The sequence below is a fragment of the Hansschlegelia beijingensis genome, from assembly GCF_014196425.1.
Taxonomy (GTDB): Bacteria; Pseudomonadota; Alphaproteobacteria; order Rhizobiales; family Methylopilaceae; genus Methylopila; species Methylopila beijingensis.
Window position 1 is genome coordinate 1 of sequence record NZ_JACIDR010000006.1, and the last position, 194,300, is coordinate 194,300.

A 194,300-nucleotide genomic window follows, 5' to 3' on the forward strand; every position below is an offset into this window, starting at 1 on the left:
ATCGAATACAGCATCACAGGATTGCGAAACTCAGCCGCAACCTCACGGATGACGTGAATCGACTCCGACTCCAGCGCCCGCAAATGAGACGATAACGATGAAGACCGGATCCGCTCCGCCATGCTCTCCCGCCACAGACGCCTCGTCGGCGCGCCCGCCTGCGCCGCCGTGACCTAGAGGGTTAGCATGACCTCTTCCGCCCCGCAAAAAAAGATCAGGGACCGCGCGCGCCTATATTATGATCATCTGACAACTCAATCATGGGAGCCGCTGTTACGCAGCTTTCCGGCGACCTTTTCTTCTTGGGCTCGGAGCGCGAGGCCAAGGGCTTCCGCAAGGCGAGACCCGGTTACGGAAGGCGGCGCTGGAGCGGCCTCAACCCAGATCTCACCCATCAATTAAGAAGCATCGTCTAATAAGAGGGTCGGGGAGGCTGTGTCTCGCCCGCGTCCCTCCCTGATATCGAGGCGAGGCCCCGATGTGTCCCTCTCCGGCGCGCTGGACGAATTCCAGAACGGCGAGGCCACACACTCGCATCACCCAAAACCCTGCTCCGCTTTGAACAATTTTTACCAGTTTTATCAGGCGCCCGGTCGACCGCGAATTTACCAGATCGACGATGTGCTCATTTGAAAAGAAGCGCCCGCGCCTAGTTCCCCTGTCGGCGCAGGGACGTGGTCCCGCGCCGATGTGCAACGACAGTGGAGATAGGCATGAGTTTGACAGGGCAATTGGGCGATCTCCTGAGCACGGCGCTCGAGGACATCAGCGGGCCCGGAGGCGTCCTGGACGATCTGCTTCACAGCCCCGATCCGCTCGGCCTCGCCGGCGCGGCGGGCGACGGTAAAACCGTTCTCGGAGACATTCTCGGCCCCAGCGGCGTCCTCGACGACCTGACGTCGGGGGACGGCGGCACAGTCGGCGAGGTCCTCAAGGACATCGCCGGACCAGGCGGCATTCTCTCCGACCTGACCAATAATGACGGCCTCGGCGCCGGCCATCTGCTCGGCGAGGGCACGGTCCTCGAGAACCTCGTCGGCGAAGGCGGCACGGTCGACCATGCGCTGAGCCTGCTGTTCTGACTGCCCGGGGGAGAGCGGGTCCGGGGCGGCCCCTCTCCCCACCCGGACCGCCAGAGCGCCTGCAGCGCGGCCCGCGTTTCTGCTCGTGGGCCCCGCGGACGTCGCCGCGCCGCCGGCGGTCACGTCTCCGGGGCCACGGCTCGCAGCGCGGCGCGGCCGCCCTATCTCGCACGCATCACTGCGAGAAGGAGCATCCCATGCACGTCACGATCGAGAACGCCGAGCGCGCTATCGCGAGGGCCGTCGAGAAGGCCCGCGAGATCGACACCTTCATGTGCATCGCGGTGGTGGATTCAGGCGCCGACCTCAAGGCCTTCCGCCGGATGGACGACGCTTGGGTCGGCAGCATCGACATCGCGATCAAGAAGGCGAAGACCGCCGTGTTCTTCGGGATGCCGACGGGCGAGATCGGCAAGCTCTCCCAGCCCGGCGGCTCGCTCTACGGCATCGAGCATTCGAATGGCGGGCTGATCACCTTCCCGGGCGGCCTGCCGATCGTGGACGAGAACGGCGTGATGGTCGGCGCGATCGGCGTCAGCGGTAGTTCGGTCGAGAACGACCACGCCGTCGCCCTGGCGGGCGCGCAGGCGCTCGGCTCGGCGGAACTGCCCTCGCATCCCTGGCGAACCTGACGCCGCATCCGGCGCCCGCGGCGCCGGGCGCCGTTAAAGCAGCCGCACCTCATTGCGGCTTCGCGCCGCTTGGGTGGACGCTCTATGGTCAGCGTCCATCGCTGGCGACGCAAAAGCTCACTCCACCGCCGCCCGGTCGTTCGCCGGCGGCGGCAGGGACGGACCCGCTAGACGGCCTCGGCAGGAAGAAACGGCTTCAGCTCGTGAAGTTTGTCCTTCCGACCGGCGGCCTCCAGAACGGACACCATCCGCTTGGTGACCCAGCGCTTCTTGGCGGCCGTAGCCTGGTCGCTCAGGATGGCGTCAGCGGCCGAGAGGGCCCCCGCGAGTTCGACCTGAGCGTCCCCCATGTCACGGCCGACCAGCATCTCCCAGCCGCTCGCGTGGATCGCGGTGCGGGGGTTCTCCCGCGCTCTCCGGATGAACGACAGCGCTGACGGATAATCGCCGCCGAGCGCCAGGGCTCGGCCGCGGAGTATGTCCGCCCAGGCGCCGGGGTTCTTCTCCATCAGAATGAGCGATATGCGATCCGCGTCTTCGGCTTTCTTGGCTTCAACCGCCGACAGGCAGTAGGAGAGCCAGAAGGATCGGTCCTCCGCGAAATTCGATTCCAGGCTCTTGAAGGCGCTGAAGGCCGCCTCGGCGCGACCGGCATCAAGATCCGTCTTCGCCTTCAGATAGGCCGCGGTCACGTCCTCCGCCTCCGTCGCGTCCTCGCCGACGAAGTAACTTGCGAAGAACTTCTTCATCACGTCTCCGACCATGGTGTCCCGGACATGTCGGAGGTCCTGCTCCCAGGCCATCTCGGGAGGAGACATGGTCACGATCTCGTAGCTCGGGAAATAATCGACGAAGGAGCGCTTCTTCGCCATTTCCTGCGCGATGACGCGAAGGACGGCTTTGGAGTAGGCGTTGGCGACGATCACGTCGTCATCGGTGAACGTGCGGCCGAGCGGGACCGGCGACGTCGTAAGGATGACGTGGGCCGACGGGTTCACCTCGTGGATGATGTCGAGAGACGCCTCGACGAGGGCGCGGTTTTCCTCGAGGTCGAGCTGCCTGAACGCGAACCTGCCTGGATACTGCTTCTCCACCCGCGGCCCTGGACGGGAATTGATGTAGATGCCGAGTTCGTTGTCGTACCAGTGCTCAATCAAACCGAGCGTGATCACGACCACGGAGACATCGGCGATGCCGGCGAACAGAGCCCTGATCTGCCGTCTCCGCTCGACGCCGCGCTCCAGCGTCACGGCGGGGTAGTCAAACGGCAGCATGACGTCGTGGTAGCCGCCGTTCTTGTCCGTCGCGACAAGATATCTTTCGTCCGGAAGAGGCTCCACCCGCCCGAACGCGACGCGATCTCCAGATGGATCGATCCGGGAGTGTATTTTACGAGGAGATCGTTCCGCCTCGAGTTGGCCTTAAGCTCGCTGTTCGGAAAATCGAGGTCGTATGTCGCGACCCGGACGCCGGCCCGGCCCAGATACTCTTCGATGTTCCGGGCGAAGCAGGAGCCTATCGTGAAGAAACTGCTCTCTTTGGAAAACTTGAACCGCGGCGCGTGGTAGGGATCGCACCCCCCGACCAGTCGCGAGCCCGGCTCACGTTTCGGCCACTGGGAATGGAACAACTTCTTCCCGCCCTTCGAAGGTGAGCATTCGCTCATCTTGCCTCGCATCCTCCGATAGCAGACTGACGATGTGCCTGTGCTGGGCTGATATTGACTCTGCGCCTTGAGAAGCACAAGGCGCAGACATGGCGCGGGGAGCATGGGTGCGATTGAGCCCGCGTGCGGTCCGGCCGATTGCCTTCGCTGAACCTACTTCCGCTCCGCCTCTGCTTCGTCGAGGAGCGTCCCGCCGCGTCGTCGGCCGCGATCGGTAAGGAACCGTAAACCATCCGGGGGTTCCATCGGCTCTCGATCAGGCGACGATGGAGGTGACTCCCATGAGCACGATCAGCGTGGGCGAGATCATGGAGCTCGCGGCCGAGCAGGCCGCGCGCTACGCCGGTTCGGGAACGCCGGATCTCGATGAGCGGGTGGAGGCGTTCGTCGACGGGGTCGCCGAGGCGGTCGAGCATCCGACCGTCAATGTCGAGCGCTTCGCGGACTCCCTGTTCGAGCGGCTCGATTCGGCGATCATTCGGCTTGAAGCCTGCGCCGAGCCCCGCCGGGGACATCCGGAAGGCGACGAGCTGCAGCGCCAGAAGGTGTTCTTCGCCGCGGTCGCAGACCGCCTGAGCGCAAGGATGCAGCAGCGGCTGGACGCCGGGGGCGCCCCTCAGTGACCGGCCGCCTCCAGCGCGGCGCGCCGCGCGGCGGCGACCAGAAAACGCCCCTGCCGCGCCCGCGTGACCGGGGCGCCGTCAGCCGCTACCGGCCTGACCCGGTTTGCACGTTCCGGTAGCCCGAGCCACGCGCCTACGCCTTATTGATAGCGTCATCTCGGCGCCGATCGTGTGGCGGAATCGTGCCGTCAAATCGATACTTGTCGGATGGCAACAGCAGACATCGCCGGGCTGACCGCCTCCGCATACTCGCGCGCTCTCAGGTTCGCGGTCATCGGCGGAGGCGTTATAGAGGCCGACATAGCCTCGTTCCTTGCCGAGACCGTCGCGGTCGATCGACTGTCCGAGGAGGCGCGGGCGGAGTTCGCGTCCGGGCTCCGGCAGCGGGCCAGATTCCTCGCGGAACCTGATCCACGCGCGCCGCACAAAGGCGCCAACCCCGTCGGCCACGTGACCCACGACTATCTGATGCGGCTGGCGGAAGCCGTCGCGCGCAGTCCGGCGGCGAGCTAGCTTCCCGCTCCGACCGCCTATCCCCGAAGACGGCGCGCGCTTCCTGCGAACTAGGCCGAAGCCGCGGCGGCTCCTTCCTCCCGAAGCGCCCACCGGACGATCGCGGCCGTGCCCAGGGCCCCTGCCCTGATCGCTCTCTTCCGTCGCGCCGGAACACGGAACCCGTGCATCTCGGACGCCCAGCCGGGGAGCAGATCGACGCCCGCGCCCAGCATGAGGGAGCTGAACGGCGCCAGAGCCGGGTTCTCCGAGGGCTGGGAGAGCAGCGCGCGGGCCACCTGCCGCGTTCGCCGATCCCATCTGAGATCGGGCCGGATTGCTTTGAGATAACCCTCGATCTCGAGCCGCGTGGTCGGGACGGAGGTCGCGCCGAGATGCCGGGCGATGATCGCCGTCTCGGCGAAGTAGCGATCCTGCTCCGCCGCCGAAAGAGCGGGGTTCCGGTATCTGAGATATGAGCTCAGGAAGGAACGGACCTCCGCGACATGGACCCATGTCAGAAGCGCCGGGTCGCTTGCGCGATAGGGCGTGCCGTCCGGAAGCTCGCCATGAACACGCTCATGAACGTGGCGCACCCGCTCGATCAGCCGCAGCGCCTGATCGGTCGAACCATAGGTCGTGCCGGAGATGAACTGGGCCGTCCGGCGGAGGCGGCCGGACATGTCCCGCCGGAAATTCGAATGATCCCAGACCCCTCCCAGCGCCCCCGGGTGGAGCATCTGAAGCAGCAGCGAACTGACGCCGCCGATCATCATCGACGTGAAGTCGCGATGCACCCGCCAGGTCACTGAATCCGGCCCGAACAGACCCTGACCGGTTCGCGGCCCAGGCGCGGGAGCTTCGCCGGAGCCATGCCCGACGAGCCAGTGCACCTGGTGTCTGATAGCGCTGCGGATGGTTTGCATGTCGGGGATTTAGGTCGCTGCGTCGACTTCACCAAGCGGCCCGGGAAAGACCGGCTCCCGCGCCAGGCGACCGGCGCCGGAGGCGCCGAGGCCGCCGAGACGGCGCGGCGCGTCACTGCGCGCCTTTTCGGATCGATCCACTGCGCCGCCTCTTTCCGGCAGGGGTGTATTCGGGTACCCTTGGGCGAATTTCGTTCTTCACATCAGAATGGTCTCAGCGGTCCGTTACCCGCCGGGAGCTCAAGCTCCGGCTGGCGGGCGCCGAGACGCCGCAAAGGGCCATCGGCCTCTGCATGGCGGGAGCCGAATGGTCGCCCGGCGTCCGGGGGCGTGGCGGCGAACCCATGGTTCGGCTAGAACCGGCGATCAGGCCCGTCAGGCGGCCGGAAGGTGAAGGATCTCCCCCGTGAAGGAATACGAAGCGCTTCTTCAGCGCATGGAAGAGGAACAGGTGAAGATCCTGCAGTCGGCCGCCAAGGCCGGCGTCCTTCCGACCGACAACATGCTCGCGAAGATCGCAGACCTCGAGCTCGCGATCGGCGCGGTGGAAGCGCTTCTGGACAGCGACGCCGCCCGCTCCTGAGGAGCCGCCCTGCGCGCCCCCGGAGGCCGGCGGCGCGCACGCCCGGCCTTGCGCGCCGGGAAACCGCGACAGCCACATCGAGACGAGATCTCAGCGCTGGCCGGACGCCGGCGAAGACGTCATGCTCCAGGTCGAGCTTTGCGGCGCCGCCCCGGCAGGCGTCTGTCGCCGCTCGCCGACGCGGCTTAGCCGAACGCCCGGCGCGCCATCCTCTCACCGCCAGGCGCTGCGATCCTCACGGCGGGCCGCTCTTCTTTCATCAATGAGCGTGACGGCGCCGGCGCCGGCGAAGAGGATTCCTACGTAGTTTCCCTAAGTACTGTTCACGAGTGTGCGTCTTCCACGTCGGGCGCGTAGCGTTTCGCCTGAAGGCGCGGATCTGCACGTGCCGCGGAACTTTGGAGGGACCTGCGCGACGGTCGTCAGCGCCTTGTCCGGCAGTGGCCACTGCAGCGCCTTCGCCGCATCGCAAGCGCGCACGCCAGTGCGCGAGGGTCTCTGCCAGCGCTTTGTCGAGGAACGCGTTGAGCCTGATCGAACTCCTCCCGACGGACCCGACCCAGTTGCTCCTGGAGATGGACCAGGACTCGACAGGGATCTGCATCATGGGCGCCTGCCGCCCCGCCGCCTTCGATCGGCTCGCCGGCATCATCGCCACCGGACAGTGCATAAACCAGCACCTGTTCCTCCAGCCCGAGGAGCGGAACGACGAACTGGTTCATTACCGCGCCTGCCTCCCCGACGCCTGCCTCGACAGGCCGCTGCGGTTCGAGGCGGTGGAGAAATCCGGCTCCCGATCGCCTTGCTTCATGCCTGCGAGCGTCGGCGTGAGCTTGTTGCCCAACTGGGCGATCAGGCCCTTCACGCTGTCACTTGAGTATCGAGGCCCCCGCCCTGTCGCGGAGAACGAGGACAGCTGCCGCTGCTTCGTCCGCTCCATCGAACTTGGGGAGGAGCTCGATCTTCAGCTCGACTTCTCTCTCATCTCGCACGCGGCGCCCGCCGAAGACAGCGAACTGCACATAAGCGCACGTGACGGCGAAGAGCCGCCATCGACGTTCAAGGCGACCTCCGAGTCCGCAAAGCGCGTATTCCGCATCTCGACCAGGTTGCACCGGCATTATACCGGCCGCGACGCATGGCACATACGCGCCGCGATCCCGCTTTCGCCGACGTTTGGCGCGCTCGGATCGTACGACATGCATGTCAGCAGCCCGCCGCTCAGCGATCAGCACATATATCCCTACAACAGATACTACAGACGGAAATCATCTTCCTTCGCGGCCCTCGTCGGGTCCGAGCGAGTCTTGCGACATTTCGTGGATCCCCGCAGCGGCGCAGTGCAGCTCCACCTGTCCTGCGCCTGAGGACGCGCATGTCCTCGGCGGCGCCCAAGCTGAGATTTCGGACGATGGCCAAGTGACATGCTGAACCGTTCGGGGGCCGACGCTGCGATGGACGAGGATCACACGATCTGCGTGGTTGGCCTGGGGTATGTGGGCCTTCCGACGGCGGCGCTGTTCGCGCGGTCCGGCCTCCAGGTCGAAGGCGTGGACATCGATCCGGAGATCGTGTCGCGCCTGAGCCGAGGCGAAAGCTCCATCCAGGAGCCGGGCGTCGAGGAAATCGTGGTGGCGAGCCTGGCGAGCGGCCGCCTTCATGCGAGGATGTCCCCGCCGGACGAGGCGGATGTCTTTGTCATCTGCGTCCCGACCCCCGTCGACGCAAGCCACAGGGCCGACATGGCGTTCGTCCTGTCGGCGGCGCATTCGATCGTGCCCCGGCTGCGGCGCGGCAATCTCATCATCCTGCAGTCCACGAGCCCGATCGGATCCACGCGGATGATCGCGGAGCTCGTAAGGACGGCCGGGTTCGATCCCTACGATGATCTCGATATCTGCTACTGTCCCGAGCGGGTGTTTCCCGGGCACACGCTCGACGAGATGATCAATAACAGCAGGGTGATCGGCGGCTGCACGGAGCGCGCCGGCCAGAGAGCGCTCGAGCTCTACAAGCGTTTTTCGCTCGGCGCCCTGGTGGTGACTTCGTCTGAGGCGGCCGAATTCGCCAAGCTCATGGAGAACACCTATCGGGACGTCAACATCGCGCTGGCGAATGTCTTCGCCCGCATCGCCGAAGAAGACGGCATCGACGGGATGGAGGCGATCCGGGTCGCGAACATGCACCCCCGGGTCAACATCCATGCCCCGGGGGCGGGCGTCGGAGGGCACTGCATCCCCGTGGATCCCTGGTTTCTCATCGAGAAGTACCGCGAGTTCACTCCGCTCCTGCTCGCCGCCCGGACCGTGAACGACACCCAGCCGGTGCGCCTGCTCGACCGGGCCGAGCGGGCGGGGCTTCGACCGGAGAACGGACGCGTCGCGATCCTCGGCGTCGCCTATCGCGGGGACATCGACGACGCGCGGGAGGCGCCTTCGGAGCAGCTCGCCAAGGAGCTGTCCTTGCGAGGCTATCACTGGGAAGCCCACGACCCTCACGTCGGCATCTGGAAGACGCACGAAGGGAACCACCGCGTGAACCCCGATCTCGGCGAAGTCCTCGCGGGCGCCGGATCGATCTTCCTGATGACCGATCACACCGCCTACAGGAGCCTGACCACGGACGCTCTGGACGGCTTTCGCGGCCGCCTGATCGTCGACGGCAGGAACATGCTCGACCCGAGGCCGTTCGAGGCGCAGGGCTTCGTGGTCATACAGGTCGGGCGCCCGACGCCGCAGGCCGCGATCGCTGCCCCAGAGGCGGCCGAGCCGTCGGCGGAGTTGCTCGCCGGCGGAGCGCCGACGTGAGGATCCTGACCGTGATCGGCACCCGTCCCGAGGCCATCAAGATGGCCCCGGTGATCCGCGCCCTCAGCGAAGAGCCCTCGGTCACGCTCGGAGTGTGCGCCACAGGGCAGCACCGGGAGATGCTCGCCCAGGTCACGGACCTGTTCGAGATCCGCCCCGACTTCGAGCTGAACGTCATGCGCGACAAGCAGACCCTGACGCACATCACGGCGCGGGTTCTCGAAGGCGCGGAGGGGGTGATCAAGCAGTTCGAGCCGGACTGGGTCCTCGTGCAGGGCGACACCAGCACGGTTCTGGCCGCGGCGCTCGCGGCCTTCTACCAGAAGGTCAGGCTGGGCCACGTCGAAGCGGGCCTGAGAACCGGCAACGTGCTCTCGCCATGGCCTGAAGAGATCAACCGGAAGCTCGCCAGCCAGATCGCGTCGCTTCATTTCGCCCCCACGGGCACGTCCCGGGCGAATTTGCTCCGCGAGGGGATCGCGGACCGACAGATCGTGGTGACGGGCAACACGGTGATCGATGCGCTTCTCTGGGTCCGTGACAGGCTCGCTTCACGTCCCGAGATGAGCGCCCGCATCGAGGCGCAGTTCACCTTTCTGAGCAGCGACAAGCGGCTCATTCTGGTCACCGGGCATCGGCGGGAGAATTTCGACGGAGGACTGGATCGCGTCTGCATGGCCTTGCGGAAGCTCGCTTCGCGCGGCGACGTCGAGGTCATCTACGCCGTGCACCTGAACCCTGTGGTTCAGGAAGCCGCGAACAGGCATCTCAAGGGCATCGACAACGTCTTCCTGATCCCCCCGCAGGACTATCTGCCGTTCGTCTGGCTGATGAACCGGTCCTATCTGATCATCACGGACTCGGGCGGCGTGCAGGAAGAGGCGCCATCGCTCGGGAAGCCGGTGCTGGTGACGCGGGACACCACTGAACGCCCGGAGGCGGTCGACGCCGGAACGGTTCTGCTGGTCGGCACCAGCACGTCCGCCATCGTGGACAGCGCCACGCGGCTTCTCGAGGACCGCGAAGCGCGTGAAAGAATGTCTCTGGCTCACAATCCCTACGGGGATGGCCTGGCCGCCGGGCGGATCGTGCGGTCGCTGCTGACCGAGCAACCGGCCGCCGCAGCCTGAGCCGGAGCGGATCGGCCGATGCAGTCCCAGGCGCCGAACGCGGAACCCGAAACAGCGCCCCTGGACCGCGCCGAGACGACGACCTTCGATCTCGCAGATCCCGCTGATCCAGCCACGGGCGCGGACGCCCACATCAAGGGCGCGACGACCCGGGCCCGGATAGAAGCCGCTCTCCAGATCCTGGGTCTGGACGGTTACGCCTTCGCCTGCAGAACAGTTCTCTCCTGGGATGTCAGCCGCCGAAAGAAGGCGGCCGTGCTCGACGCGCTGTCGCAACGGCTGATCGATCAGGACGCCGACGGGCTTCTGGTGTCAGGCTGGCTCGCCGCCGCGTGCCGGCCCGACGTCGATCAGCTTCAGGCGGTGGCTCAGCGATTTCTGTATGGCGGGCACGTCGAGTCCGCCTCCGCGATGTTCGGAGCGATCTCGCTTCTGGCTCGCGAGCTTTCCGGCTCGGAAGCCGCGGAAGAGACGCTCGGCCCCACGGACATCGGCCCGGAACTCCAGCCCCCGGAGCGCGCCTTCGCGCAGATCATCCTCTCCAAAGCCCCAAGGCTGCAGCGGGCCAGGGAGATCGAGGACGTCGTCAAGAACGCTTCTTCGCCGCTGCGGCAGGCGCGCCTGATCGCCGGCTGGCTTGCCTTCGAGGCGCGGCCGACGGCGGCTCGCGCGTCTCGTGTCGCAAAGGCGCTGTTCAGGGCGGGCGAAGTCAGCAGCGCCGACGCGATCCTGCCGCGCGAGGACGGCGCCGTGGAGGAGATCGTCGTCTCGATACGCTCCTCGGCTCACCTGATGCGAACCGGCTTCGCGCTCCCGCCCCCCGGCTACCTTCCGATCCCCGGCCGCGGCGTGGCCTATGTGGTGGGCAGCGCGCCTCCCTATCACCTGTCGGGCTACACGGTCCGGACGCACGAGCTTCTCAAGGCCGCGATCGCGGCCGGCCACCATGTCACCTGTTTCGTCCGCCCCGGCTTCCCTTGGGATCGTCCGAGGCTGACCAGGCTTCACGGCTTCGTCCCGGAAGAGATCCCGACCCGCGACCACGAGGTCGTCATCGACGACGTGCGGTACGTGTTCACCTATCTGGCGTGGTCGAACGAAAATGCGGCGGAGTTCCACCGGGAGGTCGAACAGCGCCTGGTCGAGCGCTTTTGCGACGAGCGCCCGGCCATCGTGCAGGCGACCTCCGACTACAACAACGCGCTTCCCGCTTTCAGGGCGGCGCGGCGGGTCGGAGCGCCCTTCATCTACGAGATGAGGGGGCTCTGGGAACTCACCATGGCGGCGCGGCAGGGCGACGAGGACAGCGAACGCTTCCGTCTGTCGAGGGCGTTCGAGGTCGCGGTCGCGCAGGACGCCGATCAACTCCTCTGCATCACCAGGGGCGTCGCCGACGAGATGGCGGCCGGCGGGGTCGATCGCCGCAAGATCAAGCTGCTGCCGAACGCGGTCAATCCCGAGGCGTTCGCCGGCGTCAACGCAGCGGAGGCTCGGACGCTGCTCGGCACTCCCGCAGAGACTTTCCTGATCGTCTACGCGGGCTCCCTCACCTTCTATGAAGGTCTCGACGACGTCATCACCGCCACGGCGCTGTTGCGGGATCGGGGTCTCGACGCGCGGCTGCTCATCGTCGGCGACGGAACATACCGGCGCACGCTCGAGGCGCACGCCGCCAGCCTGAACGCCGAGCAGTTCGTGACCTTCCTCGGGCGCGTCGAGCCATCAAGAGTCTCGCAATATCTCGCGTCCGCCGACGCCGTGCCGATCGTCAGGAAGGCCTTTTCGGTCTGCAAGATCGTGTCTCCGCTCAAGCCGTTCGAGGCCATGGCTCTCGGCAGACCCGTCGTCGTGAGCGAGTTGGCCGCGCTCACCGAGATCGTTCAGGACTCGGTGACTGGCTTCGTGTGCCCCCCGTCCGATCCGCCGGCGCTCGCGAGACTGCTGGAGCGTCTGGCGCGCGCCGCCGGGCTTGGCGAGGCCGCAGGACGCCGGGCGCGCCGCTGGGTGGCCGCCGAGAGGACGTGGGAGGAGAACATAAAGGTCCTCCACACGATCTGGCGCGAGCTCGACGCAGCCTTCGCGAAGGACGATCGACCTTCACCGTTTCCGGGGTCCGGGGCGGTCGATGCTGCCTCCGGGATCGAGCTCGGGCCGGGTCGGCGGGAACTCGCGCGGACGCTCGCGGACGTCGCAAGAGAGATCCGGAAGAAGGACCCGATCAGGGCGATCGAACTCGGGGAGCGCGCCTTGCGCCTCGATCCCCGCCTCACGCGCCTGAAATGGCTGGTTGCGGTGATGTGCGCCGCCGGCATGCTGCGCCGCCCCGCGCAGCTCATCTCGCTTGCGGAACACGCCTGGGGGCGCGAGAGCCTGGCCGGCTGGCCTCTGGCGGCCGCCATCCGAAGCGCGTTGAAGGTCGCGGAGGATCGCGAGCTTGTCCCGCCGCGGCTTCCACGCCGGCCCGCGCGATCGGACAAGGTGGCGCTCTACCTGTCGGCGAGTTCGCTGCCTCATCACGTCAACGGCTACACCACCCGCACCCACAACGTCGTTCGCGCGGTTTCGGACGCCGGCTGGCAGGTCGTCGCGGCCACAAGGCCGGGCTATCCCCGGGGTCGAAGCGACGCGCCCGCCGTGACGGACGGCGCGATGACCTGTCCAGTGGATGATGTGGTTTACCACCGTCTCGCCGGGCTCCCCGCCGACGCCGCCCCCCTGGGCGACTACCTCCAGGACGCGAGCGAGAAGATTCTTGCGTTCGCCCGCAGCCGGGGCGTGTCCGTCATCCACGCGGCCTCGAACTATTTGAACGCATTGCCGGCGCTGATGGCGGCGCGAAAGCTCGGCGTTCCCTTCGTCTATGAAGTTCGCGGGCTATTGGAGCCTGGCGAAGTCCCGAAGAGCCCTACCCCCGCGTCTGATCGCCTCAACCTCATTCGGGACCTGGAGACGAGAGTGGCGCGGGAGGCCGACGTCGTCCTCACCCTGACCGAGGGGCTTCGTTCGGAGCTGGCCAAACGCGGCGTAGCCCCTGAAGCCATGTGGCTCGTTCCGGACTGCGTGGACGCACAGAAATTCTCCGGGCTCGAGCGCGACCGGAAGCTCGAGGAAGCGCTGGGCCTGCGGGGATGCTGCGTCATCGGCTTCATCGACTCGGTGGTCGACTATGAAGGGCTCGATGATCTGGTCGGGGCCGTCGCGGCGCTCGCAGCCGAAGGCCGGCCGCTCGCGCTGCTGGTGGTCGGGGACGGCGACGGCATGGCGCAGGTGCGGGAGGCGGCTTCGCGCTTCCCCGATCTGCGGTTCGTGGCGCCGGGGCGGATGCCGCCCGATCAAGTCCCCTCGTACTATTCCCTGGTCGATATCGCCGCGTTCCCGCAGCGACCCGCGCCGGCCACAGAGATCGTCGCGCCGCTGAAGCCGCTGGAAGCCATGGCCATGTCGAAGGCCGTCGTGGCGTCCAACGTGGCTGCGATCGCCGAGATGGTGCGGCACGAAGAGACCGGCCTGCTCTTCCAGAAGGGCGACGCGAGCGCGCTGCGCAGCGCCCTCGCGCGCGCGGTCGACGACCCCGAGTTGCGCCAGAGGCTGGGCCGCGCGGGCCGGGCGTTCGTGGAGCGGGAGAGGAGCTGGACCGTCGCGGGCGGCCTGATTGGCAGCCTCTATGATCGTCTGACGTCCTCGCAGCCGCCCGCTCACGCGCCTGCGCCCGGCGCGCCTCTGGAAGCGAGGCTGTAGAATGTCAGAAGCCGCCTTTCTCGCCGCCTTCGCGAAGGCGCAGGGCCTCGGAAGCGTGGAGGAGCTCACCGGGCAGCACGCGAAGCGCTACTCGTTCCAGATCAACAGTCGCGAACGCGCGCGCAAGGCGGCGACGCTGCTGCATGACAAGCTCGGCATCGAACTCGAGGGCCGGCGGGTCCTGGACGTCGGCTGCGCCTATGGAAGCTTCGCGATCGAGTTCGCGAAGCTCGGCGCTCAGGTGGTCGGGATCGACGTCAACGAGAAGTGGCTGAAGCTCGCCGACGAGAACGCCAGAGACGAGGTCGCCATCCCGTTCCTGCGCTGCGACGCATCCACCATCGTCGCCCGGGACATGCTTCGGGAGCATGGTCCGTTCGATCTTGTCATCGTGAACGACGTGTTCGAGCACATCTATGACACGGCCGGCGTGCTGGCCAATCTCACCGCCCTTATGCGCCCTCGCGCATGTCTGTACTACAAGATCCCGAATGGACTGGCGACCCGGAGCGTTCTGTCCGAAGGGCACAAGAAGGTCTTCGGAATATCGCTCCTTGCTCCGGACTACTGGCCGATGTTCGTGAGCGCGCCCTTCCAGATCTATTACAGGAGGTGGGAGTATTTCGAGGCGCTTTACGAGCGTTACGGTTTCGACATCAATGACTTCGTCCCCATCCATGACGACAGCGAGGCAACCACCAAACGCCACATAACCAATGATGTCGCGAGGATCCGACGGCGCCTCAAGCTGAAGAACTTCGAATCGCGGAAGCAGCTGAGCGTCGCCCGGGACGCATGCAGCTACTACTTCTCGGAGATCGCGAGCGATCTGGCCGACGAGCGCATGGAGTGGCGGCCCCTCTTCAAGAAGTACCGCCAAACCTTCTGGGAGGGAGCGCTGACCTACCGCGGGCCCTAAAGCGACAGGCCGTCAGCTCGCCGGCACCGGCTCCAGGCCGTCCTGGCTCAAGCCCAGCATGCGATAGAGGTCGACCGTCTGGGGCTTCGCCCCGGCGCCGCCACGGTCAGGGTCCGAGGGGACGGACGGGCTCGCCAGATGAGACGCCGCCACCTCCTCGCCGTCACAGGACACCGAAACATAGTTCGCGACGTCGAAGGTGTTCCGGCGGCCGGCTTCGCCGAGAGCATCCTCGGCGTTGGTCGCTCTGAGGAACAGGGAGCCGAGCCTGATCTCCTCCATGCCGGCCAGCAACCAGTAGGTCGCGGAGTACACGCCCGACATGCTCTCGCACATGGATGAATCTCAAAATCTTGAGGCGTCGGTCAATCCGCCAAGAAAACCCGGCGAAGGCTCAAACTGAGACAGTACCAGTTTTCATTGAGCGTCACGCCCGAAGATGCGCAACCAATAAACATTTGATCGCCACCCGTACTAAAATGCTGAAAGCGTCCGACCCTGGATCGCCCATGCGCCTCAGCCAGGTCTCGCTCCCGCGGCGTCCGTGTCTGCGCTCTGGCGTGAGAAAGCCGGCGCGTGGATCGGCAGGTGGTTCGGCTCGCACCCGCCATCCGCTAAGTTGGCGCCGAGGATTCATGCGGCGGCGCGGGTGCGTGGGCGAGGCGGTCGGAGGAGCGATGATGGTGAAGATCGTAGCCGTGTTCATCCTCGGCCTGATCCTAACCCTGGGCGCGCTCCACTGGGTCTCGCTGACCTATGGGGTCGACGACGAGATCACCATCCTCCTGGTCGTGAGCTTCGTCTACCTGACCGTCGGCACGGTGGTGATATGCTCGATGGCGTCCGATGACTGAGCGCCGGGCCTGACTGACCGAGGGCGCCCGCGCTTCCTGAACAGAGCGTCCGCCAGATCGCGCAGGCCTCCACAGGATCAGTGTCCTTGCACGGATGGACGTCCAGGCGCGGGCCATCGTCGCAGCGGTCGGCGTAGCGCGTGTTCGCGCCCTGCCCTTGTGACGTATTCCCACTGGAGCCCGCCGCGCGGCCGCGTTCCTGGGATCGAGATGACGATGTTCCTAGCCGCTTGTGCCATCCTGAGACACTGATGGATACTGCCGCAAACGGGTCGGCGCCCATGAGGAACGGTCGTGACATCCCTGACGGACGATGAGCGGGCGCGGCTGCGGGCGGAGATCGACAGGGAGAGGGGCGCGGCGCGGCGGCACAGGGCGGTCGCCGCGGCGATGCGCGCCGACGCTGACATCATCGAGCGGATGGCCGCGCAAGCCGACGAACATGCCGACCGGATGGAAGTCCGGCTGCAGGGTGAGACGGACGGCGCGTGACGCGGGCCCGGAGGGCCGCTGAGGCTGTCTTCGTCAGCGACGCAGTAGATCCCCGGACCGTGGTCTTCCCGTGCCTCAGCGGAGGCGTAAGCGCCCAGGTCGGCGCGTCTGGGAGGGCCGCACAGAGTGAATGGCGATTCGGATCAGAGGCGATTTCCGGACTTGCGCATTCGCCGGCTGGCGGAGGCGATCGCCGGTTCTCGCGGGGCGAACCCGAATCGCGCGACCGGGTCGCCCTCGCCTCGTCCCGCTGGAGACGCAACCGGCGATCGAGTTCCGCAAGGGCGGCGGAACGTCGGGGCGCAAACATGTGAGCGAGGAAGTCTGGGACACGCCGGTCCCCAAAGCCGGGACAGCGCTCTAGAGGTTCTGCCCAACCTCCAGAGAAGAATGGCGGGAGGTGGCGCGGTCCCCACGCGGCCAATCGGCGCCGCCATCGCCCTCAAAATCTCGCTCGCACGAAAGCCCGCACGTTCGCGCCCGGCAGAAGGATCTCGTCCTTCTTGAAGGACGCGGAGTTGCGCATGCGCTCGTCGAGAAGGTTGTCGCCAAGAACGCCGACTGTGACCGAGCTGATCTTTGTCCGGCGGTCGAATTCACGAGTATAGCTGAACTCCGCCTTCAGGTTGTCGTAACCCGACGTGCGCGTTTCCCGATCACCGGTCCTGTTCTGTGCGAAGGCGTGAAGCAGTGCGACGCGGGCGAAGAAACCATCCTGGCTACGCCAGAACAGGCCGCCGCCAAGCCGATGCGGGGGAATGCGCGGAACGTTCGTCCCGTCGGTGAACTTTGCGCGCGTGAAGTCGTATTGTCCCTCGACTCCGAAGACGTTTCGCCCGAGCGTCACGGCATCGAACTGGACGGCGAGCTCCACGCCATAGAACCTCGCGTTCTTCTGCGAGTAGACGCTTTGGTCGAACTCGTCCTCCTCGCCGCATTCATCGAACTCGTGGCCGCACTTCACGCCGGTCAGGCGACGGTAGATGAACCCGTCGAACCAGGTGTGGTAGGCGCTGGCGTCGAGCCGCAGCGGCCCCTCGGCACGTTTCAGGCCGAGCTCAAGTGACTTCGCCTTCTCGAGTTTGAGGTTCGGGTCGCCGATCTCGAACAGGCCGGCGGCGTGATGGGAGCCCCGCGAGAAAAGCTCGAGGCCGCTCGGGGCGCGCTCAACATACTGGCCGGTGAAGCTCGCCACGAAGCCGAGCGGCAGATCCTGGAGCAGGCCGAGGCTGCCGCTCGTCGGCGTGAAACTCCGCTGCGCGTTCCGATTAACTGGATCGGTCCCGTCCGGAACGAGCCCCGGATAGATAGTTGCGGCGCCGTCGACGCCGACATGCTCGATGCGGCCGGCGGCCTGGAACTTCAGGCCGTTGCCGAAGTCGATCTGCTCGAACACATAGGCGGCGATCGTCTTCGTGTCCGTCGGCGCGATCAGCCCTGCGCCTTCGCCCGATGTCTTCAGTTTGCCGCGTCCAGCCTGAACGCCGAAGGCGCCCGTCAGACTGCCGAAGGACAGGGCGGCCGGCGCATGCTGAAGCTCAATGCGGGTTTCGGCCGCGCGCTTCTTGAAGACGCCATGGACCACGTCCTCGCGAGCCTCGTGGCCGTGGTCATGGTCATGATCATGATCGTCTTCGTGCGCGTGCTCCTCCTCGAAACCGAGCTCGCGGTGCTTGTAGCGCGAGGCGTTGACCCAGAAGCGCACAGCCGAGAAGGGGCCGTCAGTGAAACGGTATTCGCCCTGCGCTTGTATCTTGTCCTGCTCCGGATCGAGCCGCGAGTTGAGCTCGGCCTGCTCGCCGCCGGGGATGTGGTAGAAACTGTCGAAGCGGCTGTAGGACAGCCCGACATAGCCCTGCTCGAAGACCTTCGAGAAGCCGACGGACCCGCCAGTCGAGCGCGCCGAGGAGTTGGCTTGCCGCCCGTCCGGCGTGTCGTAGTTTCCAGCCCTCGTGGCGAAGCCGTCGGCGTGAAACAGGAAGCCGTTCTGGCCCGCGTCGATCCGCGCAGCGGCTGTGCGCCCCCTGTCGACCGACGACAGGCCGGCGATCGCCTCCGCCGAGAAGCCGCCCGGCGGCTCAAATTGCGGAATCCGGTCGTTTTCGACGCTCACCACGCCGCCGATCGCCGAAGACCCGTAGCGCAGCGTCGCGGGGCCGCGGATCACCTCGATCTGGTCGGCGGAGAGCGGGCTCACCGGAACCGCGTGGTCCTCGCCCAGCGCCGACACATCGTGCACGCCAAGCCCGTTCTCGATGATCTGGACGCGCTGTCCCTCAAGCCCGCGGATGATCGGCCTGTCGGCCCCGGGCGCGAAGGTCGTGCCGGAAAGGCCCGGCCTGTCTCGCAGGGCGCCGCCGAGCGTCGAGGGCTGATTGCGCGTGATCTCGTCACGCGGCGCCACGGTCACGGGCGCGAAGACGTCGGCGGCGACCGGCAGGACGCCATTTAGATCCGGCGGCGGCCCGGCCGGTCTGTCCACGGAGATAATCGGACTTGGTCCCGTGACGGTGATCTCCTCAAGTTCCATGGCCTGCTGAGCGGACGCCCCTCCGCCTGTCGTCAGGACGAGCGCTCCCGCTGCGAGAAGGCACGCCTTCACGCCCGTTCCTTGCCTCGACTGCATGATGATCTAACCCCCGTTGACGCACCGGCTGACGGGCGATCGCGCCGATCGCCCGTCAGCCGAATTCAACGCGGCTCCTAACATGATGTAATGTTATAACGTAACATCTCCCGAGCCGGCTCTCGCAGACTGTCTCCTTCCTGCAACAGCAGCCTAGGCCGCCGCGCCGCGGTCGCGCGCCTTGGACGGCAGCGCGTTGAAGTCCGCGGTCGTTCGCGGGTCGAGGCTCGAGGCCGGCTTGTCGAGCAGGAGGACCGGAGCCCCGCAGAAGCGCCGCCGCGACTGCAACCTTCTGCCGCATGCCCTTGGAGAACCCGCGGAGGCGGCGGTCCCGCGTCGCCCCGCATCGGACGGCCGCAACACCGAGTCGCCGTTCGGGGGCGCGCCCGCCAGCGCGAGCAGATAGTCCGCGTCCGCGCGGGCGCTCAGATGCTCGCAGAACCCGACGTTCTCGGCGAGATAGGCGATCTTGCGCCTAGCGACCCCGGGTTCGGCGCCGAGATTGATCCCACAGACCGGGACCTTCCCGGCCTGCGCGCGCCCGAAGCGAGCAGGCCCGGCGAGGTGGTCGACTTCCCGCCGCCGCTTCCGCGGAGCCGTGACGCCGCCCGCCGCCGACAGGGTCCGGCCTCGCAAGACCGGCTGCGCCTCGGAGGACGGCATTCACGTCTTGCAGAGGGATCTATGGCATTTCGGACGATCTGGACGCCCGATGGTGCTCTTTGGCCAATAGCACAGCGGTTCGGGATTTCCTTGGCGTGGCCGGCCCTCCCGCAACCGCGTCAGCCCGGATTGGACATGAACCGGACATCGGTGACCGGAAGCCGCCAAGCTTCCCCGCTTGGCGCAGCCGTGACGTTCTCTGCGGAACAATGAGCGCCACGATTCATTGAGCCCTCGTTCAGTCTCAGACGAGGTCCGACATGACAAACACTCCTCCCGGTCACGGCGGTCAGGAGCCCGGGCTCACCCGCAGTGAACAGAAGACAAATCGAGGCGTGCTAAAGATCCTGATCGCGCTGCTCGTCATCGGCGTCGTCGCGGCGATCATCTATTACGGCTATGTCCAGCCTCAGGCGATCGAGGGCAAGCTTCTCTGACCCTGGCCGACAAGACAGGGAGCGGCGGTTGGAGCCCGCCGCACTTCCCCGCCAGTCTCCTCGCGATGCCGCTCCAACAACTGCCGGAGTTCGTCGGCCCCCTCGGACGTGCTCATCTGCCGAGGGCGCGACGGGATTTGCTTCTCGCCGTGAGCGATGTCCTTCAGCGTGTCGAGGAAGAGGCGCCTCTTCGCGACGATGGATTCTGCGAGAACAAAACGGGAGCAATGGCCGATGAAGAAGGACGGCCGCGGCCCGCCGTGGTCATGACGAGACTCGGCCCGCGGCGCCCGCGACCGTGTTAGCGATCGTCGCGCCGCCCGCGCTCGCGGCGCTCATCTGGTGGCGCTTGGGGTGGAGCTGCCCGCCGTTTGAGGCGGCACGGGTTTGTGACTACCTTCGCCGGACTTCTGCCGGGGCGCCATGATGAACGTTGAAGACCTCTATCGCATTCTCCGGACCAGCCACGTTCAGGCCCAGGGCATCGTCGACACGATCCCTGATCCGCTCCTGGTGCTCGACGAGAGCCTCCGGGTGCAGAACGCCAGCCGTTCGTTCTTCGAGACGTTCCGCGTCGACCGGTATGAGACCATCGGCCAGCAGCTCTTCACGCTGGGGAACGGCCAGTGGGACATCCCTGAGCTGCGTTCGCTCCTTCAAGACGTGATCCCGAGGAGCGTTGCGGTGGTGAACTTCCGGGTTGAGCACGACTTTCCGAGTCTCGGCCCCAGAACCATGCTCCTGACGGCGCGGACGCTGTTCCATCCGGACAACGCCGGTCACTTGCTGCTGCTCTCGATCGTGGACGTGACGGATCAGGCTCGGCGTGACGTAGCCAAGGACATGCTGTTCGGCGAGCTCCGCCACCGCATGAAGAACCTGTTGAGCGTCGCGCACTCGATGGCGCGGCTCACGCCGGTGGAGGACCGATCAGCGGAGGAATACCGCGAGGCTTTCCTGGGCCGCTTCGCCGCTCTCATCGCGGCGCAGGATATTGCGTTTGCCGAAGACAGCGCGGGTGACCTGAAGACCTTGACGGAGCGCGTCCTCGCCCCTTTCTCGGGTGAAGGCCACGGGCTTGTTATTGAGCCGGGCGAGCCGGTCGAACTGACCCCCAAGAGCCTCACGTCGTTGTCCCTCGTTTTCAACGAGCTGGCGACCAACGCCGCAAAATACGGCGCGCTATCGGCGGCCGGCGGTCGCGTGTCGGTCAGCTGGCGCATCGAGGATGGCGAGCGCCTGCGGATCACCTGGGCGGAGAGCGGGGGACCGGCTGTGGTCTCCCCCGATAGAAAAGGCTATGGGTCCGAGCTCATCCGAACGGCGATCTCCTACACGCTGCATGGGCAGCTGGGACAGGAGTACGCCAGCGACGGTTATCGAGCCGAGATCGCCGTCCCACTGGTGGAGTGAACTCCCTCCAAGATGAAGGGACGCCGTGCAGAGAACCGTGCTGATCGTGGAGGACGAGTTCCTCATCGCCATGCACCTGCAGCGGCTGCTCGAGGAGCACGGCTGGCGCGTAATCGGTCCGGTGGCGACGGTCCGGGCGGCGCTTCGGCTCCTGGAGGAGAAACTCCCGGACGTTGCGCTCCTTGACGTGAACCTCGGCCGTGAGATGGTCACTCCCGTTGCTGAAGCGCTCAGAGCGCGATCCGTGCCTTTCGCCATTGCGAGCGCGTATGAGCGGCCGGAGCGGTTCGCCGGCGAAGTGCTGGCGGGGGCGGTAAATGTCGGAAAGCCGGCGGTTGAGCGCCGTTTATTGGCTGCTTTGCGGCAGTTGATCGACCGGGAGCCGGTAGGCTGAAACGACGAAACGACCCGTCAGGCCGAATCTCCCAGTTGGTGTTTTTGCGAGCCAGGAGCGGCCGTACGCTCAGTCGGCCCTAATACATCAACCGTCGCAGCGCCTCAGCTTCGTCGCGAGGCGCGTTGATGACCGCCCGCAGGACAAGGGCGCGGCGAAGATGGACCGCCCCATTGGAGGCCGCCCGTTGAGCGGCGGCAGCGTCAACCTCCTGATTCAACAGGCTGACGCGTTCGTCGATATGGCTCTCGATCTCAGCGAGCTTGGCTTTGACGGTCGCAGGCATGCCGTTTGAAGGAACGGAGCTGTCCTTCGGTTCCTGCGCTGGCGTGGCATGAGGCTCCAGGCTGTGGCGCCGGCCGCACAGGCAGGGCCATTCCTCGGTTCGAACCGAGCGCCGCCGGCCTGGCGCTCGACGGGGTGGTCCGCGCGGAGGCGAGCTGGAGCGGCGACCTTGCAGCGCTGTCGGTTCTCGACCCACTCGCAGCGCCAGCCGGCGCGGCGCTTCCGAACCCGGACGTAAACGAGAAAGCCCGCCGTCTTCTCGAGACGGCGGGCCCTGGCTCAGGATGTGAAAGAGGTGGGGACGCTTTCCCTGAGCGCCGGTCTGATACCTCAACGAGCGGGCATGTGGCGTTGCGTTATCAAAGTGAGCAAGTGCGGCAGGGCACTGCGACGTGGCCAGCAGGTGCGGCGCCGGAATGGCTCGAACACGATCATGCCGAAGTCGGCGATCTCGAGCTGCGCGCAGATTTCAGCGGCGGTGGACGGTCCGGCTTGCCGAACGTGCCATGACGCGCTGCGCTGGCACTTCGCGAGCGCCCCCCGCTCAGGCCGCGACCAGCGCCGCGCGCGTGCCGCCAAATTCCGCTTTGATCCCTCGACCGCCATGCCCGCGACCCGCCTCATGAACCGCTCCGGATTCTCCGGAGGCCGATTCGTTTGAGTCACGCCGCGATAGCCGGCTCGCTCCGCATTGCGTAGTAGCGCTCTTCTGCTTCGGCTGGCGGGATTTTGCCGATGGGTTCGAGCAGCCGCCGACTGTTGAACCAGTCCACCCATTCCGCGTCGCGAACTCGACGGACCGCCAGGGTCCACGCCGGTGGACCACCTCGGCTTTGTGGAGGCCGTTGATCGTCTCTGCTGTCGCCGGCCGCATGAAGCGCCGGGATCGGAACGAATGATGTGCAAGTCGGAGTTACGCGGCTCCAAAAGTTGGAACCGGCTCTCGGAGTTCTGTCCAACTCCGAGAAATAATGGCGGGAGTGACGGGACTCGAACCCGCGGCCTCCGGCGTGACAGGCCGGCGCTCTAACCGACTGAGCTACACCCCCGAAACGGGCGAGCCCGTTGCGTGCGGCGGTTGGTAAGGGACCAGGCTGGGCGTGTCAAGCGGTCATCGCCGCTTGCCGCCTCCTTGTCCCCAGGGCGGCCGCCGCCGCCCTAAGATATTGAAAGACCGGATCTTCCGGTCTTATCGCGCATGGGGCGCACGGGCCCCATGGTGGGCGGTGACGGGCTCGAACCGCCGACCCTCTCGGTGTAAACGAGATGCTCTACCAGCTGAGCTAACCGCCCGATGGGCGCATGCTGCGCACCCGCCGCGAGGGCGGGTCGCGTCGGGCCGGGACGCTCTGATGAACGCCCCGCCCGAGCGGGGATCAGCCGTTGACGGCGTCCTTGAGAGCCTGGCCGGCCTTGAACTTCGGCGTGTTCGACTCAGGGATCTTGATGGTTTCGCCGGTGCGCAGGTTGCGGCCGACGCCGGCGGCGCGCTTCACCACCGCGAAGGTCCCAAAGCCCACGAGGCGGACTTCCTCGCCCTTCTTGAGAGCCGCGATGACGGCGTCGAAGGTCGCGTCGACGGCTTTCGCCGCATCCAGCTTCGAGAGGCCGGACGTCTCGGCGACTTCGGCGATCAGATCGGACTTGTTCATCGTTCTCTCCATTGAGCGACGACGGGACTCGGCGGGTGGCGCCGGCCCCGGAAAGAGGCGCGCACCCTTGATCGAAAAAGCAGCGGTGGCAAGGGATGGAACCCGAAAAAACGGTGAGATTCGAGCCTTTCGGGCGCGTCGAAACGACCAAAAAGGCCCGGGACGGGGTCCCGGGCCTTTCTTGTGTCACGCAGCGTGAAAGACGTGCCAGATTGGCACGCCCCTTTGATCAGTGGGCGCGGATCGCCGAGCCGTCCTCTTCGACCGCGGCGGGCCTCGGCGGCGCGGCGCGCTCCTCCTCCCACTCGATCGGCTCCGGCCGCTTCAGCAGCGCCCGACTCAGCACCTCGTCGATCACGCGGACAGGCACGATCTCCAGACGGCTCTTCACGCTGTCCGGCAGGTCCGCCAGATCCTTGGCGTTCTCCTCCGGAATCAGCACCGTCTTGATGCCGCCCCGCAGCGCCGCCAGGAGCTTCTCCTTGAGGCCGCCGATCGGCAGCACGCGGCCGCGCAGCGTGATCTCGCCCGTCATCGCGATGTCCTTGCGGACCGGGATGCCGGTCATCACCGACACGATCGCGGTCGCCATCGCGACGCCGGCCGAGGGGCCGTCCTTCGGGGTCGCGCCCTCCGGGACGTGGACGTGGATGTCCCGCCGGTCGAACAGCGGCGGCTCGATGCCGAAGTCGATCGCGCGGCTGCGGACATAGGACGCGGCGGCGGAGATCGACTCCTTCATCACGTCCTTCAGGTTGCCCGTGACCGTCATCTTGCCCTTGCCGGGCATCATGACGCCTTCGATCGTCAGCAGTTCGCCGCCGACCTCCGTCCAGGCGAGACCCGTGACCACGCCGACCTGGTCCTCGCTCTCCGCCTCGCCGTAGCGATAGCGGGGCACGCCGAGGTAGTCGGCGACCTTGGCCTCGGTGACCTTGATCGTCTTCTTCTTGCTCTTGGCGAAGACGAGCTCCTTCACCGCCTTGCGGGCGAGGTTGGCGAGTTCGCGCTCGAGATTGCGCACCCCCGCCTCCCGCGTGTAGCGGCGAATGACGGTGAGCACCGAGGCGTCGTCGATCGAGAACTCCTTCGGGCCAAGGCCGTGCTTCTTCATCACCTCCGGCAGGAGGTGACGCTTGGCGATCTCGAGCTTCTCCTCCTCCGTGTAGCCGGCGATGCGGATGATCTCCATCCGGTCCATCAGCGGGCCGGGGATGTTCAGCGTGTTCGCCGTGGTGACGAACATCACGTTCGAGAGGTCATAGTCGACCTCGAGGTAGTGATCGTTGAACGAGGAGTTCTGCTCCGGGTCGAGCACCTCCAGCAGCGCGGAAGCCGGATCGCCGCGGAAGTCCATGCCCATCTTGTCGATCTCGTCGAGCAGGAAGAGCGGGTTGGCCTTCTTCGCCTTCTTCATCGACTGGATGACCTTGCCGGGCATCGAGCCGATATAGGTGCGCCGGTGACCACGGATCTCGGCCTCGTCGCGCACGCCGCCGAGCGACATGCGGACATATTCGCGGCCGGTCGCCTTGGCGATCGACTTGGCGAGCGAGGTCTTGCCCACGCCGGGAGGGCCGACGAGGCACAGGATCGGGCCGGTCAGCTTGTTCGCCCGGCTCTGCACCGCCAGGTACTCGATGATCCGCTCCTTGACCTTCTCGAGGCCGAAGTGATCCGCCTCGAGGATCTTCTCGGCCGCCGGCAGGTCCTTCTTGACCTTCGACTTGACGCCCCACGGGATCGACAGCAGCCAGTCCAGATAGTTCCGGACGACCGTCGCCTCGGCGGACATCGGGCTCATCTGCCGGAGCTTCTTGAACTCGGCGTCGGCCTTCTCGCGGGCTTCCTTGGAGAGCTTGGTCTTGGCGATCCGCTCCTCGAGCTCGGCGAGGTCGTCACGACCCTCGTCGTCGCCGAGCTCCTTCTGGATCGCCTTCATCTGCTCGTTCAGGTAGTACTCGCGCTGCGTCTTCTCCATCTGGCGCTTGACGCGCGTGCGGATGCGCTTCTCGACCTGCAGGACCGAGACCTCGCTCTCCATGAGCGACAGCACCCGCTCGAGCCGCTCCAGGACGTCGAGCAGTTCCAGCACCGACTGCTTCTCGGGGATCTTGACCGCGAGGTGCGAGGCGATGGTGTCGGCGAGCTTGGAGGCGTCCTCGATCTGCGTGACGGCGCTGACGACCTCGGGCGAGACCTTCTTGTTCAGCTTCACGTAGTTCTCGAAGTCGGACACGACCGAGCGCGCCAGCGCCTCGACCTCGACCGGCTTCTCGATCACGTCCTCGACGGCCTCGACGCGCGCCTCGAAGAACTCCTTGCGGTCGGTGTATTCGACCACCCGGCCGCGCGACTGCCCCTCGACCAGCACCTTGACGGTGCCGTCCGGGAGCTTGAGCAGCTGCAGCACGGAAGCGAGCGTTCCGATCTCGTAGATCGCGTCAGGCGCCGGATCGTCGTCCGTCGCGTTCTTCTGGGTCGCGAGCAGGATCGGCTTGTCCGCCTTCATCACCTCTTCGAGAGCGCGGATGGATTTCTCGCGTCCCACGAAGAGCGGCACGATCATGTGCGGGAAGACCACGATGTCGCGCAGCGGCAGCACTGGATGGACGTCGGCTTCGCCCGGCTTGACGGGCGCGCGCGATTTGGCGGCGGTCATACTCTGATCCTTTCAACGACGCGCGCCGGGGAGGACGGCGGCGCCTTGCGCGGCGCGGACTTGTCGCGGCCCATCTGGCCCCGCGACGTCCGCCCTTGGGGGGTGCGCCGAACACCAAGCGGACTCGGAGGTCGCGGCGCGTTGTCGATTAGGTGGCCCCCACCCCGGGGGGTGTCAAGAAGACCTTCCGCACGCTTCGCCGCGGCGCGGCGCCGCCTCGCGGATACGGCGCGACCCGGAGGCTCCAGCGGGCCGCACGGGCGCCCTCCCCCTTCGCGGAGCGGCTCCAGCCCCGCGCCCGGACGGGGGCGCAGCACAGGGGGGCTCTCCCCCGGCGGAAGCCGCCCGGAGCCGCCTGCGACAAACAAAAGCGCCCGCGGGAGGACCCGCGGGCGCTTTGCGAACCGTTCCGGCCTGGCCGAGGTCAGGCGCTGGCGCCCGCCTCGCTGGCGCGATCGGCGTAGATGTACAGCGGCCGGCCCTTGCCGTCCGCGACGTCGCCCGAGATCACCACCTGCTCCACGCCTTCGAGGCCCGGCAGGTCGAACATCGTGTCGAGCAGAATCTGCTCCATGATCGACCGCAGGCCGCGGGCGCCGGTCTTGCGCTCGATGGCCTTCTTGGAGATCGCCGACAGCGCCTCGTCGTTGAACGAGAGCTCGACGTTCTCCATCTCGAACAGCCGCTGGTACTGCTTCACCAGCGCGTTCTTGGGCTCCGTCAGGATCGTCTTGAGCGCGGCCTCGTCGAGATCCTCGAGCGTGGCCAGCACCGGAAGACGGCCGACGAACTCCGGGATCAGGCCGAAGCGCAGCAGATCCTCGGGCTCGACATGGCGGAAGATCTCGCCCGTCTTGCGGTCGTCGGGCGCGGCCACCTTGGCCCCGAAGCCGATCGAGGTCGACTTGCCGCGGCCGGAGATGATCTTGTCGAGCCCGGCGAACGCGCCGCCGCAGATGAACAGGATGTTGGTCGTGTCGACCTGCAGGAACTCCTGCTGCGGGTGCTTCCTGCCGCCCTGCGGCGGCACGGAGGCGACGGTGCCTTCCATGATCTTGAGCAGCGCCTGCTGGACGCCCTCGCCCGACACGTCGCGCGTGATGGACGGGTTGTCCGACTTGCGGCTGATCTTGTCGATCTCGTCGATGTAGACGATGCCGCGCTGCGCCCGCTCGACATTGTAGTCGGCGGCCTGCAGCAGCTTCAGGATGATGTTCTCGACGTCCTCGCCGACATAGCCGGCCTCTGTCAGCGTCGTGGCGTCCGCCATCGTGAACGGCACGTCCAGGATGCGTGCGAGCGTCTGCGCGAGTAGCGTCTTGCCGCAACCGGTCGGACCGATCAGCAGGATGTTGGACTTCGCGAGCTCGACGTCGTTGTGCTTCGTCGCGTGGTTGAGCCGCTTGTAGTGGTTGTGGACCGCGACCGAGAGCACTTTCTTGGCGTGGTCCTGCCCGATGACATAGTCATCGAGCACCTTGCGGATCTCCTTGGGCGTGGGGATGCCGTCACGGGACTTGACCAGCGAGGACTTGTTCTCCTCGCGGATGATGTCCATGCACAGCTCGACGCACTCGTCACAGATGAAGACGGTGGGTCCGGCGATGAGCTTGCGCACCTCGTGCTGGCTTTTGCCGCAGAAGGAGCAGTAGAGGGTGTTCTTGGCGTCGCCGCCGCCGACCTTGCTCATCTCAATAGTCCCTTTCGGGTCGATGTCGCCGCACTGAGTCGCGTCGCTCCATCAATGACGTGATATGCCGACCGATCTTAACCAATCGGCGCCGTCACGTAGGAACGCCGCCAGCGCGACGCAACGCCGTGGTGCGATGATAGGCTATTGTGCGTGCGCAGCAACAGCCCGCCGCCGCGACCGAATGCCGAAGATGGCTGACGATGTGTTTTCGTCACGCGGCCTTCTGGTCGCCCTCGCCTTCGCTCGGGCGCTTCTCGAACACCTGGTCGATCAGCCCGAACTCGCGCGCCATGTCCGCGGTCATGAAGGTGTCGCGGTCGAGCGTGCGGTCGATCTCCTCATAGGAGCGGCCGCAGTGCTTCACATAGATCTCGTTCAGCCGGCGCTTGATTTTGACGATGTCCTCGGCGTGGCGCTCGATGTCCGAGGCCTGCCCCTGGAAGCCGCCCGACGGCTGATGGACCATGATCCGGGCGTTCGGCAGCGCGCCGCGCATGCCCTTCTCGCCGGCCGTCAGCAGCAGCGAACCCATCGACGCCGCCTGGCCCATGCAGAGGGTCGCGACCGGCGGGCGGATGTACTGCATCGTGTCGTAGATCGCGAGGCCCGACGTCACCACGCCGCCCGGCGAGTTGATGTAGAGCGAGATCTCCTTCTTCGGATTCTCGGCCTCGAGGAACAGCAGCTGGGCGCAGATCACCGACGCCATGTCGTCCTGCACCGGGCCCGACAGGAAGATGATGCGCTCCTTGAGCAGGCGGGAATAGATGTCGAACGAGCGCTCGCCCCGGTTGGTCTGCTCGATGACCATCGGGATGAGGAAGTTCGTCGCCTGATCGTACATGTCGCGCATCGTCGTCACCCTTGCATGTAGGCGGGTTTGAGCGGCCCGGAGGCCGCTCCGCCGGAGGTCACTCCGACGCCGCGGCCTTGTCGCCGTCCTCGTCGGCCGCGAGGAGCTCCTCCTTGCTGACGGAGCGCTCCTCGATGGTGGCGCCCGCAAGAATCGCGTCGACGACCTTCTCCTCGAAGATCGGCGCGCGGAGCTCCGCGATCGCCTCCTGATTCTGGCGATAGTAGTCCCAAACCCGCTGCTCTTGGCCAGGGAATTGGCGCGCCCGCGCGATCAACGCATCGCGAACCTCGTCCTCGGTGACCTTCACATCGTGCTTGTCGCCGAGCTCCGCAAGGACGAGACCGAGCCGCACCCGGCGCTCGGCGATCTTGCGGTAGTCGGCCTCAGCCTCAGCCTCGGTCGTGCCCTCGTCCTCGAAGGTGCGCTTGGAGGAGACGAGGTCGGCGGAAACCTGCCGCCACACGTTCTCGAACTCCTGCTCGACCAGGGTCGGGGGCAGGTCGAAATCATACTGCGCGTCGAGCGCGTCGAGCACCTGGCGCTTGACCTTCTGGCGCGACACGCGGGCGTATTCGGCCTCGATCTGCTGGCGCGCCGCGGCCTTGAGGGCCTCGAGACTCTCGAGCCCGAGCGACTTGGCGAACTCGTCGTCGATCTTGAGCTCGGCCGGCGCCTCGATGCCCTTCACGGTGACGTCGAAGGTCGCTTCCTTGCCGGCGAGGTGGGCCGCCCCGTACTCGTCGGGGAACTTCACCGTCACGACCTTCTCGTCGCCCACCTTGGCGCCGACCAACTGGCTCTCGAAGCCGGGGATGAAGGTGTTGGAGCCGAGCTCGAGCGGCTGATCCTCGGCCGCGCCGCCCTCGAAGGGCTCGCCGTCGATCTTGCCGACGAAGTCGATCGTCACGCGGTCGCCCTCGGCGGCCGCCGCGCCATCTTCCTTGGCCGAGAAACCGCGGTTCTGCTTGGCGATCCGCTCGACCGCCTCGTCGACCTCGGCGTCGGTGACCTCGGCGGTCAGCTTCTCGACCTTGAGCTCGGAAAGCTCCTTGAGCTCGACTTTGGGCAGCACCTCGAGCTTCACGGTGAGCGCGAGGTCGTGCTTGCCGGCCATGACGCCTTCGACGGCGGCCTGCTCGTCGTCCTCGCCCTCGGCGGTGACGCGCACCTGCGGCTGCATCGCGAGCCGGAAGCCGTTCTCGTCCACGATCTGGCGGTTGGCGTCGGCCACGACCTGCTCGAGAACCTCGGCCATCGCGGCCTTGCCGTAGAGCTTCTTGAGGTGCGGCAGCGGCACCTTGCCCTTGCGGAAGCCGTTGATGTTGACGCGGTCCTTCATCGTCGACAGGCGCTCGTTGACGCGGCTGTCGAGATCGGCGGCGGGAACCACGACCTTGAACTCGCGCTTCAGGCCTTCGTCGAGGGTTTGCGTCACCTGCATGGCGTCGGTCTCTTGTAAGAGTCTGTGCGGGGCGCCGCGCCTGAGAAGCGCGCGCCCGCGCAAAACGTGTCACGGGAAGCGGCGGGCTTGAGGTCCGGCTTGGTGCGGGCGGAGGGGCTCGAACCCCCACGGCTTGCGCCACGGGAACCTAAATCCCGCGTGTCTACCAGTTCCACCACGCCCGCGCCGGGCGCAACGCCCTCGCCGGAAACAACGGCGCGAAGCGCGCGCGGTCTATAGCATGACGTTCACGGCGCGCACCAGAAAAGTGACGTCCTTCTTTGGACCCGGACCGGCGCTAGAGACGCTGGAGCACCGCCGGCAGCGCCGCCGGCAGATCGTCGGCGATCAGCCCGCGGCCCACGACCTTCGCCGCCTCCCCGTGCAGCCAGACCGCGGCCGCCGCCGCCTCGAAGGCCGGCGCCCGCTGCGCCATCAGCCCGGCGCAGATCCCGGCCAGCACGTCGCCCGCCCCGGCGGTCGCAAGATCCGGCGGCGCGTTGTCGGCGATCGCGGCGCGCCCGTCCGGCGCGGCCACCACGGTGTCCGGCCCCTTGAGCACGATCACCGCACCCAGCCTCGCGGCGGCGGCCGTCGCCCGCTCGAGCCTTGAGCCCGCCGGAGCCGCGCTGCCGAACAACCGCGCGAACTCTCCGTCGTGGGGCGTGAGCGCCGCCCCGCCCTGCCCGGTCGCGATCAGCTTCGCGAGGCCCTCCGGATCGCCCGGGAACATGCTGAAGACGTCGGCGTCGATCACGGTGGCGCAGCCGGCGGCGCGCGCCTGGGCGAGCGCCAGCCGCGCGCCGTCGCCGACGCCCGCCCCCGGGCCGATCGCCACGGCGGCGACGCGGCGCTCCTTCAGGATGTCGGCCCAGCCCCCATCCTCGCCCGGCTCCCGGAGCATGATGGCGGTGACATGCGCCGCGTGGACCTGCAGCGCGTCGCGCTCGCCCACGATCGTGACCGCGCCCGCGCCCGCCCGGAAGGCCGCGACGGCCGCGAGCCGGGCCGCGCCCGTCCGCAGCGCCGGACCGCTCCACACCGCCACATGCCCGCGGGTGTATTTGTGCGCGTCGATCGCGGGCGTCGGCACCGCGTCCGCCCAGAGTTCGGGGCGGTTGAGCCACGCGGCCGGCTTCGCGGCGGCGAGGGCGGCGGCGGGCGTCCCGATGTCGGCGAGATCGACCGGGCCGCAGATCGAGCGGCCGGGCAGCAGGACGTGCCCCGGCTTCAGGCGCACGAAGGTGGCGGTGGCCGCCGCCTGGACGGCGAGGCCGCCGAGCGCCTCCCCGGTCGCCCCGTCGAGCCCGCTCGGCACATCGACCGCCAGCACGGGCCTGCCCGAGGCGTTCACGCGGCCGACCGCCTCGGCGGCTGCGCCGTCGAGCGGCCGCGACAGGCCGGCGCCGAACAGCGCGTCGACGATCAAATCCGGCCAGGCGTAATCGGCCTGCGCGAGATCGCGCGTCTCGCCCGTCCACGCGCTCGCGGCCGCGGCCGCGTCGCCGCGCAGGGCGCTGCGGTCGCCGAGGGCCGCGACCACGATCTCGATCCCGCGCTCGGCCAGAATGCGGGCCGCCACGAAGCCGTCGCCGCCATTGTTGCCGGGGCCCGCGAGCACCAGCACGCGGCGCGCGTCGGGCCAGCGGCGCTGCGCCGAGGCGGCGACCGCGCGGCCGGCATTGTCCATGAGCGTCGCGCCGCTCACGCCGGCTGCGGCCGAGGCGCGGTCGACCTCGCCCATGCCTTGCGGCGACAGAAGCTCAATCATGGCGGCGCCGCCCGCGCAGCGATCCGCGCTGCCCAATAAGCACGCGGCCACGACCGGCCAGCGGGCAACTCTCGGCATATTTTTTCATCAACGTGCCCAATTTCCGATCATGACGAAGGGGGCCGGCTTCTGTTTCACTCCGTGACGTCGTAGGACACCTTGACGCCTTCGGCAGGGAGAGTGGCTCTGCAAATTGGCACGCTTGCTGCTATCAGACGGCGTCCCGCCCGCGCGGCTGCCCGGCGGCGCGGCCGGACGGGACGAGGAGGCTCAGCTACGTGAAGAAAATCGAAGCGATCATCAAACCGTTCAAGCTCGACGAGGTGAAGGAGGCGCTGCAGGAGGTCGGGGTGCAAGGCATCACGGTGACCGAGGCCAAGGGCTTCGGACGCCAGAAGGGCCACACCGAACTCTACCGCGGCGCGGAGTACGTGGTCGACTTTCTCCCGAAGGTGAAGATCGAGGTCGTGCTCGCCGACGAAATGGTCGAGCGCGCCGTGGAGGCGATCCGCAAGGCCGCGGCGACCGGCCGGATCGGCGACGGCAAGATCTTCGTCTCCCCGGTCGAGGAAGCGATCCGCATCCGCACCGGCGAAGTCGGCGTCGAGGCGATCTGACCCCAGGACGTCCGCCGACCGGCCGACGCCCCAGCCCAAGAACCAGCTCAAGGAAAAGACAAGAATGGCGATGAAATCCGCCGCCGACGTCATGAAGTTCATCAAGGACAACGACGTCAGATATGTGGACCTGCGCTTCACCGACCCGAAGGGCAAGTGGCAGCACGTCACCTTCGACGTCTCGATGGTGGACGAGGATTTCTTCGCCGAAGGGCAGATGTTCGACGGCTCGTCGATCGCCGGCTGGAAGGCGATCAACGAGTCCGACATGCTGCTGATGCCGGACGTGAAGACCGCCTGCATCGACCCGTTCTTCGCCGCCTCGACGCTGTCCGTCGTCTGCGACGTGCTCGAGCCCACCACCAATGAGCCCTATGAGCGCGACCCGCGCGGCACGCTGGTCAAGGCCGAGGCCTATCTGAAGTCGCTCGGCATCGGCGACACCATCTATTTCGGCCCCGAGGCCGAGTTCTTCGTGTTCGACGACGTCCGCTTCGCCGCGACGCCGTACAACACCGGCTTCAAGCTCGACTCCGACGAGCTGCCGACTAACTCCGACGCCGAGTACGACACCGGCAACATGGGCCATCGCGTCCGCACCAAGGGCGGCTACTTCCCGGTGCCGCCGATGGACAGCGCGCAGGACATGCGCGGCGAGATGCTCGCCGCCATGGCGGCGATGGGCGCGAAGGTCGAGAAGCACCACCACGAGGTGGCCTCCGCCCAGCACGAGCTCGGCCTCAAGTTCGAGGAAGCCGTGCTGATGGCCGACCACACGCAGGTCTACAAGTACTGCATCCACCAGGTGGCGCAGAGCTACGGCAAGACCGCGACCTTCATGCCGAAGCCGGTCTACGGCGACAACGGCTCGGGCATGCACTGCCACATGTCGATCTGGAAGGACGGCAAGCCGCTGTTCGCCGGCGACAAGTACGCCGGTCTGAGCCAGGAGTGCCTCTGGTACATCGGCGGCATCATCAAGCACGCCAAGGCGGTCAACGCCTTCACCAACCCGACGACGAACAGCTACAAGCGCCTCGTCCCGGGCTTCGAGGCGCCGGTGCTGCTCGCCTACTCGGCGCGCAACCGCTCCGCGTCCTGCCGCATCCCGTTCACGACCTCGCCCAAGGCGAAGCGCGTCGAGGTGCGTTTCCCGGACCCGTCGGCGAACCCCTATCTGTGCTTCGCGGCGCTGATGATGGCCGGCCTCGACGGCATCGTGAACAAGATCGATCCCGGCCAGGCGATGGACAAGGACCTCTACGACCTGCCGCCGAAGGAGCTGCGCAAGATCCCGACCGTCTGCGGGTCGCTGCGCGAGGCGCTCCAGTCGCTCGACAAGGACCGCGAGTTCCTGAAGAAGGGCGGCGTGTTCACCGACGACCAGATCGACAGCTTCATCGAGCTCAAGATGCAGGACGTGATCCGCTTCGAGCACACGCCGCATCCGGTCGAGTTCGACATGTACTACTCGGTCTGAGCCGCCGGCTCGGCTGACGCGGAAGGGGCGCCCCAGGGCGCCCCTTTTTCGTTCGTTGGGCGGCGGCGCCCGCCCGATCCTGTCCCGCCATCCGCCGCCGTCGTCCTCCGGCCTGGACCGGAGGACCCGCTTTCGAGCGTCGAGCGCGAACGACGGCGGCTGGCCGGTCGAGCCGGACCATGACGGGAGCGGGCGACGGGCGTCAGGCGCTCAGCGCGCGGCCCGCGCAGAGCGCGGCCTCGGTCTCCGACAGCACCCAGCCGTCCACCACCACGGTGCGCTCTTCCGCGAAGTCGGCGGCGCAGGCGTCCTGCACCAGCCCCTTGCGCGTCGTCGGGCAGTCGGTCGCGAGCGCTTCGCGGATCAGCGGGCGCTCGGCGAGCGCAGCGGCGAGGGCGTCGAGCCCCCCTGCCCCGCCCGCGCGGTCGAGCGCGAGCGCGCCGATCCGGCGCACCACCGGCGCATCGGGCACGTCGATCAGCGAGAAGAAGTCCGGATGGTTGCGCGGCACGTAGCGGCAGGCGACGCGGCTGCCGCCATAGGCGAGCGCCCCGATGGCCACGACGCCGACGGAGCCCAGCAGCGCGCGACGGGTGAACTTGCCCATGCGAGCCTCCCTTACGCCGCGACGGCGAGATGCTCGGCGAGCCGGATCGCGAGCGTGACGACCGTGAGGGTCGGATTGGCGCAGCCGCCGGTGGTGAAGGTCGAGCTTCCGGCCATGTACAGATTGGCCACCGAGTGCACCCGGCAGTCGCGGTCGACCACGCCCTGCTTCGGGTCATCGTGCATGCGGGTGGTGCCCATGTGGTGGTAGGCCGAGTAGGCGAGCTCGAGGTCCGGCTTCTCGCCGATGCCGAGCCGCATCCGGCCGAGGCCCGCCGCGCCAATCGCCGCCCCGATCACCTGATGGGTGCGGCGGAGCTTCAGGAGATCGTCGGACGTCACCCGCCAGTCGAGCGCGATGCGGTTCAGGCCGAGCGGGTCCTTGTCGGTGATCAGCGTCACTCGGCTGTCGGGGTTCGGCGACTGCTCGGCGTCCTGCCTCAGCTTGTAGACGCGGGCGGGCTGAACGGGCGGCATGAAGCTGCGCACGGCGTGGCGGTACACGCCCGTGGCGACCTGGCCGAGATCGTCCGTCATGTCGCAATAGCGCTCCGCGAAGCGGTCCGGCACGTGCCCGCGGCTGAACGTCTTCAGCATCGTGGAGAACGCGATCCAGCCGTAGTCGCGGAAGTCGTCATTGTAGACCTCCTTGTCGTACTGCGGCACGAGGAACGCGGAATTGTTGTTGAGCCCCATGGACTTGATCAGGTCCGGATTGAGCTTCAGGCCGATCAGCAGCTTGGTCCCGGCGGCCTCCATGTCGGTCGCGTAGAGCGAGGTGTCGACGCCCTCGTTGAACATGACCGTCGTGGTCTCGATCGTCATGTGATCGGTGTAGTAGCGGCCGACGAGATCGCGCTCGTTGCCCAGCCCCGCCGGCCGCTGCTTGCGGCAGTTCAGCAGGATGCGGGCGTTCTCCAGCCCCCCGCAGGCGATCACATAGGTTTTGGCCTTCACGGTCGTCTGGCGGCCGTCGAGCGTGCGGGCGGTGATCGACCGGACGACGTCCGAGCCGTCCTGCAGCGTCACGTCGGTCAGGCTGGCGTGCATCCAGCACTGGATGCGGGGCTCGTTCGCGATCCTGTCGTAGAACTTCTCGGCGAACCGGGTCGGCGGGCTTTCCTGGTAGACGTCGGTGAACACCTTGGCCGGATCGAGCGGCAGCGCCTTGTGCGGCAGCACGGCGCTCCAGTCGGCGAGCTCATATTTGAACGGCCCGAGGTCAAGGTAGTCCTGGGCGCGGGCGTAGAACGGGTTCAGCTCCTCGCGCGTCACCGGCCAGCCATGGGTCGGCATGTCGGCGCGCTTCTCGAAGTCCAGCGGGTCGAGCGGGGCGCAGAGGCCGGTCCAGTGGCCGGACGTCCCGCCGAACTGCCGAAGCCGGGAGTTCGCGACGTCGATATGGTCGTGGCCGGTGACCGCGCCGCGGTAGAGGTCCTGCGACTCTTCCTCGTAGATCGGTCCGCCGCCTTCCAGCAGCACGACCGTCTTGCCCTTCCGGGCGAGCTCGAGGGCGAGCGTGATGCCGGCGGGGCCGGTTCCCACCACGCAGACGTCGCCCGAGATCTCGGCCGGCGCGGCTCCCGATCTGAGGTCTGCGATCATCTTCCGGCACCGGTGCGATCGGCCGCCGCCGCGAACGCGCGGGCGGGCCGAGGTTGCGAAAGCAGGCGCGCCATCAGGCTCCGCCCGGGCTTCTCTACAAGAGTGTAAGCCGCCTGCGCCACCACCGCCGTGGCGATCAGCGCGGCGAATCCGAGCGCCGCCCGCTGCGGGAACGTGTGGCCGATCCCCAGGAGTTTTGCGCTCGTGAACGTGACCTGCAGCACGATCGCGTGCGTCATGTAGATCGCATAGGAGAGCTCGCCGAGCCAGGCGAGCGCCCGCCCCCGCAACAGGCCGGGCTTGGGCTGCGCGGCCCTCGAGGCAAGCGCCGCCGTCAGCACGACCATCAGCGGCCACAGCGCGTCATAGGTGGCGTTCATGGCGATCAGCGCCGCGCAGGCCGCCAGCACGCCGCCGACGGTCGCCGCGTAGCCGCGCGGGCTCATCGCGACCAGCGCGGGCTCGTCGTCGAACATCCGCCTGAGCAGCATGCCGGCGAAGAAGGACGGGATGATGCGGAACGCGCCGCCGTCATAGGTGAGCGTGACGATGTCCGCCCCCAGCACCAGCTCCGAGAAGGCCGCGCAGGCCACGAACAGGCCGAGCCCGACCGCGATCCGCGCCGCCGACCCGCGCACGCGATCGGCCGCCAGAAAGAACAGCGGGATGGCCAGATAGGCGCACCATTCGGCGCTCACCGACCAGGACGGCCAGTTCCAGGCGAGGTCGCTCGTCGCCCATGTGGAGTGCAGCATCAGGAAGGTGACGGCGAAGCTCCACAGCGTGTGCGGGTTCTCGGTCTCGAGCCCGGCCGCGCGCCCCGCGAGCACGAGCGCCGCCACCACGAGCAGCGTCACGACATGCAGCGGCCAGAGCCGCGCCAGCCGCTTGCCCAGGAAGGTGAGGTAGTGGAACCGCCCTTCCCGCCACGTCCTGTCATAGACATGAGCGAGCACGAAGCCGCTCTGGATGAAGAAGAAGTCGACGATGAGCCGGGCGTACTCGACCGAGGGCGGCACGCCGCCATGGCCGCGCGTCGCCATCGACAGCGCATGGGCGCACACGATCGCCACGGCGGCGATCCCGCGCACGGCGATCAGTTCTGGAAGCAACGCGCCGGCGTGGAGAGTTCGTCCCGCAGCAGTCGTCATGGCGCAGCCTCGGCGCGTCTCCGACCGCGCCGGCCGAAAGCCGCGCGTCGGGTTTCGGACGTCACCCTACGCGGCGAAGGTTTAGAGGATGTTGGCGCCGCCGCGGACTCGCAGCCGTAAAGCGAAAACCGATTCGATGACGGGTTGACGACAGGATCGGACGGGCGCATCCTGATCTCGTCAACACAGACACCGGAGGTCTAGAAAAATGACTCCGCCGAAGCGTGTAGACTGACCGCTACGCTGCGTATCCGGAACGCGGGACTGAGCGGAACAACCACAATTTAGCTGCCTTGCCGAAGCATGCGCGCTGGCTGATCTTGCAAGCGACTGCTGATGGATCGGAACGGCGGACGACGAATGGGTCGCTGAACGCGAATACTTCGGAATTGATCGACGACGCACAGGTTCATGAACAGCCGAGACACCTCCGAGAGGCCCGGCCCACACCCGTGAGAACCTGGATCATCGACGTCCATGAAACGCCCCGTTGGCCCCCCGCCGGCGGGGCGTTTCTCGTTGGATCGGAGCGCGGCGCTTGCCTCAGGCCGAGCGCGCGCACTACCGTCGCGGGCCCGCCAGAACGGCGGGTTTCGGGGGAAACACAATCATGCGCAGTTTGGTGGCGGCGAGCGTTCTCGCCTGCCTTATGGCGAGCTCGGCCTTCGCGGCGGAGTTCGCCGCCCGGTACGACGTCAAGGGCGAGAGCCCGGGGGGCGAGGGCTCGTACGAGGGCGTGGTCACGGTGAAGCAGACCGGCGAGGCGACCTACCAGGTGGTCTGGACGATCGGCCCGGACAAGTTCGTCGGAACCGGCATCGGGGGCCCGGAAGGCCTCGCGGTCGGCTACAAGTCCGGCTCGAACACCGGCATCGCGATCTACAGCGTCGAGAAGGGCGGCGTGGTCGAAGGCTACTGGACCTACGCCGGCGGCAAGCAGGTCGGCACGGAGACCTGGACGCCGCGCTGATCGTCCGCGCGACCTGGATCGGAGGCGGCGCCGCCCGGGGCCGCCTCCGGCTTGAACGGTCCTAGACCGCGCTGACGGAGTCGAAGCGGCGGCGCACGCCGTCCACCCGCCCCGCCTCGATGCGCACCGTCACCTGCACCGCGCCGTCCTCGGCGATCTTGCGGTCCATCACGTCGCCGTGCCGGTGCAGCCAGTTCTCGCCCGCGCCGTCGTCGGCCGGGATCGTCACCACCACCGTCTCGCGCCGCGCCGACAGCCGCTCCTCGATCGCGGCGAGCAGGGCGTCCTCGCCCTCCCCGGTCAGCGCCGAGACCAGAACCGGCCGGCGCTCGGCGTCCCGGCGCGCCGCGGTGGCGGCCATGCTCGCCCGGGCGCCTTCGTCGAGCCGGTCGACCTTGTTCCAGACCTCGACCACGCGCTCGTCGGCCTGCGGATCGATCCCGAGGTCGCGCAGCACGGTCTCCACGTCGGAGGCCTGGGCGTCCGCGTCCTCATGGCTGACGTCGCGGACATGCAGGATGACGTCGGCCTCGATGACCTCCTCGAGCGTCGCCCGGAAGGCGGCGATCAGCTGCGTCGGCAGCTCGGAGATGAAGCCGACCGTGTCGGACAGGATCGCGTGCGCGCCATGCGGCAGGCGAATCTGGCGCAGCGTCGGGTCGAGCGTCGCGAACAGCATGTCGGCGGCCGTCACCTCGGCGCGCGTCAGCCGGTTGAACAGCGTCGACTTGCCGGCGTTGGTGTAGCCGACCAGCGCCACCACCGGATAAGGCACGCGCTTGCGCCCCGCCCGGTGCAGCCCGCGGGTGCGCCGCACCTGCTCGAGCTCGCGCTCGATCTTGAGGATGCGCTCGCCGATCACGCGGCGGTCGGCCTCGATCTGCGTCTCGCCGGGACCGCCCAGGAAGCCGAAGCCGCCGCGCTGCCGCTCCAGATGGGTCCAGGAGCGGACCAGCCGGCTCTTCTGCCAGGTGAGATGCGCGTGCTCGACCTGCAGCACGCCCTCCTTGGTGCGCGCCCGGCGGCCGAAGATCTCCAGGATCAGCCCGGTCCGGTCGATGACCTTGGAGCCGAACTCCTTTTCGAGGTTGCGCTGCTGCACCGGGCTCAGCGCCGCGTCGATCACGACGAGCTCGACCTCTTCGGCCTTCGCGAGGTCGGCCAGCTCCGCGACCTTGCCCTTGCCGAGATAGGTCGCCGGCCGGATCTCGCTCAGCGTCACCAGCCGGCTTTCCGCCACGTCGAGGTCGATGGCCTCGGCGAGGCCGACGGCCTCCTCCAGCCGGGCGGCCGGCCCGCGCAGCGGCTCATCCGCCCGCCGCCCGGAAAGGATCGGCGTCACGACAAGAGCGCGCGTGCGCGCGTTCCGGCTGCTGTAGCCCTGCCCGTTGTGGCCCGTAGTTTCGTTCAACCGCTCACCCGCTCGCCGAAAGGGCCAACGGAAAGCGCCTTCAGCGTCCGCGGCCCGATCCTGCCGTCTCGGCCTCTTCCTCCGGCTCGAACAGCTGGATGGGATGGCCCGGCATCACGGTGGATATGGCGTGCTTGTAGACAAGTTGCGAGTGGCCGTCGCGGCGCAGCAGCACGCAGAAATTGTCGAACCAGGTGACGACGCCCTGCAGCTTCACCCCGTTCACGAGAAAGATAGTGAGGGGCACCTTGTTCTTGCGGACATTGTTCAGAAAGGTGTCCTGAAGATTCTGAACGCGCTCGGCGGCCATGTTCTTGTTCTTTCGTTTGAGCTCAAGCGATTGCGCGAACGTATCCGGCGGCGCGAGCGGGAGCGCTGCAGTTTCTGCGCCGCGGTCTGCCCCCGGTTCTCGCGCGTCGGCGGAGGAGCACCGCGCGCGGCCTTATTAACGCCGCTGCGGGGGATTTTCGCAAGGGCGACAGGGCGACGCCGGGCTACCCCGTCACCTCCCGGCGCGCTCGGCGAAATCGTGGAATCGGCGCCGAAGCTCGCGGGCGACCGGGCCCGGAGCCCCGTCACCGACGGGCGCGCCGTCGATCGCGATCACCGACGTGACGATCGTCGTGGCGGCGGTGATGAAGGCCTCCCGGGCGGCCTTGGCTTCATCCACAGAAAACGCGCGCTCCTCGATCGTGAGCCCGAGCTCGCGCGCCATGTCGAACACCGTGGCGCGGGTGACGCCGCGCAGGATGCCGGCGTCCGCGGGCCGGGTGACGATCGCTCCGGCGGCGGTGACGATCCAGGCGTTGGTCGAGCCGCCCTCGGTGACGAAGCCGTCCGCGTCCACGAACCAGGCCTCGCGGGCGCCCGCGTCCCGCGCCTGCTGCTTGGCCAGCACGTTGGGCAGCAGCCCGATCGACTTGATGTCCACCCGCGGCCAGCGATTCTCCGGCAGGGTGATGACGGAAGCTCCCGCCGCCGCGGTCGCCTCGACCTTCGCCCTGTCCGAGGACCGGGCGGTCACGACCAGCGCCGGCGCCACGCTCTCGGGCGGGAAGTAGTGGTCGCGCCGGGCCACGCCGCGCGTGACCTGCAGATAGACGATCCCGTCCCTCACACGGTTGCGCCTGATCGTCTCGCGCAGCACCACCTTGAGGGCGGCGTCCGACATCGGCCGTCTGATCCTCAGCTCGCGCAGCGAGCGGGCGAGCCTGGCGAGATGCCGCGTCTCGTCGATCAGCGCGCCGTCGCGCACCTCGCAGACCTCATAGACGCCGTCGCCGAACTGGTAGCCGCGATCCTCGATATGCACCGCGGCTTCCGCGTGAGGGACATAGCGGCCGTTGACGTATGCTATGCGGGACATGTGCTCGATCCGCAGATAGAGAAAGGCGTGATCCCCGCCGAAGCGCAGCTGAGAGCCGGGACCGCGCTCTGGAGGAGGCGCTCTGATCGGAAGACGACCCCGGTTCTGCGCCGCTCTGCGGCCTGGCCGGGATGACGACCGCCGTCAGCCGATGCCGAGCGCCTTGAGCTTGCGGTGAAGCGCCGAGCGCTCCATCCCGATGAACTCGGCGGTGCGGGAGATGTTGCCGCCGAACCGGCTGATCTGGGCCAGCAGATACTGCCGCTCGAAGATCTCCCGCGCCTCGCGGAGCGCAAGGCCCATCAGCTGCTCGCCGCCCGCGCCCGCAGGCGTCGGCGGCACCATGGTCCCGATCTCCGACGGCAGCATGTCGGCTGTCACCACGGCGTCGGCGTCGCCGCCGGCGAGGATCATCAGCCGCTCGACATTGTTGCGAAGCTGCCGGACGTTGCCGGGCCAGTCGTGCGACTGCAGCACCGCCATGGCGTCCTCGCCGATCTTGCGCTTGGCGAGCCCCGTCGCGGCCGAGATCTGGTCGAGGAAGAAGTCGATCAGTTCGGGAATGTCCTCGCGCCGCTCGGCGAGCGCCGGCACCCGCACGGGCACCACCGCGAGGCGATGGAACAGATCCTCGCGGAACCGGCCCTCGGCGATCTCCTCCTCGAGGTTGCGCGACGAGGACGAGATGATCCGCACGTCGACATGCACCCGCGTCGCGCCGCCGACGCGCGCGAAGGTCTGCTCGACCAGCACGCGCAGGATGCGGTTCTGGGTCTCGCGCGGCATGTCCGCGATCTCGTCGATGAACAGCGTGCCGCCATGCGCCTCTTCCAGGGCGCCGATCTTGCGCTGGCCGTCCGCGCCCTCGACGCCGAACAGCTCCTCCTCCATCCGCTCAGGCGTGATCGCCGCGGCGTTGATCAGCACGAAGGGCCCGCTCGCCCGCGCCGAGCGGGCATGGATCACGCGCGCCGCGAGCTCCTTGCCGGAGCCCGAGGGGCCGGCGATCAGAATGCGGCTGTTGGTCGGCGCCACGCGCTCGAGCGCGCTGCGGAGCTGGTTCATCACCGTCGAGTGGCCGATGAACCTGGTCGCCTGGCCGGAGCCGCGGCGCAGATCCTTGAGCTCGCGCTTCAGCGCGAACGACTCCAGCGCGCGCTGGGCGATCAGGACGAGGCGGTCGGCCTTGAACGGCTTCTCGATGAAGTCGTAGGCGCCGCTCTTGATGGCCGAGACCGCGGTCTCGATGTTGCCGTGGCCCGAGATCATGACGATCGGAATCTCGGGGTGATCGCGATGGATCAGATCCAGGATCTCGAGCCCGTCCAGCTTCGATCCCTGCAGCCAGATGTCCAGGAACACCAGCTGGGGCCGCCGCTTGGCGATCTCGGCCAGCGCCTCGTCGGAGTTCCGCGCGGTCCGCGTGCCGTGGCCTTCGTCCTGCAGGATGCCGGCCACGAGTTCGCGGATGTCGGCTTCGTCGTCGACGATGAGGATGTCGGTCGCCATGAGGAGAAAGGGAGCTCCGGGTAGATTGGGCCAGAAGGATCAGGCGGCCGGGGCCGCGGCGGTGGGGACGGAGGTGGACGGCCCCGAAGCCCGGGCCTGGAACCAGAGACGGACCATGGCGCCGCGGCCGCCGGAGGCCACGGCCGGCGCGTCGAGCAGCTCAACGCCGCCGCCATGCTCCTCCATGATCTTGCCGACGATCGCGAGACCGAGGCCGGTCCCCTTCTCGCGGGTCGTCATATAGGGCTCGAGCAGCCTTTGCCGATTCTCGGTCGGCAGCCCGGCGCCGTTGTCCACCACCTCGATGATCGCGAGATCGCCCTCGCGGCGGACCGAGACGTCGATCCTGCCCGGACCGCGGACCTCCTCCGGCACCGAATGGACGGATTCGGTCGCGTTCTTGACGATGTTGGTCACCGCCTGCGCGATCAGCCGGCGGTCGAACCGCGCGATCACCGGCGCGTCGGCGCCGTGCGCCTCGATCCGGATGTCCGGATAGCCGACGCGCATCATGAAGACGCCCTGCTTCACGACGTTGGCGAGGTCCTCCTCCTCGATCGTCGGCTTCGGCATGCGCGCGAAGGAGGAGAACTCGTCGACCATGCGCTTGATGTCGTCGACCTGGCGGATGATCGTGTCGGTGCACTGGTCGAAGATGTCCCGCTCCTCGACGATCACCTTGCCGTATTTGCGCCGGATGCGCTCCGCCGAGAGCTGGATCGGGGTGAGCGGGTTCTTGATCTCGTGCGCGATGCGCCGCGCGACGTCCGCCCAGGCGGAGGTGCGCTGGGCGGCGACCAGCTCGGTGATGTCGTCGAGCGTCACCACATAGCCGTGCTCGTCGGCGGTCGAGGTCTCGGTGGTGAAGCGCACGTTGAGGTTCCGCTCGCGGCCCGCCCTGAGGATCGTCACCTGGCCCTGCACCAGGCGCTGCGACCGGCCGAGCGCGGCGTCGATCAGCGGCCCGAACTCGGGCGCCGCCTCGCGCAGCGGCCGCCCCAGCAGCGTCTCCTCCGGGGCGCCGATCAGCTTCTCCGCGCTGCGGTTCATCAGCGTCACCGCGCCGGCGGGGTCGATGCCGATGACGCCCGCGCTGACGCCGGCTAGCATCGCCTCGGTGAAGCGGCGGCGGCTGTCCATCTGCTCGGCGGCCTCGACCAGCCGGTTGCGCTGGCTTCTGAGCTCCGAGGTCATCTTGTTGAACGTCTCGGCGAGCGCCCCGAGATCGCCCTCCTGCTTCCGCGTGATCGGCACCTGGACGTTGAGATCGCCGAAGGAGACGCGGTCGGCCGCGGTGATCAGCCGGCGGATCGGAGACACCAGCCGGTTCGCGAAGGCGAGGCCGAGCCAGATCGCGGCCAGCAGCAGGGACAGCGACACCAGCACGTAGAGCAGCGCGACCGTCGTCTGGATGTCGCGGCGCCTCAGCGTCAGCGAGCTGTATTCGGCCGAGCCCTGCTCGACGAGCTGCATGTAGCTGTTGGCGCGCGGGTCGACCGGCCGGGCCACGAACAGCACCAGGTCGTCATAGCCGGCGAGCTTCAGCACCGCCCCTATGGCGTTCTGCTTGCCGGGCGCGAGCAGAATCGGCTCGTCGGCCGGCGCGCTCTGGACGTCGAGCTGCGGCGGCTTCGGGAAGTCGCGGCCGATCTGGATCTTGGCGCGCTCGACCACCGTCATGTCCGGCTTCAGGAGCTGCGCCTCGGGAAGGCCGCGGATCGTCGCCTGAGCGGTGAAGAACTCGGAGAAGCGCTCGCGGTCGTTGTCGAACAGCGGACGGGCGCGATTGACGTCGCTCGCCATCGCGAGGATCTCGCCGCGGATCGAGCGGGCGTGCTCGTTGAGATAGGCGCGCGCCACGACCAGCGAGTTGTCGACGATCTCGCGCACCCGCGTCGAGAACCAGCTGTCGAAGCCCTTGTCGATGGTGATCAGCGCGAACACGGCGAGCAGCGCCGCCGGCGTCACCGCCACGATCGAGAACAGCGCCACCAGCCGGCCGTGAATCTGCGAGCCGGCCTGCCCACGCCAGCGCGCCAGCACGAAAGCGCGGATCTCCCAGAGGATGATGACCACCAGAAGCGCCGCGAATCCGCCATTGACGTAGATCGCGATCTCGCTCGCGTGCTCGGTCGGCTCGATGTCGGCGCGCCCGGTCAGCACCATGAATGTTACGAGCGCGGAGATCAGCGCCGCGATGACGCAGAGCGGCCCGAACACGCCCGGCCCGCGCCGCTCGCGCGGCCCGTTCTGCTCTGGCTGAAGGTTGGCGTCGGCGGCCAAACAAGGCTCCCGGGGCGAATGCGGTCATGGCCGAGGAGCCGGCGCGACGGTGAATCGCCGCTCCCCCGATGATGCAGCCGTACCACACTGTTGTCGCAATGCGACAACTTCTGGGCAGCCCGACGATGTTTTGACCTCGTTCCCGATCCCTGCCCTGCGCGCCGGCGCCGCGATCGGGCGCTGCGCCTCGCCAGGCGACGCGGGGAGCGCGGGCCGGAGCCTGCGCTCCCCCGTCAGGCGTGAACGTCGCCGCGCGGGGACGCGATGACGCGACGTCGGCGCCTGATCTCAGTAGCGGTAGGAGACGCCGAGCCCCAGCGCGCCCGCGGTCGCCGATCCCTTCTTCACGATCGAGCTGTCCGCCGCCTCGCCGACGTAGCGGGTGACCGAGGCGCGGCCGATCACGCCCCACCGGTCGTCGAACTGGTATGCGAGGGTGAGCCCGGCGCCGACATCCGTCAGCCCGGCGTCAGGCCGGTAGCGCCGCAGGCCCGACCGGGCGGCGCCGGCGGCCGTGACGCCGAAATAGGTCCGGTTGAACGACGCGCTTCCGTAGGAGAGATCAGCGTCCACGTCGGCGCGGAACGGCCCCCAGCGCAGCGCCGCGTAGGAGACGCCGGCCTTGGCCGAGAAGCCGTCATTCTCGCCGGCCACGCCGTGCAGCGCCGTGAGACGCAGGCCGATCTCGCCCTGCCCGCGCGCGTCTCCGCCGAACCGGTAGCCGATGAAGCCGCCGGCATCGAGCGCGGAATCGAGCTTCTCCAGCCGCCGCACCGGGCCTTTGACGTCGTGGTCCCGGTCCCCGCGATACTTCAGGACGGGACCGGCGTCCCAGGGGCTGTCGCCAAGAACGTCGAGGCGCGCCTCGGGCCCCCGGACCTGAAGCTCGAAGCTGCGCCATGTGACGTTGGCGACGCCGAGCGGCGCCGCCTTGTAGCGGCTCGATCCGGCGTATTCGGGGACGATGGCGCCGCCGAGCGCGATGAAGGCCGAGAACACGCGGTCATTCGCGGCGCCGCCGACGGCGGGCCCGGCTCCCGCCAGATCCGCCGCGGCGGCCGGGGCGGCGGACGCCAGGCCCGCGGCCATCACCGACCGCGCCGTCAGCCGCCGAAGCTGCAATGATCCTACGCCCATGCGCGCTCCCCTGAAGCCTCCGGTGGGAGGGACGCAGAGAGGAGTGCGGGCCGACGCCCCGCGGCGCGAGCGCCGCTTCGTAATTGCGCCAAAGTCTTCGCGAAGCTGACCGTTCTTGATCTCGGGGGATCATTCGCGATGCGCGAAACCGCTGCACCCTGGAACGCGTGGCTGCGGGAGCGCGCCTCCGAGGGGGCGCTGGCGCTCGGCCTCGGGCTCGGCTTCGCCTATATGGGCCCCTATCGCACCTCCGATCAGGCGTTTCTGGCGCGGCTCGGCTTCTGGGCCGGGTTGCTCGCCTGCTGGTATGTGGTCGCCTCCCTGGTCGAGCGCGCGCTGCTACGTTCGGCCGCCTATCGCGGAGCGGGCCCGTGGACCCGCGGCGTCGTCCTCGTGGCCTGCACGTCCCTGCCGATGATCCTGGCGGTGGGTCCCGCGGCGCACGCGCTGAAGGGCTGGGAGCCGAGCGTCACGGAAGTGATGGAGCTCTACCTGCAGACGGCGGTCATCGGCGCCCTGCTGGTCCTGCTCTCGAGCGCCTTCACGGCGTCGGCGGCGGCCGAGCAGGCGCCGCGCCCGGAGGTCCCGGCGCCAACGCTCGCTCCGGCGCGCGTCGCGCCCCCCGCTCAGCAGTTCGAGGGCCGGCTCATGGCGCGGCTCGCGCCGCCGCTTCGCGGGCGCCTGCTCTGCCTCGAAATGGAGGATCACTACGTGCGGGTCCACACCGACCGCGGCTCCGCGCTGGTCCTGATGCGGCTCGGAGACGCGGTGGCGGAGACCGCGCCCGTGCGCGGCGCCCAGGTGCATCGCTCGTGGTGGGTGGCGAACGACGCCGTCGAGGGCTTCCAGCGCACCGGCAGGACGGCGCGACTGCTGCTCAGCAACGGCGTCGCCGTCCCGGTGTCGCAGCGTCACCTCAGGACGGCGTCCGAGATGGCGGCGCGGCTCGCCGCCGACTGAGCCCGGCGCGGGCGCTCAGCGCGTCAGCCGCACCACCTGGACGTCGAGATCGCGGATCTTCTTGCGCAGCGTGTTGCGGTTCACGCCGAGCAGCTCCGCGGCCTTGATCTGGTTGCCGCGCGTCGCGGCGAGCGCCGCCGAGATCAGCGGATACTCCACCTCGCGCAGGACGCGATGATAGAGGCCGGGCGGCGGCAGATTCTCGCCGAAGTCGGAGAAATAGCTCGTCAGGTGCCGCTCGACCGACCCGCCGAGCGTCTCGGCCGCCGCGCCGTCCTCGCCAAGACTGTTGGTGGCGGGCTGCGAGAGTTCGGCGTCGATGATCGAGGCGCCGATCATCTCCTGCGGATAGAGCGCGGCGAGCCGCCGGATCAGGTTCTCGAGCTCGCGGATGTTGCCGGGCCAGCGATAGCGCTTCAGCCGGTCGAGCGCCGCGGCGTCGATCTGCTTGGCCGGCAGGCCCTCGCGCAGCGCGAGCGCGAAGAAGTGGCGCACGAGGTCCGGCACGTCCTCGGCGCGCTCGCGCAGCGGCGGCAGCCGGATCGGCACCACGTTGAGGCGGAAGAACAGGTCCTCGCGGAACAGGCCCTGCTGGATCAGCAGACGCAGATCCTTGTTGGTGGCGGCCACGATGCGCACGTCGGTCTTGATCGCGGTGCGGCCGCCGACGGTGGTGTACTCGCCCTGCTGGAGCACGCGCAGCAGCCGGGTCTGGGCCTCCATCGGCATGTCGCCGATCTCGTCCAGGAACAGCGTGCCGCCCTCGGCCTGCTCGAAGCGCCCGGAGGAGCGCGCCTGCGCGCCCGTGAAGGCGCCCTTCTCGTGGCCGAACAGCTCGGCCTCTATCAGGTCGCGCGGGATCGCGGCCATGTTGATCGCCACGAAGGGGCCCGAGCGCCGCTTGCCGTAGTCGTGCAGGGCGCGGGCGACCAGCTCCTTGCCGGTGCCGCTCTCGCCCGAGATCATCACGGTGAGGTCGGTCTGCATCAGCCGCGCCAGCACGCGGTAGATGTCCTGCATGGCGGGCGAGCGGCCGACCAGCGGGATCTCGTCGGTCTCGATGTCGTCGGCGCGCTTTGCGCGGCTGCGCGGCTCGGTCAGCGCGCGGCCGACGATCGCGATCAGCTCCTTCAGGTCGAACGGCTTCGGCAGGTATTCGTAGGCCCCCTTCTCGGAGGCGCGGATCGCCGTCATGAAGGTGTTCTGGGCGCTCATCACCACGACCGGCAGCTCCGGCCGCGCCTTCTTGATGCGCGGGAGCATGTCGAAGGCGTTCTCGTCCGGCATCACCACGTCGGTGATGACGAGGTCGCCGTCGCCCTGGCTGACCCAGCGCCACAGGGTGGCGGCGTTCCCGGTGGAGCGAACCTCGTAGCCGGCCCGGCTGAGGGCCTGGTTCAGCACCGTGCGGATCGCGGCGTCGTCGTCTGCGACGAGGATGCTGCCCTGCGGCATGACCGGCTTAACTCCTTGGATGCTGGACGTCGCCGCCGACGAACATCGGCATCAGCACGCGGAACAGGGTGCGCCGCGGCTGGGATTCGCATTCGATGATGCCGCCGTGATTGCCGACGATCTTGGCGACCAGCGCGAGGCCGAGGCCCGAGCCGGTCGGCTTCGTCGTCACGAACGGGTCGAACAGATGCGGCATCAGGTCTTCCGGCACGCCGGGGCCGTTGTCGCGCACGGTGAACTGCAGCGGCAGGCTCACCTTGGTCGAGGAGCCGGGCACGCTGAGCCGCACGCCGGGGCGGAACGAGGTCGACAGATGGATCTCGCCATCCGCTGCGTCCCCAATGGCTTCGGCGGCGTTCTTCACCAGGTTCAGGAACACCTGGACGAGCTGGTCGCGGTTGGCCAGCACGGGCGGCAGCGAGGGGTCGTACTCCTCGACGATCCGCACGTTGCGCCCGAATCCCGACAGCGCGAGCCGCTTCACGTGCTCGAGCACGGCGTGGATGTTGACCGCCTCGCGCTCGATCGGCCGCTCGTCGGAGAACACCTCCATGCGGTCGACCAGCTTCACGATGCGGTCGGCCTCGTCGCAGATCAGGCGGGTGAGAGCCCGGTCCTCGTCGCTCGCCGACTGCTCCAGAAGCTGCGCCGCGCCGCGGATGCCGGACAGCGGGTTCTTGATCTCGTGCGCCAGCATGGCGGCGAGCGCGGTGACGGAGCGCGCCGCGCCGCGATGGGTGAGCTGGCGGTCCATCTTGTCCGCGATGGTGCGCTCCTGCAGCACCACCACAAGCATGCCGGGGCGTTCGGCGAGCGGCGCGACATGCAGGTCGACGATGCGCTCGCCGCCGGTGCGCGGCATGCCCAGGTCGACGCGATATTCGTTGACCGGAGCGTTGCGCTCGAGCGCCTGCTCGAGCAGCGCGATCAGTGGGGAGCCGAAGGGCACCAGCTCCTTGAGGTCATGCCGGCGCAGCACGATTGCGCTGAGTTCGAAGAACGCCTCCGCGGAGACGTTCACGTCCATGATGCGGCCGTCCTCGCGGACGCACAGCACCGGATGCGGCAGCGTGTTGAGCACGGCCTCGGGCGAGCCGGCGCCGCTGCGCGGCCGATCGGTGGGCGGGGCCGCGTTCACGCCGCAAGCTCCCATTCGAGATCCTCGAAGGCGCGCTCGAACGCCGCGATCGCGGTCTCGGGCGCGCCGGCGGTCAGCGCCGCCGCTTTGGCGTCCGGCGGCGTCGCGCGCCCCACGCTCGCGGCGGCGGCGTCGAGATACCAGCCGAGATGCTTCCGGGCGTGCCGCACGCCGGTGTCGCGGCCATAAAGGCCGAGCAGGCCTTCATAATGCTCCAGCGCGAGCTCCCTCTGGGTCGCGAGCGACGGCGGCGCGGGCCTGCGGCCGGTCGCCAGATAGGCCGCGACCTGGCCTGGGAACCACGCCCGCCCCTGCGCGCCGCGCCCGATCATCACCCCGTCCGCGCCCGCCCCCGCCAGCATCGCCGGCGCATGCTCGACCGCAGTCAGGTCGCCATTGGCGATCACGGGAATCGACACCCGCTCCTTCACGGCGCGGATCGCGGACCAGTCCGCCCTGCCCTCGTAGAACTGCGACCGCGTGCGGCCGTGCACCGTGACGAGCGCCGCGCCTTCCGCCTCGGCGCGCGCCGCGAGCTCCGGAGCCACGATCGAATCGGCGTCCCAGCCGAGCCGCATCTTCACCGTCACGGGCGCGCCGGCGGCCGCCACCGCGGCCGCGATCAGCCGGGTCGCGAGGTCGAGGTCCTTGAGCAGCGCCGAGCCGCCATGGCCGCCCACGACCTTCTTGGCCGGGCAGCCCATGTTGAGATCGACCACGTCGGCCCCGGCCGCGACCGCGAGCCGGGCCGCTTCCGCGATCCAGGCCGGGTCGCGCCCGGCGAGCTGAACGACGTGAAGATCAAGCCCCGAGCCCTCCGCCCGCAGCCGCGATTCCTCGTCGGCGCGCACGAACTCGGCGCAGGCCACCATCTCGGACACCACCATGCCGGCGCCGAGACGCGCCGCGATCCGGCGGAACACGATGTCGGTCACGCCCGACATCGGGGCGAGCACGACGCTGTTGGCTGGGCGCGCCGGACCGATGGTCAGGTCCGCAACCGCTGGTTCAGGAAAGCCGGTGATGCTCATAAATTAGTCGCGAACCCCTCTGCACACATATTAGCCAACTCGCTCTTTGGCACAATGACCAATCTCGCGCGGGACAGAACATCGCGGTTTGGCTAGAAGCGGCCCCATGGCGAACGATGAGCCCAGCGTCGGAAGCTCCGGCGGCAATCCCACGGTCGCGGCGCTGATCTGCGCCGCCGGCGCCGGCGCGCGGACCGGCTTCGCGGAGCCGAAGCAGTATCGCGATCTCGGCGGCGGACAGCCGATGCTGACCGAGACGGCGCGCGTTTTCCTCGCGCATCCGCGCATCGCGCATCTGCGAATCGTCATAGGCGAAGGTCAGCTCGGCCGCTACGAGGAAGCGATCGCGCCGCTGCGCGGCTCCCGCAAGCTCGGGCCGCCCGCGACCGGCGGCGCGACCCGGCAGGCCTCGGTGCGCGCCGGGCTCGCGGCCCTCGCCGGGACGCCGCCGGACATCGTCCTGATCCATGACGCGGCGCGGCCATTCGCCAGCGCCGCGCTGATCGAGCGCGCGATCGAGGCCGCCGCGGCGACCGGCGGCGCGACGCCGGGCGCGCCGGTCACGGACACGATCTGCTTCGTCACAGACACGGGCGCCCGCGGCGAAACCCTCGACCGCGCAAGGGCCCGGCTGCTGCAGACCCCGCAGGCCTTCCGCTACGCGGAGCTCGTCGCGGCGCATGAGCGCGCGGCCGCGGAAGGCCGCGACGATTTCACGGATGACGGCGCGCTGTTCGCGTGGGCCGGGCACGAGGTGGCGATGTTCGACGGCGAGGCCCGCAACGTGAAGCTGACGACGCCGGACCAGTTCGACGACGCGCTGCTGCGGCGCGCGGGCGCGGCCTTCCTGGCCCAGGGCGACCTGCGGACCGGCTCGGGCTTCGACGTGCACGCCTTCGGCCCGGGCGACCACGTCATGCTGGGCGGCGTGCGGGTGCCGCATGAATTCGGCCTCGTCGGCCATTCGGACGCGGACGTCGCGCTCCATGCGCTGACGGACGCGATCCTCGGCGCGCTCGCCGACGGCGACATCGGCGCGCATTTCCCGCCTTCCGATCCGGCCTGGAAGGGCGCGGCCTCCGACCAGTTCATGGCCGACGCCGTGCGCCGCGTGCGGGCGGCCGGCGGCGCGGTGGCGCATCTCGATCTCACCATCATCGGGGAATCGCCCAAGATCGGCCCGCACCGCGAGGCGATCCGGACCAGGATCGCGGAGATCGCCGGGATGCCGCTCGGGCGCGTCGCCGTGAAGGCGACCACCACCGAGCGGCTGGGATTCGCAGGCCGGCGCGAGGGCCTGGCGGCGCTCGCCTCCGCCACCATCCGCCTGCCGTTCCGCGAGGGCTTCGAGCCGTGACCCGGACCGTCTACGAACTGGCCGAGGAGGCGCTCAGGCTCGCGCGCGGCGCGGGGCTGACGATCACGACCGCCGAATCCTGCACGGGCGGGCTGGTCGCGGGCGCGCTGACCGAGGTGCCGGGCTCGTCGGACGCCTTCGACCGCGGCTTCGTGACCTATTCGAACGCCGCCAAGACCGCGCTGCTCGGCGTGCCCGAGGCGCTGCTGGCGGAGCACGGCGCGGTCAGCGAGGCGGTCGCGCGGGCGATGGCCGAGGGCGCGCTCGAAGCCGCCGGGGCCGGCGTCTCGGTCGCCGTCACGGGCGTCGCGGGGCCCGGCGGCGGCTCGGAGGCGAAGCCCGTCGGGCTGGTGCATTTCGCGGCCGCCGGACGCGGGCGGCCGACGCTGCGCCGCGAGCGCCGTTTCGGCGATCTCGGCCGTTCGGAGGTCAGGCGCCGCTCGGTGATCGAAGCGCTGACGCTGCTCTGCGAGGCGCTCGGCGCCGAAGCCGCGGCGTAAGACGCCGTCCCTGCAACAAGCCGTCACTGCAACAAGAAGCCGTCATCCTCCGGCTTGACCGGAGGATCCATCCCGGGCGTCGGGCGCGGGAGCGGCGTGGATGGTCCGGTCAAGCCGGACCATGACGGGCCGTCAGGGACACGAAACACACTCGGCATCCTCCGGCCTGACCGGACGATCCAGTTCGGGCGTCGGGCGCTGGAGCGACATGGATGGTCCGGTCAAGCCGGACCATGACGAGCCCTCCGGGACACGAGCCACTCTCGTCATCCTCCGGCCTGACCGGAGGATCCACCTCGGGCGTCGGGCGCTGGAGCGACATGGATGGTCCGGTCAAGCCGGACCATGACGAGCCCTCCGGGACACGAGCCACCCTCGTCATCCTCCGGCTTGACCGGAGGATCCATCCCGGGCGTCGGGCGCGGGAGCGACATGGATGGTCCGGTCGAGCCGGACCATGACGAGCCCTCCGGGACACGAGCCACCCTCGTCATCCTCCGGCTTGACCGGAGGATCCATCCCGGGCGTCGGGCGCGCGATCGGCGTGGATGGTCCGGTCGAGCCGGACCATGACGGGCCCTCCGGGACACGAGCCACCCTCGTCATCCTCCGGCTTGACCGGAGGATCCATCCCGGGCGTCGGGCGGGCCATCGGCGTGGATGGTCCGGTCGAGCCGGACCATGACGAGCCCTGCGAGACACGAACCACCCTCGTCATCCTCCGGCCTGACCGGAGGATCCACCTCGGGCGTCGGGCGCGGGAGCGGCGTGGATGGTCCGGTCGAGCCGGACCATGACGAGCCCTCCGGGGCACGAACCACCCTCGTCATCCTCCGGCTTGACCGGAGTATCCAGTTCGGGCGTCGGGCGCGGGAGCGGCGTGGATGGTCCGGTCGAGCCGGACCATGACGAGCCCTGCGAGACACGAACCACCCTCGTCATCCTCCGGCTTGACCGGAGGATCCATCCCGGGCGTCGGGCGCTGGAGCGGCGTGGATGGTCCGGTCGAGCCGGACCATGACGAGCCCTCCGGGGCACGAACCACACGCGTCATCCTCCGGCCTGACCGGAGGATCCACCTCGGGCCTCGGGCGCGGGAGCGGCGTGGATGGTCCGGTCGAGCCGGACCATGACGAGCCCTCCGGGGCACGAAGCACCCTCGTCATCCTCCGGCTTGACCGGAGGATCCATCCCGGGCGTCGGGCGCGCGATCGGCGTGGATGGTCCGGTCCAGCCGGACCATGACGGGCGTTCCGGAGCGGCAGGCTTCGGGCCAGCCGAGGACCGGCGGCTCAGCCCTGCTTCTCGAAGTCCCCGGCGCGCACCGTGCGGGCGATCGCGTCCAGCACGGCGTTGATCATGCCGGCCTCGTCGCGATCGAGGAAGGCGTGGGCGATGTCCACATACTCGGTGATCACCACCTTCACGGGGACGTCCTTGCGCTTGCCGAGCTCGAACGCGCCGGAGCGCAGGATGGCGCGCATGATCGCCTCGACGCGCTTCAGCGGCCAGCCGGCCTGCAGCGTCTTGTCGATCAGCGGGTCGAGCGCGCGCTGCTCCTTGAGCACGCCCGTCACCAGGTCGCGGAAGAAGGCGGCCTCGGCCGGCTTGTACTCCTCGCCGTCGACCTCCTGGCCGAGCCAGTGCGACTCGAACTGCGCCAGCGTGTCCGGCAGCGGCGTGCCGGCGAGATCCATCTGATAAAGCGCCTGCACGGCTGCGAGCCGAGCGGCCGAGCGCTTTTCGCCCTTGGCCAATTCTCAGTCCTCCGCGCGGCGTTTGAGCCGCAGCATGGTGAGCGCGGCCTCCGCGGCGCCGCCGCCCTTGTCCATCTCGCTGACGCGGGCGCGCACCCGCGCCTGGACCTCGTTCTCGACCGTCAGCACGCCGTTTCCGAGCGGAAGGCGGCGCGCCACGGACAGGTCCAACAAACCCCGCGCGCTTTCGTTCGCGACCGTGTCGTAATGCGAGGTCTCGCCGCGGATCACGCAGCCGAGCGCGACGGCGGCGTCATAGGGGTCGCCCTTGGCCTCGGCCGCGTCGAGCAAAATCGCGATGGTCGCGGGCAGCTCCAGCGCGCCCGGCACCGTCGCCACGTCATAGCGCGTCCCGGCGGCCTCCAGACGGGCGGTCGCGCCCCGGAGGAGCTCGTCTGCGATCGCCTCGTAGAAACGGGCCTCGACCACGAGGACGCGCCCGGGCGTGGGCTCGACCGCGATGGCGCGGCGCTGCGGCTCGACCATGAGAAATGCCTTCGATCGTCGGGGAGGCGTCAGTATCCGAGCGCGCTGGCCTCGGCAAGGCGCGCTGCGTAGCGGGCCATCATGTCGACTTCGAGGTTGACCCGGTCGCCGGCCTGTTTGTCGCCCCAGTTGGTCTCGGAGAGCGTGTGCGGGATGAGGTGAACGGAGAACCGCGTCCCCTCCGCCTCGTTGACGGTCAGCGACGTGCCGTCGAGGCAGATCGAGCCCTTCACGGCGATGAACCGCGCGGCGGCGGCCGGCGCGGCGAAGCCGAAGCGCACCGTCTCGCCCAGATCCTCGCGGGAGACGATCTCCGCCACGCCGTCCACATGGCCGAGCACCAGATGGCCGCCGAGCTCGTCGCCCATCCGGAGCGCGCGCTCGAGATTGACGCGCCCGCCGACGCGCCAGCCCCCCACCGTGGTGAGCGAAAGCGTCTCGGGCCCGGCCTCGACCGCGAACACCGCGCCGCGCGGGCCCGGCTCGATCGCGACGACCGTCAGGCACACCCCGTCGCAGGCGATCGAGGCGCCGAGCGCGACGCCCGCGGGATCATAGGCGCAGGAGATGGCGAAGCGCGTGACCGCCTCCGCCTCGCGCCGCTCGACGATCTCTCCGACGTCGCTGACGATTCCGGTGAACATGCGTCTGGTCTCATCCTTGCCGGGCCGGCGCGGGCCGGTCACGCCCGGTCATATCTGACCCACAGGTCGTCGCCCACGGCGGCGCGGCAGGCGGGCGCGAAGCGCCGGGAGGCCGTGAGCTCGGCGAGCTCCCTGCCCTCGAGCGCGTCGACCGCGTCTGGCCCGAGCGCGCCCGGACCGGTGACGATCGTCGCCTCGTCGATCAGGTCGGCGTCGAGCAACGCCGCGGCGACCCCGGGTCCGCCCTCGACCATCAGCCGGGTGACGCCGCGCAGCGCGAGCAGCCGAAGCGCCTCGGGCAGCGCGCATCGGCCGCCGACGGAGGCGACCCGCATGACCTCCACGCCCGCCTCGCGCAGCGCAAGCTCGCGATCGACGGGCGCGTCCTCGGTTCCGAGGATCCAGGTCGCGGTCTCGCGGGCGGTGGCGACCAGACGCGCGGCGAGCGGCGTCCGCAGCCGCGAATCGAGCACGACCCTAACCGGCGAGCGGGCCGCCATGCCGGGCAGCCGGCAGGTCAGCGCCGGATCGTCGGCCAGCACGGTCCCGACGCCGACCAGAATGGCGTCCGCCTCGGCGCGCATCAGGTGGACGCGCGCCCGCGAGGCCTCGCCGCTGATCGCCGCCGGCCTGCGGCCCGCCGCGGCGACCTTGCCGTCCTGCGAGACCGCGAGCTTCAGCGCGACATGCGGGCGGCCGAGCGTCACGCGCGCGACATGGCCGGCGTTCAGCCGCGCGGCCTCGGCCCGGCCGACGCCGAGCGTCACCGCAAGCCCCGCCTCGCGCAGCCGCGCGACGCCGCGGCCGCTGACGCGGGGGTCGGGGTCCATGGCCGCCGCCACCACGCGCGCGACGCCTGATTCGATCAGCGCGTCCGCGCAGGGCGGCGTTACGCCCTGGTGGCTGCACGGCTCAAGAGTGACGTAGAGGGTGGCGCCACGGGCGGCTGCGCCGGCGCGCGCGAGCGCGATCCGCTCGGCGTGGGGACGGCCGCCCCGGCCGGTCCAGCCTCGCCCGACCACGCGGCCGCCATCCGGGCCGGGGGCGACCAGCACCGCGCCGACCGGCGGGTTCGGGGCGGTCGCGCCGAGGCCGCGGCGCGCGAGGCCCGCCGCCACCGCCATCCAGCGGCGGTCGATCGCCGCCTGGTCCGGCCGGGTCGCCGGCGGACCGTCCGCCACCGCGTCCAGTCTCACGACGACGCCGCGGGCTTCGGCTCGTCGCCCGCAAGCTCGCCGAGCAGCGTCTCGAAGTCCTTGGCTTCCCGGAAATTCTTGTAGACGGAGGCGAAGCGCACATAGGCGACGTCGTCGAGCGCCTTGAGGCCCTCCATCACCAGCCGCCCGATGGTCTCGGCCTGGACCTCGGTCTCGCCGCTGCTCTCCAGCTGGCGGACGATGCCCGACACCATGGTCTCGATGCGCTCCGGATCGACCGGCCGCTTGCGCAGCGCGATGGTGACGGAACGGTGCAGCTTGTCGCGATCGAACGGCACGCGCCGGCCGGAACGCTTCACCACCACGAGCTCGCGCAACTGCACGCGCTCGAAGGTCGTGAAGCGCTGGCCGCAGGCGCCGCACACCCGCCTTCGGCGGATCGCGGCGCCGTCTTCGGTCGGACGGGAGTCCTTGACCTGGCTGTCAGGCGCGCCGCAGTGCGGACAACGCATTCAAGGAACTCCCGCCGGCGTAAATCACGCCGAGTAGATGGGGAACCGCTCGACCAGGTTCGAGACCTGCTTGCGGACCTTGGCCTCGACCTCGGCGTCCTCTTCGACGCCCTTGGCCGCCAGCGCGTCGAGCACCTCGGAGATCAGGTCGCCGATCTCCTGGAACTCCTTCACGCCGAAGCCGCGGGTGGTGCCGGCCGGCGTCCCGAGGCGGATGCCCGAGGTCACCATCGGCTTCTCCGGGTCGTACGGGATGCCGTTCTTGTTGCAGGTGATGTGGGCGCGGCCGAGCGCGATCTCGGAGACCTTGCCGGTGAGCTTCTTCGGCCGGAGGTCGACGAGCATCAGATGCGTGTCGGTGCCGCCGGAGACGATGTCGAAGCCGTGGCCCTTGAGGTTCTCGGCGAGCGCCTTGGCGTTGGCGATGACGTTCTGGGCGTAGATCTTGAAGTCCGGCTTCAGGGCTTCGCCGAACGCGACCGCCTTCGCCGCGATGACGTGCATCAGCGGGCCGCCCTGCAGGCCGGGGAACACGGCCGAGTTGAACTTCTTGGCCAGCGCCTCGTCATTGGTCAGGATCATGCCGCCGCGCGGGCCGCGCAGCGTCTTGTGGGTCGTGGTGGTCGCGACGTGGCAGTGGTCGAGCGGGTTCGGGTGCTGGCCGCCCGCCACCAGGCCGGCGAAGTGAGCCATGTCGACCATGAAGTACGCGCCGACCTCGTCAGCGATCCGGCGGAACGCCGCGAAATCGATCTGGCGCGGATAGGCCGAGCCGCCGGCGATGATCACCTTCGGCTTGGACTCGCGCGCGATCTTCGCGACCTCGTCCATGTCGATCCGATGATCGTCCTTGCGGACGTTGTAGTTCACGGCGTTGAACCACTTGCCCGACATCGCCGCCTTGGCGCCATGGGTCAGGTGGCCGCCGGCCGCGAGGTCGAGGCCGAGGAACGTGTCGCCGGGCTGCATCAGCGCGAAGAACACCGCGGTGTTGGCCTGCGCGCCCGAATGGGGCTGCACGTTCGCGAACTGGCAGTTGAAGAGCTTCTTGGCGCGGTCGATCGCGAGCTGCTCGGCGACGTCGACGAACTGGCAACCGCCGTAATAGCGGCGGCCCGGATAGCCCTCGGCGTACTTGTTGGTCAGAACCGAGCCCTGCGCCTCGAGCACAGCCTTCGAGACGATGTTCTCGGAGGCGATCAGCTCGATCTCGTCGCGCTGACGGCCGAGCTCCGACTTCACGGCGTCGGCGAGCTCAGGGTCGATCTCGGCGAGGCTGGCCTGGAAGAAGCGGGTCTCCGCCGCGTGCGCCTGGCCTTCGGTGATGGACATGTCGTTTCCTCCTGAAGGTCGCACGACGCCTGCGCGGGTCACGCCGACCTGAAATCCCCATCGCGACGCGCTTTCCCGCAGGGGCGCGTCGCACGGCTCTCGACGCCTCGCCTACCATATGTTGCGAAGCCGAGGAAAGCGCGGCGCCCTGTCTCGCGTCGCGCGCGCGTCGCGACCTTGGGAGAAGTCGCTACTCCCTGGCGAGACGCAGCCTGAGCTTTCGCAGAGCGACGGCCTTCAGATGCGCCTCGCTCGCGGCGGCCGGGCCGACCACCACGACCTCGACGCCGGTGGCGGCGTCGATCGCGGCGCAGCGGGCGGCGCCGCCGCGCACGACGAACTCGAACAGCACCTCGCCCGGCGTCGCGACGTCCCTGCGCGCCGGGCTGTCGCCCGGCAGGCGCCTCACTGCTCGGTGGCAGCCGAGACGCCGCCGCCCGCCATGGCGAGCTCGCCGGTGCCGTCCATGCCGTAGATGTCCTCGCGGAACTGCACCGACCCGTCAGGCGAACCCCAGCCCGAGATGTAGCGCCAGTAGACCGGGATGGCCGGCGTGACCTGCGCGTCGATCCGCTGGCCGGACTTGATCGCGGCGTCGATCGCGCGGCGGTCCCAGTTGGGCTGGTTCTTCAGCAGCCAGGCGACCAGTTCCTTGACGTTCTGGATCCGCACGCAGCCCGACGAATGGAAGCGCTGGTTCTCGCCGAACAGCCCCTTCGTCGGCGTGTCGTGCATGTAGACGCCGTGCTTGTTGGCCATGTTGATGCGGATCGAGCCCATCGAGTTGTCCTCGCCGGGGTCCTGCTTGAACATGTAGTTGGTGGCCTCGTTGGACATCCAGTTGACCTGCTCGGGCGTCAGCTGATTGCCCTGCTGATCGAAGATCCGGATGTTCTTCTTGGTCAGATACTGCGGATCCTTCTGCATCTGAGGGATCAGGTCTTTCTTCACGATCGAGGCCGGCACGGTCCAGAACGGGTTGAAGTTGACCTGGAGGATCTTGGCGTCGAGCACCGGAGAGGCGCGGTCCACCTTGCCGACCACGGCGGTGTAGCGGGCGGCGACCGAGTCGCCCTCCACCGCCTCGATCTCGGCGCCCGGGATGTTGCAGAGCACGTAGCGCTCGCCGAGATTGCCGTTCGCCATGGTGCGGATGCGCACCAGATTGGTCTGCAGCTGCCGCAGCCGGGTATCGGCCGGAATGTTGAGCGAGGTCAGCGTGTCGTCGCCGACTACGCCGACCGGGATCAGGCCGTGACGGGCCTGGAAGCGGCGCACCGCGCCCTCGACATAGCTGTCGAAGGCCGGCGACATCGACAGGTTCGGGTCGAGGTCGCCGCTCGCCATCAGCCGCTGGCGGAGCGCGACCACGCGCTCGCCCTTCGAGCCGAGCTTGAGGCGCGGCCCGGTCGGCACGCGGGTCCAGCCGCCGCGGCTGACGATGGCGTTGTATTCCTCGATGGCGCGCTCGGTCGCCTGCGCCGTCTGCGGGCTCAGGGTCGGATTGCGCGAGGCCGAGGTGCGGGTCACCGCGGAGCCGGCGGACGCGTCGTAGCGGTCGTTCCACTCCGCCTGCCCGAACAGCTGCTGGGCCGCGGCCGGCCCGGCGATGGCGCCCGCCGCAGCCGCCCCAAGTCCGAACCGAAGCGCCTCGCGGCGCGTCGCCACGATCATCGAAGGCCGTTCCGTCACGATGCCAAGCTCCCGCACTCTCGCCGCCAGCCCTAACCCGGCAAAACCTCCGGCGAAGCTGCCAGATCGTGGTTAATGAACCCCGACATGGCCTTGTCCGTCACGATCCTCGCCCTGATGGCTCCGAAGACCGCAGGTCCCGCAAGACGACAGGCCGGCGCTTGCGCCGAACATTGCATCGAAAGGCCACCGGTTTGAGGCGGAACGATGTCGACGCCGGGCGTCTGCGCGTCGCGTGACCAAACGTGTCCTCCTTGAAGCGCGCAAACAAAAAGCGCCGCGACAGGATCGCGGCGCTTCGAGCGAGGGGCGCGGCCTTCGGCCGCCGAAGATCAGAGGCGGAAGCGGATCTGGTCGGTCCAGAACCGCTCGAGCCGGACCAGCGCGACGTTCAGCGTCTTGAAGTCGTCGGCGCTGACGCCGCCCACCTGCTCGATGGTGCGGACATGCTTGGCGTAGAGCTGGTCGACGATGTCGTGGATCTCGCGGCCGCGCTCGGTCAGGCTGATCCGCACCGAACGGCGGTCCATCCGCGAGCGCTGGTGATGCAGGAAGCCCATCTCCACCAGCTTCTTCAGATTGTAGGAGACGTTGGAGCCGAGATAGTAGCCGCGGGTGCGGAGCTCGCCCGCGGTCAGCTCGGCGTCGCCGATGTTGTAAAGCAGCAGCGCCTGGACGCTGTTGATGTCGGACCGGCCGCGACGGTCGAACTCGTCCTTGATGACGTCCAGCAGGCGGCGGTGAAGCCGCTCCACCAGGGTCAGCGCCTCGAGGTAGAGCGGGCGAACTTCCGACTGGCGAGGATCGGCGACTTCGGGCTCAACGCGGCGGGCGACGTTCTTCATGGCTGACGCCTTCCTGTATTCTTGATCATCTTGAGGCAGCGCCACAGTCACGCGCCTCGTTGATCAGGAAGATAGGATTGAGCCTGTGAAAATGCGCTTAAATGGCGTGATGAAAATTGTCTTTATTTCTTAGACTGAACAAAGGGTTGTCGCGCTAAGTCAACAGGACCTTACCCGTCGAAACGTGAATCGATCTTCATTTTTGCCTCAAATGCCTCAAGGGTTCGAATGGTTACTGGAAAGTAGACTCCGTCCTGGACAGGCGACTGGTCAGGAGACCTCGCGGCGCGCGCGCATCGAGAGGTAGACATAGGCGGCCACCGCGGCGACCGAGATCAGCGCCGCGAGCCACCGGCCGAGCGACGCCGGCGACGACGAGGCGGCCCAGAGGAGCTGGCCCAGCGTCGCGAGCAGCCAGATCACCACGCCCCAGCCGGTGGCGAGCCACAGTCCGACGGCGGCCACCGGATCGGCGACCGCGAAGAACGTGCAGGCGACGAACCAGGACGCGTGCGTGCCGTCGACCGCGAGCGGAGCGCCGCCGGAGCCGATCAGCAGCCCCCAGAACACGAGCCCCCTCACGAGCTCGAACACCGCGACCGCGCGCAGGAACATCACGAGCCGCCAGCTCCAGGGCCGCGCCACCCTGTCGGCCTGCAGGTGGGACTCCCTGAGCGAAATGCCGGGAAGCCCGGCCTCGTCGTTTGCGTCGGCCGCCATGCCGTCTCCCGAAGCTTCGGCCGCCTGGGCGCGGCCGCGCGCAATCTCCGCGACTCCCCCGCCCGGCGCAACGCGCCCGCCCTGCGCCAGGCGGGCGCCGCGTCTGCGCCCCTCCCCTGTCTGACCGCCGTTCCCGGTGCTATGTCCCCGGCATCGGACGAGGCCGGCCGGCGGATGACGGGCGGCGATGCGCCCCGAGCAGGAGGCCGCGACTATGCATGAGACGATCGGCAAGCGCCGCGCGATCGGAGAGGCGCCGCGCCCTGCGGACGGCGCGCTCGACCTGCCGACCCGGCTGCGCCGGAACCGCCGCGCCGACTGGTCGCGCCGGCTGACCCGCGAGAACACGCTGACGGTCGACGACCTGATCTGGCCGATCTTCCTGATCGAGGGCGAGAAATGCCGCGAGCCGGTGGCGGCGATGCCGGGCGTCGACCGCCTCACCGTCGACGAGGCGGTCCGCAGCGTCGAGCAGGCCGCGCGGCTCGGCATCCCGGCCGTCGCGCTGTTTCCCTATACGGACCCGGCGCGGCGCGACCCGGAAGGCTCGGAGGCGGAAAACCCGGACAATCTGGTGTGCCGGGCGCTGCGCGCCCTGAAGGCGGCCGTGCCGAACATCGGGCTCATCACGGACGTCGCGCTCGACCCTTACACGAGCCACGGCCATGACGGGCTGATGGAGGGCGAACGCATCCTCAACGACGCCACCGTCGCGGCGCTCGCGCGCCAGTCGCTGGCCCAGGCCGAGGCCGGCGCCGACATGATCGCGCCCTCGGACATGATGGACGGCCGGGTGGGCGCGATCCGCGGGGCGCTGGACGAATCCGGCTTCACGGACGTGCAGATCATGTCCTACGCGGCCAAATACGCCTCGGCCTTCTACGGCCCGTTCCGCGACGCGATCGGAACCCGGAAGGCGCTCGTCGGCGACAAGAAGACCTACCAGATGGATCCGGCGAACGGCGACGAGGCGCTGCGCGAGGCGGAGCTCGACCTGCTCGAGGGCGCCGACATGCTGATGGTGAAGCCCGGCCTGCCCTATCTGGACATCGTCTGGCGCCTCAAGGACCGCTTCAGGATGCCGACCTACGCCTATCAGGTGTCAGGCGAATACGCGATGATCCGCGGCGCGGCCGAGCGCGGCTGGATAGACGGCGAGCTCGCGATGCTGGAGAGCCTGATGGCGTTCAAGCGCGCCGGGGCGGACGGCGTCCTGACCTATTTCGCCCCGGAAGTCGCGCGCCGGCTGAAGGCCGGCTGAGGCCCCCCGCCTCAGACGGCCTGCTTGAGGTTCACCCGCGCCTCGAGCGCGGCGGCGCTCTCCTTGCGCTCGCTGTAGCGGTCGGTGAGGCGGTCCGTGAGGTCGCGGGTGAGCAGCGTGAACTTCACCAGCTCCTCCATCACGTCGACCACCCGGTCGTAATAGGCGGACGGCCTCATCCGGCCGTCCTCGCCGAACTCCTGGAAGGCCTTCGCGACCGACGACTGGTTGGGGATCGTCAGCATCCGCATCCAGCGCCCGAGCACGCGCATCTGGTTGACGGCGTTGAACGACTGCGAGCCGCCCGAGACCTGCATGAGCGCGAGCGTGCGGCCCTGGGTCGGCCGGACCGAGCCGAGCGCGAGCGGGATCCAGTCGATCTGGGACTTCATCACCCCCGTCATGGCGCCGTGGCGCTCCGGGCTGGTCCAGACCTGCGCCTCCGACCAGAGCGACAGCTCGCGCAGCTCGGCGACCTTGGGGTGGTCGGCCGGCGCGCCGTCCGGCAGCGGCAGGCCGGCGGGGTCGAACACCCGCGTCTCGCAGCCGAAGCGCTTCAGAAGGCGCTCCGCCTCGAGCGTCAGCAGCCGGCTGTAGGAGACCGGCCGCAGCGAGCCATAGAGCAGAAGCACCCGCGGCGGATGCGTCGAGCGCGGCGCAGTCAGCGCCGCCGGATCGATCGGCCGGAAGCAATCCTCGTCGAGGTTCGGCAGGTCGCTCACGCGGATTTCCCCTTCACCACCTCGCCGTCCTCCTTGGTGAAGTCTTCCGGAAGCGGCGTCGGAAGGATGTCGAGCACCAGCTCCGAAGGCCGGCAGAGCCGCACGCCGCGCGAGGTGAACACGAAGGGCCGGTTGATCAGGGCGGGATGCTTGAGCATCGCGTCCAGGATCTGATCCTCGCCCACATAGGGATCAGCGAGGCCGAGCTCGACGAAGGGCGTCCCCTTCTCGCGCGCCGCCTGGCGGGGCGTGAGGCCGGCGTCCGCGACCGCCTTGGCGAGCTCCTCCCGTGAGGGCGGCGTCTTGAGATACTCGACCACCGTGGGCTCGAGGCCGGCGGCGCGGATCATCGCCAGCGTGTTGCGCGAGGTCCCGCAGGCGGGATTGTGCCAGATGGTGACGGCTTCGCTCATGGCGGCCTCCTCAGTTTCGGGTCGCCGGCGCAGGCGCGCGGACGCCTCGGGCCTCGTACCAGCCTTTCGAGCGGTTCACGATCGCGACGACCGACAACATGACCGGGACCTCGATCAGCACGCCGACCACGGTGGCGAGCGCGGCGCCCGACGTGAAGCCGAACAGGCTGATGGCGGCCGCGACCGCGAGCTCGAAGAAGTTCGAGGCGCCGATCAGCGCGGAGGGACCCGCGACGCAGTGCGCCTCGCCGCTCGCCCGGTTCAGCAGATAGGCCAGTCCGGCGTTGAAATAGACCTGGATCAGGATCGGGACCGCAAGCAGCGCAATCACCAGCGGCTGGGCGACGATCTGCTCGCCCTGGAAGGCGAACAGCAGGACGAGGGTCGTGAGCAGCGCGACGAGCGAGAGGGGCTGCAGACGGGCGAGCAGCCGATCGAGCGCCGGCCGGCCGCCGGAGGCCAGCATCCGCCGCCGCAGCAGTTGCGCCGCCACGACCGGAACCAGGATGTAGAGGCCGACCGACAGGGCCAGCGTGTCCCACGGCACCGCGATCGCCGACAGGCCGAGCAGCAGGCCGACGACCGGCGCGAAGGCGACGATCATGATCGCGTCGTTGACCGCGACCTGTGAGAGCGTGAACAGCGGATCGCCGCGCGTCAGGTTCGACCACACGAACACCATCGCGGTGCAGGGCGCGGCGGCGAGCAGGATCAGGCCGGCGACATAGCTGTCGATCTGGTCGGCCGGCAGCCACGGCCGGAACAGCCAGCCGATGAACAGCCAGCCGAGCAGAGCCATCGAGAACGGCTTTATGGCCCAGTTGACGAACAGCGTGACCGACACGCCGCGCCAGTGCGCCGCGACTCCCCGCAGCGCCGCGAAGTCCACCTTCGCCAGCATGGGCACGATCATCAGCCAGATCAGCAGGGCGACCGGAAGGTTGACGCGCGCGACCTCGGCCGCGCCGATCGCCTGGAACAGGCCGGGCGCGACGTAGCCAAGCGCGACGCCGGCCGCGATGCACAGCGCCACCCACAGGCTCAGCCAGCGTTCGAACAGCGACATCGTCAAATCCTCGCCGCCGGCGCCGCCGGCGCGCAGCCGCAGCCTTTCTCGAGCTGCTGAAACACGGGCGCGCAGACCTCCGGCCGACCGGCGCAGCAGTCTTCGAGCAGGTAGTTCACGAGGCTCCGCATACCGTCGAAGTTGGCGGCGTACAGGATCGAGCGCCCATCGCGGGCGCCGGTGATCAGCCCAGCCCGTGCGAGGATCGCGAGATGCGTCGAGAGCGTGTTCTGCAGGCAGCCGAGCGCGTCGGCGATCCCGCCCGCGGGCTGGGGCTCAGGCGCCATGGTGACGAGGTGCCGGAAGATGCGGAGCCTGGTCGACTGCCCGAGCGCAGACAGGGCCTCGAGCGCGACGGCCTCGCGCTGCTGGTCACCGGCTTCAGGATCGGGCGACGTCATGGGGGCTCTCCGACGTCATGGGGGCTCTCCCATGACGCGCCTCAACATATCGATGGTTCGGCGTTTGTCGATATGGATTCCGGGTCAACGGCCTCATCATGCCCGGCCGCGGCCGGGTATCGACGACTTGGACGTCGGGCGGCGCGGCTGGAGGGTAAGTCGTGGATGCCCGCGAAGGCGGGCATGACGGATGGGGGAAGATCTAGGCTTTTATTCCTTGACATCTCGCATCCCTCATGCTCTCCTCCAAAAGTCCTTCCCTGACAGGGAGGCGTGTCCGGACCGGCCGGCCATGCGGGGGAGGAGCGGCGCCTGCGCCTGCGAGCACCGGAGCTCGCGGTCCCGGGACGTCGGCTGCGGGCCTCGCGAGGCGCTTGCGTCTCGCCGGGATTACAGGCCGCCCGCCCCGCACTAGGACGGGGCCGCGCCGTCGAGCGCCTTAAGGCGCGGGATGGGTTTTGGGCGAAGGCGCCTCTTCGGAGGCGGCGAACTCCAAAATCCGCAATGGGACCGACCCCGCAAGGGAGAACGGGCCGCCCGCGGCCGGAGCGCGGCTTCCGCGAGCCGATGAACAAGCCGCCGCGCGTGGAGCGCCGGGCGACCGGCCAAAATACGCGTAAAACCAACGGTGGCCCGGCGCTCCGCGCCTTCCGCTGTCGCTGTTTGAACCGGATGAGGATTTTGCGCCGTGCGACCCGGCGGATGACGCGCGCCTGCGGCGCTGCGCTCTACGGCCAAGGGCCCCACCCGGCCGCGCTATCGCGCGTCCACCCTCCCCACGGCTCACGCCGCGAGGAGGGAGAAGAGACGGCGGCGCGGCTCGGGCGAAGAGCGCTCTTTCCCTCCCTCGCAGAGGGGAGGGTGGACGCGCGATAGCGCGGCCGGTGGGGTGTTCTGAGGACAGCGCGCGACGCCCGAAGACCCCACCCGACCTCGGCCTGACGGCCGAGGCCACCCTCCCCGCGGCTTTGCCGCGAGGAGGGAGAAGGATGGCTTATGCCCGCAGGAGCGGCCATCCCGGACGCGCGGGCGCGAAAGTCCCCTCGCCTTTCCCACAGACCGGCTCCGCGCCTGCGCCTCTTGCGGCGCAGCAAGGCACGCGGCACAAGGAGGCCGTCATGCTCCACGTCAACGACCTCACCTGCCGCGTCGCGGGACGCGTGCTGCTCGATCATGCGACCGCCGCGCTGCCGGACGGCGCGCGCGTCGGCGTGGTCGGCCGCAACGGCACCGGCAAGACCACGCTGTTCAAGCTGATCGCCGGCGACCTGCATCCGGACGACGGCTCGGTCTCGATCCCGAAGGGGACGCGCATCGGCCGCGTCGCGCAGGAGGCCCCCTCGGGGCCCGAGGCGCTGATCGACGTGGTGCTGGCGGCCGACCTCGAGCGCGCCGCCCTGCTCAAGGAGCAGGAGACCGCGACCGATCCGGACCGGATCTCCGACATCATCACCCGGCTGATCGACATCGACGCCTACGAGGCGCCCTCGCGGGCCGCCAAGATCCTGTCGGGCCTCGGCTTCGACGAGGCGGCGCAGCAGCGGCCCTGCTCCGACTTCTCCGGCGGGTGGCGGATGCGCGTCGCGCTCGCGGCCGTGCTGTTCTCCGAGCCCGACCTGCTGCTGCTCGACGAGCCGACGAACCATCTCGACCTCGAAGGCACGCTCTGGCTGCAGGACTACCTGGCCAAGTATCCGCGCACCGTGCTGGTCATCAGCCATGACCGCGACCTGCTGAACGCCTCCGTCGACCACATCCTGCACTTCGACAACGGCAAGCTGACCGTGTGGAAGGGCAATTACGACGCGTTCGACCGCATGCGGCGCGAGAAGCTCGCGCTCGACCAGAAGGCCGCCAAGGCGCAGGCCGAGGAGCGCGCCCGGCTCGAGGCGTTCATCGCGCGCTTCAAGGCGAAGGCCTCCAAGGCCACCCAGGCGCAGTCGCGCGTTAAGCGCCTGGCGAAGATGCAGCCGATCGCGGCGGTCATCGAGCGCAGCGTCGTGCCGTTCCGGATCCCCGAGCCCGACAAGGAGCTCGCCCCGCCGCTGATCGCGCTCGACGGCGTGTCCGTCGGCTATGGCGACCGCACCATCCTGCACAAGCTGTCGCTGCGCATCGACCCCGACGACCGCATCGCCCTGCTGGGGTCGAACGGCAACGGCAAGTCGACCTTCGCCAAGCTGCTCGCCGGCCGGCTGCAGCCGAGCTCCGGCCGGGTCAACAAGTCGGAGAAGATCCTCGTCGGCTTCTTCGCCCAGCACCAGGTCGAGGACCTCAACATCGAGGGCACGCCCTACGACCACATCCGCGCCCGGATGCCGACCGCGAACGAGGCGCAGGTGCGGGCCAAGGTCGCGCAGATCGGTTTTACGGGCGACCGCGCCAACACGGTGGTGGGCAAGATGTCGGGCGGCGAGAAGGCCCGCCTCGCCTTCGGCCTGGCGGTGTTCGAGGGCCCGCATCTGCTGATCCTCGACGAGCCGACCAACCATCTCGACATCGACAGCCGCGAGAGCCTCGCGCAGGCGCTCAACGAGTTCCCGGGCGCGGTCATCCTCGTCAGCCATGACCGCCATCTGCTCGACGCGACCGCGGACCGGCTGTGGCTGGTCGCCGACGGCGACGTCCGTGCCTTCGAGGGCGACCTCGACGACTACCGCCGCTTCATCCTCTCGGCCGAAGGCTCCGGCCGCGCCTCGAAGAAGCCCGGCGGCGGCACCGGCAAGTCCGCCGAGGCCGCCGCGAAACGCCCCGACGCCGGCACGCTGAAGAAGAAGATCGCCGCGCTCGAGGAGTTGATGGGCCAGTGCGCCCAGGAGCTCGCGCGCATCGACGGCGAGCTCGCGGCCGGCGGGGGCTTCCCGTCGAAGCCGCAGAAGGCGGCCGAGCTCGGCCGCAGGCGCGACGAGGTCGCCCGCGCTCTCTCCGAGGCCGAAGAGACATGGCTCGCGGCGAGCGCGGACTATGAGGAGGCGGCCGCCGCGTGACGCGGCCGCTTTTTCCGAAGCACCTTTCGGTCCCGCGGCCGCGCGCCGCCGGGCTCGTGATCGCCGCCGCCTCGATCGCGACCGCCGCCCTCGCCTTCCACGACGGCGGCCTGCTGCCCCGCGCCTGGGCGCTCGCCGCCGGAATCGTGTTCGGCGTCGCCCTGCAGCGCGGAGAGCTGTCGCTGGTGCGCGCTTGGCGCGACCTGCTGATCCTGGGCGACGCCGGCCAGCTGTTCGGCTTTCTGAGCGCGCTCGCGGTCGCGGCGGCGCTGACGCTTGGCGGCCTCGCGCTGATGGGCCACGCGGCGCCGCCGGAGGCCGCGCGGATCGGGCCAGTGAGCTGGCTGCTGCCGGTCGCGGGCCTCGTGTTCGGGGTCGGCGCGGTGATCGCCCGCGGCGGCGTGATGGTCCACATGCGGCGGCTGAGCGAAGGCTCGCTGGTCGCGGCGCCGGCGCTGCTCGCGATCTTCGTCGGCTTCCTGGCCGGGCTGGCGACCTGGCCGTGGTCGTACCGCACCGCGATCGCCGACGCCCCTGCGCCCTGGCTCCCCGAGTTCTTCGGGCTCTGGCCGACGCTGCTCCTTCAGCTCGCCGCGCTCGGCCTCTGCGCCGCCGCGCTGTGGCGCTGGCGTCCGCGGAAGGCGCCCGACCGCCGGACGCTCGCGGTCCGCCTGCTCGTCGAGCCCTGGCCGGCCGCAGCGGCAGGCGCCGTGCTGGGCGGTCTCGTGGCGCTCAGCTACGCGGCCGGCGAGCCGCTCGGCCTGATCGGCGAATGCGCGGCGGTCGCGCGCCGGCTGGGCGCGGCTCTCGGCCTGCTGCCCGACGCGCTGCCGGGGCTGGACGACGGCGTCGCCGGCTTCGAGCTGTCAGCGGCGGGTTTCGATCTCACGGGCGACGTGCTGGTGCTGTTCGGCTTCTTCGCCGGAGCCTTCGCGGCGGCGCTCTCCTCGGGCCGGTTCGCGCCGGCGACCGCGAGCTTCCGCGACGTCGTCGAGATGGTGGTGGGCGGGTTCCTGGTCGGCTGGGGCGCCATGACGGCCCTCGGGGGCCTCACGGGCGAGGCGGTCGCGGGCGTCGCGGTCGGCGCCGGGTCCGGCTGGTGCTTTTTCGTGTTCGCGTCGCTCGGGGTCGCGCTGGCCCTGCGGTTCGACCGGCGCGCGCCGGTGACGCACCCGGGCCCGGAGCCGACGGACGCGCCCGAAGACGCGCCCGACCCGTTCGCTCCCTAGCGGCCCGTCGCCTGATAGAGCGCCCGCGCGTCCTTCTCGAACGCCGCCCGCGAGCCGTCCCGGGTGTAGAACATGTGTCCGCCCGGATAGACCTTCAGCGCCACCCTGCCCGGATCGCCGAAGGCCGGAAGCTGGTCCAGAACCATCTTGGATTCCATGTAGGGCGTGACGAGGTCCGTCGCGCCGTGCGCGACCAGCATCCTTATCTTCGGATCGAGCGCCAGCGCCTCGCGCAGGGCGTCGACGGCCTCGGGGGGACTCTGCCGGTCGCCCCAGCGCCACTTGCGGCTGACCTCCGGGTTCAGCAGCTCGTAGCGCCGGTCGACCCGGTAGCCCATGTCACGGGCGTAGAAGTCGACGGCCGCGCTGGTGAGCGGCGCGCGCGAGCCGTCCAGGATCGGGTCGTCGAAGGTCATCCGCGCCGCGTGCGGGCGCGGATCGAAGTCGGTGACGTTGGCGTCGTAGAGCGAGCCCACAAGGCCCTTCGGGCGGTCCAGCTCCCGCACGAAGGAGTGGATGTCGATGCGCCCGCCGAGCTGCCTGACGAAGGCGGGATCGAGCCCGGTGAGCTCCGAGACGCGCGCCACGATCCGGTCGACCGCCTCCGGATCGCGGGGGCCGCGCAGAAGATCCGCGAGATACTGCCCGGTCGCGTAGCTCTCGACGTCGGCGAGGTCCGCGCGCGTCACCGGCCCCTTCCGCTCGCGCGCCGTGGCGGCCATCGAGGGCAGCAGGTTCACCCACGGGATCGGCGACGTCTGCTCCGCCTGCCTGAGGCCGAAATCGAGCACGGGCGAGATCGCGATCAGGCCCCGGACTCCGACGCCCTCCTTCGTCTGCAGCGCCCGGGCGACCCGCGGCACGCGGAAGCCGCCATAGCTCTCGCCCGCCAGATAGACCGGCGAGATCAGCCGGTTCTTCGCCGCGAGGTGCTTCGCCACGACTCGCGCCAGCGCGTCGATGTCGCCGTCCACCGACCAGAAGTTTCTCTGCGTCTCGTCCGAGCCAAGCGAGCGGCTGTAGCCCGTCCCCACCGGATCGACGAAGACGAGGTCGGTGAAGGCGAGCCAGCTCTCCGTGTTGTCGCGGAGGATTGGCGGCGGGTCGGAGGGCGTGTTCCCCTGATTGCCGAACTGCACGCGCCTCGGGCCGAGCGCGCCGAAGTTGAGATAGGCGGAAGCCGCGCCCGGCCCGCCGTTGAAGGCGTAGGTGATCGGACGGGTCGCGGGGTCTTCGCGGTTGAGCGTGTAGCTCGTGACCACCACCTCGGCGATTCGCTCGCCCTTCGGGTCGCTGAGCGGCACCGCCTCGACGCTCGCCGTGTAGGACAGCGTGTCGCCGCCTATGACGGCGTTCTGCTTGGAGGTGACGTCGGCCGGCAGGCCTCCGGGCTTCGGCTCCGGAATCGGCCAGGGCGTGTCGTCCGCCCGGAGCGGAGCGCCGACTGAGAGGACGACGAGAAAGGCGGCCGCCGCGGCCCGGACGATTGCTGGGGTCATCCGCGGAAGGTGGAGCGCCCGCGCCACAAGACGAGGGGCCTCACGAGCTTGTCGGCGCCGAGCGGCCGGCCGCACCGCCGTCAGGCCTCCCGCTTCCATCGTCCATCCTCGGCCTGCCGCCAGTAGGTGACCTCGTGGCCCGCCGACTTGAGCGTGCGCCATTGCGCCCGGGTGGCGTCGAGCGCCTCGGGATCATGGCCGTCGAACAGGATGAGGGCGCGGGCGTAAGACGCGAGATCCGGCGGCTGCGCGCCGTCCACCAGAACCCGCACATGGGCGCCGTTCGGGTTGAGCTCGGTGGTGGTGAGCCAGATCGTCTCCTCCGCGCCGTCGCCGTCGGCGGCGTGCGGGAGAAAGCTGTCGTCCGAATAGGTCCAGAGCGCGTCGTCGAGCGCGGCGATCCGCTCCGGCGCGGCCGCCTGCACGACGACCTTCCACTTCCGCTCCAGGCATTTCTCCAGCAGCGCCGGAAGGGCCTTCTCGAGCGGCTGGCTGGTCATCTGGTAGAACAGGACTTCGGTCATGCCCTGCCCCTTCGCCTCACGCGATGACCTTCTGGAGTCAGGCTGCTTCGACGGCCGGCGGCGACCCGCCGCGCCGCCGCCGCGGGTTCACCTCAACCCTCGTAGTAGTCGCTCACCAGCCGGTCGAGCAGGCGCACGCCCCAGCCCGAACCCCAGCTCTTGTTGATGTCCGTCGCGGGCGAGCTCATGCCGGTGCCGGCGATGTCGAGATGCGCCCAAGGCGTGCCATTGACGTGGCGCTTGAGGAACTGCGCCGCGGTGATCGAGCCGCCATGCCGGCCGCCGGTGTTCTTCATGTCCGCGAAGCGCGAGTCGATGAGCTTGTCGTATTCCGGGCCCATCGGCATGCGCCACACGGTCTCTCCCGTGGCCTTGCCGGCCTTGAAGATGTGATCCGAGAGCGCGTCGTCGTTCGAGAACAGGCCGGCGTGGTCGATCCCCAGCGCGATCAGGATGGCGCCCGTCAGCGTGGCGAGGTCGATCATGAACTTCGGCTTGAAGCGATCCTGGACGTACCAGAGCACGTCCCCGAGCACGAGGCGGCCCTCGGCGTCGGTGTTGATCACCTCGATCGTCTGGCCCGACAGCGAGGTCAGGATGTCGCCCGGACGGTAGGCGGCGCCGTCCGGCATGTTCTCCACCACGCCGATCGCGCCGACCACGTTGGCCTTGGCCTTGCGGGACGCGAGCGCGTGCATCAGGCCGACCACGCAGGCCGCGCCGGCCATGTCGCCCTTCATGTCCTCCATGTTCGCGCCCGGCTTGATCGAGATGCCGCCGGTGTCGAAGATCACGCCCTTGCCGACGAAGGCGACGGGCTGCTCGCTGCTGTCCTTGGCGCCGTTCCAGCGCATGATGACGACGCGGCTTTCCTGCTCGGAGCCCTGGCCGACCGCCAGCAGCGCGCCGAAGCCCGCCTTCCTGAGCGCCTTCTCGTCCAGCACCTCGACCTCGACGCCGAGAGCCTCGAGCTCCTGGGCGCGCCTGGCGAACTCCTTCGGCGTCAGCACGTTCGGCGGCTCGTTCACCAGCGTGCGGGCGATCTCGACGCCTTCCGCGAGGCCTTCCTTGGCCTTCCAGGCCTTCTTGGCCGCGCCGTCGTCGGCGACCGCGAGCGTGACCTTCGCGATCGGCTGCGGCTCGTCGTCCTTCTTCTTGGTCTTGTAGGTCTCGAACACATAGCTGCGCAGCCGCAGGCCGACCGCGAGGTCGGCGGTGGCGGCGAGATCCGGAGCGACGGCGCCGGCCCCTTCGACCATGACCACGACGCCGTCCGCCGTGGCGGGCAGCTTGCCGCGGATCTGGCCGCCGAGCTTGACCCAGTCGGTCGGCTCCTTGCCGTCGCCAAGTCCGACGACGATCAGACGGTCGACGTCGGCGAGCGCCGGCGCCAGCATCTCGAAGCTCTGCCCGGCCTTGCCCTTGAACCGCTCGGCCGCAGCCGCCCGCGCCACCGCCGCCTCGACCGGCGCCAGAAAGGCTGCGGTCGAAGCCCCTAAAACGAGGTCCGGCGCGGCGAAGACGACCACCACGCCCGAGGCTTTCGCATCGAGCTTCTGGAACCCGATCTTGAGCGGGTGAGCGTTCTGCGTCGTCGGCTCGGAGTGCTTGGACATCAGGACTCGCTCCTGCGGAAAGGGATCAGCGTCGCCGTGGATGGCTGAGGTAACGCGAACTTCAGGGTGTTTCCTCTATACGACACGTTCGTCACGTTCCAGCGTCGCCCGGCGCCGGAGGCTGGAACGGCCTTGCATTGGCGGCGCCGCAGCCTCCAAGCTCTCGGCGGGGAAGCGTCCGCACGTCGTATCGGGTCAGCATGAGAACGGTGGGTCCGTATGGAACGAAGCTCGAGACGGGCTGCGGGACACGGCTGTCCGGCGTCGAATCGAGCCTGATCCGCCGGACGCCGGCGCGGGCCGGACCCCTGCGGCGATCTGCGTCCCTCTCGGATTTGAGCGGGTCGGCCGCGGCGGGCGAATTCAAGTGGCGCCCTGACGGCCTTCGTGCTTTATCTCGCCACCGAGTTCGCCGGCGTATCGGGGGCGGCCGGACTCGTTTGTTCGGCGTCCGCCGTCATTCTGTTGTCCGCCCTCTTCCTGCGCCGAAACAAGCGGCGCCCCAGCCGACGAGGGAGGACGGATGACGCTCGCGCCGCGCGCCGCCTCACGCCGGTCAGGCGCCGTTCTCGCCGCCTTCTTGCTAGCAAGCACCGCCGTCGCGCTCGCGACAGGCGGAGCGTTCGCGCAAGGCGCACAATCGAGAAACGAGCTCATCCCGCCGCAGCCCCACAATGCGGGCAAGAAGCACGAGCCCGGCCTGCTCTCGTCGAAGTCGAAGCCCGTGGTCGCGGGCTCAGAGAAGAAGAACGGCCTCGGCCAGCGCGATCCGAACGCGCGCATGGTCATGGAGGCAAAGGAGCTCGTCTACGATTACGACAAGGAGGTCGTGACCGCGGTCGGCGGTGTCGACATCTATTACGACGGCCGCGCGCTGCAGGCGGATCGGGTCGCCTACGACCAGAAGCAGAACCGCGTCCGCGCCTACGGCAACGTGAAGTTCACCGAGCGCAACGGCGACGTCGCCTATGGCGACACGATGGACGTCACCGACGACTTCAGGGACGGCTTCGTGACGCCGCTGAGGGTCGAGACCACCGACCGCACGCATTTCGCCGCCGTCAACGGCCGGCGCGAGAACGGCAACCTCATGGTGTTCGACCGCGGCGTCTACACCGCCTGCGAGCCCTGCCGGAACAATCCGGAGAAGCCGCCGCTGTGGCAGATTCGCGCGAAGCGGATCATCTGGCGGCAGGACGAACAGACGATCTACTACGACAACGCGACCTTCGAGCTGTTCGGCAAGCCGATCGCCTGGCTGCCCTACTTCTCGAGTCCGGACCCGACGGTGAAGCGCAAGTCCGGCGTGCTCGCGCCGAGCCTGACCCGGTCGGGCCGCGTCGGCTACGGAATCGAGATTCCGTACTACTGGGTCCTGTCGCCCGAATCCGACCTGACGCTGAGCGCGATGGCGACGTCCAAGCAGGGCGTCATGCTGAAGGGCCACTATCGCCAGCAGCTGATGGACGGGGCCTATTCGATCCGCGCGGCGGGGATCCACCAGCTCGACTCGAAAGAGTTCAACGGCAAGGTGCCCCCCGGCTACACGGACGCCGGCCTGAGCGTGGGATCCGGCGACAAGGACAACCGTTGGGCCTTCCAGACCAAGGGCCAGTTCGACATCAACGAAAAGTGGTCCTGGGGCTGGGACATCAACGCGCTGTCCGACAAGTGGGTGCGCGGCGACTATGACCTCTGGGGCTCGCGCACCGACGCCACGTCCACGCTGTTCCTGACCGGCCAGGGCGACCGCAGCTGGTTCGAGCTCCGCGGCTACAGGTTCTACGGGCTCACGCGCTACGACCGGCAGGACCGCCTGCCCTGGGTCGCGCCGGTGCTCGACTACAACTACACCTTCGAGAATCCGGTCGCCGGCGGCGAGCTGTCGTTCGACATCAACGCCACCAACCTGTACCGCGAGGAAAGCGACTACGCCCGCTACCTCAAGCGGAGCAGGCCGCGCACGGACAATGCGCTGGTCGGCGCTGCGGGAACCTACAGCCGGCTCTCGGGCGACATGGAGTGGCGGCGCCGCTTCATCGATCCGATCGGCCAGGTCTGGACGCCGTTCGCCTTCGTGCGCGGCGACCTGATCTACACGAAGCCCGATTACGATCCGGCCATGCCGGCCTTCCTCGACCACGAGCAGGACGTGCTGCTGCGCGGCATGGCGGGCGTCGGTCTGGAGTATCGCTATCCGTTCATCGCGGTGAGCTCGTTCGGCACGCATCAGATCGAGCCGATCGCGCAGGTGATCTTCCGCCCGAACGAGGGCCAGGTCGGCAAGCTTCCCAACGAGGACGCCCAGAGCCTGCTGTTCGACGACACGACCCTGTTCGCGTGGAACAAGTTCTCCGGCTACGACCGCATCGAGGGCGGCAGCCGGGCGAATGTCGGCGCCCAGTACACGCTGACGGCGGACTCAGGCGCCAGCGTCAGCATGCTGGTCGGCCAGTCCTTCGCGCTGTTCGGCAAGAACTCGTTCGACCGGCTGGACCCGACCCGGATCGGTCCGGACTCCGGCCTCAGCAGCAAGCGCTCGGATTATGTCGGCGGCCTGACCATCGTGCCGAACGAGCATTTCGGGCTGGCGAGCCACATCCGGCTCGACGAGGACAGCTTCGCCCTCCGCAGCGCCGAGGTCGAAGCCCGAGCGACCTTTGAGCGGGTGCAGGCCAATCTGATCTACGGCCGCTACGAGAAGGCGCCCCTGCAAGGCTATGACGATATCCGCGAGGGCATTCTTGGCGGCGCCCGCGTGTTCCTCACGCAGGACTTCTATGTCGAGGGCGGGGCCCGCTACAATTTCGAGCGGGACGCCTTCGATCGCACTCAGGTCGGCTTCGGCCTGAACGACATCGCCCAGTGCCTGTCGTTCGGCTTCAGCTACATCCGCCAGGTCGACAACTCGGCGGATTCGGTGAGGCTCTCGCAGGTCGACAACAAGTTCCTGGTGAAGCTCGACTTCCGCACGCTCGGCTCGGTGGGGGTCTCCACCAGCAGCAAGTCGAACCTCGACCCCGACATGTTCGGCTCGCACGCCTCCTCCTTCGCCCCCTGACGCCGTCGGCGCGGACGCGCCACAAAAATCCGCGAGCCGGGCGTCATCAAGGGCGTCCGGAGGCCTTCGCAATGTTGACGGCGGCGGGCGGAACACTGAAAACGGCCCGGGCCCGGACTGGCGGGCATCGAAACAACGGGAACCGCATGTCCAGCTTTACGCGTCTTCGGCTCCTTCAGGTGACAGTCGCGGCGGCCTTCGCGGCGGCCCTGTCCTGCGTCGCTCCGGCCAGCGCCCAATCGATCGCGGTTGTGGTCAACGGCCAGCCGATCCTGACCAGCGAAGTGCAGGCGCGCCTTGCGCTTATGAAGCTGTCCGGCGGCAAGGCGAGCGTCGAGGCGGCGCGTGACGAACTGATCGAGGACAAGCTCAAGGTCACCGAGGCGAAGCGCTACGGCATGGCCGCCGATCCGGCCCAGGTCGAAGCCGCCTACGCCTCTATCGCCGGGCGCATGAAGCTCACGCCGCAGCAGTTCACGCAGGCGATCCAGCAGCGCGGCGTCAGCGCCCAGACCCTGAAGGACCGGATCACCGCCGAGCTCACCTGGGCGCAGCTCGTCCGGCGCAAGTTCGCCGCGCAGATCGCCGCGCGCGAGCAGGACTACATCGGCCAGGCGGCTGGCAAGGCCGACAACAAGGCCATCCAGTACACGCTCAGGCAGGTGGTGTTCGTCCTGCCGAAGGGCGCGAGCGACGCGCAGGTCGCGCAGCGCCGCGCCGAGGCCATCGCCGCCAAGAGCCGCTTCCCCGGCTGCGACCAGGCGGTCGCGTTCGCGTCCAAGCTTCGCGACGTCGCGGTGCGCGACCCGGTCGTCCGCTCCAGCGGCGCGATGGGCAAGGAGCTCAACGACATCCTGGCGAAGGTCAGCATCGGCGGCCTCACCGAGCCGCAGCGCAGCGACGACGGCATCGAGATGATCGCGGTCTGCGCCCGCAAGGACATCGCGGACGACAGCGTGTTCAAGCAGCAGGCGATGGATCAGGCGAGCGGCAAGCAGGTCGAGGAGCAGGCCAAGAAGTATCTCGAGCAGATCAAGTCGCGGGCGATCATCCAGGTTCGCCGCTGAGCATGGCGGGCGAACGCCGCCCGGAAGCGCCGCTCGCCCTCTCGATGGGCGAGCCGGCGGGCGTCGGGCCGGAGCTCGCCCTCGCCCTCTGGTCCGCCAGAGGCGCGCGCCGGACACCGCCATTCGTGGCTGTCGGAGACCCCGGGGTGTTCGCGTCGCGGGCGGCGCTCCTCGGGATCGATCTGCCGCTTGCCGAGACGGAGCCGGAGGCGGCGCCTGCGCTGTTCCCCGACCGTTTTCCGATCTACCCCGTGGGCGCGCCATGTCGGGCCGAGCCGGGCCGGGCCTCCGTCGAGGACGCCGCTTCCGTCATCGCCGCGATCCGTGAAAGCGTCGAGCTGGTCCATGGCGGCCGCTGCTCCGCCCTGGTCACCCTGCCGATCGCAAAGGCCCCGCTGGTCGAATCCGGCTTTCCGCATCCGGGCCACACGGAATATCTGGGCGCGCTCGCGGAATCGCTGTGGGGAGCGCCGTCGCGCGCCGTCATGCTGCTCTGGTCCGAGGCGCTTGCGGTGGTTCCCGTGACGGTCCACATCCCGCTCGCCGAGGTTCCCGTCCGGCTGACGGAGGACGCCATCGTGGAGACCGCCCGGATCGTTGCGGCCGACCTGCGCGACCGCTTCGGCGTCCAGGCGCCGCGATTGGCTGTCGCCGGACTCAACCCGCATGCCGGAGAGAACGGCGTGCTTGGTCACGAGGACGAGGCGATCGTCGCGCCCGCCGTGCGCCGCCTGCAGGCGGAAGGCATAGACGCCCACGGTCCCCTGCCGGCGGACACGATGTTCCACGCCGCCGCCCGCGCGCGCTACGATGTGGCGCTCGCCATGTATCATGACCAGGCGCTCATCCCGGTGAAGACGCTCGCCTTCGACACCGCGGTCAACGCGACGCTCGGCCTGCCCTTCGTGCGGACGTCGCCCGACCACGGCACGGCCTTCGACATCGCCGGCTCCGGGACCGGCGATCCCGGGAGCCTGCTCGCGGCGCTGCGGCTGGCCCAGCGGCTGACCGGCGGGCCGGCGTCGGCGTGAGCCCGATCGACGATCTGCCGCCGCTGCGCGAGGTCATCCGCCGCCACGAACTGGCGGCGAAGAAATCGCTCGGCCAGAATTTCCTGCTCGACCTCAACCTCACGGCCCGCATCGCGCGCGCCGGCGGACGGCTCGAAGGCGTGACGGTCGTCGAGGTGGGCCCGGGCCCCGGCGGACTGACGCGGGCGCTGCTGGCCGAGGGCGCGAAGCGCGTCGTGGCCATCGAGAAGGATTCGCGCGCGCTCGGCGCCCTCGCCGAGATCGCTGCCCGCTATCCGGGGCGGCTCGACGTCATCGAGGGCGACGCGCTCGAAGTCGACATGGCGGCCCTCGCCGGCGAAGGTCCGGCGCGGGTCATCGCGAACCTGCCCTACAACATCGCGACGCCGCTGCTGACCGGCTGGGTCGCCGCCGACCGCTGGCCCCCCTGGTGGGACGGGCTGACCCTGATGTTCCAGCGGGAGGTCGCCGAACGCATCGCCGCCAAGCCTGGAGACGAGGCCTACGGCCGGCTCGCCGTGCTCTGCGGGTGGCGCTGCGAGACCAGCATCGCGTTCGACGTGAATCCGCAGGCGTTCACGCCGCCGCCCAAGGTGACCTCCTCGGTGGTCCGGCTGACGCCGCGCGAGGCCCCCCTGCCCTGCGCGGTCCGCGATCTCGAGGCCGTCACGCAGGCGGCGTTCGGTCAGCGCCGCAAGATGCTGCGCCAGAGCCTGAAGAGCCTTGGCGACGCCGCAGCCTTGCTCGCGGAGGCCGGCATCGAGCCGACCCGGCGGGCGGAGGAGATCCCGGTCGACGGCTTCGTGGCGCTCGCCAACGCGCTGGGCGCCCGGCGCTAGCCGGTCGCCTCAGGACGGCTGCAGGTCCGCGAGATCCTTGACGAGACCCGCCGCGAAATCGGTGATCGCCGGCTGGCGGGCCCGGCGAACCCGCTCGGCGTGGAGCACGGCGCGCAGTTCGTTCAGGCAGCGCTCGAAATCGTCGTTGATGACCGCATAGTCGTATTCGTCGACATGGCCGATCTCCACCGCGGCGTTGCGCAGGCGGCTTGCGATCACCTCCGGCGAGTCCTCCGCCCGCCGTTCCAGCCGCGAGCGAAGCTCCGCGGCGGAGGGCGGCAGCACGAAGACGGTGGCGACGTCCGCGCGCATCTTCTCGCAGACCTGCTTGGTGCCCTGCCAGTCGATGTCGAACAGCACGTCGCGGCCTTCCGCCAGCGCCTTCTCCACGGGCTCGCGGGGGGTGCCGTAGCAATTGCCGTGGACCTCGGCCCACTCAAGCAATTCGCCGGCGTCCTTCATGGCGTCGAACTCGCGCTGCTTGAGGAACCGGTAATGGACGCCGTCTGCCTCGCTCGGGCGCCGCGCGCGCGTGGTCGCGGAGATCGAGAGCGTGATCTCGGAATCGGTGTCGAGGAGCGCGCGCGTAAGGGTCGATTTTCCCGCGCCGGACGGCGAGGACAGGATCAGCAGCACGCCACGACGCGGAAGCGCCGCAAGCTGCTCGGACGGCGGCGTCATCTCGGTCACTCCACGTTCTGGACCTGCTCGCGGAACTGCTCGACCACGGCCTTGAGCTCAAGGCCGATCGCGGTCAGCGAGCGATCGTTCGACTTCGCGCAGAGAGTATTGGCCTCGCGGCTGAACTCCTGCGCCAGAAAATCCAGCCGGCGGCCGACGGCTCCGCCTTCAGCAATCAAGGCGCGCGCCGCCTCCACGTGCGCGGCCAGCCTGTCGAGCTCCTCGCGCACATCCGCCTTGGTGGCGAGCAGCACCGCCTCCTGGTGCAGACGGTCAGGGTCGAGCGCCGCCCCGCTCCCGACCAGCGCCGCCACCTGCTCCGCGAGCTTGCGTCGCACCGCCTGAGGCGCGCGGGCCGGACAGGCGTCCGCGCGCATCGTCAGTTCGGCGATCGTCGTGAGCCGCTGGTCGAGCGTGGCGGCGAGCGCCGCCCCTTCGCCCGCCCGGGCCTGCGCGAGAGCCTCCAGGGCGGCCCGGAAATCCGCGATCAGCGCCGCTTCGAGGCGCGCGCGGTGCTCAGGGTCGTCGCCGGCTTCGACGAACTCCACGACTCCGCGCTGCGCCAGCAGGCCGTCGACCGTCGGGGGCGCCGCGCCCGGCACGCGGGCGGCCACGGCGGCGGCTGCAGCCAGAACCGCCTGGAGCGCATCCTCGTTGATCCTGACCTCGGCCCGCGTCATCGCCCGGTCGAGCGTGAGCGACGCCTGCACCGCGCCCCGCTTCAGCAGCGCCGCGGCTTCTCCTCGAGCCGCCTGCTCGACGCCCTCATAGCCCTGGGGGAGACGAAACCGCAGATCCAGGCCTTTGGCGTTGACGCTGCGCAGCTCCCAGGTCCAGCGCGCGCCGTCCAGGCCGCCCGCTGCGCGCGCAAAACCGGTCATGCTGGCGAGGACCATTGGCGACCTTTCCATCAGAGGAGGACGACGAGAGGCGTTCTTTGAGCACAGAGCCGCCGCGACCGCGAGCGCGGACGACGAGAATCCCCAGCGCGCGCGGATTAATCGGCTAGGGCCGACGCGGCTTGCGGGGCTCGTTCTTGGACGGGGGCGTGGACGAAGAGGCGGCCGCGCCGGTCTCGTCGGGGTCGACCGCGCCGCCGGCTTCCGGCGCTTCGGCGGCGGCGTCGTCAGGCGTCAACCGATCGGCCGGCGCGCCGCTGGCGCGCTCCAGCTTCCGCCACTTCGCCACGTTGCGGTTGTGCTCGACGAGCGTCGGAGCGAAGGCGTGCCCACCGGTGCCATCGGCCACAAAGTAAAGGTCGCGGGTTTCGGGCGGCTGGGCCGCCGCCTTCAGCGCGTCCCGTCCGGGGTTGGCGATGGGCCCCGCCGGCAGTCCCGAAACCACATAGGTGTTGTAGGGCGTCTTCGAGCGGATATCGGTGCGATTGAGGCTGCGGCCCAGCGTGCCCCGGCCGCCCACGAGGCCGTAGACGATCGTCGGATCGGACTGCAGGCGCATGCCCTTCCTGAGCCGGTTCGCGAAAACCGCCGCCACCCGCGGCCGCTCCTCCGGGATGCCTGTCTCCTTCTCCACCAGCGAAGCCAGGATGATCAGGTCCTGGGGCGTCTTCACGCCGGGGATGGGCTTCCGATCCTTCCAGATCTGCGCCACCGCCTCCTTCTGATGCTGCTGCATGCGGGCGATGACCTGCTCGCGCGAGGTGCCGCGCACGAAGTTGTAGGTCTCGGGCAGCAGGGTGCCCTCCTCGGGGATCTCCTTGATCTCCCCGGTCAGCAGCGGATGGTCGCGCAAGCGCTCGACGATCTGAAGACTGGTGAGGCCTTCAGGGATCGTGATCGGGTGCTCGATCGACTTTCCGGAGGCGAGGATGTCCATCGCCTCATGCATGCTGACGCGAGCCGGGAAGGCGTATTCGCCGAATCTCAGCCGATCATGCACGCCATAGGCCCGGACGCCGATCTCGAACACCCGGGGGTGCTCGATCACGCCGGCGCGCTGGAGCGAGTCGGCGATGTCCGCCACGCCCTGGTTGCGCGCGATCATGACCGTGGTCTCGGCCGCGAGCGGGCCCGGGCGCTCGAAGAGCGACTTGCCGTAGTAGAGCGCGCCGCCGGCGCACAGCGCCAGCAGGCTGAGGAAGGTGAACAGACCGCTCAGATAGCCGACAAGCGCGCTGTCGCGCCGCCGACGCCGACGCTTGCCTGCGGCCGGGGAGACGGCGGGGCGCTCGACGCCGTCGGAAGCGGGAGCCGCAGCGTCGCCGCCGGCGGGCTGAGGCGACGGGTTCGAGGAGACGAGCCGCGGCCGAGGCGGAGGCGCGCCGGCGCCGCCGCTGGCGCCCCCAATGCTTCCCTTGGGATCCGGTGGGGCGCCCTCGCTCGACACAGTCGGTCCTCCTCTCGCCAGGTCAGACGTCCGCCCTGGCGGTTCTCGCGCGAAGCTCGGCCGGGATTATGGCGAAAGCCGCCACGGCCGCCCGGAACGTGTCAGGCGGCGTAGCGCCGGAACACGAGCGACGCGTTGGTGCCGCCGAAACCGAAGGAGTTCGACAGGGCGACGTCGATGGACAGCGGCTTCGCCTTGTGCGGAACCAGGTCCAGCGCGGTCTCGACGGACGGGTCATCGAGATTGAGGGTCGGAGGCGCCACCTGGTCGCGGATCGCGAGCACGGAGAAGATCGCCTCGACCGCACCGGCGGCGCCGAGCAGATGGCCGATCGCCGACTTGGTCGACGACATGGTGATCTTGCCTGCGGCGTTGCCGACCAGCCGCGTCACGGCGCCGAGCTCGATTTCGTCGCCGAGCGGCGTGGAGGTGCCGTGGGCGTTGATGTAGTCGATCTCGCTCGGCTCCACGCCGGCGCGCTTCAGAGCCGCTTTCATGCAGCGGAAGGCGCCGTCGCCGTCCATCGCCGGCGCGGTGATGTGATAGGCGTCGCCCGACATCCCGTAGCCGACCACTTCGCCGTAGATCTTCGCGCCGCGGGCCCGCGCATGCTCGAGTTCCTCGAGCACCACGATGCCCGCGCCCTCGCCCATGACGAAGCCGTCGCGCAGCTTGTCGTAGGGACGCGAGGCGCGCTCCGGCTCGTCGTTGAACGCGGTGGAGAGCGCGCGGCAGGCGGAGAAACCCGCCACCGCGATCCGGCAGATCGGAGATTCCGCCCCGCCCGCGACCATCACGTCGGCGTCGCCGAGCGCGATGAGGCGCGAAGCGTCGCCGATCGCGTGAGCGCCGGTCGAGCACGCCGTCACCACGGCGTGGTTCGGCCCCTTCAGGCCATGACGGATCGAAACCTGGCCGGACGCGAGGTTGATCAGCCGCCCAGGGATGAAGAAGGGCGAAATCCGCCGCGGCCCCTTGTCCCGAAGGATGTGGGCCGCCTCCTCGATGCCCTGGAGACCGCCGATCCCGGAGCCGATCAGCACGCCTGTGGCGCAGCGATCGTCCTCGGTCTGCGGCGCCCAGCCGGCGTCGGCCAACGCCTCTTCGGCCGCCGCCATCGCGAAGGTGATGAAATCATCGACCTTGCGCTGCTCCTTCGGCTCCAGAACCGCGTCCGCGTTGAAGGTGCCTTCGGAACCGTCGCCACGCGGAATCACGCCGGCGACCTTGGCGGGAAGATCGTCGACCTGGAACTGGTCGATCTTGCGGAGACCGCTCTCTCCCGCGATCAGCCGGCGCCAGACTGTCTCGACCCCGGCGCCCAGCGGGCAGACGATGCCGAGACCCGTGACGACGACCCGCCTCACGTCGTCGCCCCGAACGACAGAACCTCGTACAGCGTCATTCGCTTAGCCCTCGCTCAGGCTCAGGCCTGAGCGGCGTTCTTCTCGAGAAAGCGCGTCGCGTCGCCGACCGTCAGGATCGTCTCCGCCGCGTCGTCCGGAATCTCGCAGCCGAACTCTTCTTCGAACGCCATGACGAGTTCGACGGTGTCGAGGCTGTCCGCGCCAAGGTCGTCAATGAAGCTGGCGTTCTCGGTCACCTTCTCGGCGTCAACGCCGAGATGCTCGATCACGATCTTCTTCACGCGTTCGGCAATGTCGCTCATCGTTCTCAATCCCTGGCTAGTTCCGTTCGGAAGATCGTCCCGCCGGACAGACGATCCGGACAGTTTCGTCCGGTCGCGATTCCCCCGGGCGGGCTTTTTGAAGGCGCAGCGCAGTCCGGGCAACGTTTTTTGTCGAAACCGTCGCCGGATGCGGAAAATAAAGCACGCCGAGCGGGGCGCTATCCCCTCAAGACGGCCGGGTTCGTAGCATGATCCCAACACCCGCGCCAGACGCCCGGCGCGGCTCGGAATCCGTCAGATCATCGCCATTCCGCCGTTGACATGCAGGGTCTGGCCCGTCACGTAGGCCGCTTCGCCGCTTGCGAGATAAACGGCGGCCGCAGCCACGTCCGGGCCGACCCCGAAGCGGCCCGCGGGGATGCGCTCCAGCGCTCCGGAGCGCTGCTTTTCATTGAGCGCGTCCGTCATCGGGCTCTCGATGAAGCCCGGCGCGATGCAGTTCACGGTGACGTTACGGCTCGCCACCTCGGCGGCGAGCGACTTCGACATGCCGATCAGCCCGGCCTTCGAGGCCGCGTAGTTGCCCTGCCCCGGGTTGCCGGTCACGCCAACCACGGAGGTGATTCCGATCAGCCGGCCATAACGGCGCTTCATCATGCCCTTCAGGGCCGCGCGATAAAGCCTGAACCCGGCGGCGAGATTGACCGCGATGACCTCCGCCCACTCTTCGTCCTTCATGCGAAGGAAGAGGTTGTCCCGCGTCACCCCGGCGTTGTGGACGAGGATGTCGAGCCCGCCCAGCGCGGCTTCGGCCTCGCCCGGAAGGGCGTCTACGGCTGCTTCATCCTTGAGGTTCGCGGGCAGCACATGGGCGCGCTCCCCGAGTTCGGCGGCGAGCGCCTCCAGCGCTTCGCGCCGGGTGCCCGAGAGCGCTACCGTCGCCCCCTGGGCGTGCAGCGCGCGGGCGATCGCCCCTCCGATGCCGCCGGTCGCGCCGGTGACGAGGGCGTAGCGGCCCGTGAGATCGAACATGGCGGTCCTCCGGATCAGACGACGGTCGCGAACAGGCCTTCGGCGCGGATGCGCTGGACGTCTTCGGGCGAGCCGACCGACTCGCCCGACGCTTCCGCGGCCACCCGCTTGACGAGGCCCGACAGGACCTTGCCCGCGCCGACCTCGATGAAGCGCGTGACGCCCGCGCCGGCCATGAACGCCATCGACTCGCGCCAGCGTACGGCGCCCGTGACCTGCTCGACGAGCCGGGCGCGGATCGCTTCCGGATCGGTCAGCGGGCTGGCGGTGACGTTGGCCACGACGGGCGCGCGCGGGGCGCTGATCTTCACGCCGGCGAGCGCCTCGCGCATCGCCTCGGCGGCAGGCTGCATCAGCGCGCTGTGGAACGGCGCGGACACGGGCAGCAGCACGGCGCGCTTGGCGCCCCTCGCCTTCGCGATCGGCAGAGCGCGTTCGATCGCCGCCCTCGTTCCCGAGATCACCACCTGGCCCGGCGCGTTGTCGTTCGCCGCCTGACAGACCTCGCCTTCCGCCGCTTCCTCTGCGACGGCGCGAGCGGCGTCGAGGTCCAGCCCCAGCAGCGCCGCCATGGCGCCCTCGCCGACCGGCGCCGCCTTCTGCATGGAGTCGCCGCGAATCCTGAGGAGCCGCGCCGCGTCCGGCACCGCAAGGCTGCCGGCGGCCGCAAGCGCCGAATACTCGCCGAGCGAATGACCGGCGACGAACGCGGCGTGCCGCGCGACGTCCAGCCCGGCTTCCGCCTCCAGCACCCTCAGGGTCGCGAGGCTGACCGCCATCAGCGCCGGCTGGGCGTTGGCGGTGAGGGTGAGCTTGTCCTCCGGCCCTTCGAAGATCGTCGTGGAAAGCGACTCGCCGAGCGCGGCGTCGACCTCTTCGAACACCGCGCGGGCCGAGGCGAATGTGTCCGCGAGCGCCCGGCCCATGCCGACCTGCTGGCTTCCCTGGCCCGGAAAGATCAGAGCGATGCTCAAAGCGCGTGTCCCGTGTAATGGAGGCGGCTGCAAAGCAGGCGCGCGCCCGGGCTGTCAAGCCACGGCCCGCCGAGCGGGCGCGAGCCGCCTTGTCTTGCCGGCCCTGATCCTCTATACGCGCCGCTTCACGTCGTTCGGCTGGGGGCTGAACGGAGGGGCTTGGGCTTTGGCCCAGCCAGGATCGCAGGATCCGGCCTCCCGTGTCTCCGCCTTCGAGAAATCGTTCGGGCCTTTACGGGCTCGGAGGGCTTCGCGCCGAACGGCTGACGTCAACTGAACCCGAAGGTCCCGACCACATGCCGCTCTACGAACACGTCTTCCTGGCGCGCCAGGACGTGACGTCGCAGCAGGTCGAGGAGATGACGGCCCAGTACACGCAGGTCCTGACCAGTCAGGGCGGCGAGGTCAAGAAGACCGAGTACTGGGGCGTGAAGCCCCTCGCCTACCGCATCAACAAGAACCGCAAGGCTCATTACACGCTGCTCAACATCGACGCTCCGGCCTCGGCCGTGGCCGAGATGGAGCGCCAGATGGGCATCTCCGAAGACGTCCTGCGCTTCATGACCATCAAGGTCGAGGAGCTCGAGGAAGCCCCGTCGGCCATGCTGCAGCGTCGCGACCGCGACGATCGCGATGACCGTCCGGGCGGCGGCCGTGGCGGCCGCGAGGGCGGCGGCTTCCGTCGTGATCGCGAGGACCGCCCGCGTCGCAGCGAATCCGGACAGGAGGCGAACTGATGGCCACCGCGACTTCCGGCGGCCAGCGCCGCCCGTTCTTCCGCCGCCGCAAGACCTGCCCGTTCTCGGGCGCCAACGCGCCGAAGATCGACTACAAGGACGTGCGGCTGCTGCAGCGCTACATCTCCGAGCGCGGCAAGATCGTGCCGTCGCGCATCACGGCGGTCTCGGCCAAGAAGCAGCGTGAACTCGCGCGCGCCATCAAGCGCGCCCGCTTCCTCGGCCTGCTGCCCTACGTCATCAAGTGATCTTTCGCGGGCGCTGAGCCCGCGATCCTGTCCCGGTTTTCGCGAGGCCCCGGCTTCGCTCTCCGCCGGGATCCCGCTCTCGCTTCCGCGCGGTCCGCGCGGAAGCCCTCTCCAAGGCGTCGGTTCCGGCCGGCGCCGTTGAGCCCGAAAGGCTCTAACCGCGCCACGCGCGGGACAGCAGGACGAAGCGCATGCGCGGCTCTCCCCTCTTGATCGGCCTCGGCGCAGGAGCGACCTCCGCGCTGCTCTACGCCGCAGCCGCGTCGGGATCGCCGCTCGCCCTGCTTCTGCTCTACGCGGCTCCGCTTCCGATCCTGATCGCGGCCGCCGGCTGGCGCCATCTCGCGGGGCTCGTCGCCACCGTGTTCGGCGCCGCCTGCTTGGCCGTCGTGGTGGGCCCCAAGACCGCCCTCTATTTCACGATCGCCGTGGGACTGCCCTCCTGGTGGCTCGCCTATCTGGCTCTGCTCGCGCGCACGGGCGAAGGCGGCGTCGTCGAGTGGTATCCCCCTGGCCGTCTCGTCATCTGGTGCGCCGCGATCGGCGCCCTGCTGGTGGCCGCCTCGATCCCCCTCGTCGCGACTTCGCTCGAGGAATATCGAGCGGCGTTGCGGGAGCTGTTCACCAAGGCGTTCGAGGCACGCGGCGGGACGCCCGGCCTGGTTCCGGACGCCGACGCCAAGCCGCTCATCGAGCTGATGACGGCGCTCGCGCCCAGCATGGCCGCAGGCTTCTGGACGGCGTCGTCGCTGTTCAACCTGTGGCTCGCGGCCCGCATCGTGCGCGCCTCGGGCCGCCTTGTCCGCCCCTGGCCGGATCTGCGCCGCATCGCCTTCCCGAACAAGGCTTTCATCGGCCTCTTCGGCGGGTTCGCGGGCTCCCTGCTGCCCGATCTCGCCGGCCTCGTGGCGGAGCTGTTCGCCGGCACCTTCCTGATGGCCTTCGCGCTGCTTGGCCTCGCGGTGGTCCACGTCGTCACCCAGGCGACGCCGGCGCGCGGCCTCATCCTCGTCGCGGTCTACGGGATGCTCGTGCTGCAGCCCTGGATTCTGCTGTTCCTCGCGGGGCTCGGCGTCGCGGAGCAGATCTTCGGCGTGAGACGGCGCTTCGGCGGCCCTCCCGGAGGCCCGCCCGCCACCGCCACCGCAAATCTTCCCTGATCGCAAACTGAACGACCGAACGGAGACCGACCAATGCAAGTCATTCTGCTGGAACGCATCGCCAAGCTCGGACAGATGGGCGACGAGGTGCGCGTCAAGGACGGCTACGCCCGCAACTTCCTTCTGCCGAACAAGAAGGCCCTGCGCGCCAACGCCGCCAACCGCAAGCTCTTCGAGAGCCAGCGCGCGCAGCTCGAGGCCCGCAATCTCGAGCTCAAGACCGAGGCCGAGAAGGTCGGCGAGAAGATCGACGGCACGGTGCTGGTGCTGGTGCGCCAGGCCGGCGAGACCGGCCAGCTCTACGGCTCGGTGTCGACCCGCGACATCGCCGAGTCGCTGACGAAGGAAGGCATGTCGGTCTCGCGCAACCAGATCGTGCTCAACGCGCCGATCAAGACCATCGGCATGCACCCGCTGCCGGTGCGCCTGCACCCCGAGGTCGAGGTGACGATCACCGTCAACGTCGCGCGCTCCGAGGCCGAGGCCGAGCGCCAGGCCGCCGGCGAGGACCTGAGCCGCCGCGAGGAAGGCCCGGCCTTCGAGACCTACGATCCGGACGCCGACGAGAACCGCGGCGGTCGCGACCGCGACGACAGCGAAGAGATGGCTGGCGACGAAGCCGAAGCCTGATCGCTTCACGATCGTCCCTATTGAAGCGCCCGGCTCCCGGCCGGGCGCTTTTCGTTCGCGCGGAGCGGCGCGACGATGGGCCGCCACGGTCAAGCGATTCGCGCGTCGATCACCGCCGCCGTTTCGGGACCTGTGGGAATCGGGGGCCGCGCGGGCTTCGGCCGCATCGAGGCGCGCCAACTCCGCGGGGCCTGTTAAGAGTTCGTCAACTCCGCCGCACCCAAGCCGGACGCCATGGCCCTCGCTGATTCCCTCGCCCGCCGACTGCTCGAGCCCGAGCCCGCCTATCGGCAGGCGCCGAACAACATCGAGGCCGAGCAAGCGCTGCTCGGCGCGGTTCTGGTCAACAACGACGCCTTCTGGCGGGTGTCGGACTTCCTGCAGCCCGACCACTTCTACGAGGGTCTTCACCAGCGCATCTATGAGATCGTCGCCACCCTGGTGCGCGCCGGCAAGGCCGCGACCCCGGTCACGATCAAGACCTTCCTGCCGTCCGACCTCGACCTCGGCGGGCTGAGCGTCGCGCAGTACCTCGCGCGTCTGGCGGCGGAGGCGACCACCGTCATCAACGCGGAGGATTACGGGCGGACGATCTACGATCTCGCGCTGCGCCGTTCGCTGATCGGCATCGGCGAGGACGTCGTGAACGTGGCCTACGACGCGCCCGTCGACATGCCGCCCCGACAGCAGATCGAGGACGCCGAGCGCAAGCTGTTCGAGCTCGCCGAGAACGGCCGCTACGACGGCGGCTTCCAGACCTTCTCCAACGCGCTGAAGACCGCGGTCGACATGGCCGCGAGCGCCTACAAGCGCGACGGCGGCCTCTCGGGCATCGCGACCGGGCTCGACGACCTCGACCGGCTGATGGGCGGGCTGCAGGCCTCCGACCTCATCGTCCTCGCCGGCCGTCCCGGCATGGGCAAGACGTCGCTCGCCACCAACATCGCCTACAACATCGCCAAGGCCTACCAGAGCGAGACCCAGCCGGACGGCCGCGCCAAGACGGTCAATGGCGGCATCGTGGGCTTCTTCTCGCTCGAAATGTCCGCAGAGCAGCTGGCAACCCGAATCATCGCCGAGCAGGCCGAGATCTCGTCCTCGAAGATCCGGCGCGGCTCGATCGACGAGCGCGACTTCTTCAAGCTCACCGAAGCGGTCGCCGAGATGCAGCGCGCGCCGCTTTTCATCGACGAGACCGGCGGCCTGTCGATCGCCCAGCTCGCCGCCCGCGCCCGAAGGCTCAAGCGCTCCAAGGGGCTCGATCTTCTGGTGGTCGACTATCTCCAGCTGCTGTCCGGCTCGGCCAAGCGCGGCGAGAACCGCGTGCAGGAGATGACCGAGATCACGACCGGCATGAAGGCGCTCGCCAAGGAGCTCGCCGTGCCGATCATCGCGCTGTCGCAGCTCTCCCGACAGGTGGAGAGCCGCGATGACAAGCGTCCTCAGCTCTCCGACCTGCGCGAATCCGGCTCGATCGAGCAGGACGCCGACGTCGTGCTGTTCGTGTACCGCGAAGAGTATTACGTGAAGAACAAGAAACCGCGCGAAGGCACGCCAGAGTTTGATCAGTGGCTGACGGAAATGGAGAACGTGAGCGGCAAGGCCGAGGTGATCATCGGCAAGCAGAGGCATGGTCCGACAGGCACGGTCGAGCTGCAGTTCGAAGCCGAGTTCACGCGGTTCGGGAATCTCGCTCAGACCGACCATCTGCCGGAGCAGATGTGACCGCAGGCTGCGCCGGCGGACGTCTGACGATCGATCTCCGGGCCCTTCAGGACAATTGGCGCGCGCTGGCTGCCCTTGCGCCCCACAGCGAATGCGCCGCGGTCGTCAAGGCCGACGCCTACGGGATCGGACTGCCGCAGGCCGTCAGCGCGCTGACGCGCGCAGGCGCGCGCACCTTCTTCGTCGCGCATCTTCACGAAGCGACGGCGGCGCGCGCCGCCGCGCCCGACGCCGTCATCTATGTGCTGAACGGCCTGCCGCCGGGAACTGCTTCCGACTACGCGGCCGCTCGCGCGCGGCCCGTGCTCGGCTCGGCCGAAGAGATCGCGGAATGGGCTGACTTCGCGGCGGAGACCGGGGCGGACGCTTCGGCGGCGATCCATCTCGACACCGGGATGACCCGGCTCGGTCTGTCTCCCGCGGAGGCGCGCGCGATGTTCGCTTCAGGCGGGCCTGGCTTTCGCCCCTCTCTGCTGATGAGCCATCTGGCGTGCGCGGACGAGCCGGATCGGGCGGAGACGGAGCGCCAGCGCGCGCTCTTCGCCGAGTTGCGGGCGCTCGCCCCCGACGTCCCCGCAAGCCTCGCGAACTCGGCCGGGACCCTGCTGGGCAGGACCGAAAGCGGCGATCTGGCCTTCGACCTTCGGCGGCCGGGCGTGTCGCTATACGGATCGAACCCGATCCACGGGGGGTCTGTGCGCCTGAAGCCGGTGGTCCGTATCGAGGCCCGCGTCATCCAGCTGCGGCAGGTCCCTGCCGGCACCGCCGTCGGCTATGGCGGCGTCGAGACGACGCGGCGCCCGACGACGCTGGCGATCCTCTCTGTGGGGTATGCGGACGGCATTTTCCGCGCGGCCGGCGGGGCCGACGACGCCCGCGGCGCCTCGGCCTATGTGGGCGAGATTCCCTGTCCCTATGTCGGTCGCATCTCGATGGACCTGATCGCCATCGACGTCACGGACGTTCCCGAAGGCGCGTTGAAGCGCGGCGACTGGGTCGAGATGCTCGGCGACCATGTGGGCGTCGACGATCTCGCGCGCGCGTCCGGCACGATCGGCTATGAGGTGCTGACCGCGCTCGGCAGGCGTCACGAGCGGCGGTACGCCTGAGCCTATGGTCCGCGCCAAACCCGCCTTCGTTTGCCAGTCATGCGGCGCCGTCCACAACCGGTGGTCGGGCAAGTGCGACGCCTGCGGCGCCTGGAACTCGATCGTCCAGGAAGCCGCATCGGCGCCCCTGCCCGGGGTTTCGACCTCGCGCGGCCTCGGACGCGGGCGGGTCGTGGTGCTGGAGGGTCTTTCGGGCGCGCCGGACGAGGCGCCGCGCCTCGCATCGGGCATGGCCGAACTGGACCGCGTCACCGGCGGCGGCTTCGTGGTCGGCTCGATCCTGCTGCTCGGCGGCGATCCGGGAATCGGCAAGTCGACCCTGCTGTTGCAGGCGAGCGCCGCGCTCGCCAACGCCGGCCACCGGGTGGTCTATGTCTCGGGCGAAGAGGCGGCCGCGCAGGTGCGGCTGCGCGCGCAGCGGCTCGGGCTCGGCGACGCCCCGGTCGCGCTCGCGGCCGAGACCTGCGTCGAGGACATCCTGGCGACGCTGAGGGAAGGCCCGACCCCGCGTCTCGTGATCCTCGACTCGATCCAGACGCTCTGGACCGGCCAAGCCGAATCCGCGCCCGGCACCGTCACGCAGGTGCGCGCCTCGGCCCAGGCCCTGATCCGTTACGCCAAGACCACCGGCGCCTGCGTGATCCTCGTCGGCCACGTCACCAAGGACGGCCAGATCGCGGGTCCGCGAGTGGTCGAGCACATGGTCGACGCCGTGCTGTCCTTCGAGGGCGACGCCGGGCGCGACTTCCGCATCCTGCGCGCCCAGAAGAACCGTTTTGGCCCGACCGACGAGATCGGGGTTTTCGCGATGACCGGCGGAGGCCTCGAGGAGGTGCGGAACCCCTCGGCGCTATTCCTCGGCGACCGCGAGCCCGACGCGCCGGGCGCGGCGGTGCTGGCGGCCCTGGAGGGATCACGGCCCCTGCTGGTCGAGATCCAGGCGCTGGTCGTGCCGTCCAGCCTCGGCACGCCGCGGCGCGCCGTCGTCGGCTGGGACAGCGCGCGGCTCGCGATGGTGCTTGCGGTCCTCGAGGCGCGGTGCGGCGTGCGGCTCGGCCAGCACGACGTGCATCTCGCGGTCGCGGGCGGACTGCGCGTGCAGGAGCCGGCCGCCGACCTCGCGGTCGCGGCCGCCCTGGTGTCGTCGCTGATGGGCGCCCCTCTGCCCGTCGACGCCGTGTTCTTCGGCGAGATCGGCCTCACCGGCGCGGTGCGTCCGGTGGCGCATCCGGGACCGCGCCTGCGCGAGGCGGCGCGGCTCGGTTTCAAGCGCGCGGCGCTGCCGCCCTCGGCCGCGGAAGCGGCGCAGGAAGCCGGCGTCGCCGCCCTCTCGGTCGCCACTCTGGACGCGCTCGTCGCCCGTCTCGCCGCCCGCGCGGACGGCGCCGGCATGAAAGGCGCGTGACGGCGGCGGACGCTCGCGTTATAGAGGGCCGCGCCCGCCCACGGGGCACTGCACAGACTTCGGCGCGAGTTCGGCCCCTCGTATGACCATCACGCTTCTGGACGTCATCCTGCTCGCCGTCATGCTGATCTCGGCGGCTCTGGCGATGGTGCGCGGCTTCACGCGCGAGGTGCTGTCGATCGCGTCCTGGGTCGCGGCGGCCGCGGCGACGTTCTATTTCTTCGAGCCGGCGCGCGCGCTCGCCCGCGAATACATCCACGTGAGGCCGCCGCAGATCGCCGACGTGATCGGCGCGGGCGTGGTGTTCATCGTGGTGCTTCTCGTGGTGTCCTTCATCACGATGAAGATCTCCGACGCCATCCTAGACAGCCGGGTCGGCCCGGTGGACCGGGTGCTGGGCTTCATCTTCGGCGCCGCGCGCGGCCTGCTGCTGGTGGTCGTCGCCTTCCTGTTTTTCACATGGCTGGTCCCCGAGAGCGGACAGCCCGAGTGGTTCAAGACGGCGCAGTCCAAGCCTATATTGCAGGACGCGGGCCAGAAGTTGCTGGCCATGTTGCCGGAAGACCCTGAGAGCGCCATCCTGCAGAAGCTGAAGCATCGGGACGGCTCCGGAGACGCTGCGAACCCCGCCGCGCCCCCTCCGGCGGACGCCGCCCCGGCGCCGGACGACAGTCAGGACGTGAGCCCGGCCGACAGGCAGGGCCTGAACAAGCTGCTGGATCAGGACGCGAAGCCGCAACGATAACGGCGGCCCTGCGTTCGGAAATGAGGCGGCCCACGCCGCCTCCGGGAGACGGACATGATGATCGGAACCCCGCCCGCGGCAGAGTTCGACGCGCAAGACGCGTTCGATCTCGATAGCGACCGGCTGCGCGAAGAGTGCGGCGTCTTCGGCGTCTTCGGACATCCCGAAGCTGCGGCGCTCACGGCGCTCGGCCTTCACGCCCTTCAGCATCGCGGGCAGGAAGCCGCAGGCATCGTCAGCTTCGACGGCGCCAGGTTCCACGCCGAGCGACGTCTGGGGCTGGTCGGCGACCACTTCTCCGACGCCAGGGTCATCGCCCGGCTGCCGGGCCGCTCCGCGATCGGCCACAACCGCTACTCGACGACCGGCGAGACGATCCTCCGAAACGTCCAGCCGCTGTTCGCCGAACTCGACGCCGGCGGCCTCGCGGTCGCCCATAACGGCAACCTCACCAACGCTCTCACGCTCCGCAAGGAGCTCGTACGGGCCGGCGCCATCTGCCAGTCGACCTCCGACACCGAGGTCATCCTTCATCTGGTGGCGCAGAGCCGGCGTCCCCGGCTGATCGACCGGTTCGTCAACGCGCTGCGCGAGATCGAGGGCGCCTACGCGCTGGTGTCTCTGTTCGACGGCAAGCTGATCGGCGCCCGCGATCCGCTCGGCATTCGCCCGTTGATCCTCGGCGAGCTCGACGGCTGCCACATCCTGACGTCCGAGACCTGCGCGCTCGACATCATCGGCGCCAAATACGTCCGCGACATCGAGAACGGCGAAGTGGTCGTGATCTCGGAGACTGGCGTGCAGTCGCTGAGGCCGTTCCCGCCGCAGAAGATGCGGCCCTGCATCTTCGAGTTCGTATATTTCGCCCGCCCCGACTCCATCGTTCAGGGCAAGTCGGTCTACGAAGTCCGCAAGCAGATGGGCGTCGAGCTCGCCCGCGAGTCGATGCCCGAGGCCGACGTCATCGTGCCGGTCCCTGATTCGGGCGTGCCGGCGGCGATCGGCTTCAGCCAGGAGAGCGGCATCCCGTTCGAGCTCGGCATCATCCGAAACCACTATGTCGGGCGCACGTTCATCCAGCCGACCCAGGGCGTCCGGGAGCTCGGCGTGCGGATGAAGCACAACGCCAACCGGTCCCAGGTCGAAGGCAAGCGCATCGTGCTCGTCGACGACAGCCTCGTCCGGGGCACCACCTCGGTGAAGATCGTCAAGATGATGCGGGACGCCGGCGCGACGGAGGTGCATTTCCGCCTCGCCTGCCCGCCGATCACCCATTCCGACTATTACGGCATCGACACGCCCGAGCGCGAAAAGCTCCTCGCCGCCACACACACGCTCGAGCAGATGCGCGAGTTCATCGGCGCTGACAGCCTCGCCTTCCTGTCCGTCGACGGCCTCTACCGGGCCATGGGTTACGAAGGCCGCGACGAGACCCGCCCGCAGTTCACCGACCACTGCTTCACGGGCGACTATCCGACCCTGCTGACCGATCTGATGGGCGAGGCGCCGCGGCAGCTCTCGCTGATCGCAGAGGCGAGCTGAGGGGTCGTGCGCTCCCGGTTCTGACCCGGGAGCAGGACGCCCGCTGATCAGAAATGTGCGCCCGCCGCAGGTACTAATCCTCTGGTCGTTGCGCTATTGGGTTCCGGCTCCAAGGCCGGGACGAAAGCTTGCGGTCCCGGCGCCCGCAGGATTCTCCGATGTCGTCTGAAAAACCCCTGTCCGGCCGCGTCGCGGTCGTCACCGGCGCCACGCGCGGCATCGGGTTCGCCACCGCGCTGGCGCTCGGCCGCGCCGGCGCTCACGTCGTGGCCACCGGACGCACGCAGGGCGGGCTCGAGGAGCTCGACGACGCCATCAAGGCGGATGGCGGCTCGACGACGCTCGCGCCGTTCGACCTTACGGACTTTGACGCGATCGACCGGCTGGGCGGCGCCCTCTATGAGCGGTTCGGCAAGCTCGACATCCTGGTCGGGAACGCCGGGGTGCTGGGCCCCCTCTCCCCGCTGGGCCATGTCGACCCGAAGGACTGGGATCGCGCGATCGCGGTCAACCTGACGGCCAACTGGCGGCTGATCCGTTCGCTCGACCCGCTTCTGAGGGCTTCCGACGCCGGGCGCGTCGTGTTCCTGACGTCCGGCGCGGCTCACAACGACCGCGCCTATTGGGGTCCCTACGCGGTGACCAAGGCGGGACTCGAGGCGCTCGCGCGCTCCTATGCGGCCGAGACGATCAACCACACGCCGGTGCGCGTGAATCTGGTCAATCCCGGGCCGCTCGCGACCGCGATGCGGGCTCGCGCGATGCCCGGCGAGGATCAGGCGACGCTCAGAAAGCCCGCCGACCTCGCGCCGAAGATCCTTGAGCTTTGCCGCCCGGAATGGACCGAGACCGCCAGGCTCTATGATTTCCCGAGCGACACCCTGAAGAGCTTCCGCGGCCCCGAATAGACCGCGGAGAGCTCACTTCTTGTCGTAGGGGTTCTCCGGCGTCCGGAAGCTGAGCCGGATCGGGACCCCCGGCAGGTCGAACGTCTCCCGCAGCCCGTTCACCAGATAGCGCACATAGGACTCGGGCAGTTCGTTCGTCCGGGTGCCGAACAGCACGAAGGACGGCGGGCGCGCCTTCGCCTGCGTGCCATAGCGCAGCTTGATCCGCTTGCCCGCGACGGCGGGCGGCGGATGACGCTCCAGCGTCGCTTCCAGCCAGCGATTGAGCGCGGCCGTCGAGATGCGCCTGTTCCAGACCTCGTGAGTCTTGACGACCGCCGCCATCAGGCGGTCCACGCCCTCGCCGGTTTCGGCGGACAGCGGCGCGATCAGGGCGCCCTTGACCTGCGGCAGCAGGCGATCGAGCGCCTCCCGCGCCCGCGCGAGGGCGGGTCCGCGATCGTCAACCAGGTCCCACTTGTTGAGTCCGAACACCAGCGCCCTGCCCTCGCGCGCGACGAGGTCGGCGATCGAGAGGTCCTGCTTCTCGAAGGGGGTGGCGGCGTCGAGCAGAAGGACCACCACCTCGGCGAACTTGATCGAGCGGATCGCGTCCGCGACCGACAGCTTCTCGAGCTTGTCGACGATGCGCGCCTTCTTGCGAAGCCCGGCGGTGTCCACGAGGCGCACGCGCCGGCCGCGCCATTCCCAGTCGACGGAGACGGAATCGCGGGTGATGCCGGCTTCCGGACCGGTCAGCATCCGCTCGGACCCCACGAGCCGGTTGACGAGCGTCGACTTTCCGGCGTTCGGGCGGCCGACGATCGCTATCCGGAGCGGCGCGCCCTCCTCGCTCTCCTCGGCCTCGTCATCGTCCTGCTCCGGGAAGAACGGGACGAGCGCGTCGTAAAGGTCGCCAAGGCCCTCGCCGTGCTCGGCGGAAATCGGCATCGGATCGCCGAGGCCGAGCGAGTAGGATTCGTAAGCCCCCTCCATGCCGGCGCGGCCCTCGGCCTTGTTCGCGACCAGGATGACGGGACGTTCCGAGCGCCGGACAAGGTCCGCGAACCGCTCGTCGTCGGCGGTGAGGCCGGCGCGGCCGTCGATCATGAACAGAACGACGTCGGCCTCGGCGATCGCCGCCTCGGTCTGGGCGCGCATGCGGCCCTCGAGCGAGCCCTGGTCGGCATGCTCGAGCCCCGCGGTGTCGACGATCCGGAAGACGAGGTCGCCCAGCCGCCCCTCGCCCTCGCGGCGATCGCGGGTCACGCCCGGGCGATCGTCCACGAGGGCCAGACGCTTGCCGACGAGACGGTTGAACAGCGTCGACTTGCCGACATTGGGTCGGCCGACGATCGCCACGGTGATGCGGGGAGCAGCTTCGGTCACAGGCGGGCGCCCTCCCCGGCGCCGGAACCGCGCGGGAGGCCGGGGGCCGGCCGTGCAGCGGTGGTCAGGCGAACTTGATCAGACCGGCGTCCGGCAGGGCCGAAAGCGGCTGCGGAACCGTGTCGGGCGGCGGCGGCGCGACCTGCGGCACCGGACGCCGCTCGCCCGCCAGCGGGGTCTTCTTCTCGGCGAACGGGTTCATGCCCGACAGCGTGTCGCAACCCGCGAGCGTGCCGACGACGGACAACGCCAAAGCCAAGCGGAGATACTTTGTCATGCGACGGTCGTTCACGGAAAGGCCCCCAGAGATCGCCGGCGACGCCGGCATGTAGATCAGTCGGTGGTTTTCGCCGGATCGGCCGGCTTTCCGGGCTGAGCTTCGGCCGGCGGCAGAACCGCCAGCAGAAGATCCGCCCGCTGGCGGACGGAGGCCGGCGCGTCGGCTTGCGAGACCACCGCCTCGAACTGACGCCGGGCTTCGGCGTTGTCGCCGGCCTTGTACGCCGCCAGGCCCATGGCTTCCCGCGCCAGCGCGCTCCAAGGGCCGCCGGCGGCGAGCCGTTCCGCAAGCCGGCGGACGTCGTCGAGCGTGCCGATGTCGGCCGCGATATAGGCGCCGCGGATGCGCGCGGCGTCGCGCAGCATCTCGTCGCCGGCGCCGTTCGCAACTTCCTCGTACAGCTTCAGCGCGCCCGCCTGATCGGACTTCGCGACCTCGTCCGCCTCGCGGAGCTTCGACAGCACCGCGTAGCCGGCCGGCCCGTCGGCGGCGAGCGCCGCGAAGGCCGCGCGGGCCTCGTCGCTCTTGCCGTCCTGGGCGAGCCTCGAGGCGGCCTCATAGCGATCGCCGGCCTGCTCGGCCTCGCGCGCCTGGTAATACTCGTAGCCCCGCCAGGCGCCGACGCCGATCACCACCAGAAGCGCGAGCGCGATCAGCAGGACGCCGTAACGGTCCCACAGCTGCTTCAGACGCTCCCGGCGGAGGTCCTCCTGAACTTCGGTGAAAATATCGGCCATTCGGTCCAGTCGCTCGTCCTGCGGCGCCCCCTCGCGGGTGCGGCGGCACCATAGCGACGCGACTCCGCGCCCGCAAACGGTTTGGGCGCGGTCTAGACCCTGATCGCCGGCACTCCGATGAGGAGCGGGTGGAGGTAGATCCCGAACAGCAGATAGGCCGCCGTGCCGATGACCACCGCCATGACGTCGGCGCCCCAGCTCGCCTTCTGCGGCGCGCGGACCTCGCCGCGTCCGGCGCGCTTGAGCATGATGCGGTCGACGACCCCATAGGCGAGGAACGAGCCGAACAGGATGATGCTGGCGAGGTCGCCGTTGGACACGAGATGCGCCGCCGCCCAGAGCTTCAGGGCGGCGAGCATCGGGTGCTTGGCCTTCGCGCGGATGTGACCCGGCAGATAAGCGGCCGCCAGCAGGATGAAGGCCGGCAACATCAGCGTGATGGTGGCGTGGCGCGTCCAGCCCGGCGGCGACCAGATCTCGATGAAGGGCGCCGAACGCCAGCCCAGGACGATCAGGACGAGCGCCAGCGTCGATATCGCCGAATAGGCGACCTTGTAGGGACCCTCGCCGAACCGCGCGATCAGACGGGCCCGGTTGTCGCGCGCGCGCGTCGACAGGTGAACGCCGAAGAAGATCAGAAGCCCCGCGACCAGAACCAGCATGCCCGCCCCCCTTCGACGGCCCCCAGACTAGCCGCGACGCTCCGGCGGCGCCATCGCGGCCTTGCGATTCGACTCTTCGCCACGATCCCGCCACAGTTGACCTGCGGCCGCGCGGAAACGGACCGCAGGAGAACTGCTGTGAGAGTGGCGTTGCTTCTCGTCGCCGTCCTCTGCGGATGGGCGGCCTTTCCCACCAAGGCTTTCGCCAGCACGCTGGCGGTGATCAGCCTTTCGCAACAGCGCATGGCGGTCTCGGTCAACGGCGTTCCGGTCTATGACTGGCCCGTCTCGACCGCGCGGCGCGGCTACGTCACGCCGCGCGGCTCGTTCCGGCCGATCCGGACGGAGCGCATGTGGCACTCGCGCAAATACGACATGTCGCCGATGCCCTACGCGGTCTTCTTCCGCGGCGGCTATGCGATCCATGGAACGCAATACGTTCGCTCGCTTGGACGGCCCGCAAGCCATGGCTGCGTCAGGCTGCGCACCGCGAACGCGGCGGCCTTCTATCGACTTGTGCGGCAGCACGGAATGCGGAACACGAAGATCGTGATCACGCGCTGAAGATCAGCGCCCGCTGCGACTGGACGTTCCAAAAGTGACCAACGATCGCGCCGCGCTGGTGCTGTTCTCGGGCGGGCAGGATTCCGCGACGTGCCTCGCCTGGGCCCTCGACCGCCATGAACGCGTCGAGACGGTCGGCTTCGATTACGGCCAGCGCCACGTTGTCGAGCTCTCGCAGCGCGGGCGCATCCGGGACGGCCTGCGGAAACTGAACCCGACGTGGGACGCGCGCCTCGGCGACGACCACACCATCCAGCTCGACGCCCTGGGCGCTCTTTCAGACACGGCGCTCACGCGCGACGTGGCGATCGGGATGGAGTCGAGCGGCCTGCCCAACACCTTCGTTCCGGGCCGCAACATCGTCTTTCTGACCTTCGCCGCCGCCCTCGCCTACCGTCGCGGGCTGCGCCGGATCGTCGGCGGCATGTGCGAGACGGATTTCTCCGGTTACCCCGACTGCCGCGACGACGCGATCAAGGCGCTGCAGGTCGCGCTGAACCTCGGCATGGACAGCCGCTTCGTGCTGGAGACGCCGCTGATGTGGCTCGACAAGGCGGAGACGTGGCGGCTGGCGCAACAGCTCGGCGGCGAGGGGCTGGTCGCGCTCATCGTGGAGGAGAGCCACACCTGCTATCTCGGCGAACGCGGCGAGCGCCACGACTGGGGCTATGGCTGCGGCGAGTGCCCGGCCTGCGCCCTCCGGGCGCAGGGCTTCGGGCGTTTTGTGGCGGGGCGGTGACGGGCGCCGAAGCGCTCTCCCGCATCCGTAAGGTCGGCCCGGGACGCCCCTTCCCCTTCAGAGCGCTAGATGGCGCGCCGGCCGGTGAACAGCCGCACGAGCACGACGATGACCGCGATCACCAGCAAGAGGTGGATGAGCCCGCTCGCGACGTGAAAGACCAGAAAACCGCCTGCCCACAGGATGAGCAGGATGATGGCGAGAGCCCAAAGCATGGCGAATCCTTCCAACTGAAACGCGCGGTCGGCGCATCAGCGTTCCGACCATCGTGACGCGAACGCCCACGGCCCGTAGTCGTTCCTCAGCCGCCTATGCATGACGCCGCGAGCTCCGGCGCCCTCAGGACTTGAGCGCCTCGCTGATCCGGTCGGGGCCATTCGGAGTTCGTCAGCCGAACGCCGCCTCGTACTCAGAAGGCTTGAAGCCGACCAGCAGGCGGCCCTGCGCCTCCAGCACCGGTCGCTTGATCATGGAGGGCTGCGCGATCATCAGCTCGATCGCCCGCGCCTCATCCAGTTCTTGGCGCTCCGCCTCGGGGAGCTTGCGGAAGGTCGTGCCGGCCCGGTTGAGCAGCGTCTCCCACCCCGCAGCCGCCACCCAGCCCGCGAGGCGCTCCCGATCGACGCCGGCCGCCTTGTAGTCGTGGAACGCGTAAGCGACGCCGTGGCCGTCGAGCCAGGCGCGCGCCTTCTTCATCGTGTCGCAGTTCCGGATGCCGTAGAGCGTGATCATCTTCAGAGCCTGGCAAGCGCGAGCGCGTCGCCAAGCGCAGCGCCCGACGCGGTGTTGTCGAAGACGCACCACACCGTCGCCCCCGCGGCGCGGTCGGCGTCGGCGCGGCGCTTGAGAGCGGCGAGCGCGGCCTCGTCGTAATCCGAGTAATAGATCCGCGGCGAGCCATGCCAGCGATAATACCGGAGCTCCGGCCAGCCGCCCGGCTCCGCCGCCCCCGGCGCGCGCGCCGGATCAGCCGCGACGCGCGCGATCCGCCGCTCGGCCAGCCAGGCGTCGGCCTCCGCCGTGAACCACGCCGGATGGCGCGGCTCGAACGCGATGGCGGCGTCGACCGCGGCGCGCAGGTCCTCGAAGAAGCGCTCCGCGACCGCCAGGTCCGGCGCTGCGGAGGCCGGCTGTTGCACCAGCACGGCGGCGAGCTTGCCGCCCACGCCGCCGACCTCGTTCGCGAAAGCGTCGATCAGCGGACCACAGCCGGCGAGCGACCGCTCATGCGTGATCGCCTTCGGGACCTTGGCCGCGAAGCGGAAGCCCTCCGGCGTCTCGTCCGCCCAGCGCTCGTAGGTCTTGCGCTGATGGGAGCGGTGGAAGGACGAATTGATCTCGACCGCGCCAAACACGCGGGAGTAACGCTCGAGATGGCTTCCGTCGCCCGGCGCCGCCGCAGCGTGCCGGGACGGAATGGCCCACCCCGCAGTCCCGATGAAGAGGCCCTGCGGCCTCACTCCCACTCGATCGTGCCGGGGGGCTTCGAGGTCACGTCGTAGACGACGCGGTTGACGCCCCTCACCTCGTTGATGATGCGGGTGGCGGCGCGGCCGAGGAAGTTCATGTCGAAGGGATAGAAGTCGGCCGTCATGCCGTCGACGGAGGTCACGGCGCGCAGCGCCAGCACGTTCTCATAGGTGCGGCCGTCGCCCATCACCCCGACGGTGCGGACCGGGAGCAGGACCGCGAAGGCCTGCCAGATGGCGTCATAGAGGCCGGCCTTGCGGATCTCGTCGAGATAGATGGCGTCCGCCTGGCGCAGCACGTCGAGCTTTTCGCGCGTCACCTCGCCCGGGCAGCGGATCGCCAGACCGGGGCCCGGGAACGGATGGCGGCCCACGAAGGCCTCCGGCAGGCCGAGCTCGCGGCCAAGCGCGCGCACCTCGTCCTTGAACAGCTCGCGCAGCGGCTCGACGAGCTTCATGTTCATGCGTTCGGGCAGCCCGCCGACATTATGGTGCGACTTGATCGTGACGGAGGGGCCGCCCGAGAAGGACACGCTTTCGATGACGTCGGGATAGAGCGTGCCCTGCGCGAGGAAGTCGGCGCCGCCGACCTTCTGCGCCTCGTCGTCGAACACGTCGATGAACAGCCGCCCGATGACCTTGCGCTTGGCCTCGGGGTCCTCGACCCCCTGCAACGCGGCGAGGAACATGTCGCTCGCGTCCACATGCACCAGCGGGATGTTGTAGTGGCCGCGGAACAGGTCGACGACCTGGCGCGCCTCGTCCTTGCGCATCAGACCGTGGTCGACGAACACGCAGGTGAGCTGGTCGCCGATGGCCTCATGGATCAGCACGGCCGCCACCGCCGAATCGACGCCGCCCGACAGGCCGCAGATCACCCGCCCGTCGCCGACCTGGCCGCGGATCTTGGCGATCGCCTCCTCGCGATACGCCGCCATCGACCAGTCGCCGGAGCAGCCGCAGATCTGGCGCACGAAATTGGTCAGCAGCTTGCCGCCTTCCGGCGTGTGCACGACCTCGGGATGGAACATCAGGCCGTAGTAGCGCCGGGTCTCGTCGGCGATCGCCGCGAACGGCGCGTTCTCGGACACGCCGACGATGCGGAAGCCGGGCGGCATCCGCGTGATGCGGTCGCCATGGCTCATCCACACCTGATTGCGGCTCTTGTCCTCCCAGACGCCCGTGAAGAGCTGCGACGGCGCCACCACGTGCAGGTCGGCGCGACCGAACTCGCGATGGTGCCCGCTCTCGACCGTTCCGCCGAGTTGCTCGGCCATCGTCATCTGGCCGTAGCAGATGCCGAGCACCGGCACGCCGGATTCGAACACCGCCTGGGGAGCGCGCGGGGTGCCGATCTCCGCCACCGAGGCCGGGCCGCCGGACAGGATCACGCCCTTGGCGCCGAAGGTCCTGAAGGCCTCCTCGGCGAGATTGAAGGGGACGATCTCGCAGTAGACGCCCGCCTCGCGAACGCGGCGGGCGATCAGCTGGGTCACCTGCGACCCGAAATCGATGATGAGAATGCGGTCGTGGGCGTTGGCGGCGGTCATGGCCTGTCCGTACTCCGAACAGCCTCGGCGCCGCAACGCCGCAAACGGCGGAGCCGCAGTGAAAAAACGCCGGGCGCCGCTAGAGGCGGCCGCCGCCTTCCTCCGAACCGCCCGGCGTCGTCGGCGCCGGGGTCCCGGCGGCGGGCGGGCTGCAGACCGCCGGCGACTCGGTCGTGAAACGCTGGTTCAGCTTGCCGCAGCCCCAGTCCCGGAAGGGGGAAGGCAGCAACGGCGCGATCGAGGTTCCGATCCGGTCGTTCGGATTCGGCCCCCAGTTCGCGTACCAGACCCAGTAGCCGGCCACGAGGATGACCAGCAGGCCGATGATCTGAAGAATTCCGCTGATCGCCCGCATCTGCCTCGCCGCCTTGCGCCACCCATTGCCGAAATGGCCCGGGCGGCCCGGCGGTCAAGTGCGCCTCAGCACGGCGATAAAAAAGCCGTCGGTGCCGGAGCGACGCGGGCTGAGCAGGATCGACCCGCCTGACGGAAGCGCGAAGCGGGCGAGATCGGGCAGGCCCGCGGCCACGGCGGCCTCCGCGGCCGGGACGGCGGCGAACTCCGGACGACGGCCGAGAAAGGCCGCGATGCGGTCCTCATTCTCTTCCGCCAGCAGCGAGCAGGTCACATAGACGAGCCGTCCGCCCGGCTTCACCAGCCGCGCGCCGTCATCGAGAGCGGCGTCCTGCTCGGAGATCCGGACGTCGAGCGCGCTGGGGCGCATGCGCCATTTGGCGTCGGGGTTGCGCCGCCAGGTGCCGGCGCCGGTGCAGGGCGCGTCGACCAGCACCAGATCGGCGCGCGCCTCGAGGTCCTCCATGACGTCGGCCGCGCCGCGGGGCGACCTGATCTGAAGGTTCTTCACGCCTGCGCGCGTCGCGCGGTCATGCAGCGGCGCGAGCCGCCGGATGTCCGAATCGTGCGCGTAGAGCTGGCCGCGATTGCGCATCCCCGCGGCCAGCGCCAGCGTCTTGCCGCCGGCGCCGGCGCAAAGATCGATGACCTGCTCGCCCGGCGCAGCCGCGCACAGCAGCGCCGCGATCTGCGACCCCTCGTCCTGCACCTCGACCAGACCCTTCAGATGGGCCGGCTCGGCCTGGACCGGAGGACCGCGGCCATCGTCCGTGAGCGGGATCCGGACGCCGAAGGGCGACAGCGGGGTGGGTTCGGCCTTCAGATGCGCGAGCGCCTCGAGGGCCTTGTCGCGGTCGCCCTTCAGGGCGTTCACCCGCAGGTCGAGCGGCGCGCGGGCGGCGAGCGCCGCCCCCTCCTCCGCCCGCGCCTCGCCGAACACGCGCGCGAGCGAGGCGTCCAGCCATTCCGGATAGTCGCCGCGCACATGGTCCGGCGCCCCGTCGAGAGAGGCGGCGGCGATGGCGGCGCGCTCGGCCTCGGTCACCGGCGCGGGCGCATGCGGGCTCGCGGCGAAGGCGGCCGCAAGCGCGTCGACATCCGCATGCCGCACGAAGACAAGCGCGCCGAGAACCAGGGCGCGCGGCGTCGCCTCTCCCATGCGCCAGGCGATCGAGGCGCGGGAGCGCAGCGCGTCATAGACGATGCTGGCGATCCGGGCGCGGTCGCCCGATCCCGCGAAGCGATGCGCCGCGCCCCACGCCTTGAGGGCGCCGGCGGCGGGCGATCTGCGGTTCTCGATCTCGGTCAGGACCTCGATCGCGGCGAGCGCGTGGGCTGCGGGGGTCATGGCCTCAGACCGTGAGCAGGATACGGGCGGCGAAGACGGCCCACATGACGAGGAGCACGAGCGCGCCGGCGGCGTAGAACGGAAACCGCAGCTTCAGCCGGTTCGGCCCCATGTGCTCCAGCGCATGCAGCCAGCGCAGCACGACGAAGACCCACGCCAGCAGCACAAACAGCAGGTCGGCCTTGTGGGTCAGGATCGCGAGCGGGACCAGCGCGAAGAACAGCGTCGGCAGCTCGAACTGGTTCTGGAAGTTGTCCGCGGCGGCCTGCGCTTTGCGGGGCCAGCCATAGTTGCGCGGCGACTCTCCGCGCACCTCCACCTGCCCGTCGCGGACCGCCGTCCAGCGGGCGAACCCCATCCGGAACAGCACGAAGAAGATCAGCGCGACCTGAACGAAAACCGGCGCGAGGACGGCGGGAAGGGTCATCGCGCCGGCGCCATGTCAGACGATGCCCGGATAGTTCGGGCTCTCGCGGGTGATCGTCACGTCGTGAACGTGGCTCTCGCGCAGCGAAGCGCCCGAGATCCGCACGAAGCGCGCCTTCTCGTGAAGGTCCTGGATCGTCGCCGCGCCGACATAGCCCATCGCGGCCCGGAGGCCGCCGGCGAGCTGGTGCAGCACCGCCGAGACCGGACCCTTGTAGGGCACCTGCCCCTCGATGCCCTCGGGCACCAGCTTCAGGCTGTCATTGACCTCGGCCTGGAAGTAGCGGTCCGCCGAGCCCTGCGCCATCGCGCCGACCGAGCCCATGCCGCGATACGACTTATAGGAGCGGCCCTGGTAGAGGTAGACCTCGCCCGGGCTCTCGTCGGTGCCGGCGAGCAGCGAGCCCACCATGGCGGCGTCCGCGCCGGCGGCGATCGCCTTGGCGAGGTCGCCGGAATACTTGATGCCGCCGTCGGCGATCACCGGCACGTCGGCCGCCTTCGCGACCTCCACGGACTCCATGATCGCGGTGAGCTGCGGCACGCCCACGCCCGCGACGATGCGGGTGGTGCAGATCGAGCCCGGACCGATGCCGACCTTCACGGCGTCCGCGCCGGCGTCGATCAGCGCGCGCGTCGCTTCTCCGGTGGCGACGTTGCCGGCCACGATCTGGACCTCGTTCGACAGCCGCTTGATGCGCGCCACGACGTCGAGCACGTGCTGTGAATGACCATGGGCGGTGTCGACCACCACCAGGTCGCAGCCGGCGTCGATCAGCGCCTCGGCGCGCCCGAAACCCTTGTCGCCGACGGTCGTCGCGGCCGCGACCCGGAGCCGCCCCCGCCCGTCCTTGTTGGCGTTGGGGTTGGCGACCGCCTTTTCGATGTCCTTCACCGTGACGAGGCCGACGCACTCATAGGCGTCGTTGACCACCAGCAGCTTCTCGATCCGGTGGCTGTGCAGCAGGCGCTTCGCCTCGTCCTGGCTGACGCCCTCGGAGACCGTGATGAGGTTGTCGCGCGTCATCAGCTCGGAGACCGGCTGGCGCGGATTGGTCGCGAAGCGGACGTCGCGGTTCGTCAGGATCCCGACGAGCTTGCCGGCGCGGCCGGGCGCGCCGCCCTGCACCACCGGGATGCCCGAGATGCGGTAGCGCTTCATCAGCTCCAGCGCGTCCGCGAGCGTCGCGTCCGGCGCGATGGTGACCGGGTTCACCACCATGCCGCTCTCGAACTTCTTGACCTGGAGGACCTCGGCGGCCTGCTGCTCGGGGCTGAGGTTGCGGTGGATGACGCCGATGCCGCCGGCCTGGGCCATGGCGATGGCGAGGCGCGCCTCCGTCACCGTGTCCATGGCGGAGGAGAGGATCGGGATGTTCAGCGAGATGGTGCGCGTCACGCGCGACCGGAGATCGGCCTCGCCGGGCATCACCTCCGAGAGGCCCGGCCGGAGCAGGACGTCGTCGAAGGTTAACGCCTCGTTGCCGAGTGCGCCGTTGATCCTCTCCATGCCGAACCTCCTGAAACGGGTGTGCGCGTGAGCGCCCGGAGCCGCCCGACGGCGTCCGGCCCCTAGGCGTCTGCGAGGGCGCAGCGCGAGTTGGGGAAGTGGCGCGGACCTTTAGCACGGCCCTGCCCTGACGCAAATGACGGTGTGCGATCTGGGGGCGACCCCTATATGCGGCAGGCTCATGCCTACTTTCCCGAACGCCGCTGTTCCCAATCGCATCCTGGTGCCCCTGATCGTCGCCTGCGCGCTGTTCATGGAGAACCTGGACAGCACGGTGCTGGCGACCTCGCTGCCGGCGATCGCGGCCGAGCTCAAGATCAACCCGATCGACCTGAAGCTCGCGCTGACCTCCTATCTGCTGAGCCTCGCGGTCTTCATCCCGATCTCGGGCTGGCTCGCGGACCGACTTGGCGCGCGCCTGGTGTTCCGCGCCGCGATCGCGACCTTCGCGCTCGGGTCGGCGCTCGCGGGCTTCTCCTCCACCATGCCGGAGCTGATCGGCGCGCGCGTCCTGCAGGGCGTCGGCGGGGCCATGATGGTGCCGGTCGGCCGGCTGGTGATTCTCAGGACAGTGCCGAAGTCGGAGCTGGTCGGGTCGCTCGCCTGGCTGACCATACCGGCGCTGATCGGCCCGGTGCTCGGCCCGCCGGTCGGGGGATTCATCACCACCTACTTCTCCTGGCGCTGGATCTTCTGGATCAACCTGCCGATCGCGGCGCTCGGCATCGTGCTCGCGACGCTGTTCATCCCGGACGTGCGCGGCGAAGAGCGGACGCCGTTCGACTCCCTCGGCTTCGTCCTCTCGGGATTCGGCCTCGCGGCGATCGTGTCCGGCGCGACCGCGATCGGCCTCGAGGCGCTGCCGCATCTGGCGGGGTTCGCGATCCTCGGCGCCGGGGTGGTCGCGTTCGGCGCCTATGTGCTTCACGCGCAGCGGGCGGAGCACCCGATCCTCGACCTGAGACTGTTCGCGATCCCCACCTTCCGGGCGGCGATTCTGGGCGGCTCCCTGTTCCGGGTCGGCATCGGCGCCGCCCCGTTCCTGCTGCCGCTGATGCTGCAGGTCGGCTTCGGAATGACCGCCTTCCAGTCCGGCATGCTCACCTTCGCGTCCGCGCTCGGCGCGCTGTTCATGAAGATGGCCGCCAAGCCCATCCTGCAGCGGTTCGGCTTCCGCACGACCATGATGGTCAATGCGGTCGTGGCCGCCGCGCTGATGACGGCGCCGGCGCTGTTCACCGCCACCACGCCGGTCGCCATCATCCTCGTGGCCCTGCTGGTCGGCGGGTTCTTCCGGTCGCTGCAGTTCACCGCCGTGAACGCGCTCGGCTACGCCGACATCGACACCGCCCGCATGAGCCGCGCGACCAGCCTCGCAAGCGTCGCCCAACAGATTTCCCTGTCGCTCGGGGTCAGCATCGCCGCCCTCGTGCTCGAAGGCCTGCTCGCCCATCGCGGCGGGGTCGAGCTGCGCGCCTCGGACTTCCCCGTGGCGTTCCTGATGATCGGCCTGATCTCGGCGTCGTCGGTGTTCCTGTTCGCGCGGCTCGCTCCGGACGCCGGCGAAGAGGTCTCCGGCCATGTCAGCCCCCAGCCGGATCCGGTGACCGCCGCGCGCGAGCGCGCCTGACCGGCGTCAGCCCACCGGTCTCGGTTCGCCGCCCTCGTCGATCTCGACCTCCTGCCAGGCCGTGCGGTCCGCGAGCAGAATCGCGACCATCGCGTGGTTGTGCTCGTGCCCGGGCATCACGGCGGTCACCCTGCCCAGAAGCGGGCGGCCGGCCAGCGCATAGTCGCCGACCAGATCGAGCACCCGGTGGCGGACCGGCTCGTCCGGCATCCGCAGTCCGCCGACCGCCGTGGCGCCCCACAGCGCGGCGGTGTTCGAGAGGCTCGCGCCGCGCAGCACCGGCTCGCGGCTGAAGCGGCCGAACAGCTTCGCCGCCAGGGCCCATTTGAGGCGGCCGAAGCTGCGCGATGGCGCAAGCTCCCGGGCGAAGGTCTCCGGGTCGATCGGCCCGCTCCATCGCAGCTGGCCGAGCCCCTTCAGGGTGACGGAGCCCTTCACGGTGAACGTCCCCGCGGGGTCGATCGACTGCTTGTGGCGGCCGTTGCGGTACTCCACGCGCTTGACCACGCGCAGGTAGCGGCGGGGACGATCCTGCTCGATCCGTCCCGCCCTGGCGATCAGCGCGCACCAGGGCGCCGCGCTGCCGTCGAAGATCGGCAGCTCCTCGCCCTCGATCTCGATCAGGGCGTTGTCGATCGAGCCGCCGGACAGCGCCGCCAGCAGATGCTCGACCGTCCGGACGAGCGGCCCCTCCCCGACCTGAAGCGCGGTGCATAGCGGGCGGGTGCGCTGGTTCGGCCAGAGCGCCGGCACGTCGTGCGCCTGGCCCTTGAGCAACCGGCGGAACACCAGTCCGTGGCCCGGGGCGGCGGGACTGACGCGCACGCGCGCGTGGCGGCCGGTATGGAGGCCGGCTCCCTCGCAGCCGAAGGCCTCGCGCAGCGTCGCCTCCCGGGTGGCAGGAGGCGGAGCGGAGGGGCCGATAGCTGTCATTTCACGGGCTCTCGACGCGGCAAAATCATCAGCGCAGACTGGAACTCTGGCGGCATGAGGTGATTGGCTCGCCAGGGGAAGGCCCCTTCCTGCCAGAGGAGTAGATCGCCATGAAACGAAGCCTCGCCGCTGCGCTGTGCGTCGTCGTCCTTGCTCCCGCCGCCGCCTTCGCAGCCGACAGTTACGACATCCTCGGGAAGGATGGCTCCAAGATCGGTCAGGTGAAACTCACCGGAGCCCCGCAGGGCACGCTGATCGACATCGAACTCGTTGGCGGCAGCCTGACGCCCGGCCGCCACGGCCTGCACTTCCATCAGAGCGGCGATTGCTCCGACGTCGGCCAGTACAAGAAGTCCGGCTCGCATGTCGGCCACGCCGAGGGCAAGCACGGCCTGCTCAACCCTAACGGCCCCGAGCCCGGCGACCTGCCGAACCTCGTCGTGGCGCAGGACGGCTCCGCGCAGGTCAACCTCTTCACCTCTCTGGTGAAGATCGACGAGCTGAAGGACCAGGACGGCAGCGCCCTGATCATCCACGCGAACGAGGATGACCAGATCTCCCAGCCGATCGGCAAGGCCGGCGACCGGGTCGCCTGCGCGTCGATCAAGTAGCCTCGGGCGGAGCCTGGCGGCCGCGGAAGCCGGTCGCCAGCACATAGAGCTCGGACGAGTCCTTGCGGCTCGACGGCGGCTTGACGTGAATGACCTTGGCGTAGTCGCGCTTGAGCTCCGCCAGCAGCTCGGTCTGGGCGCCGCCCTGGAAGACTTTCGCCAGGAACGCGCCGCCGGGGGCCAGCACCTCGGCGGCGAACTGCGCGGCCGCCTCCACCAGCGCCATGATGCGCAGGTGGTCGGTCCGCTGATGGCCGACAGTGTTCGCGGCCATGTCCGACAGCACGACGTCCGCCTTGCCGCCGAGCCGCTGCTTCAGGAGTTCGGGAGCGTCGTCGTCCAGAAAGTCGAGGACCATGAAGTCCGCGCCCGGGACGGGCTCCATCTCCAGCAGGTCGATCGCGACGATCGAGCCCTTGCCCTCGGTGGCGCCGATCCGCTGCGCGGCGATCTGGCTCCAGCCGCCCGGCGCCGCGCCGAGATCCACCACCTTCTGGCCGGGCTTCAGGAAGTGATGCTTGTCGTCGATCTCGATCAGCTTGAAGGCCGCGCGCGAACGGTAGCCCTCGCGTCGCGCGGCCTGGACGTAGGGATCGTTGAGCTGGCGGCTCAGCCAGAGCGTCGAGGCGTGGCTGCGCTTCCTGGCGGTGCGGACCCGAACCTCGAGGCTGCGCCCCGCGCCGCCCGAGGCCTTGTCGCTCCCGCCGCCTCCTCGCGACCGCGCGCTCAACCGCGTCGTCCTCGGCGGCGCGCGCCGCGACGGCGCCAGGCGCCGTCCGCCCGCATCATCTCGACCAGGATGCCCTCGCGAAGCCCGCGGTCGGCGACCCGCAGCCGCGCCACCGGGAAGGCGCGCCGTATGGCCTCCAGCACCGCGCAGCCGGCGAGCACGAGGTCGGCCCGGTCGGGGCCGATGCACGGGTTCTGGCAGCGCTGGTCGTAGGACATCTCGCGCAGCGACTCGACGACCCGCGTGACGTCCGTCGACGCCATCCACTGCCCGTCGACCAGCCTGCGCTCGTAGCGCGGCAAGCCAAGATGAACGCCGGCGATCGTCGTCACGGTCCCGGACGTGCCCAGCAGGTGGATGTCGCTCAGGGAGGCGCTCAGGGTCTCGCGCTCCGGGAAAGCCTCGAGCAGCCGCTCGACCTCGCCCACCATGTCCTCGAACACCTGGGTCGAGACCTTCACGCCGCCATAGCGCTCGGCGAGCGTCACCACCCCCACCGGGAGCGAGACCCAGGCGCGCATCGCGAGGTGCCCGGGCCCCCCGCCGCGCCGGCGATCGAGCCAGACGACCTCCGACGAGCCGCCGCCGATGTCGAACAGGATCACCCCGCCGGCCGCCGGGTCAGCGAGCGAGGCGCAGCCGGCGGCGGCGAGCCGCGCCTCGGTGGCGCGGTCGATGATCTCGAGCTCCAGGCCAGTCTCGGCGCGCACGCGGTCGAGAAACGCCTCGCCATTGTCGGCCTGCCGGCAGGCCTCGGTCGCGATCAGGCGCGAGCGCGAGACGCCGCGCGCCTCCATCTTGTCCCGACACACCGCAAGCGCCGACACCGCGCGCGAGATGGCGCCCTCCGAGAGGCGGCCGCTATGCGCGAGCCCTTCGCCGAGACGGACGATGCGGGAGAACGAATCCACGACTCGGAAGCCGCCGTCCCGATCCGGCCGGGCGACCAGTAAGCGGCAGTTGTTGGTTCCGAGATCGAGCGCCGCATAAGTCGTGGGTTGCGGGCGGACGGGAGTGTCGGCGCGAGCCGAGGCCGCCGCTCCGCGCCCCACGGGATACGTGAGTCCCGGGGCGGCGAGCGTTACGGCGGAGTGGGACAATAGCCGGCATCCTTCGCGCCGCGGCCCCGGCTCCAGTGAGCTCGAGGCGAGTACGCGCGTGTGAACAATTCAGGCGGAATTGTAACAGCGAACGGCTCAGTCGCAAGGCAACTCCGCTCGCGCAAAAGTGTTGATCCTCCGCTCAGAAAGGCGCAGGGCAAACGGCCCGCGTTCTCAGGTTGCGGGGATTCGAGGTCACACCAAAGGCCGGGGCGCAGGTCCGGCCCTCACAAAAAAGCGCGGGGGACCGCCAATGTGGCAACAAGTTTATGATCCATTCGGCAACGCGGTCATTTCGACCCTCGTCGCCGCCATTCCGGTCGTGGTGCTGCTGGCAGGCATAGGGCTTTTCAGCCTGAAGGCTCATGTCGCGGCGCTGCTGGGGCTGGCCGCGGCGCTGATCATCGCGATCTTCGGCCAGGGGATGCCCGCCGAAAAAGCCGGCATGACGGCGCTCTACGGGGCCGCGTTCGGGCTTCTGCCCATCGGATGGATCATCCTCAACATCATCTTCCTTTACCAACTCACTCTCGAGAAGGGTTATTTCAAGGTCCTGCAGGACTCGATCGCCGGCATCACGGATGATCGGCGGCTGCAACTCCTGCTGATCGCCTTCTGCTTCGGCGCGTTCTTCGAGGGCGCGGGCGGCTTCGGCACCCCGGTCGCCGTCACGGGCGCGATCCTCATCGGCCTCGGCTTCTCTCCGCTCGCCGCCTCCGGCCTGTCGCTGATCGCCAACACCGCGCCCGTCGCCTATGGCGCGCTCGGCACCCCGGTCATCGCGCTCGCGGCCGTCACGGGCCTGCCGCTGCTCGACCTGTCGGCGATGATCGGGCGCCAACTGCCCTTCTTCTCCGTGCTGGTGCCGTTCTGGCTGATCGTGGCCTTCGCGGGCTTCCGCGGGATGATCCAGATCTTCCCCGCGATCCTGATCGCCGGCGTCAGCTTCGCCATCCCGCAGTTCGTGGTCTCGAACTACCACGGCCCGTGGCTCGTCGACGTCATCGCCTCGGTCGTGTCGATCGCGTGCCTGGCGATGTTCCTGAAGGTCTGGCGGCCGCGCGAGATCTGGACCTCGGCGGAAGGCGCCGCGCCCACCGCCGGCGGCGCCGGCGCGCACGTCTTCGACAAGCATTCGAGCGGCGACGTGCTGCGCGCCTGGCTGCCGTGGCTGATCCTCTCCGTCATCGTGGTCTGCTGGGGCATCCCGCAGGTGAAGGCGTTCCTCGACAGCCTGGCGCTCGTGAAGTTCCCGGTCGCGCATGTCGACCAGCTGATCCAGCGCGTCCCACCGGTGGTCCCCGCGGCCAAGGCCGAGGCCGCCGTCTTCAGCCTGAACTGGCTGTCGGCGACGGGCAGCGGCATTCTGGTGTCGGCGATCATCGCCGGCTTCGTGATGGGCTTCTCGCCGCTCGGCATGCTCCGGGTCTACGGCCGCACGCTCTATCTCGTCCGCTACTCGCTGCTGACGATTTCGGCGATGCTCGCGCTGGGCTTCGTCACCCGCTACTCGGGCGTCGACGCGACCTTGGGGCTGGCCTTCTCGCAGACCGGGGTGTTCTACCCGTTCTTCGGCGTGCTGCTCGGCTGGCTCGGCGTCGCGCTCACCGGCTCCGACACCTCGTCGAACGTGCTGTTCGGCTCGCTGCAGAAGATCACGGCGGAGCAGCTCGGCCTCTCGCCGACGCTGATGGCCGCGTCAAACTCGTCGGGCGGCGTGATGGGCAAGATGATCGATGCGCAGTCGATCGTCGTCGCCTCCACGGCGACGCGCTGGTACGGCCACGAGGGCGACATCCTGCGCTACGTGTTCTTCCACTCCATCGCGCTTGCGGTCCTGATGGGCCTCCTGGTGATGGCGCAGGCCTATGTGCCGCCGTTCACCGAGATGGTGATCCAGGCGCCCGCGGCGGCGGTCACGCCATAGGGCGCTCTCCGCGCCTCGATACGGAAGGGCCGGCTCACGCCGGCCCTTTTCGTTTCGTGGCCCGGCCTCAGCGCTGTCCTAGGATCGCGCCGGCCGCCCGGAACGGCGTCTGCAGCGTCGCGGCGGCCGCGTCGAGAACGAAGATCCCGGCCTGCTGCGCGGCGTTGCCCGAGCCGGCCTTGAGCTGCGACTGCAGCTGCGGGTAGATCGTGGCGAGCGCGGCGTAGCGGTCGTGATTGGTGCCGTTTTCGGATTGCAACTGCGAGATGTCGACGACGCGCAGGTTTTCGCTCCGCGCCACCGCCTGAACCTGCGGGTCCTGGATATCGAGCGCCCCCACCCGGTCGCGATCGCCCGCCAGGAAGCGAGAGGCGGACAGCGCCCGGTCGTCCTTTGAGACCAGCAGGGTGATCGGCGGCGACAGCCTGCCCACCACCAGGAGCTGCTGACGGAAGACGTCGATGTCGATGTCCGGGGCCGCGAGGATGACGTCGCCGAGCCCGGCGACCGCACGGTCGCGCCCTTCGAGCCTCAGCTGCCGGATGGCCTCCACCGTGAGCCAGCCGCCCATGCTGTGGCCGAGCAGGGTGACGTTCCCCGCCCCGGGTTGAGTCGTCAGCGCCTCGATGACATGCGCGAGGCCGTCGCGCGAATACGTCACCGACTCCTTGTCCGCCACATAGCTCGCGAGCGAGCCTCGGGACGGCCAGGCGAACAGCACGGCCGCGCCGCCCACATCCGCGTCGGCGTCCATCTGCGCCAGCCGGAAGAGCGACTCCTGGAAGGTGTAGTTGTAGCCGTGCACGAAGACGCCGATTCCCGCCCGTGGGCCGCGCGACCTCGCTGCGGCGGCCCTGGTCTGGGCGAGGAACTCCGTTTCGGTCAGCGGCGTCGCCGAGACCGTCACGAACTCCTTGGTCGCGTCAGGCTTCGACTTCGGCCACTCGATGGCGCCCGGCTTGTGCGTCGGCGGGATCGAAATCACGTAGCGCGCATAATGAAGCTGGCGCGAGCGGCCGTCGGTGAACGCCGCGCCGCCGCCGGGAGCAGGCTCTCGCGTGGTGGCGACATAGACCGTGACCTGCTTCGCTCCCCCTACGGCCGATACCGGGTCGAGCACGCGCGCGTCCGGCCGCGAAGCGCAGGCGGCGAGGCACAGGGCGATCGCTCCTGCCACGAGCCTCAGCGTGAGCAGCCCCAACCGCGACGATTCGCCTTGCGCCGCCGACGCCCCGCGCTCTCCCGGCCGGATCCGGCCCCACCCTCCTGCTGCCCTCAACGGGTGAACCCCCCTGCCTGCTGCGCGGAACGCGCCGGCCCGGTTTAGCAGCAGACGTCCGCGACACAGAAGCTTCCGGGCCGGCAGGGCGCAGCGGGTGGAACCGGAGCTTAAGGTTTCGCGGCTACAAGACGGATGAGCCGCATCGACGTGCGGGCCGCGCGGCGCCTCTTGCTCCGGCGATCCGAACCCGCTAGAGGGAGCGCGTTGCGGACGGCCCTTACGGCCTCGCTCGCGGTCGCCCCGCCTCGACTGGACGGAGGCGGTCGCACTCCCCTGCTGGGGGATAGTTTAACGGTAGAACAGCGGACTCTGACTCCGTTAGTCGTGGTTCGAATCCACGTCCCCCAGCCACTTCCTCCGGTCGATCCGCGCACCGCGCGCTTTTTCTCGCAAGGTGCGAGCCATCCGCGACACGCGGGGGCTGGCGCGAACCCGGGCCTCGCCTGCGGTCGGAGCCCCGAAGATCATTCGTCGCCGGATCAGCGGAGCGCGCGGTGAGCTACGCCGTCAAAGAGATCTTCAAGACCCTCCAGGGCGAAGGCGCCCAGGCGGGCCGCGCCGCAGTGTTCTGCCGCTTCGCCGGCTGCAATCTCTGGTCCGGCCGCGAAGCTGACCGCGCCACGGCGGTCTGCCGGTTCTGCGACACCGACTTCGTTGGGATGGACGGCGAAGGCGGCGGACGATTCGCCGGCGCGACCGAACTCGCGGAAGCCATCGAGGCCGCCTGGGGCCCCTCTTCGACCGGCCGATATGTGGTGTTCACCGGCGGCGAGCCCCTGCTCCAGCTGGACGCCGCGCTGCTTGCGGCCGTTCGCGCCCGCGGCTTCGAGAGCGCGGTCGAGACCAACGGCACGCTCGAGCCGCCCGCCGGACTGGACTGGATCTGCGTCAGCCCGAAGGCGGACGCCGCGCTCCAGCTCAGGCACGGCGACGAGCTGAAGCTCGTCTACCCGCAGGAGGGCGTCGACCCCGCCGCCTTCGAAGCCCTGCCCTTCCGGCATTTCTGGCTGCAGCCGATGGACGGGCCCCGCCGGGCCGAGAACATGGCGGCGGCCGCCGCCTACTGTCTGGCGAACCCGCCTTGGCGGCTCGGCCTCCAGACGCACAAGATCGCAGGACTGCCATGAAGATCACCCAGGCGTTCACCTTCGAGGCCGCGCACCGCCTGCCGAACGTGCCTGCGACGCATCGCTGCCATCGGATGCATGGCCACTCCTACCGCGTGGAGCTGACGCTCGAGGGAGAGGTCGATCCCGCGACCGGCTTCGTGGTGGATTTCTTCGACGTCGAGGCCGCGTTCGGGCCGCTGCGCGAGCAGCTTGACCACCACACGCTGAACGAGGTTCCGGGCCTTGCGAATCCGACCGCCGAGCACATCGCGATGTGGATCTGGGAAAGGTCGAAGCCCGCGCTGCCGCAGCTCAGCGCGGTCAAGGTCTTCGAGACGCCCTACTGCTGGGCCGAGTTTTCGGGCGCCTGATGCGCCGAGAGCGCGATTGACACAGCGGGCGCGCGGGCTCACCTGCAGGTCACCGGAACAACGCCCTTCTGAGGTCTCGCGGCGCGGCTGACGCGCCCGCCGTGAGCGAAGACAATCGCCAGGGGAAGTGAAATGCCCGCCTATCGCTCCCGCACCACGACGCACGGCCGCAACATGGCCGGCGCGCGCGGCCTCTGGCGCGCGACGGGGATGAAGGACAGCGACTTCGGCAAGCCGATCATCGCGGTGGTGAACTCCTTCACGCAGTTCGTGCCGGGGCACGTCCACCTCAAGGACCTCGGACAGCTGGTCGCGCGCGAGATCGAGAAGGCCGGCGGCGTCGCCAAGGAGTTCAACACGATCGCCGTCGATGACGGCATCGCGATGGGCCACGACGGCATGCTCTACAGCCTGCCCTCGCGCGAACTGATCGCCGACAGCGTCGAATACATGGTCAACGCGCATTGCGCGGACGCCATGGTCTGCATCTCAAATTGCGACAAGATCACCCCCGGCATGCTGATGGCGGCGCTCCGCCTCAACATCCCCGCGGTGTTCGTCTCCGGCGGCCCGATGGAGGCCGGCAAGGTCGTCCTGCGGGGCAAGGATGTCGCGCTCGACCTGGTCGACGCCATGGTGGCGGCGGCCGACGACCGCGTCGCGGCCGAGGACGTCGAGATCATCGAACGCTCCGCCTGCCCGACCTGCGGCTCCTGCTCGGGCATGTTCACCGCCAATTCGATGAACTGCCTGACGGAAGCGCTCGGCCTCTCGCTGCCGGGCAACGGCTCGACCCTCGCGACCCACGCGGATCGCGAGCGGCTCTTCGTCGAGGCCGGCCATCTGATCGTCGATCTCGCCCGCCGCTACTATGAAGGCGACGACGCTTCCGTGCTGCCGCGCTCGGTGGCGAGCTTCACCGCCTTCGAGAACGCGATGAGCCTCGACATCGCGATGGGCGGCTCCACCAACACCGTGCTGCATCTGCTCGCCGCCGCGCATGAGGCGGAGGTGCCCTTCACGATGCAGGACATCGACCGCCTGTCGCGCCGCGTTCCGGTGCTCTGCAAGGTCGCGCCGGCGAAGTCCGACGTGCACATGGAGGACGTCCATCGCGCCGGCGGCGTCATGGGCATCCTCGGAGAACTCGCGCGCGCGGGCCTGCTCAATCTCGATCTGCCGACCATTCACAGCGCCACGCTCGGCGAGGCGCTGGAGCGCTGGGACGTGGCGGTGAGCCACAGCGAGGCGGTGAAGACCTTCTATCGCGCGGCCCCGGGCGGCGTGCCGACGCAGACCGCGTTCAGCCAGTCGCGGCGCTGGGAGGAGCTCGATCTCGACCGCCAAGGCGGCGTCATCCGCAGCGCCGAGCACGCCTTCTCGCAGGACGGCGGCCTCGCGGTCCTCAAGGGCGACCTCGCCGAAGACGGCTGCATCGTGAAGACCGCCGGCGTCGACGAGTCGATCCTCACCTTCTCGGGCCCCGCAAAGGTGTTCGAGAGTCAGGACGACGCGGTCAGCGGCATCCTGACCGGCAAGGTCAAGCCGGGCGAGGTGGTGGTCATCCGATACGAAGGCCCCCGCGGCGGGCCCGGCATGCAGGAGATGCTCTATCCGACGAGCTACCTGAAATCGAAGGGCCTCGGGAAGGCTTGCGCGCTCGTCACGGACGGCCGCTTCTCGGGCGGCTCCTCGGGCCTTTCGATCGGTCACGTCTCGCCGGAAGCCGCGGAGGGCGGACTGATCGCGCTGGTGCAGGACGGCGATCTGATCGAGATCGACATTCCCAACAGGTCGATCCGGCTTGCGGTCGCTCCGGAGGTGGTCGCCGCGCGGCGGGCGGCCGAGGAGGCAAAGGGAGCGGGCGCGTGGAAGCCCGCGGCCCGCGAGCGCAAGGTCTCCTCGGCGCTCCGGGCCTACGCGGCCTTCACCACCAGCGCCGCTAAGGGCGCGGTTCGGGACGTCGACCAGATCCGCTGATCGAGGGCTTTACGGTCGCGGCGAGCGCGGCCACACGCGGCTCTCAAAAGTCGCATATCCTGAGACCGCGCCGCCGGCCGGCGGCGCGACGGAGACAGCAAGACATGCCGCTTCTACGCTTTGACCTCATCGAAGGCCGCACGGACGCCGAGATCGAGACCCTTCTGGACGCCGCGCACCGCGCGATGCTCGAGGCGTTCAAGGTCCCGGAACGCGACCGCTACCAGATCGTGCAGGAACACAAGCCGAGCCGGGTTCGCATCGAGGACACCGGGCTCGGCATTCAGCGCACCGAGAAGGTCATCATCGTCTCGGTGACGACGCGGCCCAGACCCGTGGAGCAGAAGCAGGCCTTCTATCGGCTCCTGTGCGAAGCGCTGGAGAAGGATTGCGGGATGGCGGCGAGCGACGTGATGGTCAATTTCGTGACCAACACCGACGCCGACTGGTCGTTCGGCGACGGAGAGGCTCAGTTTCTCACCGGCAAGCTGGGCGCCAAAGCGCCGCAGTAAACGAAACGCCGGCCTCGCCGCAGCGAGGCCGGCGCGGGCTTCAGTTCCTCGCGAGCTCTTCCAGCTCGTCCAGGGACAGCATCCAGCCGGAGTCGGTCGCGATCGTGATGCGATCCTCCGCCTGCCGCCCGAGTTCGCGCGCGAGGCTCAGCGCTTCAATGACTGTGGGAACGACAGTGGCGACCGGCGACGGCTCAGCCTGCGAAATGACCGTGTAGGACATCTCTCCTCCATCTACACCCTTTGGCGTAGATGAAGATGGAGCGGTTTTCGCGCCGCTTCAAGCGCGCAGAGCCCCTGCGCGACGGAGTATTTTTTCAGCCCCGCCTGAGCACGAGGTCCGCGCGGCCCGGTCGGCTGAGCGCGTGCGCTCCGTCCGGACGCCGGGACAGGAACGCGATCGTTCGGCCTCCGGCGGCGGCGAGGCCGATCCCGTCGCTCGCCGGCCGCCATGCGACGACCGCGCCGAGCCCAAGCTGCTCCAGGCACGCCCGATCGGCCTCCACCGCATGATCGCGCCCGGCCGGACGCGTGGTCAGCGTCAGCCGGCACGTGCGCGAGCCCTCGGCGATGGTCCACTGGCCGGCGAGATCGGACGCTTCCGGCAGGGCGGGCATGCTCATCGCCGATCCTCCGCAGCAGATCAGGGCCGCCGCGATGGCCGCCCGGGCGCATCCTTGCATCGCTCCGCCTCCGTGACACTACGGATTGTCCGTAACTCAGCACCCCTCCACCATAGCGCTCGACGGCGGCGCGTCCGCGCCCGACGTCCGGGAGAGCCGAGTCATGCCCCACGAGCCATTCGCCGACGGCGACGAGCCCCAGTACTTCCTCGACGCCCCGGACCGCGGCGGAACGGGGCCGAACGGCAAGACCTCCTTCACGGTCGATGAGGCGGCGGTCCAGCTCAACCGCGCGGGCTATGGCTGGAACGGCATCGGCGTCGCCGGTCAGGCGGTTTCCGTCACCTACTCCTTCATGGGCGTCGCGCCCGCCCAGATGCCGAACGGCACCAGCGGCTTCAGCGCCTTCAGCGCCCTGCAGATCGCGCAGGCCGAGCTTGCGCTGCAGTCCTGGTCCGACCTCGCCAACATCACCTTCACGCGCGTCGGCGGCGACGGCTACTCAAGCTCCAGCCAGATCACCTTCGCCAACTACAACAGCGGCGCCGCCGGGGCCGGCGCGTTCGGCTACTACCCGCCCGCAGGCGGCGGCGTGTGGGTCAACATCTCCCAGTCGGCGAACCAGAACCCCGGCAATCTGAACTATGGCCGCCAGACCCTGACCCACGAGATCGGGCACACGATCGGCTTCCAGCACCCGGGCGACTACAACGCCGGCAACGGCAATCCGACGTATAATGACGCCGTGTACTATGAGGACAGCCGCCAGTACTCGCTCATGAGCTACTGGTCGGAGACCAACACCGGCGGCGACTTCCAGGGGAACTACGCCGCCGCGCCGCTGCTCGACGACATCGCCGCGGTCCAGCGCCTCTACGGCGCCAACATGACGACCCGCACCGGCGATTCCGTCTACGGCTTCAACTCGAACACGAACCGCGACTTCTACACGGCGACGACGGCGAATTCCGAGCTGGTGTTCGCGGCCTGGGACGCCGGCGGAACCGATACGTTCGACTTCTCCGGATATGCGGACAACCAGACGATCGAGCTGCGCCAGGGCTTCTTCTCGAATGTCGGCGGCCTGACCGGCAACGTCTCGATCGCGATGGGCGCGGTGATCGAGAACGCGGTGGGAGGCTCCGGGCGCGACCACATCACCGGGAACTCGGCCGCGAACGTGCTCAGCGGCGGCGCCGGCAACGACATGCTCTACGGCCGCGAGGGCAATGACGTCCTCCTGGGCGGAGGCGCCTCGGCCGCCCGGCCGTCCGGCATTTCGCTCGGTTCCGGGCAGCTCAACCAGACCGCCAACGCGGGCAACAATTCGCAGGGGACGGCGGTCGATCTCAGCAACCGCTTCAGCCTCGCCAATGATCCGAACATCGGCAATGCGACGAGCACGCCCCATGTGACGGTCCAGGGCGTCGGCGCCGGCGCAAGCTCCCCAAGCGGCGACTTCTACCGGGTCACCATCAACAATCCTGGCGCGACCATCGTGGTCGACGTCGACCAGGCGGGGCTCAGCACCCCTCTTGCCGACACCTACGTGTCGATCTTCAACTCGGCCGGCCAGGAAGTCGCGCGCAACGACGACAGCTTGGTGAGCGACGGAGCGGGCGGCTCGACGAGCACTCTCGACTCCTACCTCACCTACACCTTCACGGCGGCCGGGACCTATTACATCCAGATCCGCTCCTACTACGGTCAGATCACGGCCGGCGAGCATTACCGCTTCCAGCTGTCGATCAGCGGCGAGCTCGGCGGCGGCGCCGAGGTGCTCGACGGCGGGACCGGCGCCGACCGGATGGAAGGCGGGGCGGGCGACCACATCTATTACGTCGACAACGCCGGGGACCGGGTGATCGAGGCGAACGTCGCCGGCACGGACCTCGTCAACTCGTCCGTGTCGTTCTCCCTCGCCGGGCAGTATGTCGAGAACCTGACCCTGACCGGAACCGGCGCCATCAACGGCACGGGCAACAGCCTCGCCAACCTCATCATCGGCAATTCCGGGAACAACGATCTCGACGGCGCGAGCGGCGCCGACACCATGCAGGGCGGCGCGGGCGACGACGATTACTACGTCCAGAACGCCGGCGACCGGGTGATCGAGGCGAGCGGCCAGGGTCTGGACCGGGTGTTCTCCTCGGTCTCGTTCTCGCTCGCGGGCCAGTATGTCGAACAACTGACGCTGACCGGGACCGGCGCCGTCAACGGCATAGGCAACAGCCTCGCCAATCTGCTCGTCGGCAATTCCGGGAACAACGATCTCGACGGCGGAACCGGCGCCGACACCATGCGCGGCGGCGCAGGCGACGACGATTACTTCGTGCAGAACGTCGGCGACAGGGTGATCGAGGCCACTGGAGAGGGACTCGACCGGGTGTACTCCTCGGTCTCGTTCTCGCTCGCGGGGCAGTACATCGAGCAGCTGACGCTGACCGGAACCGGCGCCATCAACGGCACGGGCAACAGCCTCGCCAACCTGATCATCGGCAATTCCGGGAACAACGATCTCGACGGGGGAACCGGCGCCGACACAATGCAGGGCGGCCTGGGCGACGACGATTACTTCGTGCAGAACTCCGGCGACCGGGTGATCGAGGCGAGCGGCCAGGGGGTCGACCGGGTGTACTCCTCGGTCTCGTTCTCGCTCGCGGGCCAGTACATCGAGCGGCTGGCGCTCACCGGCTCCGCCAACATCAACGCCACCGGCAACACGCTCGACAACCGGATCGTCGGCAATTCAGGCGACAACGTCATCGACGGCGGCAAGGGTCAGGATCGGATCGCCGGCGGCGACGGGCGCGACACCTTCGCGTTCACCACCGCGCTCGGCGCCTCCAACGTCGACACCATCACGGATTTCAGGGCGGTCGACGACACCATCCGGCTGGAGAACGGCGTGTTCACCGGGCTCGCGGCGGGCGCGCTGACCTCCGGCGCGTTCTACGCCGGGACTGCGGCGCACGACGCCAATGACCGCATCATCTACGACCAGGCGTCCGGCTCGCTGTTCTTCGACCGCGACGGAACCGGCGGCGCTTACGCGGCCGTCCGTTTCGCGATTCTCGAGAATCACGCGGCGATCACCGCGGCGGACTTCACCGTCGTGTAAGGTCCCTCGGCGCGGCGGCCTCAGTCGAGATAGACGGTCTCGGCCGCCGCATCGAGGTCTCCCGGCCGCCAGGTCGGCTCCGGAATCTCCCCGCGCTCGGAGGCGTTGAACCGCCAGCAATTGCGGCCGGCCGCCTTCGCCTCGTAGAGCGCCTCATCGGCGAGCAGCATGAGGTGCTGCGGGTCTGTCGCGCTGTCCGGCGCGAGCGCGCCGCCGACGGTGATGCTGGGCGTCACGACCACGCCGCCGAGATCGCAGGGCTGGTTGACCGTCTCGACCAGCCGCTTGGCGAGGCTGGCGGCGTCGGCCGCCGAGGGCACAGGCGCCACCACGGCGAACTCGTCGCCGCCGATCCGGGCGACCAGATCCGTCACCCGGACCGAGGTCCGCAGACGGTTGGCGACCTCGATCAGCAGGCTGTCGCCGCGGGCGTGGCCGTAACTGTCGTTGACGCCTTTGAAGTGGTCGAGGTCGATCAGCAGCAGGGTGAACCGCTTGCCGCGGTTGCGGGCGCCGGCCATCGCGGCGTCGAGCGCCTCGACGAAGCGCGAACGATTGACCAGGGTGGTCAGGCCGTCATGCATCGCTCGATAGGCGAACATCCGCTTGAGCCGCTTCTGGTCGTGCACCACCGCGGCCACGATGATGCTGGGCGCGCAGAGCAGCGCCAGCGAGAGATATCTCAGGAGTTCTTCCTCCATCGCGCCCGAAGCCGCGAACAGCGGCGGCCACTGGCCGCGCTCCGCGAAGGCGACCAGGGCGCAGAAGAACGCGAAGGCGGCGACGTTCGTGGCGAACGGGCCGAGCCGCAGGGCGAACCACAGCAGCGCCGCCGAAGCCGCCATCGAGAAGATCGCGCTCGCCTGGCTTGTCGCCGCCACGATCAGACCCGCCATCAGCAGGGTCGCGGCGGCGTATTCCCAGATCCTCGGGGCGGGCTCGGCGTCCAGATCGGCGCCGACGCTCTCCTCACGGCCATAGGTCAGGATCACCCCGAGCACGAACACGGTCGAGACGGATCCGACGACCCAGTGGCCCGCCGCTGCGAACAGGCGGTCACGCCAGTCGCCAGTTGTGACGACGAAATCCACGAGCGAGCCCACCAGCGGCGCGCTGACAGCCACCAGCACGGCCGCGGCTGCGATCCTGAGCGGGGAACTCAGGCGTCCCGAACCGCGCATCCACAGAAAGGCGGCCGAGCCGAAGCCCACCATGAGAAGGGAGTGGGCGACCGCCGGCAGCCATACGGCCAGAGGGTCCCCGAAAAGCGCGGCGACGGCCGCGTGGGCTGCCGAGATAGCCGCGGCGTCCCGCAGCTCGAGCGCGCGCCCGAAGCGCAGCAGGACGCCGAGCGCCACCGCGGAGGCGAGCGCCAGCGGCGGGTGTCCTCCGGCCCCGTCTTCATAGAGACGAGAGGTCGCCAGCGCGGCTGCGTAGCAGAGAGGCAGGGCCGCGGCCTGAGACGAAAGGAACGCGCCGAACCGGCGCAACGCGGGCGCAATGACATTCCGGGGGTACGCGAACATGGCGGCCTCTTGGACGTCATCCTCTACGTGCCGCGCCTCTAAACGGGCGTTTTCGGCGGCGGTCAAATTTGACCTAATTTCGCCGGCTGCCGAGCTTCACCCCCTCGTGAGCGCGGCCCGCGTAAGACAACCCATGGCTTCCGACGTAGTTCCGGTTTCCAGGGAATGAAGGAACGCCGATGCCGCTGCTCCACGATCGCGCCGGACGCTTCTCGCCGCTGCTCGCGCTGACGCTGCTCGGACTGCTCGCGCCCGCCGCGTGGCTGGCCGTCCGGGCGCTGCATGGCGACTTCTCGGGCGGGGCCGCCCTGCCGGGCGTTCCTCCTGGCTTCGGCGATGCCGCCGGCGCGCCGGCCGCGCCCTTCGGGGGCGCCGCGCCTTCGGCGTTCGGCGGCGAGCAGGCCCGTCCGATCACCGGAGCGATCCATTTCACCGGCGACTGGGCGATCCGCTTCCTGCTGCTCTCGCTCGCCGTGACGCCGTTCCGCAAGCTGCTGCACTGGCCGCGCCTCGTGCTGGTCCGCCGCCGGATCGGGCTCGCCGCGCTCGCCTACGCGGTGCTTCATCTGGCGCTCTACGCGGCGGACCAGGACTTCGTGCTGACGAAGATCGTCTCCGAGATCGCGCTGCGCATCTATCTGGCGATCGGCTTCGTCGCGCTGATCGGGCTGGTGGCGCTCGGCGCGACGTCGACAGACGGCGCGGTGAAGCGCATGGGCGCGCGCAACTGGGGCCGCCTTCACAAGCTCGCCTACCCGATCGCCGGCCTGGCGCTTCTTCACTTCACCATGCAGTCGAAGCTCGACATCAGCGACCCGGCCTGGATGTGGGGCCTGTTCCTCTGGGCGATGGGCTGGCGCGTCCTGCAGAACCGGGGAGAGCGGGCCACCAGTCCGGTCTGGCTGGTCGGGCTCGCCGTCGCCGCCGCGCTCGCGACCGCCTTCTCCGAAGCCGCCTGGTATGGGCTCGCGACCGGCGTCGACCCGGCCCGGGTGCTCGCCGCCAACTTCTCGGTCCGCCTCGGCCTGAGGCCGTGCTGGATCGTCCTGCTGTTCGGGCTCGCGGCCGCGGCCTCGAGCTTCGTCGGCGCGTGGCGGCGCGGCCCGACGCGAGCGAGGGCCGAGCGCGCCGCAAGGCTGGCGCCCGCCGACCGGGCGGCGTGACGCTGGCGCAGATCGCCGCATGCGACTAAGGTCGCGCCGCTTTCCCAACCGGCAAAGGTTCTGACAGGTGATCGCCGATCTCTCCGCATCGGATCTCGAGGCATATGGCGCCCGGATCCGCGCCGATTACGACGCGTTCCGCGCTCGCGGACTGAAGCTCGACATGACGCGCGGAAAGCCTGCGCCGGAGCAGCTGGATCTGGCCGAAGGCCTGCTCGCGCTGCCGGGCAACCGGGACCATTTCACCGAGGCCGGCGACGACGCGCGCAACTACGGCGGCGTCCAGGGTCTGCCTGAGGTTCGCAAGCTGTTTTCCGGCGCGCTCGGCGCCAGCCCGGCCAACATCGTCGTCGGCGACAACGCCAGCCTAGCGATGATGCACGACTCGATCGTCTGGGCGCTGCTGAAGGGCGTGCCGGGCTCCGAGCGCCCCTGGAGCAAGGAAAGCGAGATCGCCTTCCTGTGTCCGGTGCCGGGCTACGACCGTCACTTCGCGATCTGCGAGGAATACGGCGTGCGCATGATCCCGGTTCCGCTCACCGGTCACGGGCCCGACATGGACAAGGTCGAGGAGCTCGCGCGCGACCCGGCCGTCAAGGGCATGTGGTGCGTGCCGAAATACTCCAACCCTTCGGCCGAGCTCTACTCCGACGAGACCATCCGCCGGCTGGCGGCGATGAAGACCGGCGCACCCGACTTCCGGCTGTTCTGGGACAACGCCTATGTCCTGCATCACCTCACCGAGACGCGGCACGAGATCCTGAACGTGATCGACGCCTGCGCCGCGGCGGGCAATCCCGACCGGGCCTTCGTGTTCGCCTCGACCTCCAAGATGACGCTGGCGGGCGCCGGGCTGGCGTTCTTCGCCTCCTCGGAGGCGAACGTGAAGTGGTACCTGGCGCGCGCCTCCAAGCGCACGATCGGGCCGGACAAGCTGAACCAGCTGCGCCATGTCCGCTTCCTCAAGGACGAGGCGGGCCTGCTCGCCCATATGGACAAGCACCGCGCGCTGCTGGCGCCGAAGTTCGCCGCGGTGACGGAAGCGCTCGAGGCGCGGCTTGGCGGCCAGGGCGCCGCGAGCTGGATCAAGCCCGAGGGCGGCTACTTCGTCTCGGTCGACATGACCACGGGCTCCGCCTCGCGCGTGGTGACGCTCGCCAAGGAGGCCGGCCTGCTGCTCACCGGCGCAGGCGCGACCTGGCCCTATGGCAAGGATCCGCATGACGCCAATCTGCGGCTCGCCCCCTCCTTCCCGTCGCTGTCCGACGTGAAGGCGGCCTCCGAGGGCATCGCGATCTGCATGCTGCTCGCCGCGGTCGAGGCCGAGCAGGCGAAGCGCAGGGCCGAGGCGGCGTAAGCCGCCCAGGCTCTTCAATCGGGCGTCGCGTCAGCCGCGGCGCCCGATCTCGTTCATGACGCGGACGAGAGCCTCCTTCGGGTCGACGTGCAGCCAGTCGGCCATGCGGTTCCTGAACCAGGTCGTCTGGCGCTTGGCGTAGCGCCGCGTGTCGAGCCGCACGCGCTCCAGCGCCGCCGCCCGGTCAAGCTCGCCCCGTCGCCAGGCGACGAGCGGGGCGACGCCGAGCGCTTTCATGGCCGGCAGCGCCGGATCAAGTCCCCGCGCCGCGAGCCGCTCGGCTTCCTCCGCCGCTCCCGCCTCGATCATGCCCTCGAGCCGCCGCGCGATCCGGGCGTCGAGCGCGGGCCGCTCGGGCGCCAGCACGATGCGAAGGGCGGCCTCCTCAGCCAGCGGCCCACGGGCCGCGTCGCGCTGCCAATCGGCCAGCGAGCGCCCCGTGCCGTCGATGACCTCGAGCGCACGCGTCAGCCGCTGCGGATCGGACGGCCGCAACCGGGCGGCCATCTCCGGATCGCGCCGCGCCAGCTCGGCGTGAAGCGCCGCCGCCGGAGCCGCCCGCCAGCGCGCCCTCACGGTCTCCGGTATTTCGGGAACCATGGCGAGGCCGTTGGTGAGCGCTTCGAAATAGAGGCCGGTGCCGCCCACGAACACCAGCGGGGCCTGATCCGCCGCTTCGAGCAGGCGGGTCGCTTCGGCGAGCCAGCGGCCGACCGCGTAGGGCTCCGCTGCGTCGACATGCCCGTAGAGCAGATGGGGCGCCGCGGCTTCGTCCGCCGCGCTCGGCCGCGCGGTCAGCACGCGAAGGTCGCGATAGACCTGCAGGGCGTCGGCGTTGACCACCGCGCCGCCGATCCGGCGGGCGACCTCGAGCGCGAGCGCGGATTTGCCCGAGGCGGTCGGCCCCGCGATCAGCACTGCGCGGATCGGGCTGGCGGTCATGGCGGTCCCTTGCGTGGTCGCGCGATTTGCTGCGGCGCCCCTCAGGACCTATTCAGGGCCCTTCCCGACGCCAGCCTCGGCGGTTTCAGATGTCCTCAAAGCTTGCCGCGGTCCTGATCGCAAGCGCGTCCGCGCCCGCCCTGGACGCCGATCTGCTCGCCGCCGCGGGCGCGGCCCTGCCGGAAAGCTCGCTTCGCGTCCTCCACGAGGGCGTCGCGGCGGAGATCATCCTGCCTTCGGAGGCGCCGGAGGCGGTTCTTTCAGCGCTGCGGAGCGCGGTCGCCGGCCGGCCGATCGACATCGCCATTCTGCCGGCCGAGGGGCGTCGCAAGAAGCTGCTGATCGCCGATATGGATTCGACCTTCATCGAGCAGGAGTGCATCGACGAGCTCGCCGAGGCTTTTGGGCTCGCCGCCGAGATCGCGCCGATCACGCAGCGGGCGATGCGGGGCGAGACCGCCTTCGAGCCGGCGCTGCGCGAGCGCGTCGCGCTGTTCCGCGGCCGCGCGCCTGACGAGGCGGTGGCGCGCATCCTGCGGGAGCGCGTCACCTTCACGGCGGGAGGCCGGGCCGCGGTCGCGACGCTGCGCGCGGCGGGCGTCCACACCGCGCTGGTCTCGGGGGGCTTCACGAGCTTCACGGTCCCGGTGGCCGCAGCGCTCGGCTTCGACGAGAGCCGCGGCAATATCCTCGAGATGGAGGATGGCCGGCTGAGCGGCGTGCTGCGCGAGCCGGTGCTCGGAAGCGACGCCAAAGTGACGGCGCTCGACGAGCTTCTCGGCGCCCGCGGACTGACCAGGGCGGAGGCGATCGCGATCGGCGACGGGGCCAACGACATCCCGATGCTCAAGGCGGCCGGACTCGGCGTCGCGTTCCGGGCCAAGCCTGCGGTCGCGGCGGTGGCGGACGTCCGCATCGACCACGGCGACCTCACCGCCCTGCTCTATCTCCAGGGCTACACGGCGGACGAGATCCGGGCGGGCTGACGCCCGTCAATCGATCGGCAGCGCGACGAAGCGGACGTCGCCCTGCCGGTTCGACAGCAGCAGCAGCGCGGTCTTCTTGCCGTCCTTCTTCAGCTCTTCGAGGCGGGCGGTGACGTCGTTCGGCGCCTCGACCGCCCGCTGGGCGACCTCGATCAGGACGTCGCCGGCCTGGACGCCGCTCTCCTGGGCCGCCGAGCCCTCGTCGACGGCGGTGATCACCAGACCCTTGGTCTCCGGCTTCAGCTGAAACTTGAGCCGCAGGTCGTCGCTCACCGGCGTGAAGGTCAGTCCGAGCGCTGCGCCGGTCTTGGGCTCCTCAGGCGACGCGGGCGTCTTGGGTAGGTCGTCCTTCTTCGGCTCCTCCTCGAGCCGCCCGATCTTGATCCGCAGCGTCTCCTGCTTGCCCTTGCGCAGCACCACGACCTCGACCTCACGGTCGATCTCGGTGTCGGCCACGATGCGCGGCAGGTCGCGCATCTCCCGGATGGTCTTGCCGTCGAACTTGAGCACGACGTCGCCGGTCTTCATGCCGCCTGCGGCCGCCGGGCCGTCCTCGCTCACTCCGGCCACCAGCGCGCCCTTGTCGGACCCCGAGACGCCCAAGGTCTCGGCGATCTCGTCGGTGACCTGCTGGACCCGCACGCCGATCCAGCCGCGGCGCACCTCGCCATACTTCAGAAGCTGATCCACCACCGGCTTCGCCACATTGGCCGGAACCGAGAAGCCGATGCCGATCGAGCCCCCGGAGGGCGAGATGATGGCGGTGTTGACGCCCACCACCTTGCCTTCGGTGTTGAACAGCGGGCCGCCGGAGTTGCCGCGATTGATGGCCGCGTCGGTCTGGATGAAGTTGTCGTAGGGCCCCGAGTTGATGTTGCGGTTACGCGCCGAAACGATGCCGGCCGAGACCGAGCCGCCGAGCCCGAACGGATTCCCGATCGCAAGCACCCAGTCGCCGACCCGCAGCCTCTCGGCGTCGCCGAAGCCGACCGCCTTGAGCGGCTTCGGGGGCTTCACGCGCAGCACGGCGAGGTCCGTCTTGATGTCGCGGCCGACGAGCTCCGCCGTCAGCTTGGAGCCGTCGTTGAAGTTCACCGTGATCTCGTCCGCGCCCTCGATGACGTGGTTGTTCGTGATCACGATCCCCGCCGGGTCGATGACGAAGCCCGAGCCGAGCGAGCTCTGCTTGCGGGCGCGGCCGCGGGGCGAGCCGCCCTCGCCGCGCTTGTTGAAGAACTCGTCGAAGAAGTCCTCGAAGGGCGAGCCCTCCGGCACCTGGGGAGCCGGCACCGCCTTGTCGGCGGCCGGCGCGTTCTGCGAGGTCGAGATGTTGACCACAGCGTCGAGAAGGCCTTCCGCGAGGTCCGCGAAACTGTCGGGCGCCGGGCGCGCCGCGGCGGGAGCCGCAGGGGCGACGCAGACGCTCAGCGCGACCGCGAGCGCGGCGACGACGCGGCTCGCGCCCGAGGGGCGGGTCGCCCGGCGGGTCGGGGTGCTCATGACGTCTCCTCGGGATGAACTGCGGGACGGCGGCGCCGGAGGCTGCGGCACTCTACACGACGTCCATGGGGCGAAAAGAGGACGCGGCCGCGGCGCCGCGCGCCGTCAACGGGCCTGGGGCGTGCAGACCACCTGGTCGCCGAGCACATAGCAGGCGCTCATCCGGCCCGTTCGCTTCTCGACCCGGTAGACGCCGCCTTCCTGCTGGTGGTTGGAGGCCACCAGCCCATAGGCGCCCGGCTCCTGCGGCCCGGCCCCTTCGCCGGGAGTGAAGCAGAGCGTCACGCCGACCGTGCCGTTGCGGACCGCGTATTGGCAGGCGCCGACTTCGCCCGTGCTGGTCTCGACCCTGAACACCCGGTTGAGATCGGTCTGGGGCGAGGCGAGGAAGACGTACTCCTCCGCCAGCGCCGCTCCGGAAATCGTCACGAGGGCGGCCGCCCACGCGCCGGCGCAGAACCATGCGATCGTCCTCACAGGCCCCTCCTCGTTCGGCGCGAATCAGACATTGACGCCAGCGAGGCTAGCAGGCGAAGCACGCCTCGCCACGTCGCCGCCTCCCAGCCGCAGGTTCTCCATGTCCTTCTCGAAGCCGCTGACCATCGTGTTCGACCTCGACGGCACGCTTGTCGAATCGGCCCCCGATCTGGTCGACGCCCTGGCCGTGACCCTCGCCGCGGAGGGCGTCGCCCCGCTGCCCTATGAGCAGGCGCGCGACCTCATCGGGGCCGGCGCGCGGGCGCTCGTGGAGCGCGGCCTCGCCGTCGCCGGCCATCAGGTGACGCCGCAGCGGCTGAACGAGCTGCACGCGTTCTTCCTCGACCATTACGCCGCCCACATCGCGGCCCGGACCCTCCCCTATCCGGGCTGCGAGGCCGCGCTCGACCGGCTCGCCGCGCGCGGCGCGACCCTCGCGGTGTGCACCAACAAGGTCGAGCGCCTCGCGACCCAGCTGCTTGATGAGCTTGGCCTGACCGCGCGATTCGCCGCGATCGTCGGCGGGGACACGTTCGGCGTCGGCAAGCCCGACCCGACGTCCCTGCTCGGCGCGATCGAGCGCGCGGGAGGAGACCGGGACCGCGCCATCATGGTGGGCGACAGCGCGGCCGATGTCGGCGCGGCGCGGGCGGTGGGCGCGCCGGTCGTGGTGGCGACCTTCGGCTACACGATAACGCCTCCGCAGGAGCTTGGCGGCGACGCTCTCATCGACCATTTCGACGAGCTCGAAGGAGCGATTGAGCGGCTCGGCTTCTCCTAGATTCCGCCCGGTTGCCACGTTCCGCTGGCGGATGGTGAACTCGGCTTCACCGGGAGATGAGCGCGTCCGGCCCGCGAGGAGTTGCCCGGGTGAAGTTCCGCCACTGGTCGGACTGGGTCGCGATCGTCACCGCCTCGCTCGTCTGGGCGATCGTCGGCCTTGCCCTCCTCGACCTGTTCCCGGGCGTCGGCCAGGGTGCGGCCATACTGGTGGGCTGGCTGATCAGCTATGTCAGCCTGATGGGCTGGCTGTCCGTCAGTCGCCGGGATCTCCGTGGTCTTCTAGCGGCCGGCGCCTTCTTTCTGGCGGTGCTGGGAGCGGTCGCCTACGTCATCGGACTGATGCTCGGCGTCGATGGCGGGATCCCCAATTGAAATTCTGTTCGGTCCGGCGTAGTGAGAGGCCGTTCCGCAGCGTGCCCGAATAGCTCAGCGGGAGAGCACACCCTTCACACGGGTGGGGTCACAGGTTCGATCCCTGTTTCGGGCACCACTTTTCCCCTTAGACGACGGCTCCCCATGGAGCGGCCTGGAGATCGTGGTCGGCGGTTGCCGATGCGGGACCGATGAGCCCTCTAGGCCCTGGCGCCCGACTCGGGGCACAACAACCCGAAGTGGCTGAGAGGCGTCTCTCGGAAGCAACTTCAAGGATATGGCCATGGCGGAGCGGCCTGACCTGATCGAGCGACTTTCCTCGATCGCCCGGGATTACGAGGGCGTGGCAAAGGCGGACGAGGACGCCGGGGAAGATCTGGCGGTGGCCGCCACGATCCGGGAAGCGATCGCCGAGCTCGTCCGTCTTCGTGAAAAGGAACGGCAGTCGCCGCCAGCTCCGGGCGGCGTTCTCCCGATCGAGAAGCTCAACAAGATCTACCGCTTCGTCGCCTGACCCGGGCCAACCCGCGGCGGGGGGCCCGGCCGCCATGCGCCCCAGGGCCGTTCAGCCGGCCCGCCTTAAATCGCAGACGTCAGCCTCGACGCCGACCGGCTGACGCCGGCCGGCGTTCCGGCGCGGGTCGTTCAGCGACCGCGGACGGCTTTCTCGGTCGCCGCCGCGTTGTTCTGCACGTCGCGGCCGACGCCGCGGGCTGTGTTGGCGCAGGCGCTGAGCGCTGCGGTGGAGGCGATAAGCGCGACGACGGCAAGAAGACGAATCATAAGGCGAACTCCCGGGCTAGGACACGTTCCGAGCGATAACGCCGCAGGATCGCCTTTGTTGCCGTCGCCTCGCCTCAACCGCGCGGCTTGCGAACAAAACGTGACTCGGGCTTCTTCGGACGACCTTCCGGGAAGGACGATTCGTGCCGGCCGCCGCATATCTGGAAACACTCAACGCCGAGCAGCGGCTCGCCGTCGAACATGGCGTCGGGTCGACCGCCGGGCCGTTGCTGGTGATCGCTGGCGCCGGGTCGGGCAAGACCAACACGCTCGCCCATCGCGTCGCCCATCTCATCGTGAACCGCGCCGACCCGCGGCGCATCCTTCTGATGACGTTCTCGCGCCGCGCCGCCTCCGAGATGATGCGCCGGGCGGAGCGCGTCGTCGCCCGCGCCCTTGGAGGGGCCGGCGGCGGACTGGCCGACTCCCTGCCCTGGGCCGGCACCTTCCACGGCGTGGGCGCCCGGCTGATCCGCGACTACGCCGAGACGATCGGGCTCGATCCCCAGTTCACCATCCACGACCGCGAGGATTCCGCGGACCTGATGAACCTCGCCCGGCATGAGCTCGGCCTGTCGAAGACGGCCAAGCGCTTCCCGCTCAAGGGGACATGCCTCGCGATCTATTCGCGCGCCGTGAACGCGCAGGCCCCGGTGGAGCAGGTGCTCGGGCAGGCCTTCCCCTGGTGCGCGGCCTGGTCTGCCGAGCTCAAGGCGCTGTTCGCGGCCTATGTGGAGGCCAAGCAGCGGCAGAACGTGCTCGATTACGACGATCTGCTGCTCTACTGGGCGCAGATGGCGCAGGAGCCTTCGATCGCCGCGGACCTCGGCGCCCGTTTCGACCACGTCCTGGTCGATGAGTATCAGGACACCAACCGGCTGCAGGCCTCCATCCTGCTCGCGCTCAAGCCGGACGGCCGCGGACTGACGGTGGTGGGCGACGACGCCCAGTCGATCTACTCGTTCCGCGCCGCGACGGTGCGCAACATCCTGGATTTCCCAAAAAGCTTCTCGCCGCCAGCGAAGATCGTCACGCTCGACCGGAACTACCGCTCCACCCAGCCGATCCTGGAGGCCGCGAACGCCGTCATCGGGCTGTCGGCGGAGCGGTTCACCAAGAACCTCTGGAGCGACAGGCGCTCGGACCGACGGCCGCGGCTCGTCAGCGTGCGCGATGAAGGAGAGCAGGCGCGCTACGTCGCCGAAGCCGTGCTGGAGAATCGGGAGGCCGGGCAGAAGCTCAAGGCGCAGGCCGCGCTCTTCCGGACCTCGTCGCACAGCGCGCCGCTGGAGCTCGAGCTCACCCGCCGGAACATCCCTTTCGTGAAGTTCGGCGGGCTCAAGTTTCTCGACGCCGCCCATGTGAAGGACCTGCTGGCGCTGCTGCGTTTCGCGCAGAACCCGCGCGATCGGGTGGCCGGCTTCAGGGTCATGCAGCTTCTTCCGGGCGTCGGCCCGGCCACGACCGCGCGAACGCTCGACGCGGTCGTCGCGGCGCCTGATCCGGTCGCGGCGCTGGTGGCCGCGGCGAGCCCGCCGCGCGCCGCTCAGGACTGGGCGGCCTTCGTCGAGGCCGTGGCTTCCCTCACCAGGGGCCAGGCCGGGTGGCCGGCGGAAGTCGGTCTCGCCCGCCGCTGGTACGAGCCGCATCTGGAGCGCGTGCATGACGACGCGACCGTTCGAGCAGCGGATCTCCTGCAGCTCGAGCAGATCGCCTCCGGCTATCCGTCGCGCGAGCGCTTCCTCACGGAGCTCACGCTCGATCCGCCGGACGCCGCCAGCGACGAGAGCGGCCCGCCGCATCTCGACGAGGATTACTTCATCCTGTCGACGATCCACTCCGCCAAGGGGCAGGAGTGGCGCTCCGTCTTCGTGCTCAACGGCGTCGACGGCTGCATGCCGTCCGACCTCGGGGTCGGCACGTCGGCGGAGATCGAGGAGGAGCGGCGGCTGCTCTACGTCGCCATGACGCGCGCCAAGGACGACCTGCGCATCATGCTGCCGCAGCGCTTCTTCGTGCACCAGCAGGCGGCCCGCGGCGACCGGCACGTCTACGCGTCCCGCACCCGCTTCATCACCGCCGCAATGCTGGACAAGTTCGAGAGCTGCGCCTGGCCGCCCGCCTCCGCGGAATCCGCCGCACGGCGGCCCCTCGCCCCGGTCGACATCGGCGCACGCATGCGCGCGATGTGGCGCTGAGAATGGCCGACGCGGCCTTCAGCCCTCAGCCTATTTGGGCGCCGGCAAGTTGTGGATGCCGCAACCCTACCGCGCTACTCTCCTTTGACGCGTCGGCACAAGACGCGGAAGGAGGACAGCGATGCAATGGCTTCAGCTGACGACGCCCGGCAAGCACGAGATCTTCGTCAACATGTCGCTCGCGGTGCATATGCGCCGCTTCGGCGACAAGACGACGATCGACATGCTTACGAGCTCCATGGACCGCACGCATTGCGTCGGCGTCCTGGAGACGCCTGAGGAGATCCTGCAGAAGATGTGCGACTGCGGCTGGGTTTCGCGCCAGGAAGGCGCCGGAAAGCCCGCCTCGCCGCCCGTGCCGCACTGACGACGCAGCAGATCAGCGCTTGAGACCCAGCGAGTCGAGCGCCGCCTCGTAGTCGTCGAACATCTGCGCGCCCTCCTCGCCGAACCGGCGAAGCGCGCCCCAGGTGTAGATGCCGGTGTCGTGGCCGTCGTCGAACACGAGCCGCACGGCGTAGGACCCGACCTCCTGAACGTCGCGGATCTTCACGTTCCGCTTGCCGGGCACGATCGTCTTCTGCTCCGGGGAATGGCCCTGGACCTCGGCGCTCGGGCTTTCGACGCGCAAAAGCTCGGCCGATACGTCGTGGCGGGTGCCATCCGCCCAGGCGACCGCCAGGGTGCGCCCGTCGCTCGACAGCCTCAGCTCGACCGGCCATTTCTCCGCGTCGGACATCCGATCACCTTTGAAGACGGGCGCCTTTACGGGCGGCGCGCGGGCGCCTAGCTTGTGAGCGACCTTTCCGCCTGACGCAAGCGCCGCAGAGCCTTCGTCAGCATCTCCGGCCAGCCGCCGGAAAACATGAGGCTATCCGCGTTCAATGGACATGCCGTCGCCGATCGCCCGCACAGCGCCCCTGATCGACCCGTTCCAGCGCGCGATCACCTATCTGAGGGTGTCGGTGACCGATCGCTGCGACTTCCGCTGCGTCTATTGCATGTCCGAGCAGATGACCTTCCTGCCGAAGCGGGAGCTGCTGACGCTTGAGGAGCTCGACCGCCTGTGCTCGGCCTTCATCCGTCTCGGCGTGCGAAAGCTCCGCCTGACGGGCGGCGAGCCGCTGGTTCGGCGCAACCTGATGGAGCTGATCCGCTCGCTCGGCCGCCACCTGGATTCCGGCGCGCTCGAGGAGCTGACGCTGACCACCAACGGCAGCCAGCTCGAGAAATACGCCTCCGAGCTCTACGCAGCCGGGGTCCGGCGCATCAACGTGTCCGTGGACACGCTGGACGAGGCCAAGTTCAAGGCCGTAACCCGCTGGGGCGACCTGCGACAGGTGCTCGCCGGCATCGACGCGGGGCTCGCCGCCGGCCTCAAGATCAAGATCAACGCGGTCGCGCTGCGGGACGTCAACGAGGACGAGATCGCCGACATGGCGGTGTGGGCCCATTCCAAGGGCATGGACCTCTCGCTGATCGAGACCATGCCGCTCGGCGACATCGAGGGCGACCGGACCGACCAGTATCTGCCGCTCAGCCTGGTGAAGGCGCGGCTCGCCCAGCGCTTCACGCTGAACGAGATCCCCTATCGGACCGGCGGCCCCGCCCGCTATGTGTCGGTGGCCGAGACCGGCGGCCGGATCGGCTTCATCACGCCGCTGACGCATAATTTCTGCGAGAGCTGCAACCGCGTGCGCGTCACCTGCACGGGCACTCTCTACATGTGCCTGGGCCAGGACGACGCGGCAGATCTCCGGACGCCGCTGCGCGCGAGCTCCGACGACGAACTGCTGGTCGAGGCGGTGCGGGAGGCCATCCGGCGCAAGCCGAAGGGCCATGACTTCATCATCGACCGCCGCAACGCCAAGCCGGCGGTCGGCCGACACATGTCGACCACCGGCGGCTAGGCGCGGGCGATCACCTGACGACGGCGATCTTTCCCGGCCGGGTGGCCTCCGGCGCCGGGCGCTCCAGCGCCTCCAGGAAGTTGTTCCGCCACCAGGCCACGTCGCGGTCGCGGATCCGCTCGAACATCCTGCGCCAGCGGTCCTGCCGCTCGTCGAGCGGCATCTCCAGCGCGCGCACGATGGCGCCCGCCGTGCCGTCCACGTCGTAGGGATTGGTCAGCAGCGCGCCCTCGAGCTCGCAAGCCGCCCCCGCAAAACGCGACAACAGCAGGACGCCCGGATCCTCCGGATCCTGAGCCGCCACATACTCCTTGGCGACGAGGTTCATGCCGTCGCGCAGCGGCGTCACGAGGCCGACATGCGCCATCCGGTAGAGGCCGGCGAGCGTGTTCCGGCTGACCGTGCGGTTGACGTAGCGGATCGGCGTCCAGTCGAGCTCCGCATGGGCGCCGTTCACCCGCCCGGCGAGCTCGGCCACCTCGCGCTCCATCGCCACATATTCCGGGACCTCGCCACGCGACTTCGGCGTGACCTGCAGGTAGGTGCAGCGGCCACGCCACATTTCGTCCAGCGTGAGGAAGGTCTCGTAGGCCTGGATGCGCTGCGCGATGCCCTTCGAGTAATCGAGCCGATCGACGCCGATCAGCAGTTTGCGGCCCTCGAGGCTCTCCCGCATCCGCCGGACCAGCGCGTGGCGGTTGGCTGATGCGGCCGTCGTTGCGAAGACCTGCGTCTCGATCCCGACGGGGAAGTCGTCGACCGTGATGGCGCGGCCATAAACCAGGAAGCGGCCGTCGGGCAGCCTGCGCCCTACCCCCTCGCGGCGGACATAGGTCTCGAAGTTCTCGACGTCGGGCGGCGTCTGGAATCCGACGACGTCATAGGCCGCGAGCCTGCGCACGATGTCGGCGTGGTTCGGCAGCACCGTGAAGATGTCGTGGGGCGGGAACGGGATGTGCAGGAAGAAGCCGATCCGGTTCTGCAGACCGGCGGCGCGTAGCTCGGCCGCGAGCGGGATCAGGTGGTAGTCGTGGACCCAGATGATGTCGTCGGGCTGGATCAGGGGCAGCAGCTGCTTCGCGAACAGCCGGTTCACCCGGTAGTATCCGCCGAGATTGACCCGGGTGAACTCCGTCAGATCCATCCGGTAGTGGAACAGCGGCCACAGCATCCGGTTGGAGAAACCGGCGTAGTAGTCGTCGAGGTCGCGCTCGCCGAGGTCGAGAAGGCCGTAGGTGACGCCGTCGCTCTCCACGAGCTCCGGCGCCTCGGGCTCGTCCTGCCCGGCCGGAAGCGTGCGGCCGCTCCAGCCGAACCAGATGCCGCCGCGTTCCTTCATGGCGCCCGAAAGCGCGACTGCGAGCCCGCCCGCCGGCGGCGTGCCGGGCTCCGGCGCGGGCACGCGGTTCGAGACGACGATCAGGCGGCTCATGCGTCCATCCTTACGTCGCTCACCTCGGGTTTGGTCCGGGACGCATCAAGGCGTCCGCCTGATTCTTCCATCATCATCATCGCCCGGCACGTTAACGCCTAGCCGCCACGGGTCGTTCCGGGACCCGCTAGCCTCTCATCGCCTCTCATCCCGCCTCGCCCACCCGCTCAAGCCATTGATCCTCGGTGAGAACTTCAACGCCGAGATCGCGCGCCTTGGTGAGCTTCGAGCCCGCGCCCGGGCCGGCGACGACAATGTCGGTCTTGCCCGACACCGAGCCGGACACTTTCGCGCCGAGCCGCTCCGCCATCGCCTTGGCTTCATCGCGCGTCATGCGCTCCAGCGTCCCGGTGAACACGACCGTCAAACCGGCGACGGGCGAATCGCTCGCCGCCTCCTCCATCGGCGCCGGCGTGACTTCGGCGAGGAGCGCGTCCAGCGGCGGGTCGTTCTTCGGCTCCTGGAAGAACTCGATCACCGCGTGCGCCACGACCGCGCCCACGCCTTCGATCGCGACCATCTCCTGCCAGGCGTCGTCGCCCTTGTCCTTCTTGACGGCGGGGTCCGGCGGAGTGGCGGCCTTGGCGGCCGCCCGAAGGGCGTCGACCGTCCGATAGTGCCGCATCAGCCGCTTGGCGTTGATCTCGCCGACATGGCGGATGCCGAGACCATAGAGCAGGCGGTTGGGCGGCCGCGAGCGGGCCTCGTCGATCGCCCCCAGAAGATTGTTGACGGAGGTCTCGCCCCATCCGTCGCGGTTCTTCAGGGGCGTGAGCGGATCCTGGCGCTCACGGAGCCGGAAGATGTGAGCGGGCTCGCGGACGAGGCCCCACTCGTAGAACGCCTCGATCTGCTTTTCGCCGAGCCCCTCGATGTCCATGGCGTTGCGCGAAACGAAGTGGCGCAGCCGCTCGACCTGCTGCGCGCGGCAGACGAGGCCGCCGGTGCAGCGGCGCACCGCCTCGCCCTCCTCGCGCACCGCATGGCTGCCGCAGGCCGGGCAGACGGTGGGGAAGACGTAGGGCTGCGCCCCTTCCGGGCGCTTCTCCGCCACGACCGAGACGATCTGCGGGATGACGTCGCCGGCGCGCTGCACCACGACCGTGTCGCCGACGCGGACGTCCTTGCGGGCGATCTCGTCCTCGTTGTGCAGCGTGGCGTTGGCCACCACCACGCCGCCGACCGTGACCGGCTTCAGCTTCGCGACGGGGGTGAGCGCGCCGGTGCGGCCGACCTGGATGTCGATCGCCTCCAGCACGGTCGTCGCCTGCTCGGCCGGAAACTTGTGGGCGATGGCCCAGCGCGGGCTGCGCGACACGAAGCCGAGGCGGCGCTGCAGGTCCAGCCGCTCAACCTTGTAGACGACGCCGTCGATGTCGTAGCCGAGCTCGGCGCGCACGGACTCGATCGCGTGGTAGTGCGCGAGAAGGTCGTCCGTGCTGGTGAAGACCTTCATCAGCGGGTTGGTCTGGAAGCCCCAGCGGCCGAGATTGCCGACCATGCCGGTCTGGGTCGCGGCCGGCACGGCGCTCGCCTCGCCCCAGGCATAGGCGAAGAACCGCAACGGCCGCTGCGCGGTGACGTTCGGGTCGAGCTGGCGCAGGCTGCCGGCCGCGGCGTTGCGCGGATTGGCGAAGATCGGCTTGCCGGCGGCGGCCTGCCGCTCGTTCAGGGCGCGGAAGTCCGCGTGGCTCATATAGACCTCGCCGCGCACCTCCAGCACCTCGGGGACGTCGTCGCCGACAAGGCGCTCCGGCACGTCGGCGATGGTTCGCAGGTTGGCGGTGACGTCCTCGCCGACAGCGCCGTCTCCCCGCGTCGCTCCGCGGACGAAGCGGCCGCCTTCATAGCGCAGGGAGGCAGACAGGCCGTCGATCTTCGGCTCGGCCGCGATCGCGAGCTCCTGATCGGGCTTCAGGTCGAGGAAGCGCCGGACGCGGGCGGCGAAATCCGCCACCTCCTCATCCGAGAACGCATTGGCGAGCGACAGCATCGGCACCGCGTGCCGGACCTTGGCGAAAGCCTCCGACGGCGCGGCGCCGACGCGCTGGCTTGGGCTGTCTGGCGTCTTGAGCTCGGGGAACTCGGCTTCAAGGGCGTCGAGCCGCCGCCGCAGCTCGTCATAGGCGCCGTCCGAGATCGTCGGCGCGTCGTGCTGGTAATAGCGGCGGTCGTGCTCGGCGATCTCCGCGGCGAGCGCGGCGTGTTCGCGGGCCGCGTCCGGGAGCGCCGGCGGCAGCTCGCCGTCAACCTGTTTCGCGCTCACGCGGCGCCCTCCAGCAGACGGGCTGCGGCCGCCCGCGCCTCCTCGGTGACCGACGCGCCGGCAAGCATGCGGGCGATCTCCTCGCGCCGCTCGCCCTCGGCGAGCGCGTGCACGCGGGTCGAGACGCGCGCCTCCTCGGCGGCCGGCGCCTTGCTGATCAGGAAGTGCCTGCCCGCGCGCGCCGCGACCTGCGGGGCATGCGTCACCGACAGGACCTGCACGCGCCGGGCCAGCCGTGCGAGCCGGGCGCCGATCGCGTCCGCGACCGCCCCGCCGACGCCGGTGTCGATCTCGTCGAAGATCAGCGTCGGCGCAGAGCCGCGCTCGGCGAGCGCGACCTTCAGCGCCAGCATGAAGCGCGACAGCTCGCCCCCGGAGGCCACCTTTGCGAGCGGGCCCGCCCGCGACCCCGGATTGGTCTGCACCCAGAACTCCACGCGGTCGATCCCCTCGGCGCCGGCGGCCGCCGCGTCCGACACGATCTCCGTCACGAAGCGCGCCCGCTCGAGCTTGAGATCCGGCAACTCCGCCATGACCGCCGCGTCGAGCCGCGCCGCCGCCTCCCGGCGCGCCGCGCTCAGCGTTTCTGCGGCCGCGGCGTAGGCGGCTTCCGCCCCCCTCACCTCCTCCTCCAGAACCACCAGCCGCGCCTCGCCCGCGTCGATCGCCGCGAGCTCGCCCGTGAACTTCTCGGCCAGAGCCGCGAGTTCGTCGGCTGGCGTCGTGTATTTGCGCGAAGCCGCCCGCAGCGCGAACAGCCGCTCCTCGATGCGCTCCAGCTCGCGCGGGTCGAAAGCCGCCGCGTCGAGCGCCGCCTGCAGATGCGCGCCGCCCTCCTCGAGCGACAGGAGCGCGGCGTCGAGCGCCTTGATCGCGGGCTCCACGAGTTCGGGAGAAGCCGCCGCCCTCCGCTCCAGCCGGCGGATCGCGCCCGCGATCGCCGCGGACGGGCCGGACGATCCCGCGACCGCCTCATAGGCTTCGCTGAGGTCTTCGGCCGCCTTCTCGGCGCGCATCATCGCCTGGCGGCGGATCGAGAGATCCTCCTCCTCGCCGGCGAGCGGCGCCAGCGCGCCGAGCTCCTCGCTCGCGTGGCGCAGGAAATCGGCCTCGCGGCGCGCGGCCTCGACCCGCGCGGAATGCTCGGCCAGCGCCCGGGCCGCGGACCGGCGCCGGTCCCAGGCGGCGGAAACCGCCTGAGCTTCGGCCGAGAGGCCGCCATAGGCGTCGAGCAGGGAGCGGTGGGCGGCGGGGTCCACCAGCGCGCGGTCGTCATGCTGGCCGTGGATCTCGACGAGGGTCGCGCCGAGCGCGCGGAGCGCCTGCACGCTCACCGGCTGATCGTTGACGAAAGCCCGCGTCCGGCCATCGGCCGCCTGGATCCTGCGGAGGATGAGGTCGCCGTCATCGTCGATGCCCTGCTCCTGCAGGATCGCGCGCGCGGGGTGGTCGGCCGCAAGGTCGAACACGGCGGTGACCTGGCCCTGCGCTTCCCCCTGTCGCACGAGACCGCCGTCGCCGCGGCCGCCGAGCGCGAGCGAGACAGCGTCGAGCACGATCGACTTGCCCGCGCCGGTCTCGCCCGTCAGCACCGACAGGCCGCCGTCGAAATCGACGTCGAGCCGGTCGATGAGGATGATGTCGCGTATCGAGAGCCTTGCGAGCACGGGGTCTCCCGCGCAGGCGGGTGTGGTGGCGTTTAGCCGATGACGCCGCGGAACGCCTTGCTGATCCACGAGTCGGTGTTCTCTTGCGGCTTCAGTCCGCCGGAAGAGATCAGCTGGAAGCTCGCCTTGTACCACTCGCTGTCGGGATAGTTGTGCCCGAGGATGGCCGCGGCGGTCTGCGCCTCTCCGGTGATGCCGAGCGCCATGTAGGCCTCGACCAGCCGGTGCAGCGCCTCTTCGACGTGCCGGGTCTTCTGGTACTGGCTGACGACGACCCGGAACCGGTTGATCGCGCCGGTGTAGTCGCGCCGGGAGAGGTAGAACCGGCCGACCTGCATCTCCTTGCCGGCGAGCTGGTCGCGCGCGACCATGATGCGGTTGCGCGCGGTCTCGGCGTACTCGCTGTTCGGCCAGCGGCGCACGAGCTCCTCGAACGCGTCGACAGCCTTGCGGGTGCGCTCCTGGTCGCGGGAGATGTCCGGGACCTGGTTGTAGTACGACATCGCGACCAGATACTGCGCGTAGGCCGCGTCCGGGCTGGTCGGATGAAGCTGCACGTAGCGGCTTCCGCTGATCACCGCGTCGTCATACTTGCCCGCGCGATAGTTCGCGTAGGTGGTCATCAGAACCGCCTTGCGGCCCCAGTCCGTGTAGGGGTGCTGGCGGTCGACCTCGGCGAATTTCTTGCTCGCTGCGGCGTAGTCGCCGCTGCTCACGCCCGCCAGGCCTTCATTGTAAAGCTTGTCGGCCGGCTCGTCGGGCGCGACGTCCTCCTTCTTGTCGAACATCGAGCAGCCCGCCATCGGCAGCGCGACGGCGACCGCCAAGGCGAGTCGAAGAGCGCCTGCGGCGGCTCGATTTGAAGGCGTACGCACGACCATTCGCGAGCCTCTTGAACGCTAGAACGGACTGAATCCCCCGACCGGCCTGCGCCGATCCATCGGCGCACGAAACATCCGCCGACGCGGATGTCTATAGCCGATCGGCCTGCCGGCCGTCACGCATCGCTTTCAGGGCGCGAACGGGAGCGGGCGCCGGCCGGGATTTCCGGCCGGCGCCCGCTGCTGACCTTGCGGCCGGGCGTCAGTTCGCCTGGCGCCGCAGGAACGCCGGGATCTCGAGCTGATCGTCCTCGAGTCCGCGGGGCTGCTGGGCCGGAGCGCGGCCCTGGGCGTCGTACTGGCCCTGCGCATGACGCTGCGCGGGCGCCTGCGGGCGGCGCGCCATGTCCGGGTGCGGCGCCTGCGGGCGCGGAGCCTGCGGGGCGACGGGCTGGGGCGCCTGGTAGTGCGCGGGCTCCTCGTCCTGGTGCCGGCTCAGGCCGTTGGCGAGTCGCTGCAGCAGCGTCATGCGCTTGCGGTCCGGAGCGGCGGATTCGGCCTGCTCGCGGCTCGCGGCGCGCACCTGCGCCTGCACGGGCATCGGCAGATCCTCGATGCGCGGCATGCGGGGCATGCGCGAGGGCGCCCGCTCCGCATGCGGCGGGATGAAGGGCTGCTCGTGATCCTCGTGCTCCTCCATCTCCGGCGCAGCATGCATCGGCTGCTCGGCGATCGGAGCGCGCGGGGCGGCGGCGCGGATCGTCACGTCCTCGATGGCGGCGACGACCTGGGCGTCATAGTGATTCTCCTCGGCGGGAGCCTCCATGGCGTGGTCGGTCGGCTGCGCGGGGCGGAACTGCGGCAGCGGCTGGGGCTCCGGCGAGCGGGTCGCGGCCGGCTGGGTCTGCTTGAAGCGGTTCGAGAGCTCGGCGATGCGCTGCTCGGCCGGGCTCGGCATGCCCGCCTCGAGAATGTGGTCGATGCCGGTCGCGACGACGGACACGCGGATGATGCCGTCGAGGCTCTCGTCGAAGGTCGCGCCGAGGATGATGTTGGCCTCGGAATCGACCTCCTCGCGGATGCGGGTCGCGGCCTCGTCGACTTCATAGAGGGTGAGGTCGTTGCCGCCGGTGATCGAGATCAGCAGGCCGCGCGCGCCCTTCATGGAGACGTCGTCGAGCAGCGGGTTGGCGATCGCGGCCTCGGCGGCCTGGACGGCGCGCTTGTCGCCGGAGGCTTCGCCGGTGCCCATCATCGCCTTGCCCATCTCGCGCATGATCGCGCGGACGTCGGCGAAGTCGAGATTGATAAGGCCTTCCTTGACCATCAGGTCGGTGATGCAGGCGACGCCCGAGTAGAGCACCTGGTCGGCCATCGCGAAGGCGTCGGCGAAGGTGGTGCGCTCGTTCGCGACCCGGAACAGGTTCTGGTTCGGGATGACGATGAGGGTGTCGACCGCCTTCTGCAGCTCCTCGATGCCGGCCTCGGCCGTCTTCATCCGGCGCTGGCCTTCGAAGTGGAACGGCTTGGTGACGACGCCGACGGTCAGGATGCCGGCCTCGCGGGCCGCGCGGGCCACCACGGGCGCGGCGCCCGTGCCGGTGCCGCCGCCCATGCCGGCGGTGATGAACGCCATGTGGGCGCCCGACAGGTGATCGCGCAGCTCGTCGATCACCTCTTCGGCGGCCGCCCGGCCGACTTCCGGCTGGGAGCCGGCGCCGAGGCCTTCGGTCACCTGCACGCCCATCTGGACGATGCGCTCGGCCTTCGAGAGCGTCAGCGCCTGCGCGTCGGTGTTCGCGACGACGAAATCGACGCCGGCGAGCCCGGCCTCGATCATGTTGTTCACCGCGTTGCCGCCGGCGCCGCCGACGCCGAACACGGTGATCCGCGGCTTGAGCTCCCGGATGTCCGGCATCTTCAGGTTGATCGTCATCGCATGCCTCTAAGGTTCTCGCGCCATCCCGGCGATTGCCATGTCAGTTTCGGCGTTCGGGGGGCGCTCGCCCCATCCGACCGTCGGCCGCCGCGCCGCCGGTCAGAAACTCTCTTTCAGCCACCGCCCCACGCGGTGGATGTACGTGTTCTTCTGCGCCGGTCCGCCCCGCCTCATGCGCCGCGGATCGACGTGTTCGAGCCCCGCGACCTGCGGGAACACCAGGAGCCCCACAGGGGCCGCGAAGGCCGGCCCCTTCGCCGCCTCCGGGAGCCCGCGGGCCCCGAGCGGCCGCCCGATCCGGACCGGGCGGTCGAGGATGCCGCGCGCGAGCTCCGGCAGGCCGGTGAGCTGGCACGCGCCCCCGGTCAGCACCACGCGGCGCGCCTCGGCCGCGTAGCCGGACGCCTTCAGCCGGTCCCGGACGAGCTCCAGGATCTCCTCGACGCGCGGCTTGACGATCTTCACGATCATCGACTTCGGCAGGTAGGTCGTGGCGTCGAGCTCGTTCTCGCCGACCGGGGTGACGGCGATCTGCTCGCGCTCGTCGGTCAGCGAGGGGAACACGCTGGCGTGCAGCGTCTTCAGCCGCTCCGCCTCGTCGATCGAGGTGGAGAGACCACGCGCGAGATCGAGCGTGACGTGGTGCCCGCCGAGCGCGACCGCGTCGGAATGAACGAAGTTGCCGCCCTTGAAGACGGCGACCGAAGTCGTGCCGCCGCCCATGTCGACGAGCGTCACGCCCATCTCGCTCTCGTCGTCCACGAGCGAGGCGAGGCCGGACGCGTAAGGCGCGGCGACCATCGTCTCGACGTTGAGGTGCGAGCGCTCGACGCAGAGCATCAGGTTGCGGAGCGGCGCCGCCTCGGCGGTGACGATGTGCATGTCGACGCCGAGGCTTTGCCCGACCATGCCGCGCGGATCACGGACGCCGCGCGTGGCGTCGAGGGCGAAGCCGGTCGGGATCGAGTGCACGACGGCGCGGTTCGGCCGCACGGTGTGCACGCAGCCCGCCTGCAGGACGCGCCGGATGTCGCGATCCTCGATCGGGCGCCCGGAGGCCGGAACCTCGGCGTGGAAGGTCTCGGAGGCGAGCCGTCCGGCCGAGACCGACACGATCACGCTCTCGATCTGCACGCCGGCCATCCGCTCGGCGGCGTCGACCGCGAGCCGGATCGCCTGCTCGGCGGCGTCCATGTCGACCACCTGGCCGCCCTTCACGCCGCGGGAGCGCTGATGACCGACGCCGATCAGCTCCACCGTGTGGGTGCGGTCGGGCAGCGCGTCGCCGGGCTCGACCGGGCGCAGCCGGGCCACCAGGCAGGCGATCTTGGAGGTGCCGACGTCGAGCACCGAGACCACCACCGCGCGGCGGGCCGGGAGCGGGCGCATCTTCGGCACCACGCCGTAGGGGAAAGCGCCGCCGCTCATGTCTGGCCTGCCTTCTTCCGGGCCTTGGCGGCCGCCTTGTCGGCCTCGGCCATGATCTCGGCCGCTTCCGGCGCGAGCTGCACGACCGTGCGCGCCGGCGACCGGAGATCGACGACGGTGATCCACTTGCCGAACAGATTCTGACGCTCCTGCATGGTCTCGAGGCGCGCCAGCGCGGCGGAGAAATCGGTTTCGGGCAGCTTCACCTCGACGCCGGAGCGCAGCCGGAGATTCCAGCGCCGCTCGGCCACCAGCACCGCCGCGTAGGTCTGCTCCTTGACCTTCGGGGCGAGGTCGAGCGCGGCGAGCAACGCCTGCGCCCGATCGTTCGCGCCCGGCCCGACCACCAGCGGAAGGTGGGCGAAGCGGCTGTCGCGGAACTCGTCGATCGCCGTGCCGTCGGCGGCCAGGATCTGGACCTTGCCGTCGTGCTGCCACAGCGCGAACGGCTTGCGCTCGACGAGATGGACCGTGACGCGGTCCGGATAGAGCTTGCGGACGGTGGCGTCGGCGACCAGCGGATTGGCCATCAGCCGCTCGCGCGCCGCCTTCACGTCAAGGAACGGCAGCGCCGTGTCGTCCTTGACCCCGAGGGCGAGCAGCACCTCGTCGTCGGTCAGCGCGAGCTGGCCTTCGGTCTGGACCGCGACCACGCGGAAGCCGAGCGCGTTCGCGGTGGTGATGTGGAGATTGGCGAGTTCGTACCGGACGGCCGGCCAGTGGCCGCCTTCGACCATCCCGAGCAGGCCCGTGCCGGCGTAGAAGGCGAGCGTCAGCGCGACGCCCAGCCGGCGCTTGCGGACGAGCCGCTCGAGCTTGAAGCGGATGTTGGACCAGCGGCTCGCGCCGATCACTTCGTCGACGTCGTCGAGGTCCGGCCTGGAGCGGCGGCCGGGCTCGTGGGCCGCGCGCATGTTCGGATCGGTCTTGTAGACCAGCCGGGGGCGGCTCTGCGCCGGACGGCCGTAGCCGCGCGGGGCGAGAGGTTCGTCTAGCGATCTAAGGAGGCGTCCTCCACTAGCCATCGAACGAGCTCACCAAACCCCATGCCGACATAAGCGGCGAGTTCCGGCACGAGCGACGTCTCCGTCATGCCGGGCTGCGTGTTCACTTCGAGACAGACAAGTTCCCCGCTTCCGCCATCGCGGTCGTCGAAACGGAAATCGGCCCTGCTGACCCCGCGGCACCCGAGGGCGTGGTGCGCCGCGACCGCCAGTCTTCGTGCCTCTTGGTAAACAAAGGGTGAAATTTGGGCCGGAAGAACGTGTCTGGAGCCGCCCTTCGCGTACTTCGCCTCGAAATCGTAGAACCCGACCGACGGCAGAATTTCGATCACGTCGAGCGGCTCGCCGTTCAGAACGGCGCAGGTAAGCTCTTTGCCCGCAATGAATTTCTCCGCCAGCAGCGATTCGCCGTGGCTCCAGTCGTCGCGCGTCAGCTCCTGCGGCGGATGCGCCTGATCCTCGTTAACGATCAGCACCCCGACCGACGATCCGCCGTCGACCGGCTTCAGCACGTAAGGCGGTTCGAGCACATGCCCGGCGGCCGCTTCCGCTCGCGTGACGACCCGCCCCTGGGGCACCGGCACGCCAGCCGCCGCCATCACGATCTTGGCGCGCTCCTTGTGCATCGCGAGCGACGAGGCGAGCACGCCGGAGTGGGTGTAGGGGATGCCCATCACCTCCAGCAGCCCCTGCACGGTGCCGTCCTCGCCGAAGCGGCCGTGCAGCGCGTTGAAGCAGACATCCGGCTTCACGCGCAGCAGCGCCTCCGGGAGATCGCGGCCGACGTCGATCCGCGTCACCCGAAAGCCCTCCGCCTCCAACGCATTGGCGCAGGCGGTTCCGGACCAGAGCGAAACCTGACGCTCCGAGGAGAGGCCGCCCATCAGGACGGCGACGTGCTTGGACATGATCGGCGATTCCCCGGATGTTCGCGTCGTCATCCCGGCCGAAGCGGCGACAGCCGCGCAGAGCCGGATCGCTTTCAGATCAAGGCGCGCCGTGGCCCGGCTGACCCGATGACCACGGAGAGGTTTGCGCGCGCGGGCGGGATGACGCCCCGCTTCGCGCCCGCTTTACGGCCTACGTCAGGCCGCCACCCCTATCCGCTTGATTTCCCATTCAAGTTCGACGCCAGAGTGTTCCTTCACCCGGCGGCGCACCTCCTCGCCGAGCGACTCGATGTCGGCGCCCGTCGCGCCGCCGACATTGATGAGGAAGTTGCAGTGCATCTCGGAGACCTGCGCCCCGCCGACCCGAAAGCCGCGGCAGCCCGCGGCGTCGATCAGCTTCCAGGCGGAATGCCCCGGGGGATTCTTGAAGGTCGAGCCGCCGGTGCGGCTCTTGATCGGCTGCTTGGTCTCGCGGTGCTCGGCGACCGCGTCCATCTCGGCCCGGATCGCATCCTCCGTCTCCGGATAGCCCTGCAGGAGCGCCCCGGTGAAGATAACGTCCTGCGGCGCCTTCGAGCTCCGGTAGGCGTAGCCCATGTCCGCGTTCGAGAACGTGCGGCGCGCGCCCGAACGGTCGACGCCGTACACCTCGACGACGCGGTCGCTGGTCTCTGTCCCGTGGGCGCCGGCGTTCATCCTCAGCGCGCCGCCGATCGAACCCGGGATGCCGTGATAGAAGGCGAAGCCGCCGATGCCGGCCTCGAGCGCCGCGATCGCGACCCGCTTGTCGGCCGCGGCCGCGCCCACCCTGAGCCTTGCGTCGCCCTCGACCGCGATCCCCGCGAAGGTCTTGCCGAGCCGGATCACCACGCCCGGCATGCCGCCGTCGCGCACCAGCAGGTTCGAGCCGAGGCCGATCGGATAGATCGGGACGTCCTGCGGCGCGCGCTCAAGGAAGTAGCTCAGGTCGCCCTCGTCGCTCGGCGAGAACAGGACCTCCGCGGGTCCGCCCACGCGGAACCAGGCGATGTCGGCCAGCCTCTGGCCGGCGACCAGCCTGCCGCGCAGCTCCGGCGTCAGGGCGGCCAGCCTGTCGGCGAGCGCGCTCACGCCGCGACCTGAGGCCCGAGCGCCGCGAGCTCCTCCGGCAGCGCCGCCGCCCAGTTGGTGCTGGTTCCGGCGCCGAGCAGCACGACGTAGTCGCCGGGCCGGGCGACGCCGGCCACCACGCCTGCGAGCGCCTGCGGGCCCTCCAGCGGAACGACGTGGCGGTGCCCGCGGGCGCGCAGGCCGGCCACTAGGCTGTCCCTGTCGGCGCCGGGTATGGGCTGCTCGCCCGCTGCGTACACGTCAGCGACGATCACCGTGTCGGCGTCGTTGAAGCAGCTCGAGAAGCCGTCGAACAGCGCGTGCAGGCGGGAATAGCGGTGCGGCTGGACGACCGCGATCACACGCCCCTCCGTCGAGGCGCGGGCGGCCTTCAGCACGGCCCCGATCTCGACCGGATGATGCCCGTAATCATCGAAGATCGTGACGCCGTTCCACTCGCCGACGCGGGTGAAGCGGCGCTTGACCCCGCCGAACCTCGCGAGGCCCGCGCGGATCTGCTCGCCCGGGATGCCGAGTTCGTGCGCGACCGCGATCGCGGCCGTCGCGTTCAGCGCGTTGTGGTGACCCGCCATCGGCAGCTCCAGGCCGTCGAGCGAGACTTCGCCGCCCGTCTTGCGGTCGCGCACCACGACGCGGAACCGGCAGGTCCCGCCGCGCAGGTCGAGATCGAGCAGCCGCACGTCGGCCTGCGGGTTCTCGCCATAAGTCACGACCCGGCGGTCCTCGATCAGGCCGACCATGTCCTGCACCGTCGGGTGGTCCAGGCACATCACCGCGAAGCCGTAGAACGGCACGTTCTCCACGAAGGAGCGGAACGCCGCCTTGATGGCGTCGAACGTGCCGAAATGGTCGAGATGCTCGGGGTCGATGTTGGTGACGACGGCGACGTCGGTCGGCAGCTTCAGGAAGGTGCCGTCGCTCTCGTCCGCCTCGACCACCATCCAGTCGCCCTCGCCCATCCGGGCGTTGGTCCCGTAGGCGTTGATGATGCCGCCATTGATCACCGTCGGGTCGAGCCCGCCGGCGTCGAGCAGCGTGGCGACGAGCGAGGTGGTGGTGGTCTTGCCATGCGTGCCGGCGATCGCCACGCAGGTCTTGAGCCGCATCAGCTCCGCCAGCATCTCGGCGCGGCGCACCACCGGCAGCCGGTTCTCGCGCGCGGCCGCAAGCTCCGGATTGTCCCGCCTGATTGCGGAGGAGACGACGACGACCTCGGCCTCGCCGAGGTTCTCGGCGGCGTGGCCGATCGTGACCGGGATGCCGCGCTCGCGCAGGCGCTTCACGTTGGCGCCCTCCGCGGCGTCGGTGCCTTGCACCTTGTAGCCGTGGTTCGCCAGCACCTCGGCGATGCCGGACATGCCGATGCCGCCTATGCCGATGAAGTGGACGGGGCCGATGTCGCGGGGCAGTTTCATGAAGACACGGAAAGCCTAGAGCACGGGAGCCGCGGCCCCGGAATGGGGCGCGAGCCTGCGATTCGCCGCCGCCAATACCACATCGGCGAGGCGCGCGGCTGCGTCGGGGGCGCCGACGCTCTTCGCCGCCGCGGCGGCGGCCGCGAGACCTTCGGGGTCCACGAGGCGGACGCTGAGCTCGTCGGACAGCGACTGCGCCGTGAAGCGGTCCTGCGGCGTCACCACCGACCCGCCGGCGGACGCCAGCGCATTGGCGTTGGCGAGCTGGTCATTGTCGAGCGCATGCGGCAGCGGCACCAGAATGGACGGACGCCCGATCACCGCGAGCTCGGCGACCGTCGAGGCGCCCGCGCGCGCGATCACGAGATGGGCGAGCGCCATGCGGGCGGGCATGTCGTCGAAGAAGGAGGCGAGTTCGGCCGAGACGCCGGCCTCCGCGTAGGCCTTGCGGACGCCGTCAATGTCCTCCGGCCGCGCCTGCTGGGTCACGTGCAGCTGGCCGCGAAGGTCGGACGGCAGCAGCCTCACGGCCTCCGGCACGACCTCGGACATGATCCGCGCGCCCTGGCTGCCGCCGAACACGAGGAGACGGATCGGCTGGCCTTCCATCGCCGGCTGGTAGCTCACCTCGCGCGCCGCCAGCACCTGGGGACGCACGGGATTGCCGACATGGGTCGTCATGAGCCCCGCGGGAAGCTGCGCGACGCGCGGAAAGCCGGTGCCGATCGCGCTCGCGAGCCGCGCCAGCATCCGGTTGGCGCGTCCCATCACGGCGTTCTGCTCATGAAGGACGACCGGGATGCCGAGCAGGCGCGCCGCGACCAGCGGCGGGAAGGTCGGGTAGCCGCCGAAGCCGACCACGGCCGCGGGCCTCACGCGGCGCAGGATGCCGAGGCAGCGCAGCACGCCCCGTCCGATCGTCAGGCCGAGCTTCGCGTAAGCGCCCGCTCCGCGCCCCCTGATCGTGTCGGCGGGCGCCGCATGCACGGCGCGCGCGGGAAAATGGGCCGCATAGGCCAGCGCCCGCTCGTCGGTGATCAGATCGACCGCGGCGCCGCGGCGCTCGAGTTCGACGGCGAGCGCCTCGGCCGGAAACAAGTGGCCGCCCGTGCCCCCCGCGGAGAGCAGAATTGGCGCGCCGCCGCTCACGCCGGCGCCCCGGCCGCGGCGGTCTGCTGGCGGCGGGCGTGCCGCGCGATCTCGGCCGCGATGGTGTCGGCCCGCGGCCGCCGTCGCGTCAGTCCGAGAAGCATGCCCATGCCAAGAGCGAGCGCGAACATCGAGGAGCCGCCATAGGAGATGAAGGGCAGCGTCATGCCCTTGGCGGGCATCATGTGCAAGTTGACCGCCATGTTGATCGCCGACTGCAGCCCGAACAGCATCGAGAGGCCGGCGATGGCGAGCCGCACGAAGCCGTCCTGCTCGCGGCGGGCGTGCATCAGCCCGCGCATCACGATGAAGGCGTAGACCGCCACGATGGCGATGCAGAAGATCAGGCCGAACTCCTCCGCCGTCACGGCGAAGATGAAGTCGGTGTGGCCGTCCGGGATGATCCGCTTGACGGTGCCCTCGCCCGGCCCCTTGCCGAACCAGCCGGCCGAGGTGAAGGCCTCCGTGGCCTTCTGGATCTGGAAGTTGTCGCCGGTCTCGGGATCGAGGAAGCGGTCGATGCGGCGCGCCACGTGCGGCAGCAGTTCATAGGCCGCGCCCAGCCCGAGCGCGCCCGCGCCGCCGAGGCCGACGACCCAGATCCACGGCAGGCCGGCGAGGAAGAACAGCGCGCCCCACACCACGGTGGTGAGCACGGTCTGGCCGAGATCCGGCTGCAGCACGAGAAGGCTGAGCACGCAGCCGAGCAGCGCGGCGGACAGGAGATGGCCCGGAACGTCGCGGCGCTGCGAGCCCTCGGCGAACAGCCAGGCCGCCAGCACCATGAAGGCCGGCTTCACGAACTCCGACGGCTGCACCACGATCCCGGCGAAGCTGACCCACCGCCGGGCGCCCTTGATCTCGGTGCCGATGAACAGCGTGGCGGCGAGCAGGACGATTCCGCCCGCAAAGGTGATCCAGGCGAGCCTCCGGATCTGCCGCGGGCTCAGGAACGAGACGCCGACCATGACGACGATCGCGGGCGGCAGGAACAGCGCCTGGCGATTGACGAAATGGAACATGTCGACGCCGATCCGCTCGGCCACCGGCGGCGACGCCGCGAGCGACAGCACGACGCCGAGCACCATCAGCGCGCCCACTGCGAACAGCAGGCCGCGGTCGATCGTCCACCACCACTCGCCAAAGACCGTGCGTTCAGCGCGGGAGATCATCGGCCGTCACTCCGGGAGCATCGCCCGACCGCCGTCCAGGCGGCCGCTCCGCGAGCATGCATTCGTTAGCGTTAATGAAATCCGACCGGGGCTTAGCCGGCGAGCGCCTGCACGGCCCTGCGGAAGGCTTCGCCGCGCTCCTCGAAATTGCGGAACTGGTCGAACGACGCGCAGGCAGGGGAGAACAGCACGACCGGCTCGGCTTCGGCCGAGCGCTCCGCGTCGGCCGTCGCCTCGGCCACCGCGCGGTCGATCGTCTCCGAGATCACGTGCGGCACGTCATGCGCGCCGAGGGTGCGGCCGAACGCCTCCGCGGCCTCGCCGACCAGATAGGCGCGCTCGACCCTGGGGAAGAAGGAGACCAGCGCGTCGATGCCGCCCGTCTTGGGCTTGCCGCCGAGGATCCAGAACACGCGCGGGAACGAGGCCAGCGCCTTGGCGGCGCTGTCGGCGTTGGTGGCCTTGGAATCGTTGATGAACACCACCCGCCCCGGCCCGGGGATCTCCTCCATCCGGTGCGCGAGCCCGGGGAAGGTCAGCAGGCCGGCCCGGGCGGTCTCGTCCGGCATTCCGAGCGCGCGCACGGCGGCCAGCGCTGCGCTCGCGTTCTGGACGTTGTGCGCCCCACGAAGAGCGCGCGCGCCCGAGAGGTCCAGACGATCCTTTTCCGAGATCGGGACGACGTTTACGCCGTCGGCCTCAAGCAAGCTCGACATCGTCCGCGAGAATTCGTCGTCCTGGCCGATGACGGCCGTGCCGGCGCCGGCGACCAGCCGCTGCTTGATCGCGGCGTAGTTCTCCATCGTCCCGTGCCGCTCGAGGTGGTCCTCGGAGAGATTGAGCATCACGCCCACGGTCGGGTCGAGGCTCGGCGCGAGGTCGATCTGGTAGGACGAGCACTCGATGACATGCGTCCGCCCCGGCGCCGGCGGCTCGAGGTCGAGGATCGCGACGCCGATATTGCCGCCCATCTGGACGTCCCAGCCGGCGGCGCGCAGCAGATGGGCCGTGAGCGCCGTGGTGGTCGATTTACCGTTGGTGCCCGTGATGGCGACGAACGGCGCGCCTGGAGCGATCGCGCGGCGCTCGCGGCAGAAGATCTCGATGTCGCCGATGATCTCGACGCCCGCGGCGCGCGCGCGCTCCACGGTCCAGTGCGGCGTCGGATGGGTCAGCGGGACGCCGGGCGCCAGCACCAGCGAGTCGAACCCCGCGAAGTCCGCCTCGCGGAGATCGCCGGTCGGAAGACCCTCCGCCCTCGCCTTCTCCACGCTGGCGGCGGAATCGTCGAACGCCGTCACGTCGGCGCCGCCGGCGACCAGGCTGCGCACCGTCGCGAGGCCGGAGCCGCCGAGGCCGAAGACCGCGACGCGCTTCCCCTTGAACGCTGTCGCAGGCGTCACGAGGAGCGACGCCGTGCGCGATTGATCCAGAGGAACGGCGCGGAGGCGTCGAGCGCGAGGCGCGGATCGAGATGCGCCGCCTCACGCGGCGCGTCCGGCCGAGTGGCCCGGAAATCGATCAAGCCTAAACCCTTGTGTTGCGGCGCCATCCGCAAGACCGCGTCGCGCAGCGCGCGAAAACCCTGGCGCCGCCTGATCTGCACGCTCATCCCCTCACCTCAGCTTGAGCGTCGCGAGCCCGATCAGGGCGAGCACGACGGCGATGATCCAGAAACGCACGACCACTTGCGACTCGGACCAGCCGAGATGCTCGAAATGATGGTGGATGGGCGCCATGCGGAACACGCGGCGGCCGGTCAGCTTGAAGGACGCGACCTGGACGATCACCGAGATCGCCTCCAGCACGAACAGGCCGCCGATGATCGCGAGCACGATCTCATGCTTGGTCGCCACGGCGACCGCGCCAAGCATGCCGCCGAGCGCGAGCGAGCCGGTGTCGCCCATGAAGATCTGGGCCGGCGGAGCGTTGAACCAGAGGAAGCCGAGGCCCGCGCCGAGCACGGCGCCGCACAGCACCGCAAGTTCGCCGGTGCCTTGCGTGAAGTGGATCTGGAGGTAATCCGCGAACACCGCGTTGCCGGCCAGATAGGCGATGAAGCCGAAGCTCGCCGCCGCGATCATCACCGGCACGATGGCGAGCCCGTCGAGCCCGTCGGTCAGGTTCACGGCGTTGCCGGAGCCGACCACGACGAGCGCCCCGAACGCCAGGAACAGCCAGCCGAGATCGAGCAGGAAGTTCTTCAGGAAGGGGAACGCGAGCGAGGTCGAGAAGCCGAGGTCGAGGGCCGGCAGGTTCGGGGAATGGAACGAAGCCGGCTGACCCGCGACGGCGATCAGATAGACGGCGATCACCGCGATCGCGATCTCGAGCGCGAGCCGCATCTTGCCCGAATAACCGGCGTGGCTCTGCTTCGTGACCTTGAGGTAGTCGTCATAGAAGCCGATCGCGCCGAAGCCGATCGTCACGAACAGCACGATCCAGACATAGGGGTTGGTGAGATTGCCCCACAGCAGGGTCGTGACGATCAGGCTCGACAGGATCATCAGCCCGCCCATGGTGGGCGTGCCCCGCTTCAGCAGGTGCGACTGGGGGCCGTCGGCGCGGATCGGCTGGCCCTTGCCCTGCTTGAGGCGCAGCTGGTCGATGATCCAGGGACCGAACAGGAAGACGAACAGAGCCGCCGTCATCACCGCGCCGCCGGTGCGGAAGGTGATGTAACGGAAGATGTTGAACCCCGGAACGACGCCCGAGAGGTCGGCAAGAAAGGTCAGCATCGGTTCACTCGGCCGAGGTGGTTTCGTCGGCCGTCAGCGGCGCGAAGCGGGCGCAGAGCGAGGAGACCAGCGGGCCCATGCGGGAGCTGTTCGACCCCTTGATCATCACGGCGTCGCCGCCGCGCACGCTCTGCAGGAGGATGGGTTCGAGTTCGGCCGCCGTCGGCGCCCAGGCGCCCCGGCGCTGGGCGGGCAGCGCGTCGTGGAGCGCCCGCATCAGCGGACCGGCGGTGTAGACGAGATCGATCTTCGAGGCGGTGACCGCTTCGGCGACGGCTGCGTGCAGCTCCTGCTCCGAGGCGCCGAGTTCGAGCATGTCGCCGAGCGCCGCGATGCGACGCCCTGAAGCCCCGACGGGCGTGTGGCCCAGCAACGCGAGCGCCGCCCGCATCGAGGCGGGGTTGGCGTTGTAGCTCTCGTCGATGACGATCAGCGACCCGGTGGGCGTCTCGAGTTCGTGCCGGCGGCCACGCCCGGCGGGCGGCGCGAACCTGGCGAGCGCGAGCCCCGCGAGGGCGAGATCGGCGCCGAGCAGCTTCGCGGCCAGCAGCACGCCGAGCGCGTTCTGGACGAGATGCCGGCCGGGCGCCCCGACCTTGAAGGTGAGCGGCTCGCCGAGGATGGTGGCGGCCACGCAGGAGCTGGTGTCCTTGAGCGCCACGCGGTCGAGCCTCGCATCCGAGGTGACGTGCTCGCCGAAGCTCATCACCTCGGCGCCGCAGGCGCGCGCGGCGGCGCAAAGCCGCTCGAAATGCGGGCTGTCGCGGTTGATGACGGCGTGGCCGCCCGGGACGAGCCCCTCGAAGATCTCGGCCTTGGCGTCGGCTATGGCCTCGACGTTCGGGAAGGCGGCGAGATGCACGGGCTCGACGTTCATCACCATCGCGACGTGCGGGCGCACCATCCGGGTGAGCGGCCTGATCTCGTCCGGGTGGTTCATGCCGATCTCGAACACGCCGTAGGCGGCCGATTTCGGCAGGCGCGAGAGCGTGAGCGGCACGCCCCAGTGATTGTTGTGGGAGGCGGCGGAGGCGTGCGTCGGCCCGTCCTCGCCGAGCGCGACGCGCAGCGCCTCCTTGGTGCTGGTCTTGCCGACCGAGCCGGTCACGGCCACGATCCTCGCCTGCGACCGCGCGCGGGCCGCGGCGCCCGTCGCGACCAGGGCGGCGAGGACGTCGGGCGTCACGAGCAGCGGCCCCGCCGAAGCAAGCTCCGCCGCATGCGCCTCGTCCACCACCGCGAGCCCCGCTCCGCGCGCCAGCGCGTCGCGCACGAAGTCGTGGCCGTCCTGGCGATCGCCCTTGATGGCGAAGAACGCCTCGCCGCGCGCGACGCTGCGGCTGTCGATCGAGACGCCGACCAAGTCTTCGGCCGGCGCGCCTGCCAGCCGCCCATCTGTCGCGAGCGCGAGCTCGGAAGCCGACCAGAGCGGTTCGGCGAAACTGCTGGGCGCGCTCACGCGGCGTCCCCCCTGTTGGCGAGCGTCGCCCGCACGACCTCGTGATCCGAAAACGGGAGCGTCCGATCGCCCACGATCTGGCCCGTTTCGTGACCCTTGCCGGCGATCAGCACGACATCGCCCGCCCCGGCCTCGGAAATCGCGGTCTCGATCGCCAGCCGGCGATCGCCGATCTCCCGTGCCCCGGGGGCGGCCGCGAGAATCTGAGCCCGGATCCCGGCCGGGTCCTCGCTGCGCGGATTGTCGTCGGTGACGATCACGCTGTCGGCGCCGCGGGCGGCGATCTCGCCCATCAGCGGACGCTTGCCGGCGTCGCGGTCGCCGCCGGCGCCGAAGACGACGGTCAGCCGTCCGGACGCGAACGGACGCAACGCCGCAAGCGCGGAGGCGAGCGCGTCCGGCTTGTGAGCGTAATCGATGAAGATCGCCGCGCCGCGGGTCTCCCCCGCCAGTTCAAGGCGGCCAGGCACGCCCTGCAGCGCTTCGAGCGCGTCGAACGCGACCGCGGAAGCCACTCCGGTCGCGAGCGCGAGCCCCGCTGCGACCAGGGCGTTCTCGACCTGGAACGCGCCGGCGAGCGGCATCCGGATCTTTCGGGCCCCGCCCGAATGAGCGAGCGTCAGAACCTGCGCGAGGCCTTCGCGCGCGACGGCCTCGAGCCTGATCGCGTCGCCTTTCCGTCCCACGGTGAGCAGCCGCGCGCCGCGCGCGCCCGCCGCGTCGATGAAGGCCGCCGACGCTGCGGAATCGGCCCACACGACCGCCGTTCCGCCCTGCGGAAGCAGCTCCCGGAACAGCCGGAGCTTTGCCTCCCGGTAGTGCTCGACGGTCGGGTGGTAGTCCATGTGGTCGCGCGAGAGATTGGTGAAGCCGACCGCGTTAAGGTTAACGCCGTCCAGCCTTTTTTGGTCGAGCCCGTGAGACGAGGCCTCCATCGCGAGATGGCTCACGCCCTCCTCCGCCAGCGCGTCGAGCGTGCGGTGGAGCGACACCGGGTCGGGCGTCGTCAGCGAGCCGTAGCTCGCGCCCGACGGCCGGGTGACGCCAAGGGTGCCGAGGCTGGCGGCCTGCAGGCCGGCATGCGACCAGATCTGCCGCAGGAAGGTGACGGCCGAGCTCTTTCCGCTGGTGCCCGTGACGGCCGCGATCGTGGCCGGCTGGCGGGGAAACAGCCGCGCCGCCGCCTTCGCAAGCGCGAGCCTTGCGTCCGCGGCGAGCACCACCGGGACCTGCGCCTGAAGCGGCGCCTCGGACAGGATCGCCGCCGCCCCGGCCGCGACGGCGGCCTCGACGAAGCGCGCGCCGTCGGTCTTCGCGCCGGAAAGCGCGGCGAACACGTCGCCGGGCTTCACCGCCCGGCTGTCTGCGGTGAGCCCCGCGATCGGCCGGGCAGCCGAGACAGCGTCGAGCCCGGCTTCCGGAAACAGCTCGCCGAGCGTGCGCGCCGCCGTCACTCGCCGACCACCGCGCCGACCGGGATGTTCCCGAGCAGCTCGGTGGCGCTCGGCGCTTCGTAATCCGGCGTCACGCCGAGCAGCGGCGCGACCCGCTCCACCATGCGGCCGCCGATCGGGACCGCGTTCCAGCCGGAGGTCGAGAAGCCGTGGGTCTCCGGCAGCGACTTGGGCTCGTCCAGCACCACCAGCAGCATGTATTTGGGGTCGTCCATCGGGAACACGCCGGTGAAGGCGGTCAGGTTCTTCGTCTTGGAGTAGCGGCCGTTCACCACCTTCTCCGCGGTGCCGGTCTTGCCGCCGACGCGGTAGCCCGGGATGTCGGCCTTCTTGGCCGAGCCCTTCTCGGCGTTGAGCCTCATCAGGTAGCGCATCTCGACGCTGGTCTTGGGCTGGATGACCCGCGGCGCCTCCGCCATCGCCTCTTCGACGGTCCTGTGCAGGAAGGTCGGCTTCACCAGGTAGCCGCCATTGACCAGCGCGCTCACCGCCATGACGGACTGGATCGGCGCGATCGCGATGCCGTGGCCGAACGCGATGGTGATGGTGTTCAGCTCGCCCCATTTCGACGGGTAGATTGGCCGCGAACTTTCCGGCAGCTCCGTCTTCAGGCGGTCAAGCTGGCCCATCTTCTTCAGGAACGCCTTGTGGGCGTCGATGCCCAGCCCGAGCGCGATCCGCGCCGTGCCGATGTTGGAGGAGTGCACGAAAATCTCGGGCACGTTCAGGATGCGGCGGGTCGCGTGGAAATCGTGGATCAGGAAGCGGCCGTAGCGCAGCGGAGCCCGCGCGTCGAAGCGGCTCATCAGATTGACCTTGCCGCTGTCGAGGCCCATCGCGATCGTCAGCGCCTTGAAGGTCGAACCCATCTCGAACACGCCGACATTGACGCGGTTGATCGCCTCCGGCTTCAACGCGTTGGAAGGGGTGTTCGGGTCGTAGTCGGGGAGCGAGACCAGCGAGATGATCTCGCCTGTCCGCACGTCCGCGATGGCGGCGGAGGCGGCGATCGCCTTGAACTTCGTCATGCCGGCGACGAGTTCGTCGCGGATCGCGTGCTGCACCTTGAGATCGAGCGACAGCCGGACAGGCGGCAGCCGGCCGCCCTTGGAGGCGGCCGCGGCCGCTTCGGCCGTCTTTCCGCTGGTGTCGAGATACTTCTCGATCCCGGCGATGCCCTTGTTGTCCACGTCGGCGAAGCCGAGGATGTGCGAAACCGCCGTTCCGTTCGGATAGACGCGCTTGTTCTCGGTGACGAAGCCGACGCCCGGTATGCCGAGGCGGAAGATCGCCACCTGCTGGCGGGGCGAGATCTCGCGCTTGATCCAGACGAAGCCGCGCTTGGTGGAGAGCTTGGCCTGCAGCTCCTTCTCGTCGAGCTCGGGCAGCGCCTGCCGCAGCAGGTCCACGGCCTCGTCGACGTCGATGATGTTCTTGGGCTCGGCGTAGAGCGACGCGACCTTGACGTCGGTCGCCAGCACCATCCCGTTGCGGTCCACGATGTCGGGCCGCGAGATCGCCGCCACCGTCTCGGCGACTTCCGCGGCCGTCTCGGCGCCCGGCGCGACCGCATACTGCACGAGGCGGCCGACGATCGCGATATAGACGATGCCGAAGGCGATCGCGGCCATTCTCAGGCGGCCGGTGGTCAGGCCGAGACCCTCTCCGGATCCGACAAGGACGCGGATGACCCGGCGGACGAAGCGCACGCCGATCACCGACCAGATCCACAGCCGGCGCGCCGAGGCGACGGCGAAGCGGCCGAGCGCCGCGCCGATCAGCGCGCCGTTGCGGAACGTTCCGTCCAGAACCTCCTGCCCCGTCATTGCGCCAGTCCCATCTTCTTCAGGAAGTCCGTGAGGTTCATCGGCGCGGCCGTCTTGGGCGACGACGGCGGCTTGGCGGCCGGTCGCGTGGCCGGCGCCCTGAGTTCGGCGGCCGGCTTGACCGCGATGGTGGCCTTCTTCGCCGGCGGCTGAGGCTGCGGCTTGCGCGCGGTGGCGGCGGCCGGCGTGTCGACGGCGATGCTGGCGTCCTCGCCCATCAGGCCGAGCGCCTCCAGCTTTTTGCCGATCTCGTCCACCGGCGCCGGACGGTCGGGCAGCGCGGCGAGCTTCACGGTCTGTTCGCGGGCGAGCGGACCGAGTTCGAGATGCTCCTTGGCGAAGCCCTGGATCCGGTCCGGCCGCGCCAGATAGGCCCACTCGGCCCTGAGGGTCTGGATCGCGTCGCGCTCGGAGGCGATCTCCCGCCTGAGCTTCGCGGCGTGCTCGGCGTGCATCGTGGCGTCGTATTTGATGCGGTAGACGGTGACCGCCGCGCCCACCAGGGCGCCGAGCGCTATCACGTTGAGGACGCGCGCGATCTTCATGACGCGTCTCCCATCAGCCGCGCGATCGGCAGGCGCGGCACGCCATAAGCGAGAGCGTCGCCGCCGCGGGGCGGCGCGCTGGTGCGGACCGCCGACCGAAGCCGCGCCGAGCGGGCGCGCGGATTGCGGGCGGTCTCCTCGTCGGTCGGCTTCTCGGCCCCATGCGACAGCGCCTCGAACGTCGCCGGCGGCACCGGCGCCTCCGGAAGGTGGCGGGAGCCGCCCGACGCGGTGCGCGTCCGGTCGTTGAGGAACAGCTTGACGATGCGGTCTTCGAGCGAGTGGAACGAGACGACGACCAGACGGCCGCCGGGCCTGAGCCGGCGCTCCGCGGCGAACAGCGCGCCGACGAGCTGGCGCAGCTCGTCGTTCACGGCGATCCGCAGCGCCTGGAAGGTGCGCGTCGCGGGATGGATGCCGTCGCCGGCGCGGCCGACGACGCGCTCGACGATCCCGGCGAGCCGCAGCGTGTCGGTGATCGGCGCCTTCGCGCGCTCCGCGCAGATGGCGCGCGAGATCGCGCTCGCTCGGCGTTCTTCGCCGAGCGTCCTGATGAGCGCGGCGAGCTCCTTCTCCTCAAGGCTTTCGACGAGGTCCGCGGCGCTCGGCCCATCGCCGCCCATCCGCATGTCGAGCGGCCCTTCGAGCCGGAACGAGAAACCGCGCCGGGCTTCGTCGAGCTGCATGGAGGAGACGCCGACGTCGAGCACGACGCCGTCGAGCGCCGGGATTCCGAGATCGTCGATCGCGGTCGAGAGATTGGCGAACCGCTCCTCGACGACCGTCAGGCGTCCGCCGAACCGGGAGACCAGCTCGAACCCTCCGGCCACGGCGTTCGGGTCGCGGTCGAGCGCCACGACGCGGCAGTCCGCCGCTTCGAGGATGGCGCGCGAATAGCCGCCGGCCCCGAAGGTGCCGTCGAGGATGACCTCGCCGTCGCGCGGCGCGAGGGCGGCGAGCACTTCTGCGAGCATCACCGGCTCGTGCCGGGCGCTGGCGCCCTCGTCGGACGGCCGGGCGTCGCGCGGCGAGCTCATGTGCGCTCCAGCGAATGAGGCGCGAAAGCGCGCCGCCGGAGCTCCCGCAAGGTCTCGCGCGCGGTCGCCAGATGCGCCTGGAACCGCTCGGGCTCCCAGATCTGGAACTTGAAGCCCTGCCCCACGAAGGTCACCTGGTCCCGGATTCCCGCATAGGCCTTGGCGCTCTCGCTCAGAACGATGCGCCCCTCGCCGTCGATCTTGAGGACCTCGCTGACGCCCAGCAGAGCCGTCGAAAGGCTGTCCCGCTCGTCCGAATAGGGCGCGAGCGTCGCCAGCAGCTGGTCGATCTCCTGCAGGAGCGCGTTGCCGCCCCCGTCGATCGCCTGAAGCTCGAGCGAAGGATGGATGAAGAGACCCTCGAACCCGTCGCGGGCGAGCGTCGCGCGGTAAGGCGCAGGGATCGACACCCTCCCCTTGGCGTCGAGCCGGTTGGTGAAGTTGGACACGAACCGGTCCATAGCCCCCCACGCCCGTCGCGCGGGCGTCCGTCCAGCCGCCCCCCATGAACGGCTCCGCATCAAGACGGGCGTCGAGCTCCGGCTCTGCGACGGCCGGGGCCGCAGATGAAAAAGACCAGCATCCTGCTCGGGAGCCGTCGTTACGCCGTCTCGACGGGATGATTTGGGATAACATGGGCCCCTATGGGCGTCAACGAGACCAACAGGCGATCGCCGGCGCGACGCGGCCCAGGACGCGTGACCTGACAAGGGCCGCTTCGCGACCGTTGCGCGACCGGATCAGTAGAACTTCCTTAGGGTTAAGAAGGTGTTTCAATGACCCCCGGGGGCGGCCGTTCGCGCCCCCTTCCGGTCATTCGTCGCGCGCCGATCGCATTGCTTCCGGGGAGTTTCGAAGCCAGGCGACGAAGCGCTCCACGCCGCCGGCGACGTCCGGGGAGGTCGTGATCCCGTAATCCGCCCGGAGCCGCCCCGAATCACCCGCCGTGAACGGTGTGTCGCCGGGCGGCGACGGGCGCTCGCGGACGACGGCGCGGCGCCCGCAGGCGCGCTCGATCATCCCCAGCAGCTCCGCCACGGAGGTCGAGGCGCCGCCGCAGACATTGTAGATCCGGTGCGGGAACTCGTGATGGTCGAAGCCGGAGCGCTCCACCATGGCGATCACCGCGGCGACCACGTCGCTTATGTCGGTGAAATCGCGCCGCGCTGCGCCGCCATCGTAGAGCGTCACCTCCCGCCCGTTCAGAACGGCGTCCGCGAAGCTCCAGACGGCCATGTCCGGCCGCCCCCACTCGCCGTAGACCGTGAACAGCCGAAGGCCGATCTGGCGAAGGCCGAACAGCCGCGCATAGGCCGCAGACGCCAGCTCGTTCGCGCGCTTGGTCGCCGCGTAGAGCGAGGCCGGCTCGTCGGCCCTGTCCTCCTCCCGGAAGGGGCCGTCATGGCGCACGCCGTAGACCGCGCTCGACGACGCGTAGATCAGCCGGGCGCCCGGCGCGTGGCGGCGCATGGCCTCGAGCACGCAGAGGTGCCCGAACTCGTTCGCCTTCAGATAGGCGAACGGCGCCGACAGCGAATCCCTGACGCCTGCGCGAGCCGCGAGATGAACGACGATGGCGGGCGCGGCTTCACGGACGATCCCGGCGACGCGCTCCGGATCGGTGACGTCGCCCCGAGTGAAGCGGATCGACGAGCCCAGCGCGTCGAGGCGCGCCTGCTTGAGCCGCGGGTGCGGCTCCCCGAGATGGTCGATCCCGGTGACCTCATGGCCTCGCGCCGCGAGCCCGGCCGCCACGTGAAAGCCGATGAAGCCGGCGGCGCCGGTCAGGAGCACGCGCAATGGCCTGCCTCCCGCTCACAGCCGCCAGACGGTCGATACAGGAAACGCCAGCCGGCCTGTAAGCCGGGTTCTGTATGGCGCGCGGACGAGTTTCCCCGCAACGCGCGCGTGACGACCATTCCTCTCGGACGTCCGTCGCCGGACGCCTCTAGCGACCAACCCGGGCGACGGCCCGGAAGCAGGTTGCGGCCGCGCCGAAGCGCTGTCGCGTGTCGCCCCTATTCGGTCTTGCTCCCGGCGGGGTTTGCCATGCCGCTCCCGTTACCGGTCGCGCGGTGCGCTCTTACCGCACCCTTTCACCCTTGCCTGCGGCCGAGGCCGCCGGCGGTTTGCTTTCTGTGGCACTTTCCCTGGGGTCGCCCCCGCCGGACGTTATCCGGCGCCGTGCTTCCGTGGAGCCCGGACTTTCCTCCCCGGCGTGAACCGGAGCGGCCGTCCGGCCGGCTGGCCCGGGCGATGTGGGGGCAAGCGGGCCGGCAGGTCAAGCCCGCCGGCCGCTTCATGCCGTCGCCTGCTCAGTTCGAGGCGACGCGGCGGTTCGAGGAGCCGCTGCGCGCGGCCATGAAGCGCCTCACCTTGGCGCAGTAGACCGCGCCGGCGCGGGTCACGCCCTTGACGCCGTGGCCGCCCTGGTACTTCGACACGGCGCCGCAGGTGCTGCCGCCGGCCTTGCGAACGGCTTCGGCCAGATAGCGCATGCCGTAGGTCAGGTTGGTGGACGGCTCGTAAAGCGCCTGCCGGCTGCCGCGGAATCCCATGCCGCGAGCGGTCTGGTAGCTCAGCTGCATGAGGCCGATATAGCCGCCCCGCCCGGTGGCGCGGGCGTTGTACATCGACTCCACCTGAACGACCGCGTGGCCGAGCGAGGGGTCGACGCCGTGCCGCTCGGCGGCGGCGGTGACCATGTCGCGGATGCCGCCCTTGGGCAGCGTCGCCGTAGCCGTCGAGGGCTTGGCCGGGGAGAGGTCGACCTCCCGCTGAAGCGAGACCGTCTGGCTTTTCGCGGCGAGCCGGCGAGCGGCCGCGCGGCTCATCGCCACACGCTTCCGCTTGGACTGAACCTTCGCCGCCACGCGAGCCTTGCGCGGCGCGACCTTCTCGGCCGCAGCCGGCGCCTTGGCGGCAGCCGTGGCGGGCGCCTGGGCGGCGACCGGCGCCGCCGCAGGAGCGGCGTTGCGGGCCGAGGTGAAAGCCGCCGCCGCATTGCCGCGCGTCCTCAACGGAACCACTGGCGTACGAGCTGCGTTAATGGCGTGTTGAGAATTTCCCTTCTGGGCCGAAGTCGAAACTGACTGCTGCTTGATTTGCTGAGGAACGCCAGCGGCCCCGCCAAGTCGTTCCTTCACCGGCGTAGCTCCCGCCGAGGCGACGGTCGCCGCGAACATAGCGACGACGATCGTCGATCTACGCATATTTTAACTCCCGAATGCGTTACGCGCCGGGAGACCAGAGCCTTGCGAAAGTGACCTCGGATCGACCGCGATCTGGTCGCAACTTGACTGTCACGTGTCGATAATGCGGCAGGGGGGTATTATCGCGCCGGCAAAGCGCGCAGCAGGTTGCGCAGCGTGTCCGCCGTCGAGAAGTCCGCGACGCCGTCGACCCGGGCCGGCCGGAAATGCCGCTGGAACGCGCGCACGACCGCGGCCGTCGCGGCGTCATACACGCCGTCGATCTCGACCCCGTATCCGTAGAGCGACAAGAGGGTTTGCAGGTCCTCGACGGGCGCGCCCTCGTCCCCTTCCCTCAACGACTCGTCGCCGTCTCGGAGCGCCGTCGGCGCTGTCCAGTGACCCACCCCGGCGGCCGCCAGAATCGCCCACGGAAACTTCTCTCCCGGGTCCTGCTTGCGTCGCGGCGCGACGTCCGAATGAGCAAGCACGCGTTCCGGTTGCACACCCCATCGCGCGCAAATGTCGCGGCAGAGTTCCGTGACCGCGACGACCTGGGCTGTGGGAAAGTCGGGATAGCCGAAATCATGGCCCGGATTGGCGATCTCGACGCCGATCGAGCGCGAGTTGACGTCCGTCTCGCCCTCCCATGAGGACACGCCGGCGTGCCAGGCGCGCCGTTCCTCGGGCACGAGCTGCAGCACCCGGCCGTCCTCCAGCACCACATAATGGCAAGAAACGCCGCTCTCCGGGTCGCACAGCCGGCGGCAGGCCTCGTCGGTCGAGGCCATCCCCGTGTAGTGCAACAGCAGGATGTCCGGGGTCCGGCCGTCGCGTCGTTCGTCGTGGCTGGCCGCGGCGCGCACCTCCGCAACGAGCCGGCTGTCCGGGGAGAAGCTCATGCGAGGCCGCGCTCGGCCCGGATGGCGTCCCAGGCGGCGTTGATCGCCGCAAGCTTCGAGCTCGCGATCCTGACCGCCTCGGCCGGGAGCCCGCGAGCCAGCGCGCGGTCCGGATGGTTCTCGGACACGAGCTCCCGGTGGCGCCGCTTGAGCTCCGTGTCGGAAGCGTCCGCCGGAGCGCCCAGCACCTCGTAAGGGTCGCTGTCGGGGAAGCGCACATAGGCGCCGAGCGCGCGCCGCAGGCGCGACCGCTCCAGGCCGAAGATGGTCGCGACCTCGGTGAGATAGGCCATCTCGCCCTCGTGGATCGCGCCGTCGGCCGCCGCGATGTGGGCGAGCCCGTGAAGCACGTCCTCAAGCGTCGCCGGCTCGTCGCGGAACAGGTCCGCAAGCTGCGTCGCATAGCTGTCGAAGCCCGCCAGGTCACGGCTCGCGACGTCGAACGCGTGCGACACCTCAGCCAGATCCTCGGGCTCGATGTGAAAGATCTTGCGGAAGGCCTCGACCTCGACGGGCGCCACGACGCCGTCGGCCTTCGCCATCTTCGCCGACAGCGCGATGACCCCGATCGTGAAGGCCAGGCTGCGCTGATCCTGTTCGGGCGAGGCCGGCGGCTTGTGATGGCCCTCCTCGCGGTCGAGCAGGTAATGGCCGGCGAAGGCGCCCACGATCGCGCCGAGCGGCCCGCCGAGCGCGTAGCCGCCAGCGGCTCCGCCGAGTTTTCCCCAGAACGACATGACGACTCCCTGTTCGGCGGGATTCTAGCGGTCGGCTCGGCGGTGCGGGAGGCCACGACGCATCAAAGAGCGAGATGGCGTCCATCGCCAAACGTCGTTTGCCGCGCTTCGAACGCGGAACTACTCCGGCCCCTGCAGATAGAGCAGGACGCGCGCGATGGATCGGACGAAGCTGGGACTGCTGCTCGGCCTCGTCGGCGTCGTGATCTTCGGCGGCACCCTGCCGGCGACGCGGCTCGCCACGCCTGAACTCGGCTTCGGCTTCCTCGCGGCCGGGCGCGCGGCGGGGGCGGGCCTGATGGCGCTCGCCGCGCTGACCGCGCTGCGCCGCCCCGTGCCCGACGGACGCACGCTCGGCGTCCTCGCGCTGATCGCGATCTGTCTCGTTTGGGGCTTTCCGCTGTTCAGCGGCTTCGCCATGACGCGCGCCTCGTCGTCCCATGGCGGCGTCGTGCTGGCCGTGCTGCCGCTCGCGACCGCGCTCGCCGGCGCATGGCTCGGCGGCGAGCGGCCGTCCCGCCGGTTCTGGACCTTCGCGGCGCTCGGCGCGGCGCTGGTGCTGGGCTTCGCGCTCTGGCGCGGCGACGGCGGAACCGCAGGGGTCGGCCTCGGCGACCTGTCGCTGCTGGCGTCCGTCGCGTCGGCCTCGATCGGCTACGCGCTCTCGGCCCGGCTGGCGCGGACCATGCCGGGCTGGGAGGTGATCTCCTGGGCCGTCGTGCTGTCCCTGCCCCTCTCACTGCCGGTCGCGGTGCGGCTCGCCCCGCTCGACCCCGCCGCCGTCTCGGCGGCGTCCTGGACGGCCTTCGCCTATGTCACGGCGATGAGCCAGTATGTCGGCTTCTTCGCCTGGAACGCGGGGCTCGCGCTCGGCGGCGTGGCGCGCGTCAGCCAGGTTCAGCTGCTGCAGAGCTTCGTCACGCTCGCGATCGCCGCGCTGCTGCTGGCCGAGCCGATCGACGCGCCGACGATCGCCTGCGCGGCCGCCGTGGTGGCCGTGGTGGCGCTCGGCCGGCGGGAGCGCGCCCGCTGAAGCCTCAACCGGCCGCCACCTTCGGCTTCGGCGCGCCGTAGAGGTGCTCCTCGCCGGGGAAGCGGCGGGCCCGCACGTCGGCCGCATAAGCCTCCGCGGCGGCCTTCATGGAGCCGCCCACATCCGCGTAGCGGCGGACGAATTTCGGCACATGGCCGAAGGTCACGCCCATCATGTCGTCGGTCACGAGGATCTGGCCGTCGCACTCCGCCGAGGCCCCGATGCCGATCGTCGGCACCCGGATCGTCGAGGTGATGCGGGCGGCGAGCGGCGCGACCACGCCTTCGATCACCACCGCGAAGGCGCCGGCGTCCGTCACCGCGCGCGCGTCCGCGACGATCGCCTCGGCCTCCGCGGCCTGCTTGCCGCGGGCCGCATAACCGCCGAGCGCGTTGACCGACTGGGGCTGCAGCCCGACATGGGCCAGCACCGGGACGCCGCGCTGCGTGAGGAAGTTGATGGTCTCGGCCATCACGGCCCCGCCCTCGAGCTTGACCGCGCCGCAGCCGGTCTCGGCCAGGATGCGGGCCGCGTTGCGGAACGCCTGGGCGGGACTTTCCTGATAGGCGCCGAACGGCAGGTCCACGACGACCAGCGCGTGCTTGGCGCCGCGCACGACGGCGGCCCCATGGGCGATCATCATGTCGAGCGTGACCGGGATCGTGCTGTCGAGCCCGTAGACCACCATGCCGAGCGAGTCCCCCACCAGGAGAAGGTCGCAGGACGCGTCGAGCGCCTGCGCGACGGGCGTCGTGTAGGCGGTCAGGCAGACGAGCGGCTCGCCGCCCTTGGCGTTGCGGATCGCCGAGACCGTCACCGGCTTCGACCGTTCGCCCTCACCGGGGATGGGTCGGCGTGCGCTCATGAGGCTCAGGACTCCTCGCTGCGGCCCCAGCCGCCGCCCGTCGGCGTTTCTATGACGATCGCGTCGCCAGGGTCGACGCTGATTTGGTCGCATCCGGCGAGTTGTTCCAGTGCTCCCCCTGCCCGGCGGACGAAATTCCCCCCCGGCTGGCCATCCCGCCCTCCCGCGACGCCGAAGGCCCGGGTGATCCGTCGGCCCGAGAGGATCGCGCAGTCCATCGGCTCCAGGAAGCGGATCACGCGGCGGACGCCGTCGCCTGCGGACCATTTTCCGCGCCCGCCAGACCCGCGGCGGATCGAGAACTCCTCGAGCACGACCGGATAGCGCTGCTCCAGGATCTCCGGATCGGTCAGCCGCGAATTGGTCATGTGGGTGTGGACCGCGTCCGCTCCGTCGAAACCGGGCCCCGCCGGCGCCCCGGAGCAGATCGTCTCATAGTATTGCCGCCGCGCGTCTCCGAAGGTCAGGTTGTTCATGGTGCCCTGCGCCGCCGCCATGACCTTCATGGCGCCGAACAGACAGTCCACCACCATCTGGCTGGTCTCGACATTGCCGGCGACCACCGCCGCGGGCGGCTTCGGGCTCAGCATCGAGCCTTCCGGGACAATGATCCGGACGGGCCTGAGGCAGCCGGCGTTCATCGGGATGTCGTCGTCGACCATCACGCGGAAGGCGTAGAGCACGGCCGCGCGGGTGACGGGCTCCGGGGCGTTGAAATTGTCCGGCTGCTGCGGGCTGGTGCCGGTGAAGTCGACGGTGGCGGTGCGGGCCTCGCGATCGACCGAGATCCTGACCCGGATGGTCGCCCCCTGGTCCGTCTCGCAGGCGAACTCGGCGTCCTCCAGCCGCTCGATCACGCGCGCGACGCTCTCGGCGGCGTTGTCCTGCACGTGGCCCATATAGGCGCCGACCACGTCGAGCCCGAAGGTGGCGATCATCCTGTTGAGCTCGGCGACCCCCTTGGCGTTGGCGGCGATCTGCGCCTTGAGGTCGGCGACGTTCTGGTCGGGATTGCGCGCCGGATAACGCGCGCCGGCCAGGATGCTCCGGATACGCTCCTCCTGGAAGCGGCCGTCCTCGACCAGCGCGACGACGTCGATCGTCACTCCTTCCTGGTCGATCGTGGTGGCGCGCGGCGACATCGAGCCGGGCGCCACGCCGCCGATGTCGGCGTGGTGGCCGCGGCTCGCGACCAGGAACAGCAGGCGCTCGCCCGCCTCGCCGAACACCGGGGTCACCACCGTGACGTCCGGCAGATGGGTGCCGCCGTCGTACGGCGCGTTGAGCGCGAAGGTGACGCCAGGCTTCAGCCGATCGCCCGCCCTGCGCAGCACCGCCTCGACCGAGCGGTCCATCGAGCCGAGATGCACCGGCATGTGCGGCGCGTTGGCGACCAGCGCGCCGTCGGGTGCGAACACCGCGCAGGAGAAGTCGAGCCGCTCCTTGATGTTCACCGAGCTCGCCGTGTTCTGCAGCACGAGCCCCATCTGCTCGGCGATCGACATGAAGAGGTTATTGAAGATCTCGAGCATGACGGGGTCGGCCGACGTGCCGACCGCCCGTGTCGCCGCGCGGGGCCGCGCGCGGGTGAGGACCAGATGGTCGCGCGCGGTGAGCTCGGCGCGCCAGCCGTCCTCGACCACCACCGTCTGGTTCGGCTCCACCACCAGCGCGGGGCCCTCCACGGCCTGGCCGACCCGCAACGCCTCGCGGCGGAAGATTCCGGCCTGCCGGCTCGCGCCGCCGGTGAAGATGGCGGCCCGCCGCTCGGGCGCCGGGGCCGCGTCGCCCTGCGCGGCGCGCTCCGGCTCGTCCAGCGCCGACGCGCCGCCGGCGGCGCCCACCTCGACGGCTTCCGCCACAAGCGCGCGGGCCTCGTCCACGAAGCCGAAGCGGGCCCGGTGGAGCGCGTCGAAGTCGGCCGCGACCCGCCGGAGGTCGAGCGCGCCCGCCTCGGCGGCGGCGGCGTCCAGCGGCACCTCGATCGTCGAATCCGTGCCATGGTAGCGGACGTGGAGCCGCACCTCGATCCCGGGATCCTCGACCGACTGCCGGCGCAGCTCCTCCCGCGCCTGCGCGGTCAGCGTCGCCACGGCCTCGGCGATCTTCTCTCCGGCCTCCGACAGCGGCGTCCCCAACGTCGCCGTGCGGCTGGCGCGGATGTCAGCGAGCCCCATGCCGTATGCCGAGAGCAGGCCGGACAGCGGGTGGATCAGCACCGTGTCGATGCCGAGCGCGTCCGCCACCAGAGCCGCGTGCTGGCCCCCTGCCCCGCCGAAACAGTTCAGGGCGTATTTGGTGACGTCATAGCCGCGCGCGACGGAGATCGTCTTGATCGCCTCCGCCATGTTGGAGACCGCGACCGCGATGAAGCCGTCGGCGACCTCCTCCGGGCTGCGGCCGTCGCCGATCTCCTCAGCCAGCGCCGCGAACTTCTCCCGCACGATCGCCGCGTCGAGCGGCTCGTCACGGCCGGGGCCAAAAATCCTCGGGAACAGGTCCGGCTGCAGCTTGCCGACCATGACGTTGGCGTCCGTCACGGTGAGCGGCCCGCCATTGCGGTAGCAGGCGGGACCCGGCGAGGCGCCCGCGGAGTCCGGGCCGACCCGGAAGCGCCCCGAATCGTAATGCAGGACCGAGCCGCCGCCGGCCGCCACCGTGTGGATCCGCATCATCGGCGCGCGCATCCGCACGCCCGCGACCTCGGTCTCGAAGGAGCGTTCGAAGGCGCCGTCGTAATGCGCGACGTCGGTCGAGGTGCCTCCCATGTCGAAGCCGATCACCCTGCCGAAGCCCGCGGCTCCGCCGGTCGCCGCCATGGCGACCACGCCGCCGGCGGGCCCGGAGAGGATCGCGTCCTTGCCCTGGAACAGGCTGGCGGAGGTGAGCCCGCCGGCGGACGTCATGAACATCAGCCGGCCCGCGTCGGCCTCCGTCAGGTTCAGCTCGTCGCGCACCTGCGCAACGTAGCGGGCGAGCACGGGCGTCAGATAGGCGTCGACCACCGTGGTGTCGCCGCGTCCGACGATCTTGGGCAGCGGCGACACCTCGTGGCTGACCGAAACCTGCGCGAAGCCGGCCTCGCGGGCGAGCGCGGCCACGGCCTGCTCATGAGCCGGATAGGCGAAGCCGTGCATGAACACGATGGCGAGCGCGCGATAGCCTGCGGCCCGCAGCTCCCCCAGGACACGGCAGACCTCGGCCGGATCGAGCTCCCGCTCGACCGTCCCGTCCGCCCGAACCCGCTCGTCGATCTCGACCACGCGGTCGTAGAGCGCCTCGGGCTTCTCGATCTTCCTGGCGAACAGCTTCGGGCGCGCCTGGTAGCCGATGCGCAGCTGGTCCCCGAGCCCGCGGGTGATCAGCAACGCCGTCCGCTCGCCCTTGCGCTCCAGCAGCGCGTTGGTGGCCACCGTAGTGCCCATCTTGACCGCGCCGATCCGGTCCGACGGGACGGGCTCGTCCGGCCGCAAGCCCAGCAATTCGCGGATGCCGGCGACCGCCGCGTCCCGATAGGCGCGCGGGTTCTCCGACAGCAGCTTGCGGACGTGCAGCGCGCCGTCAGGCGCGCGGCCGATCACGTCCGTGAACGTGCCGCCGCGGTCGATCCAGAATTGCCAGCGTTTGGAAGTCATCAGCCTGCCTGCGCGGACCCGCCGGCGTCGGCATAGCGCGTGAGGCCCCGCGCGCGAAGCGCCGGTTTTAGGGCGTCGGCTCCGCGGCGACGGGGCGCGCCAGGGTGACGGAGCCGGTCGCGACCTCCGTGTCGGCCGCCGGCCGTAGGGCGCCGCCGTCGAGGCGAGGCGCGGAGCTCACCTCGGGAGCGCGGTCGTCCGCGGGCGGCGCGAGCCCCGGCCCCGCAGGTTCCGCCGTCCGCGGACCGCATCGCGTGACGCGGCCGTCCGCGTCGTAGCGCGCGAGGTCGAGATGGAGATGTCCGTCGCCGGATCCGTCGGCGCCGGGCCCCGAGACCGTCCTGAACGTCCCGCAGGCGCCGGACCGGACGTCGTCGAGGAAGGCGGCGGCGGCGGGATCTCCGACGGCCGCAACCCGGATCTCCCGGCCGTCGGCGAGGATGAAGGCCGCCACGTCGATTCCATTGCCGAACGCGTGTTCCGAAAGCCCCGGCTCGCCCGCCTCCCTGGCCTTGCGGCAGGCGTAGGAGCCCGCATTGCGGATCTCCGCGACCTCAACGCCGAAGCGCTCCCGCGCAGCGGGCTGCACGCTGTCACGAACCCAGAGGTCGAGCGCGGCCGTCATGGCGCAGCCCAGGCGCGCGCTCGGCTGGACGCCGACGGCGCCGTCGGCCAGCGCCAGCACCCGGAAGGCGTGATCGACTCCGCAGATGTCCTGGCCCGCAATCTCGCCGAGCGGCCGCACGAAGGAGGTCGGCTTCACCTGGTCGGCGGCGACGCACGCCTCCTCGGCCTCGCCGCGCCAGGCCGCGCGCTCCTGCTTTCCGAACGCGCCGACGCCAGCGAGCGCCACGGCCGAGCTGAAGAAGCCGACAAAGATCGCGATGCGGATGATCATGGTCTTTAAAATGCGAAGTTCTGGGTTAACGGCCGATCAATGAAGCCGGCCTGGCGGTCGCTGCGGCTTCCCGCGACGGGCCTCATGGGAGAGGATGATCGCGTCCGCGCGACGAACGCCGCGGGAGGAGGCCCGATCGCATGACCGAAACCCCCAAGACCCTTCTCGAACTCGCCGGCGCCGCGCCCGCCCCCGCCTCGCTCTCCGACGCGACCCTGGTCGTGATCGACGCGCAGAACGAATATGTCAGCGGCCCGATCGCCCTGCCCGGCGTGCAGCCGGCGCTCGCGGCGATCGCGGCGTTGCTCGCCGAAGCCCGCGCGGCCGGAACGCCGGTCGTGCATCTGGTCCATCGCGCGCCCGCCGGTGTGTTCGTCGAGGGAACCGAGGGCGCCGAGATCGCCCCGCAGGCGGCCCCGGCGGAAGGCGAGCCGGTGTTCAAGAAGGAGCTTCCCAACGGCTTCACGAACCCCGAATTCGGCCGGACGCTTGAGCGGCTCGGCCGCAAAAACCTGATTCTCACGGGCTTCATGACCCACATGTGCGTGGATTCGACGGCCCGCGCGGCCGTCGACCTCGGTTATGGCGTCACGATCGTGGAGAACGCAGTCGCGAGCCGGCCCCTGCCCGGCGTGCTCGGCCGCCCGGCCCGCTCCGCGCAGGAGGTGCATGACGGCGCGCTGGCGGGACTCGCGGACCTGTTCGCGGTGGTGACGCCGGACGCGTCCGGCCTGGGCAGGTGAGCGGGCGGCGTCAGCCGCCGAGCTTCGCCTTCACGACGCCGTTCGCCGCGCCGAAATCCATGACGCCGGCATATTTCGACTTCAGGGCGCCCATCACCTTGCCCATGTCCTTGACCGACTCGGCGCCGGTCTCCGCGATGGCGACGTCGATCGCCGCCGCGACCTGCTCGGGCGACATCTGCGCGGGCAGGAACTCCTGGATCACGGCGATCTCGGCGCGCTCCTTCTCGGCGAGCTCCGGGCGGCCGTTCTGCTCGTAGATCGCGGCGGATTCCTGCCGCTGCTTGATCATCTTGGCGAGCAGCTGCTTCAGCTCGTCCTCGGTCGCGGCGCCCTTGCCGGCGCCCCGCGCCTCGATGTCGCGATCCTTGATCGCGGCCCCCATCATGCGCAGCGTCGCGGTGCGGGCGGCGTCGCGGGCCTTCATCGACTCCTTGACAGCGGCGTTGATCGCCTCGCGCATCGTCTTATCCTCTGAGCCTGCAGGGCTGGCGCGCCGGCGCGTCGGTTGACGCGCTTCGGGGCGGCGCCTAGTTTCCGGCCGCAACTACGCTTTCGGGCGCTGCGCGGCGTTCGCGCTGGGTTAAGGCAATCGTCATGACGGGACAAGACACGGCCGCTCACGGCTGGGATGAGGCGCGCCCGACCGCGCGGCTTCTGCTGGCGGACGGCACCCTGATCGAAGGCCAGGGCATCGGAGCCGAAGGGATCGCGGCGGGCGAGCTCTGCTTCAACACCGCGATGACGGGTTATCAGGAAATCCTGACCGACCCGTCCTATGCGGGCCAGATCATCACCTTCACCTTCCCCCACATCGGCAATGTCGGGGTCAACGACGACGACGTCGAGACCATCAACGCCGCCGCCTCGTCGGGCGTGCGCGGCGCGGTGTTCGCGGCCGACGTCACCTCTCCGTCCAACTGGCGGGCGACCCGCGACCTCGACGCCTGGCTGAAGGCGCGCGGCATCGTCGGGGTTGCGGGCGTCGACACCCGCGCGCTGACGGCGCTGATCCGCGAGAAGGGCGCCGCCAACGCGGTCATCGCGCACGCGCCCGACGGCCGGTTCGACGAGGCGGTCCTGAAGGCCGAGCTTGAGGGCTTCCCCGGGCTCGAAGGCCAGGACCTCGTGCCGCTCGTCGCCGCGACGCAGCGCTACGAGTGGGACGAGGGCGGCTGGACCTGGCCCGGCCAGGCCGAGCCCGGCGCCTATGGCAAGCGCCCGGAGGGCGAGGCCAAGCGGGTCGTGGCGATCGACTACGGGCTGAAGCGCAACATCCTTCGCATGCTGACCGCCGCGGGCTGCGAGGTCACCGTGCTGCCGCCGACCGCGACCGCCGAGGAGGTGCTGGCGCTGGAGCCGGACGGCGTGTTCCTGTCGAACGGCCCGGGCGATCCGGCCGCGACCGGCGCCTATGCGGTGCCCATGATCCAGGGCGTTCTGGAGAAGAAGGTGCCGACCTTCGGCATCTGCCTCGGCCACCAGATGCTGGCGCTCGCGGTCGGCGCGAACACCCAGAAGATGCATCAGGGCCATCATGGCGCGAATCATCCGGTGAAGGACCTGATCACCGGCAAGGTCGAGATCACCTCGATGAACCATGGCTTCGCGGTCGATCGCGACACCCTGCCGGAGACCGCGCGCGAGACCCACGTCTCGCTGTTCGACGGCTCGAATTGCGGGCTTGAACTCACGGACCGCCCGGCCTTTTCGGTGCAGCATCACCCGGAGGCCTCGCCGGGCCCGCAGGACAGCCACTACCTCTTCCACCGCTTCGTCGAGATGATGAACAAGCGGGCGTAAGGACCCACGCGGATGACGGCGCGCAGACTAGGCCTTCTCGCCCTGTTCGCCGTCATTCTGGCCGGGGCCGGCGGCGCCTTGCTGCTGTGGCCGGCCGAGGAGGCCAGCCCGCCCGAGCCGCGCCAGGCGCAGGATTCCGGCGGAACCCGGCTCTACTGCCAGTTCTACGTGTTCGTCGAACAGCGGCCCCGGGTCGCCTTCTATTTCGAGGTCGACCGGGAAGGCCCGGCCCCGCGCTTCCGCCAGATCTATGTCGCCGAGGACAGTGGCGAGCGCGCCGATTTCGACGGCGTCTCCGAGCCGCGTCCCGAGTGGACGTTCAGCGCCTCCGATCCGGCGCGCATCTCCTCCCGCATCGTCGTGCCGGACGCGTCGCAGGCCGCGCAGCATGAGGAAGAGATCGCCATCGAGCTCCACCGGTACGAGCCCAGGGCGGATGGGCCGGTCTGGTTCGAGGCGAGCCTCAAGAACGTCCACTTCCAGAACCTGCCCGGCAAATGCCGGCAGAGCGGCGAATGAGCGGACCGCTGCGCGTTCGCGACGCGCTCGATTCGGACATGGCGGCGGTCCAGCGCATCTATGAGCCGGAGACGCTGGCCGGTTTCGCCACCTTCGAGCTGGAGCCCCCGAGCGTCGACGAGATGGCCCGCCGGCGCGACGCCATCATCGCCGCCGGGCGTCCCTACCTCGTCGCCGAGCGCGACGGCCGCGTGCTCGGATACGCCTATGCCGCGGAATATCGCGCGCGGCCGGCCTACCGCCACACGGTGGAGGATTCCGTCTACGTGTCCGCCGAAGCCCAGGGCCAGGGCGTCGGAAGCGCCCTGCTCGCGGAGCTGATCGCCCGCTGCGAAACCGGGCCGTGGCGGCAGATGGTGGCCGTGATCGGCGATTCGGCCAACGCCGGGTCGATCGCTCTGCACCGGCGGCTGGGGTTCCGGCATGTCGGGGTGCTCGAGGCGGTCGGCTTCAAGCTCGGACGCTGGGTCGACACGGTGCTGATGCAGCGGCCGCTCGGAGGGCGCGTGGAGTGATCAGCCGCGGCGTCGTCCTCCGGCTCGGCGTCGGCCAGCTGATCTGCTGGGGATCGACCTTCTATCTGATCGGCGCCTTCGGCGACCGGATCGCCGCCGATTTCGGCTGGAGCCTGATCGAGACGCAGGCCGGCTTTTCGCTCGCGCTGCTGACGATGGGCGTGGTCTCGACGGCCGCGGGACGGATGATCGACCGTCACGGCGGCCGGATCGCGATGGTCTGCGGATCGCTGCTCGCGGCTTCGGGCTGCGCCGCGCTGGCGGCCGCCGCCGGCCCGATCAGCTACGGGGCCGCCTGGATCGTGCTGGGCGTCGCGATGCGGCTCTGCCTCTACGACGCGGCCTTCGCGGCGCTGGCGCGCATCGGCGGCCCGGAAGCCCGGCGGGCCATGTCCCAGATCACGCTGCTGGGCGGCCTCGCCTCGACCGTGTTCTGGCCGCTCGGGGCGGTGCTCGCCGATGCGTATGGCTGGCGCGCCGCCTGCCTCGTCTTCGCCGCCTGCGCCCTGCTGACGACGCCGCTGCACTGGACGATCCCGCAGGCGCGGTTCGCCGCTCCCGAGGAGCCGTCAGGGCCGGAGGAGGAGCTGAGCTCCGCGCCGCGCTCCGATCTCGCCGCCGCCATTCTGTTCGCCTCCGTGGTCGCGCTCTCGAACGCGCTGCACTACGGCATGTCGGCGCACATCATCGGCGTGCTTGGCGGCCTCGGCGTCGCGGCGGGCGCGACGGCCTGGATCGCCGCCCTGCGGGGGATCGGCCAGTCCGCGGCGCGGCTCTGCGAAGTCCTGTTCGGCCGCAGGCTCCGTCCGGTCGACCTCAACCTCGCCGCGGCGGCAGGGCTCGTCGTGTCTTTCGTGGTGGGGTTCTGGAGCGGTGCGTCGCTCGCCACGGCGGCCATGTTCTCGCTGATCTATGGCGGAGCGGCCGGCCTGCTGACCATCACGCGCGGCACCCTGCCCCTCGCGCTGTTCGACCCGGCGCGCTACGGCGCCGTGGTGGGACGGCTGATCGCGCCGAGCTTCTTCGCCTCGGCCGCGGCGCCTGTCGCCTACGGGGCGGCGATCGAGCGCTTCGGGGCTCCGGGAGCGATGTGGCTGTCGCTCGCGCTCGGCGCGAGCACGCTCGCCGCAGCGGTCGGGCTCAAGCGCCTCTCGCTTCGCGCGGCGCGCTGAAGCTCAGCGCTGCTCGCTCCACATGGTGCGGAGCCCGCCGTCGGGCCCGAACACCGGGTCCGTCGCCGGCAGAGGCACGGACGCGACGCGCGCCACCGCGGCGTCATGGTCGCCCTCGCCGGAGCGGATCAGGTCGTAAGGCTGGTCGGGCGGGTAGCAGCCGACGACCAGGAAGTCGTCGCTCGCCGAAACCTTCCTGTGCCCGGTTCCGGCGGGCAGCACGGCGACGTCGCCGGCGGCGATCCGGACGCTCTCGCCCTTCTCGCCGCCGAACTGCACCTCGGCCCAGCCGCGGGCGACGCCAAGCGCCTCATGGCAGGTTGAGTGGTAATGGTGGAAAGGGTACACGCCGTCGCGCCAGAAGCCGCCCCAGCCATTGGCCGCGAACAGCGCCTCGGCGCAGACCTCCGGCGCCTCGCCGGAGGCGTCGAACGCCTGCCTGTGGAGCAGCAGCGCGAAAGCCGGGTGGTTCGGCGTGGAACCGTCGTCCGTGAAGCGAAACTCGTCCGTCGAGACCGTCTCGTCCGATGACTTCAACGCCGTGATCTCCTACGAAACGAACGCCGCAGAGGGCTCCTGAACAACGATCCGGCCGTTCCGAGGTTCCCCTTAAGGAGCGGCGGCGCCGTCTTGACGAACCCCTGCCCCTGTGCGCCATAGTCGCGGTTGCAATCAGATTTTGGATGTCCGGACTGGCTTGCATACGGCGACCGCCGAAGCTCCCGCCTCCACGACACGCACCAAAGTTCGGATTGTGCCCGGCCGGCCGCCTCTGCAGGGGCTTCCGTCCAACTGCGCACATGCGCTTGTCTCAAGGGGATAAGAAATGCCCAGCGGTACCGTAAAGTTCTTCAACACGCAGAAAGGCTACGGCTTCATCCAGCCGACCGACGGCTCCAAGGACGTGTTCGTCCACATCTCCGACGTCGAGCGCTCCGGCCTGCACACCCTCGTCGAGGGCCAGAAGGTCGGCTTCGAGGTGGTCATGGACCGCGGCAAGACCAAGGCGGCGAACCTCCGCGCGGAGTGATCGCGGCTTCGGCCGACCGGCGACAGAGTTTCCGCGGGGCGCCCACAGGGCGCCCCGTTTGTTTTGGCGCGGCCGCTCAGGTCGTGCGCTGCATCTCGTGGGCGATCCGGCGGGTCAGGCCGCGCGAGCCGAGCCGGGTCATGAACGCGCCGATCTTGGGCAGCGCGCCCGGGATCACGATCGCCTTGCCCTTCTGAAAGCCCTCGAACCCGGCCTTGGCCGCGGCTTCGGCCGACACGACCCCGGTCTTGAACAGCTGCGCGTCGCCCATGCCCGCCACGTGCCCGAACTCGGTCGGCACGGGGCCCGGGCAGAGCGCGGTGACCGTCACGCCGCTGCGCTTCGATTCCTCGTAGAGCGCCTCCGAGAACGACAGCAGGAAGGCCTTGGTGGCGTAGTAGACCGCCATTTCGGGGCCCGCCTGAAAGGCCGCGAGCGACGCCACGTTGAGGACGCCACCGCGGCCGCGCGCCATCATTCCGGGGAGAAAGAAGCCCGCCAGCGCCGTGGGCGCCGCGACGTTCACCTGGATCATCTCCAGCTGGCGGTCGAGGGGCAGCTTCACGAAGGGCCCGCGCAGGCCGAAGCCGGCGTTGTTGACCAGCACGTCGACGACATGGCCCCGCCGGCCGATCTCGATCGCGAACTCCTTCACGCCCTCGGGCGTGGCGAGATCCGCCGGCGCCGCCACGGCGCTGACGCCATGCCTGCCCAAAAGCTCCTGGGCGAGCGCCTTCAGCCGGTCCTCGCGCCGGGCCGCGAGCACGAGGTCGTCGCCATGCGCGGCGAACAGCCGGGCGAGTTCGAGTCCGATCCCCGACGACGCTCCCGTGATGAGGACGGTCCGGCGCTGCGCAGTCATGATAGGTTCTCCACTGTCGGTCGCGAAGCCGACTTGCATATCGCTGAACGCTTCCCTGCCAGCGGCCGACTGTGTATGGAACGCCTTCAGCCACACAATCGCTCTTCACATGCCACGCGGCGCGCGGCCTGGCCCCTTCGCGCCGCCCCGGAAAGCCCTGTTTCATGCCCAAACGCACTGACATCGCGACGATCCTCATCATCGGCGCGGGACCGATCGTCATCGGGCAGGCGTGCGAATTCGATTATTCCGGCACGCAGGCCTGCAAAGCCCTCAAGGAAGAGGGCTACCGGATCGTCCTGGTGAACTCGAACCCGGCGACCATCATGACCGATCCGGACATGGCGGACGCCACCTATATCGAGCCGATCACGCCGGAGATCGTCGAGAAGATCATCGCCAAGGAGCGCCATGTCGTGCCCGGCGGCTTCGCGCTGCTGCCGACGATGGGCGGCCAGACGGCGCTCAACTGTGCGCTGTCGCTGCGCAAGATGGGCGCGCTCGAGAAGCATGACGTCGAGATGATCGGCGCCACCGCCGAGGCGATCGACAAGGCCGAGGACCGCGAACTGTTCCGCGAGGCGATGACCAAGATCGGCCTCGAGACCCCGCGCTCGCGGCTCGCCCACAATCTGACGGAAGCGCTCGTGGCCTTCGAGGAGATCGGCCTGCCGGCGATCATCCGGCCGTCCTTCACCATGGGCGGCACCGGCGGCGGCATCGCCTACAACCGCGAGGAATTCCTCGAGATCGTGGAGCGCGGCGTGGACGCCTCCCCGACCGACGAGGTGCTCATCGAGGAGAGCGTGCTCGGCTGGAAGGAGTACGAGATGGAGGTCGTCCGCGACAAGGCGGACAACTGCATCATCATCTGCTCGATCGAGAACATCGATCCGATGGGCATCCACACGGGCGACTCGATCACCGTCGCGCCGGCGCTGACGCTGACCGACAAGGAATATCAGCGCATGCGGGACGCCTCGCTCGCGGTGCTGCGCGAGATCGGGGTCGAGACCGGCGGCTCCAACGTGCAGTTCGCGATCGACCCGGCGACCGGCCGGATGATCGTGATCGAGATGAACCCGCGGGTGTCGCGCTCGTCCGCCCTCGCCTCCAAGGCGACCGGCTTCCCGATCGCCAAGGTCGCGGCCAAGCTCGCCGTCGGCTACACGCTGGACGAGATCGACAACGACATCACCGGCGGCGCGACCCCGGCGTCGTTCGAGCCGACGATCGACTACGTCGTCACCAAGATCCCGCGCTTCGCCTTCGAGAAGTTCCCCGGCGCCGAGGCCACCCTGACCACTTCGATGAAGTCGGTCGGCGAGACCATGGCGATCGGGCGCACCTTCGCCGAGAGCCTGCAGAAGGCGCTGCGCTCGATCGAGACCGGTCTCACGGGCCTCGACGAGATCGAGATCGAAGGGCTCGGCCAGGGTGACGACAAGAACGCGATCCGCGCCGCGCTCAGCAAGCCGACGCCGGACCGCCTGCTCAAGGTCGCGCAGGCGCTCAGGCTCGGCTTCCCGGCCGACGAGATCCACGAAGCCTGCAAGATCGACCCGTGGTTCATCGAGCAGCTCGAAGGACTTGTGGCGACCGAGGAAAAGGTCCGCCGCATCGGCCTGCCGACCACCGCGGCGGCGTTCCGCAAGCTGAAGGCCCAGGGCTTCTCCGACGCCCGGCTGGCGACGCTCGCCGGCCTGACGTCCGACCAGGTCGCGGCGCAGCGCCGCTCGCTCGACGTGCGGCCGGTGTTCAAGCGCATCGACACCTGCGCGGCCGAGTTCGCTTCGCCTACGGCCTACATGTACTCGACCTACGCGCCGCCCTTCGCGGGCCAGCCGGTCAACGAGGCCCAGCCGAGCGACGCCAGGAAGATCATCATCCTGGGCGGCGGCCCGAACCGCATCGGCCAGGGCATCGAGTTCGACTACTGCTGCTGCCACGCCTGCTTCGCGCTCTCGGAGGCCGGCTACGAGACCATCATGGTCAACTGCAACCCCGAGACCGTCTCGACCGACTACGACACCTCGGACCGGCTCTATTTCGAGCCGCTGACCGCCGAGGACGTGCTCGAGATCATCGAGGTCGAGCGCTCGCGCGGCACGCTGCACGGGGTCATCGTCCAGTTCGGCGGCCAGACCCCGCTGAAGCTCGCGAACGCGCTCGAGAAGGCCGGCGTGCCGATCCTCGGCACGACACCGGACGCGATCGACCTCGCCGAGGATCGCGACCGCTTCAAGCGGCTGCTCGACAAGCTCAAGCTCGTCCAGCCGGACAACGGCATCGCCTATTCGGTCGAGCAGTCGCGCATCGTCGCCGGCGACCTCGGCTTCCCGCTCGTGGTGCGCCCCTCCTACGTGCTCGGCGGCCGCGCGATGGCGATCCTGCACGACGAGAAGATGCTTTCGGACTACCTGCTCGGCACGCTGCCGGACCTGGTGCCGGAGGACGTCAAGCAGCGCTACCCGAACGACAAGACCGGCCAGATCAACACGGTCCTGTCCAAGAACCCGCTGCTGTTCGACCGCTACCTGACCGACGCCACGGAGGTCGACGTCGACGCGCTGTGCGACGGCAAGGACGTCTTCGTCTGCGGGATCATGGAGCACATCGAGGAGGCCGGCGTGCACTCGGGCGACTCGGCCTGCTCGCTGCCGCCGCACTCGCTGTCGCCGGAGATGATCGCGGCCCTCGAGGAGCAGACGCGGGCGCTCGCGCTCGCGCTCGAGGTCGGCGGGCTGATGAACGTCCAGTACGCCATCAAGGACGGCGTGATCTACGTGCTGGAGGTCAATCCGCGCGCCTCGCGCACCGTGCCGTTCGTGGCGAAGGTGGTGGGCAAGCCGTTCGCCAAGATCGCCGCGCGGGTGATGGCGGGCGAGCCGCTCGCCGCGTTCGGCCTCAAGTCGGAGCCGCTCGGCCATATCGGCGTGAAGGAGGCGGTGTTCCCGTTCGCGAGGTTCCCGGGCGTCGACACCGTGCTCGGGCCGGAGATGCGCTCGACGGGCGAGGTCATGGGCCTCGACCGCGACTACGGCGTCGCCTTCGCGAAGAGCCAGCTCGGCGGCGGCACGCGGGTGCCGCTCGGGGGCACGGTGTTCGTCTCGGTGCGCGAAGGCGACAAGGATCGCGTTCTGGCGCCGGTGCGGATGCTCGCCGACCTCGGCTTCAAGATCATCGCGACCTCGGGCACCCAGCGCCACCTCGCGGCGCACGGCATCGACGCGCAGAAGATCAACAAGGTGCTGGAAGGCCGGCCGCACGTCGTCGACGCGATCAAGAACGGCGGCGTCCAGCTGGTCTTCAACACCACGGAAGGCGCGCAGGCGCTTGCCGACAGCAGGTCGCTCCGGCGGGCCGCCCTCTTGCACAAAGTGCCATACTATACCACGCTGTCAGGCGCGGTGGCGGCGGCTCAGGGGATCAAAGCCTATCTTGGCGGCGACCTCGAGGTGCGCTCACTGCAGTCCTATTTCGGCTGAACCGGCCCCCGCCGAAAGAAAGATGGAACGGCGGCTGGGCTTCCGGCGTTTATGGCGTCACGTGCGCGCCCCTCGGTTCGAGGGGCGTTGCGTTTGTAGTGTCGAGAGAGACTGAGATGGACAAGATCCCGATGACCGCCGCAGGTCATGCGGCGCTGGAAGCGGAGCTGAAGCACCGCGCCTCGAGCGAGCGGCCGCGCATCATCGCGGCCATCTCCGAGGCCCGCTCGCACGGCGACCTTTCCGAGAACGCCGAGTACCACGCGGCGAAGGAACAGCAGAGCCTGAACGAGGGCCGCATCGCCGAGCTCGAGAACATGATCGCCCGCGCGGAGGTCATCGACGTCTCCAAGCTGCAGGGCGACACCATCACGTTCGGCGCCACCGTGACGGTCGTGGACGAGGACACCGACGAGGAGAAGGTCTACCAGATCGTCGGCGAGGCCGAGTCCGACGTGAAGCAGGGCCGGGTTTCGATCGGCTCGCCGATCGCGCGCGCGCTCGTCGGCAAGAAGGTCGGCGACACGGTCGAGGTGGCCACTCCGGGCGGCGGCAAGAGCTACGAGGTCCTGAGCGTTCGCTTCGCCTGACGCCTGAACCAGGCGCGGCGGGCTTCACGCCCAAGGCCCAAAAGAAAACGCCCGGCGCGCGCTTCGCGGCCGGGCGTTTTGCTGTCTGGGCGGCTGGCGGTCAGCGAGCGAAGAAGACCAGCCAGATGATGGCCATCGCGGCCGTCGCGGCCACCACCCCGACGATGACCACGATCGGCATGCCGCGCGGCGCGTCGGTTCCCTGCTTGGCCTCGACGTGGTTCAGCTGCTTTCCGTGCTCGCCCGGCGTGTTGATCTGCGCGCTCATCCATGTCTCCTGATCGCCCGTTCCGGGCCGTACTCAGGGAAACAACGTTTCAACGCCTGATCTGATCCATCGCGACCGGAATGAAGTCGTCGCCCTGAGATGACGAAGCCGTCAGCGCGCGGCTCAGAACTGCCAGCGCTGCGCCATCTCGACCAGGAAGTCCCGGAAGACGTGGATGCGCGCGACGTTCTTGAGCTCTTCCGGGTATACGAAATAGGCCTCGAGGGTCGGCATCTCGTCGCCGTCGAGCACGCGCTGCAGCTGGGAGCTCTCCTCGACAACGTAGTCCGGGAGCACCGCCAGCCCGACGCCGGTCTCCGCGGCGTGCTTGATCGCGGTCAGGCTGTTGGCGACGAGGCTCGCGGCCCGGGGATTGCCGGGCGTCCGCGCCGCTGTCTTCAGCCAGTTGATGCTCTGCAGGAACGGCGGGACGGGTCCGCCGAACTCGATCAGGCGGTGCTTCTGGAGATCGTCCAGGGTCGCCGGCCGGCCGTGCTTCTTGAGGTAATCGGCCGAGGCGTAGACGTGGTAGTGCACGGTGAACAGCCGCCGCTGGATCAGGTCGGGCTGCGTCGGCGCGCGCAGGCGGATCGCGACGTCCGCTTCGCGCATCGCGAGATCAAGCTCGTCGTCGCTCAGGATGAGCTGGACCTGGATGTCCGGATAGGCGTCCATGAACTCGACGAGCCGCGGCGTCAGCCAGCCTGAGCCCAGTCCGACGGTCGTCGTGACCTTCAGCACGCCGTTCGGGCGCTCGCGGCTGTCGGTAAGCATCGACCGCGCCGATTCGAGCTTCGCGAACACCTCCTGGGTGGTTCGGAACAGCAATTCGCCCTGCTCGGTCAGGATCAGGCCGCGGGCGTGGCGGTGGAACAGCGGCGTTTTAAGCTCGTGCTCCAGCGCCGAGACCTGGCGGCTGACCGCGGACTGGCTCAGCCCCAGCGTCTCGCCCGCCTTGGTGAAGCTCCCCGCATCGGCGGCGGCGTGAAAGATTCGCAGCTTGTCCCAGTCCATTCGGTCCCCCGCAGCCGACAGACGCGGCAGCTCTCGTCGCGCTCAGGCGGCGGTGCGCGCCGCCTCTTCGGCCGCAAGGAAGCGCTCTGCGTCGAGCGCGGCCATGCACCCCATGCCGGCGGCCGTGACCGCCTGGCGGTAAGTCTCGTCTGCAACGTCGCCCGCCGCAAACACTCCCGGGATATTGGTGAGCGACGTGCCCGGCTTCACCGCCAGATAGCCCGACGGCTTCATGTCCAGCTGGCCCCGGAACAGCTCGGTCGCAGGCGCATGGCCGATCGCGACGAACACGCCGTCGCAGCGGCGCACGCTCGGCGTCCCGGTGCGGGTGTCCACGAGCTTGACGCCCTCGACCTTCAGCGGCGCGCCCGAACCGAGGATCTCGCCGACGGTGGCGTTCCAGACCACCTCGATCTTCGGATTGGCGAACACCCGGTCCTGCAGGATCCGCTCGCCGCGGAACGATTCACGGCGATGCACCAGCGTGACCTTGCTGGCGAAGTTGGTCAGGAACAGCGCCTCCTCGAGAGCGGTGTTGCCGCCGCCGACCACCACGACCTCCTTGCCGCGGAAGAAGAAGCCGTCGCAGGTCGCGCAGGCGGAGACGCCATAGCCCTTGAAGCGCTCCTCGCTTTCGAGCCCGAGCCATCTGGCCTGCGCGCCGGTCGCGACCACGAGGGCGTCGGCCGTGATGCGGCCGGACGACTCCGTCTCGATCACGAAGGGCCGCCGGCCCAGATCGACCTTGGAGACATGGTCGAACAGCGTGCGCGCGCCCATCCGCTCGGCCTGCAGCTGCATCTGCTCCATCAGCCAGGGGCCCTGGATCGGATCGGCGAAGCCCGGATAGTTCTCGACGTCGGTCGTGATGGTGAGCTGGCCACCGGGCTGGAGGCCCGAAATCACCAGCGGCTCCAGCATCGCGCGCGCGGCGTAGACCGCGGCGGTCCAGCCGGCCGGCCCCGAGCCGAGGATGGCGAGGCGCACATGGCTGATCGGCTGTGTGGTCATCGTGAAGAAGGTCCGTTCGTTTCGCGGGTCCGGGCCGGAGCCCGGCGGACGCGTTCCTTGCGCAGCGCGGCGCGCGTCGTCACGAGAGCGTGGATCGCATGCGCGACTTCGCGCGTCGAGTCGGGCGGCGCGTAGGCGTAGGCGTCAAGCTCGCCGGTGAACGGCCGCGTCAGACCCTGCGCGGCAAGCGCTTCAAGGACGCGGCGGACGGCCCGCGGCGCGCCCTGCGGCAAGAAGGTCAGCACGGGGGCCCCGGTGACCACCGCGTCGCTGAGCATTCGCGTGGACTGGGCGGTCACGACCAGAGCCTCCGATTGCCCGAGCACCGACATATAGGGGTCTGGGCGATCCTGAGCCCATAGATAATGCGCCACGCCGGCGAGCGCCAGAAGCAGCGCCTCCGGCGCGCCGGCCGGCGGGCGCACGCTGAGCGCCGCGCCCTGCTCCCGCAGCCGCCGCAGCCCGGCCACCAGCCGGGCCGCATCCTCGGCCACCAGCGGGGCGTCGATCAGGACGCCCACGCGGGGTCCGGGAAGCTCGGGCGGGAGGAGCGGCGGCGCTCCGCGGGCCGCGGCGAGCCTCAGGGCGTTGACCCGGCTCGGCCATGTCCGCGTCCGGACCGCATGCGCCGGCGCTCGCCCGCCGGCGGGGGCGACCACGAGATCAGGGGAGAAGCGGCCGACCCGGTCGCCGATGAACACGGTCACGACGCCGCCGCCCGACGCCTTCTTGATCCGCGCCAGATAGGGGGCGGCGATCCTGCCGGAGCCGATCACGAGGTCGGGCCACGCGGCGCCCTGGGCGGGAAGGATCAGGCGCGAGCCGCGTTCAGGAGCGTCGCGCGGATCGAGCGGCCCCCAGGGGGCGAGCCAGCGCCACGGCGCCCGCGGCGCGACGCGCCGGCGCTCGATGCGCTCGGCGACGGCTTCGGCCACGCCGAGGCAGGCTTCTTCGCGATCCGGAGCTCCGTCCGTCAGCACCCATGCCCGCATATCCTAGGTTGTCGGACGCGGAGTGGGCGCGATCAAGGCGGCAGGAGCGAAGAGCGCGAGTTATCCGCCGGATGAAAGCGCCTGGATGACCTCCAGGCTCGGATAGCCGTCCGCCGGCAGGCCGCGCTGGATCTGCGCCTTGCGCGTCGCGCGCCTTGTGTCGAAGCCGAGCTTGCCGTCCACCTCGTCCGCCGGCAGTAGGCCGTCGCGGGCCAGCAGTTGCTGCAAGGTCCGGATTTCGTCGGCGTTGAGCGCGCGCACCGGCGCGTTGCCTTCCGACACCACGGGCGCGCCGTCGAAGCGCGTCGCCAGATAGGCCGCCGTCAGCGCGTAGACGAAGGACTGGTTCCAGGTCCGGTAAACGTCGAAGTTCTGATAGGCGAGGAAGGCCGGACCGTTGCGCCCCATCGGCAGCAGCAGCGCGGCCGGCGCGTCGTCGCGGAACAGCGTCCCGTTGCGCGGCTTGACGCCCCACGCGCGCCATTCGGCGACGGTGTGCTTGATGTCGATGTCGGCTTCCTGCCAGGGCATCTCCGCCGGCACGACGACCTCCTGGATCCAGGGCTCCCCGCGGCGCCAGCCGAGGTCGGCGACATATTTGCCCGCGGAGGTCAGCGCATCCGGCAGGCTGCGCATCAGGTCGCGCCGGCCGTCGCCGTCGGCGTCCACCGCGGAGCGCACATAGTCGACGGGCATCATCTGGGTCTGACCGAGCTCGCCGGCCCAGGCGCCCCGCATCTCGGACGGCGCGAGATCGCCGCGCTCCACGATCTTCAGCACCGCGATCAGCTGCGGACGGAAGAAGTCGGGCCGGCGGCAGTCGTGCGACAGCGTCGCGAGCGCGTTGCGGGTGTCGAACTTCCCGAGATTGGCGCCGAAGTCGGTCTCGAGGCCCCAGAACGCCACGATCACCGCGGCCGGCACGCCGTACTGGCGCTCGACCTCGGACAGCAGACCCGCGTGCTGCTTCATCATCTGCAGCCCCTTGGGGAGCCGAGGCGCGCCGGCCATCCGCCCGGCGAACTGCAGGAAGGTCTGCTGGAAGACGGACTGGGCGCGGTCGGCCGCCAGCACCTTGGGCTCGATCCGGACCCCGGCGAGGCCTTCCTCGATCGCCTTGTCGGAGACGCCGGCGGCCCGGGCCTCGGCGCGAACGCCGTCCAGCCAGGCGTCGAAGTCACCCCCGCAGGGGGCCTGCGCCGTCGCGAGCGAAGCCGACGCGGCGAGCAGAAGGGCGACGGCGGCGCCGCGGGCGACAGAGGTCATGGAGTCCGATCCGGAACGAGCGAGAGCAAAGGCCAGAAAGCGGACCAGTGGATGAAGCGTCAAGCGGGCGAAGAGATGGCGAAGGTGACGCCTTCGTCATCTCCCCCGCTTGAGACGCGCGACCAGACGCGAAAGCGTCTTCTCGGCCCGCCTCAGTCCGGGCCGGCCGCGGGCGTCCTGATACGCCTTCTTGAGCGCGCCGGAGGCGAACGCCTCGACCACAACGGCGTGCACATAGGACTTGCGGACCACAGCCGGCGTGTTCGAGAGCCGCTCCGAGACCGCCCGCATCACGGCGGCGAGCTGGCGCTTGCGTCCGCTCTCGCTCGGCGCCGGCTCCACCTCCACGAGCTGCTCGGCCGCGGTCGCGCTGGCGCCGAGCTGGCGCAGGTCCTTGGCGGTGATCGGCAGGCCGGTGATCTCGCGCAGATAGGCGTTCACGTCGGTCGAGGTGATCCGCCTCACCTGGCCGGCCTCGTCCTTGTACTGGAACAGCCTTCGGCCCGGGAGCGAGGCGACGCCCGAGAGCGCCTTCGCGAGCCGGCCGGAGCGAAGCTTGCAGCTGATGTCCTTGCCGCCCTTGCCGCGGAAGTTCAGCTGCACGCTCTCGCCTTCGACCTTGACGTGGCGCTTGAGCAGCGTGCTCGCGCCATGCGCCTGGTTCGATCGCACATAGGTCTCGCAGCCGACCCGGATGTGGGTCTCGTCAATCAGCGCGACGGCCGCGGCGAGCGCCTTGGCGCGGCTGAGCCGCGGGCTCGCCAGATCCTGCGCGACGGCGCGCCGCAGCTTCGGAAGCGCCTCGATCACGCGATCGAGCCGCTCCACCTTCCGGGTCTCGCGCACCGTGTCCCAGTCGGGATGGTAGCGGTACTGGGTGCGGCCCGCCTCGTCGCGGCCGATCGCCTGCAGATGGTGGCGCGGGTCCGCGGCGATGCGCACGTTGCGATAGGCCGGCGGGATCGCGAGCGAGCGGATGCGCGCCAGCGTCTCCTCGTCGGTGATCCGGCGGCCCGCCTTGTCGACGTAGAAGAAGCCCCGTCCGGCGCGCCTGCGCTCGACCGACAGATCGCGCGGCGCGGCGAGCTTAAGCCCCGCGGCCTTCGCGATCTCCTCGACGGTCATCGATTCGGGTTCGGGCGTCGCGGCGTCCGCCATGCTGCACCTCGTGGGGCCGACGGACCTCCGCCGGCAGCAATGCAGAACAGCGGGGACCGAAGCGCGGTTCCCGCGCTTGGCGGAAGCGCGCGGTTCTGCTTAGTGCGCCGCGTGTCCAGTCTTCCCCCGACCCGAGGTTCTGCGATGACAGCTTCCGCGCCGCTCGTCGAAGTCACGCGCGGGCTCTCGGTCGAGAGCCGCCACACCGGCGCGGTCGCGATCGCCGACGTCACCGGCAAGCTGGTGTTCTCGCTCGGAGACGCCGAGCGCCTGACCTTCCCGCGCTCTGGCGTGAAGGCGCTGCAGGGCCTGCCTCTGGTGGAGAGCGGGGCCGCGGCCCGTTTCGGCCTCACGGAGGCGGAGCTCGCCCTCGCCTGCGCCTCGCATGGCGGCGAGCCCGAACACGTCGCGACCGCGGCCGGCGCGCTCGCGCGCCTCGGGCTGACGGCGGACGCGCTCGAATGCGGCGCGCACTGGCCGATGAACGACGCCGCCGCGCGCGCGCTCGCCGCGAGCGGCGCGGGCCCGACCACGCTTCACAACAACTGCTCGGGCAAGCACGCCGGCTTCCTGTGCCTCGCCTGCGCGATGGAGGTCGAGCCCGCCGGCTATATCGACGCCGAGCACCCCGTCCAGCGCGAGGTCACCGCCGCGCTGGAGGCCATGACCGGGACCCGCCTCGCCGAGGCGCCGCGCGGCGTCGACGGCTGCGGCATCCCGACCTTCGCCATGCCGCTGGCGGCGGTCGCGACCGCCTTCGCGCGTTTCGGCGCCGGCCATGGCCTCGGCGAGCATCGCGCCGCCGCTGCGCGCACGCTGCGCGAGGCGGCCTGGTCGGCGCCGTTCCAGATCGGCGGCTCAGGCCGCTTCGACACCGAGGCGATGCAGCTCGGCGCCGGGCGCGTCTTCGTCAAGATGGGCGCCGAGGGCGTCCATGTCGGGGCGATCCCGGAGCTGGGCTACGGCGTCGCGATCAAGATCGACGACGGCGCCACCCGCGCGGCCGAGGCCGTGATGGCGGCGGTGCTCATCCGGCTGCTCGCGCCCGAAGGCGATTTCGGCGAATGGCTCGCCGGCCGCGTCCGCCGTCCGTTGCGGAACTGGGCGGGCGTGGAGGTCGGCGAGGTCCGGGCGACGGAACTGCTCGCCGGCTAGCGGCGGGCCTGCATCTCGAGGACCGCGCCGCCGCCCTGCGACTGCGCCGAACGGTCCTCGACGTTGCGCAGCAGCAGCAGGCGCGAGGCCTCCTGCAGGAAGGCGTCCGAGCCGAACTCCTTCTCGTAATGGAAGAACGTCTTGGACAGCAGGTTGAACTCGCCGCCGAGGTAATATTTGACGAGAAGCTTCTGCCAGTGCAGCCGGGCCAGCACCCGGTTGCGCACACGGCGGTTGGGCGCTTCGAGCGATGCGTCGTAATCGGACTGCGGCGTGCGCCAGTCGCCGTAATTCTCGGTCAGATACTTGTCGGGGTCGGACGGGATCAGGAACTCCCGGCCGGCGAACTGCACCTTCGAGAACGGCGAACTTCCCTCGTTCCACCACACGGCGTTGTCCCAGGCGTGCAGGTGGCTGCCGTGCCAGACCGTGCCGCCCTGCCGGTGATGGAAGAACAGGTCGATATTGACGTTGTTCTTGTGCTTGATCTTGATCAGATCGACCGAGGGCACGAACACCTCGGTGAATTTCGAGCTGCCGGCGATCAGCGACTTGATCTCGTCGCGCTGCGCATGGCCCATCACGCCGAGGTCGATGTCCTTGTCCATGCCGAGCAGCTTGCCCTCCCGGATCACGCCGAGAAGGGTTCCGCTGATCAGGAAGAACGGAGCGGTCGGCATCAGCAGGTCGTGCAGGTCGACCAGGGCCGCGTTGCCGGCGGAGGCCTTCATATAGGTCTTGGCCTTGGGCGCGCTGGTGAACTGCCCCTCCCCGATCCAGCGCAGGATCTCCATCATCATGTAATAGGCGCGGTCGACCTCGTTCGCCGCGATCGCGATGTCGACGAGATGCGAGGCCTGGGAGGCCTTCGTGACCGAGGAGCGCCGGCTGCGCGTGAACGCCGCCACCGCGACGTCGACCGTCGTCGGACCGCTCGGCAGCCGCCTGTAGAGCTGCAGCGGAACGACGAAATTATGCTCGAGGATCAGCGGCAGCAGGACGCTGCGCGCCCGCTCGTGCGCGCCGGTCTCGACCAGCGCCGTCGCGAGGATCACCTGAAGCGGATAGGTCGCGAGCGATTTGTCCGAACCGTACTTGCCGAAAAGCTCAACAACCTGCGCGTGACGCGCGGTCTGTGAGTAAAGCTCAAGCAACTTGCGGAGATAGAAGGTCCGCTTGTTGTTGTTCTCGATCTGATCGAGCGCCAGCCGCTCCGCTTCCTCGGCGCGTCCAGCATCCACCAGCGCCGAGAACTTGTTCCCGTCGCCCGTCGCCATCTTCAGCACGCGATTAACGAGTGATCGCATGGGCACCTCGCTTGATCCGGTCTCACGGATAGCCTGTCCGAGGGCGCTTGCACAGTCGCGGAAGACCGGCCGCGGGGCGGTCCGCGCCCGCCGGACGCGGTGACGGTTGCGATGCACGCGCCGGGGAAGCCGCCCGGCGTGCGGGTCGCGCCGGCGCCGGCGATCGCAGGCGTTCGCGCAATCGGGACGGGGGCCGAGGGCGGCGGTCTTCGCGCCGGCGCGCAGTTTCAGGGGATCGTGGGGTCCGCAGAATCCCGATGAGGCGAAAGGTCGCGGGCCGCCGGACAGGCGCTCGTAAAACGCCGTCATAAGCGCAGCCGGACACGCGCTCCTCGGAGCCGGAGGCCTTGGCGGTCAGCGGCCTGCGGCGGACTCCGATACCCCTGACGAGGGGCGCGAAAATTGACCGCCGCCCGCGCCCATCGTACCCCGGCCCGGACACTGGGATTCTGAATCCGCGAGGACCGCTAGCTTCAGAGCCTGGAATTCACGGCTGGGACCCCGGCGTAAGCGCTGTCTCCAGCGCTGCACCGCAGCAGACTTGTTTCGCATCGCAATCTCGGCTTCGATTGGCGCCAGTCGAGCCGCGGGGGTCTTCGCCGTTCTCGGGGCGCATTCGCAAGCCAAAGGTGGGGACGATGGATACGCTAATGCAGGAAAGTCAGGCCGACGCGACCAAGGCCTATTGGGACAAGTTCTACGCCCAGACCTGGTATTCGGACTCGTCGACGTTCTGCCGCTACGTGGCGGAATCGAGCTATTTCCGGGACGCGGTTCTGGACCTTGGCTGCGGCAACGGGCGTGATTCCTTCGGCTTCGCCAAGCGCGCCAGCAAGGTGGTCGCGGTCGACCAGTCGCAGGTCGCGGTCGAGACCGGCAACAAGAAGGCCGCCGAATCCGGCCTGCCGCACCTGTCCTTCGTGCAGTGCGAGCTGCAGGACGGCGAGAAGCTCGCCCGCGTGATCGCCGACCTCAAGGCCCAGGCCCCGCAGGGTGTGCTGTTCTACTGCCGCTTCGTGCTGCACGCGATCGACGAGCCGACGCAAGACGTGCTGCTCTCGGCGGTGGCCGCCGGCCTCGGCCCGAACGACGTGTTCGCCGCCGAGTTCCGGACCGCCAAGGACGCCGACAAGGACCACGTGCACGGCGATCACTACCGCCGCTACCAGGACGCGCCCACGCTCGCCCGCGAGCTGGCGAGCCGCTGGGGCCTCAACGTGCGGGTCTACCAGGAAGGCAACGGCTTCTCGCCCTACAAGGACGAGGATCCGGAGCTCTGCCGGATGATCGTGCTCGCGCCGCAGTAGCCGCGCCGAAGCCGGGGCTGGCGCGGGGCGGCCCGCGTCGGCCGGCCGCCGCGCTCGCGCGGCCCGGCCGTCCCCGCGGGACCGTCGTGGGGCGAGGCATGCGGGACCTGCCGGGTCGTCGGCCCCGCGGCCACCAGATGGGTGGCGCGCCTCTGCGCCGCAGGCCGCGATCTTTACAACGCGGCGACCAGTATCGCACCATCGCGTCCATGCTGGCGGGACCAGTAGTATAATCGGTTGCTCACAAGGGCGCAGGAATGACTGCTCCCTGCGTCGTCCTGTAGTGTTTTCGGCGCGAGGCCGAAGCTTTCGACGACCGTTTGATTTGGAATCATTCTTGAGAGGCCACGCATGAACGCGGCTGTCGCCGAAGCGGACGCGCCCGTAGCGGCTCCTGCTTTGGATATC

General features: G+C 69.6%; 178 protein-coding genes, 5 tRNA genes, 1 other RNA gene and 2 pseudogenes. 69 read left to right on the plus strand and 117 right to left on the minus strand.

All coding sequences use genetic code 11. The features are described 5' to 3' along the window. A pseudogene (locus GGR24_RS15240) lies at nucleotides 1-122 on the minus strand (sulfate adenylyltransferase subunit CysD); the annotation flags it as partial. 591 nt (nucleotides 123-713) lie between these two features. On the opposite strand from GGR24_RS15240, the gene GGR24_RS15245 reads away from it, so the two are divergent. Together GGR24_RS15245 and GGR24_RS15250 are read left to right on the plus strand one after the other, a co-directional pair. Continuing rightward, a complete protein-coding gene (locus GGR24_RS15245; protein WP_183396250.1) occupies nucleotides 714-1,082 on the plus strand; it encodes a hypothetical protein in 369 nt (122 codons plus the stop codon). Nucleotides 1,083-1,279: 197 nt separating this feature from the next. After that, on the plus strand, nucleotides 1,280-1,714 hold the full coding sequence (locus GGR24_RS15250) for a GlcG/HbpS family heme-binding protein (protein WP_183396251.1): 435 nt from the start codon (nucleotides 1,280-1,282) through the stop codon (nucleotides 1,712-1,714). 167 nt (nucleotides 1,715-1,881) lie between these two features. Here GGR24_RS15250 and GGR24_RS15255 read toward each other — a convergent pair whose 3' ends face one another. Then, nucleotides 1,882-3,054 carry a GSCFA domain-containing protein gene (locus GGR24_RS15255; protein ID WP_343066269.1) on the minus strand — a complete coding sequence of 391 codons (1,173 nt, stop codon included), beginning with the start codon at nucleotides 3,052-3,054 and terminating at the stop codon, nucleotides 1,882-1,884. Nucleotides 3,055-3,661: 607 nt separating this feature from the next. Here GGR24_RS15255 and GGR24_RS15265 point away from each other — a divergent pair. Both GGR24_RS15265 and GGR24_RS15270 read left to right on the plus strand, forming a co-directional pair. Next, entirely contained in the window at nucleotides 3,662-4,003 is a 342-nt protein-coding gene (locus tag GGR24_RS15265) for a hypothetical protein (protein WP_183396254.1), read from the plus strand. Between the two features lie 207 nt (nucleotides 4,004-4,210). Continuing rightward, nucleotides 4,211-4,516 (plus strand): hypothetical protein, encoded by a 306-nt coding sequence (locus GGR24_RS15270; protein ID WP_183396255.1) that lies wholly within the window; start codon nucleotides 4,211-4,213, stop codon nucleotides 4,514-4,516. A 50-nt stretch (nucleotides 4,517-4,566) separates the two neighbouring features. Here GGR24_RS15270 and GGR24_RS15275 read toward each other — a convergent pair whose 3' ends face one another. Then, nucleotides 4,567-5,421, minus strand: a complete 855-nt coding sequence (locus tag GGR24_RS15275; RefSeq protein WP_183396256.1) for an oxygenase MpaB family protein — start codon at nucleotides 5,419-5,421, stop codon at nucleotides 4,567-4,569. 406 nt (nucleotides 5,422-5,827) lie between these two features. Here GGR24_RS15275 and GGR24_RS15280 point away from each other — a divergent pair, with 406 nt between their 5' ends. From GGR24_RS15280 to GGR24_RS15305, 6 genes are all read left to right on the plus strand, one after another. Then, nucleotides 5,828-6,004: a hypothetical protein gene (locus tag GGR24_RS15280; protein ID WP_183396257.1), complete on the plus strand. Its 177-nt coding sequence runs from the start codon at nucleotides 5,828-5,830 to the stop codon at nucleotides 6,002-6,004. A gap of 440 nt (nucleotides 6,005-6,444) precedes the next feature. After that, entirely contained in the window at nucleotides 6,445-7,371 is a 927-nt protein-coding gene (locus tag GGR24_RS15285) for a hypothetical protein (protein WP_183396258.1), read from the plus strand. A gap of 57 nt (nucleotides 7,372-7,428) precedes the next feature. After that, nucleotides 7,429-8,811, plus strand: a complete 1,383-nt coding sequence (locus GGR24_RS15290) for a nucleotide sugar dehydrogenase (protein WP_183396259.1) — start codon at nucleotides 7,429-7,431, stop codon at nucleotides 8,809-8,811. Further along, nucleotides 8,808-9,941 (plus strand): non-hydrolyzing UDP-N-acetylglucosamine 2-epimerase, encoded by a 1,134-nt coding sequence (gene wecB, locus GGR24_RS15295; RefSeq protein ID WP_183396260.1) that lies wholly within the window; start codon nucleotides 8,808-8,810, stop codon nucleotides 9,939-9,941. Before GGR24_RS15290 ends, wecB begins: the two co-directional genes overlap by 4 nt. An 18-nt stretch (nucleotides 9,942-9,959) precedes the next feature. Continuing rightward, nucleotides 9,960-13,679 (plus strand): glycosyltransferase, encoded by a 3,720-nt coding sequence (locus tag GGR24_RS15300; RefSeq protein ID WP_183396261.1) that lies wholly within the window; start codon nucleotides 9,960-9,962, stop codon nucleotides 13,677-13,679. Between the two features lies 1 nt (nucleotide 13,680). Further along, a complete protein-coding gene (locus GGR24_RS15305; protein WP_183396262.1) occupies nucleotides 13,681-14,598 on the plus strand; it encodes a class I SAM-dependent methyltransferase in 918 nt (305 codons plus the stop codon). A 12-nt stretch (nucleotides 14,599-14,610) separates the two neighbouring features. On the opposite strand, the gene GGR24_RS15310 is transcribed toward GGR24_RS15305, so the two are convergent. After that, the gene (locus tag GGR24_RS15310; protein WP_183396263.1) at nucleotides 14,611-14,934 is read right to left on the minus strand and encodes a hypothetical protein; all 324 of its coding nucleotides are present in this window, start codon (nucleotides 14,932-14,934) and stop codon (nucleotides 14,611-14,613) included. Nucleotides 14,935-15,275: 341 nt separating this feature from the next. Here GGR24_RS15310 and GGR24_RS15315 point away from each other — a divergent pair, with 341 nt between their 5' ends. Both GGR24_RS15315 and GGR24_RS15320 read left to right on the plus strand, forming a co-directional pair. Continuing rightward, on the plus strand, nucleotides 15,276-15,452 hold the full coding sequence (locus GGR24_RS15315) for a hypothetical protein (RefSeq protein WP_183396264.1): 177 nt from the start codon (nucleotides 15,276-15,278) through the stop codon (nucleotides 15,450-15,452). A 294-nt stretch (nucleotides 15,453-15,746) separates the two neighbouring features. Continuing rightward, a complete protein-coding gene (locus tag GGR24_RS15320; protein WP_183396265.1) occupies nucleotides 15,747-15,944 on the plus strand; it encodes a hypothetical protein in 198 nt (65 codons plus the stop codon). Between the two features lie 442 nt (nucleotides 15,945-16,386). On the opposite strand, the gene GGR24_RS15325 is transcribed toward GGR24_RS15320, so the two are convergent. The 3 genes from GGR24_RS15325 to GGR24_RS17955 all read right to left on the minus strand — a co-directional run bounded on the left by GGR24_RS15325 (nucleotide 16,387) and on the right by GGR24_RS17955 (nucleotide 19,906). Continuing rightward, nucleotides 16,387-18,426, minus strand: coding sequence for a TonB-dependent receptor (locus tag GGR24_RS15325; protein ID WP_343066270.1), 2,040 nt, complete (start codon nucleotides 18,424-18,426; stop codon nucleotides 16,387-16,389). Between the two features lie 297 nt (nucleotides 18,427-18,723). After that, nucleotides 18,724-19,233, minus strand: coding sequence for a hypothetical protein (locus GGR24_RS15330; protein ID WP_183396267.1), 510 nt, complete (start codon nucleotides 19,231-19,233; stop codon nucleotides 18,724-18,726). Between the two features lie 409 nt (nucleotides 19,234-19,642). Next, a complete protein-coding gene (locus tag GGR24_RS17955) occupies nucleotides 19,643-19,906 on the minus strand; it encodes a DUF892 family protein (protein WP_183396411.1) in 264 nt (87 codons plus the stop codon). Between the two features lie 187 nt (nucleotides 19,907-20,093). On the opposite strand from GGR24_RS17955, the gene GGR24_RS15340 reads away from it, so the two are divergent. Together GGR24_RS15340 and GGR24_RS15345 are read left to right on the plus strand one after the other, a co-directional pair. After that, nucleotides 20,094-21,083, plus strand: coding sequence for an HWE histidine kinase domain-containing protein (locus GGR24_RS15340; protein WP_246398546.1), 990 nt, complete (start codon nucleotides 20,094-20,096; stop codon nucleotides 21,081-21,083). Nucleotides 21,084-21,108: 25 nt separating this feature from the next. After that, the gene (locus GGR24_RS15345; protein ID WP_183396268.1) at nucleotides 21,109-21,477 is read left to right on the plus strand and encodes a response regulator; all 369 of its coding nucleotides are present in this window, start codon (nucleotides 21,109-21,111) and stop codon (nucleotides 21,475-21,477) included. 79 nt (nucleotides 21,478-21,556) lie between these two features. Here GGR24_RS15345 and GGR24_RS17490 read toward each other — a convergent pair whose 3' ends face one another. From GGR24_RS17490 to GGR24_RS15395, 11 genes and pseudogenes are all read right to left on the minus strand, one after another. Then, nucleotides 21,557-21,763: a hypothetical protein gene (locus GGR24_RS17490; RefSeq protein ID WP_210286229.1), complete on the minus strand. Its 207-nt coding sequence runs from the start codon at nucleotides 21,761-21,763 to the stop codon at nucleotides 21,557-21,559. A 661-nt stretch (nucleotides 21,764-22,424) separates the two neighbouring features. Continuing rightward, a pseudogene (locus GGR24_RS15350) lies at nucleotides 22,425-22,627 on the minus strand (IS3 family transposase); the annotation flags it as partial. A gap of 107 nt (nucleotides 22,628-22,734) precedes the next feature. Then, nucleotides 22,735-22,811: transfer RNA gene (locus tag GGR24_RS15355), tRNA-Asp, on the minus strand. Nucleotides 22,812-22,979: 168 nt separating this feature from the next. After that, nucleotides 22,980-23,055, minus strand: a tRNA-Val gene (locus GGR24_RS15360). Nucleotides 23,056-23,138: 83 nt separating this feature from the next. After that, nucleotides 23,139-23,414, minus strand: coding sequence for an HU family DNA-binding protein (locus tag GGR24_RS15365; protein ID WP_183396269.1), 276 nt, complete (start codon nucleotides 23,412-23,414; stop codon nucleotides 23,139-23,141). A gap of 229 nt (nucleotides 23,415-23,643) precedes the next feature. Beyond that, on the minus strand, nucleotides 23,644-26,076 hold the full coding sequence (gene lon / locus GGR24_RS15370) for an endopeptidase La (protein ID WP_183396270.1): 2,433 nt from the start codon (nucleotides 26,074-26,076) through the stop codon (nucleotides 23,644-23,646). A 424-nt stretch (nucleotides 26,077-26,500) separates the two neighbouring features. Further along, a complete protein-coding gene (gene clpX / locus GGR24_RS15375) occupies nucleotides 26,501-27,766 on the minus strand; it encodes an ATP-dependent Clp protease ATP-binding subunit ClpX (RefSeq protein WP_183396271.1) in 1,266 nt (421 codons plus the stop codon). 214 nt (nucleotides 27,767-27,980) lie between these two features. Next, nucleotides 27,981-28,613: an ATP-dependent Clp endopeptidase proteolytic subunit ClpP gene (clpP, locus tag GGR24_RS15380; protein ID WP_183396413.1), complete on the minus strand. Its 633-nt coding sequence runs from the start codon at nucleotides 28,611-28,613 to the stop codon at nucleotides 27,981-27,983. Between the two features lie 67 nt (nucleotides 28,614-28,680). Beyond that, on the minus strand, nucleotides 28,681-30,066 hold the full coding sequence (tig, locus tag GGR24_RS15385) for a trigger factor (protein ID WP_183396272.1): 1,386 nt from the start codon (nucleotides 30,064-30,066) through the stop codon (nucleotides 28,681-28,683). Nucleotides 30,067-30,166: 100 nt separating this feature from the next. Continuing rightward, nucleotides 30,167-30,251 (minus strand) — tRNA-Leu (locus tag GGR24_RS15390). 113 nt (nucleotides 30,252-30,364) lie between these two features. After that, on the minus strand, nucleotides 30,365-31,837 hold the full coding sequence (locus tag GGR24_RS15395) for an NAD(P)H-hydrate dehydratase (protein WP_246398548.1): 1,473 nt from the start codon (nucleotides 31,835-31,837) through the stop codon (nucleotides 30,365-30,367). Nucleotides 31,838-32,115: 278 nt separating this feature from the next. Between GGR24_RS15395 and GGR24_RS15400 the strand changes: the two genes are divergently transcribed. Both GGR24_RS15400 and glnA read left to right on the plus strand, forming a co-directional pair. Continuing rightward, on the plus strand, nucleotides 32,116-32,454 hold the full coding sequence (locus tag GGR24_RS15400) for a DUF3240 family protein (protein ID WP_183396273.1): 339 nt from the start codon (nucleotides 32,116-32,118) through the stop codon (nucleotides 32,452-32,454). 70 nt (nucleotides 32,455-32,524) lie between these two features. Continuing rightward, on the plus strand, nucleotides 32,525-33,934 hold the full coding sequence (gene glnA, locus GGR24_RS15405) for a type I glutamate--ammonia ligase (protein WP_183396415.1): 1,410 nt from the start codon (nucleotides 32,525-32,527) through the stop codon (nucleotides 33,932-33,934). Between the two features lie 202 nt (nucleotides 33,935-34,136). Here the strand turns inward: glnA and GGR24_RS15410 are convergent, their stop codons facing one another. From GGR24_RS15410 to GGR24_RS15420, 3 genes are read right to left on the minus strand one after another with little or no spacing between them, the layout of a single operon-like run. Beyond that, nucleotides 34,137-34,541 carry a hypothetical protein gene (locus tag GGR24_RS15410; RefSeq protein WP_183396274.1) on the minus strand — a complete coding sequence of 135 codons (405 nt, stop codon included), beginning with the start codon at nucleotides 34,539-34,541 and terminating at the stop codon, nucleotides 34,137-34,139. Nucleotides 34,542-34,552: 11 nt separating this feature from the next. Continuing rightward, the gene (locus tag GGR24_RS15415; RefSeq protein WP_183396275.1) at nucleotides 34,553-36,145 is read right to left on the minus strand and encodes an FAD-dependent oxidoreductase; all 1,593 of its coding nucleotides are present in this window, start codon (nucleotides 36,143-36,145) and stop codon (nucleotides 34,553-34,555) included. Further along, nucleotides 36,142-37,296, minus strand: a complete 1,155-nt coding sequence (locus GGR24_RS15420) for an acyltransferase family protein (RefSeq protein ID WP_183396276.1) — start codon at nucleotides 37,294-37,296, stop codon at nucleotides 36,142-36,144. Before GGR24_RS15420 ends, GGR24_RS15415 begins: the two co-directional genes overlap by 4 nt. 610 nt (nucleotides 37,297-37,906) lie before the next feature. Here GGR24_RS15420 and GGR24_RS15425 point away from each other — a divergent pair. Further along, nucleotides 37,907-38,266: a hypothetical protein gene (locus GGR24_RS15425; protein ID WP_183396277.1), complete on the plus strand. Its 360-nt coding sequence runs from the start codon at nucleotides 37,907-37,909 to the stop codon at nucleotides 38,264-38,266. 61 nt (nucleotides 38,267-38,327) lie between these two features. Here the strand turns inward: GGR24_RS15425 and hflX are convergent, their stop codons facing one another. From hflX to GGR24_RS15455, 6 genes are all read right to left on the minus strand, one after another. Next, nucleotides 38,328-39,677, minus strand: a complete 1,350-nt coding sequence (gene hflX, locus GGR24_RS15430) for a GTPase HflX (RefSeq protein ID WP_183396278.1) — start codon at nucleotides 39,675-39,677, stop codon at nucleotides 38,328-38,330. A gap of 40 nt (nucleotides 39,678-39,717) precedes the next feature. Continuing rightward, the gene (hfq, locus tag GGR24_RS15435) at nucleotides 39,718-39,987 is read right to left on the minus strand and encodes an RNA chaperone Hfq (protein WP_183396279.1); all 270 of its coding nucleotides are present in this window, start codon (nucleotides 39,985-39,987) and stop codon (nucleotides 39,718-39,720) included. 192 nt (nucleotides 39,988-40,179) lie between these two features. Further along, entirely contained in the window at nucleotides 40,180-41,043 is an 864-nt protein-coding gene (locus GGR24_RS15440) for a D-amino-acid transaminase (RefSeq protein WP_183396280.1), read from the minus strand. A 144-nt stretch (nucleotides 41,044-41,187) separates the two neighbouring features. After that, nucleotides 41,188-42,552 (minus strand): nitrogen assimilation response regulator NtrX, encoded by a 1,365-nt coding sequence (gene ntrX, locus GGR24_RS15445; protein WP_183396281.1) that lies wholly within the window; start codon nucleotides 42,550-42,552, stop codon nucleotides 41,188-41,190. Nucleotides 42,553-42,591: 39 nt separating this feature from the next. After that, on the minus strand, nucleotides 42,592-44,835 hold the full coding sequence (locus tag GGR24_RS15450; protein ID WP_183396282.1) for a sensor histidine kinase NtrY-like: 2,244 nt from the start codon (nucleotides 44,833-44,835) through the stop codon (nucleotides 42,592-42,594). 288 nt (nucleotides 44,836-45,123) lie between these two features. Further along, nucleotides 45,124-45,972, minus strand: a complete 849-nt coding sequence (locus GGR24_RS15455; protein WP_183396283.1) for a MipA/OmpV family protein — start codon at nucleotides 45,970-45,972, stop codon at nucleotides 45,124-45,126. Nucleotides 45,973-46,110: 138 nt separating this feature from the next. Here GGR24_RS15455 and GGR24_RS17495 point away from each other — a divergent pair, with 138 nt between their 5' ends. Further along, nucleotides 46,111-46,932: a LytTR family DNA-binding domain-containing protein gene (locus GGR24_RS17495; protein WP_210286230.1), complete on the plus strand. Its 822-nt coding sequence runs from the start codon at nucleotides 46,111-46,113 to the stop codon at nucleotides 46,930-46,932. Between the two features lie 15 nt (nucleotides 46,933-46,947). On the opposite strand, the gene ntrC is transcribed toward GGR24_RS17495, so the two are convergent. From ntrC to dusB, 3 genes are read right to left on the minus strand one after another with little or no spacing between them, the layout of a single operon-like run. After that, the gene (gene ntrC, locus GGR24_RS15465; RefSeq protein ID WP_183396284.1) at nucleotides 46,948-48,387 is read right to left on the minus strand and encodes a nitrogen regulation protein NR(I); all 1,440 of its coding nucleotides are present in this window, start codon (nucleotides 48,385-48,387) and stop codon (nucleotides 46,948-46,950) included. A 7-nt stretch (nucleotides 48,388-48,394) separates the two neighbouring features. Further along, the gene (locus GGR24_RS15470) at nucleotides 48,395-49,525 is read right to left on the minus strand and encodes a two-component system sensor histidine kinase NtrB (protein ID WP_428978234.1); all 1,131 of its coding nucleotides are present in this window, start codon (nucleotides 49,523-49,525) and stop codon (nucleotides 48,395-48,397) included. Next, the gene (gene dusB / locus GGR24_RS15475; protein ID WP_183396286.1) at nucleotides 49,522-50,556 is read right to left on the minus strand and encodes a tRNA dihydrouridine synthase DusB; all 1,035 of its coding nucleotides are present in this window, start codon (nucleotides 50,554-50,556) and stop codon (nucleotides 49,522-49,524) included. The genes GGR24_RS15470 and dusB overlap by 4 nt, the downstream gene beginning before the upstream one ends. Before the next feature lie 106 nt (nucleotides 50,557-50,662). Here dusB and ispF point away from each other — a divergent pair, with 106 nt between their 5' ends. After that, complete coding sequence (gene ispF / locus GGR24_RS15480; RefSeq protein ID WP_183396287.1) at nucleotides 50,663-51,913, plus strand: 2-C-methyl-D-erythritol 2,4-cyclodiphosphate synthase; 1,251 nt, start codon at nucleotides 50,663-50,665, stop codon at nucleotides 51,911-51,913. Then, a complete protein-coding gene (locus GGR24_RS15485) occupies nucleotides 51,910-52,413 on the plus strand; it encodes a nicotinamide-nucleotide amidohydrolase family protein (RefSeq protein ID WP_183396288.1) in 504 nt (167 codons plus the stop codon). The genes ispF and GGR24_RS15485 overlap by 4 nt, the downstream gene beginning before the upstream one ends. 1,292 nt (nucleotides 52,414-53,705) lie before the next feature. Here GGR24_RS15485 and nusB read toward each other — a convergent pair. The 10 genes from nusB to GGR24_RS15535 all read right to left on the minus strand — a co-directional run bounded on the left by nusB (nucleotide 53,706) and on the right by GGR24_RS15535 (nucleotide 61,558). Then, on the minus strand, nucleotides 53,706-54,170 hold the full coding sequence (gene nusB / locus GGR24_RS15490; protein ID WP_183396289.1) for a transcription antitermination factor NusB: 465 nt from the start codon (nucleotides 54,168-54,170) through the stop codon (nucleotides 53,706-53,708). A gap of 3 nt (nucleotides 54,171-54,173) precedes the next feature. Next, on the minus strand, nucleotides 54,174-54,656 hold the full coding sequence (gene ribH / locus GGR24_RS15495) for a 6,7-dimethyl-8-ribityllumazine synthase (RefSeq protein WP_183396290.1): 483 nt from the start codon (nucleotides 54,654-54,656) through the stop codon (nucleotides 54,174-54,176). A gap of 29 nt (nucleotides 54,657-54,685) precedes the next feature. Continuing rightward, nucleotides 54,686-55,300 carry a riboflavin synthase gene (locus GGR24_RS15500; RefSeq protein ID WP_183396291.1) on the minus strand — a complete coding sequence of 205 codons (615 nt, stop codon included), beginning with the start codon at nucleotides 55,298-55,300 and terminating at the stop codon, nucleotides 54,686-54,688. A 38-nt stretch (nucleotides 55,301-55,338) separates the two neighbouring features. Next, on the minus strand, nucleotides 55,339-56,424 hold the full coding sequence (ribD, locus tag GGR24_RS15505; protein WP_183396417.1) for a bifunctional diaminohydroxyphosphoribosylaminopyrimidine deaminase/5-amino-6-(5-phosphoribosylamino)uracil reductase RibD: 1,086 nt from the start codon (nucleotides 56,422-56,424) through the stop codon (nucleotides 55,339-55,341). Between the two features lie 68 nt (nucleotides 56,425-56,492). After that, entirely contained in the window at nucleotides 56,493-56,969 is a 477-nt protein-coding gene (gene nrdR, locus GGR24_RS15510; protein WP_183396292.1) for a transcriptional regulator NrdR, read from the minus strand. A gap of 24 nt (nucleotides 56,970-56,993) precedes the next feature. Beyond that, nucleotides 56,994-58,301 carry a serine hydroxymethyltransferase gene (glyA, locus tag GGR24_RS15515; RefSeq protein WP_183396293.1) on the minus strand — a complete coding sequence of 436 codons (1,308 nt, stop codon included), beginning with the start codon at nucleotides 58,299-58,301 and terminating at the stop codon, nucleotides 56,994-56,996. A gap of 190 nt (nucleotides 58,302-58,491) precedes the next feature. Further along, entirely contained in the window at nucleotides 58,492-58,710 is a 219-nt protein-coding gene (locus GGR24_RS15520) for a DUF6898 family protein (RefSeq protein ID WP_183396294.1), read from the minus strand. Next, nucleotides 58,707-59,975, minus strand: coding sequence for a L,D-transpeptidase family protein (locus GGR24_RS15525; RefSeq protein WP_210286238.1), 1,269 nt, complete (start codon nucleotides 59,973-59,975; stop codon nucleotides 58,707-58,709). The genes GGR24_RS15520 and GGR24_RS15525 overlap by 4 nt, the downstream gene beginning before the upstream one ends. Before the next feature lie 350 nt (nucleotides 59,976-60,325). Then, the gene (gene ldtR, locus GGR24_RS15530; protein ID WP_183396296.1) at nucleotides 60,326-60,838 is read right to left on the minus strand and encodes a transcriptional regulator LdtR; all 513 of its coding nucleotides are present in this window, start codon (nucleotides 60,836-60,838) and stop codon (nucleotides 60,326-60,328) included. Nucleotides 60,839-61,108: 270 nt separating this feature from the next. Then, on the minus strand, nucleotides 61,109-61,558 hold the full coding sequence (locus GGR24_RS15535) for a DUF6163 family protein (protein ID WP_183396297.1): 450 nt from the start codon (nucleotides 61,556-61,558) through the stop codon (nucleotides 61,109-61,111). 214 nt (nucleotides 61,559-61,772) lie between these two features. Between GGR24_RS15535 and hemB the strand changes: the two genes are divergently transcribed. Beyond that, nucleotides 61,773-62,819 carry a porphobilinogen synthase gene (gene hemB / locus GGR24_RS15540; protein ID WP_183396298.1) on the plus strand — a complete coding sequence of 349 codons (1,047 nt, stop codon included), beginning with the start codon at nucleotides 61,773-61,775 and terminating at the stop codon, nucleotides 62,817-62,819. Between the two features lie 11 nt (nucleotides 62,820-62,830). Here hemB and arsH read toward each other — a convergent pair whose 3' ends face one another. Genes arsH through GGR24_RS15560 form a run of 4 tightly spaced genes read right to left on the minus strand, consistent with a single transcriptional unit; the run spans nucleotide 62,831 to nucleotide 65,421 of the window. Beyond that, on the minus strand, nucleotides 62,831-63,541 hold the full coding sequence (gene arsH, locus GGR24_RS15545; protein WP_183396299.1) for an arsenical resistance protein ArsH: 711 nt from the start codon (nucleotides 63,539-63,541) through the stop codon (nucleotides 62,831-62,833). Further along, nucleotides 63,538-63,954, minus strand: coding sequence for an arsenate reductase (glutaredoxin) (arsC, locus tag GGR24_RS15550; protein ID WP_183396300.1), 417 nt, complete (start codon nucleotides 63,952-63,954; stop codon nucleotides 63,538-63,540). The genes arsH and arsC overlap by 4 nt, the downstream gene beginning before the upstream one ends. Before the next feature lie 10 nt (nucleotides 63,955-63,964). Next, nucleotides 63,965-65,020 (minus strand): ACR3 family arsenite efflux transporter, encoded by a 1,056-nt coding sequence (arsB, locus tag GGR24_RS15555; RefSeq protein ID WP_183396301.1) that lies wholly within the window; start codon nucleotides 65,018-65,020, stop codon nucleotides 63,965-63,967. A 2-nt stretch (nucleotides 65,021-65,022) separates the two neighbouring features. Next, on the minus strand, nucleotides 65,023-65,421 hold the full coding sequence (locus tag GGR24_RS15560) for an ArsR/SmtB family transcription factor (RefSeq protein WP_183396302.1): 399 nt from the start codon (nucleotides 65,419-65,421) through the stop codon (nucleotides 65,023-65,025). 1,118 nt (nucleotides 65,422-66,539) lie between these two features. Here GGR24_RS15560 and GGR24_RS15565 point away from each other — a divergent pair. Together GGR24_RS15565 and GGR24_RS15570 are read left to right on the plus strand one after the other, a co-directional pair. Then, nucleotides 66,540-68,408, plus strand: a complete 1,869-nt coding sequence (locus GGR24_RS15565) for an ABC-F family ATP-binding cassette domain-containing protein (protein WP_183396303.1) — start codon at nucleotides 66,540-66,542, stop codon at nucleotides 68,406-68,408. Next, the gene (locus tag GGR24_RS15570) at nucleotides 68,405-69,637 is read left to right on the plus strand and encodes a YeeE/YedE thiosulfate transporter family protein (protein ID WP_183396304.1); all 1,233 of its coding nucleotides are present in this window, start codon (nucleotides 68,405-68,407) and stop codon (nucleotides 69,635-69,637) included. The genes GGR24_RS15565 and GGR24_RS15570 overlap by 4 nt, the downstream gene beginning before the upstream one ends. On the opposite strand, the gene GGR24_RS15575 is transcribed toward GGR24_RS15570, so the two are convergent. From GGR24_RS15575 to GGR24_RS15585, 3 genes are all read right to left on the minus strand, one after another. After that, nucleotides 69,634-71,136, minus strand: coding sequence for a S10 family peptidase (locus GGR24_RS15575; RefSeq protein WP_183396305.1), 1,503 nt, complete (start codon nucleotides 71,134-71,136; stop codon nucleotides 69,634-69,636). The genes GGR24_RS15570 and GGR24_RS15575 overlap by 4 nt on opposite strands. Nucleotides 71,137-71,216: 80 nt before the next feature. Then, nucleotides 71,217-71,660: a DNA polymerase III subunit chi gene (locus tag GGR24_RS15580; RefSeq protein ID WP_183396306.1), complete on the minus strand. Its 444-nt coding sequence runs from the start codon at nucleotides 71,658-71,660 to the stop codon at nucleotides 71,217-71,219. A 92-nt stretch (nucleotides 71,661-71,752) separates the two neighbouring features. Then, a complete protein-coding gene (locus GGR24_RS15585) occupies nucleotides 71,753-73,276 on the minus strand; it encodes a leucyl aminopeptidase (protein ID WP_183396307.1) in 1,524 nt (507 codons plus the stop codon). Between the two features lie 523 nt (nucleotides 73,277-73,799). Here GGR24_RS15585 and GGR24_RS15590 point away from each other — a divergent pair. The 4 genes from GGR24_RS15590 (at nucleotide 73,800) to rsmA (ending at nucleotide 79,274) form a co-directional block, all read left to right on the plus strand. Then, entirely contained in the window at nucleotides 73,800-76,337 is a 2,538-nt protein-coding gene (locus GGR24_RS15590) for an LPS-assembly protein LptD (protein ID WP_183396308.1), read from the plus strand. A 179-nt stretch (nucleotides 76,338-76,516) separates the two neighbouring features. After that, nucleotides 76,517-77,404, plus strand: coding sequence for a SurA N-terminal domain-containing protein (locus GGR24_RS15595; protein ID WP_343066272.1), 888 nt, complete (start codon nucleotides 76,517-76,519; stop codon nucleotides 77,402-77,404). 2 nt (nucleotides 77,405-77,406) lie between these two features. Beyond that, nucleotides 77,407-78,435: a 4-hydroxythreonine-4-phosphate dehydrogenase PdxA gene (gene pdxA, locus GGR24_RS15600; protein WP_183396310.1), complete on the plus strand. Its 1,029-nt coding sequence runs from the start codon at nucleotides 77,407-77,409 to the stop codon at nucleotides 78,433-78,435. Beyond that, nucleotides 78,432-79,274, plus strand: a complete 843-nt coding sequence (gene rsmA / locus GGR24_RS15605; RefSeq protein ID WP_183396311.1) for a 16S rRNA (adenine(1518)-N(6)/adenine(1519)-N(6))-dimethyltransferase RsmA — start codon at nucleotides 78,432-78,434, stop codon at nucleotides 79,272-79,274. The genes pdxA and rsmA overlap by 4 nt, the downstream gene beginning before the upstream one ends. 9 nt (nucleotides 79,275-79,283) lie before the next feature. On the opposite strand, the gene gmk is transcribed toward rsmA, so the two are convergent. The 7 genes from gmk to fabD form a co-directional block, all read right to left on the minus strand. Further along, nucleotides 79,284-79,955, minus strand: a complete 672-nt coding sequence (gmk, locus tag GGR24_RS15610) for a guanylate kinase (protein WP_183396312.1) — start codon at nucleotides 79,953-79,955, stop codon at nucleotides 79,284-79,286. 5 nt (nucleotides 79,956-79,960) lie between these two features. Continuing rightward, nucleotides 79,961-80,851: a YicC/YloC family endoribonuclease gene (locus GGR24_RS15615; RefSeq protein WP_183396313.1), complete on the minus strand. Its 891-nt coding sequence runs from the start codon at nucleotides 80,849-80,851 to the stop codon at nucleotides 79,961-79,963. Nucleotides 80,852-80,960: 109 nt separating this feature from the next. Next, nucleotides 80,961-82,301 carry an endolytic transglycosylase MltG gene (mltG, locus tag GGR24_RS15620; protein ID WP_343066273.1) on the minus strand — a complete coding sequence of 447 codons (1,341 nt, stop codon included), beginning with the start codon at nucleotides 82,299-82,301 and terminating at the stop codon, nucleotides 80,961-80,963. Nucleotides 82,302-82,402: 101 nt separating this feature from the next. Continuing rightward, nucleotides 82,403-83,668 (minus strand): beta-ketoacyl-ACP synthase II, encoded by a 1,266-nt coding sequence (gene fabF, locus GGR24_RS15625; RefSeq protein WP_183396314.1) that lies wholly within the window; start codon nucleotides 83,666-83,668, stop codon nucleotides 82,403-82,405. A 59-nt stretch (nucleotides 83,669-83,727) separates the two neighbouring features. Further along, nucleotides 83,728-83,970 (minus strand): acyl carrier protein, encoded by a 243-nt coding sequence (locus GGR24_RS15630; protein ID WP_131001824.1) that lies wholly within the window; start codon nucleotides 83,968-83,970, stop codon nucleotides 83,728-83,730. 255 nt (nucleotides 83,971-84,225) lie between these two features. Then, nucleotides 84,226-84,963: a 3-oxoacyl-[acyl-carrier-protein] reductase gene (gene fabG, locus GGR24_RS15635; protein WP_183396315.1), complete on the minus strand. Its 738-nt coding sequence runs from the start codon at nucleotides 84,961-84,963 to the stop codon at nucleotides 84,226-84,228. Between the two features lie 14 nt (nucleotides 84,964-84,977). Beyond that, nucleotides 84,978-85,937 (minus strand): ACP S-malonyltransferase, encoded by a 960-nt coding sequence (gene fabD / locus GGR24_RS15640; protein ID WP_183396316.1) that lies wholly within the window; start codon nucleotides 85,935-85,937, stop codon nucleotides 84,978-84,980. Nucleotides 85,938-86,233: 296 nt separating this feature from the next. Here fabD and rpsF point away from each other — a divergent pair, with 296 nt between their 5' ends. The 10 genes from rpsF (at nucleotide 86,234) to GGR24_RS15690 (ending at nucleotide 96,146) form a co-directional block, all read left to right on the plus strand. After that, the gene (rpsF, locus tag GGR24_RS15645; RefSeq protein ID WP_183396317.1) at nucleotides 86,234-86,674 is read left to right on the plus strand and encodes a 30S ribosomal protein S6; all 441 of its coding nucleotides are present in this window, start codon (nucleotides 86,234-86,236) and stop codon (nucleotides 86,672-86,674) included. Beyond that, nucleotides 86,674-86,922 carry a 30S ribosomal protein S18 gene (gene rpsR / locus GGR24_RS15650; RefSeq protein WP_183396318.1) on the plus strand — a complete coding sequence of 83 codons (249 nt, stop codon included), beginning with the start codon at nucleotides 86,674-86,676 and terminating at the stop codon, nucleotides 86,920-86,922. The genes rpsF and rpsR overlap by 1 nt, the downstream gene beginning before the upstream one ends. A gap of 191 nt (nucleotides 86,923-87,113) precedes the next feature. After that, complete coding sequence (locus tag GGR24_RS15655; protein ID WP_183396319.1) at nucleotides 87,114-88,082, plus strand: DUF2232 domain-containing protein; 969 nt, start codon at nucleotides 87,114-87,116, stop codon at nucleotides 88,080-88,082. Between the two features lie 33 nt (nucleotides 88,083-88,115). Further along, on the plus strand, nucleotides 88,116-88,712 hold the full coding sequence (rplI, locus tag GGR24_RS15660; protein WP_183396320.1) for a 50S ribosomal protein L9: 597 nt from the start codon (nucleotides 88,116-88,118) through the stop codon (nucleotides 88,710-88,712). A 234-nt stretch (nucleotides 88,713-88,946) separates the two neighbouring features. Beyond that, the gene (locus GGR24_RS15665; RefSeq protein ID WP_183396321.1) at nucleotides 88,947-90,437 is read left to right on the plus strand and encodes a replicative DNA helicase; all 1,491 of its coding nucleotides are present in this window, start codon (nucleotides 88,947-88,949) and stop codon (nucleotides 90,435-90,437) included. Continuing rightward, nucleotides 90,434-91,546, plus strand: coding sequence for an alanine racemase (gene alr / locus GGR24_RS15670; RefSeq protein ID WP_183396322.1), 1,113 nt, complete (start codon nucleotides 90,434-90,436; stop codon nucleotides 91,544-91,546). Before GGR24_RS15665 ends, alr begins: the two co-directional genes overlap by 4 nt. Before the next feature lie 4 nt (nucleotides 91,547-91,550). After that, the gene (radA, locus tag GGR24_RS15675; protein WP_183396323.1) at nucleotides 91,551-92,951 is read left to right on the plus strand and encodes a DNA repair protein RadA; all 1,401 of its coding nucleotides are present in this window, start codon (nucleotides 91,551-91,553) and stop codon (nucleotides 92,949-92,951) included. Nucleotides 92,952-93,033: 82 nt separating this feature from the next. Further along, a complete protein-coding gene (locus GGR24_RS15680) occupies nucleotides 93,034-93,696 on the plus strand; it encodes a CvpA family protein (protein ID WP_183396324.1) in 663 nt (220 codons plus the stop codon). Nucleotides 93,697-93,750: 54 nt separating this feature from the next. Continuing rightward, the gene (gene purF / locus GGR24_RS15685; RefSeq protein ID WP_246398552.1) at nucleotides 93,751-95,238 is read left to right on the plus strand and encodes an amidophosphoribosyltransferase; all 1,488 of its coding nucleotides are present in this window, start codon (nucleotides 93,751-93,753) and stop codon (nucleotides 95,236-95,238) included. A gap of 158 nt (nucleotides 95,239-95,396) precedes the next feature. Beyond that, a complete protein-coding gene (locus tag GGR24_RS15690) occupies nucleotides 95,397-96,146 on the plus strand; it encodes an SDR family NAD(P)-dependent oxidoreductase (RefSeq protein ID WP_183396325.1) in 750 nt (249 codons plus the stop codon). Nucleotides 96,147-96,158: 12 nt separating this feature from the next. Here GGR24_RS15690 and der read toward each other — a convergent pair whose 3' ends face one another. The 4 genes from der to GGR24_RS15710 form a co-directional block, all read right to left on the minus strand. After that, nucleotides 96,159-97,514 carry a ribosome biogenesis GTPase Der gene (gene der, locus GGR24_RS15695; RefSeq protein WP_343066274.1) on the minus strand — a complete coding sequence of 452 codons (1,356 nt, stop codon included), beginning with the start codon at nucleotides 97,512-97,514 and terminating at the stop codon, nucleotides 96,159-96,161. Nucleotides 97,515-97,578: 64 nt separating this feature from the next. After that, nucleotides 97,579-97,791 carry a hypothetical protein gene (locus GGR24_RS15700; RefSeq protein WP_183396326.1) on the minus strand — a complete coding sequence of 71 codons (213 nt, stop codon included), beginning with the start codon at nucleotides 97,789-97,791 and terminating at the stop codon, nucleotides 97,579-97,581. Between the two features lie 56 nt (nucleotides 97,792-97,847). Beyond that, nucleotides 97,848-98,531 (minus strand): tetratricopeptide repeat protein, encoded by a 684-nt coding sequence (locus GGR24_RS15705; protein ID WP_183396327.1) that lies wholly within the window; start codon nucleotides 98,529-98,531, stop codon nucleotides 97,848-97,850. Between the two features lie 92 nt (nucleotides 98,532-98,623). Next, entirely contained in the window at nucleotides 98,624-99,193 is a 570-nt protein-coding gene (locus GGR24_RS15710; RefSeq protein ID WP_183396328.1) for an NnrU family protein, read from the minus strand. A gap of 138 nt (nucleotides 99,194-99,331) precedes the next feature. On the opposite strand from GGR24_RS15710, the gene GGR24_RS15715 reads away from it, so the two are divergent. Beyond that, nucleotides 99,332-99,757 (plus strand): L,D-transpeptidase, encoded by a 426-nt coding sequence (locus tag GGR24_RS15715; RefSeq protein WP_428978235.1) that lies wholly within the window; start codon nucleotides 99,332-99,334, stop codon nucleotides 99,755-99,757. A 34-nt stretch (nucleotides 99,758-99,791) separates the two neighbouring features. Continuing rightward, nucleotides 99,792-100,496, plus strand: a complete 705-nt coding sequence (gene queC, locus GGR24_RS15720) for a 7-cyano-7-deazaguanine synthase QueC (RefSeq protein WP_343066276.1) — start codon at nucleotides 99,792-99,794, stop codon at nucleotides 100,494-100,496. A gap of 65 nt (nucleotides 100,497-100,561) precedes the next feature. Here queC and GGR24_RS15725 read toward each other — a convergent pair whose 3' ends face one another. The 8 genes from GGR24_RS15725 to guaB all read right to left on the minus strand — a co-directional run bounded on the left by GGR24_RS15725 (nucleotide 100,562) and on the right by guaB (nucleotide 107,153). Next, nucleotides 100,562-100,711, minus strand: coding sequence for a lmo0937 family membrane protein (locus GGR24_RS15725; RefSeq protein WP_183396330.1), 150 nt, complete (start codon nucleotides 100,709-100,711; stop codon nucleotides 100,562-100,564). Nucleotides 100,712-100,883: 172 nt separating this feature from the next. Beyond that, a complete protein-coding gene (locus GGR24_RS15730; RefSeq protein ID WP_183396331.1) occupies nucleotides 100,884-101,228 on the minus strand; it encodes an ArsC family reductase in 345 nt (114 codons plus the stop codon). 2 nt (nucleotides 101,229-101,230) lie between these two features. After that, nucleotides 101,231-101,956, minus strand: coding sequence for a DUF72 domain-containing protein (locus GGR24_RS15735; RefSeq protein WP_183396332.1), 726 nt, complete (start codon nucleotides 101,954-101,956; stop codon nucleotides 101,231-101,233). Further along, the gene (gene guaA / locus GGR24_RS15740; RefSeq protein WP_183396333.1) at nucleotides 101,953-103,515 is read right to left on the minus strand and encodes a glutamine-hydrolyzing GMP synthase; all 1,563 of its coding nucleotides are present in this window, start codon (nucleotides 103,513-103,515) and stop codon (nucleotides 101,953-101,955) included. The genes GGR24_RS15735 and guaA overlap by 4 nt, the downstream gene beginning before the upstream one ends. Nucleotides 103,516-103,594: 79 nt before the next feature. After that, nucleotides 103,595-103,870 (minus strand): hypothetical protein, encoded by a 276-nt coding sequence (locus tag GGR24_RS15745; RefSeq protein ID WP_183396334.1) that lies wholly within the window; start codon nucleotides 103,868-103,870, stop codon nucleotides 103,595-103,597. Between the two features lie 54 nt (nucleotides 103,871-103,924). Further along, entirely contained in the window at nucleotides 103,925-105,217 is a 1,293-nt protein-coding gene (locus GGR24_RS15750; protein ID WP_183396335.1) for an RsmB/NOP family class I SAM-dependent RNA methyltransferase, read from the minus strand. A 4-nt stretch (nucleotides 105,218-105,221) separates the two neighbouring features. Then, nucleotides 105,222-105,644, minus strand: coding sequence for an MAPEG family protein (locus GGR24_RS15755; RefSeq protein ID WP_183396336.1), 423 nt, complete (start codon nucleotides 105,642-105,644; stop codon nucleotides 105,222-105,224). Between the two features lie 15 nt (nucleotides 105,645-105,659). Then, nucleotides 105,660-107,153 (minus strand): IMP dehydrogenase, encoded by a 1,494-nt coding sequence (gene guaB, locus GGR24_RS15760; RefSeq protein WP_183396337.1) that lies wholly within the window; start codon nucleotides 107,151-107,153, stop codon nucleotides 105,660-105,662. Nucleotides 107,154-107,334: 181 nt separating this feature from the next. Here guaB and GGR24_RS15765 point away from each other — a divergent pair, with 181 nt between their 5' ends. Continuing rightward, nucleotides 107,335-108,783 carry an MFS transporter gene (locus tag GGR24_RS15765; protein WP_183396338.1) on the plus strand — a complete coding sequence of 483 codons (1,449 nt, stop codon included), beginning with the start codon at nucleotides 107,335-107,337 and terminating at the stop codon, nucleotides 108,781-108,783. 6 nt (nucleotides 108,784-108,789) lie between these two features. Here GGR24_RS15765 and GGR24_RS15770 read toward each other — a convergent pair whose 3' ends face one another. Continuing rightward, the gene (locus tag GGR24_RS15770; protein WP_183396339.1) at nucleotides 108,790-109,716 is read right to left on the minus strand and encodes a UDP-3-O-acyl-N-acetylglucosamine deacetylase; all 927 of its coding nucleotides are present in this window, start codon (nucleotides 109,714-109,716) and stop codon (nucleotides 108,790-108,792) included. A 110-nt stretch (nucleotides 109,717-109,826) separates the two neighbouring features. Here GGR24_RS15770 and GGR24_RS15775 point away from each other — a divergent pair, with 110 nt between their 5' ends. Continuing rightward, complete coding sequence (locus GGR24_RS15775; protein ID WP_183396340.1) at nucleotides 109,827-110,327, plus strand: superoxide dismutase family protein; 501 nt, start codon at nucleotides 109,827-109,829, stop codon at nucleotides 110,325-110,327. On the opposite strand, the gene GGR24_RS15780 is transcribed toward GGR24_RS15775, so the two are convergent. Together GGR24_RS15780 and GGR24_RS15785 are read right to left on the minus strand one after the other, a co-directional pair. Continuing rightward, entirely contained in the window at nucleotides 110,320-111,057 is a 738-nt protein-coding gene (locus tag GGR24_RS15780; RefSeq protein ID WP_246398554.1) for an RlmE family RNA methyltransferase, read from the minus strand. The genes GGR24_RS15775 and GGR24_RS15780 overlap by 8 nt on opposite strands. After that, on the minus strand, nucleotides 111,054-112,157 hold the full coding sequence (locus GGR24_RS15785) for a Ppx/GppA phosphatase family protein (protein ID WP_183396341.1): 1,104 nt from the start codon (nucleotides 112,155-112,157) through the stop codon (nucleotides 111,054-111,056). The genes GGR24_RS15780 and GGR24_RS15785 overlap by 4 nt, the downstream gene beginning before the upstream one ends. A 253-nt stretch (nucleotides 112,158-112,410) precedes the next feature. Between GGR24_RS15785 and GGR24_RS15790 the strand changes: the two genes are divergently transcribed. Further along, nucleotides 112,411-114,084, plus strand: coding sequence for an L-lactate permease (locus GGR24_RS15790; protein WP_183396342.1), 1,674 nt, complete (start codon nucleotides 112,411-112,413; stop codon nucleotides 114,082-114,084). A gap of 67 nt (nucleotides 114,085-114,151) precedes the next feature. On the opposite strand, the gene GGR24_RS15795 is transcribed toward GGR24_RS15790, so the two are convergent. After that, nucleotides 114,152-115,285: an alpha/beta hydrolase gene (locus tag GGR24_RS15795; protein WP_246398556.1), complete on the minus strand. Its 1,134-nt coding sequence runs from the start codon at nucleotides 115,283-115,285 to the stop codon at nucleotides 114,152-114,154. Between the two features lie 358 nt (nucleotides 115,286-115,643). On the opposite strand from GGR24_RS15795, the gene GGR24_RS15800 reads away from it, so the two are divergent. The 5 genes from GGR24_RS15800 to GGR24_RS15820 all read left to right on the plus strand — a co-directional run bounded on the left by GGR24_RS15800 (nucleotide 115,644) and on the right by GGR24_RS15820 (nucleotide 119,338). Further along, a tRNA-Gln gene (locus tag GGR24_RS15800) sits at nucleotides 115,644-115,717 on the plus strand. 143 nt (nucleotides 115,718-115,860) lie between these two features. Then, complete coding sequence (gene queE / locus GGR24_RS15805) at nucleotides 115,861-116,493, plus strand: 7-carboxy-7-deazaguanine synthase (RefSeq protein WP_183396343.1); 633 nt, start codon at nucleotides 115,861-115,863, stop codon at nucleotides 116,491-116,493. Then, a complete protein-coding gene (queD, locus tag GGR24_RS15810; protein WP_183396344.1) occupies nucleotides 116,490-116,846 on the plus strand; it encodes a 6-carboxytetrahydropterin synthase QueD in 357 nt (118 codons plus the stop codon). Before queE ends, queD begins: the two co-directional genes overlap by 4 nt. 132 nt (nucleotides 116,847-116,978) lie before the next feature. Continuing rightward, nucleotides 116,979-118,826, plus strand: coding sequence for a dihydroxy-acid dehydratase (ilvD, locus tag GGR24_RS15815; protein WP_183396345.1), 1,848 nt, complete (start codon nucleotides 116,979-116,981; stop codon nucleotides 118,824-118,826). A 104-nt stretch (nucleotides 118,827-118,930) separates the two neighbouring features. Next, the gene (locus tag GGR24_RS15820; RefSeq protein ID WP_183396346.1) at nucleotides 118,931-119,338 is read left to right on the plus strand and encodes a tautomerase family protein; all 408 of its coding nucleotides are present in this window, start codon (nucleotides 118,931-118,933) and stop codon (nucleotides 119,336-119,338) included. 40 nt (nucleotides 119,339-119,378) lie between these two features. Here the strand turns inward: GGR24_RS15820 and GGR24_RS15825 are convergent, their stop codons facing one another. Next, complete coding sequence (locus GGR24_RS15825) at nucleotides 119,379-119,561, minus strand: hypothetical protein (RefSeq protein WP_183396347.1); 183 nt, start codon at nucleotides 119,559-119,561, stop codon at nucleotides 119,379-119,381. A gap of 94 nt (nucleotides 119,562-119,655) precedes the next feature. After that, a complete protein-coding gene (locus GGR24_RS15830) occupies nucleotides 119,656-119,961 on the minus strand; it encodes an AprI/Inh family metalloprotease inhibitor (RefSeq protein ID WP_183396348.1) in 306 nt (101 codons plus the stop codon). Nucleotides 119,962-120,124: 163 nt separating this feature from the next. On the opposite strand from GGR24_RS15830, the gene GGR24_RS17790 reads away from it, so the two are divergent. Beyond that, nucleotides 120,125-123,082: a M57 family metalloprotease gene (locus GGR24_RS17790; protein ID WP_183396349.1), complete on the plus strand. Its 2,958-nt coding sequence runs from the start codon at nucleotides 120,125-120,127 to the stop codon at nucleotides 123,080-123,082. A 20-nt stretch (nucleotides 123,083-123,102) separates the two neighbouring features. Here GGR24_RS17790 and GGR24_RS15840 read toward each other — a convergent pair whose 3' ends face one another. Beyond that, on the minus strand, nucleotides 123,103-124,608 hold the full coding sequence (locus GGR24_RS15840) for a GGDEF domain-containing protein (protein WP_183396350.1): 1,506 nt from the start codon (nucleotides 124,606-124,608) through the stop codon (nucleotides 123,103-123,105). 179 nt (nucleotides 124,609-124,787) lie between these two features. Here GGR24_RS15840 and GGR24_RS15845 point away from each other — a divergent pair, with 179 nt between their 5' ends. Together GGR24_RS15845 and GGR24_RS15850 are read left to right on the plus strand one after the other, a co-directional pair. Continuing rightward, complete coding sequence (locus GGR24_RS15845; protein ID WP_183396351.1) at nucleotides 124,788-125,771, plus strand: protein-methionine-sulfoxide reductase heme-binding subunit MsrQ; 984 nt, start codon at nucleotides 124,788-124,790, stop codon at nucleotides 125,769-125,771. Nucleotides 125,772-125,838: 67 nt separating this feature from the next. After that, the gene (locus GGR24_RS15850; protein ID WP_183396352.1) at nucleotides 125,839-127,128 is read left to right on the plus strand and encodes an aspartate aminotransferase type Ic; all 1,290 of its coding nucleotides are present in this window, start codon (nucleotides 125,839-125,841) and stop codon (nucleotides 127,126-127,128) included. Between the two features lie 30 nt (nucleotides 127,129-127,158). On the opposite strand, the gene miaA is transcribed toward GGR24_RS15850, so the two are convergent. Beyond that, complete coding sequence (gene miaA, locus GGR24_RS15855; RefSeq protein WP_183396353.1) at nucleotides 127,159-128,070, minus strand: tRNA (adenosine(37)-N6)-dimethylallyltransferase MiaA; 912 nt, start codon at nucleotides 128,068-128,070, stop codon at nucleotides 127,159-127,161. A gap of 89 nt (nucleotides 128,071-128,159) precedes the next feature. On the opposite strand from miaA, the gene serB reads away from it, so the two are divergent. Next, a complete protein-coding gene (gene serB / locus GGR24_RS15860; protein WP_183396354.1) occupies nucleotides 128,160-129,056 on the plus strand; it encodes a phosphoserine phosphatase SerB in 897 nt (298 codons plus the stop codon). A 6-nt stretch (nucleotides 129,057-129,062) separates the two neighbouring features. Here the strand turns inward: serB and GGR24_RS15865 are convergent, their stop codons facing one another. Further along, the gene (locus GGR24_RS15865) at nucleotides 129,063-130,556 is read right to left on the minus strand and encodes a Do family serine endopeptidase (protein ID WP_183396355.1); all 1,494 of its coding nucleotides are present in this window, start codon (nucleotides 130,554-130,556) and stop codon (nucleotides 129,063-129,065) included. A 105-nt stretch (nucleotides 130,557-130,661) separates the two neighbouring features. Continuing rightward, a complete protein-coding gene (locus tag GGR24_RS15870; RefSeq protein ID WP_428978236.1) occupies nucleotides 130,662-131,033 on the minus strand; it encodes a hypothetical protein in 372 nt (123 codons plus the stop codon). A gap of 100 nt (nucleotides 131,034-131,133) precedes the next feature. On the opposite strand from GGR24_RS15870, the gene gph reads away from it, so the two are divergent. The 4 genes from gph to GGR24_RS15890 all read left to right on the plus strand — a co-directional run bounded on the left by gph (nucleotide 131,134) and on the right by GGR24_RS15890 (nucleotide 132,702). Next, a complete protein-coding gene (gph, locus tag GGR24_RS15875; protein ID WP_183396356.1) occupies nucleotides 131,134-131,814 on the plus strand; it encodes a phosphoglycolate phosphatase in 681 nt (226 codons plus the stop codon). Nucleotides 131,815-131,903: 89 nt separating this feature from the next. Next, complete coding sequence (locus GGR24_RS15880; protein ID WP_183396357.1) at nucleotides 131,904-132,188, plus strand: hypothetical protein; 285 nt, start codon at nucleotides 131,904-131,906, stop codon at nucleotides 132,186-132,188. 43 nt (nucleotides 132,189-132,231) lie between these two features. Beyond that, nucleotides 132,232-132,306 (plus strand) — tRNA-Val (locus GGR24_RS15885). Between the two features lie 165 nt (nucleotides 132,307-132,471). After that, on the plus strand, nucleotides 132,472-132,702 hold the full coding sequence (locus tag GGR24_RS15890; protein WP_183396358.1) for a hypothetical protein: 231 nt from the start codon (nucleotides 132,472-132,474) through the stop codon (nucleotides 132,700-132,702). Nucleotides 132,703-132,833: 131 nt separating this feature from the next. Here the strand turns inward: GGR24_RS15890 and GGR24_RS15895 are convergent, their stop codons facing one another. Then, nucleotides 132,834-132,971 carry an EncA/B family entericidin gene (locus tag GGR24_RS15895; protein WP_183396359.1) on the minus strand — a complete coding sequence of 46 codons (138 nt, stop codon included), beginning with the start codon at nucleotides 132,969-132,971 and terminating at the stop codon, nucleotides 132,834-132,836. Between the two features lie 143 nt (nucleotides 132,972-133,114). Between GGR24_RS15895 and GGR24_RS15900 the strand changes: the two genes are divergently transcribed. Both GGR24_RS15900 and GGR24_RS15905 read left to right on the plus strand, forming a co-directional pair. After that, nucleotides 133,115-135,169, plus strand: coding sequence for a UvrD-helicase domain-containing protein (locus tag GGR24_RS15900; protein ID WP_183396360.1), 2,055 nt, complete (start codon nucleotides 133,115-133,117; stop codon nucleotides 135,167-135,169). Nucleotides 135,170-135,290: 121 nt separating this feature from the next. Next, nucleotides 135,291-135,536 (plus strand): hypothetical protein, encoded by a 246-nt coding sequence (locus GGR24_RS15905; protein ID WP_183396361.1) that lies wholly within the window; start codon nucleotides 135,291-135,293, stop codon nucleotides 135,534-135,536. 12 nt (nucleotides 135,537-135,548) lie between these two features. Here GGR24_RS15905 and GGR24_RS15910 read toward each other — a convergent pair whose 3' ends face one another. Next, on the minus strand, nucleotides 135,549-135,908 hold the full coding sequence (locus GGR24_RS15910) for a gamma-butyrobetaine hydroxylase family protein (protein ID WP_183396362.1): 360 nt from the start codon (nucleotides 135,906-135,908) through the stop codon (nucleotides 135,549-135,551). A 145-nt stretch (nucleotides 135,909-136,053) separates the two neighbouring features. Between GGR24_RS15910 and moaA the strand changes: the two genes are divergently transcribed. Beyond that, complete coding sequence (moaA, locus tag GGR24_RS15915; protein WP_246398558.1) at nucleotides 136,054-137,079, plus strand: GTP 3',8-cyclase MoaA; 1,026 nt, start codon at nucleotides 136,054-136,056, stop codon at nucleotides 137,077-137,079. A 10-nt stretch (nucleotides 137,080-137,089) separates the two neighbouring features. Here moaA and otsA read toward each other — a convergent pair whose 3' ends face one another. From otsA to GGR24_RS16045, 26 genes are all read right to left on the minus strand, one after another. Then, entirely contained in the window at nucleotides 137,090-138,511 is a 1,422-nt protein-coding gene (otsA, locus tag GGR24_RS15920; RefSeq protein ID WP_183396363.1) for an alpha,alpha-trehalose-phosphate synthase (UDP-forming), read from the minus strand. Nucleotides 138,512-138,656: 145 nt separating this feature from the next. Next, complete coding sequence (gene ligA, locus GGR24_RS15925; protein ID WP_183396364.1) at nucleotides 138,657-140,777, minus strand: NAD-dependent DNA ligase LigA; 2,121 nt, start codon at nucleotides 140,775-140,777, stop codon at nucleotides 138,657-138,659. Next, nucleotides 140,774-142,444, minus strand: coding sequence for a DNA repair protein RecN (gene recN, locus GGR24_RS15930; protein ID WP_183396365.1), 1,671 nt, complete (start codon nucleotides 142,442-142,444; stop codon nucleotides 140,774-140,776). Before recN ends, ligA begins: the two co-directional genes overlap by 4 nt. A 32-nt stretch (nucleotides 142,445-142,476) precedes the next feature. Next, nucleotides 142,477-143,325 carry an outer membrane protein assembly factor BamD gene (locus GGR24_RS15935; protein ID WP_183396366.1) on the minus strand — a complete coding sequence of 283 codons (849 nt, stop codon included), beginning with the start codon at nucleotides 143,323-143,325 and terminating at the stop codon, nucleotides 142,477-142,479. A 202-nt stretch (nucleotides 143,326-143,527) separates the two neighbouring features. Continuing rightward, nucleotides 143,528-145,201 carry a cell division protein FtsZ gene (gene ftsZ / locus GGR24_RS15940; protein WP_183396367.1) on the minus strand — a complete coding sequence of 558 codons (1,674 nt, stop codon included), beginning with the start codon at nucleotides 145,199-145,201 and terminating at the stop codon, nucleotides 143,528-143,530. A gap of 102 nt (nucleotides 145,202-145,303) precedes the next feature. Beyond that, complete coding sequence (ftsA, locus tag GGR24_RS15945) at nucleotides 145,304-146,632, minus strand: cell division protein FtsA (protein WP_183396368.1); 1,329 nt, start codon at nucleotides 146,630-146,632, stop codon at nucleotides 145,304-145,306. Next, nucleotides 146,629-147,546, minus strand: coding sequence for a cell division protein FtsQ/DivIB (locus GGR24_RS15950; protein WP_183396369.1), 918 nt, complete (start codon nucleotides 147,544-147,546; stop codon nucleotides 146,629-146,631). Before GGR24_RS15950 ends, ftsA begins: the two co-directional genes overlap by 4 nt. Before the next feature lie 77 nt (nucleotides 147,547-147,623). Beyond that, nucleotides 147,624-148,544, minus strand: a complete 921-nt coding sequence (locus GGR24_RS15955) for a D-alanine--D-alanine ligase (protein ID WP_183396370.1) — start codon at nucleotides 148,542-148,544, stop codon at nucleotides 147,624-147,626. A 177-nt stretch (nucleotides 148,545-148,721) separates the two neighbouring features. Continuing rightward, nucleotides 148,722-149,636, minus strand: a complete 915-nt coding sequence (gene murB, locus GGR24_RS15960) for a UDP-N-acetylmuramate dehydrogenase (protein WP_183396371.1) — start codon at nucleotides 149,634-149,636, stop codon at nucleotides 148,722-148,724. Beyond that, nucleotides 149,633-151,051 (minus strand): UDP-N-acetylmuramate--L-alanine ligase, encoded by a 1,419-nt coding sequence (gene murC / locus GGR24_RS15965; protein WP_183396372.1) that lies wholly within the window; start codon nucleotides 151,049-151,051, stop codon nucleotides 149,633-149,635. Before murC ends, murB begins: the two co-directional genes overlap by 4 nt. Nucleotides 151,052-151,066: 15 nt before the next feature. After that, nucleotides 151,067-152,200, minus strand: coding sequence for an undecaprenyldiphospho-muramoylpentapeptide beta-N-acetylglucosaminyltransferase (gene murG, locus GGR24_RS15970; protein WP_183396373.1), 1,134 nt, complete (start codon nucleotides 152,198-152,200; stop codon nucleotides 151,067-151,069). Next, nucleotides 152,197-153,372 (minus strand): putative lipid II flippase FtsW, encoded by a 1,176-nt coding sequence (ftsW, locus tag GGR24_RS15975; protein ID WP_183396374.1) that lies wholly within the window; start codon nucleotides 153,370-153,372, stop codon nucleotides 152,197-152,199. Before ftsW ends, murG begins: the two co-directional genes overlap by 4 nt. Before the next feature lie 92 nt (nucleotides 153,373-153,464). Beyond that, nucleotides 153,465-154,775, minus strand: a complete 1,311-nt coding sequence (murD, locus tag GGR24_RS15980) for a UDP-N-acetylmuramoyl-L-alanine--D-glutamate ligase (RefSeq protein WP_183396375.1) — start codon at nucleotides 154,773-154,775, stop codon at nucleotides 153,465-153,467. Beyond that, nucleotides 154,772-154,984 carry a hypothetical protein gene (locus GGR24_RS15985; RefSeq protein WP_183396376.1) on the minus strand — a complete coding sequence of 71 codons (213 nt, stop codon included), beginning with the start codon at nucleotides 154,982-154,984 and terminating at the stop codon, nucleotides 154,772-154,774. Before GGR24_RS15985 ends, murD begins: the two co-directional genes overlap by 4 nt. A 4-nt stretch (nucleotides 154,985-154,988) precedes the next feature. Continuing rightward, nucleotides 154,989-156,110: a phospho-N-acetylmuramoyl-pentapeptide-transferase gene (gene mraY / locus GGR24_RS15990; protein WP_183396377.1), complete on the minus strand. Its 1,122-nt coding sequence runs from the start codon at nucleotides 156,108-156,110 to the stop codon at nucleotides 154,989-154,991. Between the two features lie 4 nt (nucleotides 156,111-156,114). Then, nucleotides 156,115-157,569 (minus strand): UDP-N-acetylmuramoylalanyl-D-glutamyl-2,6-diaminopimelate--D-alanyl-D-alanine ligase, encoded by a 1,455-nt coding sequence (locus GGR24_RS15995; RefSeq protein WP_183396378.1) that lies wholly within the window; start codon nucleotides 157,567-157,569, stop codon nucleotides 156,115-156,117. Then, nucleotides 157,566-159,023, minus strand: coding sequence for a UDP-N-acetylmuramoyl-L-alanyl-D-glutamate--2,6-diaminopimelate ligase (locus GGR24_RS16000; RefSeq protein WP_183396379.1), 1,458 nt, complete (start codon nucleotides 159,021-159,023; stop codon nucleotides 157,566-157,568). The genes GGR24_RS15995 and GGR24_RS16000 overlap by 4 nt, the downstream gene beginning before the upstream one ends. Next, nucleotides 159,020-160,849 carry a peptidoglycan D,D-transpeptidase FtsI family protein gene (locus tag GGR24_RS16005; protein ID WP_183396380.1) on the minus strand — a complete coding sequence of 610 codons (1,830 nt, stop codon included), beginning with the start codon at nucleotides 160,847-160,849 and terminating at the stop codon, nucleotides 159,020-159,022. Before GGR24_RS16005 ends, GGR24_RS16000 begins: the two co-directional genes overlap by 4 nt. After that, nucleotides 160,846-161,394, minus strand: coding sequence for a cell division protein FtsL (gene ftsL / locus GGR24_RS16010; protein WP_183396381.1), 549 nt, complete (start codon nucleotides 161,392-161,394; stop codon nucleotides 160,846-160,848). Before ftsL ends, GGR24_RS16005 begins: the two co-directional genes overlap by 4 nt. Further along, nucleotides 161,391-162,431 (minus strand): 16S rRNA (cytosine(1402)-N(4))-methyltransferase RsmH, encoded by a 1,041-nt coding sequence (gene rsmH, locus GGR24_RS16015; protein ID WP_183396382.1) that lies wholly within the window; start codon nucleotides 162,429-162,431, stop codon nucleotides 161,391-161,393. The genes ftsL and rsmH overlap by 4 nt, the downstream gene beginning before the upstream one ends. Next, nucleotides 162,428-162,892: a division/cell wall cluster transcriptional repressor MraZ gene (locus GGR24_RS16020; RefSeq protein ID WP_183396383.1), complete on the minus strand. Its 465-nt coding sequence runs from the start codon at nucleotides 162,890-162,892 to the stop codon at nucleotides 162,428-162,430. The genes rsmH and GGR24_RS16020 overlap by 4 nt, the downstream gene beginning before the upstream one ends. A gap of 352 nt (nucleotides 162,893-163,244) precedes the next feature. Then, a complete protein-coding gene (locus GGR24_RS16025) occupies nucleotides 163,245-164,225 on the minus strand; it encodes an NAD-dependent epimerase/dehydratase family protein (protein ID WP_343066279.1) in 981 nt (326 codons plus the stop codon). A 49-nt stretch (nucleotides 164,226-164,274) separates the two neighbouring features. Continuing rightward, nucleotides 164,275-164,679: RNase P RNA component class A (gene rnpB / locus GGR24_RS16030), an RNA gene on the minus strand. Between the two features lie 67 nt (nucleotides 164,680-164,746). Continuing rightward, a complete protein-coding gene (locus tag GGR24_RS16035; RefSeq protein WP_210286231.1) occupies nucleotides 164,747-165,451 on the minus strand; it encodes a lytic transglycosylase domain-containing protein in 705 nt (234 codons plus the stop codon). 311 nt (nucleotides 165,452-165,762) lie between these two features. Then, a complete protein-coding gene (locus GGR24_RS16040) occupies nucleotides 165,763-166,524 on the minus strand; it encodes a peptidoglycan recognition protein family protein (RefSeq protein WP_183396385.1) in 762 nt (253 codons plus the stop codon). After that, on the minus strand, nucleotides 166,521-167,261 hold the full coding sequence (locus GGR24_RS16045) for a TerB family tellurite resistance protein (RefSeq protein ID WP_183396386.1): 741 nt from the start codon (nucleotides 167,259-167,261) through the stop codon (nucleotides 166,521-166,523). Before GGR24_RS16045 ends, GGR24_RS16040 begins: the two co-directional genes overlap by 4 nt. Before the next feature lie 157 nt (nucleotides 167,262-167,418). Here GGR24_RS16045 and GGR24_RS16050 point away from each other — a divergent pair, with 157 nt between their 5' ends. Then, the gene (locus tag GGR24_RS16050; protein ID WP_183396387.1) at nucleotides 167,419-168,294 is read left to right on the plus strand and encodes a DMT family transporter; all 876 of its coding nucleotides are present in this window, start codon (nucleotides 167,419-167,421) and stop codon (nucleotides 168,292-168,294) included. A 4-nt stretch (nucleotides 168,295-168,298) separates the two neighbouring features. Here the strand turns inward: GGR24_RS16050 and panB are convergent, their stop codons facing one another. The 3 genes from panB to GGR24_RS16065 form a co-directional block, all read right to left on the minus strand. Continuing rightward, a complete protein-coding gene (gene panB / locus GGR24_RS16055; RefSeq protein WP_183396388.1) occupies nucleotides 168,299-169,159 on the minus strand; it encodes a 3-methyl-2-oxobutanoate hydroxymethyltransferase in 861 nt (286 codons plus the stop codon). Nucleotides 169,160-169,164: 5 nt separating this feature from the next. Further along, complete coding sequence (locus GGR24_RS16060; protein WP_183396389.1) at nucleotides 169,165-172,794, minus strand: hydantoinase B/oxoprolinase family protein; 3,630 nt, start codon at nucleotides 172,792-172,794, stop codon at nucleotides 169,165-169,167. 67 nt (nucleotides 172,795-172,861) lie between these two features. Next, the gene (locus tag GGR24_RS16065) at nucleotides 172,862-173,692 is read right to left on the minus strand and encodes an extensin-like domain-containing protein (RefSeq protein ID WP_183396390.1); all 831 of its coding nucleotides are present in this window, start codon (nucleotides 173,690-173,692) and stop codon (nucleotides 172,862-172,864) included. Nucleotides 173,693-173,832: 140 nt separating this feature from the next. Here GGR24_RS16065 and GGR24_RS16070 point away from each other — a divergent pair, with 140 nt between their 5' ends. Continuing rightward, nucleotides 173,833-174,435 carry an isochorismatase family protein gene (locus tag GGR24_RS16070; protein ID WP_183396391.1) on the plus strand — a complete coding sequence of 201 codons (603 nt, stop codon included), beginning with the start codon at nucleotides 173,833-173,835 and terminating at the stop codon, nucleotides 174,433-174,435. Between the two features lie 10 nt (nucleotides 174,436-174,445). Here the strand turns inward: GGR24_RS16070 and GGR24_RS16075 are convergent, their stop codons facing one another. Further along, a complete protein-coding gene (locus GGR24_RS16075; protein WP_183396392.1) occupies nucleotides 174,446-174,898 on the minus strand; it encodes a GatB/YqeY domain-containing protein in 453 nt (150 codons plus the stop codon). A gap of 134 nt (nucleotides 174,899-175,032) precedes the next feature. On the opposite strand from GGR24_RS16075, the gene carA reads away from it, so the two are divergent. From carA to GGR24_RS16095, 4 genes are read left to right on the plus strand one after another with little or no spacing between them, the layout of a single operon-like run. After that, nucleotides 175,033-176,238, plus strand: a complete 1,206-nt coding sequence (gene carA, locus GGR24_RS16080) for a glutamine-hydrolyzing carbamoyl-phosphate synthase small subunit (RefSeq protein WP_183396393.1) — start codon at nucleotides 175,033-175,035, stop codon at nucleotides 176,236-176,238. A gap of 12 nt (nucleotides 176,239-176,250) precedes the next feature. Then, nucleotides 176,251-176,757: a hypothetical protein gene (locus GGR24_RS16085; protein WP_183396394.1), complete on the plus strand. Its 507-nt coding sequence runs from the start codon at nucleotides 176,251-176,253 to the stop codon at nucleotides 176,755-176,757. Beyond that, nucleotides 176,754-177,272: a GNAT family N-acetyltransferase gene (locus GGR24_RS16090; protein ID WP_183396395.1), complete on the plus strand. Its 519-nt coding sequence runs from the start codon at nucleotides 176,754-176,756 to the stop codon at nucleotides 177,270-177,272. Before GGR24_RS16085 ends, GGR24_RS16090 begins: the two co-directional genes overlap by 4 nt. Beyond that, nucleotides 177,269-178,444, plus strand: coding sequence for an MFS transporter (locus tag GGR24_RS16095; protein WP_183396396.1), 1,176 nt, complete (start codon nucleotides 177,269-177,271; stop codon nucleotides 178,442-178,444). The genes GGR24_RS16090 and GGR24_RS16095 overlap by 4 nt, the downstream gene beginning before the upstream one ends. A 3-nt stretch (nucleotides 178,445-178,447) precedes the next feature. Here the strand turns inward: GGR24_RS16095 and GGR24_RS16100 are convergent, their stop codons facing one another. After that, a complete protein-coding gene (locus GGR24_RS16100; RefSeq protein WP_183396397.1) occupies nucleotides 178,448-178,981 on the minus strand; it encodes a cupin in 534 nt (177 codons plus the stop codon). Between the two features lie 289 nt (nucleotides 178,982-179,270). On the opposite strand from GGR24_RS16100, the gene GGR24_RS16105 reads away from it, so the two are divergent. Further along, nucleotides 179,271-179,474, plus strand: coding sequence for a cold-shock protein (locus GGR24_RS16105; RefSeq protein ID WP_183396398.1), 204 nt, complete (start codon nucleotides 179,271-179,273; stop codon nucleotides 179,472-179,474). A gap of 76 nt (nucleotides 179,475-179,550) precedes the next feature. On the opposite strand, the gene GGR24_RS16110 is transcribed toward GGR24_RS16105, so the two are convergent. Next, nucleotides 179,551-180,336, minus strand: coding sequence for an SDR family NAD(P)-dependent oxidoreductase (locus GGR24_RS16110; protein WP_183396399.1), 786 nt, complete (start codon nucleotides 180,334-180,336; stop codon nucleotides 179,551-179,553). Between the two features lie 164 nt (nucleotides 180,337-180,500). Between GGR24_RS16110 and carB the strand changes: the two genes are divergently transcribed. Further along, nucleotides 180,501-183,824, plus strand: a complete 3,324-nt coding sequence (gene carB, locus GGR24_RS16115) for a carbamoyl-phosphate synthase large subunit (protein WP_183396400.1) — start codon at nucleotides 180,501-180,503, stop codon at nucleotides 183,822-183,824. Nucleotides 183,825-183,940: 116 nt separating this feature from the next. Beyond that, entirely contained in the window at nucleotides 183,941-184,414 is a 474-nt protein-coding gene (gene greA, locus GGR24_RS16120; protein WP_183396401.1) for a transcription elongation factor GreA, read from the plus strand. Nucleotides 184,415-184,514: 100 nt separating this feature from the next. Here the strand turns inward: greA and GGR24_RS16125 are convergent, their stop codons facing one another. From GGR24_RS16125 to GGR24_RS16150, 6 genes are all read right to left on the minus strand, one after another. Beyond that, nucleotides 184,515-184,682, minus strand: a complete 168-nt coding sequence (locus GGR24_RS16125; protein WP_183396402.1) for a hypothetical protein — start codon at nucleotides 184,680-184,682, stop codon at nucleotides 184,515-184,517. Between the two features lie 123 nt (nucleotides 184,683-184,805). Beyond that, nucleotides 184,806-185,696, minus strand: a complete 891-nt coding sequence (locus GGR24_RS16130; RefSeq protein ID WP_183396403.1) for a LysR family transcriptional regulator — start codon at nucleotides 185,694-185,696, stop codon at nucleotides 184,806-184,808. Nucleotides 185,697-185,738: 42 nt separating this feature from the next. Beyond that, nucleotides 185,739-186,707 (minus strand): thioredoxin-disulfide reductase, encoded by a 969-nt coding sequence (gene trxB / locus GGR24_RS16135; RefSeq protein ID WP_183396404.1) that lies wholly within the window; start codon nucleotides 186,705-186,707, stop codon nucleotides 185,739-185,741. Next, a complete protein-coding gene (locus GGR24_RS16140) occupies nucleotides 186,704-187,699 on the minus strand; it encodes an ELM1/GtrOC1 family putative glycosyltransferase (protein WP_183396405.1) in 996 nt (331 codons plus the stop codon). The genes trxB and GGR24_RS16140 overlap by 4 nt, the downstream gene beginning before the upstream one ends. Nucleotides 187,700-187,759: 60 nt before the next feature. Beyond that, nucleotides 187,760-188,965: a lytic murein transglycosylase gene (locus GGR24_RS16145; RefSeq protein WP_183396406.1), complete on the minus strand. Its 1,206-nt coding sequence runs from the start codon at nucleotides 188,963-188,965 to the stop codon at nucleotides 187,760-187,762. Nucleotides 188,966-189,061: 96 nt separating this feature from the next. After that, nucleotides 189,062-190,123: a DNA topoisomerase IB gene (locus GGR24_RS16150; protein WP_183396407.1), complete on the minus strand. Its 1,062-nt coding sequence runs from the start codon at nucleotides 190,121-190,123 to the stop codon at nucleotides 189,062-189,064. A 144-nt stretch (nucleotides 190,124-190,267) separates the two neighbouring features. Here GGR24_RS16150 and GGR24_RS16155 point away from each other — a divergent pair, with 144 nt between their 5' ends. Beyond that, nucleotides 190,268-191,278, plus strand: coding sequence for an asparaginase (locus tag GGR24_RS16155; protein ID WP_183396408.1), 1,011 nt, complete (start codon nucleotides 190,268-190,270; stop codon nucleotides 191,276-191,278). Here GGR24_RS16155 and GGR24_RS16160 read toward each other — a convergent pair. Continuing rightward, entirely contained in the window at nucleotides 191,275-192,585 is a 1,311-nt protein-coding gene (locus tag GGR24_RS16160) for a LicD family protein (protein WP_183396409.1), read from the minus strand. The genes GGR24_RS16155 and GGR24_RS16160 overlap by 4 nt on opposite strands. 650 nt (nucleotides 192,586-193,235) lie before the next feature. Here GGR24_RS16160 and GGR24_RS16165 point away from each other — a divergent pair. Then, nucleotides 193,236-193,892 carry a class I SAM-dependent methyltransferase gene (locus GGR24_RS16165; RefSeq protein ID WP_183396410.1) on the plus strand — a complete coding sequence of 219 codons (657 nt, stop codon included), beginning with the start codon at nucleotides 193,236-193,238 and terminating at the stop codon, nucleotides 193,890-193,892. Nucleotides 193,893-194,300: the final 408 nt, after the last annotated feature.

Coding starts and splice junctions, on each gene's coding strand:
- GGR24_RS15245 (WP_183396250.1), top strand. CDS start 714: ATGAGTTTGACAGGGCAATTGGGCGATCTCCTGAGCACGGCGCTCGAG.
- GGR24_RS15250 (WP_183396251.1), top strand. CDS start 1,280: ATGCACGTCACGATCGAGAACGCCGAGCGCGCTATCGCGAGGGCCGTC.
- GGR24_RS15265 (WP_183396254.1), top strand. CDS start 3,662: ATGAGCACGATCAGCGTGGGCGAGATCATGGAGCTCGCGGCCGAGCAG.
- GGR24_RS15270 (WP_183396255.1), top strand. CDS start 4,211: ATGGCAACAGCAGACATCGCCGGGCTGACCGCCTCCGCATACTCGCGC.
- GGR24_RS15275 (WP_183396256.1), bottom strand. CDS start 5,421: ATGCAAACCATCCGCAGCGCTATCAGACACCAGGTGCACTGGCTCGTC.
- GGR24_RS15290 (WP_183396259.1), top strand. CDS start 7,429: ATGCTGAACCGTTCGGGGGCCGACGCTGCGATGGACGAGGATCACACG.
- GGR24_RS15300 (WP_183396261.1), top strand. CDS start 9,960: ATGCAGTCCCAGGCGCCGAACGCGGAACCCGAAACAGCGCCCCTGGAC.
- GGR24_RS15305 (WP_183396262.1), top strand. CDS start 13,681: ATGTCAGAAGCCGCCTTTCTCGCCGCCTTCGCGAAGGCGCAGGGCCTC.
- GGR24_RS15310 (WP_183396263.1), bottom strand. CDS start 14,934: ATGTGCGAGAGCATGTCGGGCGTGTACTCCGCGACCTACTGGTTGCTG.
- GGR24_RS15315 (WP_183396264.1), top strand. CDS start 15,276: ATGATGGTGAAGATCGTAGCCGTGTTCATCCTCGGCCTGATCCTAACC.
- GGR24_RS15330 (WP_183396267.1), bottom strand. CDS start 19,233: ATGCCGTCCTCCGAGGCGCAGCCGGTCTTGCGAGGCCGGACCCTGTCG.
- GGR24_RS15340 (WP_246398546.1), top strand. CDS start 20,094: ATGATGAACGTTGAAGACCTCTATCGCATTCTCCGGACCAGCCACGTT.
- GGR24_RS17490 (WP_210286229.1), bottom strand. CDS start 21,763: ATGCCTGCGACCGTCAAAGCCAAGCTCGCTGAGATCGAGAGCCATATC.
- GGR24_RS15365 (WP_183396269.1), bottom strand. CDS start 23,414: ATGAACAAGTCCGATCTGATCGCCGAAGTCGCCGAGACGTCCGGCCTC.
- lon (WP_183396270.1), bottom strand. CDS start 26,076: ATGACCGCCGCCAAATCGCGCGCGCCCGTCAAGCCGGGCGAAGCCGAC.
- clpX (WP_183396271.1), bottom strand. CDS start 27,766: ATGAGCAAGGTCGGCGGCGGCGACGCCAAGAACACCCTCTACTGCTCC.
- clpP (WP_183396413.1), bottom strand. CDS start 28,613: ATGTACGATCAGGCGACGAACTTCCTCATCCCGATGGTCATCGAGCAG.
- tig (WP_183396272.1), bottom strand. CDS start 30,066: ATGCAGGTGACGCAAACCCTCGACGAAGGCCTGAAGCGCGAGTTCAAG.
- GGR24_RS15395 (WP_246398548.1), bottom strand. CDS start 31,837: ATGATTGAGCTTCTGTCGCCGCAAGGCATGGGCGAGGTCGACCGCGCC.
- glnA (WP_183396415.1), top strand. CDS start 32,525: ATGAAATCCGCCGCCGACGTCATGAAGTTCATCAAGGACAACGACGTC.
- GGR24_RS15410 (WP_183396274.1), bottom strand. CDS start 34,541: ATGGGCAAGTTCACCCGTCGCGCGCTGCTGGGCTCCGTCGGCGTCGTG.
- GGR24_RS15415 (WP_183396275.1), bottom strand. CDS start 36,145: ATGATCGCAGACCTCAGATCGGGAGCCGCGCCGGCCGAGATCTCGGGC.
- GGR24_RS15420 (WP_183396276.1), bottom strand. CDS start 37,296: ATGACGACTGCTGCGGGACGAACTCTCCACGCCGGCGCGTTGCTTCCA.
- GGR24_RS15425 (WP_183396277.1), top strand. CDS start 37,907: ATGCGCAGTTTGGTGGCGGCGAGCGTTCTCGCCTGCCTTATGGCGAGC.
- hfq (WP_183396279.1), bottom strand. CDS start 39,987: ATGGCCGCCGAGCGCGTTCAGAATCTTCAGGACACCTTTCTGAACAAT.
- GGR24_RS15440 (WP_183396280.1), bottom strand. CDS start 41,043: ATGTCCCGCATAGCATACGTCAACGGCCGCTATGTCCCTCACGCGGAA.
- ntrX (WP_183396281.1), bottom strand. CDS start 42,552: ATGGCGACCGACATCCTCATCGTCGACGACGAAGCCGACATCCGCGAA.
- GGR24_RS15455 (WP_183396283.1), bottom strand. CDS start 45,972: ATGGGCGTAGGATCATTGCAGCTTCGGCGGCTGACGGCGCGGTCGGTG.
- GGR24_RS17495 (WP_210286230.1), top strand. CDS start 46,111: ATGCGCGAAACCGCTGCACCCTGGAACGCGTGGCTGCGGGAGCGCGCC.
- ntrC (WP_183396284.1), bottom strand. CDS start 48,387: ATGCCGCAGGGCAGCATCCTCGTCGCAGACGACGACGCCGCGATCCGC.
- dusB (WP_183396286.1), bottom strand. CDS start 50,556: ATGAGCATCACCGGCTTTCCTGAACCAGCGGTTGCGGACCTGACCATC.
- ispF (WP_183396287.1), top strand. CDS start 50,663: ATGGCGAACGATGAGCCCAGCGTCGGAAGCTCCGGCGGCAATCCCACG.
- ribH (WP_183396290.1), bottom strand. CDS start 54,656: ATGGTCGAGCCGCAGCGCCGCGCCATCGCGGTCGAGCCCACGCCCGGG.
- GGR24_RS15500 (WP_183396291.1), bottom strand. CDS start 55,300: ATGTTCACCGGAATCGTCAGCGACGTCGGAGAGATCGTCGAGCGGCGC.
- ribD (WP_183396417.1), bottom strand. CDS start 56,424: ATGGCGGTGGCGGCGGGCCTCGCGCGCCGCGGCCTCGGCGCGACCGCC.
- nrdR (WP_183396292.1), bottom strand. CDS start 56,969: ATGCGTTGTCCGCACTGCGGCGCGCCTGACAGCCAGGTCAAGGACTCC.
- glyA (WP_183396293.1), bottom strand. CDS start 58,301: ATGTCCATCACCGAAGGCCAGGCGCACGCGGCGGAGACCCGCTTCTTC.
- GGR24_RS15525 (WP_210286238.1), bottom strand. CDS start 59,975: ATGATCGTGGCGACGCGCCGCGAGGCGCTTCGGTTCGGACTTGGGGCG.
- ldtR (WP_183396296.1), bottom strand. CDS start 60,838: ATGAAGAACGTCGCCCGCCGCGTTGAGCCCGAAGTCGCCGATCCTCGC.
- GGR24_RS15535 (WP_183396297.1), bottom strand. CDS start 61,558: ATGGCGGCCGACGCAAACGACGAGGCCGGGCTTCCCGGCATTTCGCTC.
- hemB (WP_183396298.1), top strand. CDS start 61,773: ATGCATGAGACGATCGGCAAGCGCCGCGCGATCGGAGAGGCGCCGCGC.
- arsC (WP_183396300.1), bottom strand. CDS start 63,954: ATGAGCGAAGCCGTCACCATCTGGCACAATCCCGCCTGCGGGACCTCG.
- arsB (WP_183396301.1), bottom strand. CDS start 65,020: ATGTCGCTGTTCGAACGCTGGCTGAGCCTGTGGGTGGCGCTGTGCATC.
- GGR24_RS15560 (WP_183396302.1), bottom strand. CDS start 65,421: ATGACGTCGCCCGATCCTGAAGCCGGTGACCAGCAGCGCGAGGCCGTC.
- GGR24_RS15565 (WP_183396303.1), top strand. CDS start 66,540: ATGCTCCACGTCAACGACCTCACCTGCCGCGTCGCGGGACGCGTGCTG.
- GGR24_RS15575 (WP_183396305.1), bottom strand. CDS start 71,136: ATGACCCCAGCAATCGTCCGGGCCGCGGCGGCCGCCTTTCTCGTCGTC.
- GGR24_RS15580 (WP_183396306.1), bottom strand. CDS start 71,660: ATGACCGAAGTCCTGTTCTACCAGATGACCAGCCAGCCGCTCGAGAAG.
- GGR24_RS15585 (WP_183396307.1), bottom strand. CDS start 73,276: ATGTCCAAGCACTCCGAGCCGACGACGCAGAACGCTCACCCGCTCAAG.
- GGR24_RS15590 (WP_183396308.1), top strand. CDS start 73,800: ATGACGCTCGCGCCGCGCGCCGCCTCACGCCGGTCAGGCGCCGTTCTC.
- pdxA (WP_183396310.1), top strand. CDS start 77,407: ATGGCGGGCGAACGCCGCCCGGAAGCGCCGCTCGCCCTCTCGATGGGC.
- gmk (WP_183396312.1), bottom strand. CDS start 79,955: ATGACGCCGCCGTCCGAGCAGCTTGCGGCGCTTCCGCGTCGTGGCGTG.
- GGR24_RS15615 (WP_183396313.1), bottom strand. CDS start 80,851: ATGGTCCTCGCCAGCATGACCGGTTTTGCGCGCGCAGCGGGCGGCCTG.
- GGR24_RS15630 (WP_131001824.1), bottom strand. CDS start 83,970: ATGAGCGACATTGCCGAACGCGTGAAGAAGATCGTGATCGAGCATCTC.
- fabG (WP_183396315.1), bottom strand. CDS start 84,963: ATGTTCGATCTCACGGGCCGCTACGCCCTCGTCACCGGCGCGACCGGC.
- rpsF (WP_183396317.1), top strand. CDS start 86,234: ATGCCGCTCTACGAACACGTCTTCCTGGCGCGCCAGGACGTGACGTCG.
- rpsR (WP_183396318.1), top strand. CDS start 86,674: ATGGCCACCGCGACTTCCGGCGGCCAGCGCCGCCCGTTCTTCCGCCGC.
- GGR24_RS15655 (WP_183396319.1), top strand. CDS start 87,114: ATGCGCGGCTCTCCCCTCTTGATCGGCCTCGGCGCAGGAGCGACCTCC.
- rplI (WP_183396320.1), top strand. CDS start 88,116: ATGCAAGTCATTCTGCTGGAACGCATCGCCAAGCTCGGACAGATGGGC.
- GGR24_RS15665 (WP_183396321.1), top strand. CDS start 88,947: ATGGCCCTCGCTGATTCCCTCGCCCGCCGACTGCTCGAGCCCGAGCCC.
- radA (WP_183396323.1), top strand. CDS start 91,551: ATGGTCCGCGCCAAACCCGCCTTCGTTTGCCAGTCATGCGGCGCCGTC.
- GGR24_RS15680 (WP_183396324.1), top strand. CDS start 93,034: ATGACCATCACGCTTCTGGACGTCATCCTGCTCGCCGTCATGCTGATC.
- purF (WP_246398552.1), top strand. CDS start 93,751: ATGATGATCGGAACCCCGCCCGCGGCAGAGTTCGACGCGCAAGACGCG.
- GGR24_RS15690 (WP_183396325.1), top strand. CDS start 95,397: ATGTCGTCTGAAAAACCCCTGTCCGGCCGCGTCGCGGTCGTCACCGGC.
- GGR24_RS15700 (WP_183396326.1), bottom strand. CDS start 97,791: ATGACAAAGTATCTCCGCTTGGCTTTGGCGTTGTCCGTCGTCGGCACG.
- GGR24_RS15705 (WP_183396327.1), bottom strand. CDS start 98,531: ATGGCCGATATTTTCACCGAAGTTCAGGAGGACCTCCGCCGGGAGCGT.
- GGR24_RS15710 (WP_183396328.1), bottom strand. CDS start 99,193: ATGCTGGTTCTGGTCGCGGGGCTTCTGATCTTCTTCGGCGTTCACCTG.
- GGR24_RS15725 (WP_183396330.1), bottom strand. CDS start 100,711: ATGCTTTGGGCTCTCGCCATCATCCTGCTCATCCTGTGGGCAGGCGGT.
- GGR24_RS15730 (WP_183396331.1), bottom strand. CDS start 101,228: ATGATCACGCTCTACGGCATCCGGAACTGCGACACGATGAAGAAGGCG.
- guaA (WP_183396333.1), bottom strand. CDS start 103,515: ATGACCGCCGCCAACGCCCACGACCGCATTCTCATCATCGATTTCGGG.
- GGR24_RS15745 (WP_183396334.1), bottom strand. CDS start 103,870: ATGCGGGCGATCAGCGGAATTCTTCAGATCATCGGCCTGCTGGTCATC.
- GGR24_RS15750 (WP_183396335.1), bottom strand. CDS start 105,217: ATGACCCCCGCAGCCCACGCGCTCGCCGCGATCGAGGTCCTGACCGAG.
- GGR24_RS15755 (WP_183396336.1), bottom strand. CDS start 105,644: ATGACCCTTCCCGCCGTCCTCGCGCCGGTTTTCGTTCAGGTCGCGCTG.
- guaB (WP_183396337.1), bottom strand. CDS start 107,153: ATGGAGAGGATCAACGGCGCACTCGGCAACGAGGCGTTAACCTTCGAC.
- GGR24_RS15765 (WP_183396338.1), top strand. CDS start 107,335: ATGCCTACTTTCCCGAACGCCGCTGTTCCCAATCGCATCCTGGTGCCC.
- GGR24_RS15770 (WP_183396339.1), bottom strand. CDS start 109,716: ATGACAGCTATCGGCCCCTCCGCTCCGCCTCCTGCCACCCGGGAGGCG.
- GGR24_RS15775 (WP_183396340.1), top strand. CDS start 109,827: ATGAAACGAAGCCTCGCCGCTGCGCTGTGCGTCGTCGTCCTTGCTCCC.
- GGR24_RS15790 (WP_183396342.1), top strand. CDS start 112,411: ATGTGGCAACAAGTTTATGATCCATTCGGCAACGCGGTCATTTCGACC.
- queD (WP_183396344.1), top strand. CDS start 116,490: ATGAAGATCACCCAGGCGTTCACCTTCGAGGCCGCGCACCGCCTGCCG.
- ilvD (WP_183396345.1), top strand. CDS start 116,979: ATGCCCGCCTATCGCTCCCGCACCACGACGCACGGCCGCAACATGGCC.
- GGR24_RS15820 (WP_183396346.1), top strand. CDS start 118,931: ATGCCGCTTCTACGCTTTGACCTCATCGAAGGCCGCACGGACGCCGAG.
- GGR24_RS15825 (WP_183396347.1), bottom strand. CDS start 119,561: ATGTCCTACACGGTCATTTCGCAGGCTGAGCCGTCGCCGGTCGCCACT.
- GGR24_RS15830 (WP_183396348.1), bottom strand. CDS start 119,961: ATGAGCATGCCCGCCCTGCCGGAAGCGTCCGATCTCGCCGGCCAGTGG.
- GGR24_RS17790 (WP_183396349.1), top strand. CDS start 120,125: ATGCCCCACGAGCCATTCGCCGACGGCGACGAGCCCCAGTACTTCCTC.
- GGR24_RS15840 (WP_183396350.1), bottom strand. CDS start 124,608: ATGTTCGCGTACCCCCGGAATGTCATTGCGCCCGCGTTGCGCCGGTTC.
- GGR24_RS15845 (WP_183396351.1), top strand. CDS start 124,788: ATGCCGCTGCTCCACGATCGCGCCGGACGCTTCTCGCCGCTGCTCGCG.
- miaA (WP_183396353.1), bottom strand. CDS start 128,070: ATGACCGCCAGCCCGATCCGCGCAGTGCTGATCGCGGGGCCGACCGCC.
- serB (WP_183396354.1), top strand. CDS start 128,160: ATGTCCTCAAAGCTTGCCGCGGTCCTGATCGCAAGCGCGTCCGCGCCC.
- GGR24_RS15865 (WP_183396355.1), bottom strand. CDS start 130,556: ATGAGCACCCCGACCCGCCGGGCGACCCGCCCCTCGGGCGCGAGCCGC.
- gph (WP_183396356.1), top strand. CDS start 131,134: ATGTCCTTCTCGAAGCCGCTGACCATCGTGTTCGACCTCGACGGCACG.
- GGR24_RS15890 (WP_183396358.1), top strand. CDS start 132,472: ATGGCGGAGCGGCCTGACCTGATCGAGCGACTTTCCTCGATCGCCCGG.
- GGR24_RS15895 (WP_183396359.1), bottom strand. CDS start 132,971: ATGATTCGTCTTCTTGCCGTCGTCGCGCTTATCGCCTCCACCGCAGCG.
- GGR24_RS15905 (WP_183396361.1), top strand. CDS start 135,291: ATGCAATGGCTTCAGCTGACGACGCCCGGCAAGCACGAGATCTTCGTC.
- GGR24_RS15910 (WP_183396362.1), bottom strand. CDS start 135,908: ATGTCCGACGCGGAGAAATGGCCGGTCGAGCTGAGGCTGTCGAGCGAC.
- moaA (WP_246398558.1), top strand. CDS start 136,054: ATGGACATGCCGTCGCCGATCGCCCGCACAGCGCCCCTGATCGACCCG.
- otsA (WP_183396363.1), bottom strand. CDS start 138,511: ATGAGCCGCCTGATCGTCGTCTCGAACCGCGTGCCCGCGCCGGAGCCC.
- GGR24_RS15935 (WP_183396366.1), bottom strand. CDS start 143,325: ATGGTCGTGCGTACGCCTTCAAATCGAGCCGCCGCAGGCGCTCTTCGA.
- ftsZ (WP_183396367.1), bottom strand. CDS start 145,201: ATGACGATCAACCTGAAGATGCCGGACATCCGGGAGCTCAAGCCGCGG.
- ftsA (WP_183396368.1), bottom strand. CDS start 146,632: ATGAGCGGCGGCGCTTTCCCCTACGGCGTGGTGCCGAAGATGCGCCCG.
- GGR24_RS15950 (WP_183396369.1), bottom strand. CDS start 147,546: ATGCGCGCGGCCCACGAGCCCGGCCGCCGCTCCAGGCCGGACCTCGAC.
- GGR24_RS15955 (WP_183396370.1), bottom strand. CDS start 148,544: ATGTCCAAGCACGTCGCCGTCCTGATGGGCGGCCTCTCCTCGGAGCGT.
- murC (WP_183396372.1), bottom strand. CDS start 151,051: ATGAAACTGCCCCGCGACATCGGCCCCGTCCACTTCATCGGCATAGGC.
- ftsW (WP_183396374.1), bottom strand. CDS start 153,372: ATGATCTCCCGCGCTGAACGCACGGTCTTTGGCGAGTGGTGGTGGACG.
- GGR24_RS15985 (WP_183396376.1), bottom strand. CDS start 154,984: ATGAGCGTGCAGATCAGGCGGCGCCAGGGTTTTCGCGCGCTGCGCGAC.
- mraY (WP_183396377.1), bottom strand. CDS start 156,110: ATGCTGACCTTTCTTGCCGACCTCTCGGGCGTCGTTCCGGGGTTCAAC.
- GGR24_RS16005 (WP_183396380.1), bottom strand. CDS start 160,849: ATGACGGGGCAGGAGGTTCTGGACGGAACGTTCCGCAACGGCGCGCTG.
- ftsL (WP_183396381.1), bottom strand. CDS start 161,394: ATGAAGATCGCGCGCGTCCTCAACGTGATAGCGCTCGGCGCCCTGGTG.
- rsmH (WP_183396382.1), bottom strand. CDS start 162,431: ATGAGCTCGCCGCGCGACGCCCGGCCGTCCGACGAGGGCGCCAGCGCC.
- GGR24_RS16020 (WP_183396383.1), bottom strand. CDS start 162,892: ATGGACCGGTTCGTGTCCAACTTCACCAACCGGCTCGACGCCAAGGGG.
- GGR24_RS16040 (WP_183396385.1), bottom strand. CDS start 166,524: ATGAGCTTCTCCCCGGACAGCCGGCTCGTTGCGGAGGTGCGCGCCGCG.
- GGR24_RS16045 (WP_183396386.1), bottom strand. CDS start 167,261: ATGTCGTTCTGGGGAAAACTCGGCGGAGCCGCTGGCGGCTACGCGCTC.
- GGR24_RS16050 (WP_183396387.1), top strand. CDS start 167,419: ATGGATCGGACGAAGCTGGGACTGCTGCTCGGCCTCGTCGGCGTCGTG.
- panB (WP_183396388.1), bottom strand. CDS start 169,159: ATGAGCGCACGCCGACCCATCCCCGGTGAGGGCGAACGGTCGAAGCCG.
- GGR24_RS16060 (WP_183396389.1), bottom strand. CDS start 172,794: ATGACTTCCAAACGCTGGCAATTCTGGATCGACCGCGGCGGCACGTTC.
- GGR24_RS16065 (WP_183396390.1), bottom strand. CDS start 173,692: ATGATCATCCGCATCGCGATCTTTGTCGGCTTCTTCAGCTCGGCCGTG.
- GGR24_RS16070 (WP_183396391.1), top strand. CDS start 173,833: ATGACCGAAACCCCCAAGACCCTTCTCGAACTCGCCGGCGCCGCGCCC.
- GGR24_RS16075 (WP_183396392.1), bottom strand. CDS start 174,898: ATGCGCGAGGCGATCAACGCCGCTGTCAAGGAGTCGATGAAGGCCCGC.
- carA (WP_183396393.1), top strand. CDS start 175,033: ATGACGGGACAAGACACGGCCGCTCACGGCTGGGATGAGGCGCGCCCG.
- GGR24_RS16085 (WP_183396394.1), top strand. CDS start 176,251: ATGACGGCGCGCAGACTAGGCCTTCTCGCCCTGTTCGCCGTCATTCTG.
- GGR24_RS16090 (WP_183396395.1), top strand. CDS start 176,754: ATGAGCGGACCGCTGCGCGTTCGCGACGCGCTCGATTCGGACATGGCG.
- GGR24_RS16105 (WP_183396398.1), top strand. CDS start 179,271: ATGCCCAGCGGTACCGTAAAGTTCTTCAACACGCAGAAAGGCTACGGC.
- GGR24_RS16110 (WP_183396399.1), bottom strand. CDS start 180,336: ATGACTGCGCAGCGCCGGACCGTCCTCATCACGGGAGCGTCGTCGGGG.
- carB (WP_183396400.1), top strand. CDS start 180,501: ATGCCCAAACGCACTGACATCGCGACGATCCTCATCATCGGCGCGGGA.
- greA (WP_183396401.1), top strand. CDS start 183,941: ATGGACAAGATCCCGATGACCGCCGCAGGTCATGCGGCGCTGGAAGCG.
- GGR24_RS16125 (WP_183396402.1), bottom strand. CDS start 184,682: ATGAGCGCGCAGATCAACACGCCGGGCGAGCACGGAAAGCAGCTGAAC.
- GGR24_RS16130 (WP_183396403.1), bottom strand. CDS start 185,696: ATGGACTGGGACAAGCTGCGAATCTTTCACGCCGCCGCCGATGCGGGG.
- trxB (WP_183396404.1), bottom strand. CDS start 186,707: ATGACCACACAGCCGATCAGCCATGTGCGCCTCGCCATCCTCGGCTCG.
- GGR24_RS16140 (WP_183396405.1), bottom strand. CDS start 187,699: ATGCGGGCATGGGTGCTGACGGACGGAGCTCCGGATCGCGAAGAAGCC.
- GGR24_RS16145 (WP_183396406.1), bottom strand. CDS start 188,965: ATGACCTCTGTCGCCCGCGGCGCCGCCGTCGCCCTTCTGCTCGCCGCG.
- GGR24_RS16150 (WP_183396407.1), bottom strand. CDS start 190,123: ATGGCGGACGCCGCGACGCCCGAACCCGAATCGATGACCGTCGAGGAG.
- GGR24_RS16155 (WP_183396408.1), top strand. CDS start 190,268: ATGACAGCTTCCGCGCCGCTCGTCGAAGTCACGCGCGGGCTCTCGGTC.
- GGR24_RS16160 (WP_183396409.1), bottom strand. CDS start 192,585: ATGCGATCACTCGTTAATCGCGTGCTGAAGATGGCGACGGGCGACGGG.
- GGR24_RS16165 (WP_183396410.1), top strand. CDS start 193,236: ATGCAGGAAAGTCAGGCCGACGCGACCAAGGCCTATTGGGACAAGTTC.